This window comes from Neisseria bacilliformis, from assembly GCF_014055025.1.
Classification (GTDB): domain Bacteria; phylum Pseudomonadota; class Gammaproteobacteria; order Burkholderiales; family Neisseriaceae; genus Neisseria; species Neisseria bacilliformis.
Genome location: NZ_CP059571.1, coordinates 784330 through 1015015, shown reverse-complemented (window position 1 = coordinate 1015015; position 230686 = coordinate 784330). Strand labels below are relative to the sequence as shown.

The window sequence follows — 230686 nt, the reverse complement described above, 5'->3', positions numbered from 1 at the left end:
CGGCGGCGATGGTTTCGTTTGGTTTCAAATTCAGCAGGTTGCGCAGGGTTTGGATTTGCGCCTCGCGGCTGTTTTTCAGCGAAATCAGGCTGTTTTGCGCGGAAAGCAGCGATTGGCGCGCCTGCGTCGGCTCGCTGGAATCGGCGCGGCCGAGGCGGAATTTTGCGTCGGCAATGCGGGCGATTTCCTGATACTGCCTGACGGATTTTTCAGCCAGCGTCATGGCTTCGTTGAGGTAGGCGATGTTGAAATAAGCGTCGGCTACATTGTTCACCAGCGTGAGCCGCGTGTTGGCCATATCCTGCTGCGTGGCCTGATATTCCCACACCTGCGCGTCGGCGGTGGCACTGAGTTTGCGCCACAAATCCAGCTCGTAGCTCAAACCGAGCTGGCTGCCGTAGGTGCTGCCGCGATCGCCGGTTTTGAGGTTTTTCGAGGTGGAGGCGTTGAGTGCGCCGCTGAATTTGGGCACTAAGTCCGCGCCGAGAATATTGGCCTGATACAGGGCTTTGTTGACGCTGATGGCGGCCTGTTTCAGGTCGATATTATTGGCCAGAGCCTGCTCGGTCAGCGCGTTAAGCTGCGGGCTTTGGTAGATTTCCCACCAGTTCCCGTTTACGTCGTAACGCTCGGCGGCTTCGGCAGCAGACATCACTTTGCCCGTGGATTCAAGCGTGAGTGCCTGCTCGGTGCTGTGCACGGCGCAGCCGCTCAATACAGCGGCAAGGATGAGGACGGAGGTCGTCTGAAAGAGGGGTTTGGTTTGCATGATGTAATTCCGTTTAAGTTTCAGACGGCCTTTTGATATTCAAACCCAAAAGGCCGTCTGAAAAAGTTTAATCCTGCGCCAGTGCGTCGATCGGGTTGAGTTTGGAGGCGCGGTTGGCGGGCATAAAGCCGAAGGCCACGCCGATGGCGGTGGAGCAGACCACTGCGCCGACGATGGAAAGCGTGGAGAAGGTCATCGGGAAGTCGGTTACAAACTGGTTGAACAACACACCAATAGCCAGCGAAATGCCCACGCCGATGAGGCCGCCGATGAGGCAGATGAGCACGGCTTCAATCAGAAACTGCTGCAAGATGTTGCTGCGCCTTGCGCCGATGGCCATGCGCACGCCGATTTCTTTGGTGCGCTCGGTTACGGACACGAGCATGATGTTCATCACGCCGATACCGCCGACCACCAGCGAAATCACGGCGATGCTGGAAATCAAAAGCGTCATCGTGCCGGTGGTTTTTTCCACCATCTGCTTGATGCTGTCGCTGTTGTTCATGAAGAAGTCCTCCGTGCCGTGCCGCGCTTTCAAAAGCTCGGTCAGGCTTTTTTCGGCCACTTGGCTGCTCACGTCGTCTTTGATTTTCACGGTAATCGAGCTGGCGTAGGTTTCGCCGGTAATCTGGTGCATCACGGTGGTGTAGGGCGACCACACCATCAGCGAGTCGGAGCTGCCGAAGTTGTTTTCTTCTTTTTGCAGCACGCCGATCACGGTGAGCGGGCGTTTTTTGAACAGGATGGTTTTGCCCAGCGGGTCAACGCCGTCGCCGAAGAGTTTGGTTTTGACGTTGTCGTCCACCACAGCCACTTGCGCGTCCTGTTTGATGTCGTCTTCGTCAAACAGCCGACCCGAGGCGAGTTTGAGGCCGCGCACGTCGAAATACTGGTCGCCCACGCCGTAGAGCATGGCGGTGAGGTCGGTGTTGCGGTAGGTGAGTGTGCCGCTCGATGAAGTTTGCGGGGTTACGGAGGCCACGTAGCCTTGTTTGGCGATGGCCTGTGCGTCGGCAATCGTGAGTGTTTTGATTCGGCCACTGCGCCGGTCGCCGAAGCCGCGACCGGGGAAAATGCTCACGGTGTTCGTGCCCATCGAATTGATGTCTTCCAAAATTTTCTGCTGCGAGCCGTTGCCCAAGGCCACCACAGACACCACCGAGGCGATGCCGATGATGATGCCGAGCATGGTGAGCAGCGAGCGCATTTTGTGCGCGGTAATCGCCTGCACCGACATTTTGAAGGCTTCCATAAACTGGTCGTAATAAAACGACCACGAGGCGTTTTCTTTCACGCGCTCAACGCTGCTGGGCGGGATGTCGGGGTTTTTCACGGTGTCGGAAATGATTTCGCCGTCGCGGATTTCGATCACGCGGTTGGCGTTGGCGGCGATACCGGGGTCGTGCGTTACCATAATGACGGTGTGCCCGTCTTCGTGCAGCTTGTGGATGATTTCCATCACGTTTTTGCCGCTGGCGGTGTCGAGCGCGCCGGTGGGTTCGTCGGCGAAGATGATTTCGCCGCCGTTCATCAGGGCGCGGGCGATGGACACGCGCTGCTGCTGGCCGCCGGAGAGTTCGTTGGGTTTGTTGTTTTCTTTGCTTTGCAAACCCAAATCGTGCAGCAGTTTTTCGGCGCGTTCGGAACGCTCTTTGTGCGCCGCGCCCATATACACGGCGGGCAGGGCGACGTTATCGCGGGCGGTCAGCGAGCCCAAGAGGTTGTAACGCTGGAAGATAAAGCCGAAGCGTTCGCGCCGCAGCCCCGCCAATTCGTCGGGATTCATTTTCGAGGTTTCGATGCCGTCGATCTGATACGAACCCGATGTGGCGGTGTCGAGGCAGCCCAAGATGTTCATCAGCGTGGATTTGCCCGAGCCGGACTGGCCGATGATGGCGACAAAATCGCCTTTTTCGATGGAAAGGCTCACGTTTTTCAAAACATGAACGCGGTTTTCGCCGCTGCCGAAATAGCGGTTGATGTTTTTACATTCGATTAAGCTCATGGTGTTTCCTGATAAAGCATGGTTTGAGAGATTCAAGGCCGTCTGAAAGGCTTTCAGACGACCTTTTCACGCTTTATCGCGGCGGGCCCATCATGGCGCGTTCGCTGTTTTGCGCCTGCTCGGCCGCGCTGATTTCGGAAAGAATCACCTGCTCGCCCTCGCTCACGCCGCTTTTGATTTCGGTGCGCGTGCCGTCTTTGAGGCCGACGCTCACTTCTTTCTGCACGGCGTTGCCGTCTTTGCCCAACACGCGCACATAAGATTTGCCGCCCTGTTTTTTCACGGCCATCGTCGGCACGGTCAATACGTTTTTCACGCCGCTGATTTCGATGGTGTTCTGCGTGGTCATGCCGATGGAGAGTTTGCCGTCTTCGTTGGGCACAAGTGCGCGGGCGTAGTAGTAAATCGCGCTGGAAGTGGTGTCGGTGCTGCTGGTGTAGCTGCCCAGCGACATGGTGGTCAGGCCGGGATCGACGCTTTCGAGTTTGGCTTTAATCGGGTTGTCCGGCTCGGACAAAATGGTAAACGAAATGTCCTGCCCCGCTTTGACTTTGGTGATGTCGCCCTCGGCAATCTGCATTTTGTTGAGCATGGTTTGCAGATTGGCAAGCTGGATGATGGTGGGGGTGGACTGCGCCGCGTTCACGGTTTGGCCTTCTTCCACCGGCACGGCGACGACTGTGCCGTCCATCGGCGCGGTAATGCGCGTGTAGCCCAAATCTGATTCGGCGGTGTTGATGGAGATTTTGGTCTGATTGATCGAGGCTTTGAGTTCGGCCACCGTGGCTTTGGCGGCGGCCAGCGTGTCTTGCGCGCTTTCGAGGTTTTCTTTGGATGTGGCCTCTTCTTTCCACAGCGCGGCTTCGCGTTTGTATTTTTTCTCGGCGGTGTTCAGGGCAATCTGCGCCGAAACCAGCTTGGCCTGATAGGTTTCCAGCTTGGATTTTTCCGTATTCAGCACATTGGTCTGCGTGGTCGAATTGATTTCCGCCACCAAGTCGCCCTTTTTAATTTGCTGCCCCAGCGTTACGTACAGCTTTTTAATCTGCCCCGAAGCCTGCGCGCCTACCGTTACCAGATTCGACGGCGAAATCTCGCCCGTGGCCGACACGGTTTGGCTGATGTCGCCGCGCGTTACCGGCTCGGTCAAATACTTCACTTCGTTTTTGGGTTTGAAAAACAACCATGCCGCCCAAGCGGCGGCAACCAGCACAAGCAGCAGAATGATCCATTTGACGGCTTTTTTCATCGTCCGATTCTTTCTTCCAAAGTCATAAAACGTGCGCGGGATGCGCAAAATGGCGGCGAGTGTACTGTAAAGACAGGGCTGCCGCCAAGTTTGCCGATCATAGATAAAACAGTATAACAATATGATTAAAAATAAATTTTACATTTATTGATTTACACGAAAACAGGCGTTTTTACACAATGGGGCAACAGCTAGCAATCTACATAAGGCAAAAAAGTCCGCTTTGACAAACGCATGACATGAAAAATCAGCTATAATCGTCAACGTACATTTCACAATAACCTGCAATCGCCCCACTCTGACTTACATATTATGATGCGATTCACATTACAACTAAGGGAATATCATGAAAACAGGTAATCAACACGGTTTTACGCTGATTGAATTAATGATGACCATTATGGTCATTGCTATTCTTGCTGCCATAGCCTATCCTTCATACGATGAATTTATCCGTAGATCGCGTTTAGAAAACGTACGTGGTGATTTATTAGAAAATGCCCGGCGTTTGGAATCTTTTTATGCAAGAAACCGTACCTTTAATGGCTTTAATGAATTGAAGAATGATAATAAATATTTTGATATTTTTTTCGTTTATAATCCATTAGATAGCACATTGGGTAATCATCTTGTTGGAACCAGCAATGCAGCTGCAGACCCGGATGTTGGTCATTATTTACTCACCGCCAAAGCCAAGGCATCTACAAACGGCAAAGAAACTCGGTTTATGCAACTTAACGATGATGGCATCACGACAATTTGCACTGGCCAGGCAACCACACAAGCACCCGTCTTAATTCCTGATACAGGCACACCTCCTAAAGAATGTGAAATGTACTAACTGGTACTGAGTTAAAATAGCAATAGATAGAATTAAAAAACGGGGATAAATATGAAGCAGCGTTTTCTTCATAAGGGATTCACCCTGACTGAACTGATGATAACCATCGCGGTGCTGGCCATCTTGGCTGCCATCGCTTTCCCCTCCTATCAGAAACACGTCAGAGACACCCGCCTGAGACAGGCATCCGCCGCTCTCCTTGATAACGCCCATGCTCTCGAACAATTCTATGCGCAGCACCGCAGCTTCAAAACAAATTCGACCACATGGGCGAATTTGTCCGTCCCCAAAACCGACCATTTCTGCATGAGGATGCAGGGCGATGCGCGCGGCGCGTTGGACGACAGCTTTACCGTCAAAGCCGTAGCCTTCGACCAAAAAAACGAGCCGCGCGTGCTGCGCATCAACCAAGACATGATTCTGACTGTCTGCGAAAGCACCGCGTCCTCCTGTGGGGAAACCGCACCGTATTTTTCCAACGCCAACGGCACGGATAAAAACTGCACGGTTTACGAATAAACAGCCCTTATCCGCCTGCGGATCAGGACTGTTTGCTTTGCCCAAGCCGCACCGACCGTTTTTTCAGACGGCCTGGCATCCTTTATATAGATATAGCGGACAACACAAAAAAGCAGGCACGTCCCCGACAACACAAATGCGGCCGGTAAGGAGCGTATGCCGCCCAAGCAGCGCACACATTCCCTGCCGTTCAGACCGTCTGAAAACCGCATGCGCTGCCGTGGAACGACACCCCGGCTGCCGTGCAAACAGCAGAATGGCTGCTTCCCATTCTGTCTCACCATACCCATCACCCGCCACCCAGGCCGTCTGAAAACCGTCGGGCGCAACGCCCCGCCGATTCCGCTATAATCCGCGCCTTTCCTTGCCTGCATGCAGATTATGTCCGTTTCCCCCGCCCCCCTTCTGCAAACCTCGTCCGTTTTTCCCGACAGCATCGGCGATTTTCTGACCGGCTTGTTCGCGCCGTCGGAATTCACCTCGCACCTGCTCGAAAGCAGCATCAAACAGCCTTCCGGCTGGGTGGAGCTGGCCATCGCGCTGGCTCTGGCGGCGGCGGCATGGTGGTTTTCCGAATGGCTGCTCAAACGCTGTGCCGACGGCTCTTCCAACAAAAACAAACTATTGCTGCACATCGGCAGGCGGATTTTGTGGCCGGTAATGATGTGGATTGCCTCCGCCGTGGTGCTGGCCGTATGGAATCTGTCGGGCTACCGCTCGGTATGGCTGCGGCTCTTGCTGTTGGCGGCGAACTGGATGGTGGCCATCCGCATCGTTATGGCGGTGCTGCATGCCGCCCTGCCCGACAAGCCGTGGAGCGACCGCTTGGAGCGCAGCCTGTCGGCGGTGCTGTGGGCGGCGTTTGTGCTGTGGGTGTCCGGCATCGACGACATCATCATCAAATGGATGAAATCACTGGTATTTTCCGTCGGCTCGGCCAAACTCAGCCTGTGGACGGTGAGCACCGGCGTCGTCTGGGTCGGCATCATCCTCATCTTCGCCATGTGGCTGGCGCAGTTCGCGCAAAAGCGCATCATGGCCGGCACGCGGCTGGATTTGAGCCTGCGCATCATGCTCTCCAACATCGTCCGCGTCGTCCTCATCATCCTGTCCGTGCTTATCGCCCTGCCGCTGGTGGGCATCGACCTGACCGTATTGTCGGTGTTCGGCGGCGCACTCGGCGTCGGCATCGGTTTCGGCTTGCAGAAAATCGCCAGCAACTACATCTCCGGCTTTCTGATACTCGGCGACCGCTCCATCCGCCCGGGCGACCGCCTCACGGTAAACGGCTTCACCGGCTACGTAACCAAAATCACCTCCCGCTTCGTCGTGCTGCGCAGCAGCGCGGGCACGGAAGCCCTGATACCGAACGAAACCTTCATCACCAACATGGTGGTCAACGAATCCTACACCGCCAAAGCCCTGCACCAAACCATCGACATCCAGGTTTCCTACGATTCCGACATCCTGCGGGCGATGGAAATCATGACCGAGGCCGCATCCAAGCAAAGCCGCATCGACACCACCGACGCCAACCGCCCCAAATCCTACCTGCTCGACTTTGCCGCCGACGGCATCAACCTGCGGCTGGGCTTTTGGGTGAAAGACCCGGAAAACGGCTTTCTCGGCCTGTTTTCCGCCATCCGCCTCGAAATCTGGCAGCGGTTCAACGAAGAACACATCTCCTTCCCCTACCCGCAGCGCGAAGTGCGCATCCTCAACGAACCCGCCGCCCCGCCGCCCGACACCGCCGCCCTGTCCGAAGCCGTGCGCAAAGCCCGCGCCGACACCCGTTCGGGCGAGCCTGCGGGGGAAAGCTGACATGCCGTCTGAAAACAGCCCGCAGCCCAAACCGCCCAAACGCCCCGTATCCGCACTGGTCGTACTGCACGACGGCGCGGGCAACGCCCTGTTGCTCGAACGCGCCGACAAAGCCGGCTACTGGCAGTCGGTTACCGGCAGCCTCGAAGCGGGCGAAACCCCCGCGCAGGCCGCCCTGCGCGAAACGGCGGAAGAAACCGGCATCGCCCTCCCCCCCGCCGCCCTGCGCGACTGGCATTACAGCACCGTTTACGAAATCTACCCCCACTGGCGGCACCGCTACGCCGCAGGCGTTACCCGCAACACCGAACACCTCTTCTCCGCCGTCATCCCCCGCAACGCCCCCGTCCGCCTGAGCGAACACACCGCCCACATCTGGCTGCCGCTGGCGCAGGCGGCGGAAAAAGTCTTTTCCCCCTCCAACCGCGACGCCCTGCTGAAACTGGCCGCCGAAACCGTTTGAAACCGCCTACACGGGGATGACGTTTCTGAAAACGCGTTTTCCCCGTCGAAACCCGTTTTTCAGACAGCCTTTCGCCTGTGTACCCTGCACAGCAAAAACCGCATGCATGGCTGAGCCGCACGCCCTACGGCAGATTCGGCATAGGTTGATTTTAACTTCGTTGAAGCTGCGTTTTCAGACGGCCTCTGCCCTTAGATAGGATGTGTGGCGCAGCCACGCACGCGGTTTGGTTTTGGCAAAACGCGCGGATGCGTTATGCGGCAGGGAACGCGTGCGTCGCCTCGGGGCAACACACCCTACGTCAGGTTCGGCATGGGTGGGACGGCCTGCACTGCAAAGAACGCGTGCACCGCTTGGGCGGCACACTCTGACAACAGCAGAATAGATATTCCCCGCAATAACCAAGAGGCCGTCTGAAAGTGCGGTTTCAACCAACAAAGTTAAAAAACGTCTCCCCGCCGAAACCCGCTTTTCAGAAACGTCATCCCCGCGTTTATGCTCCGAAGGAGTACTGGCGTGAGCGGCCTCCCCGTTTGCCAGACAAAATCCAATCATTATGAAGTGAAAGATATTTCATCCAGCCCGCCGTGCGCAGCGGTTAGAATAAAGGCCGTCTGAAAGCACGGTTTCAACAAAGTTAAAACACAGCACACGGTTTGTGCCGCGCCCGAACCACGTTTTCAGACGGCCTCTTCCCCAACGCACACGGCAGACCCATGACCTCCTTCCTCGACAAATCCCGCACCGTCGCCCCCGCCGGTTTCAACCGCTGGCTGGTGCCGCCCGCCGCGCTGGCCGTCCACCTCTCCATCGGCCAGATTTACGCCTATTCCGTCTTCAACGCCCCGCTCACCAAAATTCTCGGCATCACCGCCCCCGCCCCCGGCGACTGGTCGCTGGCCACCGTCGGCTGGGTGTTCAGCATCGCGCTGGCCGTGCTGGGCGCGTCGGCCGCCCTGTTCGGCACCTGGATGGAGCGCGTCGGACCGCGCAAAGCCATGTTTGCCGCCGCCGTCTGCTTCGGGCTGGGCTTTCTCGTCGCCGCCCTCGGCGTGTACCGCCACAACCTGTGGCTGCTGTATCTGGGCAACGGCGTGCTCGGCGGCATCGGCCTCGGCCTGGGCTACATCGGCCCCGTTTCCACGCTGATGAAATGGTTTCCCGACAAACCCGGCATGGCCACCGGCCTGGCGATTATGGGCTTCGGCGGCGGCGCAATGCTGGCCTCGCCGCTCTCCGTCGCCCTGATGGACTTCTTCAAAAGCCCCGCATCGGCCGGCGTGGCGGAAACCTTCCTTGTGCTCGGCGTGTTTTATTTCCTCTTTATGATGTTCGGCGTGTTCACCATCCGCGTGCCCGCGCCCGACTGGAAACCCGCCGGCTTCACCCCCAAACCGGCCGGCAAACTGGTGAGCGCGAACCACGTTACCGCCGCGCAGGCGGTGAAAACGCCGCAGTTTTACCTGCTCTTTTGGATACTCTGCCTCAACGTAACCGCCGGCATCGGCGTGCTCGGCCAGGCTTCGGTGATGATACAGGAGCTGTTTTCCGCGCAGTCCGTCGGCGGGGGCACGGCCGTGGGCGCGGCGGCGGCGGCCGGCTTCGTCGGCCTGTTGAGTCTGTTCAACATGGGCGGACGCTTCGTCTGGTCGAGCATCTCCGACCGCCTCGGGCGCAAAACCACCTACAACATCTTCTTCATCCTCGGCGCGCTGCTCTACTTCGCCATCCCCGCGCTGGGCGGGAGCGGCAGCAAAACCCTGTTCATCATCGGCTTCTGCCTCATCATCTCCATGTACGGTGGCGGCTTCGCGGCCATGCCCGTCTACATCAAAGACCTGTTCGGCACACTGGAAGTGGGCGCCATCCACGGCCGCATCCTCTTGGCCTGGTCCACCGCCGCCGTGCTCGGCCCCGTGCTGGTGAACTACATCCGCCAAGGCCAAATCGACAGCGGCGTGCCGCCCGCGCAGGCATACGGCATCACCATGTACATCATGGCCGGTCTGCTGCTTATCGGCCTTGTCTGCAACCTGCTGGTGCGGCCGGTGAGCGAAAAACACCACGCCGGCGAAAGCCGCCGCATCCCGCACCAAGTGCCCGCAGAAAGCGCGTTTGAAGAAGCCGCCCAAGCGGCGGACGAAATCGCCCACAGCGGCGCGGGCGTAAAACTGCGCTGGCTGATTGTCTGCGTCCCCCTCGCCTACGGCATCATCATGACCGCCGTGAAAGTAGCCGGACTGTTCGGGTAAACCCGCCGCAAGGGCAGAAGGCCGCCCCGCCTACGCGGGGATGACGTTTCTGAAAAAACAAAATCCGCCCGTGCCGAATCCGTCGGATAACGGCGGAAGACACACAGCAAGAGGCCGTCTGAAAATCCGTTTTACGGTTTTCAGACGGCCTCTGTTGTTTGCAGGGCAAGCCCTACTCTTTGCGCCGGTACGGCAGGCGGATGTCCACGCGGTAGATGCCGATGTCGTCGAGCGCGGACAGTTCGAGCGTGGCGTCTTTGTCATACATGATTTCCAGCCGCTCTTTGAGGTTTTTCAAGGCCATGGAGTTGCTGCGGTGCACTTTCTGCGTGTTTTCCATGTTTTCGTGCGGGGTGTAGGGGTTTTCGATGCGGATGTAGAGCCAGTGCCCCTGCAAGGCGGTTTTGACGACGATGTTGCCGGGGCGGTGGGTGGTTTCGACGCCGTGGAAAACGGCGTTTTCCAGCAGCGGCTGCAACATGAGCTGCGGGGTTTCGGCGTCGTCGGGGGCTTCGTGCAGCCAGTCCACCTGCACGCGGTTGTGCCCCATGCGGATTTGTTCGATGGCGATGTATTCCTGCGCCCATTCGATTTCCTGCCCCAGCGTGCTGTACTGCGTGCCTTCGCGCAGTTGGGCGCGGAACAGGTTGGCGAGGTTTTCCAGCAGGGTTTCGGCATCGTAGGGGCGCAGGCGGATGAGGCTGATGGCGGCGTTGAGGCTGTTGAACAGGAAATGCGGGCGGATGCGGGCGGTGAGCGCGGTGAGGCGCGCTTCGGACACGGCGGGCGAGAGGGCGCGCAGGCGGTTGGCTTCGACATACATCAGAAACAGCAGCCCCAGCGTGTAGAGCAGCAGGTGGCGCAAAAATCCGTCGCGCGTGCCCAAGACGACGAAATCGGTGATGAACAGCTGGATGAGGCAGGAGGCGGCGTTGATGGCCGCGCCCTGCGGATGGTGCACGAGATGGCGGTCGGTGAAATAGCCGATGATGCCGTTGAGCGCGACCACCGGCACAATCCATTTGGCCTCCGCCAAAAGGCGGGTGAGGTAAGGCGCGCCGCTTTCGGAAACCAGCGGCAGCAGAAAAACGGATGCCGCCGCAAACGACAGGATGCGCACCGCCGTGCCGAGATTGCGCATGTCGGGAACCGCGAAATACGCGTTTATTTGACGTATAATACCCATTTTTTATGATTGCTTAACAAAACCTGCGGATTATATGAATAGCACGAAGACATGGTCGGGAAGATTCAACGAACCCGTATCGGAACTGGTCAAAAAATACACCGGCTCGATTGATTTCGACAAACGGCTGGCGCAATGGGACATCCAAGGCTCGCTGGCGCACGCGCAGATGCTGTGTCAAGCGGGCGTGTTGTCCGGGGAAGACTTGGCCGCAATCGAACGCGGCATGGCGGAAATTTTGGCGGAAATCGAAGCAGGCCGCCTGCAATGGTTGCTCGACTTGGAAGACGTACACATGAACATCGAACGCCGCCTCACCGACAAAATCAGCGACGCGGGCAAGCGTCTGCACACCGGCCGCAGCCGCAACGACCAAGTGGCTACCGACATCCGCCTGTGGCTGCGCGACCAGATCAGCATCATCCAAACCCTGATTCAAAGCCTGCAAACCGCCCTGCTCGATTTGGCCGAGCAACACGCCGAAACCGTGATGCCCGGTTTCACCCATTTGCAGGTGGCTCAGCCCGTGAGCTTCGGCCACCATATGCTTGCCTATGTCGAAATGCTCGGCCGCGACTACGAGCGCATGGCCGACTGCCGCCGCCGCGTCAACCGTATGCCTTTGGGCGCGGCCGCGCTGGCTGGCACCACCTACCCCGTCCGCCGCGAAGTTACCGCCGAACTGTTGGGTTTTGAACAAATCTGCCAAAACTCGCTCGATGCCGTGTCCGACCGCGATTTTGCCGTCGAATTTACCGCCGCCGCCTCGCTGGTGATGATTCACTTGAGCCGCCTCTCCGAAGAGCTGATTTTGTGGATGAGCCCGCGCTTCGGTTTTATCGACATTGCCGACCGCTTCTGCACCGGCTCGTCCATCATGCCGCAGAAAAAAAATCCCGACGTGCCCGAGCTGGTGCGCGGCAAATCCGGCCGCGTGATCGGCCATCTGATCGGCCTGATTACCCTGATGAAATCGCAGCCGCTGGCCTACAACAAAGACAATCAGGAAGACAAAGAACCGCTGTTCGACACCGCCGACACGCTGATCGACACGCTGCGGATCTACGCCGACATGATGCGCGGCGTGAGCGTGAAACCCGAAAACATGCGCGCCGCCGTCATGCAGGGTTTCGCCACCGCTACCGACCTGGCCGACTATCTGGTCAAAAAAGGCATGCCCTTCCGCGACAGCCACGAAGTCGTCGCCCGCGCCGTGCGCCATGCCGACGAAGCGGGCGTGGATTTGAGCCAACTGCCGCTGGCAGTGTTACAGGGATTCAGCGGCCTGATTTCAGACGACGTTTACCAAGTGCTCACCCCCGAAGGCAGCCTCAACGCCCGCAACCACCTGGGCGGCACCGCCCCCGAGCAGGTGCGTTTCCAAATCGCCCGCTGGCGCAGGCTGCTGGCAGACGCACAGGCCGTCTGAAAACATTGCGAAAATAGCGGTTGCCTGCCGCAGGCGTTGCCCGTATAATGCGCGGCTTCACGGAAAGGTGGATGAGTGGTTGAAGTCGCACGCCTGGAAAGCGTGTATACGTGAATAGCGTATCGAGGGTTCGAATCCCTTCCTTTCCGCCACGATTTTTTGGCAAAGACAAGCCGTTGCGGCTTGTCTTTTCTTCATAAAAGATTTGCCCTCGCGGCAAAAAACTTTCTTTTTTTCTTACAAAACACGGCAAATCCCCCCGCACCCTTTTTTTTCAGACGGCCTCCAAAGAGCCGCCATTCCTTCAAAACAAACCGTCCTGTCCTATGCACGTCTCCGAACTACAAACCCAGCACATCTCCAAACTGCTCGCCCAAGCCGAAGAACTCGGCATCGAAAACGCCAACCGCCTGCGCAAACAAGACCTTGTCTTCGCCATCGTCCGCCAGCTGATGATGCAGGGCGAAGACTTCAACTGCTCCGGCACGCTCGAGATCCTGCCCGACGGCTTCGGCTTTCTGCGCAGCGCGGACACCTCCTACCTCGCCGGCCCCGACGACATCTACGTCTCCCCCAACCAAATCCGCCGCTTCAACCTGCACACCGGCGACACCATCGAAGGCACGGTGCGCGTGCCGAAAAACGACGAACGCTATTTCGCGCTGGTCTACCTCAACAGCATCAACGGCGACGACCCCGAAGTGTGCCGCCACAAAATCCTGTTTGAAAACCTCACCCCGCTGTTTCCCACCAAACAGTTCAAGCTCGAACGCGACATCAAGGCCGAAGAAAACCTCACCTCCCGCGCCATCGATCTGGTTTCCCCCATCGGGCGCGGCCAGCGCGCGCTTCTGGTTGCCCCGCCGAAAACCGGCAAAACCGTGATGCTGCAAAACATCGCCCACGCGATTACCGCCAACTATCCCGATGTCGAACTGATTGTCTTGTTAATCGACGAACGCCCCGAAGAAGTAACCGAAATGAGCCGCTCCGTGCGCGGCGAAGTGGTGTCGTCCACCTTCGACGAACCCGCCACGCGCCATGTGCAGGTGGCCGAAATGGTGATCGAAAAAGCCAAGCGCATGGTGGAACACAAAAAAGACGTGGTCATCCTGCTTGACTCGATTACCCGCCTCGCCCGCGCCTACAACACCGTCGTCCCCACCTCGGGCAAAATCCTCACCGGCGGCGTGGACGCCCACGCCCTGCACCGCCCCAAACGCTTCTTCGGTGCGGCGCGCAACGTGGAAGAAGGCGGCTCGCTCACCATCATCGCCACCGCCCTCGTGGAAACCGGCAGCCGCATGGACGACGTGATTTACGAAGAATTCAAAGGCACGGGCAATATGGAACTGCACCTCGACCGCCGCATGGCCGAAAAACGCCTGTTCCCAGCCATCAACATCAACAAATCCGGCACCCGCCGCGAAGAGCTGCTCGTGCCCAACGACCAGCTCCAACGCATGTGGCTCCTGCGCAAATTCCTGCACCCGATGGACGAAATCGAAGCCACCGAATTTCTGGTCGGCAAGCTCAAAGACTCCAAAAACAACGACGATTTCTTCGAGCTGATGCGCGGCAAATAACCTCAGGGCGTGTTCGCCGGACAAATTCCAGGGTCTGTTGACAATCAACAGACCCTAAGGCCGTCTGAAAAGCTGAAAAACGCTTTTTCAGACGGCCTCCCCTTTATTTGCAAACGCACACGACATGCCATTCATCAGCACCCACGACACCACCTTCGCCCTGCAAGAAAGCGAAACCCTGCTCGAAGGCTTGGAGCGCACCGGCCACGAAATCGAATACCAGTGCCGCAGCGGCTACTGCGGCTCGTGCCGCGTCAAAATCCTCTCCGGCCGCGTGTCATACGACGACTTCCCGCTCGCCTTCGTCGCCCCCGGCGAAATCCTCGCCTGCTGCTGCCGCGTCAGCGAAAACATCCGCATCGACTGCCGCAAACGCACCGAAGAACCCGACCTCTTCGCCCCCAGCCTGTTCGACGAAGACAGCTGATTTGCCTTTGCCGCCGAAGACCGCTATAATGCCGCGTTTTTCAACCTTGTCTGCCGCACCGCATGGCGGCAGACTGCCTTTAAACCGTAAGGAGATAACATGCGTCATTACGAGATCGTGTTTATCGTTCATCCCGATCAGAGCGAGCAGGTGCCCGCCATGGTTGAACGCTACAAAGCACTGGTAACCGAGAACAACGGCGTCATCCACCGCCTCGAAGACTGGGGTCGCCGCCAGCTCGCCTACCCCATCAACAAAATCCACAAAGCGCACTACGTTTTGATGAACATCGAAACTACCCCCGCCGTTATCGAAGAGCTGGAAACCGGCTTCCGCTTCAACGACGCCGTACTGCGCCATCTGACCATCCAGACCAAACACGCGGTAACCGAGGCTTCCCCGATGATGAAGGAAGAAAAATCGAAAAACCTGCTGAACCCGCAGCAGCAGGAAGCCGCCGAAGCGTAATTGGACAACTCCTTCGTCCTCACTGCCCGCATCGCCAAATGCAGCCCAGTGCGCTACACCCCTGCCGGCATTCCCGTCCTCGACCTCGTGCTGCAACACGAATCGCAGCAGCGTGAAAACGGCAGAGACTGTACGGCCAAACTGGAAATAACGGCGAAAATCGTCGGCGCAGACGCCTTGGCATGGCAGCATCGGGAAAACACCCTCGTACAGGCGGGCGGATTCCTTTCCGCCAGAAGCAGACGCAGCGGCATCCCGATACTCCGCATCCAGAACATTCAAGAATATAAAGGTTAAAACGACATGGCTCGTCAAACATTCAAACGCAGAAAATTCTGCCGTTTCACCGCTGAAAAAATCCAGGAAGTGGATTACAAACAAGTTGATTTGCTGAAAGACTTCATCACCGAAAACGGCAAAATCATCCCCGCCCGCATCACCGGTACCAAAGCGCACTACCAACGCCAGCTTGCCGTTGCCGTAAAACGCGCGCGCTTTCTGGCACTCTTGCCCTACACCGACCAACACAAATAATTTTGGAGCGTAAATCATGCAAATTATTCTGTTAGAAAAAATCGGCGGCTTGGGCAGCCTGGGCGACATCGTAACCGTGAAAAACGGCTACGCCCGCAACTACCTCATCCCCCAAGGCAAAGCCAAACGCGCCACCGAAGCCAACAAAGCCGAATTTGAAGCCCGCCGCGCCGAGCTGGAAGCCCGTCAGGCCGAAATCCTTGCCGATGCCCAGGCGCGCAAAGAAAAACTCGACGGCCAAACCGTCACCGTCGCACAGAAAGCCGGCGTGGACGGCCGCCTGTTCGGTTCGGTAACCAACGCCGACATCGCCGCCGCCATCGTGGCCGCCGGCATCGAAGCAGCCAAAGCTAACGTCCGCCTGCCCGAAGGCCCGTTCAAAGCCGTCGGCGAATACGAAGTGGAAGTTGCCCTGCACACCGACGCGGTCGCCAAAATCACCGTTGCCGTAGTTGCGGCAACCGAATAACTGCCCGCCTGTAAAAAAAAACCGCCTTTTAAAGGCGGTTTTTTACATTCTGCCTGTATCCAACCGGCAGACACAAAGTCAGGTCCCTATATCTTGGCTTTCAGACGGCCTAGGGTCTGTTAACATTCAGCTTGCGAGTGGTTTTTTGAGTAAAAAATACCCAAATATAAGGAAAAAAGCGCAGCAAGGTGGACACCTGCGGGCATTTTTGACGCGGCAGGCGGTGTTTTTGCCAAAAACACCGCCGCAAGGCTGGTTGTCAACAGACCCTGCGCCGCCCAAAGGCGACACGCGCATTCCCTGCCATTCAACAGGCCGTCTGAAAATCAGTATACGGTTTTTTGGCTGCTCCGAAGCCGCGTTTTCAGACGGCCTGCCGTTTTCCCAACACCCAAACAACCGCCCGCCTGCCAAAACCACGTGCGTCGCCTTTGGGCGACACACCCTACCTGACGAGGCCGTCTGAAAATCCGCAATACGGTTTTTTGGCTGCTCCGAAACCGCGTTTTCAGACGGCCTGTTTCCCATCCTACCCAAGCCGAAACCGATGTAGGATTCGCGGTCTCTGCCGCATCACGGATTCCGTCCCGCTCACGCGCAGCCCGCCGAAACCGCATGCATGGCTTGCTCCTTACTTTATCTGAACGGCAGAGGCCGTCTGAAAATGGTTTTTCAGACGGCCTCAAACCTTCCCGCCCCACTCTTTATGCGTTTTTCTTCCAAGATTAGGCGCAATGGTTCTTTGTTTCCCGCCGCGCCGCCTTTCTATAATCGCGCCATTGTTTACAGGATACATGCCATGAACCATTTTCCCCTTTTTGCCGATTTGCGCGGCCGGCCTGTTTTGTTGGTGGGCGGCGGCGCGGTGGCGACGCGTAAGGCCGAGAACCTGCTCAAAGCCGGTGCGCGTGTGCGCGTGGCGGCGGGAGAATTGGGCGGCGCGATGGCGGCGTTTTACGAGGCGGGCAGGCTGGAATGGGCGGCGCGGGAGTTTGACGACGCGCTGCTCGATGGCGTGTTTTTCGTGGTCGCCGCCACCGACGATGCCGCGCTCAACCGGCGTGTGTTTGCCGCCGCCGAGGCGCGGCAGAAGCTGGCGAACACGGTGGATAACGCGGCTTTGTGCAGTTTTGTGTTCCCCTCGATGATCGATCGGGGCGACATTCAGATTGCGGTGTCCAGCGGCGGCAAAGCCCCCGTGCTGGCGCGGCTGGTGCGCGAGAAGCTCGAAGCCGCGCTGCCGCAGGGTTTGGGCGTGATGGCGAAGCTGGCCGGACGCTGGCGCGGCCGTGTGAAAGGCCGTCTGAACAGCATCACGCAACGCCGCCGCTTTTGGGAAAAACTGTTTGCCGACGCGCAGTTTCAAAGCCTGTGCGAAAACGGCCGCAGCGACGAAGCCGAAACGCTGCTGGCGCGCACGCTCGACGCGGGCATTACGCGGCGCGGCAGCGTGGCTCTGGTGGGCGCGGGGCCGGGCGACGCGGGGCTGCTCACGCTCAAAGGTTTGCAGAAAATCCAAGCCGCCGATGTGGTTTTGTATGACGCGCTGGTTTCAGACGACGTGTTGGAACTGGTGCGCCGCGATGCCGAAAAAATCTTTGTCGGCAAACGCGCGGGTGGCAAAAGGGTGGAGCAGGAAGACACCAACACGCTTTTGCTTCGGCTCGCGCAGGAGGGCAGGCGGGTGGTGCGGCTCAAAGGCGGCGACCCGTTTGTGTTCGGGCGCGGCGGCGAGGAATTGGAAACGCTTGCGGCGGCGGGCATACCGTTTGAAGTCGTCCCCGGCATTACCGCCGCTTTGGGCGCAACCGCCTACGCGGGCATTCCGCTCACGCACCGCGATTACGCGCAGTCGGCGATGTTTGTAACCGGCCATGTGAAGCCCGACGGCAAAGCCTTGAATTGGCAGACGCTCGCGCAGGGGCGGCAGACGCTGGTGGTGTATATGGGCGCGATCCGCGCCGCCGAGCTGACGGCCGAGCTGCTCAAACACGGCCGCAGCGGCGACACGCCCGCCGCCGTGATCAGCCTCGGCACGCAGCAGAGCCAGCAGGTGCGCGTGGGCACGCTGCAAACCCTGCCCGCGCTGGCCGAAGCGGCCGAATCGCCCGCGCTGATTGTGATAGGAGAAACCGTTGCCTTACGCCGAAAACTCGACTGGTTCGGCAAAAACGCCGAACGCAAACCGCTCATCTTCCGACAGGAACGTTTTTATGCTGCGCCCGCAACTGTGGACGATACCCGCGCCGCCGCCGTCGGTGTATGACGCGCTCTCCGCAAAAACCGACCGCCTGCGCCGCCGCCTGCACGAGGCCGCCGCCGCGCACCAACGCGTGAAACTCGCCAGCAGTCTGGCGGTGGAGGATATGGTGATCACCCACCTCATCGCCGCCGAAAAACTGCCGATTGCCGTGTTTACGCTGCAAACAGGCCGTCTGAACGCCGAAACGCTCGCGCTGATCGACGAAGTGGCACAGCGTTACCCCGATTTGGATTTTTGCTGCTACACGCCGCTTTCAGACGACGTGGCCGCCTATGTGGCGCAACACGGCGAAAACGCCTTTTACGAAAGCGTGGCCTTGCGCCGCGAGTGCTGCCGCATCCGTAAAATCGAACCGCTCAACCGCGCCCTTGCCGACGCGGACGCATGGCTTACCGGCCAGCGGCGCGAACAGTCGGTAACGCGCTCGACGCTGCCGTTTGCCGAAACCGACACCGCACGCGGCATCGCCAAATACAACCCGATTTTCGACTGGACGGAACACGACGTGTGGGCGTTTGTGTTGCAAAACGGCATTCCCTACAACGGCTTATACCGCCAAGGCTACCCCAGCATAGGCTGCGAACCCTGCACCATGCCCGTGAAAGCGGGGCAGGACATCCGCGCGGGGCGGTGGTGGTGGGAAAGCCGCGACAGCAAAGAATGCGGTTTGCACAAGTGAGGCGAAACGTCGTCTGAAACAGATTTGCAGGTCGGATACTTGTATCCGACACGCCAACCGCAACCACACAATTCCCCCTGCGGGGAAACGTCGGATTCGAGAATCCGACCTACGAAATTGAAAACAACCGCGCGTAGGGTGTGGCTCTGCCACGCACGCGGTTTCCGAATCCATGCAACCGCGTGCGTGCCTGCGGGCACACACCCTACAACGGCAAAATGTCGTTTGAAACCCCAAACCACTCCAAAGAAAGCCCAAGCATGAGCCTGCAAAACAACCATCTCGACTGGCTGGAAGCCGAGTCGGTGTACATCATCCGCGAAGTGATCGCCAACGCCCAAAACCCCGCGCTGCTGTTTTCCGGCGGCAAAGATTCCGTGGTGCTGCTCGCGCTGGCGGTGAAAGCCTTCCAAATCCAAGGCCGCGCCCTGAAACTGCCGTTCAAACTGCTGCACGTCGATACCGGCCACAACTACCCCGAAGTGATCCGTTTCCGCGACGAAACCGTATCGCGCACCGGCGTGGAGCTGGTGGTGGGCAGCGTGGAAGAATCGATTAAAAAAGGCACGGTCGTCTTGCGCCGCGACACCGATTCGCGCAACGCCGCGCAGGCGGTAACGCTGGTGGAAGCCATCGAAGAAAACGGCTTCGACGCGCTGATGGGCGGCGCGCGGCGCGACGAAGAAAAAGCCCGCGCCAAAGAGCGGATTTTTTCCTTCCGCGACGAATTCGGCCAGTGGGATCCGAAAAACCAACGCCCCGAGCTTTGGGACATCTACAACACACGGCTGTTTGCCGGCGAAAACATGCGCGTGTTCCCGATTTCCAACTGGACGGAACTGGACATCTGGCAATACATCGAACGCGAAAACCTCGCCCTGCCGCCGATTTACTACGCCCACGAGCGCGAAGTGGTGGAACGAAACGGCCTGCTCGTGCCGGTAACGCCGCTCACGCCCAAGCGCGAAGGCGAAGTGTCGCAATTGCGCAGCGTGCGTTTTCGCACCGTGGGCGACATTTCCTGCACCTGCCCCGTGGCCAGCACCGCCGCCACCGCCGCCGACATCGTGGCCGAAACCGCCGCCGCCACCGTGTCCGAGCGCAGTGCCACCCGCATGGACGACCGCGTTTCCGAAGCGGCGATGGAAGAGCGCAAAAAGCAGGGGTATTTTTAAAAGGCCGTTTGAAACATTCATGTAGGGTGGGTTTCGACCCACCGTTTCGACCCGTCAGCCGACATGGTGGGTCAAGACCCACCCTACAACGAACGAACGCCCCAAACACCAAACACAAAGGAAACCACCATGACCGCACCCGTACTCCGCTTTATCACCGCCGGCAGCGTTGACGACGGCAAATCCACCCTCATCGGACGTCTGCTTTATGACAGCAAAGCCCTGCTCTCCGACCACGCCGCCAAACTCGAAGCCGCCGCGCAAAACGGCCAAACCCCCGACTTCGCCGCGCTCACCGACGGCCTTGCCGCCGAGCGCGAGCAGGGCATCACCATCGACGTGGCCTACCGCTACTTCGCCACCGCCCGCCGCAAATTCATCATCGCCGACACCCCGGGGCACGAACAATACACCCGCAACATGGTTACAGGCGCGTCCACCGCCGATGCCGCCGTCGTCCTGATTGACGCGACCCGCGTAACGCTTTCAGACGGCCTTGCCAATCTGCTGCCCCAAACCAAACGCCACAGTGCCATCCTCAAACTCTTGGGCACACCGCACATCATCGCCGCCGTCAACAAACTCGACCTGCTCGGTTTCGACGAAAACGTTTACCAAAAAATCGCCGCCGCCTACCGCACCCTTGCCGCCCAGCTCGGCATCACCGCGCAAATCCACTTCATCCCCATCAGCGCATTGGGCGGCGACAACATCGTCAGCCGCAGCGCAAACACCCCGTGGTATCAGGGCGAAGCACTGTTGCCGCTGTTGGAAAACCTGCCCGCACGCGAAAGCAGCAGCGCAAACTTCCCCGCACACTTCCCCGTGCAGCGTGTATTGCGCCAAGACGGCAGCAGCAGCGACGACTTTCGCGGCTATCAAGGCCGGCTCGAAGCAGGCCGTCTGAACACCGGCGGCGAAGTGAAAATCCTGCCCTCGGGCAAAACCGCCCGCATCGCCCAAATCCACAGCCTGAACGGCCAAACCGACACCGCCCGCGCAGGCGACGTGCTCACCATCACGCTCGACACCGACATCGACATCTCGCGCGGCGACACCATCGTCTCCGCAAGCAGCCCAACCGCGCCGCAGCAAAAAATCGAAGCCGCCCTGTGCTGGTTTGACGACGCGCCGCTCAACCCCGCCCGCCGCTACCTGCTCAAACACACCACCCGCACCGTACCCGCCAAAATCAAAGCCGTGCGCCATGTGTGGGACGTGAACACCCTGCGTGCAGGACAGGCCGACACGCTGAACATCAACGACATCGGCCTCGTCGAAATCGCCCTGCAACAGCCCATCGCCGCCACCGCCTACGCCGAAAACCCCGCCACAGGCGCGTTCATCCTTATCGACGAAGCCACCAACCACACCGCCGCCGCCGGCATGATCCGCGCCGCAAACGCAGAGGCCGACGGGTTTGTGATTTGAAAACATCGGCTTGAAAGGCAAAAAGGCCGTCTGAAAAGCCGCAATACGGTTTTCAGACGGCCTCTGCCGTTCAGGTAGGGTGTGTCGCCCGAGGCGGCGCACGCGGTTTTTTGGGGAGTGCAGCCCGTAGGTCGGGCATTCATGCCCGACATTTTGTCAGCCCCCCCGATCAGTCGGGCATAAATGCCCGACCTACGGTTTCAGCCATAGCAAGTAGCTTGAGTCCCAACCCGACATATTTGCCGTTTGCCCGAAAATGTCGGATAAAGACCCACCCTACACCTGCTTCGATACCGAGAGGCCGTCTGAAAAACGTTTTTCAGACGGCCTGTTTATAACCGTTTTTTCTTTGCATACAAGCAGGCATTCTTTTTCTTTCAGACGGCCTGTGGCTAAGATGGCGCACCAAAACAACGCGCCTGCCGCCAAATATCAAATATAAGGAACACCCATGAACCCACCCAACCCGCTGCCGGACGAAATTTTTTCCGCCCTCTCCCCGCTGACCCCGCTGCAACTGGCCTGGCTTTCGGGCTACTGCTGGGCGCAGGCGGGCGGTGCGGCAGACGCGCCGCAGAGGCCGTCTGAAAACACCGATCCCGCCGTACAGGCAGCCGCCGCCCCCGCCAATATCACCGTGTTGTCCGCCTCGCAAACGGGCAACGCCCGCGCCGTGGCCGCCCGTCTGCATGAAGCCCTGCTTTCGCGCAACCTGCCCGCCACGCTGGTGTCGTGCGCCGACTACAAGCCGAAAAACCTTGCTGCCGAGCGGATTCTGCTGCTGGTAACGTCCACGCAGGGCGAGGGCGAGCCGCCGGAAGAGGCGTTGAGCCTGTTCAAACTCGTCAACGGCAAAAAAGCCCCCGATTTGGGCGGGCTGAAATTCGCCGTTTTGGGGCTGGGCGACAGCAGCTATCCGAAATTCTGCGGCGCAGCGGTGGACTTCGATTCGCGCTTGGCCGCGCTCGGCGGCGTGCGCCTGCTGCCGCGCACGGACTGCGATTTGGAATTTCAGGCCGAGGCCGAGGCGTGGATGGCGAAAATCGTCCCCGCCGTTGCCGCCGAATGCAAAGCCGCCCCCGCCGCGCAGGCCGCGCCGCAGTTTTCAGACGGCCTCAGTGCCGAACCAAGCGCGTACGGCAAAGAAAACCCGTTCCCCGCCACCTTGTCCGTGCGCCAGAAAATCACCGGCCGCAATTCCGACAAAGACGTGCGCCATATCGAACTCGACCTTGCCGGCTCGGGTTTGCAATACACGGCGGGCGACGCGCTGGGCGTGTGGTTCGACAACGACGGCGAACTGGTCTCGCGCCTGTTGGCCGCCGTTTCGCTCACAGGCGACGAGGCCGTTGATGTAAACGGCGAGAACAAAACCCTGCGCGCAGCCCTCACGCACGATTACGAAATCAGCCAAAACACGCCGCACTTCGTCAAAGGCTATGCCGAACTGGCGGGCAACGCCGAACTGGCAGAGCGTGCACAGGCAGACGCTGCCGCGCTGGTGGCCGAATATCCGCCCGTTGCGCTGGCGGAGCACTACCCCGCCCAACTCACCGCCGAACAGCTTGTTTCCCTGCTGCGCCTGCTCACGCCGCGCCTGTATTCCATCGCCTCCGCGCAGGACGAAGTGGGCGACGAAGTGCATCTGACCGTGGGCGTGCTGAACTATGAAAGCGACGGCAAACCCTTTACCGGCGCGGCTTCCGGCTATCTGGCCGAACGGCTGCCCGAAGAGGGGCAGGTGCGCGTGTTTGTCGAACGCAACCCCAATTTCCGCCTGCCCGAAAATCCCGACACGCCGATTATTATGATCGGCTGCGGCACCGGCATCGCCCCCTTCCGCGCTTTTATGCAGCAGCGAGCCGCCGACGGTGCGGGCGGCAAAAACTGGCTGGTGTTCGGCAACCCGCATTTCACCGACGATTTTCTGTATCAGACCGAATGGCAGCAGTTTGCCAAAGACGGCCTGTTGACCAAATACAGCTTCGCCTGGTCGCGCGACCAGAAAGAAAAAATCTATGTGCAGCACCGTTTGCAGGAAAACGGCGCGCAGATTTGGGATTGGATGAAAGAGGGCGCGCATGTGTATGTGTGCGGCGACGCGGCCAAAATGGCCAAAGACGTGGAAGCCGCGCTGCTGGCCGTCATCGCGGCACACGGCGGCATGGACGGCGACGCGGCCGACGAATATCTGGACGAAATGCGGCAGGAAAAACGCTACCAGCGCGATGTTTATTGATCGATACGCCCTGAGGCCGTCTGAAAACGTTTTTGGCTGTGCCGGAACTGTGTTTTCAGACGGCCTCCGCCGTTCAGGTAGGGTGTGTGGCGCAAGCCACGCACCCTACCCGACGCACCGCCAAACAGCATTTCCCCGTTTTAACTTCGCCGAAACCCCGTTTTCAGACGGCCTCACGCGCCCGAACGCCGTATAATCCGCCCTTTTCCGCCCCCGCCCGACACCATGCCCGAGCAAGCCGCCAAATCCCTGCGCCGCTGGCGGCGGCGCGGCTTCCTGCGCCGCGTCGCCATGCCCGCCCACGTCATCGACTGCCCCGAATGCGGGCTGCGCACCGCCGTGCCCGAACTCAAACAGGGGCATCAGGCCGACTGTCCGCGCTGCGGCCACGAGCTGCTGCGCGTGGAAAACGCGCCCTTCCTGATGCCCATCGCGCTGGCCGCCGCCACCCTGATGCTGCTGCTGTGCGTGTACGGCAGCATGTTTCTCACCGTGTCCACCGTGGGCGTGTACGAGCGGCTCACCCTGCCTTTTATGTTGAACATACTGATTTTGCAGGATTTCGGCTTTCTGGCGGAGGTGATGTTCGTCTTCACCTTCGGCCTGCCGCTTTTGTTTTTGCTGCTGTGCCTGTATGTGTACGGCGCGTTGCAGATCGCCCGCCCGCTGCCCGGCCTGATTGCCGCCACGCGCACCATGGTGCGCCTGCGCGAGTGGGTGATGGCCGATGTGTTCCTCATCTCCACGCTGGTGGCCTACATCAAGCTGGGCGACGTGGTGCGCGTCGAATTCGGCGCGGCCTTCTGGCTGATGTTTCCGATGGTGCTGCTGCTGCTGCGCACCACCCTGGCCGTGCCCGAACACTGGGTTTACTACCAAATCCACCTGCTGCACGGCCACACCACCATCTGGCCGGACAACGCGGGCAAAATCTGTTGCAGCCGCTGCCGCTGCTTCCGCCCCGCCGGCGAGGCCGAATGCGCCGTGTGCGGCACCGCCCTGTTTGCCCGCCGCCCACACAGCCTGCGCCTCTCGCTCGCCTTCCTCATCGCGGCGGCGGTGTTCTACATCCCCGCCAACACGCTGCCCATCATGATTTCGTCCAACCCTACCGTTACCGAAATCAGCACCATCATGGGCGGCATCATGTTTATGTGGGACAGCGGCGACCATGCCATCGCCGCGATTATCTTCTGCGCCAGCATCATGATTCCCGTGCTGAAAATCGGCATCATGGCCGTGCTGCTGCTGTGCGCCCGCTTCGGCGTGCCTTGGCCGGTGGAAAAAGTGTCGCTGCTCTACCGCATCACCGAAAAAATCGGCCGCTGGTCGATGATCGACATCTTCGTCGTCATCATCCTGATGAGCGCGTTCCACACCCCCATCGCCCGCGTAACCCCCGGCCCGGCCTCGCTCTACTTCTGCCTCGTCGTGCTGCTCACCATGCTCTCCGCCCACTACTTCGACCCCCGCCTGCTGTGGGACAAATGCGGAGCGAACGGCGAGCCGAATATCAACAGACCCTAACACGCAAAAAGGCCGTCTGAAAACCTGTAAAACCGGTTTTCAGACGGCCTTTTATTCCGCAAACGCCCTACCCCGCCACAATCTTCCACGCCATGCGCAGCGCAATCAGCAGCAGCAGGATGCCGAAGCCCTGTTTCAAACGCGCGGCGGGTAAGCGGTGGGAAAGACGCACCCCCAGCGGCGCGGACAGCAGCGTGGCCACCGCCAACACCGCCACCGCCGGCAGATAGACAAAGCCCGCCGAGCCTGCGGGCAGACCCGCCGCACCGATGCCCGCATACCAATAGCCCAAAGCCCCCGCCAGCGCGATCGGCCAGCCCAAGGCCGCCGACGTGCCGATGGCGCGGTGCACCGGCACATTGCAGAAGGTGAGAAACGGCACAGTGAGCGAGCCGCCGCCGATACCGATCCAACTCGACAAAAGGCCGAACAGGCTGCCCGCCGAAAACAGGCCGCCGCGCCCGGGAAGCTGGCGCGAGGGCACAGGCTTGATTCCCGCCAGAGAGCGCACGGCGATCACGGCGGCAAACAGCGCGAAAAACACCTGCAAGCCCTTGTTCGGCAAATGGCGCGACACCAGCGCACCCGCCGCCACCCCCAGCAGCACGCCCGGAATCATGCTTTTCAGAATCCGCCAGTCCACCGCGCCTTTGCGGTGCTGCGACAGTGCGCTGGAAAACGAGGTGAACACCATCACCGCAAACGACGTTCCCACCGCCGTGTGCTGCGCGTAGGCGAACCCCTCCACACCCTGAATCTGCAACACCCACAACACCAGCGGCACCAGAATCGTGCCGCCGCCCACGCCGAACATCCCGGCCACCACCCCCGCCAGCGACCCCGCCGCCAGCATCACCGCCACTGTTTCAAACGTCCACATGCTTTTTCCTCCTGTTTGTCCATACCCGCGCCGCTTTGCCCGCCTGCACCGGCAAAGGCCGTCTGAAAGCGCAGTGTTAACTTTATCGCCGCCGCGTTTTCAGAAACGTCATCCTCGCGTAGGCGGGGACGGCCTCCGATGGCGTTCGACGTCTGTTGGCAATCAACAAACATCCAAGGCCGCGCAAAACCCCGCCGCGTGTTCGGGCAGATATTTTTCCACCACCGCCCGCACCTCTTGCGACCATGCTTCGGCAAACCCGCAACCATCTTCATCGCAGAAAATTGCCCGCCCGCTGTTTTCGTATGCCGTTTCCAACTCGCGCAACGCTGCCAGCGTTTCCATAAAAGCCGCCAAGCCCGGGGCGACGGGCACGCGCTTGTCCAATGTGCCGTAGCCCGTGGGCAGCCAAAATACAGGGCATTCGGATTCTGCGGTGTCGGTGAACAGCACGGAATCGTCAATCAGCCGCGCGAAAATCACCCAGCCAGGCAGCCAGCCCTACGTGGGTGCAAGCTCGTGCGTTTTGCTGTCCACGCCGACAGACCAGCCTTCGGGGGCATCTGCCAATTCCTCGTATTCCAGCCATACCAACACGCCATCCAGCAGCGGCAGGAAACCGTAGCTTTCGTTCAATTCGCCGATGCGGATATGGCGGTAGAACCCGCCCAGCGCACCCATGTTGTCAGGCAATCCGCCCATCGGCGGCAGTTCGCTGTGCGGCACGCGGTGTGCGCCGTAGCCGATGCCGTTGGGAAAATACGGCTGCGGCGGCAGTGTGCGCGGTTGGGGCTGGTATTGCAGGCGGAACAGGCGGGCGAAGTGTTTGAAGTGTTTTAGGTTCATGGGTTGTTCTTTGGCAAAGGGGTGGACTACCTGAAAGCGCTAGCTTCAATGAAGTTAAAACGAGCGCAGCGAGTTTCTGCGAAGCTAAAACGGTTGGGCAGCCTGGAAACGAAGTTTGGCGTGGCGAAAACGGAGGAAACGGCTGGGTGCGTTGGCACAATACGAAACAGTTTAGGCAGTTTGAAACGGCTTTTGGGCTTTCGGTTTCGTTAAAACGCGTTTTACTCGTTTTAGCTACGCTGAACTGCGTTTCAGGCTACCTCATTACCTTGCCGTGCCTGTGCCCAAGCCACGGCGGCGGTAATGGCTGCTTTGGCTTGCGGGCTGTTTTTCCAGCAGCTTGCGCCTGTGATTGCCCCGCCCTGCTGCAAAATATCGGCGGGGTCTGCCGCTGCCAGCTTGGCTACGTCGTCCAAACCCATTTGCTGCAAGCGTTGCAACACGGTTTTGCCCACGCCTTTTACGGCGAGCAGGCTAGTGGTTTGGGTGTCGGTGAAAGGCATGGTTTTTTCCTTTGTGATGATGGGTAAATGAGGAGGCAGCCTGAAACGCGGATAACGGGTATTTGAGGCTACCTGAAAACGAGCGCAGTTTGGTAGGTCGGGCTGATGCCTGATGTTTTTTAATTTGCTGGCATTCGTTTGTCGGGCATCAATGCCCGACAAACGCCACCTGTTTTTCAGGCTGCCTTCTATCCTCACTCTGCCGCCAGTTCTTTAATTTGGCGTAGCAACTCGCGGCTTTCGTTCGGGTTCAGACCGCGGATATTGCGCAATTCGGCATCAATGGGAACAGGCGCGCCGCCGCCTCGCGGGGCGAAGGCGAGATATTGTCCGTGGCGGCGCACGGGTTGGAAGTTGTGGTCGCTAAATGTGATTTTGCGGATTTTGCCTGCGACGGGCGCGGGGTAGAAATAATAAGTCCGCCTGAGTTTGTGATTGGTGCCGGCGATGTAAATCGGGATGGCGACGAGTTTCCACGGCTGCGCTTCGGGGCGGTTGATGGCGGCAAGCACGGCGCGACGGCGGCGGTAGCGGGACAGCTGCCACCCACACGCGGCGGCGGCGACGGCAGCGATGGCGGCAAAGAGCAGCAGCGGCAGCAATTCGCGTATGTCGGCAGGATCGGCGGCGTTGCGCACGATTGCGGCGGCAAAAACAAGGCTGCCGATAAGCATCAGGGCACACAAAATGTTTGCCAGCGGATAGCCGCCGCCAATGCTGCGGATGCTGACTTGGGCGGGCAGGCAGACGGGGAACTCGCGCGGTTCGGGCGGCGTGACGGGGCGCGAACCAAGGGCTTTGGGGAAAAAGGTTTGGCAAAAACCATTCAGCACGGCTTGGCGGCGGCTTTTGTCGGGTTCTGCCGCCAGCGTGCGGATTAAATCGGGCAGGTGTTTGCCGTGCCGCAGGGGCATCACGGGCAGGGTGATGGCGAAATGGCGCAGGCGGTTTATGCTGTCCGACAGATGAAGTAGCTTGGCAAGGCGTGCTTCAAGCTGGTCAAGCGTGGCGTTGTCGGGCAGTGTTCCATCGGCTTCCAGTTCGGCTTCCAGTTTGTGTACAGGCTCGCTGCTCAGGTGCAGAGTGGCGGGAAACGGATAAACGAAAACAACGCTATTGACCCGTTCCCACGGATAAAAAACGTTTTCGCGCTTGATTTTGCTCTCGCTTTTCGCATCGCTCCCGCCGAGTTCTTCTTCGGCAAATGCTTGGACGATGCGGATACCGTCGGCGTTTAACACCAGTTTGGTGCGGCTGTCGGCGGTGCGGTAGAGCAACAGGGCGGCAAACACCAAGCAGAACAAAACGATAAGGGCACCGCTTAGAACGGCTTTCAGGCTGCCGACAAACAGCAGCGGCGATGCGGCAGCAGCGATGGCGAGCAGGACGAGCGACATCACAAACATTTTCAGGCGGGAATAGGTGATGCGGATTTCGGCGGGCATGGGGTTCTTTCTGATGCGGTTTGGGGTGGACGGGGCAAACGGCATTATAGGCAGCCTGAAACGCGGATAGGGCGTTGGGGCTACCTGAAAATAAAACAATGGCTTGTTCACTTGGCGCGGGATATGCAAACCTGTTCATGTGCCGTTCAACATGGGTTAAACGGTGCGTGGCAGAGCCGCACACCCTACGGGCTACCTGAAAACGAACGGAGTGAATTTCAGCGAAGCTAAAACGAGCAGCAAGTTTCTGCGAAGCTAAAACGGTTGAGGCAGCCTGAAACGTCGTTTCCCCTTTTAGCTTCGCAACTCCGCTGCGCTTCGCAGGCTGCCTTTATCCCCCCAATCAGCGCGTTACTGGTTTGTATCTGATGCGTTTCGGTTTCGCGCCTTCTTCGCCGAGTCGGCGTTTTTTATCGGCTTCATATTCCTGATAGTTGCCGTCGAAGAACACCCATTTCGAATCGCCTTCGCACGCCAGAATATGCGTGGCGATGCGGTCGAGGAACCAGCGGTCGTGCGAAATCACCATTACGCTGCCGGCAAATTCCAGCAACGCATCTTCCAGCGCGCGCAGGGTTTCCACGTCGAGGTCGTTGGACGGTTCGTCCAGCAGCAAGACATTGCCGCCGCTCAACAAGGTTTTTGCCAAGTGCAAACGTCCGCGTTCGCCGCCGGAAAGCTGCCCCGCGATTTTGCTTTGGTCGCTGCCTTTGAAATTGAAGCGTCCCAAATATTGGCGGGCGGGGATTTCAAACTGTCCGACCTGCAAAATGTCGCGGCCTTCGGCAATGTTGTCGAACACGGTTTTGTCGTTTTGCAAACCCTCGCGGCTTTGGTCGATCAGGCTCATTTTCACGGTTTGCCCGATTTTCACTTCGCCCGAATCGGGCTGCTCCTTGCCCGAAATCATTTTAAACAGCGTCGATTTACCCGCGCCGTTCGGGCCGATGATGCCGACAATCGCGCCCGCAGGCACTTTGAAGCTCAAATCGTCAATCAGCACTTTGTCGCCGAACGATTTGGAAACGTTCACAAATTCAACCACTTCGTTACCCAAACGCTCGGCGACGGGAATGAAGATTTCCTGCGTTTCATTGCGTTTTTGGTATTCGTAGTTGCTCATTTCCTCAAAACGCGCCAAACGCGCTTTAGACTTGGCTTGGCGGCCTTTGGCATTTTGGCGCACCCATTCCAATTCCTGCTTCATCGCCTTCACGCGCGCGGCTTCGGATTTCGCCTCGTTTTCTAAGCGTTTTTCTTTCTGCTCCAGCCAAGACGAGTAATTGCCTTTCCAAGGAATACCGTGGCCGCGGTCGAGTTCCAAAATCCATTCGGCGGCGTTGTCGAGGAAGTAGCGGTCGTGTGTTACCGCAACGACTGTACCGGGGAAGCGCACCAAAAATTGCTCCAGCCATTCCACCGATTCCGCATCCAAGTGGTTGGTCGGCTCGTCCAGCAGCAGCATGTCGGGCTTGCTCAACAAGAGTTTGCACAAAGCAACACGGCGTTTTTCACCGCCGGACAAATTGCCGATTTTGGCATCCCATTCCGGCAGACGCAGCGCATCGGCGGCGATTTCCAATTCATGTTCCGCACCGCCGCCTGTGGACGAACCCGCCGCGATAATCGCTTCCAAGCGGCCCTGCTCTTCCGCCAGCGCGTCAAAATCCGCATCGGGATTGGCATACTCGGCATACACTTCTTCCAAACGTTTCTGCGCGGCGGCCACTTCTCCCAAACCGCTTTCCACTTCCTCACGCACGGTTTTTTCAGGATCAAGCTCCGGCTCTTGCGGCAGATAGCCGATTTTGATGCCGCCCATCGGCACGGCTTCGCCTTCAAATTCTTTGTCCACACCCGCCATAATCCGCAAAACGGTGGATTTGCCCGCGCCGTTCAGGCCGAGCAGGCCGATTTTCGCGCCGGGGAAAAACGAGAGGGAAATGTCTTTGATGATGGTTTTCTGCGGCGGCACGACTTTGCTCACGCGCAGCATGGAATAGACGTATTGTTGGGACATAGATGCTCCTTGAATGAGATGGGGAAAGGGGATGGAGGCCGTCTGAAAACGGAGTTTTGCGCTCGGCGGCAGCCTGAAATCAGCCGCGCGCCATCAGCAGCACAAAGCCCAGCCCGAACAGTATCGCCAGCAGCACGCCGACGGTGGCGGCAATCATGGCGCGGCTGGCGGCGCGGGCTTTTTCCAACTGGGTTTGCGCCTGAACCAGACGGGTTTGCGCTTCGGCGTAGGCGGTTTGCGCCCGCAGCCGTTCGGTTTCGGCGGCGGTCTGTTCGGGCGTGCGGAAATCGGGGGTTTGGGACATGGGCAATCCTTTTTTGCGCAGGGGGCTGCAGTTGAGGCCGTCTGAAAAACGGGTTTCCAACGAAGTTAAAACGCGGTTTCAGACGGCCAAAAAGCGTTTTCCCGTTTTTCAGACGGCCTTTTCAGAAATGTCATCCCCGCGTTTATGCTCCGAAGGAGTACTGGCGGGGACGGCCTCAGCTTTGCAGGGCGGGTTTTGACCCACCGTTTCAGACGGCCTCAATGCGCCGTATTTATGTTTCATGTTCAAACGGTGGGTCGAGACCCGCCCTACCCTTTTTTCAGACGGCCTCAACGCGCCGCCAGCCATTGCACATAGCGCGACACGCCCTCTTCCACGGTGAGGAATTCGTCGGCGTAGCCCGCTTCGCGCAGGCGGGAGATGTCGGCTTGGGTGAAACTCTGGTAGCGTCCTTTGAGCGCGTCGGGGAACTCGGTGTAGCGGATCAACCCCTGCGCGACTAAGTCTTCCAGGCCGAGTGCTTCCTTGCCTTCGAGGGCGCGGCAGGCGTTTACCGTGGCGGCGGCCAGCTCGTTGAAACTCTGGCTGCGGCCGGTGCCGAGATTGAAAATGCCCGAGCGTTCGGGGTGGTCGAGGAAAAACAGGTTGACTTTGGCCACGTCTTCCACGCTGACGAAATCGCGGCTCTGGCCGCCGGCGGGGTAGCCGTCGTAGCTGCCGAACAGTTCGACGAAGCCCCGTTCGCGGTATTGGTGGAAATGGTGGAAGGCCACGGAGGCCATGCGGCCTTTGTGCTGCTCGCGCGCGCCGTACACGTTGAAATAGCGGAAGCCCGCCGCCTGCGCGGTCAGGCCTTCCTCCATGCGGCGGCGCAATACCTGGTCGAACAGGAATTTGGAATAGCCGTACACGTTCAGCGGCTCTTCGAGGGCGCGTTCTTCGCAGAACACTTCGCCCCGGCCGTACACCGCCGCGCTGGACGCGTAGAGAAACGGAGTGCGCTCGTCCTGACACCAGTCGAACAAATCCAGCGTGTACTGGTAGTTGTTGTCCATCATGTAGCGGCCGTCGTGGTTCATGGTGTCGGAACACGCGCCCTCGTGGAACACGGCTTCGGCCTCGAAGGGGAAAACGTGCTCGCGCACCTGGCGGATAAATTCGTGTTTGTCGAGATAGTGGGCGATGTCGCAGTCGGCGAGGTTTTTGAATTTTTGGCCGTTGGTGAGGTTGTCCACGGCGACGATGTCGGTGATGCCGCGCGCGTTGAGTGCTTTGACGATGTTGCTGCCGATAAAGCCGACCGCGCCGGTTACGATGATGCTCATGAGGGAATCCTTATAAATAAGGCCGTCTGAAATAAGGCCGTCTGAAAAGCGGCGATTGTAAACCAAAGCGCGGCGGCCTCAAATTTTTCAGACGGCCGCTGCGTGTTCTAAACAGATAACGCAAAAATCTAAGGCACGGCCGCGCTTTGTCGTACCATGAGTTTTTCACACGCACACACGAAAGGATGCACCATGCCGCCGTTTCCCGCCAACATCGCCGCCTTTTTCGCCGCCAACCATGTGGTCAGCATCGCCGCCGCCCATGCGGGCGAAGTGTGGAGCGCGTGCTGTTTTTACGTGTTTGACGCGGATGCCGCCCGCCTGATCGTGCTCACCTCGCAAAACACCCGCCACGGCGCGATGATGGCCGCCAGCCCGCGCATCGCCGCCACCATCGCCGGCCAGCCGGAGGGTTTCACACAAATCAGCGGCATCCAGCTCGCCGCCCGCGCCCGCATCCTCGCGGGCGAAGAACGCAAAGCCGCCCTCGCGCAATACACCGCCGCCCACCCGATGGCCAAGGCAATGGCCTTGAAAACCGACGTGTGGGCATTGGATTTGGACAGCGTGAAATACACCGACAACAAGCTGGTGTTCGCACAGAAAACACGCTGGCAGCGGGAAGGTTAGCGTGCGGCGCACAAAAGGCCGTCTGAAAAATGCCGCGATACGGTTTTTCAGACGGCCTTCCCATGCCCGCCCATCCGTAGGGTGTCGCCCCGAGGCGACGCACGCGTTCCCTGCACGGCAGCAAATGTCCGCGCCCCGCAAGTATGAAACCGCGTGCGTGGCTTGCGCCACACACCCTACCTAAGGGTAGAGGCCGTCTGAAAAAACCAAAATCGGTTTTTCAGACGGCCTCTTCACCGTTTTGCCTGCATCGAACCCGCGCGGGGTTTGTCGGCAGACGCTGTTTCAGACCTTATTGCCCGCCGTGCAGGCAGAGGTTTTTGATGATGCCGCTGCGGGGGAGGGACAGGGTGTGGCGGCCTTTTTCGAGTTCGGCAAAGCAGGAGGATTTGCCGGTTTCGGGTTCGGTGCCCTGCTCCAAGGGCAGTTTTTTGCCGGCGGCGTCGCGCACTGTGCCGAAGCAGGCGTCGGCGGACAGAAGGGCGGATTCGTGCGGGTTGTTTATGGTGTAGCGTGCGCCGGCGCGGACTTTGAGCGCGGGGATGCAGCCGTCTTCGCCGAATTCGAGCGGTTGGGCATGCGCTTTCGGGGCGGCTTGGGCGGTGGCGGCCAGTGCGGCGGCGAGGATGAGGAGGGCGGTTTTTTTCATGGGGTTTCCTGTCGGAAGTTGGTTAAAAAAACGGGACGGAGGCCGTCTGAAAACGGGTAAAACGTTTTCAGACGGTCTCACACGAGCACAACATCAAACTGTTCCTGCGTGTAGCTGTTTTCCACGGCCAGGGAGATGGGTTTGCCGATGAAGTCGATGAGCATGGCAAGCGACTGGGATTCTTCGTCGAGAAACAGGTCGATGACTTCGGGCGAGGCGAGGATGCGGAATTCTTTGGCGTCGAAGCGGCGGTTTTCGCGCACGATTTCGCGCTGGATTTCGTAGCAGACGGTTTGCGCGGTTTTCAGACGGCCTCTGCCCTGGCAGGCGGGGCAGGGTTCGCACAGGACGTGGCTGAGGTTTTCGCGGGTGCGTTTGCGGGTGAGCTCCACCAGGCCGAGGCTGGTGAAGCCGTTGAGGGTTACGCGGGTGCGGTCGAAGCTGAGGGCTTTGGCCAGCTCCTGCAATACGGCTTCGCGGTGGATGTCGGAGGCCATGTCGATGAAGTCGATGATGATGATGCCGCCGAGGTTGCGCAGGCGCAGTTCGCGGGCGATGGCGTGGCAGGCTTCGAGGTTGGTTTTGAAGATGGTTTCGTCGAAGTTGCGCGCGCCGACGAAGCCGCCGGTGTTCACGTCGATGGTGGTCATGGCTTCGGTGGCTTCGATGATGAGGTAGCTGCCGAAGTTGAGGCTGACGCGCGGTTGCAGGGCGCGGTTGATTTCGGCTTCGACGTTGTGGGTTTCAAACAGGGGGCGTTCGCCGTTGAAGAGTTTGATTTTTTCCGGCGCGTCCTGCACGTATTGGGCGGCGAAGTCCTGCATTTTGGCGAAGTTTTCTTTGGAATCGACGAGGATTTCGCGGGTGTTGCCGCTAAACATGTCGCGCAGCACGCGCAGGCTCAGGGGCAGGTCTTGATACAGCAGCGAGCCGGCGGGGCGGGTTTTGGCTTTGCTGCGGATGTCCTGCCACACTTTTGTGAGGTAGCCGATGTCGGCCTGCAATTCGGCGTCGGTGGCGGTTTCCGCGCTGGTGCGGATGATGTAGCCGTGGGCGGAGTCGGGCGGCAGCAGGCTGTTGAGGCGGCCGCGCAGGTTGTGGCGTTCTTCGTGGTCTTCGATGCGCTGGGAGACGCCGATGTGCTCTTCCTGCGGCAGGTGCACGAGGAAGCGGCCGGCCAGGGAGATTTGGGTGGAGAGGCGCGCGCCTTTGCTGTTGATGGGGTCTTTGATGACCTGCACCAGCAGGGTCTGCCCTTCAAAGAGGACGTGTTCGATGCGCTGGGCGGCTTCGGGGTTTTTTCGCTGTTCGAGGATGTCGACGATGTGGAGGAAGGCGGCGCGTTCGAGGCCGATGTCGACAAACGCGCTCTGCATGCCGGGCAGCACGCGGCGCACCACGCCCAGATAGATGTTGCCCACCAGGCCGTGGCCGGAATTGCGCTCGATGTGCAGCTCGCAGATGTTGTTTTCTTCGAGGATGGCAACGCGGGTTTCCTGCGGGGTGATGTTGACGAGGATGGTTTCGGGCGGGCGGACGATGTCTTTGGGCAGGGGCAGGCTGGGCAGCATGTTTCGGCTTTCGTTTTTTAAGGGCGGCATGATACCGAAACGGCAGGCCGTCTGAAAGCAAGAGGCCGTCTGAAAAAGCGTAATTCGGGTTTTGGCTTCGCCGAAGCTGTGCTTTCAGACGGCCTTTCGTTTATGCGGCACAGAACGCGTGCGTCGCCTCGGGGCGACACACCCTACGTCAAGCACCGGCATTTTACAGCGTGGTGTCCAGTGCGGCGGAGATGTCGGCCCAGATGTCGTCCGCGTCTTCGATGCCGATGGAGAAACGCAAAAGGCCGGGGCGGATACCGAGTTCGGCCTTCACTTCGGGCGGCACGCCGCTGTGCGACTGGGTGTAGCAGTGGTTGACCAGGCTTTCCACGCCGCCGAGGCTGGATGCCATTGTTACCAGCTTCATGTTGCGGATGACGCTGTCGGCGGCTTCGCGGCTGTCGTTTTTCAGGTAAACCGTTACCACGCCGCCGCAGCCTTCGGGCATCTGCCGCTGCGCCAAGTCGTGATGCTCGTGCGAGGGCAGGCCGGGGTAGAACACTTTTTCAATGGCGGGATGCGCTTCGAGGCGGCGGGCAATGGAGAGCGCGTTGGCGCAGTGCCGCTCCATGCGCAGGGCGAGGGTTTTGATGCCGCGCAGCACGAGGGCGCAGTCGGCCGGGCCGGCCACGCCGCCGGTGTTCACCAGCATGGTGTGCAGGGCGCGGGCGAGTTTGGCGTCTTTCACCGCCACCACACCCATCAGCACGTCGGAGTGGCCGCACAGGTATTTGGTGGCCGAGTGGAACACGATGTCGCAGCCCATATCCAGCGGCTGTTGCAGATAGGGCGTGGCGAAGGTGTTGTCGATGCCCACCAGCGCGCCGGCGGCTTTGGCTTTGGCCGCCAGAACGGCGATGTCCACCAGCCGCAGCAGCGGGTTGGACGGCGTTTCCAGCCAAACGAGTTTCACGTTTTTGTTTTCCGCCAATGCCTTATCCAGATTGGCCGGATCGGAGAGGTCGGCAAACACCACGTTCACGCCCCAGGCCGCGTACACTTCGGTGAGCAAATCGTAGCTGCCGCCGTAGATGTCGCTCACCGCGACAATCGTGTCGCCCGGGCGCAGGAAGGTGCGGAACACGCAGTCGATGCCCGCCATGCCGCTGCCGAAGGCGAAGCCCGCCGTGCCGTTTTCCAGCGCGGCCACCGTGTCTTCCAGCACCTTGCGCGTCGGGTTGGACAAGCGGGCATAGCGGAAGGGAATCTGCTCGCCGATGCCCTTCATGGCAAACATCGAATTTTGGTAAACCGGCGGCATGATGGCGCGGTTGTGCTCGTCGGGGTTGTAGGCCGTGTGGATGGCCTCGGTGGCGAAACGGTACTTCATCGGGCAGCTCCTGTGTAAAAACGTTTAAAGACGGGGAAAACGGCGATTGTAGGCCGTCTGAAAAAGCCCATCAAGGCGGCCGCGGATGCGCTTTGCGGTTGCCAGCGGCGGCCTAACCCGCTACGATTGCGGCCTTTGTTTGATTCTGTAAACCAACGGTAGAGAGCCATGCCCAGTGCCATCATTGTAGAAGACGAAATCCTCGCCGCCGAACGCCTGCGCGTCCTTCTGGACGAATGCGGCGTCGTCCTGCTCAAAACCTTCGCCCATGCCCGGCCCGCGCTGGAATGGCTCAGCGTGCACGAAACCGACATCGTGTTCACCGACATCAACATGCCGGAAATCAACGGCCTGGACTTTGTCGAACGCATCAAACGCATCGCCAAAAAGCAGCCGCACGTCATCTTCACCACCGCCTACGAAGAACACGCCCTGCGCGCCTTCGAGCTGGCGGCGGAAGACTACCTGCTCAAACCGATCAAAATCGCCCGCTTGCAGGCCGCCCTCGCCCGCGTGCAGAGCAACATCGAAGAATCCGAAGACGAATTCAAAAATTTCCAAGTGTTCAACCGCGAACGCATGGTGGAAATCCCCTGGCAGCAGGCGCGCTACTTGCAGGCCGACCAGAAAACCGTCTTCCTCATCACCGGCGACGGCTCGCGCTACGAACTGCCCAAAACGCTGGTGCACTGGGAAGAGCTCTTGGGCGACAAAGTCATCCGCGTGCACCGCAACGCCCTGGTGATGCGCCACACCCTCGACAGCCTCATCCGCCTGGACGACGACGAAGACGAAGGCAGCGCGAGCTGGGGCGCGAAAGTGTTGGACGTGGAAGAAATCCTCCCCGTCAGCCGCCGCCAGCTCTCCGCCATCCGCCGCCTGCTGCGCGACGGCGGCGTGTAAGCCGCAAGCGTCCCCGAACGAAGGAAAAGCCCGCACACGCTGCGGGCTTTTCCGTATCCGCCCCGTTTTCAGACGGCCTCTGCTGCTTAGGCATGGTGTGTCAGCCCCGAGGCGAGGCACACGGTTTTGGATGGGCGTTTGCGTTTGGGCAGGCGCAAGGTTGAGAGGCCGTCTGAAAACCGCCAAACAGGTTTTCAGACGGCCTCTGCCGCTTAGCCAAGGTAGGTTGGGTCGAGACCCAACATCTGTGCAACCGGCCGATGTCGGGTTTGCCACCCAACCTACCCGCTGCCTGCGCGGGAATAACGGACAGAGGGTTTCAGACGGCCTCTACCCTATCCGAACGGCGGCACGGCGCAGCCCGCCTGGCGCAGCAGTTCGCAGGTTTCGTACACCGGCAGCCCCATCACGCCGCTGAAACTGCCGCGCAGTTCGCGCACGAACACGCCGCCCGCGCCCTGGATGCCGTATGCGCCGGCCTTGTCGAGCGGTTCGCCGCTTTGCACATAGGCGGCGATTTGCGCGTCCGAGAGTGGAGCGAAACGCACGCGGCTGGTCTGCACGGCGGTGTGCGCGAGGCCGTGCGCGAACAGGCAGAGGGCGGTGTGCACTTCGTGTTCCCTGCCCGAGAGGCGGCGCAGCATGGCGCGGGCGTGTTCGGGCGATTCGGGTTTGCCGAGGATGTCGCCGTCCAGCGCGACGGCGGTGTCGGCGGACAGCACGGGCGACTCGGACGGCGGCGCGCCTGTTTCGCGCAGCAGGCGCAGGGCGGCGGCGTTTTTCTCGCGCGCCATGCGCAAAACATAGGCGGCGGGCGGCTCGCCCGGGCGCGGCGTTTCGTCGATGTCGGCGTTCAGCCTTTCGATGCGGTAGCCGAGGTTTTCGAGGATTTCGCGGCGGCGCGGGCTGCCGGAGGCGAGGCGGATCAGCGGGGCTGGCATATTGTTTCCTGTTTGGCGTTCGGGGCGGCGATTATAGCGGAGGCCGTCTGAAAAACCTGTCCGCCAAACCCGCCGCACGCTTTCAGACGGCCTCTTTTTCCGCCTGTCGGCCGCCGTGTGTGTGAAAATCAAATGGTGTTACAATCCGCGCCTTTTGCGCAACCGCCCCTTCCGCCCGCCTTTTTTTGCCATGAACAAACCCGCCGCCCTTGTTTTGCTGATGTCGCTCGCCCTGCCCGCCGCCCCCGTGTTTTCAGACGGCCTCACGCCGGCAGAGGGGGCGCAGAGGCCGTCTGAAAACAAGGAAAACGCACAAAACACAGGCGCGGACGAAGCGAAGCCTTCGTTTTTCAGCCGTGTGAAAAACCGGCTGATCCGGAAAAAGCCCTCGGAAGGCGGGGGCGCGTTGCAGCCGAAGTTTCCCGTTACCGTGGAAGCCTCGCCCGACGATGTGAAGCAGATGCTGCAAGAGCATCTGCCGCTGATCACGCAGCAGCAGGAAGAGGAGCTGGACGACGAACAGATGGCCTTTCTGGCCGAAGAAGCCCCCGCGCAGGTGTTGTCCATGCTCAAAACCAAGGGCTATTTCAACGCCAAGGCAACGGTGTCGCGCAGCGGCGCGGGCTATCTGGTGAAGGTGGACAGCGGGCCGCAGACCAAAATCGCCAACGTGTCCATCGCCATCCTCGGCGACGTGCTGCAAGACGACAACCTCGGCAGCTACTACCGCGACGCGTCGGAAAACTGGGCTCTGCCGGTGGGCAGCGTGTTCAACCAGGACGATTGGAGCGGCAGCAAAACCTCGGTGCTCTCGGCGGTGCGGCGCAAAAAATACCCGCTGGCGGCGTTTTCGGCCACGCAGGCGCAGGTCGATCCGGCCAGGCACAGCGCGGATTTGTCGGTGGCGGTGGACAGCGGCAAGCCGGTTTATTTCGGCGAGTTTGAAATCAGCGGCACCAAACGCTATCCCGAAAGCGTGGTGCGCGGACTGGCGCAGTTCGAGCCGGGCGCGCCCTACGATTTGGACAAGCTCCTGGACTACCAGCAGGCTTTGGAGCAGAACAACCACTACTCCGGCGCGTCGGTGCAGGCCGATTTCGATCGGATGCAGGGCGACAGGGTGCCGGTGAAAGTGGCTGTGTCGGAAACGAAAAAACACAAGCTGGAACTGGGTCTGAGCTACGATTCGGAATACGGCGCGGGCGGCAAGTTCGGCTACGACTACTACAACCTGTTCGGGCGCGGCTACACCGGCTCGTTTGTCGCCAACGCCGACAAATACGAACAAACCGTCGCTGCCGGCATCAGCCAGCCGCGCAACAACCACGGCCACTACTTCACCAGCTCCCTCTCCTACAACCGCAAAACCACGCAGAAGCTCGAAACCGAAACCTGGTCGGCCGGCATCTGGCGCGTGCGCGACCGCAACGGCATCGAATCGCGCATCGGCATCGAATACGTCGAAGACCTCTCCAAAATCCCCGACGCCAAAGTCTATCTCGGCCGCTCCTTCGCCACCATGCTCACCGCCTCGTGGAAAAAACAAAATATCTCCACCCAGCTTCGCCCCGAAAACGGCTACTACCTCGACATCAAAGGCGGCACCACCCTCGGCAGCCTGTTTTCCTCCTCCTCCATGCAGCGCGTCGCCGGCAGCGCGGGCTACTACTACACCCCCGAAAACAAGAAAATCGGCACCTTTGTTACGCGCGGCCAAATCGGCTTCGTCAACGCCAAAGACGACAGCGACACCCCCGCCATCCTGCGTTTCCGCACCGGCGGCGCAACCTCCGTGCGCGGCTACGAACTCGACAGCATCGGCCGCGTCGGCCCCTCCGGTGCGATCCTGCCCGAGCGCGTCCTCGCCGTCGCCAGCGCGGAATACCAGTATCCGATCAACAAAACCTTCTCTGCCGCCATTTTTCACGACATGGGCGGCACGGCGCACAGCTTCCGCGACATGACCCTCAAACACGGCACCGGCATCGGCGTGCGCTGGTTCAGCCCCGTCGCCCCCTTCTCCTTCGACATCGCCTACGGCCATCAGGACAAAAAAATCCGCTGGCACATCAGCCTGGGAACCCGTTTCTAAATGACACACACCGCACACGACTCGCAAAGGCCGTCTGAAAACCGCGCAAGCCCCGCCGCAAACGGCCAAACGCCGAACAGGCCGTCTGAAAAACCGAAAAGCCGCCTGCGCCGCCTCCTCAAAGCCCTGCTGTGGCTCGTCCTCATCCTTGCCTGCGCCCTGGCCGCCGCGCTGTACTGGCTCGCCGCCAGCGAATCCGGCCTGCGCTTCGCCCTCGCCCGCCTGCCGCAGCTCGGCGGCGTCGCCATAGACGCGCAAAACCTCAAAGGCACGCTCTGGCACGGCTTCTCCGCCGGCAAACTCACCGTGCAAACCCCGTCCGCCGACATCGAAATCGACCGCCCCGCCCTGCAATGGCGGCCGCAGCGCATCTTTTCAGACGGCCTGTTGCACATCCGCAACCTCGAAGCGGGCAGCATCCACATCCAGTCCAAACCCACCCCGCCCAAAGACAACCCCCCCGCCAAACTGCCCGACTCCGTCAGCCTGCCCCTGCCCGTCATCCTCGACCGCCTCGCCGTCGGCCAAATCAGCAGCGGCAAAAAACGCAGCGTCATCCTCAACCGCGCCGAAGCCGCCTATTTCTACGACCATACAGCCCACACCCTCTTCGTCAAAAACCTCGAAACCCCGTGGAGCGCGAACAGCGGCATGCTGCGCGTTCAGACGGCCTCCCCCTACGCCGTCCGGGGCAGCATCGGCGGCGTGGCCGAACTCGACGACATCGCCGCCGGCGTGCGCCTCACCCTCGCGGGCGACCTCAACCGCACCGCCGTAACCGCCAAACTCACCAGCGGCACGGTGAAGCTCGACGCCGACGCGCTCGTCAGCCCGTTTGAAAACCGCCTCGACAAACAAATCGGCCAAGTCCTCATCAAAGGCCACGGCATCGACCCCGGCATGTTCGCCCCCTCCTCGCCCGCCGCCGAACTCGATTTCGACGCCACCATCGTCCCCTCGCCGCACAACGGCCTCGCCCTCGAAGGCTCGATCGATTTGGTCAACACCGCCGCCCGCGCCGCCGACCAAAACGGCATCCCCGTGCGCAGCCTGCTGGGCGAATTCACCGTAGACAGCAAAGGCGTGCTCGCCGTGCAAAACATCGAAGCCGGTCTGTTGAACAAAGGCCGCGTCCTGCTCGGCGGCAGAATGGACACCGACCGCAACACCCTCAACCTCGCCGCCGAACTGCACAACATCACCCCCGCCGACCTCCTCAACGCCGCCTACGACGACGAATTCAACGGCAAAATCAGCCTCACCGGCAGCTACCTCAACCCCGAAGCCGCCTGGGACATCACCGACAAGCACGCCCAAAGCACAGGCCGTCTGAAAACCGCCACCGACACCAAAAACGGCCAGCGCACCCTGCTCGTCCCCCGCGCCCGCATCGCCACCGAAGGCGGCGGCACGCTCGATTTGTCCGGCTCGCTCGAACTGTTCGGCCGCCGCCTGCTCCAAGCGCAAATCGACAGCAAACGCTTCAACCCCGCCGCCCTGCACCCCGACCTGCCCGAGGGCAGCATCAACGGCGGCCTCGCCCTCGACGGCGTATTGGCCGAAGAAAGCTACGGCGGCCAAATGCGCTTTGCCGACAGCACCCTCTCCGGCGTAACCCTCTCCGGCAGTGCCCAGGCACAATACCGAAACAAACACCTCGAACGCGCCGCCGCCGACATCCTGCTCGGACGCAACCGCCTCAAAGCCGACGGCAGCTTCGGCAAAGCGGGCGACCGCCTCAACATCGACCTCTCCGCCCCCGAACTCGACAAATTCGGCTTCGGCCTCGCCGGCGCGCTCAACGCCAAAGGCTACATCGCGGGCGATCCGAAAAAACTCACCGCCGACCTCACCGGCAGCGCGCGCGGCCTGCGCCTGAAAGACGCGTTTTCCCTCAACGAACTCGACTTCAAAGCCGCCGCCTCCCCCGATTACAGCCAGCCGCTCAACCTGCAAGTGCACGGCAAAGGGCTGGTGGCGGGCGGCAAAGACGGCACCCGCATCGACAGCGTCAACGCCGCCGTCATCGGCACCGGCCTGCGCCACAGCATCCGCGCCGACGGCAGCATGGCCATGGGCGGCAAAAACTACACCCTCGACCTGCTGGCCGACGGCGGCCTCAACAAGGACAACCGCTGGACGGGCACCGTCGCTCGCCTCGACCTCTCCGGCAGCTTCAACCTCAAACTGCAAAACCGCCTCGCCCTCGAAGCGGGCGCGGAACGCGTCGCCCTCGGCACGACGCAGTGGGCGGCGATGGGCGGCCGCCTCAACATGAACAGCTTCGTGTGGGACAAGCGCAACGGCCTCACCAGCAAAGGCAGCGCGTCCGGCCTCAACGTCGCCGAGCTGCACAACTTCTTCAAGCCCCCCGTCGAACACAACCTCGTGCTCGCCGCCGACTGGGATTTGGCATACAGCCGCGACGCGCACGGCTACCTCAACGTCCGCCAGCAGTCCGGCGACATCGTCCTCCCCTACCGCAAACAGCCCCTCGGCCTCACCGGCCTCTCCCTGCAAACCCGCTTCCAAAACGGCCGCATCGACAACCAAATCGCCGGCCAAACCCGCTACGGCACACTCTCCGGCAGCGTCGGCATCAGCCAGCAGTTCGGCAATTCCATATTGGCCGCCCCCGTGTCAGGCCGTCTGAAACTCGACATCCCCGAGCTGGCCGCCCTGAAAAACCTGCTCCCCATCGGCCAGAGTGCCAAAGGCTCGCTCGCCGCCGAAGCCGAAATCGGCGGCCGCGTCGGCGAACCCCAGCTCGGCGGCAGCCTCAACGGCGACAAACTCTACTACGTCAACCGCGAATACGGCGTCATCCTCGACAACGGCAGCCTGCGCTCGCGCTTTGCCGGACAGCAATGGCAGATACAGAGCCTCACCTTCCGGCGCGGCAGCGGCAGCGTCGCCCTCTCCGGCACCGCCGGCTGGGGCGGCGGCATCCCCGTCGTGGACATCAACGCCCTCTTCGACAAATACGAAATCCTCGACAAACCTCGCCGCCGCCTCACCGTCAGCGGCAGCACCCGCCTCGTTTACTCCGAAAAAAGCGGCATCGGCCTCGAAGGCCGTCTGAAAGTGGACGAAGGCCGCTTCGGCATGCAGAAATCCGGCATGCCCGCGCTGGATGACGACGTCGTCGTCCTCGGCGAGCCGCCCAAACAGCCCGCCGCCGCCGTGCCCATCAGCATGAACCTGCTGCTGGACTTGAACGACAGCGTCTATTTCAAAGGCGAAGGCGTGGACGTAACCCTCGGCGGCCAGCTCACCCTCACCGCCCAGCCCAAGCAGGACATCCAGGGCGTCGGCACCATCAAAGTCGTCAAAGGCAAATACAAAGCCTACGGCCAGGATCTCAACATCACCAAAGGCACGGTTTCCTTCGTCGGCCCGCTCTCCGACCCCAACCTCAACATCCGAGCCGTGCGCAACCTCTCGCCGGTGGACGCGGGCGTGGAAGTCGTCGGCAGCCTCAGCAACCCGCGCATCACCCTGGTGGCCAACGAACCGATGAGCGAAAAAGACAAACTCTCCTGGCTGGTGCTCAACCGCGCCAGCAGCGGCAGCGACGGCGACAACGCCGCCCTCTCCACCGCCGCCAGCGCGTTCCTTGCCGGCAAGCTCAACGACAAAATCGGCCTCGTGGACGACTTCGGCCTCACCAGCCGCACCAGCCGCAACGCGCAAACGGGCGAACTCAACCCCGCCGAACAAGTCCTCACCGTCGGCCGCCAGCTCACCAACGAGCTTTATTTCGGCTACGAATTCGGCCTCAACAGCGCAAGCCAGACCGTCAAACTCGTCTACCAGCTCACCCGCACCATCCAGGCCGTCGTCCGCGTCGGCTCGCAATCGTCCGGCGGCGAAATCAAATACGTCATCCGCTTCGACTGAACAAAGGCCGTCTGAAAAAACAATTTTCAGACGGCCTCTGCCCTTAGGTAGGGTGTGTGGCGCAAGCCACGCACGCGGTTTCGGTTTCTTGGGAAACGCGCGGATGTGTTACACGGCGGGAAACACGTGCGTCGCCCCAAGGCGGCACACCCTGCATCAGCTTCGGCACGGATCGGATGAAAAACAGGCCGTCTGAAAGCCGTATTTGCGCTTTCAGACGGCCTCTGCCATAAAACACCGCCCCAAACGGCAAAACCGCCCTGACATAAAACACGTTTCCCGCAAAACGCAGCCGGTAAAAGACACAATCCGCCTGAAAACAAAATCTGCCTTCGCAAAAAATACACAAAAAACCAAGATGCGGCACAAAACACTCTTTACACAATTTCAACCCCGCCCCGTTTTCCGCTACACTGCCGCCCTTTTACGCCAAAGGCCGTCTGAAAAGGCGGAAACGATATGACCCGACAACACGCACATTTACCCCCCGACCGCAAAAACCGCCTGCACGCCCTCGGCCCGGGCATTCTGATGGCTTCGGCCGCCGTGGGCGGCTCGCACCTGATCGCCTCGACGCAGGCCGGTGCGCTCTACGGCTGGCAGCTCGCCCTGATTATCGTGCTGACCAACCTGCTCAAATATCCGTTTTTCCGTTTCAGCGCGCATTACACGCTCGACAGCGGCAAAAGCCTGATCGAAGGCTACGCCGAAAAAAGCCGCGCCTACCTTTGGGTGTTTCTGGTGATGTGTTTTCTCTCGTCCACCATCAGCACCGGCGCGGTCGCCCTGCTCACCGCCGCGATTGTCAAAATGTCCGTCCCCGGCCTGACGCTGTCCGTCGGCACACTGTCGGTTGCCGTCGTGGGCGCGTGCGTGCTGATTCTGCTGATGGGGCAGTATAAGGCTTTGGATACGCTGTCGAAATTCATCGTCGTCAGCCTTAGCATCACCACCGTGGCCGCCGCCGCGATTGCCGCCGCCAAAGGCATGCAGATGAAGCCCGACTTTATCGAACCCTCGCCGTGGAACATGGCCGCGCTGGGCTTCATCATCGCCCTGATGGGCTGGATGCCCGCCCCCATCGAAATTTCCGCCATCAATTCGCTGTGGGTAACGGCCAAGCAGAAAACCGACCCCGTCAGCTACCGCGACGGCATGTTCGACTTCAACGTCGGCTTCATCACCAGCGCGGTGCTGGCCGTGGTGTTTCTCGCACTGGGCGCGTTTGTGCAATACGGCAACGGCGAAGCGGTGCAGATGAAAGGCGGCCAATACGTCGGCCAGCTCATCAATATGTACACCGCCACCATCGGCACTTGGGCGCGCCCGCTGGTCGGCTTTATCGCCTTCGCCTGCATGTTCGGCACCACCATCACCGTGATCGACGGCTACGCCCGCGCCCTAGCCGAATCGGTGCGCCTTGTGCGCGGGCGCGAACGTTTCCGCACGCTCGAGCTGTTCGGCTGGATTGCCTGGATTTCCACCACCGGCCTCGCCCTGATTCTCTGGTTTGACAGCGCGTTGGGCGAACTTTTGAACTTCGCCATGATTTCCGCCTTCCTCGCCGCCCCCGTGTTCGCCTGGCTCAACTATTGGCTGGTGCGCCACGACGACAAACACAAACTCACCCCCGCCATGAACGCCCTCTCCCTGGCCGGCCTGGCCTACCTCATCGGCTTTGCCGTGCTGTTTGTGCTGAACTACGCCGGCATTTTGGCTTGATAAAACAGTGAAAAAGGCCGTCTGAAAACCCGTTTCAAGGTTTTCAGTCGCAGGCTGGGATTTAGCACGGCCGACTTACTATTTTACCGATGTTTTGCCGGGCTGAAGCCCGGCCTACACCGAATACTTTTTATCCGTATCCGACTAAAAAAGGCCGTCTGAAAACCTGCAAACAAGGTTTTCAGACGGCCTCAACCGTTGATATGCGCTTGGATGCGCGATGCCCGCCGTTTACGACGGACGCTGGGTCAGCATCCAGCTTTGGATGCTGCGCGCGTCGTTGACGCGGGTGGTGGTGGTGGGCGAGTTGAGCAAAACGATGGTAACGGGTTCGCTGCCGATGCGGGCTTTGACCACCATCGAACGGCCGGATTCGCGGATGTAGCCGGTTTTCTGCAATTCGATGTCCCATGTGCCTTCGCGCACGAGGGCGTTGGAGTTTTTATAGTTCTGCTGCCGCCCCGCGCTGGTGTAAACCGAGCCGTAGGTGGAGGTGCTGTTGCTGCGGATTTGCGGGTATTTGGCGGCGGCGGCCACCATTTTGCTCAAATCGCTGGCGGTGGAGACGTTGCGATAGTCGAGGCCGGTCGGCTCGTAAAAGCGACTGTCGGCCATGCCGAGGCTTTGGGCTTTGGCGTTCATGGCGGCGACGAACGCGGCCATGCCGCCGGGGTAGGTGCGCCCGAGCGCGTGCGTGGCTCGGTTTTCGCTGGACATCAGGCTCAGGTGCAGCAGCTGGGCGCGGGTCAGCTGCGTGCCGATGGAGAGGCGGCTGCCGGTGCCTTTGATGCGGTCGATTTCGTCTTCGGTGATGGTGATGACTTCGTTCATGTTCAGACGCGCGTCCAGCGTAACCATCGCCGACATCAGCTTGGAAATCGAGGCGATGGGCATGACACGGTTCATATTTTTCTGATACAGCACCTCGCCGGTGCGGTTGTTCAAAATCAGCGCGGACTGGGAAGCGAGCAGCGGCCCGGCAATCGCGGCCTGCGCTTCGAGCATGTCGGCGGGGTTGTTGGCAATGAAGGTGCCCAGCGGGTCTTGGTCGGCGGGCAGATTCTGTTGCAGAAACTGGCCGAGCACGTCCATATCGTCGGCAGCGGCGGGCAGGGAGAATAAAAACAGGCCGCAGAACAGGGCGGCGGCTTTTGTGCAGGATGAGATTTGAAACATGGCAGAATCCGTAAAACGTCGGGTGGACGGCAGGCCGTTTGAAAGCGCGGCTTCGACGAAGCGGAAACCGTATGTGAAACAGTGTGCGGCGCAAACTGGGTTTTCGTATCGGTTGGAATTTTTTTATTCCGCTTCACATCCTTAGCAGCGAAGAACGCTTTGTATTGTCTGTGAAAACAAGATGTTTTGTAAAGCGGGCAAACAGGGCTTTGCATGAGTTTTCATTTGGATACGCTGTTTTTTCAGACGGCCTGCGGATTTTCCGCAGGAGCGGGTGGGAAACCAAACGGGCAAGAGGCCGTCCCCGCCTACGCGGGGATGACGTTTCTGAAAAGCTGCGGCATGCCCCGGCCGTAGCCCCAAACAGGCTTTTCACTATATAATCACGGCTTTTTTCAGACGGCCGAACCGTTGCTATCCGAGGGTAGAATCCATGACCACAGAAAACCGCCACTGCTCCTTTTGCGGCAAATCCGAACAGGAAGTGAAACACCTGATTGAGGGTGAATCCGACGCCTGCATCTGCAACGAATGCGTGGAAACCTGCGGTGTGATGCTGAACACGGAAGACCCCTCCGCCGCAAGCGCGGTGGCTTCGTCCGACGGCAAACTACCCTCCCCCGCCGAAATCGTCGCCAACCTCAACGACCATGTCATCGGCCAAGAGCAGGCGAAAAAAGCCCTTGCGGTTGCGGTGTACAACCACTACAAACGCCTGCGCCACCCGAAAGCCTCGGACAATGTCGAGCTGTCCAAATCGAATATCCTGCTCATCGGCCCGACCGGCTCGGGCAAAACCCTGCTGGCACAGTCTCTGGCGCGCAAATTGGATGTGCCGTTTGTGATGGCCGACGCCACCACGCTGACCGAAGCGGGCTATGTCGGCGAGGATGTGGAACAAATCATCACCAAGCTGTTGGGCAAATGCGATTTCGATGTGGAAAAAGCCCAGCGAGGCATTGTTTACATTGATGAAATCGACAAAATCTCACGCAAAAGCGACAACCCTTCGATTACGCGCGACGTATCCGGCGAAGGCGTGCAGCAGGCACTGTTGAAGCTGATCGAAGGCACAGTTGCCAGCGTTCCCCCGCAGGGCGGCCGCAAACACCCCAACCAGGATTTCATCCAAGTCGATACCACCAATATTCTGTTTGTTTGCGGCGGCGCGTTTGCCGGCTTGGAAAAAGTCATCCGCCAGCGTACCGAAAAAGGCGGCATCGGTTTCGGCGCATCCGTCCACAGCAAAGACGAAAATGCCGACATCAGCGAATTGTTTGAAATCGTCGAACCCGAAGACTTGATCAAATTCGGCCTGATTCCCGAACTGATCGGCCGCCTGCCCGTTATCGCCACCCTGGCCGAACTGGATGAAGACGCGCTGGTCAATATTCTGACCGAACCCAAAAATGCTCTGGTCAAACAATACCAGGCACTCATCCGCATGGAAGGCGCGGAACTCGAATTTGAGGATGCGGCTCTGCGCGGCATCGCCAAACTGGCCATGACCCGAAAAACCGGCGCGCGCGGCCTGCGCTCCATCGTAGAACGCGCCCTGCTCGAAACCATGTACCTGCTGCCCGGACTGCCGCAAGTCAAAAAAGTGATCGTTACCGCCGAAGTCATCGACGGCAAACGCCCCCCTGTGCTGTTGACCGAAGACGGCAAGGAATATGACATTGCATCCGGTTCGGTTGGCTAATCTGTGAAGAAGTTGTAGCGGAAAAAAGCAAACCGAAGACAGGATGTACAGTATAGAAAGGCACAGCACTGCTGTATGTCTTTTGTTTCAAATTACTTAAAGGCCGTCTGCAAAACAGACGGCCTTTTACCTACCGGTCTTTCCACGGTTTCAGACGGCCTGTATTGTACCGCAAGCCTGGGAAGGACACGACCCGCCCGCAGGCGGACAAGCCCGCACCGGGCAAAAGCGAAGCCGGCATACCGCCGGCCTTTGTCTTGCAGCCCCACCCGTCTGCGGACGGGGCATCCTCCGTTTTGCGCCCTACTTTTTCACTGCTGCTGCGGGCGCGGCTGTAGTTGGCACGGCCGGTTTGACCGGTTTGGCATTGGCGGCACCGCCGACCGTCGCCTGGTCTTTCAGCTTGCCCAGGATACCGTCGCCGATACCCTTGACCTTCTTCAAATCGTCCACCGACTTGAACGCGCCGTTCTCCTTACGGTAGTCCACAATCGCCTGCGCCTTCGCCTGGCCGATACCCGGCAGCGCTTTGAGCTCTTCGGCCGTCGCCGTATTGATATTCACCGCAGCCGCCACCCAGGCCGCCACACCGTAAGCCAAAAGGCCGAACAAAGATTTCTTCAAATCCATAGTGTCCCTTCCGTTAAAAATAAAGGATTAAATATAAAGAGCAGGTATCATAATCAAGAATGACATAACAGGCAAGCCGGTTACGCCGCAACATACCGTACAACGGCATCCGAGATACAGATCCGTTTTCCGGCCAAACAAAAACCCCGCCACTTTGGCGGGGTTTGCAATAGGTGTCTGGCAGTGACCTACTTTCGCATGGGAATCCACACTATCATCGGCGCTGGTTCGTTTCACTGTCCTGTTCGGGATGGGAAGGAGTGGGACCAAACCGCTGTGGCCGCCAGACTGAAACTGTCAAATCGGCAAAGCCGGCCGCAGCAAGACATCCGTCTTTTGCGGCGTATCAACTGTGATGAACATATCGGAACAAGTCCTATGCAAGCATTATCTTCAAAGAAGCAAAGTCCTTCAAATGATAGAGTCAAGCCTCACGAGCAATTAGTACAGGTCAGCTTCACGCGTTACCGCGCTTCCACACCCTGCCTATCAACGTCCTGGTCTCGAACGGCTCTTTAGGAGGATTAAATCCCCAGGGAAGTCTCATCTTCAGGCGAGTTTCGCGCTTAGATGCTTTCAGCGCTTATCTCTTCCGAACTTAGCTACCCGGCGATGCGACTGGCGTCACAACCGGTACACCAGAGGTTCGTCCACTCCGGTCCTCTCGTACTAGGAGCAGCCCCCGTCAAACTTCCAACGCCCACTGCAGATAGGGACCAAACTGTCTCACGACGTTTTAAACCCAGCTCACGTACCACTTTAAATGGCGAACAGCCATACCCTTGGGACCGACTACAGCCCCAGGATGTGATGAGCCGACATCGAGGTGCCAAACTCCGCCGTCGATATGGACTCTTGGGCGGAATCAGCCTGTTATCCCCGGAGTACCTTTTATCCGTTGAGCGATGGCCCTTCCATACAGAACCACCGGATCACTATGTCCTGCTTTCGCACCTGCTCGACTTGTCGGTCTCGCAGTTAAGCTACCTTTTGCCATTGCACTATCAGTCCGATTTCCGACCGGACCTAGGTAACCTTCGAACTCCTCCGTTACTCTTTGGGAGGAGACCGCCCCAGTCAAACTGCCTACCATGCACGGTCCCCGACCCGGATCACGGGTCTGGGTTAGAACCTCAAAGCCACCAGGGTGGTATTTCAAGGACGGCTCCGCAGAAACTGGCGTTTCTGCTTCCAAGCCTCCCACCTATCCTACACAAGTGACTTCAAAGTCCAATGCAAAGCTACAGTAAAGGTTCACGGGGTCTTTCCGTCTAGCAGCGGGTAGATTGCATCTTCACAACCACTTCAACTTCGCTGAGTCTCGGGAGGAGACAGTGTGGCCATCGTTACGCCATTCGTGCGGGTCGGAACTTACCCGACAAGGAATTTCGCTACCTTAGGACCGTTATAGTTACGGCCGCCGTTTACTGGGGCTTCGATCCGATGCTCTCACATCTTCAATTAACCTTCCAGCACCGGGCAGGCGTCACACCCTATACGTCCACTTTCGTGTTAGCAGAGTGCTGTGTTTTTAATAAACAGTCGCAGCCACCGATTCTCTGCGACCCTCCTATGCTTACAGAGCAAGTCTTTCACATTAGAGGGCATACCTTCTCCCGAAGTTACGGTATCAATTTGCCGAGTTCCTTCTCCCGAGTTCTCTCAAGCGCCTTAGAATTCTCATCCTGCCCACCTGTGTCGGTTTGCGGTACGGTTCTGATCCAACTGAAGCTTAGTGGCTTTTCCTGGAAGCGTGGTATCGGTCACTTCGCATCCGTAGATGCTCGTTATCACTTCTCGGTGTTATGAAGACCCGGATTTGCCTGAGTCTTCCACCTACCGGCTTGAACAAACTATTCCAACAGTTTGCTGACCTAACCTTCTCCGTCCCCACATCGCATTGAATCAAAGTACGGGAATATTAACCCGTTTCCCATCGACTACGCATTTCTGCCTCGCCTTAGGGGCCGACTCACCCTACGCCGATGAACGTTGCGTAGGAAACCTTGGGCTTTCGGCGAGCGGGCTTTTCACCCGCTTTATCGCTACTCATGTCAACATTCGCACTTCTGATACCTCCAGCATACCTTACGATACACCTTCTCAGGCCTACAGAACGCTCCCCTACCATGCCTTGCGGCATCCGCGGCTTCGGTTACAGATTTGAGCCCCGTTACATCTTCCGCGCAGGACGACTCGACCAGTGAGCTATTACGCTTTCTTTAAATGATGGCTGCTTCTAAGCCAACATCCTGGCTGTCTGGGCCTTCCCACTTCGTTTACCACTTAATCTGTCATTTGGGACCTTAGCCGGCGGTCTGGGTTGTTTCCCTCTTGACAACGGACGTTAGCACCCGCTGTCTGTCTCCCGAGGAACCACTTGATGGTATTCTTAGTTTGCCATGGGTTGGTAAGTCGCAATGACCCCCTAGCCATAACAGTGCTTTACCCCCATCAGTGTCTAGCTCGAGGCACTACCTAAATAGTTTTCGGGGAGAACCAGCTATCTCCGAGTTTGTTTAGCCTTTCACCCCTATCCACAGCTCATCCCCGCATTTTGCAACATGCGTGGGTTCGGACCTCCAGTACCTGTTACGGCACCTTCATCCTGGCCATGGATAGATCACTCGGTTTCGGGTCTACACCCAGCAACTGATCGCCCTATTAAGACTCGGTTTCCCTGCGCCTCCCCTATCCGGTTAAGCTCGCTACTGAATGTAAGTCGTTGACCCATTATACAAAAGGTACGCAGTCACGGAATTATTCCGCTCCCACTGTTTGTATGCATCAGGTTTCAGGTTCTATTTCACTCCCCTCCCGGGGTTCTTTTCGCCTTTCCCTCACGGTACTGGTTCACTATCGGTCGATGATGAGTATTTAGCCTTGGAGGATGGTCCCCCCATCTTCAGACAGGATTTCACGTGTCCCGCCCTACTTGTCGTATACCTAGTACCACCAATCTGTTTTCGAATACGGGGCTATCACCCGCTATGGCAGAAGTTTCCAATTCTTTCTTCTAACAGTTCGGCTATCGTATACAGGCTCCTCCGCGTTCGCTCGCCACTACTTGCGGAATCTCGGTTGATTTCTTTTCCTCCGGGTACTTAGATGGTTCAGTTCTCCGGGTTCGCTTCTCTTGCCCTATGTATTCGGACAAGGATACCTCCTAAGAGGTGGGTTTCCCCATTCGGACATCACCGGATCATAGCTTTATTGCCAGCTCCCCGATGCTTTTCGCAGGCTTACACGTCCTTCGTCGCCTATCATCGCCAAGGCATCCACCTGATGCACTTATTCACTTGACTCTATCATTTGAAGTACCTTTCTGACTTCGGTACTTTGCCGTTGACTAGCTTGGCACCTTAAGGCCTCTACTTTGATAAAGCTTACTGCTTGTTGTGTCTTAATCCCGCCTTTTGTGTCTCGGGATTAAGTCGATACAATCATCACCCAAATTACTGGGCTTTATTTCGAACTGTTTGGTAGTTCTGATAAAACCTCAGTGTCTTTGTTTGTTGATTTCGGCTTTCCAATTTGTTAAAGATCGATGCGTTTTGATTCGCAAATTAAAATAAACTATTTAGAATGTTTCTCTTGCAAATTGCCGGTATGTTTTACTTTCCAACAATTTGCTTTCTGTTTAATTCGCTTTAATTTGAAAATCTTGGTGGAGGCAAACGGGATCGAACCGATGACCCCCTGCTTGCAAAGCAGGTGCTCTACCAACTGAGCTATGCCCCCGGATGTTCGCTGGTGGGTCTGGTAGGACTTGAACCTACGACCCCACGCTTATCAAGCGTGTGCTCTAACCACCTGAGCTACAAACCCTTTGTAACGCTCTGTCCGATTACCGATAAGTGTGGGTGCCAAGCCCTTTTCTCTAGAAAGGAGGTGATCCAGCCGCAGGTTCCCCTACGGCTACCTTGTTACGACTTCACCCCAGTCATGAAGCATACCGTGGCAAGCGGCCCCCTTGCGGTTAGCCTACCTGCTTCTGGTATCCCCCACTCCCATGGTGTGACGGGCGGTGTGTACAAGACCCGGGAACGTATTCACCGCAGTATGCTGACCTGCGATTACTAGCGATTCCGACTTCATGCACTCGAGTTGCAGAGTGCAATCCGGACTACGATCGGTTTTCTGGGATTGGCTCCGCCTCGCGGCTTGGCTACCCTCTGTACCGACCATTGTATGACGTGTGAAGCCCTGGTCATAAGGGCCATGAGGACTTGACGTCATCCCCACCTTCCTCCGGTTTGTCACCGGCAGTCTCATTAGAGTGCCCAACCAAATGATGGCAACTAATGACAAGGGTTGCGCTCGTTGCGGGACTTAACCCAACATCTCACGACACGAGCTGACGACAGCCATGCAGCACCTGTGTTACGGCTCCCGAAGGCACCCTTCCGTCTCTGGAAGGTTCCGTACATGTCAAGACCAGGTAAGGTTCTTCGCGTTGCATCGAATTAATCCACATCATCCACCGCTTGTGCGGGTCCCCGTCAATTCCTTTGAGTTTTAATCTTGCGACCGTACTCCCCAGGCGGTCGATTTCACGCGTTAGCTACGCTACTAAGGCATCAAGTGCCCCAACAGCTAATCGACATCGTTTAGGGCGTGGACTACCAGGGTATCTAATCCTGTTTGCTACCCACGCTTTCGGGCATGAACGTCAGTGTTATCCCAGGGGGCTGCCTTCGCCATCGGTATTCCTCCACATCTCTACGCATTTCACTGCTACACGTGGAATTCTACCCCCCTCTGACACACTCTAGCCACCCAGTTCGGAACGCAGTTCCCGGGTTGAGCCCGGGGATTTCACATCCCGCTTAAGTAACCGTCTGCGCCCGCTTTACGCCCAGTAATTCCGATTAACGCTCGCACCCTACGTATTACCGCGGCTGCTGGCACGTAGTTAGCCGGTGCTTATTCTTCAGGTACCGTCATCAGAGCACGGTATTAACATGCCCCTTTTCTTCCCTGACAAAAGTCCTTTACAACCCGAAGGCCTTCTTCAGACACGCGGCATGGCTGGATCAGGCTTGCGCCCATTGTCCAAAATTCCCCACTGCTGCCTCCCGTAGGAGTCTGGGCCGTGTCTCAGTCCCAGTGTGGCGGATCATCCTCTCAGACCCGCTACTGATCGTCGCCTTGGTGGGCCTTTACCCCGCCAACCAGCTAATCAGACATCGGCCGCTCGAATAACGCGAGGTCCTAAGATCCCCCGCTTTCCCCCTCAGGGCGTATGCGGTATTAGCTGTCCTTTCGGACAGTTATCCCCCATTACTCGGTACGTTCCGATGCGTTACTCACCCGTTCGCCACTCGCCACCCAAGAAGCAAGCTTCTCTGTGCTGCCGTCCGACTTGCATGTGTAAAGCATGCCGCCAGCGTTCAATCTGAGCCAGGATCAAACTCTTATGTTCAATCTCTAACTTATTCAACTTCTGGTCCGCTTCAAAGAAACCGACAGGAAACAAATGTTTGTCTCTGTCTGTTTTTGTCGCAGTGCGGGGCTCGCGCACCCACACTTATCGGTAATCGTTTTGTTAAAGAACTGTGCCGCCGAAGCAGCGAAGACGCGAACTATACGGGAACGGGAATTTCAGGTCAAGCCTTGCAGCGGGGATATTTCGGGGGAAAACGGCATCGCTTTGGCAGAAAAGGAAATTTTGTTGAAAGAAAAACAGGCGTACAATCCGCCAATCGGTTTGCCCGTATTTTTAATTTTCACGAGAAAGGAAAGTACCTCATGAATTTTCCCCCGCGCCATGTTCCCGCCGCCCGTCTGCGCCGTATGCGCCGCGACGGTTTTTCCCGCCGTCTGATGCGCGAGCACACGCTCACGGCCGACGACCTGATTTACCCCGTGTTTGTTTTGGAAGGGCAGAACCAAGAAGAAGCCGTGCCCTCCATGCCCGGCGTGAAACGCCAAAGCCTCGACAAACTGCTGTTTACCGCCGAAGAAGCGGTGAAACTGGGCATTCCCATGCTCGCGCTGTTTCCCGTGGTAACGCAAAACAAAACCGAACATGCCGAAGAAGCCTACAACCCCGAGGGTCTCGTGCCGACGGTGGTGCGCAAGCTGCGCGAAACCTTCCCCGAATTGGGCATCATGACCGACGTTGCCCTAGACCCCTATACCGTTCACGGGCAGGACGGCCTCACTGACCAAAACGGCTATGTGTTAAACGACGAAACCATCGAAGTTTTGGTGAAACAGGCTTTGTGCCACGCCGACGCGGGCGCACAGGTGGTTGCGCCGTCGGACATGATGGACGGGCGCATTGCCGCCATCCGCGAAGCCCTCGAAGACGCAGGCCATATCCACACCCGCATCATGGCGTATTCGGCAAAATACGCCTCGGCGTTTTACGGCCCGTTCCGCGACGCGGTGGGCAGCTCGGGCAACTTGGGCAAGGCCGACAAAAAAACCTACCAAATGGATCCCGCCAACACCAACGAAGCCCTGCACGAAGTCGCGCTCGACATTCAGGAGGGCGCGGACATGGTGATGGTGAAACCCGGCCTGCCGTATCTGGATGTGGTGCGCCGCGTGAAAGACGAATTCGGCGTGCCCACTTACGCTTATCAGGTGTCGGGCGAATACGCGATGTTGCAGGCCGCGATTCAAAACGGCTGGCTCGACGGCGAAAAAGTGATTTTGGAAAGCCTGCTGGCGTTCAAACGCGCGGGAGCGGACGGCATTCTCACTTACTACGCCGTCGAAGCGGCCAAGCTGCTGCGCAAATAGTCCGACCATCATGTTTAGAGGCCGTCTGAAAACTGTAAACCAAGTTTTCAGACGGCCTCTTTTGCTTTTAAATCAAAGCCACGCCTCAGAGGATGCCGCTGCCGATGCGGCCGGGTTCGCCGAGGTTCAGCCAGATGAAGAAGGCTTTGCCGACGATTAATTTGTCTTCGACAAAACCCCAGTAGCGCGAATCCGCGCTGTGGTCGCGGTTGTCGCCCATCATGAAATAGCTGCCGGCGGGCACTTTGCAGGTGAAACCGCTGCCGTCGGCTTCGTAGGTGCAGTTTTGGCGCAGGGCGTCGGTTTGGGCAGACATGCCTTTTTCGGCTGCGAGTTTGGCATAGTAGCCCAGAGAACCGGTTTGCACGGCGGGATCGTCTTGCGCCTTCAATACATCGAAGCTGCGTCCGGCAAAGGCGGCATGGAAGCGTTGCGTGTCCACTTGGGTTTGCGGCTCTTCGTCGTGGGGATAGGCATAGCCGCCGGCCTCGGTGTCGGTTTCGACAACATTGCCGTTTACTTTCAAAATCTTGTCTTTATACTCCACTGTATCGCCCGGCAGGCCGACGGCGCGTTTGATGTAGTTTGCGTCTTCAAGCGGGTAGTTGAACACCACCACATCGCCGCGCTCCACCTTGCCCGTGTCCAGCAGTACATTATTGATCACCGGCGTGCGGATGCCGTAGGCAAACTTGTTCACCAGAATAAAATCGCCTTTCACCAGCCCCGGCCGCATCGAGCTGGACGGGATTTGGAAGGGCTCGGCCACGAAGGTTCGCAGCACAAACACCACCAAAATGATGGGGAAAAAGCCGCCCATGTAGTCGCGGAAATGGTTGTCGTCGTCCAGCGATCCGGTGAGGACTTTCTGGCCTTTGTCGTCGATGGCCACATTGCGCGTGGGCTTGAACGAGAACTTGCGCCACAGCCACACCGCGCCGGTGAACACGGTGAAAATCAGCAGCACGGCGGTGAAGCTCAGCTTGACGGCCAGCAGCCCGAACACGCCGACCATCGTGAGCAGATAGCCCCATTGCAGGCTGTCGCTCCACTCGCCTTTTTCGTTGCGCTCCTTGCTGCTGACGGCAAACAGGCCGATGCCCGCCACCAGCGCGGCAACGGCGAGATAGACAAATTGGTTCATATGTTTTTTTCCTTTTGCTGTTTTGGTTTTTTTCAGACGGCCTTAAAGGCTTTGAGGCCGTCTGAAAACATAAAATACACACCCTGCCCGTTTATTCTTCCCTGCGCCAGCACAATTCTTCTTTGGCCGAGCGCACGCAGATAAAGCCGCCGCGTTGGAATTTTCGGTAGGGCAGGCCGTTGAACTCGTCGCTCACTTTCTCCCACTGCCCGCCTTCCTCGCCCGATTTGGAAGGCATCACATAATCGCTGCCGACATTGAGCCGCCTGCCGTCTGCCAAGGTGAAGACCGTTCCGCCGTGCGAAACCAGACGGCCTTTTTCCGGCTCGAACACATGCGTGCTTTCAACCTCAAACATGGTGCAGGCGGATGGTTCGGGCACGGATTGGGTTGCCGCCGGATTCCGATAAGTGCACACCGCGCTGATTTCGGGTTCGACACGGCTGGCATGGGCGGCGGCAGGCAGCAGCAAAAGGGCAAACAGTTTGCGGTTCATTCGGTTAGTTCCTCTAATAGCTTGAAAACGGGTTTTACACTTTTTCAGACGGCCTCTGAGGACTTTGAGGCCGTCTGAAAACAAATATATGCATGGCAAAGCACGCTCTGCATCGGTTAAACAAACTGCCGCTTATAGGCAATATGGTTGCGGATATTTTCCGCCGCGTCTTTTTCGTCCCAGATTTGCAATTCCCACGGGTAGTAGAAATTGCCGGCATTTTGAAAACAGGCGTGGATGCCGATATAGCCGTCCACATCGCGCAGATACCGGTTTTTCAGGCTGTATTGCGTTTTCCAGTCGTCCAGACGCTGCATGATTGCGGATTTTGTCGGCGATGCTCTCGGCGGTTTTGACACGGTAAAAAAAGTCTATGCCACGCGTGTCGGCAAATGCCAAATAGTCGTTAATCGCTTCGTGCAGGTTGAGGCGGTAGGACAAGATATGCTCGGCGGGCACATGGGCGAGCGTGCGGCTGAGATTAAGCTTGGCGACTTTGCCGGTTTCAAAATAATCCTGCGAATATTGGGCGTGGATGCGGTTGATTTCGCGGATTAGGCGTTCGGTTTTTTGGGTTGGAGATTCTTGCATGATTTTGAAAACAATATGTTATTTTTCAATGAATTATGAATCACCATACCTAGTAAATGATTTCCCAATATTTTTTTTAGCTCATTGCTTCGCTTCTTCAAATGAATGAAAAATTCGTTTTCCGTTTCTGATATTATTTAAATTAGGGGTAATAAATATTGTTTGTCCTAGTGATTTTTTTGTATGATCTGTTTGTGAAGGAATTTCCTTGTCCTCATCCATATCTACTATATGTGAAGTGAAATCATTTTCATCACATAAATCATCGTCGTCACTACCCCAATCATCATAATAATCTGAACTAGCAATTCCTTCTGAAATTATAACATTTAAACTATCCCATCCACTCATAATTCTTTCACTTTCATAAAATTATCCATTTTTAATTTCCATACTATCTAAAAAATAATTTACCTACCATTAAGTTTAATTAAAAAGCGCATTAATACAGTTGTTAGCTCAAAAATTAAATCAATTTCCACTTCCTTAAAACCATCACCATGTTTAATATGATTATTCTGATAATTATCTACTAATTCGGATATTTTAACGTATGAATTTCTAATCTCCTTAGAAATTTTTTTGTTATTCAAATAAACTCCCAGCTTGCTTTTTTGATTTTCAATAGACTTTTCATTTTGCAAAAGCTCTTTCAAAAAAATCTCAAAAGATAATCTCAAATCATCCAGTGAGTTTCTATAATGCCCTACACTATCTTTTTTAAGTAATGCACTCTGATAATACTTTTGCACTTTTGGATATTTGTCTAACCAATCTCTCGTTTCTTCAATAAACTCGGGAATATATTCTGTATTTTTTGCAAATTGCGGATAGTGAGAAATTAATTTATTTGATAAATCAATAACACGTTCATTATCAGCGAATTCAGGAATGTTGCATAATTCCTGAATAAGAGCATATTGCTGTTCAGGCTTAAATGTCTGTAAATTTTTACTTAATACCGTACGTTTATTTGGAGTACCGTTAGGAAATGGATATGCCCCATAGGGAATACTCACGGAATATTTAACCGCATATTTATTACAATACTTAACTAATTTACTTCCACTTAATCCTGTATCTGTATCTGCCAAAATATCAGCAGCATAAGAAATAAAAGATTGGTCTATCATTAAAATAATCCTTTCTTTCCAATTCAAGTTTTCAGGCAGCCTGAAAACTCACTTCTCCCCAATCTCCAAAATCGCCAAAAACGCACTCTGCGGAATCTCCACATTCCCCACCTGTTTCATGCGTTTTTTGCCTGCCTTTTGTTTTTCCAACAGTTTTTTCTTACGGGTAATGTCGCCGCCGTAGCATTTGGCGAGTACGTTTTTGCGCAGAGCTTTGACGTTTTCGCGGGCGATAATCTGCCCGCCGATGGCAGCCTGAACGGCGATGTCAAACATTTGTCGCGGTATCAGTTCGCGCATTTTGCTGGCGAGTTCGCGCCCGCGCTGCACGGCGGTTTGGCGGTGCACAATCAGGCTGAGCGCGTCCACTTTGTCGCCGTTTACCATAATGTCCAGCTTCACCAAATCGGAGGGCTGAAACTCTTTGAAGTCGTAGTCCAGCGAGGCATAGCCGCGCGAGGTGGATTTGAGTTTGTCAAAAAAGTCCATAACGACTTCGTTCATCGGCAAATCGTAGGTGAGCATCACCTGCCGCCCCATGTATTGCATATTGCGCTGCACGCCGCGTTTTTGGTTGCACAGGGTCATCACGTTGCCCACATAATCCTGCGGCACGAGAATGGTGGCGGTGATAATCGGCTCCATAATGGTTTCTATCGTGCCGATGTCGGGCAGTTTGGACGGGTTTTCCACGTCTATTTTTTCGCCGTTTTTCAGGATCACTTCATACACCACGGTGGGCGCGGTGGTAATCAAATCCATATCAAACTCGCGTTCCAGCCGCTCTTGCACGATTTCCAAGTGCAGCAAGCCGAGAAAGCCGCAGCGGAAGCCGAAGCCCAGCGCCTGCGACACTTCGGGTTCAAATTTCAGCGAGGCATCATTGAGTTGCAGTTTTTCCAGCGCGTCGCGCAGGGCTTCGTAGTCGTGGCTTTCCACGGGATACAGGCCGGCGAACACTTGACTTTGCACTTCTTTGAAGCCCGGCAGCGGCTCGGCGGCGGGGTTGGCGGCAAGGGTTACGGTGTCGCCGACTTTCGCCTGCCCCAGCTCTTTCACGCCGGTAATCAGAAAGCCCACTTCGCCCGCTTTGAGTTCTTGTTTTTGCACGGATTTGGGCGTGAACACGCCAAGCTGCTCCACCTGCGATTCGGCTTTGGTGGACATAAAGCGCACTTTGTCTTTGAGTTTCAGGCTGCCGTTTTTGATGCGGATAAGCATCACCACGCCCACATAGTTATCAAACCACGAGTCGATAATCACGGCTTGCAGCGGCGCGGCGGCATCGCCCTGCGGCGCGGGGATTTTGGCGACGATTTCTTCCAGCACGTCTTCCACGCCCAGCCCGCTTTTGGCGGAGCAGGTTACCGCGCCCACGGCATCGATGCCGATGATGTCTTCGATTTCCTGCGCCACGCGGTCGGGGTCGGCGGCGGGCAGGTCGATTTTGTTCAGCACAGGCACGACTTCCACGCCCAAATCAATCGCCGTGTAGCAGTTGGCAACGGTTTGCGCTTCCACGCCCTGCGAAGCGTCCACCACCAGCAGCGCGCCTTCGCAGGCGGACAGGCTGCGCGAGACTTCGTAGGAAAAGTCTACGTGTCCGGGGGTGTCGATCAGGTTGAGCAGATAGGTTTCGCCGTCTTTGGCTTTGTAGTTAAGCGCGGCGGTTTGCGCTTTGATGGTGATGCCGCGCTCTTTTTCAATGTCCATGCTGTCGAGCACTTGGGTGCTCATTTCGCGCTGTTCCAAGCCGCCGCAGTATTGGATAAAGCGGTCGGCAAGGGTGGATTTGCCGTGGTCGATGTGGGCGATGATGGAGAAGTTGCGGATGTTTTTCATATTTCAGCGTTTTACAGTGTTGGAGGCCGTCTGAAAAATATTTTTCAGACGGCCTGAAATGTCGGGAAACGGGCAGCCGCGCATTCTAACGGAAAAAGCGGCATTTTGCGCGGGAAAAGCGGGCGCGGCGGCCGCAAAAACACTTAACCCGCACACGCCTTTGGGCTACAATGCCGCCCGTTTTGTCCGCCACTTCCATCTGATTTTGAGGAACATAAAAACATGACACAGGAAACCGCCCTGGGCGCGGCACTCGCCTCCGCCGTGAAAACCATGAGCAAAAAGAAACAAACCGATATGATCACCGACCATATCTACGGCAAATACGCCGTGTTCAAACAGTTCAAACCACTCGCGCTGGGCATCGATCAAGACCTGGCCGCCGCCCTGCCGCAGTTTGATACCGCGCTGGTCATGCGCGCCCTGTCCAACCACTGCCGCCGCCCGCGCTACCTCAAATCGCTGGTGCGCGGCGGCAAGCGTTTCGATCTGAACAACCGTCCGAAAGGCGAAGTGAGCGCGGAAGAACAGGCGGTTGCCGCGCAAAACCCGCTGATGAAGGAAATGCTGGAACAGCAGGCCGCCCGCGCCGCGCAGAAAACCGCCCAAGCGGACACAAACGCGCCGGAACAGGCCGCAGGCCAAACGCCCGAAGCCGCGCAGGAAACCGCTTCTTCCGCCGAGTAAAAACAAACACAGAGGCCGTCTGAAAACCCGTTTTCAGACGGCCTCTAACATTTGTATAAGTAGGGTGTGTGGCACAGCCACGCATGCGGTTTGCGCCGCTCAAAGGCCGCCTGAAAACGCAGCTTCGGCAACGCCAAAAAATATAGTGGATACAGATAAAAAGTATTCGGTGTAGGCCGGGCTTTAGCCCGGCAAAATATCGGATAAATAGCAAGTTAGCTGGGCTGAAGCCCAGCTACGATGGGTATCTCTTATTTTGTTCCACTATAAAATCCACTTTTCAGACGGCCTGTTCTCCCGCCCATACCGAATCTGATGCAGGCTGTATCGTCCCGAGGCGACGCACGCGTTCCCTGCTGCACAACGCATCTGCACCTCCCACGAACCCGAAACCGCGTGCGTAACTTGCGCCACATACCCTACCTCCATGGCAGAGGCCGTCTGAAAAAACCGTTTTAAAGGTTTTCAGACGGCCTTTTTGTCGCTGCCATTCAGCTGAACGGCAGTGCCGCCCTGTTTTATTGCAGAATCTGCCGCTCTTGTTTTACCGCGCGGACGATGTCTGCGCCGAACAGGGCATTCACATCGGTTTCATCGAACACGTATTTTTCGTTGCAGAAATCGCAGTCGATTTCGATGCTGCCCTGCTCGGCCACCACCGAGCCGACTTCTGCGCCGCCGAGCATCAGCAGCATGTCGCTGACTTTCCCGCGCGAACAGGTGCAGGCGAATTCAAGCGTCTCCGGCTCGAAAACGCGGGGCGGGGTTTCGTGGAACAGGCGGTAAAGCAGCTGCGGCGCGTCCAAGCCGAGCAGTTCCCCTGCTTTCACTGTGTCCGCCAGCGCGGTAAGGTGCGCCCATGCGTCTTCGTCAAGCCGCTCTTCGGGCAGACGCTGCAACAGCAGTCCGGCAGCGGTATGATCGTCGGCAGCCAGCGTGATGTGGGTTTCGAGCTGTTCGGAGTTGAGCATATAGTGGGTCAGCATTTGGGCGATACCGCCGCCTTCCAGCGGAACTATGCCCTGCCACGGCTCGCCGTCTTTGGGCTGGACGGTGATGGCGAAAATGCCGTTTTCGCCCAACAGGCTGCGCAGGCTTTCATCGTCGCCGATGCGGGCGGTTTCGTCCCACCGTGCGGTGGCGCGGCAGGTGTGTTCGGAAGTGGCCTCGACCACCAGCATTTTCAGACGGCCTTTGCCCTGCACCTGCACGGTAAGCGTGCCTTCGAGTTTCAAATTGCTCGACAGCAGCGCGCCGGCAGCCAGCAACTCGCCGAGTGCGCGGCGGATGGCGGCGGGATAGTGTTTGCGGCCGACAATGTGCCGCCACACGCCGTCCAGGCGCACGTGCAGGCCGCGCACGGGCATGCCGTCAAAAATAAAGCGGGTTCTCAAATCTCGGTCTTGCATTTCGGTAGTACCTTTCAAATTGGTTGCGGCGGCAGACTGGGGCTGTTTTCAGACGGCCTGAAAAGCCTGCCGCGCGGATTCGCGCCATATGGCATTGCGGCGGAGAAAAATCAAGGGGGCTTTCGGGATGCCTGTTTTGCCGCATCCGGCCTTATGTTGCCGTATTTTCAGACGGCCTGTATAAAAAATAAAAATCCCGCTTATGGCAAGCGGGATTCGGATTGCGGGTCAAACGGCGGTATCAGCCTTTTTTACCGGTAACGGTGGCAACGGCCAGATTGGAGCCGCGTTTGAGGGCGACGCTGCTGACGCCTTCGGGATATTTGATGTCGGAGAGGTGCAGAATGTCGCCGGCAACCACTTCGGCACAGTCCAGTTCGAGCGCGGAAGGGATGTTTTTCGGATCGACCAGCACTTCCACAGTAGTGGCCAGCAGGGAAACGCGGCCGCTTTGCAGTTTGACGGCTTTGGATTTTTCGGCATTGACCACGGCAACCGGCAGGCGCAGGCGCAGCGGTTTGTTCAGATCGACGGCTTGGAAATCAAGGTGCACAACCTGTTGGCGGAACGGGTGGATTTGGAAATCGCGCACGATAACGTCTTGGGTTTTACCATCCAGCGTCAGTTTGATCAGGCTGGTATGAAACGCGCTTTTTTCCAGCGCGTAGAACACGGTTTTGTGGTCTACGGCGATGGCAACGGCTTCCTGGTTGTCGCCGTACAGAACAGCGGGTACTTGACCGGCGCGACGCAGGCGGCGGCTCGCACCTGTGCCCTGTGCTTCGCGGAGGGTAGCTTGCAATTCGTATGACATGATAAAAGTCCTTTGTTTAAACAGATAAAACCGTCTTCCACCGCGACCAGTTTCAGACGGCATAGGATTTCGGATGCGCGCCGCAGCGCACACCCGCTTATGGCAGCAGCATGCCGCCGTTGGTCAGCACATCTTCATTAAAAAGATATGAGACGGATTCTTCGTTGCTGATGCGGCGCACGGTTTCGGCCAGCAGTCCGGCAATGGAAACCTGGCGGATGCGGCCGCACGCTTGCGCGTCTGCCGACAGCGGGATAGTGTCGGTAACGACAACCTGGTCGATGTCGGAGGAAGCAATGCGGGAAACGGCCTCGCCGGAAAACACCGGATGGGTGGCGTAGGCCAGCACGCGGGTGGCACCGCGCTCTTTCAGCGCAGACGCGGCTTTGCACAGCGTGTTTGCCGTATCGATCATGTCGTCGACAATCAGGCAGGTACGGTCTTGGATTTCGCCGATGACGTTCATCACTTCGGCGACATTGGCTTTCGGGCGGCGTTTGTCGATAATCGCCAAATCGGCGTTCAGTGCCTTGGCCATTGCGCGGGCGCGGACGACGCCGCCGATGTCGGGGCTGACGACGGTCAGATTGTCTATCTGCTGGCGTTGCACGTCGTTGAGCAGAATCGGCGTGGCATAGATGTTGTCCACAGGAATATCGAAAAAGCCCTGAATCTGGTCGGCATGCAGATCGACGGTAAGGATGCGGTCGATGCCGGCGGTGTGCAGCATATTGGCAACCAGTTTGGCGGAAATCGGCACGCGGGCGGAACGCGGGCGGCGGTCTTGGCGGGCATAGCCGAAATACGGGATGGCGGCGGTGATGCGTGCGGCGGAGGCGCGTTTCAGGGCATCGGCCATGGTGAGCACTTCCATCAGATTGTCGTTGGTGGGCGCACAAGTGGGCTGCAAAACAAATACGTCGCGGCCGCGCACGTTTTCCAAAAGCTCGACGGCCACTTCGCCGTCGGAAAACTTGCCGACAGTGGCATTACCGATTGAAATATCAAGATGTTTTACCACATCGGCGGCCAATTTCGGATTGGCGTTGCCGGTGAAGACCATCAAACTGTCTGCCATATCTTTCTCGCTTGGAACGGGGTTTGTGTGTTGCTCAGGAAACATCGCGGGCTTCCTTGTCGTTGGGTTGCGGGCGCGGGCGGCATTATACGCACCAAAAACGGGGCAGCCAAACAAAAAAATAACACAAAATAATCTTTTCAGACGGCCTGCAAGATGCCGTCCTTTATCCCGGGCGCATCCGTCATCAAACCGGCTTTCCGCATTAAAAACAAAAGCGTGCGACATCATCACACGCTTTTGTACTGGCTGGGGATGTAGGACTCGAACCTACGCATGCCGGATTCAGAATCCGGTGCCTTAACCAACTTGGCCAATCCCCAAAAACTTTCCCATCCGCTTTGGCTGGGGATGTAGGATTCGAACCTACGCATGCCGGAATCAAAATCCGGTGCCTTAACCAGCTTGGCGAATCCCCAAGGATGTTTCGGTATCTGAAATCTAAGAATCTGGCTGGGGATGTAGGATTCGAACCTACGCATGCCGGAATCAAAATCCGGTGCCTTAACCAGCTTGGCGAATCCCCAAATATCGTTTAATCCGCGTAATCAAAGAGCGGATGCCGCTCCAATCCTGCCGCCAATTTGGCCGACGGATACGTAACGGAAATTTTTTCATACGCGGCTTGCGCGGCCTCTTCGTTTGCAAAAGTCAAAAATATACAGGAACCCGATCCTGTCATTTTTGCTTCTCCGAAAGCATTGAGCGTTTCATACGCTTCGGCAACCGCTTCATATTCCGCCAAAACCACAGCCTGCATGTCGTTTCTGAACGGCTGCAAATTTTGGAAAGTCGGCATTATGGCGGGGGCGGAATTTCTTGTCAAGTTCGGATGGGAAAAAATTGCGGCGGTAGAAACGCAGACGGGCGGTTTGACGACGACGTACCATTGTTGCGGAACATCGATGGCGGCGAGCTTTTCGCCGATGCCGCGCGCGAAAGCGTTGCGGCCGAACAGGAAAAACGGCACGTCCGCGCCGAGCTTCGCGCCGATGCTGATGAGCCGCGCCCGTGTCAGGCCGCATTGCCACAGGCGGTTGAGGGCGAGCATGACGGTGGCTGCGTCGGAGCTGCCGCCGCCGAGGCCGCCGCCGCTGGGGATACGTTTGTCGAGGCGGATGGTAACGCCCTGCCCTGCTTTGCCGTATGGCTGCATAGCAACGGCGGCGCGGTAGGCCAGGTCTTGTTCGGGCAGCAGGCCGTCGGTGGGGTTTTCCAGCACAATCAGGCCGTCTGAACGCGGGGTCAGGAATACGGTGTCCTGCCAGTCAATCAGGCAGAAGATGCTTTCCAACTCGTGATAACCGTCGGCGCGGCGGCCTGTGATGCGCAGATCGAGGTTGAGCTTGGCGGGAGCGGGAAACGCCTGTTCCGCTGCGGACGCGGCGTTCACGGCTGCTTCCTTGCGGCGCAGCGGTTCGGGGCGTCCGCGCTGTTTTCAGACGGCCTCATGCTGTCGAACACCAGCCGCAGCGACAGTTTGCCGTTGCTTATCGCAAGCGTGCGCACGCTGCCGTCTTCGCGCGCGCTGCGCTCGATGTCCCAGCCGGCCTGGCGCAGGCTGCCGGCGGCGGTGATTTGGTGCGCCTCGCCCGCCGCCCAGCGGCCGTCTGCCCATTGGTCGAGATATTGCAGCGGCAGCTCGAAGCCGAGCAGGCTGCGGCTGAGCTCCTGCGCGTTGGCGGCCTCGAAGCGTTCGCCTTTGGCGTTCACCGCCAGCACGCCCTCTGCGTCGCGGCACAGTTGGCCGAGGGTGTTGCCCAGCGGGGTGTTGATGTCGATGGTTTGCACGCCGCCGCTCTGTGTCCAGTCGAAATTGGCATACGAGCCTTTGCCCTCTGACTGCACGGCGAGGCGGCCGTCGGCGGCGAAGTCGGGGGTGTCGCGCGGCGGCTGCCATTGGGTTGGCACGGTGTTTATGCCGGCGCAACCAGCCAGCAGCAGGGCGGCGGTGCAGAAGGCGGGAAGTGTTTTGTTCATGGGGTTTCCTGTTTGGTTGAGGCCGTCCCCGCCTACGCGGGGATGACGTTTCTGAAAAGCACAGCGGCAGGGTTTTCAGACGGCCTGTGCAGTATCCGGCACGGCTGCTGCCAAGGCAGCCGCGCAGCCGGACTGCATCAGCGGGCGACTCGTGCGGAGAGACTTTATAAATATCCGTCCTGCCATGGCACAGCCGAAATCGGATTTGTGCGTTTTCAGACGGCCTCTGCCGCCAAGGCAGGGAGCGCAGCGATGCACGCAGTCGGGGTTTTCAGGGGAATGCGCGGATTCGGATACCTGCACGGTCAATACCGCGTGCGTCGCCTTGGGGCGACACACCCTACCTCGTCATCCGCATTTGCTTACGGGGGTAGGCACCTGTTTTTTTGCACTGTTTCACTAATAACAGGTTTTCAGACGGCCTTTTTTCTCGATGTGGGCAGTTGCGGCAAACCCAAACCCGCTTTGAGGCCGTCTGAAAATATGGGATGCGGCTTTCAGACGGCCTCCTGCCTTGTCTGCGCCGCATGGCGTGTAGGGCGGAAACGGGGCTGCGTCTGTGCGCAAAAAGGCCGTCTGAAAACCCGTTTTCCCGAAGGGGCGCGGTTTTCAGACGGCCTTTGCGTTTTATTTGCCGTTCAGTTTTTTGGTGGCGGATTTGTCCACTTTGCAGTTTTGGAACAGGATGGTCTGGTCGCCTTTGGGCAGGCCGCCGTCCACTGCGTCGGCCTGCATCAGGATTTTGCCGTTGGCCGAGGTGAGGGTGTCGGGGGAGGCTTTGTCGGTGATCCAGGTCAGGCCGTCGCTGTAATAGCTGTTTTGTTTTTTGCCGTTGGTGTCGTTCATCACGCGGCGCAGGTTGGGGGTGAGCTGGCCGTTGGCAGCTTTGAGCTGGACGACGGCGGTTTCGCCGTTTTTGATGCCGTACATGGCGTTGAGGGACTGTTTGCCCTGCTGGCTGTCGCAGGTGTAGGCCACTTCCACTTTTTTGTCGAGGCTGCTGACATCGGCCAGCATCAGCACGGGGGTGTTGTCGGACAAGTCGGCCAGCGGCTTGGTGGCTTTTTTGCCGGCTGCCTGGGAAGCGGCGGCGGCGGCAATCATAAGGGCGGCGGCAATCAGTTTTTTGGTTTGCATGTTTGCAATGTCTCCTGTTGGTGGAAAAACAAAGCGCGTATTGTAAAGAATATTGCGTCAGCAAAATACCGCTTTGTGTAAACCTGTTCAGCGTTTTTTAAAGACCAGATCCCAAACGCCGTGCCCCAGCCGTTTGCCGCGCGCCTCAAATTTGGTTTCGGGGCGGTAGGCGGGGGTGGGGGCGTAGCCTTCGGCGGTGTTTTCCAACCCGGGGAAAGCGCGCAGCACGTCGAGCATTTGCGCGGCGTATTCTTCCCAGTCGGTCGCCAGATGGATGTAGCCGCCGCTTTTGAGTTTGGGCAGCAGTTTGGCGACGAAGGGGGCTTGGATGAGGCGGCGTTTGTGGTGGCGTTTTTTGTGCCAGGGGTCGGGGAAGAAGATGTGGATGCCGTCGAGGCTGTTGTCGGCGAGCATGTTTTCCACGATTTCCACGGCATCGTGGCGCATGACGCGGATGTTGGCAATGCCTTGTTCTTCAATCAGTTTCAGCAGATTGCCGACGCCCGGGCCGTGCACGTCTGCGGCGAGGAAGTCGGTGTCGGGCAGGCGGCGGGCGATTTCGGCGGTGGCGGTGCCCATGCCGAAGCCGATTTCGAGGACTTTCGGCGCGGCGCGGCCGAAGGTTTGCGCCAAATCAAGGTTTTCGGCGCGATAGTCGAGGCCGTATCGCGGCCACAGGGTGTCGATGGCGCGCTGCTGGGCAGCGGTCATGTGGCCTTGGCGCAGCACGAAGCTGCGGATGGCGCGGGGGTGTTCGGGCGTTTGGCTGGTGGTTTGCGGTTCGGTCATGGTGTGCGTGATGGTTTGAGGCCGCCCCCGCCTATGCGGAGATGAGGTTTCTGAAAACGGGCTTGGCTGCGCCGCAGAGGAGTTTTCAGACGGCCTGCGGGTCTGTTTACAAAACGGTGTGCGGCGGCTCGTAGCTGAGGATGTCGCGGATTTTGTTGGCTTCGTCAACGAGGACGACTTTCGGGCGGTGGGCGGCGGCGGCGGCTTCCGAGAGCATCACGTAGGACATGATGATGACGATGTCGCCTTTCTGCACCAGCCGCGCCGCCGCACCGTTGAGACAGATGACGCCGCTGCCGCGTTCGCCGGAGATGGTGTAGGTTTCGAAGCGTGCGCCGTTGTTGTTGTTGACGATTTGCACTTTTTCGTTAGCGAGTATGCCCGCCGCGTCGAGCAGGTCTTGGTCGACGGTGATGCTGCCGACGTAGTTGAGGTCGGCTTCGGTAACGGCGGCGCGGTGGATTTTGCCGCCGAGCATGGTTCGGAACATGGGTTTCCTTCGGGTTGTTCGTATGGTGTGTGCGGATTTCAGACGGCCTGCAAACGCTTGCCCAAAGGCCGTCTGAAAAAAAGGCGGCATTATAACGCCAACTGCTTTTGCAGCCAGCGCAGATAGTCTTTACTGCCGCCGCACACCGGTAGCATCAGGATTTGCGGGCAGTCGTAGCTGCTGAGGGCGCGCACGGTTTTGGCGGTTTTTTTGAACAGGCTTGCCGCGCTTTTGGCAGTAAGGCGGATTTCGGTGTCGCGGCAGAGTCCGCCGTTCCAAATGTAGTCGCTGTCGATGCTTTCGTACTGCACGCAGGCGGCAAGGCGTTGTTCCAGCAGGGCGCGGCCGATGGTTTCGGCTTCGGCGCGGTTGGGGGCGGTAATCAGGATGACGGCGGCTTGGAAACGGGGCATTTCAGACGGCCTTTTGTGCTTTGTTTTGCTGTTTTCCGGTTTTAACTTCGTTGAGGCTGCGCTTTCAGACGGCCTCTACGCTTTGAAATTGAGCACCGGCCAGCCTTTTTCCCGCGCTTCGCGCAGCAGCTCCGCGTCGGGGTTGACGGCCACGGGTTCGCTCACCAGACGCAAAAGCGGCAGGTCGTTTTTCGAGTCGCTGTAAAAATAGGTTTTGCCGTAGTCGGCCAGGCTTTCGCCGCGTGCCGCGAGCCATTGGTGCAGGCGGGTGATTTTGCCTTCTTTCAGGCTGGGCGTGCCGGTATAGCGGCCGGTGTAGCGGCCTTCGCCGTCGGTTTCGAGCTGCGTGCCGATGACGTTTTCAATGCCGAACAGGCGGCAGATGGGCGTAATGATGAATTCGTTGGTGGACGAGATAACGAGCAGTTCGTCGCCCGCGTCGCGGTGGCTCTGCACCAGCATTTGCGCCATCGGCGTGATGTGCGGCTCGATATATTGCGCGCTGAACTCGCGGTGCATTTCGTCCAATTCCGCGCGGGAAAAGTTTTTCAGCGGCGCAAGGTGGAAGGCGAGGAAGGCGTCGATGTCGAGGCAGCCGTTTTGGTAGTCGCGGTAGAATTTTTCGTTCTGTTTTTCGGTTTCGGCAACGTCCGCCAAGCCTTTGGCCATCAGATACTGCGGCCAGGCATGGTCGGAATCGGTGTTGATGAGCGTGTTGTCCAAATCGAAAATGGCGAGGTTTTTCATGCGGTTTCCTGTTGTTTCAAAAGGCGGCGCAACAGCGGCAGGGTCATGCGCCGGCGCGTGGTGGCGGCGTAAAGGCAGAGGGTGTCGAGCATTTTCACCAGGCTGTCCATGTCGCGCTGCCAGTAGTTGAGCAGATAGCGGAAGATGCCCTCGTCCAAATCGAGCTGCCGCGCCCGCGCCATGCCCGTGAGGGCGGCGATTTTTTCTTCGTCGGACAAGGGCTTGATGTCGTACACCAGGCAATAGCCCATGCGGGTGCGCAAATCTTCGCGCACGGCCAGCTGCGCGGGCGGCAGGTCGGCGGAAAGCAGCAGGCGGCCTCGCCCGCTGTTGCGGAAGCGGTTGAAAATTTCAAACAGCAGAGCCTGTTCGGCGGGTTTGAGCCGGTCGGCCTGATCGACGGCGAGGTATTCGGCTTCCAGCGCAGACGCGTCCAGCGGCATGGTTTTGGCATCGATGTAACGCGCATCCGCCCCCTGCCGCGCCGCCTGCCCCGCCCACGCGCGCAGCAGGTGGCTTTTGCCCGTGCCCGCCGCGCCCCAAACGTACACAAACCGCTCCCGCGCCTGTTGCAGCACAAACACCAGCTCGCGGTTGGCCGCACCGAGGAATTTGTCAAACCCCGGATAGTCGCGGCGGGCAAAGTCGAAAATCAGTTGGTCCACAGGCCACCTGCTCGGATGGAAAAACCGCGCGATTGTAGCCGCTTTCGCCGACGGTTTACAGAGAGGCCGTCTGAAAGCGGGGTTTCAAGGAAGTTAAAACGGCGTTCCGGCTGCCGAACCGCGTTTTCAGACGGCCTTTCGTTTCGGTTACAATCCGCGCTTTTGTCCGTTTGGGGAAACCGTATGATTCAGACCCTGATTGATTTTGTCCTGCACGTCGACGTGCATTTGGCGGAGCTGGCCGCGCAGTATGGCGCGTGGATTTATGGGCTGCTGTTTCTGATTGTGTTTTGCGAAACGGGGCTGGTGGTAACGCCTTTTCTGCCGGGCGATTCGCTACTGTTTGCCGCCGGCGGCATTGCGGCGGTGGGCGGGATGGACATTCATTTGATGATGCTGCTGCTGTTTGCCGCCGCCGTGCTGGGCGACGCGGTGAATTTCGCGGTGGGCAAATACTTCGGCGCGAAGCTGTTTGCCAATCCCGATTCCAAAATCTTCCGCCAGAGCCATTTGGCAAAAACCCATGCTTTTTATGAGAAATACGGCGGTAAAACCATCATCATCGCGCGTTTTGTGCCGATTGTGCGCACCTTTGCCCCTTTTGTAGCAGGGATGGCGGACATGCACTACGGCCGCTTTATCCGCTACAACATTATCGGCGCGGCTTTGTGGGTGATGCTGTTTTCCTACGCGGGCTATTTTTTCGCCAACACGGAAATCGTGAGGAAAAACATGAGTCTGGTGCTGGCGGGGATTATTGCGGTGTCGCTTTTGCCGATGGCGGTGGAGATTATTCGGGCGAAACGGGCGGGCGAGCGTTGACAGGAGGCCGTCTGAAACAGGGTTTGGCTGACGTGTAAAGTTTGCAGACGGCCTGAACGGCAACGGCCGCGTGCCTTGCTTTGGGTTGGAAACGGTGGGTCAAGACCCACCCTGCGCAAGCTGAAACCTGTTTTTCTGATGTTTTGCCGGTCTGAAGCCCGGCCTACGTCTTTTGTGTTACCTCACAATAAAAGAAGCCGTCTGAAAAACGTTTTTCAGACGGCTTCTCTGTATTTCGGGCGCGGGAATCAGACGATTTCAGCTTTTTCGATGATGACGGGTTCTACGGGCACGTCGTCGTGGTAGCCGTGGGTTTTGGTGGCGACGCGTTCGATGGCGTCCACGACGTCTTTGCCGTCAACCACTTTGCCGAACACGGCATAGCCCCAGTCCTGCACGACGGTGCGGCCGTGCATTTCTTTGGCGCGGCGGTTGAGGAAGGCGTTGTCGGCGGTGTTGATGAAGAATTGGGCGGAGGCGGAGTGGGGGTCGGAGGTGCGCGCCATGGCGATGGTGTATTTGTCGTTGGCGAGGCCGTTGTGTGCTTCGTTTTCGATGGGGGCGCGGGTGGCTTTTTCGCCCATGTCGGGGGTCATGCCGCCGCCTTGGATCATGAAGCCGGGGATGACGCGGTGGAAAATCACGCCGTTGTAGAAGCCGTCTTTGACGTATTGCTCGAAGTTGGCGGCGGTTACGGGGGCGTTTTGGTGGTCGAGTTCGAGGGTGATGACGCCTTTGTTGGTGGTGAGTTTGATCATGGGGGTTTCCTTCTTTGATACAGGTGGATAGGAGACCGTCTGAAAAAAGGCTTTTGCGCTTTCAGACGGCCTGTACGGATTGGATTAGCTTTGGCTGTCGAGCCAGCGTTCGGCATCGAGTGCGGCCTGGCAGCCGGAGGCCGCGCTGGTGATGGCCTGGCGGTAGGTGTGGTCTTTCACGTCACCGGCCGCCCACACGCCTTCGATGTTGGTTGCGCCGACGTTGCCGCCGCTGCCGCCTTGGGTTTTGAGGTAGCCGGCTTCGTCCATGTCGAGCTGGCCTTTGAAGATGTCGGTGTTGGGTTTGTGGCCGATGGCGATGAAGATGCCGCTGACGGCGATGTCTTGGCTTGTGCCGTCGTTGAATTTGAGGCGCGCGCCGCTGACGCCGTTGTCGCCGCCGAGGATTTCTTCGAGTACGGCGTTGGTTTTGAGGATGATTTTGCCCTCGGCGACGCGGCGCATGAGTTTGTCGACCATGATTTTTTCGGCGCGGAAGCTGTCGCGGCGGTGGATGAGGGTTACGGTGTCGGCGATGTTGGCCAGATACAGGACTTCTTCAACCGCCGTGTTACCGCCGCCGACCACGGCGACGTGTTGTTTTTTATAGAAAAAGCCGTCGCAGGTGGCACAGGCGGACACGCCGCGTCCGGCATAGGTTTCTTCGCCGGGCAGGCCGAGGTATTTGGCGGACGCGCCGGTGGCGACGATGAGGGCGTCGCAGGTGTATTCGCCGGCGTCGCCGCTGAGTTTGAACGGGCGGGCGTGCAGATCGGCGGTATGGATGTGGTCGAAGACGATTTGTGTGCCGAAGCGTTCGGCGTGGGCGAGGAAGCGCGCCATCAGCTCGGGGCCCTGCACGCCTTGGGCGTCGGCCGGCCAGTTGTCCACTTCGGTGGTGGTCATGAGCTGGCCGCCCTGTTCGACGCCGGTGATGATGACGGGGTGGAGGTTGGCGCGGGCGGCGTAAACGGCGGCGGTGTAGCCGGCGGGGCCGGAGCCGAGGATGATGAGTTTGTGGTGTTGTTTGCTCACGGGCTGTCCTTTCGGGGGTTTGAGGCCGTCTGAAAATGTTTTCAGACGGCCTCATGATGAATCAGGAGGAGAAGACGGTGTGGGTAACGATGACTTTACCGCCGCGTTTTTCGTAGCGGGTTTGGAAGCCGTCGCCGGCGATGCAGTCGTCCATGCCGCCGCTTTTGACGCTGACGGTGTTGCCGCCCTTGTATGCGAAGCGGTATTCGTGGCGGTAGCTGCCGCAATCGCCCGGGCTGCTGTCGGAGGCTTTGCGGTTTGTTTTCGGCAGGGTGCGCGGCAGGCCGGTATCGCGCGGGATTTCGTCGGAGATGAAGGTTTCGGTTTCGACGGGGGTGTAGCGGTAGCGGCCGCCTTGGAAGTGGGCGTAGGCTTGGGCGAGCGTGCCGGAAAATTCGCAGCGGTAGGTGGTTTCGACGCCTTTGTTTTCGACGAAGGCGCAGCTGTCGGCGGTTTCGACTGCGGCGGTAGCAGAGAGGGAGACGGCGGCGGCGAGAACGGCGGCGGCGTGGCGCGGATTCATGAGATGCTCCTTAATGGTTAATGGATGAAAAAACGGAAACGGATGTTTTCAGACGGCCTCAAAGCGTTTGCCGCAGCTTTGAGGCCGTCTGAAAAGTTTATCTGCGCTTGCGGCCGAAGCCGCCGAAGCCGCTGCGGCGGGGCTGGCGGTAGTTGGGCTGGGCGCGGTCGGTGGGGCGGTAGGTGTTGGCCTGCTGGGCAGGGGCGGGGTTGCGCGGGCGCAGGGTGGTGGGGGCGGCGGCGCGTTTGCCTTTATATTCCTGCTCGTAGCGGCTCTGCACCTGTTGGGTGGCGGGGGAGACGGCGGCGCGGCTGAACCGGTTGGCCAGGGCGTTGCCGATGAACGCGCCGGCCGCCGAGCCGATCAGGCTTTGCAGCAGCCAGCTTCCTGTGGAGCGGTCGTAAACGTATTGCTGGCCGTCGCTGCCGGTTACGGTTTCGCCGTTTTTGCCTTTTTCCTGCGCTTCGGGCGAGAGGGTTTCGTTGACGGCTTCGGGGTTGAGCTGGTAGACGGTTTGGTCGGCGGCGGCGGATGCCTGCGCCTGCAACTGGTTGATTTGCTGTTGCTGCTGTTGGATTTGTTTTTCCAACTCGGCCTGTCTGCCGTTGTCGCAGGCGGCCAGCGCGAGGGTGCAGAGGATGAGGGCGGCGGTGCGTTTCATGGGTTTCCTTATGCTGTTGTTGCGGAACGCGGCGGCATATCGGGCGCGGCGGCGGAAAATCAAGGCCGTCTGAAAACGCTGCGGGTGGGCGAAACCGATTTTTTATAGTGGATACAGATTAAAAGTATCCGATGCAGGCCGGGCTTCGCTCGGCAAAATATCCGATAAATTAAACAGCGAATCAGCTGGGCTGAAGCCCAGCCTACGACGGACATTTTTTATTTTGTTCAACTATAACTTCGTTGAAGTCCCGTTTTCAGACGGCCTAGGGTCTGCCGTTTAATGTCCCGCGCCGTCGAGTTTCTGTTTGCCCTGTTCGGCGGGGATTTTGCCTTTGAGGTAGGCGGTGAGGCCATTGTACATGCCGATGGCGGTGTGTTCGGCCAGGCGGGTGCGGATGAGTTTGCCGTCTTCGGCGGAGGTTTGCGGCACTTTGATCGAGCGCACTTCGACCAGCACGGGCGCGGGCAGCCCTTCGAGCAACACGTAGGCGGGTTTGCCCTGCGCGGGGCGGGCTTTGGCCAGTGCGGAGAGTGCCTGCGGCGGCAGGCGCAGGCGGGCGTCGGCGGCGGTGAGGGTTTCCACGCTCGACCATTCGAGCTGCGGCGTGCCGCCTTTTTGCAGCTCGGCGAGGAGTTTTTTGCCCTGCGCTTCGGCGGCTTTGGCCGCTTCGCTGTTGAGGTAGGCGGCGCGCACCTGTTCTTTGGCCTTCTCGAAGGCGGGCACGCTTTCGGCGCGGGTATCGGTGGCGCGCAGCACCCAGCTGGTGTCGCCGGCGGTGATCAGGTCGGAATTGTGTTTTTTCTTGAACACGTCGTCGCCGAACAGGGCTTCCACGGCTTCGGCGGGCAGACCGGACTGCTGCGCGTTTTCGCGGGAGAGCCAGTCTGCGCTGTCGCGCACCGTCAGTCCGGTGGCTTCGGCGGCCGGTTGCAGGCTTTCGGGTTTTTCAAACGCAATCTGGCGCAGGGTGTCGCGGGTTTTGGCCACGGCTTCGCGGGCTTTTTTCTCTTTCAGCGCGGCTTCGAGCGCGGGTTTGGCTTCCTCGAAACTCAGGCCGCTGCGCACGTTGCCGACGCGCACGATGTGGAACGCGCCCTCGCCTTCCACCAGCGCGATGTCGCCCTGACCCAGCGCGGACACGGCGGTTTTGAAGGCTTCGGGCAGCGGGCTGTCTTTGCCCACCGCGCCGAGGCTGCCGCCGGTTTGCGCCGTGCCCGCGTCCTGCGAGTATTTCGCCGCCAGCTCGGCGAATTTTTCGGGTGCGGCTTTGGCTTCGGCGAGGATTTTTTCGGCTTCTGCCTTGGTTTTGGCCGCGTCGCCTTCGGTTTTCAGCATGATGTGCGCCACTTCGCGGGTGGGCGCGGCGTTTTTCTGTTGTTCTTCAAACGCTTTTTTCAACTCGTCTTCGCCGACTTTCTGGCTTTCGGCCAGCGTGCGCGGCGAGAGTTCGATGTATTGGTATTTCACCGCCTGCGGCAGGCGGTATTTGCTTTTGTCTTTGTCGTAATACGCTTTGAGCGCGGCATCGTCGGCTTTGATCTGCGCGGCGAAGGTTTTCGGGTCCAGGGCGATGCTGCGGATTTCGCGGTCGGCCAGCATCAGGGCGGCATACTGCTCTGCCTGCGCGCTGCTGACGATGTTGCCGCCGCCGGCGAGGTTGACGAGGTTTTGCAGGGCGAAGCTGTTGCGCAGGTTTTCCAGGAAACGCTCTTCGGTGAGGCCGCCCTGCTGCAAAAAGAGGCGGAATTTGGCTTCGCTGAACCGGCCGTTTTCGTCGTGGAAGCCCGGGTCGTCCACAATCACCTGTTTCAACTGCGCTTCGGACACGCCGATGCCCATCATTTTCGCGCCTTCGGCCAGGTAGGCGCGTTCGGTGAGGTAGGCGAGCGCGTCCTGCCCGCTGCCCAGATTCTGCTCGCGCTGGGCTTCCTGCACGTTTTGGGTGGAGATTTTTTCGCCGCCGACTTTGACGATGTAGTCGGAGCCGGTGGCGATGATGCCGCCCGCGCCGAAGCCGACGAAGGTGAGCGCGATCAGGCCGAGCATAATTTTCGCCGGGCCGCTGTATTTTTCTACGGTTGCAAACATGGTGTGTACGGGTTGGAACGTGTGGATAAAAGGCCGCCATTGTAACCGATTTTGCCCGCAGAGGCCGTCCCCGCCTACGCAGGGATGACGTTTCTGAAAACGGGGCGGCGCGGTTTTTCAGACGGCCTCAAAAGCAGGCGCAGAAGCCGTCTGAAAAAGGGGCGGCAGAACCGCAAACGGCAGGCGGCGGGCAAACAAAAACCGCCGCTTGCGGCGGCGGGCGGGAGCGGGATTATTTGATCAGCTCGTCGATTTTCGGGTAAACGGCCTTCCAGTCGAGCACGATGTCCAGCGCGTAGAGCAAACCGGGAACGAAAAACACGCAGCTGCCGACAAAGGCAATCAGGGTGCGCACCATCTGCTTGGGATTGCCTTCGCTGGCGAAATACACGGCAAGGAAAGGCAGGAAAATGGCGAGGATGACCAATACGGGCTTGTTGTCTTTCATACAAATGACCTTTCGGTTGTCAGAACGGTAAAGAAAATGCACGTCAGTGCGGCTTGCGCAATTATGTTATGAACCGTTCATATCTGTCAAGAAACGATAATCACAATTTGCGTTTGTGCCGGTGCGGGCGCGTTTTCATTTTGTTGAAACGCCGTTTTCAGACAGCCTGAATGCGATTGCGCCGCTTTTGATAGCAGGAATCAGGCGTGGTAATATCCGTTTTCCTTTAAATGCCTTAACCGAAAGGAAAACCAATGAAACACATCAAAACGCTTGCAGCCCTTCTGCCGCTTGCCTTTGCCGCCGCCCTCCACGCCGCGCCCGCCGCCGAAACCGCCTCGGGCGAGGGCAAGATTTTCGACGCGCCCAACTATGTCGTCGTGCGCAAAAACCTGAACGCGGGCGGCGAAATGAAGCGGCACAACCACCCCGGCCACAGCGTGCTGCTGACCATGACCAAAGGCCGCGCGGACTTTGTGCTGAACGACGGCGAGAAACACGAGTTGAAACAGGGCGATGTGATGCGCTTCTCCGGCAGCGACTTCATCTCCGGCAAGGCGCGGGAAGACAGCGGCTTTGTCGTTACGCTGGTGCGCGAAGACGACGCACCCAACGGGCATGACCACGGCCATGAACACGAACACGCGCACAGCCATTGAATGCGGCGCAGATGAAAAGCGCGGATGGGTAGTCATCCGCGCTTTTTGTTTCTCATCGGGTTTCGCGCATCCGCAACGGTGTTTTAAGGCCGTCTGAAAACGTAGTTTCGGCGCAGCCAAAAACCGTGTTGCAGGGTTTTAACTTCGTTGAAACTGCGTTTTCAGACGGCCTGATTGCCGACAGCCCCTAGAGTGTGTTGACAATCAGCTTGCGAGCGGTTTTTTGAGTAAAAAATGCCCGAATGCAAGGAAAAAAGCGCAGCAAGGTTGGACACCTTGCGCGCATTTTTGACGCGGCAGGCGGGTGTTTTTTACCAAAAACACCGCCGCAAGGCTGAATGTCAACACACCCTACACCCCGCCCAAAAGCTGTTCGCGCGTAAGCAGGAAAACAAAGCCGTCGCCGCCGCTGGTGTCGAGCCAGACAAAGGGCAGTTCGGGGAAGGTGGCTTCGAGTGCGTCGCGGTTGTGGCCGATTTCGGCCAGCAGCACGCCGTGCGGGTTGAGGAAGCGGGCGGCCTGCGGCAGGATGCGGCGCACGGCGTCGAGGCCGTCTTCGCCGCTGCCCAGCGCGGGTTCGGGCTCGTGCCGGTATTCGGGCGGCAGTGCGGCCACGGATTCGGCGTCCACATAGGGCGGGTTGGTGATGATGAGGTCGTAGCGGCCTTCCAAGCCTTCAAACAGGTCGGTGTAGATAAGGTTGACGCGCTCCTGCAAGCCGTAGTCTTCCACGTTGACGGCGGCCACTTCCAGCGCATCGAGGCTGATGTCCACCGCATCGACAACGGCGTCGGGGTAGTGGCAGGCGGCCTGAATGGCGAGGCAGCCGCTGCCGGTACACAAATCGAGCACGTTGTGGACGAGTTCGTCGTATTCGATCCACGGGCGCAGCGGTTCGCCCAGCAGCTCGGCGATGAAGGAGCGCGGCACGATGACGCGTTCGTCCACATAAAAGTCGAAATCGCCCTGCCGCGCGTGGCGGGTGAGGTAGGCCACGGGCACGCGTTCTTTGACGCGCCGCTCGATAAGTTCGAGCAGGCGGTGTTTTTCCGACGGCAGCAGGCGGGCATCGAGATAGGGTTCGAGGATGTCCAGCGGCAGGTTGAGCGTGTGCAGAATCAGGTAGGCGGCTTCGTCGTGGGCGTTGTCGCTGCCGTGGCCGAAAAACAGCCCGGCTTCGTTGAAACGGCTGACGGCAAAGCGCAGAAAGTCGCGCACGGTATCGAGGCAGGCGGAGGCTTCTTTAAACATCGTTGCATTCCTTAACAAAACGCGCGGATTATACCGCAGCTTGCGCCGACGCTTGGAGGCCGTCTGAAAACGCGGTTGCAACGGAGTGGAAACGGGTTTTCACGTTTTTCAGACAGCCTCCAACGGCAAAACCGCGTGCGTCGCCTCGGGACAACACACCCTACCTGTGGTTCGGCACGGGTGGAATAGGAAACAGGCCGTCTGAAAAACCGGTTTTCAGACGGCCTCTGCGCGTCGGCAGCTTGTCAGGCCAACCCCTGCCACAGGGCGGCGGGGATTTTGTCCAGGGACGCGTAGGCAATTGCTTCCGCGATGCTTTCGTCGCCGCGCAGTTCGGCGGTTTGCCCGGGCGATTCGACGAAGCCGCCGCTGCGGGCTTTTTCTTCGATGGCAACGATCAGTTGCGCAATATCGTAACCGATGCTGCCGGCGGGGGTGTTTTGCGGCGCGCCGTAGTCTTGGTAAAAGGCGGCGGGGTAGCACAGCCAGTACACCTGCTGCGCGGTGGCCAGCGTGCAGGCGGGATGGGCGACGACCCATGCGGGCAGACCCGCGCCGTCGTCGTAGTTATGTTGTAGTGCGCCATCAGCTCGTGCAGCTCTTCGCCCGTGGGCGCGGCGTTGTCGAATGCCTGTCTGACCTCGGCGGCGAAAGCGTCGAAGCCGATTTCGCGCTGGCGCAGGATGGCCCGATACCATGCGGTGTAGACTTCGTCTTCGCCGTCGTCGTCTGCAAACTCTGCAAACTCGTCGGCAAAATCGGCCTCGTCCATTTCGCAATAGTAGCGGTCGTGCGCGGCATTGACGGCGGCGGCGAGTTTTTCCAACTCCAATCGGCGTTGTTCGCTGATCATTTGCAATTCCTTGCCGCGCCGCCGCAGTTATGCACCCAAATACCGGCCGCACCAACAAAATAAGTATGCGTATCTTCCACTTCGATGTTGTAAACATAGGCGTAGTAGTCGTCACCGAAACCTTCAATAGTGTCATCATAACCATCAGGTCCTTCGCCTGGCATATAGCGGCAGACTTTTTCGTTGGGCAATAACATACTTGGTTCCGGTACAACCTGCCTCACTCCATCAATAATATCTATCCCATAACCCTGCTCCCAAATGGTGTAATCGTCTTCGGTTACGGTAATAAACCGATCCTCATACTCACCATACCTGTTATCCCATAAACAAATATAATTTTGACCAAAAACACGTGTCGCCTTTGAAACGGTTTCAAAACTCTCAACAGTGGCAAAGCCGTTATCAACCGTACGCAGCGCATGATCATCATACGAAGAAAGATAGAGTGCCGGTACCCACTCATTATAGGTACGTTCGGGAATCAGTTTGCCGTTTTCATCTTCAACAACATCCATGAAATAATCTACCCAAATCGGATGGTCTTCGGTACAGAACAAATAGCCATATCCTTCCTGCGTAAGATATTTCTGATGAATAATCCGTTTCTTCTCCGCCGATTTAAAAGTAGAAACCACGCGCTTGTACACATTTTCAGCATCGGGATTATTTTCATCTCGTGATAACACCCTATCGCCAACCTTAATTTTATTGATGGGAACCAGACCTTTGTCGGTATGCACCAATGTTCCGGCGATAAAGCAGGCATGTTGCGCCATCTCTTTTTCAGACGGCCTGGTATCGGATATTTTTTGATGCAGGTCATAGAGCAATTTGTCTTTTGGGGAAAGTATTAGATAACGTTCACTTTCAAACATTTCCTTAATTGCCTGTAATTGTTCATCTTTACTGACTATTCTTCCGGTATAGGTTTCTATTGTGTCCATTACATGACGGATTTCATCCCATTCCCCTTTAACAATCGGTTTAACAAAAATCTCTTCAAATGCTTCCCGATGTTTGTCATATTGAAACTTCCTGCCGATTTTCAGCAACATACCATCGGGCGAGGTTTTAAGGATGGAAGATTCTTTGTATAAATCGTTCAGCCATTGTTTAATAGTCTCGTGTTTATAACCTTTTGTCTTAAATCCAAACCCAAACACAATATTATAATTTCCTTTTGAATCCATCAGTTCCATTACGGTACGCCCCTGTTTATCGCGGTAGATATTGGCAGTATCGAAATATCGGATATAAAAACAGGCCGTCTGAAAACCGCTTTACGGCTTTTCAGACGGCCTCTGACTAGGGCGTAAAAACCGCCAAAATGCTGATTGTCAACACGCCCTAGCGTTACTCGGCAAACACTTCCACCCTGCGGGCTTCTTCGCCGCTGCCGGCTTCGGTGTTTTCCGGTTTGCGCAGCTCGATTTGCTTGTCCGGCACGCCGAAGCCCTGCAACACGGCGCGTACGGCCAGGGCGCGCTGTTTGGAGAGTTCTTCGTTGAAGGCGGCGTTGCCGGTGCTGTCGTGATAGCCGGAAACGACCACTTTTTTGCCGCCCAGCGCGGCCACCAGCACATCTTTCAGGGCTTCCTGCGCGCCGGAAGGCACGTCGGATTTGCCGGTGGCGAAATAGAATTTCACCACGCCGCCCTGCGCCACGATTTTGGCTTCGTCTTGCGCTGCGGCAGGCTGCTGCGGCGCGGGGGCGTTTTCCGGCGCGGCGGCGGGGGCGTCATCCGGCTCGGCCACGAATTCCACCTGCTCGGGGACTTGCGCCGGGGCTTCGCCTTTGTCCAACAGAATCACCACGCCGGTGTCTTCGCCGCCCTGCGGTGTCGGGGCAGGCTGCCCCGCTTCTTCCTGCGACGCCGCGCGGCCGTAGTCGGGCGAGCCTTCGATGCGGCCGGTTTCCCAGCCCCAAACCGACAAAAACAGGATCACCAGCACCGCCAGCCCGGCCGCGCTGCCGGCCACCCACAGGCCGATTTTCTGTTCTTTTTCTTTCTGATTGCTGCTCATAACGTTCCTTTAACAAAGACGGACAAAAATTTTCGGCATTATAAATGCATTGCGGGCGCGAAGCTATCCAACCCACGGCCAAAACAGTAAAATGCCCGCTTTTCAGCCAGCAACACATCTTTACCATGCTCACCTTCCAGCAAATCATCTTCAAACTGCAAACCTACTGGGCCGCCCAAGGCTGCGCCCTCCTGCAACCCTTCGACATGGAAGTCGGCGCGGGCACATCCCACCCCGCCACCTGCCTGCGCGCGCTCGGCCCCGAGCCGTGGTTTGCCGCCTATGTGCAGCCCAGCCGCCGCCCCAAAGACGGCCGCTACGGCGACAACCCCAACCGCCTGCAACACTATTACCAGTTCCAGGTAGCCCTCAAACCCGCGCCCGCCAATATTCAAGACCTCTATCTCGACTCCCTGCGCGAATTGGGCATCGACCCGAAAGTCCACGACATCCGCTTCGTCGAAGACGACTGGGAAAACCCCACGCTCGGCGCATGGGGCTTGGGCTGGGAAGTGTGGCTCAACGGCATGGAAGTTACCCAGTTTACCTATTTCCAGCAGGTCGGCGGCATCGACTGCGCCCCCGTACTCGGCGAAATCACCTACGGCATCGAACGCCTGGCCATGTATCTGCAAGGCGTGGAAAACGTGTACGACCTCGTGTGGACAAAAACCCTCGACGGCCAAGTGCTCACCTACGGCGACGTGTACCACCAAAACGAAGTCGAACAATCCACCTACAACTTTGAATACAGCGATGCCGACTGGCTGCTTGCCCAATTCAACGACTACGAAGCCCAAGCCAAACGCCTGCTCGCGCTCGAAGACGCCAACCTCGCCCTGCCCGCCTACGAGCTGGTGCTCAAAGCCGGCCACACCTTCAACCTGCTCGACGCACGCGGCGCGATTTCCGTTACCGAACGCGCCACCTACATCGGCCGCATCCGCGCCCTCAGCCGCAGCGTGGCGCAGAAATATGTGGAAGGGCGCGAAAAACTCGGCTTCCCGCTGCTGAAAAACCAGGCGCAGGCGGCGTAACCTATTTGTAACCTATTTTCAGACGGCCTCTGGTAAACAAAAGGCCGTCTGAAAAAAAGGCCGTCTGAAAAAGCGGCTTGGCAAAACACCCCACCGGAACACCGCCCCATGAGTGAAAAAGAAAAATCTTTCAGCATTTTCAACAAACAGGACACGCAGAATTTCAGGCGGCTGATGGGCTACATCCTGCCCTACAAGATGCGCATTTTCTGGGCGTTTCTCGCCATCGCCACCGTGGCGGCCACCGAAAGCTATCTGGCCGCCTTCATCGCCCCGCTGGTCAACCAGGGCTTCGCCGCGCCCGAAGCCGCGCCGCAGCTGGGCGAAGCGGGGCACTGGTATGCCAGCGTCGTCGCCCTGAAAGAAAAAATGAACCACCTCATCTGGGGCACGGAACACAAGCTGTGGGCGGTGCCGCTGTTTCTCGTCTTTTTGATGACCCTGCGCGGGCTGGGGCGGTTTGTCAGCGACTACCTGCTCTCGTGGGTGGGCGTGGAAGCGATGCGCGGGCTGCGCCGCGACATGTTCGCCAAAATGCTGCGCCTCTCCTCGCAGACGCAGCAGGACGAATCCTCCGGCAACCTCTCCGGCCGCTTCCTTGTGCAGGCCGGCATCGCCATCTCCAACGCATCAAGCGTGTTCATCACCGTCTGCCGCGACAGCCTGATCGTGGCCGGGCTGGTGGCCGTGCTGCTCTATCTCAACTGGCAGCTCAGCCTGGTGGTGGTGATGATGTTCCCGCCGCTGCTGTGGCTCTCGTCCTACTACCGCAAACGCCTCAAAGAGCCGCAAATCGGCGCGCAGACCACCTTATCGGAGCTCACCACCGTCATCAACGAGCTGCACCAGGGGCACCGCATCGTCAAAATGTTCGGCGGCTACCAAAACGCCCTCGACCGCTTCGCCGCCGTGAACGACAAAATCTCCCGCATCAACAAAAAAATCGCCCAGGCCTCCTCCGCCCGCTCGCCCGTGAGCGAGCTGATCGCCTCCGTCGCCCTGGCCGTCGTCATCTTCATCGCCCTGTGGCAGAGCCGCAGCGGCACCACCACCATCGGCGAATTCATGGCCTTCATCATCGCCATGCTGCAAATGGTCGCCCCCATCAAAAACCTCGCCAACGTCGGCATCCCCATGCAGGCCATGTTCATCGCTGCCGACAACGTCTGCGCCTTCCTCGACACCCCCGACGAAACCGACACCGGCTCGCAAACCATAGACCGCGCCCAAGGCCGTCTGAAATTCGACCGCGTCAGCGTGCGCTACGGCAGGCAGGAGCGCAAAGCCCTCGACGATTTCAGCCTCGAAATCGCCCCCGGCGAAAAAACCGCCCTCGTCGGCAGCTCCGGCAGCGGCAAAACCACCGCCGTCAACCTGCTTCCCCGCTTTGTCGAGCCCGAATCCGGCAGCATCTTTCTGGACGGCACCGATATTGAAAACCTCACCCTCGAAAGCCTGCGCCGCCAGTTTGCCCTCGTTTCGCAAGACGTCTTCCTGTTTGACGACACCCTGTATAATAACGTGCTCTACGGCCGCCCCGACGCTTCGGAAGCCGACGTGGAAGCCGCCCTCAAAGCCGCCAACCTGTGGGACTTCGTGCAGCAAAACCCGCAAGGCTGGCACATGCCCATCGGCGCGAACGGCAACCAGCTCTCCGGCGGCCAGCGGCAGCGTGTCTCCATCGCCCGCGCCATATTGAAAGACGCCCCCGTGCTGCTGCTGGACGAAGCTACCAGCGCGCTTGACAACGAATCCGAACGCCTCGTGCAGCAGGCACTCGAACGACTGATGAGCAACCGCACCAGCATCATCGTCGCCCACCGCCTCACCACCATCGAACAGGCCGACCGCATCATCGTCATGGACGCCGGCCGCATCATCGAACAGGGCAGCCACGCCGAACTGCTGGCCAAACAAGGCTACTACGCCGCACTAAGCCGCAAAATGCCCGTCGGCGGATAGGTTTTCAGACGGCCTGAATGTGGGGTGTGTCGCCACAGCCACGCACGCGTTCCCGCCTTTTTTCAGACGGCCTCAACATCAACACAGGCCGTCTGAAAAACAAAAAAGCAAAGCCCGAAACCCCGTTTTCAGACGGCCTGAACGCAGGGTGTGTGGCGCAGCCACGCACGCGGTTTCTGCCTTTTTTCAGACGGCCTCTACCGTTGAAGTAGGGTGTGTCGCCCAAGCGACGCACGCGTTCCCGCCTTTTCAGACGGCCTCAACATCAACAGAGGCCGTCTGAACCCCAAACCCCGCAAACAAACACGCCGCCCGCGCGGCCAAACCGAAAGCCCCCCCAAAATGACCCAACCCCTCCTCATCGAACTCCTCACCGAAGAACTCCCCCCCAAAGCCCTCAACAATCTGGGCAACGCTTTTGCCGCCGCTGTGGCCGAAGGCTTGGAAAAAGCGCAGCTGATTCAGGGTGATGCACAATACACCGCCTACGCTTCGCCGCGCCGTTTGGCCGTGCAGGTGCAAAACGTCAAAGCCGTGCAGGACGACCAGCACGTTGTCAAAAAAGGCCCGGCCGTCGCCAACGCGATGAAAGACGGTGCGCCCACCAAAGCGCTCGAAGGCTTCGCCCGCTCCTGCGGCGCCGACATCGGCAGCCTGAAAATCATCCACGACGGCAAGCAGGACGTATACGCCCACGAGTTCACCCAAGCAGGCAAGCCGCTGGCGGAACTTTTGGAAGATATCATCAATCAGGCGGTGAAAAAGCTGCCGATTCCCAAAGTGATGCGCTGGGGCAGCAGCACGCACACCTTCGTGCGCCCCGTTCACGGCCTGGTGATTTTGCACGGTGCAAACGTCGTGCCCGCCAATGTATTGGGTTTGCAAAGCGGCAATACCACTTTGGGACACCGCTTCCTTTCAGACGGCCTGATTACCATTGAAAACGCCGATTCCTACGCCGAACAAATGCGCGAGCAGGGCAAGGTCATCGCCTCATTCGCCACCCGCAAAGCCGCGATTCAGACGGCCTTAAACCAACACGCAGGCCGTCTAAATGCCACAGTGGCCGCCGACGAAGCCCTGCTCGACGAAGTAAGCGCGCTGGTGGAATGGCCGGTGGTGCTGGAAGCCGGTTTTGAAGCGCATTTTTTGGAAGTGCCGCAAGAATGCCTGATTCTCACCATGCAGCAAAACCAAAAATATTTCCCGCTTTTGGACGCAAACGGCCGCCTGATGAACCGCTTTTTGCTGGTATCCAACCTCGAAGCCGCCGACCCCTCGCACATCATCCACGGCAACGAGCGCGTTTTGCGCGCGCGCCTGTCTGACGCCGAATTTTTCTACAAACAAGACCAGAAAAACACGCTTGAAAGCCGTTTGCCCAAGCTGGCAAACGTGGTGTACCACAACAAAATCGGCTCGCAGGCCGAACGCATCGAGCGGCTGCAAAGCATCGCCGCCCACACCGCCGCCGCGCTGGGGGCAGACCGCGCCCAAGCCGAACGCGCCGCGCGGCTGGCCAAAGCCGACCTCGTTACCGAAATGGTGGGCGAGTTCCCCGAGCTGCAAGGCACCATGGGCAAATACTACGCCCGCCTCGACGGTGAAAACGCCGCCATCGCCGATGCTCTCGAGCAGCACTACCGCCCGCGTTTTGCCGGCGACGCGCTGCCCGAAAGCCCCGTCGCCACCGCCGTGGCGCTGGCCGACAAACTCGAAACCCTGGTCGGCATCTGGGGCATCGGCCTGGTTCCCACCGGCGACAAAGACCCCTACGCCCTGCGCCGCGCCGCGCTGGGCATTTTGCGGATGCTGATGCAGCACGGCTTGGACGTAAACGATCTGATTCAGACGGCCTTTGCCAGCTTCCCGCAAGGCTTGTTAAACGACAAAACCCCCGCCGAAGTGGCCGACTTTATGCAGGCGCGGCTGGCCGTATTGCTGCAAAACGATTATCCGCAGGATATTGTGGCCGCCGTACTCGCCAAACGCCTGGGCCGTCTGAACGATTTGGCCGCCAAACTCGACGCCGTCGCCTCCTTCAAAGCCCTGCCCGAAGCCGCCGCGCTGGCCGCCGCCAACAAACGCGTGCAAAACCTGCTCAAAAAAGCCGATGCCGAACTGGGCGCGGTAAACGAAGCCCTGTTGCAGCAAGACGAAGAGCACGCCCTTTACGCCGCCGCACAGGCCATGCAGCCCAAAATCGAAGCCGCGCTGGCGCGTCAGGACTTTCAGGCTGCCTTATCGGAACTGGCCGCCGTCAAACCGCAGGTCGATGCCTTCTTCGACGGCGTGATGGTGATGGCCGACGATACCGCCGTGAAGCAAAACCGCCTGAACCTGCTCAACCAGTTGTCGCAACAGATGAACGCCGTGGCGGATATCGCGCTGCTGGGGGAGTGAGTTGAGGCAGCCTGAAAACGGTTTTGCGGTTTTCAGGCTGCCTCGTAGGGTGTGTGGCTCCGCCACGCACGCGGTTTCCCAAATATAAAGGCAGCCTGAAACACAAAAGGCTACCTGAACAAGCAAAAGGCCGTCTGAAAAGCAAAAAACGCCGTCTGAAAACCCCAAAAAAGCAGCCTGAAAACCCTAAGCCCATGACCCCGAAAACCCTCTTCAAAGCCCTCAAAAAACCCCTGCAAAAGCTGCGCATCCGCATCGGCAAAGCCCTGTTCGACCGCCCTCCGAGGCCGTCTGAAACACCCCTTGCGCCCCAACATATCAAAGCCATCCTCTTCCTGCGCCAAGACGGCAAAATCGGCGACTACATCGTCAGCTCCTTCGTCTTCCGCGAAATCAAAAAAGCCACCCCCCACATCCGCATCGGCGTTATCTGCACCCAAGCCAACCGCAGCCTGTTCGACCAAAACCCCCACATCGACGCCGTCCACATCGTCAAAGCCAAAAGCACCCGCTCCTACTGCGCCGTCGGCCGCAGCATCGCCGGACAATACGACGTCCTCATCGACCCCACCGCCTTCATCCGCACCCGCGATTTGCGCCTTATCCGCAGCATCGCGGCCCCCTACAACATCGGCTTCGCCAAACAACACTACCGCATCTTCAACTGCAACATCCCCGACACCAACCAGCATTTCAGCGAAATCTACCGCCAAGCCCTGCAAATCTGCGGCTTTACCGACATCGACACCGCCTACGACCTCCCCGAACACCTCCCCACCGCCGCCGCCGTCGCCGCCTTTTTGCAGCAACACGGCATCGCAGACTACACCGCCGTCAACTTCTTCGGCGCCGCCAACGCCCGCCGCTTTACCCCTGAAAACATCGCCATCTGGCTGCAATACTTCGCCCAAAAACACCCCCAACGGCAGTTCGTCCTCCTCAGCCACCCCGACGTAACCCCCCTGCTGCAACAACTCGCCCAAACCGCCCCGAACTGCCACGTTTACCCAAAAACCCAAACCATACAAGACAATATCGAACTCATCCGCCAGGCCGGCCGCGTCATCTCCCCCGACACCGCCACCGTCCACATCGCCGCCGGCCTCGGCAAACCCCTCATCGGCCTCTACCGCAACGAAGGACTGAACTACTGGCTGCCCTACACCCAAACCCCCGCCACCATCCTTTATTACCGCGACAACATCAACGAACTCACCCCCGAAAACCTCCCGCCCGACTGGCCTGCCTAAGCCCGCCCAAGCCCCCGTCATATCGGGTATGATTACGCACGGCGGCACAGGCAGCCTGAAAACCAAAAGGCCGTCTGAAAAGCAGCCTGAAACCCGCAACACCCCACCGCCGTCATTCCCGCGCAGGCGGGAATCTTGGTTGCACCGCAGCCAAAGGTAGAAAAAACACCGCCGCCACAACCCCGACAAGATTCCCGCCTGCGCGGGAATGACGGCACACAGAGGCCGTCTGAAAACCCGCAGCACAGCAGCAACCGTCCAACAACCCCAAACACATAAAGGAAAACCATGTCCATGTCTCCCCTGCACGTCCGCATTGTCAGCGGTCTGATACCCGACCCGACGCTCCGCCGCCAAATCAGAGATATTCTGTTTGGCGGCAACAAATGGGAAATCAAAGAAATAAAAAAAGAAACCGATTATGCCGAACTGGCAGAACACTTTAAATTAAGAAGCCTGCACGACTATGTGCATGCTTACGCCAAAATCGGCGAGCTGTTGGAAATTGTGAAACCCTATAAATGCATCGGCGCACAAAAGCAGCGCATCGGCAGCGGCCACGACGGCGGCTATGTGATGCTGCCGCCCGACAGCGGCGACATCGCATACAGCTTCGGCGTGTCCGATTACAGCCCGTGGGATTTGACAATGGCAGAAAACGGCCACCAAGTGTTCCAATACGACGGCACAATCGAAGCCGCGCCCAACAGCCACCCGAATATGCACTTTCACCGCAACAATATCGCCGCGCCCTCGCAAAACACGCCGGATACCAAAACCATCGGCCAAATTTTTGACGACTTGGGGCATCAGGGCAAAGACAACATCATCCTGCAAATCGATATTGAGGGCGCGGAATGGACCGTGTTTGAAGAAATCAGCGAAGAGCAAATCAAACAGTTCAAGCAGATTATTATCGAATGGCATCATCTTTCGCCATTTTTAGACGGCTTCGACCGCCGCTTGGAAATTTTGCGCAAAGTAGCCAAAACCCATACACCGATTCACGTCCACGCCAACAACTACGGCTATCCGCAAACGGCAAAACAAGGTCTGCCTTTCTACGGCGATGCATATGAAATCACTTATGTGCGCACGGCAGATTTTGAATTTGAACCGGACAAAGCCGTTTATCCCACCGCATTGGATGCACCGTGCAATCCCAACTGGCCTGAAATTTCCATCGGTGCATGGTAAAACAAAGCATCTGGCCGTCTGAACCCCCCGCCCGCATTTTTTCAGACGGCCTCAGCACCACGCCAACCCGTTATCCACCACAGGCAGCACCATGAAACTCCATAAGAAAATCATCGTTTCCCTATTCGGACACAAAAAACCCTGCCCCGATTTCGATTTCCGCAACGTCCGCTCCGTACTCATCCAGCCGCTGGGCACAGCCGTCGGCGACGCCGTTATCAACACCGCCTACGCCGCGCAGATTAAAAAAATGTACCCGCAGGCGCACATCGGCATCTTCGTTACCCCGCGCAACCGCGAAATCCTCTCCCACTGCCCCGCCGTGGACGAGCTGGTCGAACTCAAATGGCCGTCGTTTTTCAAACACCGCAAAAAATGGGATCTGTTTTTAGACTTCCACGAAGTGTTTACCAGCCGCGAGCTGATTAAAAACAAAATCCTCTCCCCGCGCGCCACCATGATTTTCAAAAAAAAGGAAAAGCCGCACTACCACTTGGGCAACATCAAAAACTACGATTTCTACTGCCCCTTTTCCCCGCGCGAACACGTTTCCCGCCACCTGAACACCTCCGAGTTCGCCAAACACCACCCGGTTCCCGCGCCGGAAATCTGTTTCGGGTTTGCCGAAGAAGAAAAACGGCAGGCCGCGCCCTTTTGGCAAGCGGGCGGCAAAATCAAAGTGTTTGTCGCCCCGCAAGGCAGCGTCCCTTTTAAAGCCGTCGAACCGCGCGATTTGGCCGCGTTGCTGAACAAACTCGCGCCCGAGTTGCGCCCGCGCGTGCAGTTCCTGCTCTGCCGCACCAAAACCGCCGAAGCGTTTTTTGCCGCGCTTACCGGCCTGCTTGATGCCGACATCGACATCCGCCTCTCCGCCCCCACCACGCTGCAACAATACATCGCCGTAACCGCCTCCGCCGACCTCGTCATCAGCGTGGACAGCGGCACCGCCCACCTTGCCTGCGCCGCCAAACGCCCGCTGCTGAGCTTTTACGTCGAACACAACATCAACACCTGGTCGCCCCTGCACCGCGCCGACGTGCCGCACTTTATGATGATCGCCAAAACCGGCTACGACCAGGCGGACGACGAATACAAAAGCTGGCTGTTCCGAGAAGACTTCCCCGTCCAAGACGGCGCAGACTGGCTCAACACCCAACTGCGCGGCCTGCTCCCCGATTCCGCAACCAACCCCACCCCCGCCCCATGACCCTCCTCATCACCGGCGGCGCCGGCTTTATCGGCTCCGCCCTTATCCGCCACCTGATCCAAAACACCAGCGAGCGCGTCGTCAACCTCGACAAACTCACCTACGCCGGCAACCTCCAATCCCTCGCCGCCGTGGCCGGCTCCCCGCGTTACACCTTCGAGCACGCCGACATCTGCGACCGTGCCGCGCTCGAGCGCATCTTCGCGCAGCACCAACCCCGCGCCGTCATGCACCTGGCCGCCGAAAGCCACGTTGACCGCAGCATAGACAGCGCAGGCGAATTTATCCAAACCAATATCGTCGGCACCTTCACCCTGCTCGAAGCCGCCCGCGCCTATTTCGAAAAGCAGCCTGAAAACCAGCGCGCCGCCTTCCGCTTCCACCACATCTCCACCGACGAAGTCTACGGCGACCTGCACGATTCAGACGGCCTCTTCACCGAAACCACCCCCTACGCCCCGTCCAGCCCCTACTCCGCCAGCAAAGCATCCGGCGACCACCTCGTGCGCGCCTGGCAGCGCACCTACCGCCTGCCCACCCTCATCACCAACTGCTCCAACAACTACGGCCCCTGCCACTTCCCCGAAAAACTCATCCCCCACATCATCCTCAACGCCCTCGCCGGCCGCCCCCTGCCCATATACGGCGACGGCAGCCAAATCCGCGACTGGCTCTACGTAGAAGACCACGCCCGCGCCCTGCACACCGTCGTAACCCATGGAAAAACCGGAGAAACCTACAACATCGGCGGCCACAACGAAAAAACCAACCTCGAAGTCGTCCGCACCGTCTGCGCCCTGCTCGAAGAACTCGCCCCCCGAAAACCCGCTGGAATTGCCCGCTACACCGACCTCATCACCCACGTCCCCGACCGCCCCGGCCACGACACCCGCTACGCCATCGACGCCGCCAAAATCCAACGCGAGCTCGGCTGGGCACCCCAAGAAACCTTCGACAGCGGCATCCGCAAAACCGTACAGTGGTATCTCGACAACCCAGACTGGTGGCAAAACGTCCTCAACGGCAGCTACCGCCTGCAACGCCTCGGCGGGCGGTAAAGCCGTTTTCAGACGGCCTCAAAGGCTACCTGAAACCCCACTTCCTCCCTCCCCTGCAAGCGCGCGGGGAAGACTAGATGTAGAGTGTGCGGCTCCACCACGCACGCGGTCAGGCTACCTGAAAACACACGCAGACAAACCCAAACAGGCCGTCTGAAAGCACAGCTTCAACGAAGTTATAGTAGAACAAAACAAAAGATACCCATCGTAGGCTGGGCTTCAGCCCGGCTAACTCACTATTTATCCGATATTTTGCCGGGTTAAAGCCCAGCCTACACCGAATACTTTTTATCTGTATCCACTATAAAACCCCGTTCCACAACCAAACCCCGCTTTCAGACGGCCACCCGCAAACCAACACCCTTACCCCCGTTTCCCCACAAAAGGGAAACACCCCCCCCAACCCCCAAACAAGGAGTCTCCCAATGAAAAACAAACCCCTCAACACCCTCGCCGCCGCCCTGCTCGCCCTCACCCTCGCCGCCTGCGCCGCCCCGCAAACCGACCCCGCGCCCGCAGCCCCCGCCGGCCAAACCCGCACGCCAACCCAAACCAACGACGGCAGCAGCATCCAACGCGCCGTCGTCATCAACGAAAACGACACCACACGCGGCATCGCCGCCGAAAACGCCTGGATCGCCCAAAACGTGCCCGGCTACCGCAAAGTCGGCCAAGCCCTCCTCAACGAAGGCGGCGGCATCTACGACCGCATCGATATCCAAGCCCCCGACGGCAGCCGCCGCAGCGTCTATTTCGACATCCGCAGCTTCTTCGGCCTCTACAACGGCAAATCCCTGATGTAAAACCAAACAGGCCGTCTGAAACCCCATTTTCAGACGGCCTCAAAGGCTACCTGAAAGCGCAGCTTCAATGCAGTTAAAACAACCGCAGCAGTAGGGTGTATGGCGCAGCCACGCACGCGGTTCAAGGCTACCTGAAAACACTCACAACCAAAAACCAAAACAGGCCGTCTGAAAACACAGCTTCAACAAAGTTGAAACCCTCACCCAACCCACAGGAGCACCCCCATGACCACCAAAGGCATCATCCTCGCCGGCGGCTCCGGCACCCGCCTCCACCCCATCACGCGCGGCGTATCCAAGCAACTCCTGCCCGTGTACGACAAACCCATGATCTACTACCCCCTGTCCGTGCTCATGCTCGCCGGCATCCGCGACACCCTCGTCATCACTACTCCCGAAGACGCCCCCGCCTTTACCCGCCTGCTCGGCGACGGCAGCCGCTTCGGCATCCGCATCAGCTACGCCGTCCAGCCCAGCCCCGACGGCCTCGCCCAAGCCTTCATCATCGGCGAAGAATTTATCGGCGGCGATAACGTCTGCCTCGTGCTCGGCGACAACATCTTCCACGGCCAATCCTTCACCCAAACCCTGCAACAGGCCGCCGCCCGCCGACACGGCGCCACCGTCTTCGCCTACCAAGTGCGCGACCCCGAACGCTTCGGCGTCGTCGAATTCGACGCCGACCGCAAAGCCCGCTCCATCGAAGAAAAACCGCAAAACCCCAAATCCAACTGGGCCGTAACCGGCCTCTACTTCTACGACAACCGCGTCATCGGCTTCGCCAAACAAGTCAAACCCTCCGCGCGCGGCGAACTCGAAATCACCGCCGTCAACCAATGCTACCTCCAAGACGGCAGCCTCAACGTCCAACTCCTCGGGCGCGGCTTCGCCTGGCTCGACACCGGCACGCACGAAAGCCTGCACCAGGCCGCCGCCTACGTCCAAACCGTGCAAAGCCTGCAAAATCTCCAAGTCGCCTGCCTCGAAGAAATCGCCTGGCGGCAAGGCTGGCTCACCGCCGAACAACTCGCCACACTCGCCCGCCCCATGGCCAAAAACGAATACGGCCAATACCTGCTGCGGCTGCTGGGCAACCCGCAATAAACCACCGCCGAGGCCGTCTGAAAGCCCACCGCCAAGCAGCGGACAAACCTTTCAGACGGCCTCAAAGACCACCTGAAAACACAGCCCGTAGGTCGGGCATAAATGCCCGACCTACTCCACACAGTAAGCGCAGCCCGCACGTAGGGTGTGCGGCTCCGCCACGCACGCGGTTTAAAACCCAAAAACAAACGAGGCCGAGCCGAGTCCAACTTTCAGACGGCCTCAAACACAACCCGCCCCACCGCCGTCATTCCCGCGCAGGCGGGAATCTTGTTAGCCGCCAAATAAACGGCGGTGAAACCAAATCGCAGCAGCCCCGCCAAGATTCCCGCCTGCTCGGGAATGACGGCAACGATATTTTTCAGACGGCCTCAAAGGCTACCTGAAAAAACCCAAATACCACCAAACCCCCTGCCCACCCACAACAAAAAAGCCCTCCGCATGAAATACGAATGCTACATCCAATGCGGCAAACACCCGAAAACCATGTTGAAAAACATGCTCTCCAACATCGCCGCGCACAAAGAAAACTTCCAAATCCTCATCCAAGATTACCGCCCACCGTTCCCCCACCAAGAGCACCGCTACGACGACGCCCCCTACCACGTCTTCAACGGCCGCGACGCCTCGAACACTTTGAACCGCTTTACCAATCCGTCAGCAGCCGCCTCGTTTACTCCCAATCCGACCAACTCTCCCTCGCCCTATTCGACAGCTTCCAAACCTACGCCCACATGTACGACAGCGACTTCAAATTTCTAAAAAACCGCTTTTTCTTCCACATCGCCTTCTATTTCCCCGCCACCCCCGACCTCCCCGAACTGGGGCAAATCCGCACCGGCCAACCCGTCAACAGCTTTTATTACCTGCCCCGCCCATACACCATCGACATCTGCACCGTGCTCAAACGCCACAAAAAACGTAAAATCAAAAACAAACACAACATGCTGTTCGGTACCAGCCCCAAACACATCGGATAGCCCGCAGGTCGGATACTTGTATCCGACACCCGCCAACCCCCGCAATTTCCAGCCAGCTCCCGCCCCCAAAAAAAGGACCCCATGAACATCCTCATCACCGGCGCAAACGGCCAAGTCGGCCGCGAACTCGTCGCCCGACTGCAAGACCGCGCCACCATCCTCGCCGCCGGCCGCGACACCCTCGACATCACCGACCCCGCCGCCGTCGAGCGCACCGCCGCCGCCTTCCGCCCCCACGTCATCATCAACGCCGCCGCCTATACCGCCGTGGACAAAGCCGAAAGCGACGCCGCAACCGCCTACGCCGTCAACCGCGACGCCGTGCGCCACCTCGCCCGAGCCGCCGCCGAGCACAACGCCGCCCTGCTGCACCTCTCCACCGACTACGTGTTCGACGGCACACTCAACCGCCCCTACCGCGAAACCGACCCCGCCACCCCCCAAAGCATCTACGGCCAAAGCAAACTCGCAGGCGAACAAGCCGCCGCAGCCTGCCCCCGCCACATCATCCTGCGCACCGCCTGGGTGTTCGGCGCACACGGCCGCAACTTCGTCAAAACCATGCTCCGCCTCGCCCGCGAGCGCGACAGCCTCGGAATTGTGGCCGACCAATACGGCGCACCCACCGCCGCCGCCGACATCGCCGCCGCCCTCATCACCATCGCCGAACGCACCCAATTCCACCGCTTCACCGATTGGGGCATCTACCACTTTTCCGGCAACCCCTACCTGAGCTGGTACGGCTTCGCCAAAACAATCTTCCAAGCCGCCGCCGCGCAAAACCTCCTGCCCGCCGCCCCGCAACTCAAAGCCCTCGCCACCGAAGACTACCCCACCCCCGCCCGCCGCCCCGCCAACTCCCGCCTCGACTGCACCAAAATCCGCGACACCTTCGGCATCGCCCCGAGCGACTGGCAGGCCGCCCTCGCCGACCTGCGCCCGTATCTGTAAAACGGCGTTTGCCAACCCGGCGGCACACGGTTTGGGTAGGCGGCGGATGTCGGGCAGAACAATGAGAGGCCGTCTGAAAAACACTTTTCAGACGGCCTTAAACCCTTGTCGGCATGATTGTTTTCGGAAAACGGTTTGCCGACGGCCTTTATTGTGTTCGCAGCCATTCCCGCGCCGCTGCTTCGAGGCGCGGGAGGGCGGCGGAGAGGTCGTCGTCGGTGAGGAGCAGGCTGGGGGCGAGGCGGATGACGTTTGCGCCGGCCACGAGCACCATGACGCCGTGTTTGAGAGCGGCGGCGGTGAAGGAGGCGGCTTTGCCCGCGTAGGGTTCGGCGAGGACGCAGCCGATGAGCAGCCCTTGTCCGCGCACGCTTTGGAAGATGCCGGTGTCGCGGCCGAGTTTTTCGAGGGCGGCGGTGAGTGCCGCGCCCTGGCGGCGGGTGTTGGCGCGGGTGTCTTCGCGGTTGATGAGGTCGAAGGCGGCGCAGCCGACGGCGCAGGCCAGGGGGTTGCCGCCGAAGGTGGTGCCGTGGCTGCCGGGGGCGAAGGCGGGGGCGAGGCGGTCGGTGGTGAGCATGGCGGCGAGGGGGAAGCCGCTGCCGAGGGCTTTCGCGCTGGTGAGGATGTCGGGAGCGATGCCGGTGTGCTGGTAGGCGAAGAGTTCGCCGGTGCGCCCCATGCCGGTTTGCACTTCGTCGAAGATTAAGGCCGCGTCAAAACGGTCGCACAATTCGCGGGCGGCGCGCAGGAATTCGGGTGTGGCGGGCAAAACGCCGCTTTCGCCCTGCACGGGTTCGATGATAACGGCGCAGGTGTGCCCGGACACGGCTTCGGCGAGGGCGGCGGGGTCGTTGAAGGGGACGTGGGCGATGCCTGCGGGCAGGGGGGCGAAGTCGCGGCTGTATTTGGGCTGGCCGCCGACGGATACGGTGAACAGGGTGCGGCCGTGGAAGGCGTTGGTGCAGGCGACGATTTGGTGTTTGCCTTCGCCGAAGCGGTCGCGGGCGTGCTTGCGGGCGAGTTTGAGGGCGGCCTCGTTGGCTTCGGCGCCGGAGTTGCAGAAGAAGACTTTGTCGGCGAAGGTGTGTTCGACGAGGCGGCGGGCGAGGTTTTGCGCGGGTTCGGTGGTGTAGATGTTGGAGATGTGCCAGAGTTTGTGCGCCTGTTCGTTGAGGGCGGCGATGAGGGCGGGGTGGCAGTGGCCGAGGGCGTTGACAGCGATGCCGCCGGCAAGGTCGATGTATTCGCGCCCTTCGGTGTCCCACACGCGGCTGCCGAGGGCGCGGTCGGGGACGACGGGGGCGAAGGAGAAGTTGGGCGTGAGGTAGTTTTGCATGGTTTGTTCCTTTGTCTGACTTTTGGTTTGGGCGGGTTTGGCCGTCTGAAAAGCGTTTTCAGACGGCCTTTTTGTATGCTTTGGCAGAGGGCGCGTGCCACGCTGTTTCATGGTTTTGGCCGTCTGCAAAAACGGTTTTGTCCGCCGTAGGTCGGATACTTGTATCCGACGACAAATGCACGGGCGGTCTGCGGTGTGGTTCTCTCGGCGGGGAAACGTCGGATACAAGTATCCGACCTACGGCTTACAGGTAGGGTGTGTGGCGCAGCCACGCACGCGTTCCATGCCGCACAACGAATCCTTGTCCTCCCGCGTGCGTGGCTTGCGCCACACACCCTACGCGCCGTTGGATGTTTTCAGACGGCCTCTTTGCGGCAAAACGGCATTATGCGCCGCCCTGCCCTGTTTCTCAAACCAGGCCGGCGGCGTGGAAAAAGGCGCGGTAGGCGGCGGCTTTGTTGGCGAGGCTCAGCGGATAGGCGCGGGAGGTGGAGGGCAGGCGGGTGAGCGCGAGTTCGCGGTCGGCGTAGGGAAAGGGCACGGTGTCGCCGGTTTTGGGCAGTTTCATGCCGCCGCCCTGCACGCCCAGCAGGATTTCCGTTGCCTTGCCGCCGGTGGTGCCGATATGGCGGCATTGGGGAATTTGCTGCAAAACAGATTTCAAATCAACGGGTTCGACCACCTCTAAAAACGCGTCCGAAGCGTTGCCGTGGCCGCGTATGGCTTTGTACACGGTGGGGCAGGAGGCGATGCCGCGTTCGTTTAAAAACGCTTTGATTTTGTCGGCGTCAAACGCTTTTTCAGACGGCCTCTGAAAGTGCGCCGCATCGTTGAAAAACACGAGGCCGAACACGCGCCACATGTCGTTTTGGAAATTGGGATAGTGAAATTCCATCGCCCGCTTTTCCTTGGCGGGCGGGAAAGTGCCCATCAGCATCACCGTGGCCTGCGGCGGCAGAAAGGGCGGGAAGGGGCGGGTTTCGACTAGGGGCTGTTCGCTGGCGGTCATGGGGTTTCCTTTCGGCGGCGTGATTGGGAAAACGGCTTTTCAGACGGCCTCCAAGCGGGAGGCGCGGGCAGCGCGATTGAACCACCCGCCGCACCGTTTGGCAACCGCCCGCTTTTTCAGACGGCCGGACACGCTTGGCAGGCGCGGCGGCGCGGCGTATAGTGAAAAAATGCAAACCGTTCCCGTTTGCCCGATTATGGAGACCGAAAACATGAGCGAGAAAATTTCCCCGAAAGACGTAACCGTATTGTCCAGCACCATGCTTATTCCCCTGTGGGCGAAAGCCGTGGAATACAGCCGCCCCGACGCGCTTTTGCGCGACAAGGAAGCCGCGCGGATGCTGGAAATGATCGACTACGACTTCGCCCCGTTTGCCAAAGCCAAAGCCTCGCAGGCCGGCTGCTGCGGGCGGGCGAAGCTGCTCGACGATATGGCGCAGCGTTTTATTGCGGAGCATCCCGACGCGGTGGTGGTGCAGCTTGGCGCGGGTTTGGACGCGCGTTACGAGCGCATGGGCAGGCCGCAGGTAACGGCTTGGTACGACTTGGATCTGCCCGAAGTGATCGAAGTGCGGCGGATGCTGCTGCCCGAGTCGGGCAATGTGTATCTGGGCGCGTCGATGTTTGACGAGGGCTGGACGGACACCGTCGCCGCCCACGGCAAACCCGTGCTGCTGGTGATCGAAGGCGTGCTGATGTATTTTGAAGAAGCGCAGGTGCAGGCGTTTTTCCAGATGGTGCAGCGCAAACTGCCCGGCACGCAGGTGGTAATGGACGCGCTGTTCAAAAGAATGGTCGGCAAAGCGCAATACCATGACGCGCTCAAACAGATGGGCGAAAAACCGCCCGAGTTCCGCTGGGGCATCGCCAACGCAAACGACGTGCTCAAACTCGCCCCCGGCAGCCGCCTGATCGAAGAAATCCACCTCAGCAGCATCTGCGGCCCGCGCTACCCGCTTTTCCTGCGCCTGCTTTATAAAACCAAATGGGGGCGCGAAAACATGGACATGCGTATGCTGCGGATACAGCTTTGAACCGGCAGGCTTTCCATATATTAGAGGCCGTCTGAAAAACCGGTTTTACAGTTTTCAGACGGCCTCTGACGTTTTGTAGGGTGTGTGGCGCAGCCACGCACGCGGTTTCGGATTTCGGGAAGATAAAGATTCGTTGGGCGGCAGAGACCGCATGCGTTGCCTTGGGGCGACACACTCTACCTGTCGGCATGATTGTTTGCGGGAACAGTTTGTTTATTGGGTTTGAGGCCGTCTGAAAAAGCGTTTTTGGCTGCGCCGAAACCGCATTTTCAGACGGCCTTTCTCCTGCCCGCCCGTCTTCCGCCTGTGTAAAAAATATGCCGCTTGTCTTGCAAATTAGGTAAAGAAACGCCGCCCGTTTATTATCCGAAGCCTTCCCGCCCCACATTTTGTTTTTGTTTTTTGAGAGGACACAACTATGAAAATCGGCACACTCCTGATCGCAGCAGCCGTGTTCGGCGGCATGTACTATGTCAAACACCATGTCGATACTTCCGCAATGAACGAAAGCCTGCTGCAACCGCAATCCGTGCAGTCGGCACAGCGTTAAACCGCGCCGGAAGCCATAGCAAAACCGCCTTGTCGCCAAGGCGGTTTTCTTTTTTGGCCGCAGGATAAGCGGATAGCTGCTGCACAGGTTCATGTTTTTTCCTTGCGGCGCAGCTCTTGCGCCGCGTTTTGCATCATATCGGGCGTGAGTTTGTTCAGGCAGTCGGTGTGGCCGAGCGGGCAGACGCGTTTGAAGCAGGGCGAGCATTCGAGATGGAGGCTGACAACGGCGGCTTTGTCGCTCAGAGGCGGGGTGTGGTCGGGGCTGGACGAGCCGTAGGCGGCGGCGAGTTTGCAGTCGAGCGCGGCGGCGAGGTGCATCAGGCCGCTGTCGTTGCAGAACACGGTGTCGGCGCAGGAGAGCAGGTCGATGGCTTCGGAGAGGCTGGTTTTGCCGCAGAGGTTGGTGCAGAGGCCGTCTGAAAGGCGGTTGATTTCGTCGGCAATCTCAAAATCTTTTTGCGAACCGAAAAGCCACACCTGCCAACCGTCGGCGAGGTAGCGGCGGCCGAGTTCGGCGAAATGGCGTGCCGGCCAGCGTTTGGCGGGGCCGTATTCCGCGCCGGGGCAGAAGGCGACAATCGGGCGGGCGGTGTCGAGGCCGTGGGCGGCGAGGGCGGCTTGGCGGGATGCAGGGTCGATGGTGAAGCGCGGGTGGTCGGAATGGCCGTCAAAATCGGCCTGCGCGGGGTGGGCGAGGGCGGTGTAGCGGTCCACCATCAGCGGCAAGGCGGTTTTGTCGAGTTTGCGGATGTCGTTGAGCAGAAAATAGCGCGATTCGCCCACATAGCCGGTGCGCTGGCGGATGCCTGTTGCCAGCGCGATGACGGCGGATTTGAGCGAGCCGGGCAGCACGATCACTTGGTCGTAGCCGCGTCTGCCCAGTTCGTGCCCGACGCGCCAGCGTTTTTTCAATTCGAGTGCACCGTGGCCGAAGGGGTTTTCGATGATTTCGCTAATTTCGGGCATACGGGCGAACACGGCCATCGACCATTTGGGCGCGAACACGTCGATGGTGCAGCCGGGGTTGAGTTCGTGCAGGCGGCGGTAGAGCGGCTGGGTCATGACGCAGTCGCCGATCCAGCTTGGGGAAATGATGAGGATTTTTTTGGACATTCTGATTGACGGGTTTGTGTTTGCGGCTTATTTTAATATGGATGGCAGAGGCCGTCTGAAAAAACGGCTCGGGCGCGTTTTCAGACGGCCTCGAACGTATCCCTGTGTTAATATCCAAATTCTGTTTATGTGCTTCATCCGTCAAACAAAAGGAGGATTTATGCAGGATTTTTCCGATAACAGCGTCCGGCCGCCGCAAGAGCCGGAAACCGAAGAGCGTCTGCTCGACCAACCCGCCGCGCGGGACGTGCTGCGCGGCGCGGCCTGGGTATATGAGGCGTTCTTGCTGCTGCGCGAATATCCGGCGGCATGGGCGGTCATCGCGCTGGTGCTGTATGCGGGCGAGCTGTTCGGCAAATGGCTGGTGGTGTACACGGCGGGCATCGGCGGGGCGGTATATGTCATGTTTATGCTGTTCAAAGCCGGCGGCATCGCCATGGCCGCGTCGGCGCAGGAATACGAGGAAAAGCCGCCCGGCATTGCCGACCTTTTCATGATTTTCGACAACAAAATCTTTGATTTTGTGCTGCTGCTGGTGTTTATGGCCCTGTTTGCGGCGGCTTGGGCGTTTTTGTTGTTCGGCATCGCCGGTACTTTGCTCGACGGCGGTCTGACGGCTTCACCCCTCGCCGTCGTTGTGCTGTCGGTTTTCTGGCTGGTGTCGGTGCAGATGCTGCTCGGCTTCGCGCCGGTTTTGGTGTTTCTGCAAGACGAAAGTCCGTTTGCCGCCGTGCTGTTGAGCGCGAAAGCCGCCCTTCTCAACATCCTGCCCCTGCTGCTGAACGGCCTGATCTTCGTCCTCATCTGGACACCCGCGCTGCTGCTGACTGCGCGCGCCAACGGCATCGCGTCCTATATCATGCTGGCGGCGGTGCTGGCGGTGAACATGCTCAGCTATCTGAGCACCTACGCCGCCTACCGCGACATTTGGTTTGAAGAGGGCGAACGCGACCAGGTAACCGTTGGCTACCGCTGAACCGCAACGGCCAAACCTCAGCGGCGCGGAAACGCTCTTTTGCGTTGCTAATGGAAACGGATTCTGCGGAATTTGTGTTTGGATTTTTTCTTTTTCGTCTTTTTTTGCTAAAAAACGGATGGTTTTCGCAAAAACCGAACATATGCGCTTGACGTCTTCCCCTCCGCCGCCGATAATGCGCGGCGTTGGACGGTTGGCAACAGCCGTTTGACAGTTTCTCCTCTATTTCTCCTTTGTAGACTTGGCACACATTCGCAAGAATGTGTGCATTTTTTTTGCTTTTTTTGCCCGCCCCGTTTGATGCGGGGCGGTTTGCGGCAGAGAGGCCGTCTGAAAACGAAGCTTCAACGAAGTTAAAACCGGTTTTCAGACGGCCTCTCTGCCTTATCCCTTACTGCCTGTTAAAACGTATACCCCGTTTCCAATTCGTCATCGCCAACCAGCTCCACCAGCAGCGCGTAGAGCGGCGCGAGCGCGGTGTAGCGGCGGGTGGCGCGGCGCAGGTAGTTGAGGAAGCGCGGGATTTCGGGGCGGTATTTGTCTTTGCCGTCGCGGTAGTAGAGCCGGGCGAAGATGCCGGCCACTTTCAGATGCCGCTGCACGCCCGTCCACTCGAACCAGCGGTAGAACCCGTCAAACTGCGCGGGCACCGGCAAACCGGCGGCGCGGGCTTTTTCCCAGTAGCGCACGGCCAAATCCAGCACAAACTCTTCTTCCCATTCAATAAACGCGTCGCGCAGCAGCGACACCAAATCATAAGCGATCGGGCCGTAGAGCGCGTCTTGGAAATCGAGCACGCCGGGGCGGCCGCGCGTGAGCATCAGGTTGCGGACGATGTAGTCGCGGTGGACATACACCTGCGGCTGCGCCAGAAGCGGCGGCAGCAGCGCGTCCATGCCCTGCTGCCACAATTGTTTTTGTTTGAAGTTCAGCGGTTTGCCCAGCTCTTTGGCGGCAAACCAGTCGGGAAACAGATTGGCTTCGCGCAGCAGGGTGTCGCGGTCGTATTCGGGCAGCACGCCGGGGCGGGAAGCCTGTTGCAGGACGACAAGCTCGTCTATCGCTTCAAGCAGCAGCACTTTGTGCACTTCCTCGCGCTTATCGTGCGCCATCGCCGCCAGATAGGTGGTGCTGCCCAAATCGCTGAGGAAGACGAAGCCGCGCGCCTCGTCGGCATACAGCACCTGCGGCACGTTGAGCATGTCAAACAGCTTCTGCACTTTCAGATAGGGCGCGACGCTCATTTTGTCGGGCGGCGCGTCCATGCAGATGACGGTTTGGCCGTCTGAAAACGTGGCGCGGAAGTAGCGGCGGAAGTCGGCGTCGGCGGCGGCGAAGGCCAACTCGAAGGGGCGGCCGGGGTAAACGGTTTGGAGCAGGTTTTCCAGTTCGGATTGTCGTTGCATGGCGGTTTTGCGGCGGAACAGTTAAAATGGCCGCCATTTTAACCGTCAAAAAGCGTTTATGGCACACCCGTTTTTCGTCAGACTGCCGGCCATCGCCGCCGCCGCCGCACTCGCCTCAGCCGCCTCGGCAAAAGAAACACGCCTGGGCAGCACCTGCCCCAAATGCGGCGCGGACGGCGTTGTTCAGACGGCCTCCGAGCCCGAAGCCGCCGTGCGCCGCAGCGGCGAAGAAGCACTGCCGCCCGACTACACCCGCGTAACCGCCGACGATTTGCGCGGCCAGACCGCCGTCGGCGTCGAAGCACAGGGCGATGTCATCGTCGAACGCAACCAACAGGTGCTCAACGCCGAAAAAGTCTCCTACGACCAGAAAACCGACACCGTCCGCGCCGGCGGCGGCTTCATTTTGGACGACAGCGGCTCCACCGTGCGCGGCGACAAGCTGCAATACAACCTCACCGCAGGCAGCGGCAAAGCCGAAGACGTCGCAATGGAAGCCGAACGCGACGGCCGCCGTTTGCAGGCCGTGGGCAAACAGGCCGAGCTGGAAAACAAAAACCGCTACACCCTCACCGACGTCGAATTCAACACCTGCCAAAAAGGCGACGCCTCCTGGTACATCAGCGCGCAAAGCATCGAAGCCGACTACGAAAAAGGCGTGGGCGTGGCCAAACACGCCAAACTCGTCTTCAAAGGCGTTCCCGTCCTCTACACCCCCTGGGCCGACTTCCCCCTCAACGGCAACCGCAAAAGCGGCCTGCTCGTGCCCACCCTCAAAGTCGGCTCCAACGGCACCGAAATCGAAGCCCCCTACTACTTCAACCTCGCCCCCAACTACGACGCCACCCTCACCCCCGGCATCATCAGCGCGCGCGGCGTGCAGCTTGGCGGCCAGTTCCGCTACCTCCAACCCAAATACGAAGGCGAAGTTTCCGGCAAATGGATGCCCGACGACCGCCGCAGCCGCCACAACAACCGCTACACCGCCTTCTGGCGGCACAGCCACAACTTCGGTGGCGGCCTGAGCGGCAAAATCGACTTCAACCAGGTTTCCGACAACGACTACTACCGCGACTTCTACGACCGCGCCGACATCGCCCGCAACGTCAATCTCAACCGCGAAGCCCGCCTCGACTACCAAACTGACGTACTCGGCGAATGGCTCGAAGCCCACCTCAAAGTCCAAAAATACCAAACCCTCGCCAACGCCGACGGCTACAAAGACGAACCCTACGCCATCCTGCCCCGCCTGAGCGCGAACTGGCAGAAAAACTTCGCCGGCAACCTCTTCACCGTCGACGGCCAACACACCCGCTTCACCCACAGCAGCAAACAGTCCGGCCAACGCTTCGTCCTCTACCCCGCCCTCAGCCGCGACTTCCACAACAACTGGGGCTACATCCGCCCCAAAATCGGCCTGCACTACACCCGCTACCTCCTCGACAGCTTCGAAGGACGCCCCGGGCGCACCGCCTCGCGCAGCCTCCCCATCGCCAACATCGACGCCGGCATGACCTTCGAGCGCGAAACAAGCCTGTTCGGCCGCAACCGCATCCAAACCCTCGAACCCCGCCTGTTTTACAACTACATCCCCACCAAATCGCAAAACGACCTGCCCAACTTCGACACCGCCGAAAACAGCTTCAGCTACGGCCAGCTCTTCCGCGAAAACCTCTACTCCGGCCAAGACCGCATCAACTCTGCCAACAGCCTCACCGCCGCCCTGCAAACCCGCTACCTCGACCGCGACAGCGGCGCGGAACGCCTGCGCGCCGGCATCGGCCAAAAATTCTACTTCAAAAACGACAACGTCCTACTCGACGGCAGCGTCCGCCAAAACAAACGCACCCGCTCCGACTGGATCGCCTTTGCCGACGGCGAAATCAGCCGCAGCGTCAACGCCTACACCGTCGTCCACTTCAACGAAAACCAATCCCGCTTCGAAAACATCGCCGCCGGCATCCGCTACCGCCCCGAAGACGGCAAAACCCTCAGCCTGCGCTACCGCTACGGCCGCGACAAAGCCATCTACCTGCAAGACAACGGCCTCTACCTGCGCGACAAAATCAACCAAATCGACCTGGGCGCGCAATGGCCGATCACCGCCAACCTCTACGGCCTCGCCCGCTACAACCACGCCCTCGACATCGGCCGCCCCCTCGACATCCTCGCCGGCCTCGAATACAAAGACGCCTGCGGCTGTTGGAGCGTCAGCGCGGCCGCCCAACGCTACGTAACCGGCTGGAACACCGAGCGCGACAAACCCAACTACAAAAACGCCTTCTTCTTCACCCTGCAACTCAAAAGCCTGAGCAACATCGGCAACAAAGCCGACGAAACCCTGCGCCCGGCCATCCCGGGCTACATCAAAACCAACGAGGTAGTCAAATGAAAACCCACACCCAAACCCTCGCGGCCGCCCTCCTTGCCGCCGCCATTCAGACGGCCTCCGCCGCCGACATCCGCAACGTAGACGGCATCGCCGCCGTCGCCGGCGACGCCGTCATCACCGTACGCCAGCTCGACAACGCCGCCGCAGCCGCCCGCCAAAGCATTCCCGCCGCCCAAAGGCCGTCTGAAAACGAACTGCGCCGCCACATCCTCGCCCAACTCGTCAACCGCGCCCTCGTCGTCCAAGCCGGCAAACGGCGCGGCATCACCGCCAGCGAAGCCGAAACCGACGAAGCCCTCGCCCACGCCGCTGCGCAAAAACACACCACCGTCGAAAACCTCTACGCCCAAAACGCCAAAAACGGCATCAGCCGCGCCACCCTGCGCAAAGACACCGCCGAAGGCATCATCGCCGAAAAAGTCCGCCAGCAGGCCATCCTCCAACAAGCCCGCGTCAGCGACGCCGAAGTCGACGCCGCCATCGAACGCGCCAAACAACAAGGCATCACCCTGCCCGCCGGAAAACCCGTGCGCCAATACCGCGCCCGCCACATCCTCATCAAAGCCGAAAAAGACAACGCCCTTGCCTCCGCCGAATCCGTCATCCGCAAAATCCAAAACCAGGCCAAAGCCGGCCGCGACTTCGGCGACCTGGCCAAACAATACTCGCAGGACACCAGCGCGGCGCAGGGCGGCGACCTCGGCTGGTTCGGCGACGGCGTGATGGTGCCCGAATTTGAAGACGCAGTGAAAAAACTGAAAAAAGGCCAAATCAGCCGCCCCGTCAAAACCCAGTTCGGCTGGCACCTCATCCAGCTCACCGACACCCGCGAAAGCGGCACCCCCGAAGAACGACAACGCAACGCCGTGCGCCAATACATCATGCAGCAAAAAGCCGAAGCCGCCTCCGCCCAGCTTCTGCAACAGCTGCACGAAAGCGCGTATGTCGACGTAAGGCTGTAATCCCGTTTCCATCAGCGAAAACGACTTTGAGGCCGTCTGAAAATGTTTTTTCAGACGGCCTCAAACCCTATCGGCCAACCGTTTCCCGAAAAACGATCTCGGCAGACAAGGTAGGGTGTGCCGCCCTGGCAACGCACGCGTTCCCTGCCGCACAACGAATCCTTACCTTACCCCATACCGAAACCGCGTGCGTGGCTTGCGCCACACCCTACCTAAACGGCAGAGGCCGTCTGAAAAAACGCTTTTCAGACGGCCTCTGTCTTTGGCGCGGGCTATCCGCGCTGCGCCGCCGCGATCAGTTCTGCCGCAAGCTGCGGCACGCCTTCGGCGGCGGTTTTGGCCAGCACTTCGACGCGGGCGGAGGTGATGTTGGGTTTGGGATCGACAAGGTAGAGCGGCGCGTCGGCGCGGGCGTAGTGCAGCAGCGAGGCGGCGGGATAGACTTGCAGGGAGGTGCCGACGACCATCACGATGTCGGCGGCGGACACCAGCCGCACGGCTTCGTCCATCAGCGGCACGGCTTCGCCGAAGAAGACGATGTGCGGGCGCAGGGGGTTGCCGTGGCGGTCGCGGTCGGCGGCGGTTTGGTCGCCCTGCCAGGGGATGATGTCGGTTTCGTCGGCGGTGCTGCGCAGTTTGCCCAATTCGCCGTGCAGGTGCAGCACGCTGCTGCTGCCGGCGCGTTCGTGCAGGTCGTCGACGTTTTGGGTGATGATGCGGACGCGGTAGTGTTTTTCCAAATCCGCCAGTGCCTTATGCGCGGCGTTGGGCACGGCGGCGGCGGCGGCGCGGCGGCGTTGGTTGTAAAAACCGATGACGGCCTGCGGGTTGCGTGCGAAGGCTTCGGGGGTGCAGACGTCTTCGACGCGGTATCCTTCCCACAGGCCGTCGCTGTCGCGGAAGGTTTGCAGGCCGCTTTGCGCGCTGATGCCCGCGCCGGTGAGTACGGCGAGTGTTTTCATGTGTTTTCCTTTTGGTGGTTTGAGGCCGTCCCCGCCTGCGCGGGGATGACGTTTCTGAAAGCGCAGCTTCGGCGTAGCCAAAAGCGCATTGGGGATTTTTCAGACGGCCTCTGCCGCTTGGGTAGGGTGTGTGGCGCAAGCCACGCACGCGGTTTGGGGTTGGCGGCAAGACAAGAATGCGTTGTGCGGCATGGAACGCGTGCGTCGCTGGGGCGACACACCCTACCTTGTCTGCCGCCTGCGTTTTTTTTGAGGCCGTCTGAAAACGGGGTTTCTCACCGCGCGGCCTGCCGCAGTACGGCGGCGATGTGGTCGCGGCAGAATGCGATTTCGCTGTCGGTGAGCGTGGGGTGGACGAGGAACATTAGCGCGGTTTCGCCCAGTTCCACCGCGTTTTTCAGACGGCCTTCCGGCCGCCACGGCGTGCCGTCGAAGGCTTTTTCCAAATAAACCTCGGCGCAGCTTCCCTGATAGCAGGGCACGCCGCGTGCGTTGAGTTCGGCGATGATGCCGTCGCGCGTCCAGCCGTCTTTGAGTTTTTCGGGGCGCACGAAGGCGTAGAACTTGTATTGCGCGTGTCCGATATGCTCGGGGATTTGCGGCAGACGAATACAGGAAAAACTGCCCAGCGTTACGGCCAGTTTGGCGGCGTGTTCGCGGCGGCGCGCCGTCCATTCGGGCATCCGTTTGAGCTGGATGCGGCCGATCACGGCCTGCATTTCCATCATGCGCCAGTTGGTGCCGAAACTTTCGTGCAGCCAGCGGAAACCGGGCGCGTGTTGGCGGTGGTAAACCGCGTCGTAGCTTTTGCCGTGGTCTTTGTACGACCACATTTTTTCCCACAATTCTTTGCTGTTGGTGGTAACCATGCCGCCTTCGCCGCCGGTGGTCATGATTTTGTCCTGGCAGAACGACCACGCGCCGACGTGGCCGATGGAGCCGACGCTGCGGCCTTTGTAGGTCGCGCCGTGGGCTTGGGCGCAGTCTTCGATCACCCGCAATCCGTGTTTTCCGGCCAGCTCCATGATGCCGTCCATTTCGGCGGGCATGCCGGCGAGGTGCACGACGATCACGGCTTTGGTGCGCGGCGTCAGCACGGCGGCGATGGTTTCGGCGGTGATGTTCTGGCTGTTCAAATCGACATCGGCAAACACGGGGTTTGCGCCCGCGTTGACGATGCACGAGGCCGAGGCAAGGAAGGTGCGCGGGGTAACAACCACGTCGTCGCCCGCGCCGATGCCCGTTGCTTTGAGCGCGACATCGAGCGCGAGCGTGCCGTTGCCGAGGGCGACGGCGTATTGCGTGCCGGCAAACGCGGCAAACTCTTGTTCAAATTCGCGGCATTCGCTGCCCGTCCAATAATTGACTTTGTTCGACAGCAAAACGCGCGAGACGGCATCGGCTTCTTCTTGGGTGAAGCTCGGCCATGGGGAAAGGGAGGTGTTCAGCATGGGGTTCTTTCTTTTTTTGGAAACATCATTCCCGCCAGTACGCCTCCGGAGCACAAACGCGGGAATGACGGCATTTGTTTTGGGGCTGCCGTTGGGGGTTTGCAAGGTTTTCAGGCCGTCTGAAAACGCCGTTTCGATGCAGCCTGATTGGCTTTTCAGACGGCCTCAGAGTTTGTTTGTTCCGAGCGTTCCAGCACCCGCGCGGGCACGCCGGCAACGGTGAGGCCGTCTGCAACGTCGCCCACCACCGCCGCGCCCGCGCCGACGGTTACGCCGCTGCCGATGCGCACCTGCTGGCGGGTGCACGCGCCGATGCCGATCCAGCTTTCATCGCCAATGTGCGTGCCGCCCGCCAGATGCGCGCCCGGGCTGATGTGGACGAACGCGCCCAGCGTGCAGTCGTGGTCTACCGTGGCGGCGGTGTTGACGATGCAGCCCTCGCCCAAACGGCTGCCTGGCTGGACGACGGCCTGGGCGAACACGGCGCAGCCGCCGCCCAGTTCGGCAAACGGGGCGACAACGGCACTCGGGTGGACGATGTCGGGCAAGGCGAAACCCAGCGTTTTCAGACGGCCGCACAGCCGCCGCCGCGCGGCATTGTCGCCGATGGCGACGGCGGCCTGGTAGGCGTCGGGGGAAACGCGGCCGCCGAGCAGATCCGTGCCGCCCAAAACGGGCAGGCCGACGACGCTGCCGCCTGCGGCGCGGTCGTCGAGAAACACAATCCGTGCCCATTGCGCGGCGGCCAGCGCGGTGGCGGCCAGCACTTTGCCGTGGCCGCCCGCGCCGATGATGACGAGGTTTTCGGTGGTCATAAAACGGTTTCTGTTGGTCTGTTGCGCTTGGGAGGCCGTCCCCGCCTGTGCGGGAATGACGGCGGTTTTTAATTTTCAGACGGCCTGCTGTTTTTCAGGCTGAATTTGCGTAAAAGGCCGTCTGAAAACACAGCTTCGGCGTAGCCAAAAACAGGTTTCCGCGCCCGTGTAGGTCGGACATTTATGCCCGACAGTTTCAATTTTGCGGATGTTTTGTCGGGCATGAATGCCCGACGGTTTCCAATCAGCCCTCCTCGCCGTTGCCCTCGAACTTAGCCGCCGTGGCCTCGCCCTCGGAATTGATGCCGTCGCGGGCAAAGACTTTTTTCACGGTCAGCAGCAGGATTTTGATGTCGAGCCAAAACGAGCGGTGGTCCACATACCACACGTCGAGGCGGAATTTTCCCGGCCAGGAAATCGCGTTGCGCCCGTTGACCTGCGCCCAGCCGGTGATGCCGGGGCGCACTTCGTGGCGGCGGCTTTGTTCGGCATTATAGAGCGGCAGGTATTCGGGCAAGAGCGGGCGCGGGCCGACCAGGCTCATGTCGCCTTTGAGCACGTTCCACAACTCGGGCAGCTCGTCGAGGCTGGCGGCGCGCAGTTTGCAGCCGAAGGGGGTGAGGCGTTCGGCATCGGGCAGCGGCTTGCCGTTTTCGTCGGCGGTGTCGCGCATGGTGCGGAATTTGTACATGGCAAACAGTTTGCCGTGTCTGCCCGGGCGCATTTGGCAAAACAGCACGGGCGTGCCGAGTTTGCGCCGTATCAGCCAGGCCAGCAGCAGCAAAAGCGGCGCAAGGCACAGCAGCAGGGCGGCGGAAACGGCGATGTCGAAGGCGCGTTTGCAAATGTCGTTCACGGCAGCAGGCTTTCTATCAGATCGGTGAGGCGGCGGTAGGACGCGCGGCGGTCGAACAGGCGGGCGATTTCTGCCGACCGCACCGGCGCGGCATGGTTTTTCAGACGGCCGAAGGCGGCGGCGAAGTCTTCCGCGTCGCCCGATTGGTAATGTTCGTGCGGCAAAAGGCCGAGCAGGCGGCGCACTTCGGGATGGGTTTGGCTGTTTAACACCGGCTTTTGCAGAGCCATGTAGTCGGACAGCTTGTTGGTTACCGACTGCGGCGCGTGGCTGTGGATGGCGTTCACCGCCATGTCGCAGCCCTTGGCCAGCGAGAGCATGTCGGCATAGGGCAGATAGCCGTGGAACACCGTGCCCTGCCCTGCGTAGGCCGCGCGCAGCCGCGCTTCGTCGCCGCCCCCGCCGCAGATGTGCAGCTCGGCATCTTCGCCGCGCTGCCGCAGCAGGCGCACGCCACGACAGACGGTTTCCACATCGTAGCTGTGGCTGAGCGTGCCGAGGTAGAACAGCCGCGTTTTGCGCTCGGCAAACACCCGCGCGGGCGCGGCGGCCACTGCGGCGAAATCCGCGCCGATATACACCGCCTCATGCAGCACGGCGGGATTGGCGGCGCGGGCGCGTGCCAGATAGCTTTGCGACACCGCCGCCAGCGCGTCGGCGCAGGCGTAGGCGCGGTCTGCCTTGCGGGCGAAGGGCACGAGGCGCGGCGGCAGCTTCGCCAGCACGGGCAAAACGGCAGAAAACGATTCCGGCCACACGTCCTGCACGTCAATCAGCAGCCTGTAACCCAGCCGCGCCTTGTACCGCCCCAGCACAAGATTGGACGCAATCAGCGGATAGGCCGAATACACCGCGCCGAACGCCCCCGCTTTTTGCGCCGCCAGCCATGCATCCAAGTTGCGCACAAAATCGCGGTGGCTTTTCAGACGGCCTATTGACACGTTTTTCCGATAACCCGCCTCGTCCAGCAGCACCACTTTCAGACGGCCTGCCGACGCGGCGGCGGCATCCTCAGGCCGTCTGAAAGACTTGTCGTGGTGGCGGAAACGGCTGGTAAGCAGTACCACATCGTGCCGCGCGGCCAGAGTCTCGGCCAAATAGCGGAAACGGTTGAAATAAGGCTCGCCGGGCAGCGAGCAGAACGGGGCGGCAATCAGAATGGTCATGGCGGGCAGGAAGGCTGGCAGGGGCGAAACCGCGTTTCTCCATCGGGGACGGCCTTTGTCAAAGTCCGTATGCGGCGCGGGCATTCGGAAAACGGTGCAAACGTTTCCTTCGCGGGTTGGCAAAGGGCGGATTATAGCCTTTTCGCAGCCTGAGGCCGTCTGAAAAAACGGTAGGCGGTCTTTCAGACGGCCTTTTAAGTTATGTAAACATTGTGTCCATACGCTACAATGCCTGCCGTTTTCACTCACGCAAACGGAGATGCCGTGTTTGCTTTCAAATCCCTGATCGAGATGCCGCGCAAAGAGGCCGCGCTGGTGGCCGCCGTGCTGGTAGCGGCGATGGGTTACACCATTATCGCGCTGGAATGGCTGCCGCACATGACCATTATCGCCGCCATCACCGCGCTGTTGGCCTACGGGCTCTCGCGCGGGCTGAAATACGAAGATATGCAGCAGGGCATGATTGCCGCCCTCAGCCGCAGCATGGGCGCGGTGTACCTGTTTTTCTTTATCGGGCTGATGGTGAGCGCGCTGATGATGTCCGGCTCGATTCCCACGCTGATGTATTACGGTTTCAACCTGATTTCGCCCGAATATTTCTATCTTTCCGCCTTTGTACTCTCGTCTTTGATCGGCGTGAGCATCGGCAGCAGCCTGACCACCTGCGCCACGGTGGGGGTGGCCTTTATCGGCATGGGCGAGGCGTTTCACGCCAATCTCGCCATGACCGCCGGCGCGGTGGTTTCGGGCGCGTTTTTCGGCGACAAAATGTCGCCGCTCTCCGACACCACCGGCATTGCCGCCTCCATTGTGGGCATCGACCTGTTCGAGCACATCCGCAATATGGCCTACACCACCGTTCCGGCCTGGCTGCTGACCGCGCTGGCAACCGGCTGGCTGCTGCCCGCCGCCGCCGCGCACGATTTGAACAGCACCGCCGTGTTCCGCGAGCAGCTGCAAGCCTCGGGGCTGGTGCACGCTTATTCGCTGATACCGTTTGCCGTGCTGGTGGTGCTGGCGGTGCGCCGCGTCAATGCGGTTGTCGCCATGCTGGCCACCATCCTGTCTGCCGTGGCCGTTACCTATCTGCACAGCAGCCCGAACCTGGCCACGCTGGGAAGCTGGTTTTACGGCGGCTTCAAACTCGAAGGCGGTTTCGAGCATATCGGCCGGCTGGTGTCGCGCGGCGGCTTGGAAAGCATGTTTTTCACACAGGCCATCGTGATACTCGGTTTGAGCCTGGGCGGCCTTTTGTTCACACTCGGCATCATCCCCAGCCTGCTGGACGGCGTGCGCCACCTCCTCACCAGCGCGGGGCGTGCCACCGCCTGCGTGGCGGCCACTGCCATCGGCGTGAACGTGTTGATCGGCGAACAGTATTTGAGCATCCTCTTGGCGGGCGAAACCTTCAAGCCGGTTTACGACAAACTCGGCCTGCACCCGCGCAACCTTTCGCGCACGCTGGAAGACGCGGGCACGGTGATCAACCCGCTGGTGCCGTGGAGCGTGTGCGGTGTGTTCATCGCCAAAACACTGGGCGTGGCGGTGCTGGACTACCTGCCCTACGCCTTTTTCTGCTACCTGAGCCTGCTGCTGACCCTGGTTTTCGGCTGGACGGGGGTAACGCTGAGCAGGAAATGAAATCAGGCTCAGGGTCTGTTGACATTCAGCTTGTGAGCGGTTTTTTGAGTAAAAAATGCCCGAATGCAAGGGAAAAAGCGTAGCAAGGTTGTGGACACCTTGCGAGCATTTTTGACGCGGCAGGCGGGTATTTTTTGACAAAAACACCGCCGCAAGGCTGATTGTCAACAGACCCTAGACCTTTGCAAAACCTAAAATAACACAAGGAATAGTTAAACCATCGTCATTCCCGCGTAGGCGGGAATCTTGGTTAATCTTAAACAATAGATTGTTTTTACAATAATTTCTTAACATCAAACAAGATTCCCGCCTGCGCGGGAATGACGGCATTTCTTATTTTCAGGCCGTCTGAAAAAGCGGGAAACACATTTTTCAGACGGCCTTTCGTTTGCACGGCAAAGAACGCGTGCGTCGCCTTGGGGCGACACACCCTACACAGAGGCGGCATGGTCGGACACCGACACGATAGAGGCCGTCTGAAAAACCGCGAATCCGCTTTTCAGACGGCCTTTTTTGTTAAGACCCTACCCGCCTAAGCCGCCTCGCGCTGCTTTTGCGCCTCGCGGTGGTAATGCCGTAGCGCGTGTTCTTTGCGACGACCGCTGCTGAATGCGGATACACGCTTCAAATAGCCGATGACGCGGGTGCCGTAGTCGATGTCGTGCGAACCGCAGGCGGAACAGGCGTGCAGGGTGCGTTTGTCGATGTGGCCGCATTCGTTGCAGATGGTGATGCGCACGTTCACACAGAAGTAGTTGCAGCCGGTTTGTGCGGCGATGTCCAGCAGCGAACGGTAGCCGGATGCGGGCAGGGCTTCGTCGAGGTTCAGGTGCAGCGCGGAGCCGCCGTCGAGCCAGTCCACCAGTTCTTTACCGTGCAGCAGGAATTTGTCAAGCGCGTTGATTTCCTCGTCTTCAACGACGTAGAAATAGGAGTTGTAGCATTCGCGGCTGACTTTGTAGCCGTCGGCTTTGTCCCATTTGGCGTTTTTCACGCCGAGGTTTTCGGCAGGGACAAACTCAGTGTTGAACTTCACGCCGTAGTGCTTGCTGGCGGCTTGGTTGGCTTCGAATATGGTTTTCAGACGGCCTTGGACAAAGTTGATGTAATCGTCGTTGTAGCCGACTTTGATGCCTTGCGATTCGGCGGCTTCCGCCATACCGTTGATACCGATGGTGAGGAATTGTTTGTCCAGCGTGATGAAGCCTGCGTCGTACACGGGCAGCATACCGGCGGCTTGGTATTCTTCCATCAGTTTGCGGTAGGCGTATTGGTAACGATGGATTTTGGCGACTTCGGCGGCCAAATCGCGGCCGTCTTGTTCCAAGCGGTTCATATTGATGGTAATCACATTAATCGAGCCGGTGGCCACGCCGCCCGCGCCGAGGGTGTAACTGAACGTGCGGTCTTCGATGGCGTTGCGCAGGCGGCAGCAGGAGGCGAGCGAGTCGGGGTTGTCGGACAGGTACACGAAAAACGAGTTGCCCTCGGACAATTCTTTGGCCATTTGGTCGGCAAACGCGCCGTCTTTGCATTTGCCGCCGTCGGTGAGCATGGCGGCGGTTACCACGGGGAAGGTCAAAACGGCTTTGGTGCGCTCCTGATTGAACCATTTGAGGAAGAAGTTTTGCAGCTTCGCCACGCTCGCCCACACCGGTTTGCTGAAATCGGGAAAGACGAAATCGCCGAACATCGCGTCGAAATAGTATTGATCGTAAACGGAAATATTCCAAAACACGCTCTGATAGCCGCGTGCGGCAGCGGGCTGGTTGATGCTGTACACGACCTGTTGCAGGTGGTTGGCGACTTCGGCGGCATGGGTTTCGAGATAGTCTTCGCCGTAATCCTTGCGGGCGAAGTAATCGAAATAAGTGAGAAATTCCACGGTGGCGACCGCGCCGGCAAACTGGGCGCTGATGGCGAACACCAGATTGATAAACGAGCCGCAGAACGACGCCAGATGCTTGGGCGCTTTCGATTCGCCGCCGAGCTTGCTTAAGCCGTCGAGCAAAAACGGATACAGCGTTACCGACACGCAGTAGGGTTTCAGGCTGGTTTCGTCGTGCACATAGATTTCGTGCGCTTCAATCTGGCGGATGTATTCGCGGGCGGTGGCTTCATCGAAAATCTCGGCGATTTTGCGCGACACTTGGGCGCGGTTCATCTGCACGAAAAAGTCTTTCATGATTTCCGCTTCCATCGTGGCGATGTTTTTCTGCGTTACGTTGGCGTTGGCGTCCATCTTCGAGCCGTCGGCCGCGTTGTGGGCGGAAATGTAGTCGTGCATAAATTGCAGTTTGCCGTTTAACTGTTCGGGATACAGCCGAATCATGTTAAGTCCTCCTGTGGTGGTTAAAAACGGCTTTCAGACGGCCTTTTTAAAGATAAAGGCTACCTGAAAGCGCAAAACAGACGGTTCAGGCCGTCTGAACAAACGCCCCGTCCGCAGGCGCAGACGCGGCAATCGGAATCACTTTTGGCGCGGGATTGTCTTTCACAAACAATCGGTTCAACACCTCGCCCGTGCGCACATCGATGAATTTCTGGTTGGTGGCCGGGCTGTCCAAACCGCCCAGCTCCATCACCCAACGCCCTGTTTTCAAATAAGTGAGATACGGAATGATGCTTTCGGATACCGCTTCCAATTCTTCGCGTTCCAAGCCCGTGTACAGGCACGCTTTCAAACCCGCCCGCACCACGATGCCGAGCATCTGCTGTAAGATTTCAGGCTGCCATTCGCCGCCCATAAACAGCACGCAGGTGATTAAGCCGCGATAGCGTTTCAGACGGCCTTTCAGATAATCCGCCGTCAATTCCTGCCCCAAAGAAGCCTTCCAAGCGTCCGCGCTGTGGCAGCCCTTGCAGCGCAGTTGGCAGCCTGAAAACAAAAACGCCAGCGACACCTCGCCCGGCACTTCCTGCCAGACGATTTGTTCGGTGGTGAATTTCAGGCTCGGCATAGCGTCTTCCTTAAAATACTATATATAGTATGAACTGCGTTTGAAAAATACCATATTTGGTATTCTAGACACATTGCCGCACGGCCGCAACAATAGCTCGTGCAAATTTTATAATTTGCTTATTTTTATTGAAAAAGACTTTTCTGGCGGTTTGAAACGCACGGGGAAACCGCGCTATGATGCGCGGACTATGTTTCGGAGACGGAAAAAATGACGGACAAAAACAGTAATGCGCAGCAGGCCGCCCGCGCGGTAGGCCGTCTGAAAAACAAAAGCGGCAAAGAAGAGCGGTTGCAAGGCTGGCGCGATGCCTGCGCCGAACAGGGTTTGAGCGGCGAGTTTGTCTTGTCGGCCAAGCTCAACGGAGCGGCCTATACCGAGGAAGAGGCGGCGATGGTGGCGGAGTTGTTCGGGCGTTGAGGGGGCGTTTCAGGGCTTCACCATCTGTTTTTATAGGCGCACGCGCGTTTTCTTGCGCAGGCATCCGAAACCGCGTGCGTCGCCCTACCTAAAACTTCGGATACCTCTAAACGCCGTCATTCCCGCGCAGGCGGGAATCTTGCCTGGTTTTCAATAATTCTTGAATAAACAAGCTATTGTTTGGGTTTCGACAAGATTCTCGCCTGCGCGGGAATGACGGCGTTTTTTTGATTTCAGCTCCGCAACCAATCCGCGCTATACAGGCCGTTGTCGGGATTTTATAAAGGTTTCCGGTTTCCACCTGCCTTTGAGGCCGTCTGAAAGCGTAGCTTCAACAAAGTTAAAACGAAGTTTCGGCGCAGCGAAAACCGTGTGCGTGGCTGCGCCACACACCCTACTCTGCTGGGCTTCAGCCCAGCAAAAACCGGAGAAATAGCGAGTTAGCCGGGCTGAAGCCCGGCCTACAATGGGTATTTTGTTCCACCATACAGTGAGGCCGTCTGAAAACGCAGTTTTCAGACGGCCTCAAAGGTTTCCCGATACGGAGCAGGCAAAAACCCGCCGACGCAGTTTGCAGGGCGGGTTTTCCGTGGCGGCGGCCTGCGCCTATTGGATGTTGTGGGTCATGGACAGGCCGACGGCGCGCCAGGTTTTTTTGTCGCGGTTTTCTTTCACCAGACCCGCGCCGAGGTTGATGAAGGTGCTTTTCGAGAAGTCGTAGCGGGTTTGCAGGGCGAGCTGTTTGTAGTTTTTGCCGCTGTTGGAGCGGCCGTAGGCCACGCCGATCTGCGGGGTGAAGTTGCCCAGTTTGTAGCTGGTGGTGATTTGGAAGTCTTTGGTGTTGGCTGTTTTGGTTTCGGGGTCGGCGTAGTAGAAGCGGTCGCGGGTGTTGTGCGCGTATTGGAAACCCGCGCCGATGCTAAATTTGTCTTTGTCGTAGCCGATTTTCAGCGAGTGCACCTGACGGTCTTTTTCCGCGTCGGGCGAGGCTTTGACGGCGTATTCCATGCCATAGTGGGCGTTGAAGCCTTTGGCGTGGGTGTAGTCGAAGCCTGCGCCGTAAATCCATTTGCCGTTGCGCTCTTAGGCGGTTTTGGTCGGGTAGCCGGGGTCGTTGTAGTTGGGGTTGTTGTAGCCGGGGGCGGCCATCAGGCGGTAGCTGAAGCCTTTTTTGGGCACGGAGTCGTACACGACGGAGATGGCGCGGTTGCCGAAGCGGGTCATGCGCCCCATGGTTTGGGTGTAGTTGTTGCCTTCAAATTCGTCCTGATGGCCGGTCATGTAGTGGACGGGGGTGCTCATGCGGCCGACGCGGACGGTGCCGAGGCTGCCTCTGAGACCGATGTAGGAATCGTCGGTGGCCCAGCCGTTGTAATCGTGGGCGACGAAGGAGTTGAGGCCGTAGATGAGAGTGAGGCCGTTGTCGCTGACTTTTTCGCTGCCCATGATCCACAGGCGGCTGTTGAGGTCGGAAAAGGTGGTGGTGGCGTTGCCGTCGCCGTCGCTTTCGTATTCGATGGCCGAGAAGATGCGCCCGCCGATGCGGTTGGTGGTTTCGGCATGGGCGGCGGCGGCGCACAGCAGGGCGGCGGCGAAGGTGATATGTAACTTCTTCATTTTGTTCTCCTAATACGGTTTTTGACTTGTGTTGCGCGGCAATAGTATTTAAGGAATGGTAAAAAATCAATATTTTTTGTAATGTAATGTTTCGTTTTGCGGTATCCAAGTTTGTTCTGTGGCAGGGAAAAGGCCGTCTGAACAGCGGTTTTCAGACGGCCTTTGCGGATGGAACGGCGTTTCAGCGGGCGGCGGCGGGCAGGCGTTCGCGCAGGGTTTGCTTGCCTTTGGCCAGTTGCAGGCTGGCGGTTTCGCCCAGGCGCAGGGCGAGGCCGATGGCGAGGATGTCGATGACGGTCAGTTGCAGCAGGCGGGAAATCATGGGGGTGTAGCGTTCGCTGTCTTCCTGGGTGAACACGTTGAGCACGCAGTCGGCGGCGGCGGCCAGCGGCGAGCCGGCGCGGGTAACGGCGATGACGGACGCGCCGTTTTCTTTGGCGGCGGCGGCCACTTCGAGCAGTCCGGCGGGGGTGCCGGATTTGGAGATGACGACGATGGTGTCCTGCGGGCTCAACACGGCGGCGGCCATCAGCTGGATGTGCAGGTCGGAATAGGCCACGGCGGAGATGCCGAAGCGGAAGAATTTGTGCTGCGCGTCTTGGGCGACGATGCCGGAGTTGCCCATGCCGTAAAACTCGATACGGCGCGCGCCGTGGAGCAGGGAAACGGCTTTTTCGAGTTCGGCTTCGTCGAGGAAGCGGCGCGCGCCGAGGATGGCGGCGGCAGTGTTGCCGAGCACTTTTTCCATCACGGCGGCCATGTCGTCGCCTTCGTTGAGCTGTTCGTGCACGAAGGGCATGCCGGCGCGGCTGATGTCGGCGGAGAGGTCGAGCTTGAATTCGGGCAGCCCTTTGCAGCCGAGGCTGCGGCAGAAGCGGATGACGGTGGGCTGGCTGACGGTGGCGCGCGCGGCGATGTCGGCCACGGCGGCGTGGACGAACCATTTGGGATCGGCCAGGGCGCATTCGCCCACTTTGCGTTCGGCGGCGGACAGTTTGTCCAGGGATTCGCTGATGCGGTTTAACACAGTTGTCTCCTTATTTCGATTTTGCTTGTTTTTCTGTTTTTCAGACGGCCTCACAGGGTTTTTCACCAAAGAGGCCGTCTGAAAACGCTTGGAAGGGGCTGCTTAATTGATAAAAATCACGGCGAATAATACACCATAACATGCCGCGCCGCCGCCAGCACCGCGCCGACGGGGTATTTTGCCGAGGGCGCGGCCAGGGCGGCATCGAGCACGCGGCGTTTGTCTTCGCCGGCGATGGCGAGGTAAACCTGCGGCACGCGGGCGATTTGCGCCAGCGTCAGCGAAACGCGCTCATGCGGCGCGTCGGGCGGGGAAACGTGCAGCAGCGGCTGCGGACAATCGGGCGAGAGGCCGTCTGAAAGCTGCGGCGCGGCGGGAAACAGCGAGGCGGTGTGGCCATCGCTGCCCATGCCGAGCACCAAAACGTCGGCGCGGCGGTAATGCGCAAGGGCAAGGCGCACGGCTTCGTCGGGCGGCGGCACGCTTGCGCCGTCTTCAATCAGGGGCAGCCACTGCGCCGCTGCGGCGCGGTGTTGCAGCAGGTGTTCGCGCACCAGCCGCGTGTTGCTGTCGGGATGGGATGTCGGCACGACGCGCTCGTCGGCAAGGGTTGCGGCCACGTTTGCCCAGTCCAAATCTTCGTGCGACAAGGCTTGGAAAAACGGCACCGGCGAGCGTCCGCCCGACACGGCCAGCACGGCGTTTCCCTTGTGCGCCAAGGCTTCGCGCAGGTCTTGCGCCACGGCATCGGCAAGGGCGCGGGCGGCGGCTTCGGGGCTTGGGAAGGTACGGATGGCGGTCATCAGCCGTTGCCGCGCAGGGCGGCGCATTCGCGGTGTTGGCCGAGCAGTTGGGCGCGGGGGAGTTGGGGGATAAGGGCTTGGTGCCACAGGCGCATCAATCAGACCTCCGTAAAAAGTGCAGGCTGCTTTTTGGCAATGGAAAAGCAGCCTGCACATTATTTTCAATCGATGGCGCGGTATTCGCCCGTCCATTCGCCATTGGGCGCGGCGGCATCGGTTTTCATTTTGCCGCTGCGCCGGTCGATTTCATAACTGAACAGACGCGGAGCGGTTGCCGGGTCGCCGCCACATTGGGCATCGTGTTTTTCGCGTACGTCCACCATGTAGCCGTTTCTAGTTTTCTCGGCCATAAACATCAGGCATTCGGGCTTCTGACTGGTCAGATGATTGCGGGCTACGGATTCGGACACACGCTGAATCGCCTGCTCTTCGCTGCGCACGCTTTGGGCATGTGCGGGCAGCACGGTAACAGCCGACAGGACAGCCAAGCAATAGATAGATTTCAATTTCATCATGTTTCCTTTATGCGCAATAAAAAACACCGGCAACCGACATCTGCGCATGGGGATGTAGGCTGCCTGCTTTTTTAACCGTTAAACAGCGGTTTGCCTTTGGTTTTTTTCTGACAATATGGCCGGTAACGGCACAGGCCGTCTGAAAAGCCGTAAAACCTGTTTTTTTTGTTTTTCAGACGGCCTCAATACGAATACGCCACGGCCGCCAGACTGCCCACAATCAGCGCAATCAACGCCAGCTGCACCGCGCCTTTGAGCAGTGCCGTGCGGCTGACGAAGTAGATGAACAGCGTGCCCGTGAGCGCGAACATCAGAATGATCTGCCAGCCCGGCCAACGGTTTAAGTGCTGCGCTTCGCTGAAACAGGTGTGTATGTGCAGCACGATAACGGCGCAGGCGATCAGGGTAAGCAGCATTGCCATGGTTTGGTCGTTCCTGTCGGTAATCTTGGTTGCGGCTTTTCAGACGGCCTCAACCGCATTTCAAAACAAATGCCCCAGCTTTTCGGCCTTGGTGTGCAGATAGCGCGTGTTTTCCGCATTTTCGCCCACATGCAGCGGCACACGTTCGGCGATTTCGATGCCCGCCCTTTGCAGCGCGGCCACCTTGTCGGGATTATTGGTCAACAGGCGCACCGACGCGATGCCCAAGTGGGCGAAAATCTGCTGCGCCAGCGTGAAATCCCGCGCGTCCACCGGCAGGCCGAGCGCGAGGTTGGCCTCCACCGTGTCCATGCCCTGATCCTGCAAACGGTAGGCGCGGATTTTGTTGATCAGGCCGATGCCGCGCCCCTCCTGGCGCAGATAGGCAATGCAGCCGCGCCCCGCCTGCTGCACCGCCCGCATCGCCGCTTCCAGCTGCGGGCCGCAGTCGCACTTGCGCGAAAACAGCGCGTCGCCCGTGAGACACTCCGAATGCACCCGCGCCAAAACCGGCAGGCCGTCTGAAAAATCGCCCATTGTCAGCGCGGCGTGCTCCTGCCCGTTTTCCTCTTCAAAACCGTGCAGCGCAAACACGCCCCATTCGGTCGGCAGGCGGCAGGAGGCAACGAATTTCAGCCTACTCATCCTCCGCCTCCCCCGCCCCGCCCGCCAGTGCGCCCAAGGGCGCGGCCAGAGCCAAAGCCAAAGCCACCCACTGCGTGAGCGCGTCTTCGTCAAACGCGTTTTTCTGCGCCGACTCGACATACACCACGCCCAGCACCCGGCCGCTTGCCGCGCACACCGGCAAAGCCGCCTGGCTGCCCGAGTCCGCATGTTCCGCCCCCAGCAAATCGCCGCATTCCAGCCAGCGCGGCACATCGCCGGCCAGATTCAGCCAGCCGCTCTGCGCCGAACGCGCCGCCAAATGCCGCCGCGCCGCGTCGTCGTCCGCCGCCAGCAGCTCCGCCACAGCCCGCCCCTGCGCGGCCAAACGCAGCAGCACGGCGTCCGGCAGCAGCGCATACACCGCCGCCGAACGCGCCGCCGTGCGCGAGCACACCGAGTCCAAAGCCATAAACACCTGCCGCAGCAGCGCGTCCGTTTCCGCATTCTGCGGCAGGCGCGCATCGGCCTCCGCCCCGCGCAGCACGCTGCGGTCAATCTCCGCCTGCCCGAAATTCACCACCGCCTCCGCCGCCAAATGCGCCACGCGCACCCCGTCGGCTGCGAGTTTCAAACCCTGCGTTTGCAGATAATCCCGAATCAGCGAATCCGACATCGCACCTTCCATTTCATTCCATAACCAATCAGGCCGTCTGAAAACCGTTTTGCACAGCCCGAGGGGTTACCAAAACCTGTTCACCATCTCCGACACGGCTGCCACCGGCAAACGCCCAAACAAATGCAATCCGCACCGGGCGGATTGCAAACGACCTCCATTGTACCGCCCACCGGCTGCCCTTGCAAAAAACAGCCGCATCCGTATAATCCGCCCTCCCGCGCGGATGTGGCGAAATTGGTAGACGCACCAGATTTAGGTTCTGGCGTTGCAAAACGTGGGAGTTCGAGTCTCCCCATCCGTACCAACATCCGAAAACAGCCCCACCGCGCGGGCTGTTTTTTTACATCCAACGCCGTCTAATGCCGTAAACCAAATCCCCGCCCCATAAGGCTTTACGCCAAATCCCCGCCCGCCGTTTCCCCGCCCTGACCGTCTAACGCCGTCTAATCCCGTCTGATTGAACCAACCTAAAAGATACGGTATTTTCTACGGTATCGGCAAAATGCCGTGAAAAAATACCGTAAATACCGCAATGGAAATACCGCAAAATGCCCTTAAACGACCGTCAAATCAGGAACGCCAAGCCCGCCGCCAAGCCCTACAAGCTGGCAGACGGCAGCGGCCTGTATTTGGCCGTTACCCCCGCAGGCGGGAAGTTATGGCGGCTTGATTATGCGATTGACGGGAAGCGCAAAACCCTTTCAATCGGCAAATATCCCGCTGTTTCCCTGTTGGAAGCCCGCCAAGCCGCCGAGATGGCGCGGGCGGACTTGGCAAAGGGCATCGACCCTGCCGCCGCCAAGCAACAGGCCAAAGCGGCGCGGCAGGCGGCCTTGCGCAATACCTTTGAGGCCGTCGCCCGCCGCTGGTATGCCGACAACCTGCACCGCTGGAAGCCGAACCACGCCCCCGCCTGCTGGCCTACATGGAAAAGGACGTTTTCCCCGCCATCGGCGGCGAGCCGATAGACGCAATCAGGGTAAACGACATCAAAGGGATTCTAGGGTCTGTTGACATTCAAACCACCCGCAAAACCGTCGCAGCTAGATAAATATTCGCAGCGAAAGATTCGTCCGTCTTTTCACAACGCATCGCAATCTTTTTAAATTCCTTTATCCGGCAGAAGAAGTTTTCAATCAGATACCGCCATTTGTATTTCTCACGGTCATAATGCCGTTCTGTACTGCGGCCTTTGCGCGGCGGTAGCCGCCGTAATAGCCTGCTTTCTCTGCCATCACCTTCATTTGCGGCTTCCCCACATGTTCGCGCTTTCGGGCGCCGGATTGTTCATCTGGATGCCGCTGGCAATCACCACATCAACCTTGCCCGCCGTGGCCGTGCCCTGCACGGTGAAATAGCCGCGCAGATAGCGTTTGTGCGCCACGGGCAGCGGCAGCACATACTGCGCCCCCGCCGTCAGATCCGCCGCTTTCAGGTTCAAACCCGAGGGCACGTCGGCAAAATCCGCGTTCTCCTTATCGGAGTCTTGCAGGGAAAAGCGCAGCGAAGTCAGGCCGGCGAAAGCCACAGGCACGGTCAGCACCGCATAAAGCGGGATGTGTCCCATGCCGAGGTTCGGCGTTTTCCGGCCGAAGTCGATGGTATTTTCCGTCGCCGCCGAAGCGGTAACCGCCTGGCCGGCGGCCAGTTGCAAAGTAGAATCCAAAATCATCTCGCGCCTCCTTATTTCACGCGTTCTTCGGTAGACAGAAGCTGGTCGCAGATGCGCACCGGAATGCCGTCAAACGCAACCACTTTCTTGCCCGCAACCTCTTCCATCGTCAGCGTCGAGCCGACCACCCTGTTGGCGATTTGGCGGCGCAGAATCGAACGGATTTCGCGGTTGCAGTAGAACACCGCCTTGCCCGCGTTCAGGTTGGGAATCAGCTCCGCCGCCTGCGTCATCAGGTCGATCAAGTCCGCGCCCGCCTTGGCGTCTTTGGTGAGTTTCTTCACGTCCACATTGGCGATGCGCACCACATAACGCCAGTCGCGCACGCTCAAACCCAAGTCCCATTTGTAGTGCGAACGGTAGCCCTGATACCTGCCGTTGTTCTCGTCATTCAGGGTTACTTCGCCCAAGTCCTTGTGCTGCAAGCCCGCCTTCGTGCCTTTCGGGTAGATGCCGTGGCAGGTGTTCGCACCCCATACCACCAACCAAATAGAAGTGTTGTCCGCGCCCGTGCCGCCGCCGTCCACGATGTTGCGGGCGTTTTCGGCGTGCAAATCGGAGAAGCGCGGCGCAAGGCCGTTGAACGCCGCGCCGTTCTGCGCCTGCGAACCGTAAAACAGCGCCCGCGCCATCTCCTGCGCCATCGACTCCAAAAACGGGCGCTCCTCGTTCATGCGCCAAGCGGCGGAATTGCCGTTCAAATCGCACAGCGATTTGTCGGTTTCGGCATACGCTTCCAACGTGCCGATGGCGTCGCTGGAAAGCACGGTCGGTTTGGACGGCTGCACGCCCTGATAGAACATGCGCCAGGTCGCCTCCGGCAAGCCCGAGCGGATGGTGGTTTTGTGCGCGGTCGTGCCGTTGGCCTCGATCATCACCAAATCATCGAGCACCTCGTTGGTCTCGTTGAGCACCTCCACCACCGTCAGCAGCCTGCCGTCTGCGCCGGTACGCGCCATCACGTCGGCCAGCGTCGGATTAATTTGTTTTAAAACTGACATTTAAAGTCCTTTCTTCGTTAGGGATTCATATTGCTTTTGGAAAATATGCTTTGCGCGTCCGCCTGTGCCGCCTTGCCGCCGACAAAAGCGTCCTGCGACAAAGACCTGCCCGCGCGGTAGAACAGACGGATGATTTCCGGATGGTTGCCCAGCCCCGACTGTTCCAAAAGCGTTTTCAACTCCTGCGAAGCCAAAGCATCCACCGCCTTTTTCGCCACCGCCAGATTCTCATCCAGCTTCCCGCCGCCGAACTCCGCGTCCGCGCGGGACTGCCGCGCCCAATCGTTGCGCGCCTCGGCCAGCCTGGCCGCCTGCTGCTGCGCCAGATGCGGCGCGATTTTGTTCAGCACAATGTCCGCCGCCTCCTGCGACAAACCCGCCTCCCGCGCCGCCTCGGCGTACACGCCGATGGTTGCCTCGTCAAATTCCACCCCCTCGGGCGGCTTGAACTCATACTGCTCCGGCACAGCCGGTTTCTCCGGCGGCGGGTTTGCACCGTTTTCAGACGGCCTGTCCTGCTCCGGCACACCGCCCTCTGGCGGGTTTTCAGGCGGCCTGTTCTCCGCCTCCTGCGGCGCACCGCCCAACAGCGTGTCCTGATTGTTTTCAGCACCCGCCGCCTGATTCTCCTGATCCGTTTCGCTCATCATCTGCCTCCATCAACAACAAAAACTCATCGCAGTGTTTCACCGCGTCCAATAAAAACAAACCCTGCGCCCTGCGCCCCTCGTTAAAGGCCGTCTGAAAAGCGTCCGGCGAGAAACTCCCCCGCCACACACCCGCCTCGGCCAGCAGCAGGCGCACAATCCGCCGCCCCCACTCTTCGGCCATCAGCCGCGAAAAATCCGCTTCCCGCTGCCGCAGCTCGCGGCGCATTTCCTCATGGCGTTCTATGTACACCGTCCCCTCCGATAAGTAACCGCATAGCGGCAACGTTTTGGGCAATCCTAACGCCGTCTGAAATTCATAACGGGCAACCCCTGCGCACAAAAAATAGGAAAATTTAACAAAATACTGATTTAAAAAGAAATAAAGTTTTTATCAAGGGTTGCCCGTCATGATTTCCCGCCGCCCTTACCATCGCCGTTTTTCAAACAAGGAAACAGCCATGGCCATCAGCAGCGAAAACCGCAAAACCGACATCTTCACCGGCGACGGCAAGACTACCCGTTACCCTTTCGACTTCCGCGTACGAGAAGGGTTAAATACAGAAAGCCCGCAGAGCTTGCACCCTCTGCGGGCTTTCGCTATGCGGGCAATGCTAAACCAAGCTGCCGTTTATGACGGGTATGTGGTCAAATAGGGACATACCCATCAAAATAAATTCAACAATATGATTTTTATAAAGTTTTATCAATACCCAAAAAAGCCATACGCAACAGATTAAAAATTATATCCATATAAATCAAGTACATTTGATGGGTATGTCCCTATTTGACCACATACCCGTCATAAACCGCCGCCGCCCTTACCATCGCCGTTTTTCAAACAAGGAAACAGCCATGGCCATCAGCAGCGAAAACCGCAAAACCGGCATCTTCACCGGCGACGGCAAGACTACCCGTTACCCTTTCGACTTCCGCATTCTCAAAACCGAACACATCGCGGTCATCACCGACGACGCCATCGGCAACGAACACATTTTGTCCGAAGGCCGCGACTACACCGCTGCCCTCGAAACCGACGGCGGCCATATCGATTTGGCCGCGCCGCTGGCGCAAGGGCGCAGGCTCGTCATTGTCAGCAACCAGCCCTATCTGCAACCGGCCGTCTTCACCAACCACGGCGGCTTCTACCCCGCCAATCTCAACGACGCGCTGGACAAGCTGGTCATCCAAGACCAGCAAATCCGCGAACAGGTCGGCCGCGCCCTCAAAGTTTCCGTCATCAGCAGCGTGAACCTCACGCTGCCCGCGCCCAGTCCGGGCAAGGGTATAGGCTGGAACGCCGACGGCAGCGGCTTGGAAAACAACAACTACCCCGAACAGGCCGCCGCCTCGGCGCAGGCCGCGCAGGCCGCCGTCCGCCGTGCCGAAAACCTTATCGGCAACGCCGCCTTCGAGTTGTCCGGCCAACTGCCGCACACCGTTCCTTCCATCGCCGGGCTGCGCCGCCACGCCAACGGCGGCCGTCCCGTCCTTGTCGCCGCCTATTATGAGCACGGCACGGCGGGCGGCGGTGTTTTCACCGCCGACCCGAACGACCGGACGACGCCCGACGACGGCGGCCTCACCATCGCCGCCGCCGACGGCACGCGCTGGAAACGGCAGTTGTCCGGCGACACCGCCACCCTTGCCGACTTCGGCATTCTGCCCGACACCGGCGAACCCGTCGGCGCGGCGGTCAACGCCGCCATCGCCGCCTGTGCAGGCCGCTGCACCCTCGCCGCCGCAGCGGGCGAGTACCTCACCGAAGAAGAACTCAAACTGCCCTCGCACGCCACCTTCAAGGGCGCGGGCATGGACAAAACCATCATCAAAGCCCACCCGTCGCTACCGGCCATCGCCAACGTTTTCACCAACGCATCCAACAATTACGAGGTGCGCAGCGGCTACGACCGCCACATCACCCTCTGCGATTTGCGCATCGACTGCGCATGGGAAGGCCGCTACCAAATCGGCGATGCCGTCAACAACCAGGCCTGCGGGGTCAAACTCTCCGCCGTGGAACACTGCCGCGTGGAAAACGTCCGCGCCGAAAACGCGCCGCTGCACTGCTTCGATGTTTCCGCCGACCAATACAGTGCCAGCTACACCCCGCTCACCCGCAGCAAAAACGTCGTCATCGAAAACTGCGTCGCCAAAAACCCCTACCGCGACGACTGCTTCACCTGCCACGACAGCGACGGCGTCGTCTTCAACAACTGCACCGCCATCTACGACAGCACCACCCATCCGCTGCCCGCCAAAGGCACGCAGCAGGGTTTTGAAATCGACGAAGGATGCAGCGGCTGCACCGTCAGCAACAGCTATGCGCGGGGCATGACCTGCGGCATCCAAATCAAAGGCCACACCGACACCGTCTCCGCCCGCGCCTCCGTCGCCCGCGACTGTGTTGTCGAAGACGTCGGCGTCGGCATCATGTTTTCCGTCGGCAGGGAAGGGAAGGCCGACGACCGCATTGTCGGCAACAGCGCGGACACCATCCACATCGTCTCCGTCGACCCGGCCAAATACGGCGGCGAGGGCTTGGCCGTGCTTGTGTACGGCGCGGACGGCGTCCACATCGCCAACCTCACCAACGATTCCGACCGCGGCATCAAAATCGAACAAAACGCCGGTATCGTTACCCTGCGCAACATCGGCTTCACCGCCGTCTGCGCCGACACCCTTGTCCTGATCCGCAACAATTCCCCCCGCGCCCAAGTCAGCATCGACAATCTCTACGGCGTGGCGCAGACCAAGCGCATCATTTGGAAGGGCGCGGGCTTGCTCAAAGCGCAAAACATCTTCATCCAAACAAGCAACGAGGGCATCCGCTTCGATGCTTTCGGCAAAGATTCCGTCCTCAATATGGCAGGCGGCCAGAGCGGCAAATACAAATCGGTGGACAAGGCCAACGCCTTCTCCGTATCCGGCAAGGACACCGAAATCGAAGACGGCCGCGTCATCGTCCGCTCCGGCGGCGGCGCGCCCGGCACATTCGCCCTGCCGCAGGGCAGCCTGTGGCACACCTCTAGCCTGAACGTCTATCTCAACAAAGGCACGGCCGCCGCGCCCAACTGGGTGTTGTGGATATAGCAAAAGCCCGCAGCGATGCGGGCTTTTTCTTTGCGGATTTTTCAGACGGCCTATTTCTTGCCGTCATACCCGAACAGCAAGGCCGCCGGATTGTCGGTTTTGCCCTCGTCCAGAGCCTGCGCCCCTTTGAGGGTGCGGCTGATTTGCGCCGAGGGCAGGCCGAAGCCGCTGCCGAGGATGTTGATTGTCGCCGTGGCCAGCCCCTTGTCAAACCCGCCCTGTTGCGCCTGTTGGGCGAATTTGTAGGTGTCGGCAATCGGGCGCAAACCTGCGGGGCCGTTGTAGCCGTAGAACTTCCCGCCCGTAGCAATGTCGCCAAGCTGCACCAGTTCGCGCCCGCCGACGAACATCCCCAGCGTGAAGCTGATTTGTTCCTTGGCCAGCTTTTTCGCCAAATCGTCGTCATCGTCGCCCGGGGTAAGCAGGCTTTTCATCACGGCGTTCAGCGCGGTGGGAATCACCCAAATCAGCATCAGTTCCGCCGCCAGTCTGCCCTTGCCGCGCTGCGTGGCGATGCTCGCCGCGCCCATGTTCAGCGCGGTGTTCATGTAGGCGTAGAACACGGTAAACAGCTTTTGCAGATTGCCGCCGCGTTCCACCGCCGACAAGTCCTTCGTCTGCCCGCCGCCCTGGGTGTCCAGTACGGTTTGGTCGGCAAGCTGCACGGCTTCGGCCTCGCTGCGTCCGGCATCCATCGCCTTCATCATCGCGCCGTGCCAAACGATGGTGTCGGTTACCTGCTGCATGCGCATCATCAGCCAGTAGGCGTAGCGGCGGACAAACGCCTTCACCCCGTTTTGGCCGTTGACCGAGTTGGCCACATCGTTCAACTCCCTGAACCGCGTGCGGCTGCGGTTGGCCATCATCACCGACATTTCGTTCGCGGCGCGGGTGGCGGCTATCGGGTGGGCGGCATAGGTCGTCAGGGCTTTGGCCGTGTTGGCAAAGCCGACGCGGGTGACGGCGGGTATCCAGCCGGTAAGCTGCAGGGCCGCCGAGACGATATTGAAGCCCAAACCGGCCACGCTCACGTTCTGCCGCAGCCTGCCCGCCCAGCCGTCCAGTGCCTGCGCCGCGCCGCTGTTGCCCTGCGCGATGTCGGCAATGGCGCGGGAAAGCTGGCGTTTGGCGTCTGCGCCGTAGTATTGGCGGATTTTGGTGTCCAGCGTGTGCGAGTTCAACAGGCGGTTGGCGTCGGCGATTGCCTCTCGGTGGGTGAGGTCGTGGATGATTTCGTTGAACGCGTCGTAGGCCACGTTGAGGCTCAAACGCAGGGGGCGGCCTTTCACTTCGTTCGCGCGCTGCTTGGTAAACGTGCGCCGTGTGGCCGCCGCCAGCCCTGCCGCTGCGGTTTGCGCTTTGGCGTCGGTGGTCGCTTCGTTTTTCTCCGCCGCGCCGCTGCCTTCGCGGTCGTATTTGGCCGGGTAGTAGCCGCCGCGCAGCTCCACTTCCACGCCGTCGGCGGACATGATTTTGAACGGCCGCGCCGCCACCCACTCGGGTTCCACCCCCGTCATGCGCCGTTCCAGTGCGGCAATCTGCGGGCGGTAGCTTTCCAGCAAATCCCACACGCCCTGCACCACCTGCCATTCCTGTGCCGTGAGGGCGGACGACAGGGCGCGCTGCACGTCTTCCATGCGCCAGCCTTCGCCGTCCAGCAGGCGTTGAATATTGCCCGCGTTGCCCATGTTCAGCGCCACGGCGAAAAGCTGCTCGCGGGTGAGTTCGCCCAAGCCCTGATAATGGGTTTTGCCGCCGATGCGGTTTTTCAGACGGCCTGTGTGTTTCGCCAGCGGTTTCAGCACTTCGTACAGCTTCTCCGACACTTCGGCCTGCATGGCGGCCTCCTTGTCCGCCGCCTGTTTCAGCGGCAGCAGGAAGTGGGTGAAGAACGCGCCGCCGTCTTGGCCGTTGTCGAACATGCGCACGATGGTGGCGGTTTTCAGATGCGCCCAGTAGCCGCCGCGCAACAGTGCCCCGGCCTTCTGCAAACCGGTGGCCGCCTCGCGCCGCTCCTGCGCCTTGCGATGCTGCGCCTTGGCCGAAGCGTCCAGCGTAGCATCCAGCAGGTCGCGCACCGCCTCATAGCTGCGTTTTTCCTGCCCCGAAAGCAGCCGGTTTTTCAGACGGCCTAAATGTTCGAGTTGGCGCACCGTGTCGGCCAAGCCGCGCATTTCCTCCACCGTCATATCACGCCAGCTTTTACGGCTGATGGTGTCCACATATTCCGGGTCGATGCTGTGCTGTATGCCCGCCTCTTCCATCTCGCGCACGAACTGATACGCCGATTTGCGCCGGTCGGTTTCTTTCAGGCTGATTTGGCGCAGTTCCACGTCTTCCAGCAGTGCTTCGATTTGTTCGCGGTATTCGATGTCCACGCCTTTTGCCACGCGGTCGAACTTCGCCAAGTAGCGGCGCGTCTTCTCCATCTCCTCCCGCGCTTTGAGGGTTTCCCTTGCCAGCGCGTTTTGGATCAACTGATTGCGCTTGTGTGCTGCCGCCGCTTCGGTGTCGCCCGCCTTGAAGGCTTTTTCCGACGACTTCGCCGCCGCCGCTTCGGCACGGGTAAACACGCTTGGGCGCAGGTCGCGGGTTTTCATCTGTTCCACGCGTTCTTTCGCCGCCACACGCGCGGCCTGTTTCAGCAGCGATACCGACCCCAGCGACGCTTTCAGGCGGTTGAGTTCGCCCGCAATCAGGCGCGCCCTCATCTCGTTGTGCACTGCCAAATCGGCCGCTTCTTCAAAATCGGCCTGCGTCGGCACTTCGCCTTTTTCCGCCAAGAGGTTCAGGCGGGCGGTGTCTTCGATGGCTTCCTGCGGCGGCAGTGCCTCAACCAGTGCCTGCACCAAATCGAGGCCGTCTGAAAACACCGGCTCGCCGTTCTCGTCCAAAATCAGCCCCGCCGCGATGTCGGGGTGCATGCCGCCCTTTTTCGCGGTCATGCCGCGTTCTTGCAGCACCTGCGCCCAGTCGGCACTCAGGCCGTCAAGGCTCGCTTCGTCCAGGCGCACGGCGTTCAGGGCGTAGGGATTGGCGACCGCTTCGCCTGCCTTCTTCTCTTCGCGCGGCACATAATGGCGGCTGTACCAATCCTGCCCTTTGAGGCCGTCTGAAAAACGCTCTTCCAAATCGCGCACATCGGCCTTGCCGTGGCTGTCCACCGGCAGATAGCCCGCTTCGGCCAGCACTTCCACCATCGCATCGATGCTGCGGCCTTTGGTGCGCCGCAGCACGGGCATGCCGAATACCGGCGTGGGGATTTTGTCTTTCGGGTCGAGACCCCACTCGCGCACTACTTCGTCTTTGTTCAGCCCGCCCAGTTTGGCGATGGCGGTCATCAGGGTGTCGGACGAGGGGTCAAGCGCGGTGCGGTCGGTTTTCGGCTTGTAAGCCAGCAGTTTGGAGAGTACACTGGCTACATCTTCCGACTGCAACTTGCCTGTCGGCAGAACTTCCGCATTGGGTTTCCCGCGCGGCTCGGATACTCCGGTATCGGCGGCGGAATCACCGTCCAATCCGGTAAGAGCCTGATTCGGAAGCCCTCCTGAATACAGCCCTCCACGCGGCTCGGATACCGGAGTATCAGCGGTGGATTCGATTAAAGGGGCTGTTTTCAGGAGGTTTTCTTTTGCAATCACACTGTGCAGATACATTTTCTGCGTATTCATGTCCTTGTGTACCAAAACGGTAACAATGTCCTCCTCGCCCATAATCCGCACAGGTGCGCTGACGAAGAAACTTGTCAGTCGGTCATGATCGGCTTTCGCTACCACTACCCCGTTTTCAATTACAAACGGCACGGCCTCAAATGCGGCGGCCTTAAACGGATTCATGCCGTGCGCCATAGAATCTTTAACCGACTTGCGCGTCAAAGCCACTTCCCCGATTTCGGGGTTTACCGCCTTGCCGCCCGCTTTCTCAAACAAATCAGCCGCCCAATCGCGCAGTTCCTTGTTATCGGTCGGCGCGGTGCGCTTCTCAATCGTGTAAACAGGTTTCCCCTGCAACACTTTGGCCTTGCGTCCGAACTCGCGTTCCGCCTTGCTGTTGCCGTCGATTCTGTCCTCATCCGTCATCTTGGCCGTGAACAACTGCCATGCGCGGTAGACGGGCTGCTTCATGATGCTGCCGCGTGCCGCCATCTCCGCCCGCGCAAAGTCGGCCTTGTATTCCTTTTTCAGACGGCGGATTTCACGGTTGCGGGCGTTGCGGGCAAAGGCCATATCGCGCAGGGCGCGTCTGCCCAGCTCGTCCTCCGCTTCGCGCCGCGCGGCTTCGTCCATTGCCCGCAGTTCCGCGTCCCCGTCCAGCAGCAGCTTCATCCCGTTCACATACCCGGCCTCGGCGATTTGCTCGTCCGAAGCCAACAGGCGGCCGAACACTTCGCGGATGTCGTCGGAAAGTTCCACGTTCAGCCCGGCCAGTGTCCGGTAAATGCGTTTCAGCAGACGCGCCACACGGCTGAACACGCCGCGCAGGGCTTCGCTCGGGGCTTTGCCTTCAAACAGATAGGCTTCCATGCCGCGTGCGAATTTCTCATGATGTTCGCGCTGCCCGTCCAAAGTCATCGCCGCCCATGCGTCGCCGTCTTTCACGCCGAACCAGTCAAGGGTCGTCTGAAAGTCGGCCAGAATCTGCCGCTCGCCCTCGGAAAGTTCCGACGCCGGCATACCGCGCAAATCCCGCTCGATACGGCTCATGGTTTCCAGCTCGAAATGACCGAACTCATGGATAAAGGTGGAAGCGTCGGCGTTTTTCAGCAGCGCAATCGTGTCGGCCATGCGGTCGAACATGCCGCGTGCGTCTTGGTGGAGTAGGGACTGTTCCAACTCGGCCAGTTCCGACAACCGTACTTCACGCAATGCGTCAATCTGTTCCTGCTTGGTCGGCTTTTGCTTTCCTGTTGGAAGCCTTAAATTCAACGGGCTGACCTGCTTGCCTTTTTTGTCGCGGAATATGGCCTGTTTGCCGTTTGGCGAACGCTCGTAAGTAATGCTGTCGTCTTTCTCTATCTTATCCAGTTCTGCCAGCTTTTCTTTTGTATAGGCAACGCGGTTCTTGGTTTGCGTATCAATCGAACGGCTGTTTGCGCGTTTTGTAAACGCCGCTTTCACAGACGGCGGCACATCGAAGCCGTAAGTGTCGGCAAACCATTTCACCGCTTCCGCCCAATCGTCGCCGCTCGAATGATCGGATTTATTACCCGCTTTAATGTCGTAATTGACCTCTGCCGACCCGTCTTTGTAATAGGCGGGCAGTTCATGGTCGGATGCGCGGAATTTCACATAGCGCGGCTCATCCGAATCCATATCGTCAACATAGGCATAGAGATATTGCGACTGCGATTTGTGCGAACCGTCGCGGGTCGTCTGAATGCCCATCTTCTGAAACGCACGTTCCATTTTGTCCAAAGCGTCTTCGTAAACGCTTTGATACAGAATACTGTCCTTGCCAGCCGAGAAAGCCCCGCTGTTGGCCGTGGCGGATTTGATTTGGTTGGGCATTAGCGCAATCAGGGCATCCGTCTCCCGCCCAAAACTGCCCTTGTCGCGTTCTACGAACATACCGTCATAGCCGTTTTGCCGCACATAGTCGTCAAACAGCCGCCTCATCTGTTGTGCCAGATTATCGGAATAGCCGTCCCATTCGTTTAGCAGCTTTGATGCTTCCGAACGGCTGTCAAAGTCATCCAATATCTCCCCGCGCAGGCCGGTATCCTCCACGCCCGCCAACAACGCGTCCAAAAGCGCGTCATCCCTGCTCTCGGCCTCCGCCAACTTGTCGGCAAACGACACATCAACATCGGCAAACTCATCATGCAGTTGCGAAAACCCCGGAACATTCCGCTGCAAAAACGCAAGGATTTCCACCCTGTCACCAAATGCCAGAGGGTTTCTGATATTGGCAAACAGCGGCATCTGAATATTGCCCAGACCGATTTTCTCCCCGCTCGATTTGGTGAAAATCCCCGTCGGCGTTTCAAAATCGTTTTTCTGATGCCCGCCCCTTCCGGTATCGAACACAGTAAACTGATTGTCCGTCTCGTGATACACCACCAGCGGCTCGCCCGTTTTCGGATTGACGACTTTTGAAGCGTTGGCCGCGTCGTTTTCCCAATCGCCGAACCATTCTTTGAATGCAGGCGTGCGCACCTGTACCCACTGGCGGTAGTCCAGCTCGGTTCTGCCTTCGGCCTTGGCCGCCTCATAGGCTTCGCGCCCGCCGTATGCCGCTTCCGTTTCCTCAAACTGCGCCTGCTCGGCGGTCATGTCTTGAAAGAGGGGGGCGACGGTAGTATCATTGCCGTCATGTGGAATACGCCCCCTTCCGTTTTGGGCGTTAGGGTACAGGGACATGGCGTGATTCAATACGTCTTGGGCATTGGCCGATTGGGGATACTTCCACATACTCACAGCTTTCAAATCTTTCTTTCTCACGCTGCTTTCTGCGACATAAACCACCAACCCGTCATCAAACCGCTTGGCAAAAATCACACGCTTATTGTGCGTGCCGTCAATATCTGCCACACGAATATCGTCATAATTGCCGACAACTTCAGGAATACGCGCAATATCGCCGTCTGAAATGGCAATCTGCCCGCGCGACTGTTCCGATTTCGCATCGCCATGATTCTTGCGGATATGGTTAACGGCGTTTTTATCCACAGACACCGAAGAATACCCGGCCAGCGCAGGCACATCATGCGCCAGCTTTCCTTGCGGCATATCCCAAAATACCGCCTGCGCGTCGCTTGTGCCGTTCCATAACGCAGCCGCTTCCGCTCCGTCCGCAACATGCACCCAGCCTTTGGGCGGCGCGGAAGCCAACGCCTGCGAAAACACCCCGTCCTGCGTCAAACTCTCGCCCACCACATTCAGCCGCCCATACCGCCCCATAAACTCGTCGGGGGTCATATTCAGACGGCCTGCGTAGCTTTGGATGTGCGATGCCCACACGGAAGCCGCGTCATCGGCGTTCTGCGCGTTCATCCTGCCCGTGGCAGCCAGTTCCTGTTTGAACCGCGCTTTGAGGCCGTCGAACTCCTGCTGCCGCGCCAGACGCGCTTCCGCGTCCGCGTGGGCGCGTTTGGCCGTTTCCTCAAACTCTGCCGCCGCTTCCGTCTCTTCCCACGCCGCCGCCTCCGCCGCCGAGAAGGCATCCGGCGACATGCGCGCGATGTTGGCCAGATGGTGCTGCGCCTCCTGCGGCAGGAAGGCGTGGAAGTCGCCGCGCGTCATCTCCACCATCCCGCCCGCGGCCGCCGCCTCCTCGATTTGCGGCGCAAGGTGCGGCATCGCCCGGGCGACCGTTTCGGCCAGCCCCGACTGCATCAGGGTTTGAGCGTCAAAAAACAGTTTGTTGTTTTCTTCGCCGTAGCTTTCGTTGACAAAATCGGCCTGCAAATCGGGGGCGCGCTGTTTGACAAAAGGCCGTCTGAAAACCCGTTTTACAGGTTTTCAGACGGCCTTGCTGTATGACGGCGTTACGGTTTTTCCGCACCCTGCCCTGCCTAGGGTGTGTTGACATTCGGCTTGCGAGCGGTTTTTTGAGTAAAAAATGCCCGAATGCAAGGAAAAAAGCGCAGCAAGGTTGGACACCTGCGGGCATTTTTGACGCGGCAGGCGGGGGTTTTTTGCCAAAAACACCGCCGCAAGGCTGATTGTCAACACGCCCTAGTGTTCCGCCGTGTGTTCCCTTGCGCCTTCTGCCTGCTCCGCCGCTGCGCCGCAGTGGAAGCAGTAGCGGTAGAACACGCTTTTTCTGTTGTTGCAGCCGGTGCAGCGGTCGAACAGGCGGATGCTGCAATGGGGGCAGTAGTCCATTTCGGGATGGGTGAAGTCCAGCGGGCGTTCGCAGCCGGGGCAGATGCTTTTGCCGATGCGCTGCCAGGCGAGGTCGTAGTCGAGGGTGCGGCCGCGTTCGGCGGCGGGCTGCGCTTCTTCGGCGCGTTTGCGTTCGAGGTAGCGGTTCATGGCGGTGATGGCGTAGCGGCCGATGAGGACGGTGGCGAGGATGCCGACGGCGTAGCGGACGTAGCCGCCGTAGCTGGGCAGGTAGGGGACGAGTTCGACGAAGAAGGCGAAGAGGGCGAAGTAGATGAAGCCCCAGACAAACGGCCACCAGCGCGAGCGGCGTTTTTTGGCGAACAGCCAGCCGGCGGCCAGAAGCAGCGGCAGGGTGAGGGCGAGGCGGTAGGCGAATATTTGCAGCTCGGTGCGGCGATCGTCGGCGTCTTTGGCTTTTTGCGCGGCCTGTTCCAATTCGTTCAGACGGCCTTCGGCACGGGCGGTTTGCTGTCCGTTGTCGAGCAGAGCTTGCCGCAGGGCGTCGTGCCGCCGCTGCAATGCCTGCTCCTGCGCTTTGAGGCGGTCGAGTTTGCGCGTGCGTTCGATCACTTCGGGGTTTTGTTCGGACTGTTCGGTAACGGAACGGGTGGCCAGCCAGTTGTTCAGGCTTTGCTGTTCGGCGGCGGTCTGCGCCTGCTGTTTGTCCAATTCGAGAGCGGCCTGATCGCGTGCGTCGGCGAGTTTGGCCGCTTCGGTTTGCAGGCGTTCTTTTTCGGCGCGCAGGGGCTGTGCGCCGAGGCGGTCGGCGTAGTCTTCCAGCGTGCGGGTTTCCACCGCCAGCGGCAGATCGCCGATGATTTTGCCGCCCAAGCCGATAAGGAAGGAGGCGAACACCAGCGCGATCAGCCACAGGCCGCGCCGGAACCATTTTTCGGGCAGGCGGCTGCCTGCGGGTTTTTGTGCTGCCATTTTTTCATTCCTGACTGATGAAACGGGGGCAGTATAACCGCGCTTTCAGACGGCCTCAAACCGCCGCGCGCGGCAGAGGCCGTTTGAAAAACGGGAAAGACAGGGGCGGCGAAAGCTGCCATAATCGCGGCGCAGTTTTTTTCAACTCCCACCTAAGGAAAAATATGAAACTTGTCAAATCGCTTTCCCTCGCCGTTTTAACCGCCGCCATTCTGGCCGCCTGCGGCGGCGGCGACAAATCCGCGCCCGCCGCTTCGCAGCCGCAGGCACAACAGGCGCAGGGCAGTGAGAGCGACGGCATGCCCGCCGATTTGGCTGCCGTTATCGACGGCTATCCCACACCCGATCCGGTATTGACCCAGCCGATTGAAATTTCGGATAAAAAGTCGCCCACCGGCATGAAGGAGCTGCAAAAATTTGCCGAGCTGGCCAACGGCCCGGCGCAGCGTCAGGCCGCCGAGCTGCAACAGAAAATCCAGTCGCAGCTGCGCAACCAGAAATCCAACCAGGGCCCTTCGCCCGAGCTCTTGGCCTCGATTAAGGAAATGGGCGGTGTGCTGGACAAAATGAAGCAGGAAGTGGCCGCGCAAAACCTGCAAGACCCGGAAGTGAAAAACCTGGCCGACCGCGCCATGCTGGGCAGCGAGTTTGCCTACAAGGTCATCGAATACATGGCAAGCCAGGCCGGCAAAATGGATGGAGAGGCCGCACAGAAATCCGCCGCCTTTATGAACGCGTTCAACGGCAAAACCACCGCCATGCAGAAAGCTCTGGTGGAAAACCAACGCCTGGTGGGCGAAGCCGCGCAGAAGCTGTCGGAAAAATATTCCAAATAAAGCACAAAACGGAATGAGGCCGTCTGAAAAAGCGTTTTTCAGACAGCCTCCTGCCGCTTTTGTGCCTGAAAACGCGCTTTTTGTGCGGTTGCCCACCGCCGCGCCGGCGGATAATCCGCCCCCGCGCAAACTTTGCACCCGCCGCATTTGACAGCGCGGCGCGAAATGTCTATAAACCCGCGCCAGGGGCTGATTGCATTTGGTATTACGGCCGCTTTTGCGCCCTAAAACGGCATCTGCCGCGTTACAAATCCTCGCAAGGTGTCCAACCTTGCTGCGGTTTGCGCCTTGCATCTGCCGTTTTATGACGCAAAATCCGCTTCGCAAACCAATTGCAATCAGCCCTTGGTTTCCCTTTGCCCACCGAGTATCCGCCATGAAAAAACTGCTTTTCTTCTTCGCCGCCCTGTTCAGCCTCAGCCGCGCCTTCGCCGTCGATCCCGCGCAGCTGCTGCCGCCGGAAGAAGCCTTCGTGCCCAAAGTGTATGCCGAAGAAGGCGGCGTGAGCGTGGAATTCAAAATCGCCGACGGCTACTACCTCTACCGCGACAAAATCGCCATCGCCGCCGAGCCGCAGACCGCGTTCGACCCGGCCATGTTTCCCGAACCGGGCAAGGTGAAGGAAGACGAATTTTTCGGCCGCCAAACCGTGTACTACCACAAGGCCGAAGCCAGCTACCCCTTCCGCAACGGCGCGCCTGCGGGCGGCTACAAGCTCACCGTGATGTACCAGGGCTGCGCCGACGCGGGCGTGTGCTACCCGCCCAGCGAAACCGTGTTCGACATCACCGCGCCGGGCGAATACCAAGTGAAAGCCCCCGCCGAAAAACCCTCCGCCCGCTTCACCGCCCCCAAAAGCGGCATCAGCGAAGCCGAAGGCGGCGGTGCGCCCGCCCCGGCCAAAGCCCCCGACAGCAGCCGCTTCAAACTCTCCTGGGACACTCTGAACGCCAATCTGTTGGCGTTTTTTCTCGCCGGCCTCGGCCTGAGTTTCACCGCCTGCATGTACCCGCTCATCCCCATCGTGTCCAGCATCGTCGTAGGCGACAAAAACGCCTCCAAAGGCCGCGCCTTCATGCTCACCCTCGTCTACACCCAGGGGCTCGCCCTCACCTACACCCTCGTCGGCGTGATTGCCGGCACCACCGGCGCGCTGCTCACCGTCTGGCTGCAACAGCCCGCCGTCGTCCTCGCCGCCGCCGCCCTGATGGTCGTCCTCGCCCTTTCCATGTTCGGCCTGTTCAACATCCAGCTCCCCAACGCCGTGCAAAGCTACTTCCAAACCCAGAGCAACAAACTCTCCGGCGGCAAAATCGCCGGCGTGTTCGGCATGGGCATGCTCTCCGCCCTCATCGTCGGCCCCTGCGTCGCCCCCCCGCTCGCCTTCGCGCTGGGCTACATCGGCCAAACCGGCGACGCCCTGCTCGGCGGCCTCGCCCTCTACACCCTCGCGCTGGGCACCGGCGTGCCGCTCATCCTCATCGGCACCTTCGGCGGCCACATCCTGCCCCGGGCAGGCGACTGGATGAACGGCGTGAAATACGCCTTCGGCTTCATCCTGCTGGCCGTCGCCGTCTACCTCGCCAGCCCCTACCTGCCCTACCCCGCCGCCGCCGGCCTCTACACCCTGCTGCTCATCGCCCCCGCCGCCCTGCTGCTCTACCGCCTGCGCGGCATGAAAGGCCGTCTGAAAACCTTTTCCGCCCTCCTCTCCGCCGTATTGCTGGCAGGCGGCGCATGGTTCGGCATCCAAAGCGCGCGCGGCCAAACCACCGCCCTGCACAGCTTCCTCACCCTGCACCCCGCCGCCGAAGGCGCGGCGCACCAAAAATACACCGACACGGCCGAACTCAAAGCCGCGATGGCCGCCGCCCTCGCCGCCGACCCCTCCCGCCCCGTGGTGCTTGATTTTTACGCTGACTGGTGCGTGTCGTGCAAAGAAATGGAAGCGCACACCCTGCACAGCCCCGAAGTGGCCGCCGCCATCCCCGCCGACCGCTTCTTCCAAGCCGACGTAACCGCCAACCGCCCCGAACACCAGGCACTGCTGAAAGAATACGGCCTGTTCGGCCCGCCGGGCGTGTTCGTCGTCAAAGCCGACGGCAGCCACGGCGAAGCCCTGCTCGGCTTTACCCCTCCCGCCGACTTCGTCGCCTGGTACGAAAAAAACGCCCGCTGACACGCAGCAGGCAAAACGAAAGGCCGTCTGAAAAACATTTTTCAGACGGCCTTTCGTTGTTGTAGACGATGTAGGGTGTGTGGCACAGCCACGCACGCGGTTCGGGGGCTTGGGAAAGGCACGGATTCGTTGGGCGGTAGGGAACACGTGCGCCGCCTGCGGGCGACACCCTGCCGAACGGCAGAGGCCGTCTGAAAAAGCGGATTTCGTTTTTTCAGACGGCCTCTGCTGTTCGGCGGGTTTATCCGCGCTTGTCTTTGAGCCGTTTGCCGACGGTGTTGAAGAAGCCGCGCATGAGGTCGATGTCTTCGGTTTCGGGTTTGGCGCGGGCGAAGAGGTTGTGCAGGCGGCGGATGATGCGGGGGCTGTTGCGGCGGTTGAAGAAGCCGATTTCGTCCATCAGTTCGGCCATGTGGGCGGTCATGCCGGCGACTTGGTCGTGGGTGGCGGGGTGTTTTTGCGGGACGAGGTGGGAGAGGTCGGCTTCGGTTTGGCTGTACAGTTCGTAGGCGACGACCTGTACGGCCTGGGCAAGGTTGAGGGAGAAGTAGGCGGGGTTGCCGGCGATGGTCATCAGGCGGTTGCAGCTTTGCACTTCTTCGATGCTCAGGCCGAAGGTTTCGTTGCCGAAGACGAGGGCGGCGCGGCAGCCGGCGCGGGCGGTGTGGAGGATTTCGGGGGCGAGTTCGCGCGGGGTTTGCAGGGGGGCGGTGAGTTCGCGCTTGCGGCCGGTGAGGGCGCAGCTGACGACGGTGTCGGCCAGGGCGGCGTCGAGGGTGGGGACGGTAATGGCGGCGTCGAGTACGTCGGCCGCGCCGGAGGCGAGGATGTAGCTTTCTTCGGGCAGGCGGAAGGCTTGGGGCTTTTGCGGGTCGAAGGGGGGCGGCGCGGGGGTCATGGGGGTGGCCATGAGTTTGGGGGCGACGAGGATGAGGCGGGTGAGCCCCATGGTTTTCATGGCGCGGGCGGCGGAGCCGATGTTGGCGGGGTGGCTGGTGCGGGTGAGGACGACGGCGATGTTGTCGAGGTAGGCGGGGGCGGCTGGGGTCATGTCGGTTGTTTTCGGGCGGTGTTTTGTTTTTCAGACGGCCTGTTGCGCTTGGAGGCCGTCTGAAAAGGGGGTTTGATATTTGGTCGTTACGGTTGCAGGCGCAGTTTTTCCGCCCAGCGGGCTTCGGTGATGAGGGAGACTGCGCCTTCGGGGCTGCGGCGGAGGATAGCGCGTCCGTTGGAGTAGATGACGCCGCCGTCGGGCGCGGGGGTGTAGGCCATGACGCCGCGCAGGAGGACGGTTTGGCTGCCGTCGGCGGTGGTGCGGACGAGTTCCCAGTCGTCGGGGATGGCGGCGGGGTGGCGGTCGGCAGGATCGGCTTTTTTGTTTTGCCGCACTTTGACCAGGTTGCCTTCGATGAAGCGTTCTTCTTCGCTCTGCTGTTTGGCTTTGGCGGGGTTTGCGCCGGAGGTTTTGAGCGGTTCGCCGCCGTAGCGTTGGGTGAAGAAGTCGAGCCAGCCGAAGAGGGCTTTGGAGATTTTGAACGGGGCGAGCGCGAGGTCGCGCAGGCCGCTGCCGCCCTGATGGCCGGCGCGGTAGGGGCGGCGGATGCAGTAGAGGCCGCCCGCTCCGTCGGGGCGGGGCTGGAAGTAGTCGTGTTTGTCGTCGGACAGGACGGTGTCGAGCGTGCCCTCGGCGAGGTTGAGGCGGTTGACGGCGCGCGGGCCGAACACGAGGCCGCGCTCGGTGTGGGCGAGGCCGCAGGAGTCGTAATAGAGGATGTCGCTATTGTCGGGGTCGAAGGCGGGGTTGGAATCGCGGCATTCGCCTTCGGTGATGAAACGGAAGCGGTTGGCATCGAGCGGCATGAGGGCGATGTTGCGCTCGCCCCAGCCGCTGCCGGAGAGCGACAGGGCGAGGCGTTTGCCCTCTGCGTCGCAGGCCATGTCGTGTATCGTGCAGTCGGCATGGCGCAGCAGCAGCCCTTCGGCTTCGTCGGGCGCGTCGGGGTTTTTGCGCTGCACCGCGCCGCCCTGCTGCAACACCGCGCCGTAAACCAGGCGGCCGTCGGGCGTGCACACCGCGTCGGCGGGACGGATGTCGGACAGGTCGATTTCCTCCTGCCAAACGCCCATAAAGCCCGCGCCCGTGCCCTGCGTTTTCCATTCTTTTTTGCGGTGGATTTGTTTGAGGTTTTCCATATACTGTTCCACCGCGCCGCAGGACACGGGCGCGCTTGCGCCGTCGGCAAAGCGGAACAGGCGGCCGTCCCGCATATAGAAGAGTGCGTTCATCTGATGGGTTTCCTGTTTGTTGGGGCTGCGCAAAACGGCGTATAATCCGCGCCTTTTGCCGCCTGCGCAAAAGCGCGCATTTTCACACAAAACCGCCGCGCCCCGCAAAGCCCGAAACCGCAAGGATGCCCATGAACCCCTTTCTCAACACCGCCTTCAAAGCCGCGCGCAAAGCCGGCGACATGATGATCCGCGCCGCCAAAGACCTCGGCAGCGTCCGCTTCGACAGCAAAGCCTTCAACGATTTCGTCTCCGATGTGGACAGAATGTCCGAAACCATCCTCACCGACGCGCTCATCGAAGCCTACCCGCAGCACAAAATCACCGCCGAAGAAGGCGGCAGCCGGGGCAACCCCCGCGCCGACTACGAATGGATCATCGACCCGCTCGACGGCACCACCAACTACCTGCACGGCCATCCGCAATACGCCGTTTCGATGGCACTGTTATACAAAGGCAAAATCCAGGAAGCCCTCGTTTACGCCCCCGAGCGCAACGACCTCTACATGGCCTCGCGCGGCAAAGGCGCGCTGCTGAACGACCGCCGCATCCGCGTCTCCTCCCGCATCGAGCTGAACCAGTGCCTGATCGGCACGGGCTTTCCCGTGGTTGACCAAAGCCGCACCGACACCTACCTCGCCATCCTCAAAGACATCCTCGCCAAAACCGCCGGCGCGCGGCGCGAAGGTGCGGCCTCGCTGGACTTGTGCTCGCTGGCCGCCGGCCGTTTCGACGCCTTTTTCGAGTTCAACCTCAAACCGTGGGACATCGCCGCCGGCGCGCTTATCGCCCAAGAGGCCGGCGCGATCGTTACCGACACCGAAGGCGAACAGGGCTGGCTGCAAAGCGGCAACATCGCCGCCGCCAACCCGAAAGTGCTGGCGCAGCTGCTGCCCATCATCGCCGCGCACACGAAGGCCGTCTGAAAAAAGCGGCGGAAACTGCCGACAGGCAAAAGGACAAAGAGGCCGTCTGAAAAACCAATTTTCAGACGGCCTCAAACCGTATCGGCAAACCGCTTCCCGCAAACAATCGTGGCCGACAAGGTAGGGTGTGTCGCCCCGAGGCGACGCACGCGGTTTGGCCGCATGCCCCGAACGCCGCCTTGCCGCGCTTTCAGACGGCCTCCGTTTCCCCGTTCGAGCGATACCCGCCGCGCAACCCGAAACCGCGTGCGTGGCTTGCGCCACACACCCTACCCAAATGGCAAGAGGCCGTCTGAAAATCCGTTTTCAGGCGGCCTCTGAGCGTTTGTTACCGGCCTTTGAGCGCGGCAAGGCATTGTTTGTCGCGGGTTTCAAACGCCTGTGCGCCGCCGAGGAGGTCGAGCTGCTGCTGCGGGGTGAGGCGGGAGAATTTGCCCAGCTGCTTCTGGCTGAGTTTGTCCAGCGGCTGTTCCCACATGCACACGCAGTAGGCGGTAACGAGTTTGCCGTCTTGGTCGGCCAGCCCCATGCTTTGCAGGTCGGCCTGCCATTTGGGGGCGAAGGGGACGTTTTGGATGCAGGACTCGACGATGGCGGCTTTGGCTTTGGGCTTGCTCATCGCGCATTGCGACAGGAAGAAGGTGGCGGCGAAGAGGGAGGCAATAACCCACAGCCAGATGCGGATGGTGCGGATTTTGCCTTTGGCTTTGCGCTCGGCGGCACGGCGCGCTTCGGGGGTGTCCGCGCCGCCGTGCTGCCCGTTTTCGGGCGCGGGGGTGTTTTCAGACGGCCTTCCCTGCGGTTCAGTCATGCAGGCTCTCCATGCGGATCATGACGACTTTTTCGCGCACAGTGCCGAGGGTTTCGATGGCGGCAATGGCGGCTTTGACGTGTTTTTCCACGGTGCTGTGGGTGAGGATGACGATTTCGGCGGTGCGCCCGTCGAGCACGCCTTTTTGGATGAGGGCTTCGATGGAGACGTTTTGCGCGGCGAGCAGGCCGGCGATTTGGCCGAGCACGCCGGGTTTGTCTTCGGCTTGGACGCGCAGGTAGTAGCTGCTGGTGATTTCGTCCATGGGCAGCATGGTTTGCGCCTGCACCTGGGCGGGCTGGAAGGCGAGGGAGGGGACGCGCTGGCCGCTGTCGGCGGCGATGAGGCGGCTGGTGTCGATGATGTCGGCGACGACCGCGCTGGCGGTGGGCAGCGCGCCCGCACCCGCGCCGTAAAACAGGGTTTCGCCCACCATGTCGGCATTGACGCGCACGGCGTTCATCACACCGTTGACGTTGGCCAGCAGGCGGCTTTCGGGCAGCAGGGTGGGATGGACGCGCAACTCGATGCCTTTTTCGCTGCGGCGGGTGATGCCCAAGAGTTTGATGCGGTAGCCGAGTTCTTCGGCGTATTTGATGTCGCGGCTGTCGAGTTTGGAGATGCCTTCGAGGTAGCAGGCGGAGAAGTTGACGGGCGTGCCGAAGGCGAGGGCGGACATGATGGTGATTTTGTGGCCCGCGTCGTGGCCTTCGATGTCGAATGTGGGGTCGGCTTCGGCGTAGCCCAGGCGTTGGGCTTCTTTGAGCACGTCGGCAAACGCGCTGCCTTTTTCGCGCATTTCGGAGAGGATGAAGTTGCTGGTGCCGTTGATGATGCCGGCGATGCTGCGGATGCGGTTGGCGGCCAGCCCTTCGCGCAGGGCTTTGATGATGGGGATGCCGCCGGCGACGGCGGCTTCAAACTGCACCATCACGTTGTGTTTTTCCGCCAGCGCGAAGAGCTCGCCCCCGTGTTCGGCCAGCAGTTTTTTGTTGGCGGTTACGATGTGTTTGCCGTGGCGCACGGCCTCGAACACCAGCTCTTTGGCGATGCCGGTGCCGCCGAAGAGTTCCACGACAATATCGACTTCGGGATGGCGCACGACTTCAAACGGGTCGGCCGTTATCCGCGTTCCGTCCGGGCAGAGGGCGCGGGCTTTGGCTTCGTCGCGCGTGGACACCATAAAGATATTGACCCCGCGCCCGAGGCGGCGGGCGATTTCCGCCGCGTTGCCGCGCAATACTTCGACCGTGCCTCTGCCGACGGTGCCCAAACCCAAAATGCCGATATTCACCGGTTTCATCGCTGCTCCTTGTTAAGCGTTTTCCGAATGGTTAAACTTGCTGCAAAAAAGGCGCAATCCTACCCGAAAACCCTTTATTCAGAAAGCACAATATGCAGTTTCAGGAAAACAGCCCCGCAGGAGGCGCAGCGTGGTCGGCAGATGGAAAAGGCCGTCTGAAAAACGGCGGAACCGTATATGAAACGCCCGTCTGCCTGATCGGCGGACGGGTTTTTCCGGTGTCGGAAAGCAGGCCGGAAGACTTGTCGGCCGAAACGTTTGAAAAACTGTTTGCCGAACATGGCGCGCCGGAAGTGGTGCTGGTGGGCACGGGCGCGAAGCAGCGGTTTCTGCATCCGCGCCTCAACGCCGCGCTGGCCGCGCACGGGGCGGGCATCGAATACATGTCCACAGCCGCCGCCTGCCGCACGCTGCTGATGCTGCAAAGCGAAGGGCGCGAAGTGTGGGCGTGGCTGTGGCCGCAGGAGGCCGTCTGAAAAACGGGGGCGGCGGATGAAAAACAGATGGGCGGCGTTTGCGGCAGGCATGGCGTGCCTGCTTTCCTGCGGCGCGTGCGAACAGGAAGTGGCGCGGGAGGACATTTGGGATTTGCGCGTTACGGTCGGCGGCGGCGAAGTCAGAATTAACGGCCTGCTCGGCAACAGCGCGATGGGCGTATCCGGCGTGCGCACGCGGTTTGACGAACAAAGCGGCGAGCTGAACTTCCTGCTGTTGCAGCAAATTGCCGGCCGCAGTTATTCGGGCAGAATCTCGGAAAAAATCACCGTGCCCTATCCGCCCGTGAAAATCACTTACGGCAAAGCGGCACAAACCGTGTGGCAGAGGCCGCCCGAAAAGGCCGCCCCGCCCGCAAATACGCTTTCAGACGGCCGCTAACCGTGCCATAATCCGCCGCCTTTGTCCCGCCGCCCTCCCCGCCCGCCATGATCACCGAATTCAAACGCATCGGCATCGTTACCCGCCCCGAAACGCCGCAGATAGAAGAAACCCTACACACCCTCGCCGCCTTCCTGCTCGCGCAGGGGCTGGAAGTCTTTATCGACCGCGAAAGCGTGGCAGGCGGCGTGGTGCGCGAAGACGACCTCGCCCGCTGTCGCGTAACCGACAAAGACAACATCGGCCGCGAATGCAGCCTGGTCATTGTGCTCGGCGGCGACGGCACGTTTCTCTCCGCCGCCCGCAAAGTCGCCCCCTTCCGCATCCCCCTCATCGGCGTCAACCAGGGGCATTTGGGCTTCCTCACCCAAGTGCCGCGCGAAAACATGGTCGCCGAAATCGCCGGCATGCTCACCGGCAAACACCACGCCGAAGAACGCATCCTGCTGGAAACCGACCTGATACGCGGCGCAGGCAGCGTGAAAAAATCCCTAGCCCTGAACGACGTTGTGATCTCGCGCGGCGGCGCGGGGCAGATGATAGAGTTTGAAACCTTTATCAATCAGGAGTTTGTCTATACCCAGCGTTCGGACGGCCTCATCGTTTCCACCCCCACCGGCTCCACCGCCTACGCCCTCGCCGCCGGCGGCCCCATCTTGCAGGCCAGCCTGCGCGCCTTCACCCTCGTCCCCATCTGCCCGCAATCGATGACCAACCGCCCGATCGCCGTGGCCGACACCTGCGAAATCGACATCCTCATCACCAAAGCCGGCGACGCCCGCGCCCATTTCGACGGACAGTCCTACATCGACATCCAAAGCGGCGACATCCTGCGCATCCGCCGCTACCGCCACAACCTGCGCGTGCTGCACCCCGTGGATTACAGCTACTACACCACCCTGCGCCAGAAACTGCACTGGGGCGAACAGCTCGTCCCCATCGCCCAGCACGGCTGAACCGCCCCGATGCCTTGAAATTCCCGTGCCCCGTCCCACCTTGCCAGCACATAACGTTTGCGCGAAAATGCGCGCCGCACCAACAAGTTTGAGGAAAAAAACCATGTCCGACGAATCACCCATCATCTTCACCGAAAGCTGCTGCACCAAAGTGGCCGACCTCATCGCCGAAGAAAACAACCCCGATCTGAAACTGCGCGTCTTCGTCAACGGCGGCGGCTGCTCCGGCTTCCAATACGGCTTCACCTTCGACGAAATCAAAAACGACGACGACTTTGAAATCGTCAAAAACGGCCTAACCTTCCTCGTCGACCCGATGAGCTACCAATACCTCGTCGGCGCGGAAATCGACTATACCGAAAGCCTGCACGGCTCGCAGTTCGTCATCCGCAACCCCAACGCCGAAACCACCTGCGGCTGCGGCTCGTCCTTCTCCGTATAGCAGGCAGCAACCGTCGCGCAGCAAAAAAAAGCCCGAACCCTCGGGCTTTGTCTTATTCCAAACCATTTCGGGCGGCACCGTTTTCAGACGGCCTCCCGCACACGGCAGGTGCCGCCGACCGCAAAAGCCCGATTTCCCGCCTTTGGTTGCGCCGCATCATGCCGTTTTTGCCCGTTTGGGGTATAATTCGCAAAAAATTTTACACAAATTTAAAATCATTTTAAGCGGCGGCAGTTCCACGCGGATTCGGACGCATTAATGAGCACCCCAGAAAGACTATTCGACGTTTACATTTCCTACCCGCCCGGCATCGACCATCGGCAGGTAGACAGCACCATCCGCCAGCATCTCACCGAAGAAGAGGCGGACGAAGTCATCCGCGCGCTCGAAGAACACCCGCAGGCCATCATCGCCGAACGCTGCACCAACGAAGAACGCCTCAACGCGCAAAACTACTTCGGCTATCTGGGCTTGGACGTCATCATCCGCCTCTCGCTCGAACTGATGGAAGACCCCGACGAAGAAAAGCCGGACAAACCCGCCGAACTCGTGCCGCAGTGCCCCGTCTGCTTCACCATCTTTGAAGACCCCGACACCACCGAGTGCCCCACCTGCCACATCCACCTCAAAACCGCCACCGAAGCCTTCATCTACCGCAAACGCATCGAATGGCAGGAGCGGTTGGCCTTCGAGCACCGCAAACAGCACGAAATCGCCTACCGCATGCTGCGGGAAAAACAGGCCGAAGAGCGCAAAATCCGCAACCAAATCCGCAACGAGCTGGAAACCGAGCTGTTGCAGGAACTCGGCATCTTGAACGGCTGGCAGTCGGTGCTGTACAACAGGCGCGTACTCGTCATCACCCTGGCCGTATCCGCACTGGTGCTGGTGTTTTTCGCAGCCGGATACCTGCTGGCCAGGCTGCTGGCCTAACCGCGCCGCCGCAATAAAGCAAGAGGCCGTCTGAAAAATATTTTTCAGACGGCCTTCCGTTCTTTATCCGCCCGACGCGGCACATGCGCGAACCCCAAAGACCGCGTGCGTGGCTGCGCCACACACCCTACCTATACGGCAGCGGGCAGGCTGGGTTGCAAACCCGACATTGGCGGGTTGCGCGGGTTGTCGGGTCTCGACCCAACCTACCTTTGCTGAAAATTGTGTAATGCGTTTTCAGACGGCCTCTTTGCCACACCAGCCCGTGCCAAACCTGCCGTAGGGTGTGTCGCCCCTAGGCGACGCACGCGTTCTCTGACGCATCACCATCCGTGCCCTACCCCGCCAAACCCCAAATCGCGCACGCAGTTTTTAACGCCAAAGGCCGTCTGAAAAACAGTTTTCAGACGGCCTCAAACCTTTGTACGCACACACCGGCACAGGCTCAGAATTTCACGCCTTTGTGCAGGGCGACGATGCCTGCACTCAGGTTGTGGTAGTCCACGCTGTCGAAGCCCGCGTCGAGCATCATCTGTTTCAGGGTTTCCTGGTCGGGGTGCATGCGGATGGACTCGGCCAGATACTGATAGCTGTCGGCGTCTTTGGCGATCAGTTTGCCCATCAGCGGCAGCAGTTTGAAGGAATAGAGGTCGTACGCGCCTTCGAGCGGTTTGTAGACTTTGGAAAATTCCAATACCAGCAGCGTGCCGCCTGGTTTCAGCACGCGGTACATTTCTTTGAGCGCGGCATCTTTGTGGGTCATGTTGCGCAGGCCGAAGGCGACGGACACGAGGTTGAAGTAATTGTCGGGAAACGGCAGCTTTTCCGCGTCGGCCAGCGAAACGGGCAGGATCAGCCCTTCGTTGAGCAGGCGGTCGCGGCCGACGGTGAGCATGGAGGAGTTGATGTCGGTGAGCCACACTTCGCCTTCTTTGCCCACGCGTTTTGCCCAGCCGCGCGAGAGGTCGCCCGTGCCGCCGGCGATGTCGAGCACTTTGTCGCCCTTTTTCAAGCGCGCGGTTTGGATGGTGAAGTGTTTCCACACGCGGTGCAGGCCGCCGGACATCACGTCGTTCATGATGTCGTAGTTTTTGGCGACGGAGTGGAACACTTCGGCCACTTTGCCGGCTTTTTCGCTTTCGTTGACGGTGGAGAAACCGAAGTGGGTTTTTTGCTCGCTCATGGGTGTTTTTCTTTCTGTAACAGGGGTTTCAGACGGCCTTCAATGCCCGCCGCAGCCGCCGCAGCCGCTTTTCTTTTTTGGTGCGGCCGCAGTTTCCGACGGTGTGCGCGAGGCGCCGGCGGCTTTGAGGCGGGCGAGGTAGTCGCGCCACATTGTAGCGTATTCGTGTGCCAGTTTATACAGATAGTCCCAGTCGTAGAGGCCGCTGTCGTGGCCGTCTGAAAAGACGATTTTCAGCGCGTAGTTGCCGACGGGGTCGAGGTCGGTGATGGTGGTGCCCAGCTTGCCCGCCTGCAACACTTCCTGCCCCGGGGCGTGGCCGCGCACTTCTGCGCTGGGGGAATAGACGCGCAGGTATTCGGCACTCAATTCTTTGGTTTGCCCGCCGTAAACCAGGGCGAGGGCGGCGCGGTCGGGGCGCAGGCGGATTTCTTCGGGAAGCGGGTGTTTCATGTTTTTCCTTGTGTTTCCATTATTTGACGGCTAACGGCCGAACAGCAGTACCAGCGAGATGCCGGCAAACGACAAAACGGTGGTCAACAGCATCACCGCCGCGCCGCGCTGCTCGTGGCCGTATTGCGTGTGGATGATGGCCACCATGCTCGCCATCGGCACGCAGGAGAGCAGCGCGCCGGCAAACAGCATGTCGCGCCCCGCGCCCAAAAGCGCGAGAAACAGCAGCGTCAGCAGCGGGAACAGGACGAGTTTCATCGCCGTGAGCAGCAGGATTTCGCCCAGCCGGCCGCCGAGTTTGAGGCCGACCAGGCTGCCGCCGATGACAAACAGGGCAACCGGAGCCGAGCCAGAAGCGAGCACCGAGGCGGTTTTCAGCAGCGCGGCGGGCAGCGGCAGCCAGCCCAGCGCGAAGGGCAGCGCGGCAAACTGCGCCAGCATAATCGGGTTTTTCAACAGATTGGCGACAACCGGCAGCGCGGTTTTCAGACGGCCTTTTTCCCCGCCCCCGCCGGCCGAGTCGGCCAGAAGGAAAAACAGCGGAATCAGAAACATATTTTCCACCAGCACGTTCATGGCGAAATATTTGCCCGCCGCCTCGCCCACCGCCATGGTGAGAATCGGGTAGCCGATAAAGCCCGTGTTGGAGAAGGACACGGCAAAGCCGCCCAAGGCCGCCTGCACCCCGTCGCCCGTGCGCAGGCGCATCAGGAGCCAGCCGGCGGAGAAGGCGCAGAAGGTCGCCAGGCCGTAGCCCGCCAGATACACCGCGTCGAACACCTCGCGAAAGGGTTTGCCCGCAATGGCGAAAAACACCAGCGCGGGCAGGCCGGTTTTCAGCACGAATTTCGCCGCGCCGCGCAATTCCTCGAAGCAGAACGCGCCCGAACGCACCGCGCCGTAGCCCAGCGCGATAATCAGAAAAACCGGTGCGGTAATGTTGAACACGTCCTGCATGATGCGCCCCGTGTGCGGCGGAAAACGAAAGCGCGGATTCTAGCAGAAGCGGCAGGCCGTCTGAAAACGCCCGATTGTAAACGGCAGCCTCGGGCGTTATAGTGCGGCGGTTTTTTGTCAGGAAAGGATTGTTTTTATGGACACACAAGCCGTAAGCGCGCACATCGTGCAATGGCTGCGCGACTATGCCGCCGCCGCCCGCGCCCGAGGATTTGCCGTCGGCGTCTCCGGCGGCGTCGATTCCGCCGTCGTCTCCGCGCTGGCCGCACGCAGCGGGCTGGACGTGCTGCTGCTGGAAATGCCCATCCGCCAGCAGGCCGACCAGGTCAGCCGCGCGCAGCAGCACATCGCCCGCCTGACGGGCGCGTTCGCCAACGTCAGAAGCCTGCGCGCCGACCTCACCCCCGTTTTCAACCTGTTCGCCGACACGGTAAACGTCAGCGAGGCCGACTACCCCGCCAAACAGCTCGCCCTGGCCAACAGCCGCTCGCGCCTGCGCATGCTCACCCTGTATTACTACGCCCAGATAAACGGCCTGCTCGTGGCCGGCACCGGCAACAAAATCGAAGACTTCGGCGTGGGCTTTTTCACCAAATACGGCGACGGCGGCGTCGATCTCAGCCCGATTGCCGACCTCACCAAAACCCAGGTGTACGCGCTGGCCGAGCACCTCGACATCCTCCCCGCCATCCGCGAGGCCGTGCCCACCGACGGCCTGTGGGACACCGAGCGCACCGACGAAGCACAGATGGGCGCGTCCTACCCCGAACTCGAACGCGCCATGGCCGCCGCCGCAGCGGGCAAAACCCGCAGCGACTTCACCGGCCGCGAGCAGGAAGTGTTCGACATCTACACCCGCCTCAACCGCGCCGCCCAACACAAAATCCAACCCGTGCCCGTGTGCAGAATCCCGCCGCAGATGCTGGCGTGAACCGAATAAGAGGCCGTCTGAAAACCGTGTAATGCGTTTTCAGACGGCCTCTCTGCCACACCGTCTGTGCCAAACCTGCCGCAGGGTGTGCCGCCCCGAGGCGGCGCACGCGGTTCTGCGCCGCAGCGGGTAGCTTGGATTGCAAACCCAACATTGGCAGATTGAAACCTCTGCAAAACCCGGAATCACGGAACATGCCGTCATTCCCGCGCAGGCGGGAATCTTGCCGGAATTCAAGCAATATTTTGTTTTTCAATAGAATTGTTGAGTCCCAACCAAGATTCCCGCCTGCGCGGGAATGACGGCATTTTGATTTGCGGGCTGCTGTCAGGGTTTTGCAAAGGTTTCAGCTTGCGCGGGTGTTGGGTCTCGATCCAACCTGCCTTGGTTTTTCAGACGGCCTCTTTGCCCTGCTGCAAACGCACGGCGAACACGCCGCGCAGGGCGTTGCTCAAACGGATTTCTTCGGCCTCGCCCAACATTTCGCGGCTGATGTGCGCTTCCGTTACCGCGTCCGCGCCGAGATACGGCAGCGGGTTTGCCAGAATTTCCTGCCGCATCACGCCGTTTAAGATGTCCGAATCCAAAGCGGGCGTAAGCCAGCGGCCGCGATGTTTGACGAACACATTGCTGCGGCCGCCTTCGAGCAAAAGGCCGTCTGAATTGAAAAACAGGCTGTCGAACGCACCCTGCCGTTCCGCCGCCCGCCAACCCTCGTCAAACACGGCGCGGCGGCTGGTTTTGAAACGGCGCAGCCAATCGCGGCGCGGCAGAACAACGGGCGAGACCATCGCGCTTTGCGGCGCGGCCAGTTCGGCGAGCGGGGCGTGTGCGAAGGTGAGGCCGTCTGCATCCAGCATGATTTTCACGCGCAGCGGCGTGTCGGGCAGCGCGGCGAGGCATTCGCGGATTTGCGTTTCGCCATCCTGCGGCAGCGGCAGGTTGAGCGATTCGGCGGCGGTTTTCAGACGGCCTAAGTGTCTTTCCAATAAAGCGCATTGCCGGTTTTCCACGCGCAGGGTTTCAAACACGGCAAAATCGGGGCGCAACTCGTTGAGAAAACGGGCTTTCCAGCCGCATTCGAGCCATTCGGCCTGCGGGTCGCTGTCGGTAACGATGCCCGAGCCGACACCGTAAACGCCGTGCCAAAGGTCGTCTGAAAGCGCGGGGGTCAGCGTCAAAGTGCGGATAACAACGTTGAACACGCCTTCAAAGCCGAGTCCGCCCGCGCAGGGATTGAGAAAGCCGATGCTGCCGGTGTACAGGCCGCGCGGCTCGGTTTCGAGGCTGTCGATGATTTCCATGCTTTTGCGCTTGGGTGCGCCGGTAATGCTGCCGCAGGGGAAGGCGGCGCGGAAAATGTCGGCGGCAGTCGTGCCGCGTTTGGCCTGCGCTTCAATGCGGCTGGTCATCTGCCACACGCTGCCGAAGCGCGACACTTTAAACGGCTCGGGCACGCGCACGCTACCGGTTTCGGCGGTTTTACCCAAGTCGTTGCGCAGCAGATCGACAATCATCACGTTTTCGGCGCGGTTTTTCGGGTCGGCCTGCAGGGCGCGGGCGCGGTTTTCGTCGCCGCCGTCGCCCAAAATCGGGGCTGTGCCTTTCATCGGCTCGGTGCTGATGAGGCCGTCTGAACGAATGTTTAAAAAGAGTTCGGGCGAAAAACACAATGTCCACGTTTCTTCGCCGCGCATATCGGGCAGGCGGCAGAGCGCGGCATAGGGCACGGGTTGGCGCAGGCGGCAGTAGAGCGCGGCGGGGCTGCCGTAGGCTTGAAGATGCAGGCGCAGGGTGTAATTGATTTGGTAGCAGTCGCCGCGTGCGATGGCTTCTTGAATGGCGCGGATGCGGGCGAGATATTCGGCTTCGGATACGGAGGGGCGCGGCGCGGAAATGCCGGCGGGGGCTGCGCCGCCGTTTGCCGCCAGCCAGCTTTCGGCATCGGCGGGGCGTTTTTCGGCGAACCAGTGCAGGGCGAGGCGGCCGCCGTTTTCGGAGGGCAGTTTTTGCAGCGGCAGGCCGAAGACGTAGTCGGCGGCGAGGAAAACATGCAGGCCGCGCGCCCAGCCTTTTTGCAGCAGGCCGTCCAAGGCGTCGAGGCCGTCTGAAAACAGGAAATCGCTGTATTGCAGCTTGTCGAAAAGCACGGCGCGGCCTTGCAGCGCGTCATCGAGCAGGGCGAAATGGGGCATGGGCGTCAAACGGGAAAAAGCGCGGATTATAAGCTGGTTGAAGGGTGGCGGGCGTTTGTTTGTTTGTGTCAAAGCGCGTAAAATCCACCGTGAACAACCATAAACAAACCACGAAAGGATCAAGTATGGCCGACCGTCAGTTAAAACCCTTCGAGCAGGTGGAAGTGGGCGAAAACAAAGACCGCTTGCAGGTGTTTGAAGAGGAAGTGCTGCAACACCAGGGCAAAGTTTCCGGCGAAGATTCCAGCACTGCGCCGCTGCCGCAGGACTACCCCTACCGCCTGCGCATGAGCCGGCGCGTGTACGAAAAGGAAAAAGCCGCGCTGCAAATCGAGCTTTTGAAAGTGCAAAGCTGGGTGAAGGAATCCGGCCAGCGCATCGTGAGCCTGTTTGAAGGCCGCGACGCGGCGGGCAAGGGCGGCACCATCAAACGCTTTATGGAACACCTGAACCCGCGCGGCGCGCGCGTGGTCGCGCTGGAAAAACCCAGCGAAACCGAACGCGGCCAATGGTATTTCCAACGCTACATCCAAAACCTGCCCACCGCCGGCGAAATGGTGTTTTTCGACCGCTCCTGGTACAACCGCGCAGGCGTGGAGCGCGTGATGGGCTTCTGCACCCCGCAGCAGTATCTGCTGTTTATGCGCCAGGCGCCCGAATTGGAAAGAATGCTGGTCAACAGCGGCCTGCACCTGTTCAAATTCTGGTTTTCCGTTTCCCGCGAAGAACAGCTGCGCCGCTTCATCTCCCGCCGCGACGATCCCTTGAAACACTGGAAACTCTCACCGGTGGACATCCAGTCGCTCGACCGCTGGGACGACTACACCGAGGCGAAAAACGCCATGTTCTTCCACACCCACACCGGCGACGCGCCCTGGACCATCATCCGCTCCGACGACAAAAAACGCGCCCGCCTCAACTGCATCCGCCACTTCCTGCACCAGCTCGACTACCCGGGCAAGGACGTGAAAGCCATCGGCAAAGTCGATCCGAAAATCGTCAAAGTGCCGGACACGCAGTTTAAAGAGAAAAGCATGGACGTTATCGGCGACTGAGTGCCAAGTGCCCGCCGGATAAGGCAGAGAGGCCGAGACCTTTGCAAAATCCCCCCCAAATCCCCTAAATTCCCACCAAGACATTTAGGGGATTTCTCATGGGCACCTTCTTTCAGCAAACCGCACAAGCCATGATTGCCAAACACATCGATCGCTTCCCACTATTAAAGCTGGATCAAGTGATTGATTGGCAACCGATCGAACAGTACCTGAATCGTCAAAGAACCCGTTACCTCCGAGACCACCGCGGCCGTCCCGCCTATCCCCTGCTGTCCATGTTCAAAGCCGTCCTGCTCGGACAATGGCACAGCCTCTCCGATCCCGAACTCGAACACAGCCTCATCACCCGCATCGACTTCAACCTGTTTTGCCGTTTTGACGAACTGAGCATCCCCGATTACAGCACCTTATGCCGCTACCGCAACTGGCTGGCGCAAGACGACACCCTGTCCGAACTGCTGGAACTGATCAACCGCCAACTGGCCGAGAAAAACCTAAAAGTAGAGAAGGCATCCGCCGCCGTCATTGACGCCACCATTATTCAGACCGCCGGCAGCAAACAGCGTCAGGCCATAGAAGTCGATGAAGAAGGACAAGTCAGCGGCCAAACCACACCGAGTAAAGATAAAGATGCCCGTTGGACAAAGAAAAACGGCCTCTACAAACTCGGTTACAAACAACATACCCGCACCGATGAGGAAGGCTATATCGAGAAACTGCACATTACCCCCGCCAATACCCATGAGTGCAACCATCTGTCGCCTTTGCTGGAAGGGATAGCCGAAGGCACGACCGTCTATGCCGATAAAGGCTACGACAGTGCGGAAAACCGGCAACATCTGGAAGAGCATCGGTTGCTGGACGGCATTATGCGCAAAGCCCACCGCAACCGTCCGCTGACGGAAGCGCAAACCAAACGTAACCGGTATTTGTCGAAAACCCGTTATGTGGTCGAACAGAGCTTCGGTACGCTGCACCGTAAATTCCGCTACGCCCGGGCAGCCTATTTCGGGCTGCTCAAAGTGAGTGCGCAAAGCCATCTGAAGGCAATGTGTTTGAACCTGTTGAAAGCGGCTAACAGGCTAAGTGTGCCTGTTTGCGCCTAAAAGGCGGCCCGGATGCCTGATTATCAGGTATCCGGGGAGGATTAAGGGGGTATTTGGGTAAAATCAGGAGTGATTTGGGGCGAAAACAGCCGAAAACCTGTGTTTGGGTTTCGGCTGTTGGGGGAAAGGCTTTTTTGCAAAGGTCTCAGGCCGTCTGAAAACCTGTAAAACGGGTTTTCAGACGGCCTTTGGCGTTCAGGCAGGGTATGCGGCGCAAGATATGCACGCGGCTTTTGGTTTGGCGGAAACGGGAGGCCGTCTGAAAGCGCAGTGTTGCAGGTCGGATTCTCAAATCCGACATTTTCCCGCAGGATCATTCTGCCGCGTGGGATGTCGGATACAAGTATCCGACCTACAACTACTCCGCTGTTTTGCAGTTTTCAGACGGCCTCTGCCATTGAGGCAGGGAGTGTGGCGCAAGCCACGCACGCGGTTTCGGGTTGGGAGGCAAGACAGGGATGCATTGAGCGGCAGAGAACGCGTGCGTCGCCTTGGGGCGACACACCCTACGTTTGGTTCGGCATGGGCGAAATAGGAACAGGCCGTCTGAAAATGTATTTTTTCAGACGGCCTTTTGCCGTTTTTACCATTTGCCGGTAATGCCAATCCTGAAAGTTCGCCCGGGGCGGGCATGTAGGAGCGGCTGAACGGATCCATGTAGTAGCGGTCGGTGAGGTTGGTGCCGACGATTTCGGCGGTGAGGTTTTTGCTGATGCGGTAGCGCAGGTAGGCATCAATGGTGGCGACGGCCGCCCAGGTGAGATCTGCGTTTCGGGACGCGTCCAGTTCGATTGCAAGGGCATTTTGTCTGTCCGGCGTTTGGAAGTGGCCTTTGGCCGAGTCGATAAAGCCGTTCCATGCCGGAGCGCGGGTTTTATGCGGCGCGTTGTGCCAATGGAAGCGTGTGCCGAATTCGATTTTGCCGCCTTTGAGCCGTGCGCCGAGTTCGGCGTCTACCGACCAGCGCGGCTGTTGCATGGTAACGAGGAAGCCTTCTCGGTTGACGCCGCCGGGGAAGCATTGGGGCACGCGTGCGAAGCTGCCCTGCCCTTTGTTGTCGGCGATGCGGTCGAGCAGGACGAGCTCTTGCAGGTAGTTGTGGAAACTTGCGCCGTCGTCGCAGACTTCGTTGCGGATGTTACGCAATACGCCGAGGCTGCCGTAGTATCTGCCGCTGTCGAAGAGGGCGGAGAGTTCCGCGCCGGTGCGGGTTTGTTTGTCGTACTGCTCGAATTCGAGGTTTTCGTTGCGGTCGATGATGTTTTTGGTGGTGTTGTGGAAATAGTTGACACGGAAATCGGCTTTACGCATTTTGGGGAACAGGGCGGTGAGGTCGTGGATGTAGCCGATTTCGATGTTTTTGCCGCGCTCGGGTTTCCACAGGTAGCCGTAGCGGGTTTGGGAGGCGGCAAAGTCGCTGCCGCGCGGGCTGATGTTGAGGCCGTAGGTGCCCTCGAAAATGCTGGGATAGCGCAGGGTTTCGGTATAGCGAAGGTAGGCGCGGGCGTTGTCGGTGAGGTTGAGGGTTACGGAAGCGGCGGGTGCCCAGCCGCCCGCGCTTTGTTTGAGGGCGCGGCGTTGTTCTTCGGCGGTAAGCGGGGTTTCCAGGGCTTGTGTGCCGTTTATCGAACTCAAATCATAACGTTGCACATAACGGGGGCTGTCGGTGTTGTTTGCGTCGTAGGCGGGGTTGGGGATGCTTGCGCCAAGCTCGGCGGATCGGGCAAGCAGGGGATGTTCGGCGGAATGGAGTTTGCCGTACCGGTCTTTCTCCCAATTTAAAACCACTGTATCCGCTAAATAAGGCACGCCGCGCTCGTCTGGGGAAATTTTGTCGTAGTCGGCCTGGGTTTGGTCTGAAATTTTGCTGAAATCCTGTTGCGCGCTGCTTCGTCTATCCGTTTTTTGGCTTCCAGATAGCGTCGATAGTCTTCTTGCGAGGCCACTTGTTTGATGTCTGTATAGGTAACGCCACGGTTGGCTTGCAGGATGCCGCCGTTGTCGATGAATTTTCTGACGTTGTCGTCCCAAATATTGAAGCGGGTATAGCGTGCGCCTGCGGTCAGGGTGAGCCACGAGCGCGGTTCAAAGCGGAAATTGAAGGCAAGGTTGAACTCGCGCCGCCTGCCGTTGCGCGGATAGGCGATTTGGTCAAGAAACAGGTTGGGCTGGATGTTTTCGGGATTGTTGGTGTCGTAACCGAAAAAGAAGTCGGCAAATTCGTTGCGGCTGCGCAGTTTTTCGGTTTGGTAGTCGCCCGATAGGGTCAGTTGCAGCTTGTCATTGAGTTTCATTTTGTTGGAAACGGTAAGACCGTTGCGGTTGTTGGCGGCATACAGGGCTTGGCCTTGGCGGGTATTGAAGCGGCCGTTGGTATTGGGCAGGCCGTCTTGCGCGCGGGGGCGTGTTCCTGTGCCGCCATAGAGCCAGCCGATGCAGTCGCCGTCCCAGTTGTTGTCAAACCAGGCAACATCGCCGGGCACGCCGCCTGCGGAGTTGGTTTTGGATTTGGTGCGCGTCGCCCACAGCGAGGCTTGCAGGTCTAGCCAGCGGCTGTTTTGCGGTTTCCATGTGTAATCGATATTGTAGGCGTGTTGTTTGACCCATGCCTGCGGCCATTCGGCAATCTTGCACATAATGGCGTAATTGTCGCCCTGAAAGCCGCTGCCGCTGAGAATGCGCGAAGGCATGACTTCGCCAAAGCGGGTGTTGGTCAGCCTTATGCCGAATTTCAGGCTTTGCCGCCCGCGCCGGCAGGCGGTAGGTGAATTTGCCCAGCCATGATTTTGTTTCCAAAGAAGTATTGGCCACTTCTCCGCCCGGTACGTAAAACAGGCCGACGGCGGTGGTTTTGGGCGAGACGTTGTTGATGTCGCCGCCCAGGCGTTCGAGGTTTTTCTCAACGTTTTTCTGCGGGTCTGGATCAAGGTAGCCGTAGGCTTCCGCGCCTTTTTTGCCGGAAAAATAGTTGCCTTTTTTGCGGTAGGCATAGGCAATCATGGCATCGAAATCCTGCTGCTTCGTGCCGGCGGCGATGCAGTGGGCTCTGTCGTTGCCGAATGTGTTTTTGCCGCTGAAACGCGGATCCAGGCGGTCCGGTCGGAAGGGTCGAGGAAAAAACGCCACATGCCGAGTGTGGAGTATTCGGGATGTTCGAGCGTGCGGTAATCGACATTTTCGGCATATACCGCGCGGCGCGGGGTAACGGAATTGGTGCTGGTTTCGGCCTTGACTTCCAAGCTGTATTTTTGCCCTTCGGGGACAATGTCGTCCGCGTCTATGGTTTTCATCGCCACCGAGCCGCCGATGCCGCTTTTCACATCGCGGTTGAACGACGGGCCTTTTTCCACATACACGCTGCTGACAATGTTCGGATCAACATAGTTGCGGTTGCTCGCGCCGGCCATGCCGCGCCAGACGGTAATCGCCTGTTCGGTGCCGTCGATGGTTACGGGGATGCGCCCCTGCCCCTGCACGCCGCGCACGTTGGGATCGAGTGCGCCGCCGTACACGCCGGTCATGCCGCCGAATAAGTCGGATACGGTGTTGCCCTTGAAGGTTTCCACTTCCTCTTTGCCTTTATACAGATTGACGATTTCGCGGGTGTAAACGCGGTCGTGGCCGCACTCGTGTTTGTTTGCGCCGCCGCGCACGACAACGGTGTCCAGCGCGGAAGATTCGGCGGGCTGATCGGGCGAGGAAAGCGGTGCGGCTTGTGATGTGCCGATAAGGTCCAGGCAGACGGAGATCAGGGAAAGGCGGTTGTTTTTCATGGAGATTGTCCTTGCAGAGCGTTGGCTTGCCGATTCAATGTCGGACTGATTCTTGTTTGATTGGGTGTATTATAGCGGAGTTTTAACAATATATAAACACAAAGATACAAATTTTCACGCATAACATGGCGGATATGGCCGTTCCCTAGGGGCTGTTGACATTCAGCTTGCGAGCGGTTTTTTGAGTAAAAAATACCCGAATGCAAGGAAAAAAGCGCAGCAAGGTTGGACACCTTGCGAGCATTTTTGACGCGGCAGGCGGGTGTTTTTTGCCAAAAACACCGCCGCAGGGCTGATTGTCAACAGCCCCTAGGCGTTTTAATTACACGAAAACGCCCCATGCGGCAGAAAAGGCTGTCTGAAAACAGGGTTCGGCTGCATCGAAACCCGTTTTTCAGACGGCCTCTGTCGTTTGTCTGTGTCGTTCTGCCCGATGCCGGAACAGCCCCCGCGCTTTCGCTGCAAGGGGGTGTTCTTGATTTGGATAATGGTTGATATTAGTTATTAAAGGTAATACTATACGCAATTTTTGACGGACACCCGCCATGACCGCCCTGCCCCACCTGTTCACTGCCTTCGCCATCGCCGCCGCCGCCGGACTTTTCACCGTGCTCGGCAGCGCGATGGTGATTTTTTCCAAAACGCCCAACCCGCGCGTGCTCTCCTTCGGGCTGGCCTTTGCCGGCGGCGCGATGGTGTATGTCTCGCTCACCGAGATTTTTTCCAAATCAAGCGAAGCCTTCGCGCAGGCATACGGCCAGCAGCACGGCTTCTCCGCCGCCACCCTCGCCTTTCTCGCCGGACTGGCCGCCATCGCCTTGATCGACCGCGTTATCCCCAACCCGCACGAAACGCTCGACCCGCACGCCCCCGCCTTTCAGGAAAACAAACGCCGCCACATCGCCCGCGTCGGCATGATGGCCGCCCTCGCCATTACCGCGCACAACTTCCCCGAAGGGCTGGCCACCTTTTTCGCCACGCTGGAAAACCCCGCCGTCGGCCTGCCGCTCGCGCTGGCGATTGCCATCCACAACATCCCCGAAGGCATTTCCATCGCCGCGCCGGTGTATTTCGCCACCCGCAGCCGCAGCAAAACCGTGCTCGCCTGCCTCGCCTCGGGGCTGGCCGAACCGCTGGGCGCGGTGCTTGGATATGCGTTTCTGAAACCCTTTCTGTCGCCGCCCGTGTTCGGCGCAGTGTTCGGCGTCATCGCCGGCGTGATGGTCTTTCTCGCGCTGGACGAGCTGCTGCCCGCCGCCAAACGCTATTCAGACGGCCACGAAACCGTGTACGGCCTGACTTCGGGCATGGCGGTCATCGCGCTGAGTTTGGTGCTGTTTCATTTTTAACGGTTAAAGGCGAAGAGGCCGTCTGAAAACTGTAAAACACGGTTTTCAGACGGCCTCTTAATAGTAAAACAACACAAAATCAGGGATTTCACCGACAACGCAAGTGCGGCATGCGAAGCAGGCTGTGTCGTGCAAACAGCAGGATGGATATTTTTGTGTTGTTCCGCGATGCAGAAAAAACGGCATACCGTTTTGCGGTATGCCGTGAGCGGGTGCTGGGTGCTGCTTTTGCGGTAGTGGCTTGCAGCGGCGGTGTGTCCCGCCTTAGTCCTCTTGCGCCCCGGATTGGAGGTAGTTTTCCAAGCCCATTTTGACAATCAGTTCCTGCTGGGTTTCCAGCCAGTCGATGTGCTCTTCGTTGATGTCTTTCTGTTTTTCCAGCAACGCGCGGCTGACATAATCCTGCTGCGCTTCGCACAGGGCGATGGCGGCGGCCAGCTCGGCGTGTTTTTCCTCTTCTTTGGCCAGGTCGCACTTGATGATTTCGGCGGTGTTTTCGCCAATCAGCAGCTTGCCCAGCTCTTGCAGGTTGGGCAGCCCTTCAAGCAGCAGGATGCGCTCGATCAGCGCGTCGGCCGATTTCATCTCGCGGATGGACTGTTTGTAGAAGTGTTCCGACAATTCTTCCAGCCCCCAGTTTTTCAGGATGCGGGCGTGGAGGAAATATTGGTTGATGGTTACCAAAAGCAGGCCGAGGTTTTTGTTCAGCCCGCGGATGACGGTGCGGTCGCCTTGCATGTTTTGTCCTTTCTGCGCGGCTGCTTAGAGCTGGCTCTGGGTGTAGTTTTCCAAACCCATCAGCTCGATCAGGCGCAGCTGCTGTTCGAGCCAGTGCGCGTGGTCTTCTTCGGTGTCGGCCAGCTGTTTGACCATGATGTCGCGGGTAACGTAGTCTTGTTTTTCCTCGCACAGTTTGATGCCTTTTTTCAGGGCGGCGCGCACTTCCAGCTCGGTGTTGAGGTCGGCTTTGAGCATGGAGGGCAGGTCGGTGCCGATGTTCAGCGCGGTGGGCACCATATTGGGCGTGCCTTCCAGCATCAGGATGCGGCGGATGAACTGCTCGGCGTGCTCGGTTTCTTCGGTCATTTCATGACCCAGACGCTCGAAAAGTTTGTTGTAGCCCCATTCGGCATACATGCGCGAGTGGATGAAATACTGGTCGCGCGCGGCCAGCTCGCCAGCCAGAAGTTCATTCATATAATCGATGACAGCTTTATCGCCTTTCATTTTGCTTTCCTTTTTATTGGTTGATTAATCAGACTAAATGTGGTGGTTTGGATTCAGTATTTTGCGCCTCTGCCGCTTGCGCTGCGTTTTTTTGAAACTGGGCGCATTCTAGCAGCGGCAAAGTGAAATGCAACTTTCCTTTTAAAATACAAACAATTATCGAGCGTAGCCCTGCCGTGTTTTTGAGACCGTCTGAAAATATCGGATTGTTTGCAATGGTTTTTTAAGCAGGTCAATACTAATAAATGCTCTCAATAGGTTTTGTAATTTACATAGTTTAACTTAATAACCCCGCCATTCCCGCAACACGGCAAAAGTCCGCCCGCTCTGCGCCACGGTGCTATAATGCGCAGTTTTCCGAATCCAGATAGCAAATAAAATCATGAAACAAATCCGCAACATCGCCATCATCGCCCACGTCGACCACGGCAAAACCACGCTGGTCGACCAGCTTCTGCGCCAGTCCGGCACCTTCCGCGCCAACCAGCAGGTAGACGAGCGCGTGATGGACAGCAACGATCTCGAAAAAGAACGCGGCATTACCATTCTCGCCAAAAACACCGCCATCGATTACGAGGGCTACCACATCAACATCGTCGATACGCCGGGACACGCCGACTTCGGCGGCGAAGTGGAGCGCGTATTGGGCATGGTCGACTGCGTGGTGCTGCTGGTGGACGCGCAGGAAGGCCCGATGCCGCAAACCCGCTTCGTTACCAAAAAAGCCCTCGCGCTAGGCTTGAAACCCATTGTGGTGATTAACAAAATCGACAAACCCACCGCCCGCGCCAGCTGGGTAATCGACCAGACATTTGATTTGTTCGACAACCTCGGCGCCACCGAAGAGCAGCTCGATTTCCCCATTGTGTACGCCTCCGGCCTCTCCGGCTTTGCCAAACTCAACGAAGAAGACGAAAGCAACGACATGCGTCCGCTGTTCGACACCATCTTAAAACACACGCCTGCACCGAGCGGCAGCGCGGACGAAACGCTGCAACTGCAAATTTCCCAACTCGACTACGACAACTACACCGGCCGCCTCGGTATCGGCCGCATTTTGAACGGCCGTATCAAACCCGGCCAAGTTGTTGCCGTGATGAACCACGAGCAGCAGGTCGCGCAAGGCCGAATCAACCAGCTTTTGGGCTTCAAAGGCTTGGAGCGCGTGCCGCTGGAAGAAGCCGAGGCGGGCGACATCGTGATTATTTCCGGTATTGAAGACATCGGTATCGGCGTAACCATTTCCGACAAAGAAAACCCCAAAGGCTTGCCGATGTTGAGCGTGGACGAGCCGACGCTGACGATGGACTTTATGGTCAACACCAGCCCGCTGGCAGGCACAGAAGGCAAGTTTGTAACCAGCCGCCAAATCCGCGACCGCCTGCAAAAAGAATTGCTCACCAACGTCGCCCTGCGCGTGGAAGACACCGCCGATGCCGACGTGTTCCGCGTGTCCGGCCGCGGCGAGCTGCACCTCACCATTTTGCTGGAAAACATGCGTCGCGAAGGCTACGAGCTGGCTGTGGGCAAACCGCGCGTGGTGTTCCGCGAGATTGACGGCCAAAAATGCGAGCCGTATGAAAACCTCACCGTTGACGTACCCGACGATAACCAAGGCGCGGTAATGGAAGAACTCGGCCGCCGCCGCGGCGAACTGACTAATATGGAAAGCGACGGCAACGGCCGTACCCGCCTCGAATACCATATTCCTGCGCGCGGCTTAATCGGTTTCCAAGGCGAATTCATGACCCTGACGCGCGGCGTCGGCCTGATGAGCCATGTATTCGACGACTACGCGCCTGTGAAACCCGATATGCCCGGCCGCCACAACGGCGTACTGATTTCCCAAGAGCAAGGCGAAGCCGTCGCCTATGCCTTATGGAATCTGGAAGACCGCGGCCGTATGTTCGTATCGCCCAACGACAAAATCTACGAAGGCATGATTATCGGCATCCACAGCCGCGACAACGATTTGGTGGTCAACCCGCTCAAAGGTAAAAAACTCACCAACATCCGCGCCAGCGGCACCGATGAAGCCGTGCGCCTGACTACGCCGATTAAGCTGACGCTGGAAGGCGCGGTTGAGTTTATCGACGATGACGAACTCGTTGAAATCACGCCCCAATCGATCCGCCTGCGCAAACGCTACCTGAGTGAACTGGAACGCCGCCGCCATTTTAAAAAACTGGATTAAAGCTGTGCTGCGTCCGCATACGGGAATAAAAGCGGCATCCGAACAGTATTTTTTGGAAACAGCTTACCTGAAAGGCCGTCTGCAAAACAGACGGCCTTTTACCTACCGGTCTTTCCACGGTTTCAGACGGCCTGTATTGTACCGCAAGCCTGGGAAGGACACGACCCGCCCGCAGGCGGACAAGCCCGCACCGGGCAAAAGCGAAGCCGGCATACCGCCGGCCTTTGTCTTGCAGCCCCACCCGTCTGCGGACGGGGCATCCTCCGTTTTGCGCCCTACTTTTTCACTGCTGCTGCGGGCGCGGCTGTAGTTGGCACGGCCGGTTTGACCGGTTTGGCATTGGCGGCACCGCCGACCGTCGCCTGGTCTTTCAGCTTGCCCAGGATACCGTCGCCGATACCCTTGACCTTCTTCAAATCGTCCACCGACTTGAACGCGCCGTTCTCCTTACGGTAGTCCACAATCGCCTGCGCCTTCGCCTGGCCGATACCCGGCAGCGCTTTGAGCTCTTCGGCCGTCGCCGTATTGATATTCACCGCAGCCGCCACCCAGGCCGCCACACCGTAAGCCAAAAGGCCGAACAAAGATTTCTTCAAATCCATAGTGTCCCTTCCGTTAAAAATAAAGGATTAAATATAAAGAGCAGGTATCATAATCAAGAATGACATAACAGGCAAGCCGGTTACGCCGCAACATACCGTACAACGGCATCCGAGATACAGATCCGTTTTCCGGCCAAACAAAAACCCCGCCACTTTGGCGGGGTTTGCAATAGGTGTCTGGCAGTGACCTACTTTCGCATGGGAATCCACACTATCATCGGCGCTGGTTCGTTTCACTGTCCTGTTCGGGATGGGAAGGAGTGGGACCAAACCGCTGTGGCCGCCAGACTGAAACTGTCAAATCGGCAAAGCCGGCCGCAGCAAGACATCCGTCTTTTGCGGCGTATCAACTGTGATGAACATATCGGAACAAGTCCTATGCAAGCATTATCTTCAAAGAAGCAAAGTCCTTCAAATGATAGAGTCAAGCCTCACGAGCAATTAGTACAGGTCAGCTTCACGCGTTACCGCGCTTCCACACCCTGCCTATCAACGTCCTGGTCTCGAACGGCTCTTTAGGAGGATTAAATCCCCAGGGAAGTCTCATCTTCAGGCGAGTTTCGCGCTTAGATGCTTTCAGCGCTTATCTCTTCCGAACTTAGCTACCCGGCGATGCGACTGGCGTCACAACCGGTACACCAGAGGTTCGTCCACTCCGGTCCTCTCGTACTAGGAGCAGCCCCCGTCAAACTTCCAACGCCCACTGCAGATAGGGACCAAACTGTCTCACGACGTTTTAAACCCAGCTCACGTACCACTTTAAATGGCGAACAGCCATACCCTTGGGACCGACTACAGCCCCAGGATGTGATGAGCCGACATCGAGGTGCCAAACTCCGCCGTCGATATGGACTCTTGGGCGGAATCAGCCTGTTATCCCCGGAGTACCTTTTATCCGTTGAGCGATGGCCCTTCCATACAGAACCACCGGATCACTATGTCCTGCTTTCGCACCTGCTCGACTTGTCGGTCTCGCAGTTAAGCTACCTTTTGCCATTGCACTATCAGTCCGATTTCCGACCGGACCTAGGTAACCTTCGAACTCCTCCGTTACTCTTTGGGAGGAGACCGCCCCAGTCAAACTGCCTACCATGCACGGTCCCCGACCCGGATCACGGGTCTGGGTTAGAACCTCAAAGCCACCAGGGTGGTATTTCAAGGACGGCTCCGCAGAAACTGGCGTTTCTGCTTCCAAGCCTCCCACCTATCCTACACAAGTGACTTCAAAGTCCAATGCAAAGCTACAGTAAAGGTTCACGGGGTCTTTCCGTCTAGCAGCGGGTAGATTGCATCTTCACAACCACTTCAACTTCGCTGAGTCTCGGGAGGAGACAGTGTGGCCATCGTTACGCCATTCGTGCGGGTCGGAACTTACCCGACAAGGAATTTCGCTACCTTAGGACCGTTATAGTTACGGCCGCCGTTTACTGGGGCTTCGATCCGATGCTCTCACATCTTCAATTAACCTTCCAGCACCGGGCAGGCGTCACACCCTATACGTCCACTTTCGTGTTAGCAGAGTGCTGTGTTTTTAATAAACAGTCGCAGCCACCGATTCTCTGCGACCCTCCTATGCTTACAGAGCAAGTCTTTCACATTAGAGGGCATACCTTCTCCCGAAGTTACGGTATCAATTTGCCGAGTTCCTTCTCCCGAGTTCTCTCAAGCGCCTTAGAATTCTCATCCTGCCCACCTGTGTCGGTTTGCGGTACGGTTCTGATCCAACTGAAGCTTAGTGGCTTTTCCTGGAAGCGTGGTATCGGTCACTTCGCATCCGTAGATGCTCGTTATCACTTCTCGGTGTTATGAAGACCCGGATTTGCCTGAGTCTTCCACCTACCGGCTTGAACAAACTATTCCAACAGTTTGCTGACCTAACCTTCTCCGTCCCCACATCGCATTGAATCAAAGTACGGGAATATTAACCCGTTTCCCATCGACTACGCATTTCTGCCTCGCCTTAGGGGCCGACTCACCCTACGCCGATGAACGTTGCGTAGGAAACCTTGGGCTTTCGGCGAGCGGGCTTTTCACCCGCTTTATCGCTACTCATGTCAACATTCGCACTTCTGATACCTCCAGCATACCTTACGATACACCTTCTCAGGCCTACAGAACGCTCCCCTACCATGCCTTGCGGCATCCGCGGCTTCGGTTACAGATTTGAGCCCCGTTACATCTTCCGCGCAGGACGACTCGACCAGTGAGCTATTACGCTTTCTTTAAATGATGGCTGCTTCTAAGCCAACATCCTGGCTGTCTGGGCCTTCCCACTTCGTTTACCACTTAATCTGTCATTTGGGACCTTAGCCGGCGGTCTGGGTTGTTTCCCTCTTGACAACGGACGTTAGCACCCGCTGTCTGTCTCCCGAGGAACCACTTGATGGTATTCTTAGTTTGCCATGGGTTGGTAAGTCGCAATGACCCCCTAGCCATAACAGTGCTTTACCCCCATCAGTGTCTAGCTCGAGGCACTACCTAAATAGTTTTCGGGGAGAACCAGCTATCTCCGAGTTTGTTTAGCCTTTCACCCCTATCCACAGCTCATCCCCGCATTTTGCAACATGCGTGGGTTCGGACCTCCAGTACCTGTTACGGCACCTTCATCCTGGCCATGGATAGATCACTCGGTTTCGGGTCTACACCCAGCAACTGATCGCCCTATTAAGACTCGGTTTCCCTGCGCCTCCCCTATCCGGTTAAGCTCGCTACTGAATGTAAGTCGTTGACCCATTATACAAAAGGTACGCAGTCACGGAATTATTCCGCTCCCACTGTTTGTATGCATCAGGTTTCAGGTTCTATTTCACTCCCCTCCCGGGGTTCTTTTCGCCTTTCCCTCACGGTACTGGTTCACTATCGGTCGATGATGAGTATTTAGCCTTGGAGGATGGTCCCCCCATCTTCAGACAGGATTTCACGTGTCCCGCCCTACTTGTCGTATACCTAGTACCACCAATCTGTTTTCGAATACGGGGCTATCACCCGCTATGGCAGAAGTTTCCAATTCTTTCTTCTAACAGTTCGGCTATCGTATACAGGCTCCTCCGCGTTCGCTCGCCACTACTTGCGGAATCTCGGTTGATTTCTTTTCCTCCGGGTACTTAGATGGTTCAGTTCTCCGGGTTCGCTTCTCTTGCCCTATGTATTCGGACAAGGATACCTCCTAAGAGGTGGGTTTCCCCATTCGGACATCACCGGATCATAGCTTTATTGCCAGCTCCCCGATGCTTTTCGCAGGCTTACACGTCCTTCGTCGCCTATCATCGCCAAGGCATCCACCTGATGCACTTATTCACTTGACTCTATCATTTGAAGTACCTTTCTGACTTCGGTACTTTGCCGTTGACTAGCTTGGCACCTTAAGGCCTCTACTTTGATAAAGCTTACTGCTTGTTGTGTCTTAATCCCGCCTTTTGTGTCTCGGGATTAAGTCGATACAATCATCACCCAAATTACTGGGCTTTATTTCGAACTGTTTGGTAGTTCTGATAAAACCTCAGTGTCTTTGTTTGTTGATTTCGGCTTTCCAATTTGTTAAAGATCGATGCGTTTTGATTCGCAAATTAAAATAAACTATTTAGAATGTTTCTCTTGCAAATTGCCGGTATGTTTTACTTTCCAACAATTTGCTTTCTGTTTAATTCGCTTTAATTTGAAAATCTTGGTGGAGGCAAACGGGATCGAACCGATGACCCCCTGCTTGCAAAGCAGGTGCTCTACCAACTGAGCTATGCCCCCGGATGTTCGCTGGTGGGTCTGGTAGGACTTGAACCTACGACCCCACGCTTATCAAGCGTGTGCTCTAACCACCTGAGCTACAAACCCTTTGTAACGCTCTGTCCGATTACCGATAAGTGTGGGTGCCAAGCCCTTTTCTCTAGAAAGGAGGTGATCCAGCCGCAGGTTCCCCTACGGCTACCTTGTTACGACTTCACCCCAGTCATGAAGCATACCGTGGCAAGCGGCCCCCTTGCGGTTAGCCTACCTGCTTCTGGTATCCCCCACTCCCATGGTGTGACGGGCGGTGTGTACAAGACCCGGGAACGTATTCACCGCAGTATGCTGACCTGCGATTACTAGCGATTCCGACTTCATGCACTCGAGTTGCAGAGTGCAATCCGGACTACGATCGGTTTTCTGGGATTGGCTCCGCCTCGCGGCTTGGCTACCCTCTGTACCGACCATTGTATGACGTGTGAAGCCCTGGTCATAAGGGCCATGAGGACTTGACGTCATCCCCACCTTCCTCCGGTTTGTCACCGGCAGTCTCATTAGAGTGCCCAACCAAATGATGGCAACTAATGACAAGGGTTGCGCTCGTTGCGGGACTTAACCCAACATCTCACGACACGAGCTGACGACAGCCATGCAGCACCTGTGTTACGGCTCCCGAAGGCACCCTTCCGTCTCTGGAAGGTTCCGTACATGTCAAGACCAGGTAAGGTTCTTCGCGTTGCATCGAATTAATCCACATCATCCACCGCTTGTGCGGGTCCCCGTCAATTCCTTTGAGTTTTAATCTTGCGACCGTACTCCCCAGGCGGTCGATTTCACGCGTTAGCTACGCTACTAAGGCATCAAGTGCCCCAACAGCTAATCGACATCGTTTAGGGCGTGGACTACCAGGGTATCTAATCCTGTTTGCTACCCACGCTTTCGGGCATGAACGTCAGTGTTATCCCAGGGGGCTGCCTTCGCCATCGGTATTCCTCCACATCTCTACGCATTTCACTGCTACACGTGGAATTCTACCCCCCTCTGACACACTCTAGCCACCCAGTTCGGAACGCAGTTCCCGGGTTGAGCCCGGGGATTTCACATCCCGCTTAAGTAACCGTCTGCGCCCGCTTTACGCCCAGTAATTCCGATTAACGCTCGCACCCTACGTATTACCGCGGCTGCTGGCACGTAGTTAGCCGGTGCTTATTCTTCAGGTACCGTCATCAGAGCACGGTATTAACATGCCCCTTTTCTTCCCTGACAAAAGTCCTTTACAACCCGAAGGCCTTCTTCAGACACGCGGCATGGCTGGATCAGGCTTGCGCCCATTGTCCAAAATTCCCCACTGCTGCCTCCCGTAGGAGTCTGGGCCGTGTCTCAGTCCCAGTGTGGCGGATCATCCTCTCAGACCCGCTACTGATCGTCGCCTTGGTGGGCCTTTACCCCGCCAACCAGCTAATCAGACATCGGCCGCTCGAATAACGCGAGGTCCTAAGATCCCCCGCTTTCCCCCTCAGGGCGTATGCGGTATTAGCTGTCCTTTCGGACAGTTATCCCCCATTACTCGGTACGTTCCGATGCGTTACTCACCCGTTCGCCACTCGCCACCCAAGAAGCAAGCTTCTCTGTGCTGCCGTCCGACTTGCATGTGTAAAGCATGCCGCCAGCGTTCAATCTGAGCCAGGATCAAACTCTTATGTTCAATCTCTAACTTATTCAACTTCTGGTCCGCTTCAAAGAAACCGACAGGAAACAAATGTTTGTCTCTGTCTGTTTTTGTCGCAGTGCGGGGCTCGCGCACCCACACTTATCGGTAATCGTTTTGTTAAAGAACTGTGCCGCCGAAGCAGCGAAGACGCGAACTATACGGGAACGGGAATTTCAGGTCAAGCCTTGCAGCGGGGATATTTCGGGGGAAAACGGCATTGCCTTGGCAGAAAAGGAAATTTTGTTTTGGAAAAAACGGGCAAAGGCAGGTGAAAGGCTTTAAGAGGCCGTCTGAAAAGCCTTTGCGCCGCATATCCAGCCTATTGTTATTTTGATATGATGCGCCGTTTTGCGGCACACCCTTAGATTAAATCTCCAAAATAGAATAGGCGCGAACTATGTCTGTTTACACCAGCGTTTCCGACGACGAAATGCGCATCTTCCTTGCCGACTATGATTTGGGCTCGTTTGTTTCGCTGACGGGCATTGCGCAGGGCGTTACCAACAGCAATTATTTTCTCGACACCACCTCCGGCCGTTATGTGCTGACGCTTTTTGAAGTGCTGCGGCAGGAGGAGCTGCCGTTTTTCCTGTTGCTGAAACAGCACCTCAGCAGCAACGGAGTAGCCTGCCCCGCTCCGGTTGCGCGGCGCGACGGGCGTTTCGATTCGGTATTGGCGGGCAAACCCGCCTGTCTGGTTACCTGCCTGAGCGGCGCGGACACCGGCTGCCCGACGACGGAACAGTGTTTCAACACCGGCGCGATGCTGGCGAAAATGCACCTTGACGGACAAAGTTTCCCCATGCACATGGAAAATCCGCGCCATGTCCGCTGGTGGCACGAATCGGCGCAAAAGCTGTTTCCCGTTTTGGACGGAGACGACGCGAAGCTGCTGGCCGACGAAATCGCCTATTTGGACACCCACCCCGACACCGGCCTGCCGCGCGGCATCATCCATGCCGACCTTTTTAAAGACAACGTATTGCTCGACGGCAGCGCGGTGGCCGGCTTTATCGACTTCTATTACGCCTGCGACGGCTGTTTTATGTACGACCTCGCCATCGCCGTGAACGACTGGGCGCGTACCGCCGACAATCTGTTGGATGCAGAACGCGCCGCTGCTTTTATGCGCGGTTATGAAAGCGTCCGAGTGCCGTCCGCCGTCGAACGCGCTTATTTTCCCACCGCGCAGCGTGCCGCCTGCGTCCGCTTCTGGGTTTCCCGCCTGCTGGATTTCCACTTCCCGCAGGAGGGCGAAATGACCTTTATCAAAGACCCCAACGCCTTCCGCAATTTGCTGCTTTCTTTCAGGCAAACTCGACCTTAACGCTCTTCTTTTCAGACGGCCTCTGCCGCCGAATGCCCAAATATACAAATGTTAAAAGTACCACCCTGCGGCGTGCGCGTTTCCCGTCCGGCGAACGCCGTTTTCCCGATAAAAACGGCAGGCCGTCTGAAAACCTCCGCCCACCCGCGCATTCCGCCCTGTGCCGTTTTCCGTTACAATCAAAACGGTTTTCCATTATCCGCACCCGTTTGCACGGCTTAAAGGCCGTCTGAAAACACGAAAGGCCGTCCCCTCCTGCACTCCTTCGGAGCATAAACGCAGGGATGGCGTTTCTGAAAGACGGATACGGATAAGGCAGGCCGCCAACCCCATCAGAATAAAAAAGGAACATCAAATGCACGTCAAAATGCGCCAACTGCTCTTTCCCGCCCTCCTCTGCGCCCCCGCCGCCGCCCTTGCCGCCACGCCCGACGGCGCGCAGCTCAGCCTGTTTTGGGGCATACCCTTCGTCCTCATCCTACTCTCCATCGCCACCGGCCCGCTCTTTTTCGCCCACATCTGGCACCACCACTTCGGCAAAATCACCGCCATGTGGACACTGCTGTTCCTCATCCCCTTCACCCTCGTTTACGGCTTCGGCGCGGGCGTCGGCACCGTCGTCCACGCCCTGGTGGAAGAATACATCCCCTTCATCCTGCTGCTGCTGGCCTTATATACCGTCTCCGGCGGCATCCTCGTGTGGGGCAACCTGCACGGCTCGCCGAAAACCAACACCGCCATCCTCGCCATCGGCACGCTCTTGGCCTCGGTCATGGGCACCACCGGCGCGGCCATGCTCATGATCCGCCCGCTGCTCAAAGCCAACGACAACCGCAAACACCGCGTCCACAGCGTCGTCTTCTTCATCTTCCTCGTCGCCAACATCGGCGGCGGCCTCACCCCGCTGGGCGACCCTCCCCTCTTCCTCGGCTTCCTGAAAGGCGTGGACTTCGGCTGGACGGTGGAGCACATGCTGCCGCCCGTCCTCATCAGCGCGACCGTGCTGCTCACCCTGTTCTACTTCATCGACCGCCACTACTACGCCCTCGAAGACGAAATCCTGCCGCGCGACCCCAGCCCCGACAGCGCATTGAAAATCCACGGCAAACGCAACTTCTTCCTCCTGGCCGCCATCGTCGGTGCCGTGCTGCTCTCCGGCATCTGGAAACCCGGCGTCTCCTTCGACATCCTCGGCAGCCACTACGAACTGCAAAACCTCGTGCGCGACGGCCTCCTGCTCGCCATCACCCTGATTTCCCTGAAAATTACCCCCAAACAAGTCCGCACCGGCAACGAGTTCAACTGGGATCCCATCACCGAAGTCGGCAAACTCTTCCTCGGCATCTTCATCACCATCGCCCCCGTCCTCGCCATCCTCAAAGCCGGTGAACACGGCGCGATGGCCGGCCTCGTCGCCCTCGTCCACGACAGCGCGGGCAACCCCGTCAACACCATGTATTTCTGGATGTCCGGCATGTTGTCCGCCTTCCTCGACAACGCCCCCACCTACCTCGTCTTCTTCAACCTCGCCGGCGGCGACCCCCACGTCCTCATGAACGGCCACCTCTTCCACACCCTCCTGGCCGTCTCCATGGGCTCCGTCTTCATGGGCGCGCTCAGCTACATCGGTAACGCCCCCAACTTCATGGTCAAAGCCATCGCCGAACAGCGCAAAGTCCCCATGCCCGCCTTCTTCGGCTACATGGCCTGGTCGTTCGGCATCCTCATCCCCCTCTTCATCCTGCATACCCTCGTCTTCTTCGTGTGGCAGATTTTCTAAACGCAGCATACAGATAAAGCAGAGGCCGTCTGAAAACCGTGTTTTGCACTTTTCAGACGGCCTCTGCCATTTAAGGCAGAGTGTGCGGTGCAAGCCGCGCACGCGGTTTGCACCGCAACAACAGTTTCGCGTACACAAACCCGTACACGGCAAAAACGCCGTCTGAAAACACAGCCTCAACAAAGCCGAAACCTGTTTTCAGAAACACCATCCCAGCACAGGCGGCGACAGCCTCTGCCAATGTAAAACCCGCCCCGCCCGTTTGGGCGGCAGACGCAAAACTGTTATCATCCCCCCGTTTTTCAGACGGCCTGAAACACCGGACAGGCCGTCTGAAAACACAGCTGCAACGAAGTTAAAACACCATTCCGGCGCAGCCGCCGCCACACACAAACAACCCCTTTCCAAACAGCCGCAAACAAAAACAAACAGGCCGTCTGAAAGCGCAGTCCCCAAACCAAACAAACCCGCAGAAAGCCCCGCCGTGAAAGCCCTCCGCCCCGCCCTCGCAGCCGCCCTCCTCCTTGCCGCCTGCACCGCCGAACAAACCGTCGAACCAGTCAACAGCGGCGCAAACCGCCCCGCCGACACCTCCCAATTCCGCCTCCCCAGCGTGCGCGGCAGCGAAAGCATGATGCAGACCCTCGACGACTACGCCCGCTACGACAGCGTTCTGCAAGCCGCCAAAAACGGCGACGACATCCAGCCCGCCCAATTCCTCAACAGCCAAAACGACAGCGCAATGGGCGAAGCCGTGCGCAACGAATGGCTCAAAAGCCTCGCCAAACGCGGCAACTGGCAAACCTTCCAAAACGAATACGCCCGTCTCGCCCCCGAAGGCCGCAGCAAAGAAGTCCGCTGCTACGCCGAAACCCTCGGCGACACCGGCCTCTCCGCCGAACTCGTCCGCGACACCGCCCGCCTGCCCCAAGGCTGCAACACCCTCCTCGAAACCCAGGCCGCCCAAGGCCGCCTCAACCCCGCCGACGCCTGGCGGCGCGTGCGCGGCCTCATCGCCGCCAACCAAACCACCGACGCCGCCCGCCTCGCCGCCGCCCTCGGCAGCCCGCTTGACGGCGGCAGCGGCCAAGGCGCGCAGGAAAACCAACTGCGCAGCGTCATCGGCGCGGCCGCCCTCAAAAACCCCGACGCCGCAGCCGCCCGCCTCGCCGCCCTCGAACCCGCCCTCACCGCCGACCAGACCGCCTTCGCCTGGGGCGTGCTCGGCCGCCAGCAGGCCAAAAACCAAAACTACGCCGCCGCCCTCGACGCCTACGCCCGCGCCAACCCCCAACAACTCACCGACGAACAGGCTGAATGGTACGCCCGCGCCGCCCTGCGCCAGCAAAACTGGCCGCTGCTGGCCACCGTCATCCGAAACATGCCGCAAAACCTGCAACAAAGCCCCGCATGGCTCTACTGGCTCGGCCGCAGCCTCGAAGCCCAAGGCAATAAAACCCAAGCCGCAGGGCTCTACCGCCAGGCTGCCGCCAGCAGCCGCAACTTCTACGCCGTCCTCGCCGCCGAAGAACTCGGCGGCCGTCCCGACACCCGCAACACAGCCGCCGAACCCGCCGCCGCCGACCTGCGCGCCCTCGAACGCGACGGCGCCATCAACCGCGCCCTCATCCTCTTCCACGCCTCCGGCGGCAACAAAGCCATGCGCCGCGCCGCCCAGGCCGAATGGCGTTACGCCACACGCGGCTTCAACGACGACACCCTCCTCGCCGCCGCCCGCCTCGCCTACGACAAACGCTTCTACGAAATGGCCGTCCACTCCGCCGACAACACCACGCAGAAACACAACTTCAACCTGCGCTACATCACCCCCTACCGCGAATCCGTTGCCGCCCACGCCCAAGCCAACGGCATCGACCCCGCCTGGGTATACGGCCTCATCCGACAAGAAAGCCGCTTCGTAACCGGCGCGCAGTCCGGCGTCGGCGCGCAGGGTCTCATGCAGGTCATGCCCGCCACCGCCCGCGAAATCGCCCGCAAAACCGGCATGGACAGCGGCGAACTCCACACCGACGACGGCAACATCCGCATGGGCACCTGGTATCTGGCCGACGCCCGACGCCGCCTGCAAAACAGCGAAGTCCTCGCCGCCGCCGGCTACAACGCCGGCCCCGGCCGCGCCCGCCAATGGCAGGCCGCCACCCCCCTCGAAGCCGCGATTTACGCCGAAACCATCCCCTTCGACGAAACCCGCGACTACGTCAAAAAAGTTATGGCCAACACCGCCTACTACACCGCCCTCTCCGGCCGCCACACCCCCCTCAAACGCCGCATGGGCACCATCCCCGCCAAATAGGCCGCCGGCACGCAACAGAGGCCGTCTGAAAACATGGAAACATGATTTTCAGACGGCCTCTTTACCGCCGCGTAGGGTCTGTGGTTCTGCCACACACGCGGTTTCGGGGATGCAGTGGTTGTTTTCAGATGTTCTTCAAACGGCAGAAACCGCGTGCGTCGCCCCACGGCGGCACCCACGGACAATTCGGCACGGGTGCGGCGGACAACGGATTTCCACCGCCAAGGCAGGCTGTGTGGCGCAAGCCGCGCACGCGGTTTGCACCGCGACAACGGTTTTGCGCAAACACAAACCCGCACGCGGCAAAAAGGCCGTCTGAAAAACCCGTTTCCAAGTTTTTCAGACGGCCTCAAAACGGCATAACGGCGTGTGTCCCGCCCTACTCCGCCGTGCGGCGCAGCAGGAATGCCTCGCGCGTTTCCAGGTTTTTCAAGAAGCGCGACAGCTCGGAAAGCGCGCCCTGGTATACACCGCGTTTGAATTCGATCACTTCGTCTATCGGTGCCCAATAGTCGTGCCAACGCCAGCCGTCGAATTCCGGGTGGCTGGTGGCGCGCAGGTGCACGTCGCTTTCACGGCCGACGAGGCGCAGCAGATACCAAATCTGTTTCTGCCCCTTGTACGACCCGCGCCATTCGCGCCGCACCCAGCCGTCGGGCACGTCGTAGCGCAGCCAGTCGCGCGTGCGGCCGATGATTTTCACGTGGTGCGGCAGCAGGCCGACTTCTTCCAGAAGCTCGCGATACATCGCGGTTTCCGGGCTTTCGCCGGGCTTGATGCCGCCCTGCGGAAACTGCCAGGAATGCTCGCGCACGCGCTTGCCCCAAAACACCTGGTTGTGCCGGTTGGTCAGGATGATGCCGACATTGGGGCGGTAGCCTTCTCTGTCCAACATGGTTTCGCCCTCGCTGATTTTTACAATCGGGCGATTTTCCCATATTACAGGCCGTCTGAAAAGAAAGCCCGCCCCGCGCAAAACGGCAGCATTCGGGCATCCGTGCCGCGCCCCGGGCTGTGTCGCATTTGTTAAAAAACGTTTGTAAAACCGCCGCCGAATCTTGCGCGGCGCGGGCGTTTTGCCGTTTAATGCGCGGCACAAACCCGATAACCGTTTTTTCTAAAACACAAGGAACACACACATGAAAAAAAACCTGCTGACAAGCGCGCTGCTGTGCCTTCTGGCCGCCTGCGGCGCGCAGGATTCCGCCGATAGTGCGGGCGCGGCGGGCGCGCGGCAACAGCGTCTGCCCGCCACCGCCGAACTCAATATCTTCAACTGGTCGGACTACGTCGATCCCGAAACCGTCGCCGCCTTTGCCCGCGCGGAAAAAATCAAAGTGCGCTACGACTACTACGACAGCAACGAAGCCCTCGAAGCCCGCCTGCTCACCGGCCATTCGGGCTACGACCTCGTCGCGCCCTCGCTCTCCAACGCCGGCCGCCAAATCCGCGCCGGCGCATACCAAAAAATCGACAAAAGCCTGATTCCGAACTATAAAAACATCGACCCCGCCCTGCTAAAACAAATGGCCGCAGTCGATCCCGGCAACCAATACGCCGTGCCCTATTTCTGGGGCATCAACACCCTCGCTATCAACACCGCCCAAGTGCAGGCCGCGCTTGGCACGGACAAACTGCCCGACAACGAATGGGATTTGGTCTTCAATCCCGAATACACCGCCAAACTCAAACACTGCGGCATCAGCTATTTCGACAGCCCCACCGAACAATACCCGCTCGCCCTGAACTACCTCGGCCTCAACCCCAACAGCGAAAACCCCGCCGACATCGAAGCGGCCAACGCGCTGATGGCCAAAGTGCGCCCCGACATCAAACGCTTCACCTCCTCCGGCTACATCGACGATCTGGCCGCAGGCAACCTCTGCGCCGCCATCGGCTACGGCGGCGACCTGAACATCGCCAAAACCCGCGCCGCCGAGGCGGGCAACGGCGTGAAACTGCGCGTGCTCGCCCCCAAAAGCGGCGTGGGGCTGTGGGTCGATTCCTTTATGATACCCATCGGTGCGGCCAACGCCGCCAACGCCCACAAATACATCAACTACGCCCTGCGCCCCGACATCGCGGCGAAAAACGGCGGCTTCGTGCGCTACGCCCCCTCCGTGCCCGCCGCCCGCCCCCTGATGGACAAAACCCTCGCCGCCGAACCCTCCGTGTTCCCCGGCCAAGACGTGCTGGAAAAAAGTTTCGTCGTCCTGCCCAAATCGCGCGACACGGTGAAACTGCAAACCCGCCTCTGGCAGCGGCTTAAAGCGGGCAGCGGCGCGTAAGGCAAAACGCAAAACACAGCATCAGGCCGTCTGAAAAACGCCGAACGCAGCTTTCAGACGGCCTCCGACCGGGGCTTTTGACATTCGGATTTTGCAGCCGATTGCCAGCAGCCCCACAACCCGACAGCAAGGAGCAAAACATGACCGGCAGACTCAACGGCAAAACCATCCTCATCACCGGCGCATCACAAGGCATCGGCGCGGCCGCCGCCCGCCACTGCGCCGCCGAAGGCGCAACCGTCATCCTCGTCGCCCGCCGCCAAAAGCGCATGGAAAAAGTGTACGACGAAATCACCGCCGCCGGCTCGCCCGAACCCTACGCCGTCTGCTTCGACCTGCTCACCGCCGAAGAAAACGAATTCGGCCAGCTCGCCGCCACCATCGCCGAAGCCACCGGCGGCCGCCTCGACGGCATCGTCCACAGCGCAAACTGCTTCACCGCCCTCACCCCGCTCGACTGCCAAACCGTTGCCGCCTGGGTGAAACAGTACCGCATCAACACCGTCGGCGCGATGGGGCTGACCCGCGCCTTCCTGCCCATGCTGATGCAGTCGGAAGATGCCTCCATCATCTTCGTCGGCGAAAGCCACGCCGCCAAACCGCAGGCTTATTGGGGGGGCTTCGGCGCATCCAAAGCCGCCCTCGCCTACTTCGCCGGCAGCATCGCCGACGAATGGAGCCGCTTCGAGCACCTGCGCGCCAACCTCCTCATCCCCGGCGCGGTCAACTCCCCCCAGCGCGAACAAACCCACCCGGGCGAGTCCAAAAGTGAACGCCGCGACATCGACGAAATCATGCCCGACTTCATCTACTGGCTCAGCCGTGAAAGCCGGGGGCGCAACGGCGAAACCGTTTACCTGTAACGTAAATAAACGCCAAGAGGCCGTCTGAAAAAACCTGTTTTGCGGTTTTTTCAGACGGCCTCTGCTATTGAAGTAGGGTGTGTGGCACAAGCCACGCACGCGGTTTCGGTTTTTTGGGGAAAGCGCGGATGTCTTGCGCGGCATAGAACGCGTGCGTCGCCTCGGGGCGACACACCCTACCTTTGCTTCGGCACGGGTGAAACAGGAAACAGGCCGTCTGAAACCGTGTTTCCACGTTTTCAGACGGCCTTTTGCGTTGTTGCAGCAGATTTGAAAACCGCTTAGGCAAACTGGCGCACGAAACGTTCCAAATCAAATTTGGCTCTCGACTCTTCCAAGCCGATCGGCAGGGGGAGTTTGGTCAGGCCGTTTTCCCCCGCAGGCAGGGCGTAGCGGTGAAAACCCACGGATGTGGTGGGCAGGGCTTCCAGTTCGAGGTTGACAATCTGCTGCGGGTGTTCGTTGGCGAAGCGGTACAGTTTGTCGTGGACGGTGCTGGCGGTTTTACGCATTTTCTGTTTGGTTTCGGCCAGTTTTTCGGCGTTTTTTTCGTTTCTTTTAAACAGCTTGTCGAAAAAGGACGGATGTTCTTTGATTTTGGCGGCGGTTTCTTCCGCCTGCCGCCCCAGCCGGCGGTATTCGGGCAGGCTTTCCGCGCCCAATTCTTTAAACTCGGCGGCCACTTGTTCCGCCCGCAGGCAGGCGGATTGCCATTCGTCGTCGTCCATGCGCATGAACACATCTTCGCGTCGTTTTTCCAAAAAGGCGGCATAGGCCACCAGCCCGCCGAGGAATATTTCGGCGGCCTCGCTGCCGCGCACGGCGGGAAGGGTTTGGAAGTCTTTGAATACGCTGATGATGCTGCCGAAGAGCTGGCGCATGCCGACTTGCAGATAGTTGAGTTCGTCCTGATTGGCGGCGCGGCGGACGATGGCTTTGAACGGCTGGAAAATGTTTTCCTCCATCAGGCTTTCGTATTCCTGCAAGCGGGCGGCGATGGCTTTTTCCAATGCCATATTGGCATCAAGCGGCTGGAACAGCAGCGGAAACAATTGGTCTTCGTGGTATTTTTCCAAATTTTCCATCAAATCGATGATGACGCGGCTGACCGTGCCTTCGATGGTGATGATGGCGGCAACCTGTTGTTTGAAGCGGGTTTGAATGCCCTCGTCGCCGTTAGCCAGCAGCGCGGTATTGACGGCGGTGCCGTTAAGCAGAAACTGGTCTTCGGAATAGAGTGCGTCTTCCTGTAAAAAGCGGCGCAGATTGAACGGGTTGAGCCCGCTTTCCACAGTGGGCGCGATGGCAAACAGGTATTTGGAGGCGCGGACGATTTCCAGCTGGCGCACCCGTTGCTCTTCACGCAGGAAGGTGTTGAGCAGCGGATGCGGCATTTCGGCCAACTGGCGGTTGCGCAGGGTGCGGAACAGGTGGCCGAGCAGGCGTTGTTTCAGGAAAACTTCGTTAATAAAGGTTTTGATGACGGGAAAGTTGAGATTGCGGCGGTTTTCGGGAATGACCCAGTCGGTTTTGTCGCGGATGACGGCGGCGGCGGCGCAGATGAAATTGCTGTACAGCCGCTGCTTCGCCCGCTGCCAGTCGGGCTTGTTATCGGTTTGCACGGCCTGGATTTTATCGAGCGCGTTTTCCAGCAGCTCGGCAATTTTTCCCGCGTCTTCCAACTCTTTGAGCGTAAACAGGATGTCTTGCAAAAAACGCAGCAGTGCGGCCAAATGCTGCGGCATGCTCTGTATTCCATCGGTAAGGCCGCCCGATGCTTCGGCGGGACGGTAAACAAATTTTCCAGAAGTTTCATCCCAAAAGATTTCTTTCGGCGCAAGAAGCTGCGCGGTAACTTGGGCGCGCTCCTCGGACGTGAGCGCGGCGAAAACCGCCGCCAGCTGATCCTGCCAGAAAATATCAAGGCGCGGCTCGATTTGGTTGATTTCACTGCGTACGGGATAGGAGATCAGATTGGTTTGCTTAGCGGCGGTTTGCTTGTCCACTTTAGTTTTCCTTGTTGGTTTTTTGCTGACGCGATAATAACAGCTCGGAATATTAAAATAAACAATTAGCCTTCCGTTAAACATATAATAATTAATATATTATGAAATAGGCGTACCATAGCGAACGCCTGTCAAAAGGCCGTCTGAAAAATGATTTTGGCTGCGCCGAAGCTGCGCTTTCAGACGGCCTCCATCGTTTTCAGACGGCCCGGGGTTTGTTGGCATTCAACTTTTGCAGCGGATTTTGCGTCATCAAACGGCAGATGCAAGGCGGGAATACTCGCCTATGCCGTCCATAGGCGAGGATTTGCAACGCGGCAGATACCGTTTTAGGGCGTACAAGCCGCCAACACGTTGATTGCCAACAGACCCTACCCCTCCGCCAAATCCCTCGCCAACTGCACCGCCTCCTGCAACCGCTCCACCCCGAAAATCTCCAAATTCGGAAACTCTTTTTTATTGCGCGGCAGGTTGGCTTTCGGCACGATGGCGCGTTTGAAGCCCAGTTTTTCCGCTTCTTTCAGCCGTTCCTGCCCACGTGCCACGGGGCGCACTTCGCCGCTGAGACCAATCTCGCCGAAAGCGACCATTTTTTCAGGCAGCGGTTTGTTGCGGAAACTGGACAGCATCGCCAGTATCACCGCCAAGTCCGCCGCAGGCTCGCCGATTTTCACGCCGCCCACCGCGTTGAGGAACACGTCTTGGTCAAAGCAGGCGATGCCCGCGTGGCGGTTGAGCACCGCCAGCAGCATGGCGAGGCGGTTTTGCTCCAAGCCCACGGTGAGGCGTTTGGGCGTGAAGCCGTGCGCGTCGTCCACAAGGGATTGAATTTCCACCAAAAGTGGGCGGCTACCCTCCTGCGTTACCAGCACGCACGAGCCTGCCACGTCGTCGCGGTAGCTCGCTAGAAAAATGGCGGACGGGTTGGACACGCCTTTCAAGCCCGTTTCGGTCATGGCGAACACGCCCAGCTCGTTTGCCGCGCCGAAGCGGTTTTTGATGGCACGTATCATGCGGTAGTTGGAATGCTGGTCGCCCTCAAAATACAGTACGGTGTCCACCATGTGTTCCAGCACGCGCGGGCCGGCGATGGCGCCGTCTTTGGTAACGTGTCCGACGAAAATCATAGCGATGCCCATCTGTTTGGCGATGCGGGTGAACTGCGCGGCGCACTCGCGCACCTGCGACACGCTGCCGGGCGCGGAGGTGATTTGGTCGGAATACATGGTTTGAATGGAGTCGATGACCACCACGCTCGGCACGTGCTGCTTTAAGGCAGCCTGAACCGCCTCCAAACGGATTTCCGCCAGCAGGTTCACGCCCTCGGCGTTCAGCCCCAGCCGCTGCGCGCGCAGGGCGACCTGCTGCGCCGATTCCTCGCCCGACACATACAGCACTTTGCGTTTTTTCGCCATCAAAGCAATGGTTTGCAACAGCAGCGTGGACTTGCCGATGCCGGGGTCGCCGCCCAGCAGAATGACCGCGCCGTCCACCAGCCCGCCGCCGAGCACTCGGTCCAGCTCGCCCATGCCCGTTGCCTCGCGCGGCACTTCCACGGCGGTTACCTGCGACAATTCCTGCACCTGCGTGCGCTCCGCCGCCCACGATTGGAAACGGGCGTTTTTCGGCTCGGGCGCGGCGATGTCTTCTTGCAGGGTATTCCATTCGCCGCAATGCGGGCATTTGCCCTGCCATTTGGGTACGGTGCCGCCGCATTCGGTGCAGCGGTAAAGGGTTTTGGGGGCTTTTGCCATGTTGATTGTTCCTTGTGTGGTGGGGTTTTCAGACTGCTTTTTGGGGGTGGGAGCAGCCTGAAACAGGCGGGACGGATTTTAAAGCAATGCAGGACGGGTCTCGACCCGTCGTGTTGTGATTGGCATCGGTTATGGTGGGTCAAGACCCACCCTACGCTTTCAGGCTGCTTTGAGGCCGTCTGAAAGTGCGTTTACGGGCTTCTGCGAAGCTAAAAGCAGCCTGAAAGCTATTTCTGTACAAACGTCTGCCCGATAATGTATTCAAACCCGATAATGTGTTGAAACATATTGTCCTGCTGCGCCGCATGGTCGGCAAAAACCAAGCGGCTGCCTTGCTGTTCGGCGGTGATTTTGCAATCCAGGCTGCTGATATGCCATTGCCTGCCCGTCCGTTCCCAATGCCACAGGCGGCTGCCGCGCCGGTCAGATTCTTGGTAAAGCAGCACCGCATCGCCGTTGCGGTAGAAAGACAGGCAGTAATGTGTACCGCCATCATCGCGCACAAACTGCGCCACGCATCGGAAAGACGAATGCTGCCATGCGTCGTCCAAGTGCGCCCAAACCATTGCGGGCAGCAGCCAGATGCCGATGTCCAGCAAGGCTGCGGCATACCAATAATCGGAAATATCGTGCTGCTTCTGGATGCCGCTTATGCCGGCGCACCATAAAAGCGCGCCGAAGAATGGGGCGAACGAAGTGCCTTTGCCGCGCCGCAAAGCCAGCAGGATATAAAAATTGGCCAGAATAAACAGTGCACCCGTCAGGCACATCAGGGCGGAGAGAAGTTGGGGCGACATGGGGGGTTTCCTTGCCGGGTTGGTTTTCAGCTTAGCAGAAGTGCGCAAACTCGCTTTCAGGCTGCCTGTTTTGGACGGATTTTAAGGCAATGTGCGGCGTGTCTCGACCCGCCGCGTTGTGATTGGCATCTTTCAGGCTGCTTTGAGGCCGTCTGAAAAGCAGCCTGAAAGGACAGAAAACCGTTTCAGGCTGCCCAATCACCACCCATGTTCAGGCCGTCTGAAATCCGCCTTATCGCACCGCCCGCTGTACCCCGACAATCGAAGCCAGAGCCAGCGCGAAGCCTGCCAGCGATTTCGCGTCCATGCCCTGATTGAGAAACAGCCAGCCCAGCACGAATGCGCACACGGGGCTTAACAAGCCCAGCGAGGAAACCACGGCGGGCGGCAGTTTGGCGATGCCTCGGAAAAACAGCGCGTAAGACAACACCGCGCCAAACAGGCAGAGATAGAGATAACCGCCGATATTCGCCGCCGTGAGCGTGTCAGGCGGGGTTTCCAGCATGAGGGCGGCGGGCAGCAGGATCAAGCCGCCGAACAGCAGTTGCCAGCCTGTAAACGCCAATGGTGGAAGAGAAAACCGCCAGTGTTTCGACAGATACACGCCAAACGCCATCGAAGCCGCGCCCAGCAGTGCGGCGGCGATACCCCAGCCGTCAAACCGCGCCTGCGGAGACAGCACCAACAGCGCGATGCCCGCTACGCCCGCCGCCGCCCATGCCCATGCGGCTTTGGGCGGCATGGTTTTGCCGATGAGCGCGGTCAGTACCAAAATCATCAGCGTCTGCGTGGAACTCAGCACCGCCGCCAATCCGCCGGGCAGGCGGTAGGCGGCCACAAACAGCATGGCCTGAAACAGCCCGATATTGAGCACACCGAGCAGAAACAGCCGCGCCCATTCGCCCCGCGCGGGCAGGCGGCGGGTGTAAGCCAGCAGCAGCACACCTGCGGGCAAAACGCGCAGCAGCGCGGCGGTAAACGGGCGGTTCGGCGGCAGAAATTCGGTGGTAACGAGATAAGTGCTGCCCCAAATCAGCGGGGCGGGCGCGGTGAAGAGCAGGTCGCGGGTGCGGAGGTTTGGCATGATCGGATTCCTTGATGCGGTTTCGGCGTTATTTTGATAATTTCAGACGGCCTTTTCGGTTTCAGGCTGTCTGTAAAAGGCCGTCTGAAAGCGGGTTTACTCAACCCATTCAATCATTTCTTCCGCAGACAGGCGGGTTTTGCCGCGCGGTTCGTCGGCGCGGTAGCCGAATGCAGCCATGACCGCAACTTGAAATTCGTCGGGATTCATCAGCCCTTTTTCCGCCAGCAGGCGGTTGGCCGCCGCCATATCAAAGCCTTCCATCGGCGTGGAATCGATGCCGATGAGCGTGGCGGCGGTCATCATATTCGCCAGCGCGATGTAGGTTTGTTTTGCCGCCCAATCGTCAAACGCACGCGGGCTTTCGTTGAGCCTGAAATCGTGTTCGGCAAAATTTTGGAAAAACGCCTCGCACATTTCAACGGCTTCGGCAGGCATTCCCTGCACCGCGCCCCACATTCTGCTGCGGTAGTCCGCCTGCAAAGCCGCCTGTTTGCGCGAGAGCAGAATCACAAAATGGCTGCATGCGTCGAGTTTTTCCGCCGCGCCCGACGCGATGCCGCGCAGTTCTTTGCGCAGCGCGGGGTTTTGAATCACAAGGAAACGCCAGGGTTCCAGCCCGAACGAGCTGGGTGAAAGCCGCGCGGTTTCCAGAATGAAATCAAAATCAGCGCGGCTGATTTTTTTGGACGGGTCGTATTTTTTGCAGGCATGGCGCAAATGAAAAGCGTCGAGAACGGTTTGTTTGTCAGCAAGCATGGGAAACTCCAATGATTTATCTTGAATGCGAGACAAATCATAATTGCAGGTTATCTCGTCGTCAAGATAAAATAACGCGGCAAATGTTTGGAGAACATAAATATGGACACACCGCACACCGACACAATCGACACCATCGTCGCCCAATGGCAGGCAGAACTGCCTGATTTGGAATCGGAAAACATGGCTTTAATCGGTCGGCTGAAACGCTGCGCTGCGCTGGTTTCGCGCGAGTTGGACAGCGTATTCGCCGCGCACGGGCTGGGCGGCGGCGGCTTTGACGTACTCACCACCCTGCGCCGCAGCGGCGCACCCTACACGCTCACGCCCACCGAACTGTACTGTGCGCTGATGGTCAGCTCGGGCACCATGACCACGCGCCTGAAAAACTTGGAAACACAAGGATTTATCGAACGCCTGCCCAACCCGCAGGACGCACGCAGTATGCTGGTGCGCCTCACCGAAAACGGCAAAACCCTGATTGAAACCGCCGTCGTCCCGCACGTTGAAAACGAAAAACGCCTGCTGGCAAAACTCGACCCCGACACGCGGCAACAGCTTGAAAACGGGCTGAAAGCGTGGCTGGGGGCGTTGGAAGAATCAAACGCAAAAGCAGCCTGAAAACCGCCGCAACGGCTTTTCAGGCTGCTTTGAGGCCGTCTGAAAAACAGGTTTCCGCACCCACCGCGAGCGTGCCTGCGAACCGTTGCCGCAGGCCGGGCATTTATGCCCGACGTTTTTCTGTGGCCGGTGGTTTGTCGGGCATAAATGCCCGACCTACATGCTTGTGTTTCCCTGCCACCGTCATTCCCGCGCAGGCGGGAATCTGGTTTGATGCTCGGTAAGGTTTGGAAAAACAACAGATTGCCGCAGCCAGCCAAGATTCCCGCCTGCGCGGAAATGACGGATTTTAAAGCCTTTGTAGGGTGGGTCTCGACCCACCATTCCGATGACAACGCGGTGGGTCGAGACCCCTACAATCTGCCCCGCCTATTTTGGATGCGCGGGCGCATGGCTGCCGCCTGTTCCGGTCATAATCGTGCCTTTGAAGTCCAGCGGCACGACGACCACATTGCCTTTTTCGCCCATTTTAATCAGGGCTTCCAGCGTTTTTTCGGCGAGGATTTTGTCGTCCAGCGACTGCGAGCGCACGCGGTTTTCTTCGGCTTCGGTTTTGGCGATTTCCAGCTTGTTGATGGCAACCTGTTTGCGGTTTTCCGAGTCGGCAATCATGCGGATGGATTCTTGGATTTTTTCGTCGGGCAGCAGGTTGGAGATGGTTACGCGGCTGACGGTGAAGGTGTCGGGGTCGTTGGCGTCCAGGTCCTTTTGCAGGTTGGTGCGGATGATGTTTTCCAGCTCGTTGCGCTTGGCGTTGATGGCGAGGGCTTCAAAGCGGGAGACGGCGTCGGCGGACACGGATTTTGCCTGTTTTTCCACCAACATGTAGGCGGGGATGTAGATGCCGCTGTTTTGCTCGTAGCCGTTCATATTGGAATATTTGGCGGCAATCATCGGCGTTTTCATGGGGTTGACGGAGTATTGGATTTCAAAATCCAAGTCGCGCAGGGAGATGTTTTCTTTGGTGGTGGGGCGCAAATCTTGCAGCTGCACGGGGATTTCTTTGACGGTGTATTTGTCGATGCGGCTGGTGAAGGTGGTGTGCCAGCCGACGGCGGCGGGCTGGTCGGCGATTTTGCCGTTGAAGGTGCGCACCACGCCGATTTGACCGGTGTCGATGCGGGTGAAGGGGTGGAACAGGGCGAGCAGCAGCAGGGCGGCAAGGGCTGCTGCACCGAGCCAGAAGGCTTTGCGGGATTTGACGGCGGGCGCGTTCGGCGTAGGGTTGGGGGCGGGGGTTTTCATGGTGTTTTCCTGCGGACGGTTTTCAGACGGCCTAATTGTAAGGGTAAGGCCGTCTGAAAGCGAGTTTGCGGGCTTCTGCGACGCGAAAAGCATACCGGACGCAAGGATGGGGCAAGCTGAAACCTTTGCAAACCTTCGTGTTCCCCAAGCACCGTCATTCCCGCGCAGGCGGGAATCTGGTTTGACGCTAGGCAATGTTTGGAAAAACAACAGATTGCCGACCTCCGCCAAGATTCCCGCCTGCGCGGGAATGACGGGTTTTAAAGCAATGTAGGGTGGATCTCGACCCACCATATTTCGATCGGCACCGGTTATGGTGGGTCGAGACCCACCCTACGGGTTTTCAGACGGCCTCCGCCTTCAACCACTCAATCAACGCCTCCGCCGCCTGTGTTTTGTGGCGGTTGGGCAGGTAGTACAAGGCCATCGGCGGATAGACGGCGCGGGCGTTGGAGAATATTTCCACCAGTGCGCCCGAAGCCAGTTCGTCGGCGACGGCATAATGCGGCAGCCAGGTCAGCCCCAAGCCGTCGAGGGCGGCGGTTTTGATGAGGGCGGTGCTGTTGAAGGTGAGGCTGGCGGGCACACGCACGCGGTGGATTTGCCCGTTTTGGAAAAACTCCCAGTCGTCCAAGCGGTTAAAGGCGTTGAACGCGGGCACGATGCAGCGGTGTTGCACCAGTTCGGACGGCGTTTCAGGCTGCCCGTGGCGGGTGAGATAGTCGGGCGCGGCAACGACGCACATCGCCCGTTCGCCCGAAATCGGCACGGCGACCATGTCCTGCGCCACGTCGCCCAGCGACCGCACGCCGAAATCAAAGCCCTGCGCCACAATGTCCGACCAACTGTTGCTGATCAAAATCTCTACGTCCACCTCGGGAAACTGCGCCAAAAACGACCGCACTTTCGGGTAAATCAGGCAATAGGCGGGGTTTTCGGCGGCGTTAATCCGCAGCCTGCCCGACACTTTGCCGCGCAAATCGCCCAACGCCGCCAGCTCCTCCTGAATGCCGCCGAACATCGGCGCAATCCGCTCATACAGCCGCTGCCCCGCCTCCGTAGGCGACATGGAACGGGTGGTGCGGTTTAACAGCTTGGTGTTTAAGCGGTTTTCCAAGTCGTTCATGCGGTGGCTGAGTGCCGATGGCTGCACCCCGAGCGACTGCGCCGCACGGCTGAAATTGCCGAGTTTGACGACTTGGGTGAAGGCGTAGAGGTCGTTGAAATTGCGGTTTTGGGGCATGTTGTTCTCTATCAGTCAAATATCGGCCAAACAGTTTTTCAGGCTGCCTTTTATGCCAGCAAGCCATTGTTTTCCTGCCAAATCTGATTAAGCCGGCTTTGGATTAGGGTGATGGTGCTGCTTTTTACGCCGAGTTCTTTAGCGATGCCGGCAAAGCCGGCGAGGCTGTCGGCGGTTTGTTGCAGGACGGTTTTGACTTCCGCCCAGTTGTCGAAGCCTGCCCGTTTGGCGAGTTTTTCGATGGCGGCTTTGGGCGGACGTTTGCCGTGGCCGCCGAATGCGGTGGTGTGTTCGCCGAAGCGGCTCGGGTTGAATGTGATGTCGTATAGCGGACTGGGCGACCAGTCGCCGTTGTCGGCTTGGATAAAGGCGAAGTTTTTGGCGTGGTCGTCTTGGTTGAGGGCGAACAGGTTGAACGCCGCTCGGGCAAATTGCAGGCGTGCGGCGGCGGCGGAGCGGCAGAGCAGTTTGGCGGCTTTGATCAGGTCGTCGTAATCCAAGCTCGGCAGGCGGAAATCTGCGCCGAGCAGGCCGCTTGCGCTGTGGACGTGCTGCCGTCCGTCTGTGCCGCTGCGCCAGTCAAACCGTTTTACCCCCAGCCATTTGCGCCCTTGCGGTGCGTCAAACAACGCCCATTCCACGGGTTGCAAGCCCGCCCGTTGCGCCATGGTCAGATAGGCGGCCTCGCACAGGCTTTCTTCCAAACCGAGCGGCAGGTTGGCAGACGTGAATTTGACAATCCAAGCCTCATCGCCTGCTTGCGCCGTGGTGCGGCAAGTTTGGCGGTCGGCTGACATAAAAATCTGCGCTTTCGGCCGTGCGCCGCCCGAACTGCCTGCCGCCAACAGGGCTTGCAACACCTCTTCGGTCTGGCCGTCAAACACCGCCTGCGCCTGCTCACCCAGCTCGTGCAAACTGATGTTTTCGCCGCTTGAAACCTCGTCAAACGCAGGCTGGTACGAGAGCGCACCAATGCCTCGATTGCCCACAAAAGCGAGCCTGTCCATGGCGCTGATTTGCTGCGGCAACCAGCCCAGTTGGCGGAAATAGCGGTCTTGCAGCAGCAAGCCCCAGCCGTCGGGCAGGCTGTCGGCAAACACGCCGTGCAGGCCGTAGTGCGGCTGCGGCGGGGCGGCTTGCAAACGGGTGTCGGCTTTGAGCGCAAAGGGCGAAAGATTGCCGAACTGCGCCAAATAATCGGCTTCATAGGCGAAATACACGCCTGATTTGTCCTGCGCCAGCGTGCCGACGGCCACTTGTAGGCCGTCTGAAAGCGTACGGAACACATCCAGCCGTCGGGTGGGATTAAAGCGCATTGTTCAATACCTCGCTGATGGTGGCGGGGCGGGCGGTGTCGGCGGTTTGGGCGAGGGCGGCGAGGCGGTTTAGGTCGTCCAACGCCAGCCACAGCCGCAAAAACTGCCGCAGCGACATCTGCCCTGTGGTTTCAAAATGTTTGATGGTCGCCGCCGGTACGCCGCTGCGCTCGGCTAATGCCTGACGGGAGAGCTTCGCCAGCTTGCGGCGGCGTTTCAAATACTCGCACAGCATTTGCTGCACGTCTTGTTCGTCGAGTAATTGCATGGATTCAAATAGATAAAATAATGGCTATTTTAGCAAAAATATGGATATTTTGGATATGGTTTTATCTTTTTTGTTGTTTTGAAAATTGGGAAGAGTGCAGTCGGTTTTGAACCGGTTTTCAGGCTGCCTGAACCGCCCATCTGTGAATTTACCTCACAACGGCATTTGCAAATCCGCCACTTATCAACGGTAATCCGCTGCTTATAATGGTGTTTATGATTTTATTTGCCTGAAACAGAAGAAGCCGATGAAAAAAATCTTCCGAGTACCAACCGCACTTTGCACCGCCTTTGCCGCCGCGCAAACCCTTGCCGCGCCGACCGCCGTTACACAGCAAGAGGCGCAAACCTTCCAGTCCGCCGACCCAGCCCATTTCAGCGCAGGCGCCGAGTTCGCCCGCTTGCCACAAATGCCGAGCCACGGCGATGTGAACGCCGCCATCGTGCGCTTCACGCCCAACGCCGTAACCGACTGGCACAGCCACGCGCAGGGGCAATATCTGATTGTTACCGAGGGCACGGGGCGTTTCCAAGAATGGGGCAAACCCGTGCAGACAATCAAGAAAGGCGACGTGGTGTAGATTGCGCCGAACGTCAAACACTGGCACGGCGCAGGCGAGTTCACGGCAATGGCGCACATCGCCTTAAGCCCAGCTCAAGACAACGCCGTTACTTGGCTGGAAAAAGTGGATTTACCGCAAACCGCCAAGCCCGTCGCCCGAATCAAAGGCAGCCTGAAACCTGCCCACTCGCCCTCATTCCGCTTGCCTACGCCGTGGCAACGGGCGACACCACCCAGCTTGACACCGCCGTCGATCAAGGCTTGGCTGCAGGTTTGACCATCTCCGAGCTGACCGAAGCCATCTCGCACCAGTTCGCCTACATCGGCGCACCCAAAACCCTCAACGGCGTCGCCGCCCTGCAAAAACGCTTGGAAGTCAGAAAAGCCCAAGGCATCAGCGACCCGCAAGGCAAGAGTGCCACCGACTTGGGCAACGCCGACTACTACGCCCTCGGCACGCAAACCCTCGCCGAGTTGTCGCAAGCCCCGACCAGCCGCCCGATTTTCGACTTCGCCCCTGCGCTCGATTACGCCATCAAAGCCCAATTGTTCGGCTACCAGTTTTCACGCGACAACTTGGGCGCACCCGAACGCGAACTCGTTACCCTCGCCAGCCTCGCTGCGCAAGGCAAAGCCGTCAACAGCCAACTGCGCTCGCACCTGCGTGTGCTGAAAAACCTCGGCGCAGGCGATGAACAACTGGCGCAGATTTTGGCGGCGTTGGAGAAAGCGGCAGGAAAAGCGGTTGCCGAAAACGTGCGGACGGTTTAGAGGGAAGTGCAGCGGTAAAGTGCGGTGCGTTTTTGGAAAATTTTGAGGCAGCCTGAAAGTAAAAATGCCGCCTGAAAGCAGCTTTGCTTTTCAGACGGTATTTTATGATAATTTAAGATTAAATCTTAAACTAACCTTGATTTTTTCGTACTTTAATGCAATGATTGACGATAATTTAAGATTAAATCGTGACCTAAAAATGACTGTCCATTATCCCCGCCATCTCAATCAGACCCTGCAAAGAATTGCCGCGCAATTTCCTGCGGTGTTGGTAACCGGCCCGCGCCAAGTGGGCAAATCCACACTGTTGCAGGATTTCGGCAAAGCGGATTACCGCTATGTCAGCTTTGACGACCCGCTTCAACTCAATTTGGCCAAACAGGACGGTACGCTGTTTTTCCTCAACCACAGCGGCAGGCTGGTTTTGGACGAAGTGCAATATGCGCCGGAGCTGTTTCCCTTGCTCAAACTGCATATCGACCGTGAAAAGCAAAACGGGCAGTATTTATTGTCTGGCTCGCAAGCCTTTGAACTGATGAGGAATGTAAACGAAAGTCTGGCGGGGCGGATTGCCGTGTTGAAATTGCAGGGTTTGTCGCTGCGTGAAATCACGCAAAATGCGTTTTACCGCCCGTTTGTGCCGGATGCCGGTTACCTTGCCGAGCGGCAGCGCAATCTGCCCGATTGGCAGGGCTTGGATTTGTGGACGCTGATTCATCGTGGCTATATGCCCCGTTTGTACGAGCAACCCACCGACTGGCAGGTTTATTATGCGTCCTACGTGGCCACTTATATCGAGCGTGATGTGCGCCAACTGATTGCGCTGAACAATCCCAACGATTTCACCACCTTTATGGTGGCGGTGGCCAGCCGCAGCGGCGAGCTGCTCAATTACAGCAATATCGCCAACGAAGTCGGCGTGTCGGTGGATACGGTCAAACGCTGGCTGGCGGTATTGCAGACCTCGGGGATTGTTTACCTGTTGCAGCCTTACAGCAGCAACCGTCTGAAACGGGCGGTGAAAACGCCGAAACTGTATTTTTCCGATACGGGGCTAATGGCGTATTTAACCCGCTGGCTCACACCCGAAACCTTGCAGGCAGGCGCAAAAAGCGGGCAGTTTTTTGAAACCTTTGCGGTGGGCGAAATCGTCAAATCCTTTTATAACGCAGGGATGGAGCCGCCGCTTTATTACTATCGGGACAGCAATCAGAAAGAAATCGACCTGATCATCGAATACGACCGCACACTGTATCCGGTTGAAATCAAACAAACCGCCAGCCCGAACAAAAAAATGGCCGCCGCCTTCAAACTGCTGCGGGAAGCCGTGCCGGACGGGGAAATGACGGTCGCCGCAGGCGTCATCGTCAACCAATATCCCGACCAACTCTGGCTGGATCAAAACCTGCTGGCATTGCCGGTAAACTGGCTGTAATGGCCGGTTGTGCCTGATAAGGCCGAGACCTTTGCAAAATTTCTTTTCCCCCAACAGCCGAAACCCAAACACAGGTTTTCGGCTGTTTTCGCCCCAAATCACTCCTGATTTTACCCAAATACCCCCTTAATCCTCCCCGGATACCTGATAATCAGGCATCCGGGCCGCTTTTTAGGCGCAAACAGGCACACTTAGCCTGTTAGCCGCTTTCAACAGGTTTAAACACATCGCCTTCAGATGGCTTTGCGCACTCACTTTAATCAGCCCGAAATAGGCTGCCCGGGCGTAGCGGAATTTACGGTGCAGCGTACCGAAGCTCTGTTCGACCACATAACGGGTTTTCGACAAATATCGGTTACGTTTGGTTTGCGCTTCCGTCAGCGGACGGTTGCGGTGGGCTTTGCGCATAATGCCGTCCAGCAACCGATGCTCTTCCAGATGTTGCCGGTTTTCCGCACTGTCGTAGCCTTTATCGGCATAGACGGTCGTGCCTTCGGCTATCCCTTCCAGCAAAGGCGACAGATGGTTGCACTCATGGGTATTGGCGGGGGTAATGTGCAGTTTCTCGATATAGCCTTCCTCATCGGTGCGGGTATGTTGTTTGTAACCGAGTTTGTAGAGGCCGTTTTTCTTTGTCCAGCGAGCATCTTTATCTTTGCTCGGTGTGGTTTGGCTGCTGACTTGTCCTTCGTCATCGACTTCTATGGCTTGACGCTGTTTGCTGCCGGCGGTTTGAATAATGGTGGCGTCAATGACGGCGGCGGATGCTTTCTCTACTTTTAGGTTTTTTTCGGTCAGTTGGCAGTTAATCAGTTCCAGCAATTCGGACAGGGTGTCGTCTTGCGCCGCCGGTTGCGGTAGCGGCATAAGGTGCTGTCATCGGGGATGCTCAGTTCGTCAAAACGGCAAAACAGGTTGAAATCGATGCGGGTAACGAGGCTGTGTTCGAGTTCGGGATCGGAGAGGCTGTGCCATTGTTCGAGCAGGATGGCTTTGAACATGGACAGCAGGGGATAGGCGGGACGGCCGCGGTGGTCTCGAAGGTAACGGGTTCTTTGACGATTCAGGTACTGTTCGATCGGCTGCCAATCAATCACTTGATCCAACTTCAATAGTGGGAAGCGGTCGATGTGTTTGGCAATCATGGCTTGTGCGGTTTGTTGGAAGAAGGTGCTCATGAGAAATCCCCTAAATGTCTTGATGGGAATTTAGGGGATTTGGGGGGATTTTGCAAAGGTCTCATAAGTCAAAGTGAACGGGTTGTTGCGGTAGTCTGCTGCCATAGCGTTGCCTCCGAGGGTTGCGGTTAAGATTACGGTTAATAAAGTGGTTTTGAGACGTTTCATTGTAAATCCTGCCGGTTGATTGATGAAACGTATTATAGGGAGTTGGATTGGTTTGATAAGCAGGGGAAATCTGAATGCCGTTGTGAGGTAAATTCAGCAATTGGGATCAAAAAGGCCGTCTGAAAAATGATTCAGACGGCCTGAGACCTTTGCAAAATCCCCCCAAAATCCCCTAAATTCCCATCAAGACATTTAGGGGATTTCTCATGAGCACCTTCTTCCAACAAACCGCACAAGCCATGATTGCCAAACACATCGACCGCTTCCCACTATTGAAGTTGGATCAAGTGATTGATTGGCAGCCGATCGAACAGTACCTGAATCGTCAAAGAACCCGTTACCTTCGAGACCACCGCGGCCGTCCCGCCTATCCCCTGCTGTCCATGTTCAAAGCCATCCTGCTCGAACAATGGCACAGCCTCTCCGATCCCGAACTCGAACACAGCCTCGTTACCCGCATCGATTTCAACCTGTTTTGCCGTTTTGACGAACTGAGCATCCCCGATGACAGCACCTTATGCCGCTACCGCAACCGGCGGCGCAAGACGACACCCTGTCCGAATTGCTGGAACTGATTAACTGCCAACTGACCGAAAAAAACCTAAAAGTAGAGAAAGCATCCGCCGCCGTCATTGACGCCACCATTATTCAAACCGCCGGCAGCAAACAGCGTCAAGCCATAGAAGTCGATGACGAAGGACAAGTCAGCGGCCAAACCACACCGAGCAAAGATAAAGATGCTCGCTGGACAAAGAAAAACGGCCTCTACAAACTCGGTTACAAACAACATACCCGCACCGATGAGGAAGGCTATATCGAGAAACTGCACATTACCCCCGCCAATACCCATGAGTGCAACCATCTGTCGCCTTTGCTGGAAGGGATAGCCGAAGGCACGACCGTCTATGCCGATAAAGGCTACGACAGTGCGGAAAACCGGCAACATCTGGAAGAGCATCGGCTACAGGACGGCATTATGCGCAAAGCCCACCGCAACCGTCCGCTGACGGAAGCGCAAACCAAACGTAACCGGTATTTGTCGAAAACCCGTTATGTGGTCGAACAGAGCTTCGGTACGCTGCACCGTAAATTCCGCTACGCCCGGGCAGCCTATTTCGGGCTGATTAAAGTGAGTGCGCAAAGCCATCTGAAGGCGATGTGTTTAAACCTGTTGAAAGCGGCTAACAGGCTAAGTGTGCCTGTTTGCGCCTAAAAGGCGGCCCGGATGCCTGATTATGGGGTATCCGGGGAGGATTAAGGGGGTATTTGGGTAAAATCAGGAGTGATTTGGGGCGAAAACAGCCGAAAACCTGTGTTTGGGTTTCGGCTGTTGGGGGAAAGGCTTTTTTGCAAAGGTCTCGGCCTTTTGTGTTTGGGCTTGGCAACTGCGCCGCGCAGGCTGCCTTTATGTATTCTTCATGCCCTGCCCACCTGCCGCGCTGTCTGATAAAGCAGCTCCGGCGGCACGTTGTAGAGCCTGTTTTGCAAATCCCGTATGGCGTTTTCGTATTTGGCTCTGCCGCCGAACAGCGAAACAATCTTCACGGGTGTGCCGATGTGGTTGAACGGGGCGTTTTGCAGGATAGCGGTTTGTTCGAGGCTGATGCCTTCGTTCATGTATTTGTCGAGCAGTGCGGCGATGACTTCGCGGCACTCGCCTTCAAACTGCTGCAAAAAGCCGTCTTTTTGCAGGCGTTTTGCGCGTTCGGCGCGGGTCATTGGCGGGCGGTTGTAGGCAAGGTGCAAAATCAAATCAAAGGGGTCTAGGTTTTCGGCGTTGCCATGGGCTTCTTTTAACACGTCCAGCGGCAGGCCTTGCTCTTCCAGCGCGTCAAGCACGGCTTGTTTTTTGTCTGCCGCATTCCACGCCTGCAAGAAGGTATCGAGCGTGGCGTATTGGTTGAGGATATTGCGGCGGCTGTAATCGGTGAGGCTTTCGGTAACAAGGTTGCCGTCTTCGTCCAGAATTTCCACGCGCTCGTTCAAAATCACCACGTCCACGCCGCGCACGCGGATTTTTTTCTTCACTTCGCTATCAACGGGTGGCACAAAACCGCCGTCGCCGTCTTGTCCGCCGCTTTCAGGCTGCCCTGCCGCGTCGGGCACATCGTGAATCAGCGCATCACCGCTGCCCTCGCCTCCATCATCATCCACCACTGACACCGGCTCGCCGTCAAAATCGGGGTCGGCAAACAGGTTAGTTACATTGCGAAAATCCATAATGGTGAAAAACTGCTTGCCGTAGGCGTCGTTGATGCGTGTGCCGCGGCCGATGATTTGCTTGAACTCGGTCATCGATTTGATTTCGTTATCGAGCACAATCAGCTTGCAGGTTTTGCAGTCCACGCCCGTGGTCATCAGCTTGGATGTGGTAACGATGGCGGGGTATTTTTCGTTGGGGTCGATAAAATTATCCAGCTGGGCTTTGCCTTCGGCGTTGTCGCCCGTAATCCGCATAATGTATCTGTGGTTTGCCGCCACCCGTTCGCTGTTTTCCTTGATTAGGGCTTGGCGCATGCGCTCGGCGTGGTCAATGTCCACGCAGAACACGATGGTTTTGGCAAAGGGGTCGTTGTCGTTCAGCCATTGGGTAACGCGGCGGGCGACGGCTTGGATGCGCTCGTCGATAATCAGATGTTTTTCAAACTCTTCGCGTTCAAAAACCTTGTCTTCAATCAAATCGCCGTCGGTATCCGTTTTGCCTTTGGGCGGCCGCCAGCCCAGCAAATCCTTGTCCAGCCCCACGCGAATAACCTTATACGGCGCAAGAAAACCGTCTTCGATGCCCTGTTTTAAAGAATAGGTGTAAACCGGCTCGCCGAAATAGCCGATATTGCTCACTTCCGTGCTTTCTTTGGGCGTGGCGGTCAGCCCCAGATGGGTGGCAGAGCTGAAATAATCCAACACCCGCCGCCACAGCGATTCCTCGCGCGCGCTGCCGCGATGGCATTCGTCCACCACAATCAGGTCAAAAAACTCGGGCTTAAACTGGCGGAACGGCTCTTTGCCCTCTTCGCCCGCCAGTTGCTGATACAGGCTCATATAGATTTCATACGAGCTGTCGAGCGTTTTGTTTTCCACTTTGGTGATGACTTTTTCAAAGGGGCGAAAATCGTTTTGTATGGTTTGGTCTATCAGGATATTGCGGTCGGCAAGATACAAAACGCGCTTTTTCAGGCCGTTTTTCATCAGCCGCCAGATAATCTGAAACGCGGTATAGGTTTTGCCCGTGCCCGTTGCCATTACCAAAAGCACGCGGTTTTGCCCGCCGCTGACGGCTTTAACCGTGCGGTCGATGGCGATGCGTTGGTAATAGCGCGGGGCGATGGGCTTGTTGCCGTCAAAATGGTAGTCGGACAACAGCGCGTTTTGCTGGCCGTCTGAAAGCCGGGATTCGCCCGAAAAACGCGCCCACAGCTCTGCATAGCGCGGAAATTCGTTTAAAGCCAGCTCGCGGATTTTGCCCGTCAGGCGGTCGTGTTCCAAAAAGCCCCTGCCGTTGGACGTATAGACAAAGGGAATGTCCAAAATTTCGGCGTATTCCAAAGCCTGCTCCATGCCGTCGCCCAAGAGTTTGTCGCCGCGTTTGGCCTCCACAATCGCCAGCGGCGTGCGGCCGTTGGGGGCAGTCAAAATATAATCCGCCTTTTTCTGCCTGCCGCGACGGGCGGTTTTGCCGTGCACCGACACTTTGCCGGCGGTGAACAGATATTCCATAAAAATCTGATGTTTCGCCCAGCCCGCCGCTTCAATCGCGGGGGTGATGCGGCGCAGTTTGACATCTTCTTCGGTGGGCTGCGGGGCTTGGCTCATGGGCTTCTCCTGTTTTGGGGCGTTGGGTTTAGGCGTTTTCCAGCGCGTCGATTTCGGCGAGCAGTGCGGACAATTTTTCCACGATTGCTTGTTGTTCGGCAAGGGGGGGGAGGGGGAAAGGCGTGTTATGCAGTTCTTCAACCGTAATACCTTTAACCGTTGCCCCTTTGCCTTCCATTTTTAATGTGCGGTAGAAATGGTAAAAATAGTGCTTGTTGAGACATTCGGGAAGAAATATCGCCCGCAAATCTTGGTTAATCGCAACGTCAATTTCTGCCAAAGCAATTTTCCCCAATCCCATTCTTGTGCAAATAATCAAAGTACCTTTGGGAATTAAATTTGAACTGGAATTTTCCAAGCCTTCGGCGGTAATGCTATCAATCGTTTTTGTCAGAACGTCGCAATTCAAATCTTTTACGCTCGCCCACGGAATATCACCGTTCCAATAACTTGGTTCTTGTTTGCTTGGCGTACCGCCGCCGATATTTTGCAAGATTACGTCCCCCAACCTCACCCAAACCCAATTCTCGGGAATATCAAACGACACTTCGTCCGCCGTAACGGGGGCGGGGGCTTTGGTTTTTTTCAGGCTGCCTTTTGCCTGCAAAGCCTGTTTTTCGTTTTGGATGCGCAAAAGCAGGTCGCGGGCGTTTTCAGACGACCTTTCTGTTAATTCGCCTTTGATAGCGGCGGCAAGCACGGACGCGCGCAGCGTTTGCGGATAGGCTTTTTGCAGCGATGCGAGCGACTGTTCTTCGGCTTTCAGGCGGTCGATTTCGGCAAGCAGGCGGGTGAGTTTTTCCGCAATGGCTTGTTGTTCGGCAAGGGGGGGAAGGGGGATTAAAAAGTTGCGAACATTTTCAGCCGATAAATTTGGCTGTGCTGTTCCGTTTGATACTTTTTTAATGTCTTCTTGGGCTAAATCCGTTTGCAAATAATAAAAGAAAAACGGGATAAGCGAACTTTGGTGCGTTCTGATAATACAAAGCGATGAACCGATAACGCCTTCATCAAAATCTTTATTTAAGCTAAATTTTCCCAACGAACCGCGAAGGCAATACAAAAAATCATTTTTCTGGATAAAGCCCGAACGTAGCAAAGAATAGCGGTCGTCTGAAATGTAGTTAAATCCACTTTTGTCCAAAATACCGTTGTTTAAAGAACCAGCGTTAATAAAAGGCTTTCCTTCGGAAACCCAAAATTCTTTGCCCGGGTAATTTTTGCCCCTATCGCCATTTAAAACTTGTGCCAAATCCCCCAACCTCACCCAAACCCAATTCTCGGGAATGTCAAACGGCGCTTCGTCCGCCGTAACGGGGGCGGGGGCTTTGGTTTTTTTCAGGCTGCCTTTTGCCTGCAAAGTCTGTTTTTCGTTTTGGATGCGCAAAAGCAGGTCGCGGGCGTTTTCAGACGACCTTGCGGTGAGTTCGCCTTTGATGGCGGCTTGGAGTACGGCGGCGCGCAGGGCGTCGGCAAGCTGGGGCGTTTTCATTTATTCGCCCTCCGTGTCGGCGGGCAGACCGATCAGGGCGCGGATTTTTTCCAGTTGCGCGTCGATTTGCGCATTCAGGTTATCGCGCGTGGTTTGATACGCCAATATGGTTTCCATCGGGCTTAATACTTCGGCTTCTTGGTTGGGATAGCCGCACAAATCCAGATTGACGCCGTTTGCCAAAATCTCGGCTTTGTCAAAGGCGCGGGCTTGGTGGCTGTCAGTCTGTTCGTCTTTGATTTCTTTGCGGTTGTGCCACCAGCTTAGGCAGTCTGAAAAGTGTTCGAGCTGCATGGGCTTGGTTTTGGAAAAGGCTTTGCGGTCGCTTGGAATATCGACGCGGTAAAACCAGAGTTTTTCAGACGGCCTCTGCCCTTGCGCGGGTTTGTTGAAAAACAGGATGTTGGTGGTAATGCTGGTGTAGGGGGCAAACACGCTTTTGGGCAGGCGCACGATGGTGTGCAGGTCAAAATCGGTAAGCAGGCGGGTTTTAAGGGCGGTTTTGGCGGTGTCGTTGCCGAAAAGGAAGCCGTCGGGAATGATGATGGCGGCGCGCCCGCCTGCTTTGAGGCGGTAGAGGGCGAGGGCGATAAAGAGGTCGGCGGTTTCGCTGCTGCGCAGTTCGGCGGGGAAGTTTTGTTTGATGAGTTCCAGCTCTTTGCCGCCGTAGGGCGGATTCATCAGGATGATGTCGTGCAAGTCGCGCGGCTGCACGTCACGCACGTTTTGTTCCAAGGCGTTGCCGTGGCGGATGCGCGGGCTGTCGATGTCGTGCAGAATCAGGTTGGTGATGCCCAAAAGGTGCGGCAGGGGTTTTTTTTCGATGCCGTACAGGCTTTGGTTGAGCGTTTCGCGGTCTTTGGGGGTTTTGACTTGGGGTTCTAGGGCGTTTAAGGCGGAGACGAGAAAGCCGCCGGTGCCTGCGGCAAAATCGGCGACGGTTTCGCCGAGTTTGGGGGCAATCACTTGAACCATAAAATCGGTTACGGCGCGCGGGGTGTAAAACTCGCCGGCGTTGCCCGCGCTTTGCAGGCTTTTTAGGATGGTTTCGTAAATCTCGCCGAAGGCATGGCGTTCTTTGGTGTCGTCAAAATCGATTTGGTCGACGGCGTTGATGAGCTGGCGCAGGAGGGTGCCGTTTTTCATAAAGTTTTTGGCATCCTGAAATATATCGCGCACGATGCGTTGCTTTAAGGGGGTGTGTTCGTTGACGCGCAGGTTTTTCAGCGCGGGAAACAGCTCGCGGTCGATAAAATCCAAGAGCGCGTCGCCGGTGGGGGCGTTGCCGTCTTTGTTGTCCTTCGCCCAGTTCTGCCACTGGAAACGCGGCTCGATGATGGATTGGTAGTCTGCATCGACAATCGCCCAGTTTTCTTCTTTGCTGCCGTAGATTTTCAGGAATAACAGCCAGGTGAGCTGCTCGATGCGCTGGGCGTCGCCGTTGATGCCGGCATCGGCGCGCATGATGTCTTGGATGGATTTGGTGAAGGTGGAGAGGTTCATGGGCTGTCTGCTTCCGCTGCGGTGTTAAGGTTTGTAACGGGATTGTAGCGGCGGGGCGGAGGCGGGGCAATTGCTGCGGCCGTCTGAAAGGCAGCCTGAAAACGGGAAAACGCTTTTTCAGACGGCCTTTTGCCAACAGCCAACGATTTTGCAATGCGCCGCGCAAAATACGCTACAATCGCGGTTTTTTTGACCTGTGCGGTTGCAAAACAATCCGAAAAACCAAAGGAAAAACCAATTATGAGTATCCTGCTTTCGCTCCTGCCCATCGTGCTGCTGATGGTGCTGATGATGTGGCTGAAAATGAGCGGCGACAAGAGCGCGCTGCTGGCTCTGGCCGCCGCCGCGCTGGTGGCGGTGTTCGCCGTGCCGAATATGGACGGCTTCGGCACGCTGCCTGCGGGCTATTCCGCCGCCTATGTGGGCTGGGCGTTTGTCGAGGGGGTGCTCAAAGCGGTGTTCCCGATTTTAATCATCATCCTGATGGCCTTGTTCAGCTACAACGTTTTGCTGGAAAGCAAGCAGATTGAAGTGATCAAACAACAATTTATCAGCATTTCCGGCGACAAGCGGATTCAGGTGCTGCTGATTGTGTGGGGGTTCGGCGGCCTCTTGGAAGGCATGGCAGGCTTCGGCACGGCGGTGGCGATTCCGGCGGCCATCTTAATCGGGCTGGGCTTCAAACCGGCTTTTTCCGCGCTGGTTTCGCTGATCGGCAACAGCGTGGCGACGGGCTTCGGCGCGGTGGGCGTGCCGGTGCTGACGCTGGCCAAAGAGGTGTTCGGCACGGAAGTTACCGCCGCGCAGACACAGGCGGTGGCGGGCAACACGGTGATCCAGCTTTCGGTTTTGATGTTCCTCGTGCCCTTTGTGATTCTGTTTTTAACCGACCGCAACCGCAAATACCTGATTCCGAACATTATCCTTGCCGCCGTAGTGGGCGGGATTTCGTTGGCGGTGCAGTTTTGCGCGGCCTACTTTATCGGCGCGGAAACGCCGGCGATTTTGGGCAGCATCGCCTGCATCGTGTTTATCGTGGCCTACGCCAAAATCACCGAAGGCGGCAAGGGCGGCGGCTTCACCTGGGCGCAAATCGGCCGGGCGTGGGCGGTGTACGGCCTGATCCTGCTGTTTATCATCCTCGCCAGCCCGCTGTCCGGACCGGTGAGCGCGTTTCTGAAAACCACGCTGGTGAGCAAAATCCACCTGCCGATTTACGCCGAAGGCAAAACCTTCAACTTCGGCTGGCTTTCCAACGCGGGGCTGATGCTGTTTCTGGGCGCGTTCCTCGGCGGGCTGGTTCAGGGCGTGAAGGCCGGAAAACTGCTGTCGATTCTGGGCGCGACCACCGTGAAAATGAAAGCCTCGGCCACCACCATCATCAGCCTCGTGGCCATGAGCGCGATTATGAGCCACAGCGGGATGATTAACGTCATCGCCAACGCGCTGGTGGCGGCCACCGGCGGCCTGTATCCGCTATTCGCCCCGCTGGTGGGCGCGATCGGTACCTTCGCCACCGGCAGCGACACCTCGTCCAACATCCTCTTCGGCAAGCTGCAAGCCACCGTGGCCGACCAGATCCATGTGGACAAAAGCTGGCTGGCCGCCGCCAACACCGCAGGCGCGACCGGCGGCAAAATCATCTCTCCGCAAAGCATCGCCATCGCTGCCGCCGCCTGCGACCAGCAGGGTCAGGAAGGCGCGTTCCTGCGCTCGGCCATCCCCTACGCGCTGGGCTACGTCGTCATCGCGGGGATTACGGTGTACTGCTTCGGCTGGCTGGCCTTGTAAGATCGCGCCGCCGCAACGCAGTTTGAAAAAAGCAGCCTGAAAACGGGAGATACCGTTTTCAGGCTGCTTTTTGGGTTTTCAGGCCGTCTGAAAACCTTGTTCCCTCTCCCGCCTGCGGGGGAGGGTTAGGGTGGGGGCGGCTGCGGCTTGGGAAACGGCTGCGGCGCGGCAGCCAGGCGGTTCTGCGAACCGCCACCCGCTCCCCGACCCTCCCCGCACCGGAGCGCAGGGGAGGGAGACAGGGGCTGCCGTTTTCATGCTTTGAGGCCGTCTGAAAAACCGTTTTCACGTTTTTCAGACGGCCTCTGCGATTTCAGGCTGCCTTACGCGCTCTTTCTCACCATCCAGTACAGCCCGGCTAGTACCATCACGGCGGACAAGGCGAAGTATTTGACCGGGCTGAACGGCCCGCCCGGGCGGCGGATCAGCTCCGGCTTGGCTTTGGCGTATTCGCGCGGGATGCGCTTGCCCTGTTTGAGCAGCTCCAACTCCTCGCTGCTGACCGACTACATGCCGACATCGACCGAATGGCCGTCGGTATAGGCCGGCCCGGTGCGGTAGCCGCCGATGGGAATCACGCGGAACAGCGTGTTTTCGGTGTACTCGTTGGTGGACGCGTAAGCCTCCACCGCCACCGCGCCGCCCTCGTCAAAGAGGCGGTTGTTTTCAACCTACTGCCAGCCCATCCAGCCGAACAGCGCGGCCACCGCTAAAACCAGCAGCCCGTGCAGTTTGTTTTTGATGCTTTCGTTCATTGGATAACACTCCGTGTGGGAAAAAAAGGGGGCGGATGATACAGGATTTTTCAGACGGCCTTTACATGTTTTATCAAAAAATACCGCCATGTTTGTCGAACCGCCCGTGGCGCAGAAAGGCCGCCGCCTGCATGGCGGTGGTTTCGTCGTACAGCATGCCGGTGTGTGAAACGGGCAGGACGATGTGGCCGGACATGCCCGCAAAACGGGTTTCGTCCACCTGCACTGTGCCGTCGTTGCCGCCCCGCAGGCCGAACACGCGCCCCACGCCCATCGGTTTGCAGCCGGCGATGCTGCCCAGCTCCACGCCCTCGGGCAGCGGCGGCAGATTGCCGTCGAGCATCTGCCGGTACGCGCCGCCCAACAGCGGCACGCCCATGCCGTAGCGGCGCACGGCCTCGGCGGCCGCGCTGCCCGCGTGCGGCGTGCCGAGGGTAACGATGCGGCCGCGCACAAGCTCCAGATGGGCGGCGGCGAAGCGGCGCAGGACAAGGCCGCCGAGGCTGTGTCCGGCGAAGTGCAGCGGGGTGTCGGGATGCCGTCTGAAAAAGGCGCGCGCGGCTTCGGCCAGCGCGGCGGTGTGGTGCGCGTGCGTCTGCCAGACGCTGTAATAGCCGAAGGTTTCCACGGCCAGATTCTGCCGTTTGAGCAGGCGGGCGAAGGGCAGCATCGTCCAGGCGTGCATGTGGATGCCGTGCAGGAGGAGAACGTGTCCGCTCATGGAGTTTGCCTTTCGGGGTGCGGTTGCGGGGAGCGTGTGCGTTGTTCGGGCGACAGGCAGGGTGGGTCTTGATCCACCGTTTCCGCCCGCATCGTTAATGGCGGGTCAAGACCCGCTCTGCCTTGGTTTTCAGACGGCCTTGTTCGCAGCAGACACCATGTCCGCGTGCGTGGCTGCGCCACACACCCTACGCAAGGGCGGAGGCCGTCTGAAAGCAGTAGGTCGGGCATTGATGCCCGACATTTTTCTGTTGCCGGTGTTTGTCGGGCATAAATGCCCGACCTACTCCGCGTTTGGCGCGCCCGTTTCCGCCTGCATCGTTAATGGCGGGTCAAGACCCGCCCTGCCTTGGTTTTCAGACGGCCTCTGCGCCCTACTCTGCCAGCAGGTCGGCCAGCATGGTTTGGTAAATACGGGCGAGGCGGGGGATGTCGGCGGCGGCTATGTGTTCGTCGATTTGGTGGATGGTGGCGTTCACCGGACCCAGCTCGATCAGTTCGCGGGCGATGTCTTTGATGAAGCGGCCGTCGGAGGTGCCGCCGGTGGTGGAAAGCGCGGCTTTGATGCCGCAGACTTTTTCGGTGGCCGCTTGGGCGCATTCGGTGAGGCGGCCGGCTTCGGTGAGGAAGGGCAGACCGGAGAGCGTCCAGTCGATGCGGTATGGCAGGCGGTGGCGGTCGAGTATGGCGTGCACGCGGCGTTTGAGGCCGTCGGCATCGGATTCGGTGGAGTAGCGGAAGTTGAATTTGACCGAAAGTTCGCCCGGAATGACGTTGGTCGCGCCTGTGCCGGCGGCGATGTTGGAGATTTGGAAGCCGGTGGGCGGGAAGTATTCGTTGCCCGCGTCCCATTGTTCGGCGGCCAGTTCGGCGAGGGCGGCGGCGGCGCGGTGGACGGGGTTGTCGGCCAGGTGCGGGTAGGCGATGTGGCCTTGTTTGCCGTACACGGTGAGGTGGCCGGAGAGCGAGCCGCGCCGGCCGTTTTTGACGGTGTCGCCGAGCTCGGACACGGCGGTGGGTTCGCCGACGATGCAGTAATCTATGGTTTCGCCGCGCGCTTTGAGGGTTTCAACCACGCGCACGGTGCCGTCGCGGGCGTCGCCTTCTTCGTCGGAGGTAATCAGGAGGGCGATGCTGCCTTTGTGGTGCGGGTGTTCGGCGACAAAGGCTTCGCAGGCGGCAACGAAGGCGGCGATGCTGCTTTTCATGTCGGCCGCGCCGCGTCCGTAGAGTCTGCCGTCGCGCTCGGCGGGCTCGAAGGGGGGCGATGTCCATTGTTCGGCCGGGCCCGGGGGGACGACGTCGGTGTGCCCGGCGAAGCACAGCAGCGGCCCGGACGTGCCGCGCCGCAGCCAGAGGTTTTTGGTGTCGCCGAAGTTCATTTCTTCGGCGGTGAAACCGAGGGGGGCGAGGCGTTCGGCGATGAGCCGCTGGCAGCCCTGGTCGTCGGGGGTTACGGAGGGGCGGGCGATAAGTTCTTTGGCAAGGGCGAGGGCGGGATGGGTCATGGCGGTTGTTCCGGATGGGAGGCCGTCTGAAAACCTTGCAACGGGTTTTCAGGCGGCCTCTGTTATTGGATATAGACGAATTTCGCCCGCTTCACGTTGCACAGCAGCTCGTAGGCAATCGTGCCGGCGGCGGCGGCCACTTCGTTGATGTCCACGGTGTCGCCCCACAGTTCCACTTCGCTGCCGATGCCTTCGTGGTCGGCCAATTCGAGGGTGAGCATGTCCATGGAGACGCGGCCGAGGATGCGGCTGCGGCGGCCTGCCACGGCCACGGGCGTGCCGGTGGCGGCTCGGCGGGGGTAGCCGTCAGCATAGCCGCCTGCGGCGAGGCCGACGCGGGTGGAGCGTTTGGTGTAGAAGCTCGCGCCGTAGCCGATTGGCTCGTGCGGCTGCAACACTTTTTCGCCGAAGATTTCGGTTACAAGGCGCATCACGGGCTTGAAGCGCGGGTCGTGTCCGAGAAATGGGTCGATGCCGTAGAGTGCCAGCCCCGCCCTGCCCCAGTCGCGCCGCGCCTGCGGGTAGGCGAGGGCGGCGGCGGAGTTGGCCAGGCTTTCTTCGCCTGCGAGGTGCGCGCAGGCGAGGTCGAAGGCTTCGGTCTGCATTTCGGTCATGCCGCGCTCTTCTTCGTCGGCGCAGGCGTAGTGGCTGGTTTTGACGATGGCCGCCACTTTGCCGCTTTGCGCGAGCGCGGTATAGGCGGGGGCGTATTCGTGCGGGAAAAAGCCGGTGCGGTGCATGCCCGAATCCATTTTCAGCCACACTTGCACCGGCTTCTGCCATTCGTGCGCAAGCAGGCTTTCGAGCTGCCACTGGTTGCCCACCACCGGCCACAGGTTCAGCCGTTCCACTTCGGCGTATTCGGCGGCTTCAAACACGCCTTCGAGCAGCACGATGGGATTGGCGATGCCGCCGCGCCGCAGTTCGGCGGCCTCTTCGAGAAAGGCCACGGCAAAGCCGTCGGCGATGTCGGCAAGCGCGTGGGCGCAGCGCAGCGCGCCGTGGCCGTAGGCGTCGGCTTTGAGCACCGCCAGCATTTTGCCGCCGTGGATTTGTTTGAGGGTTTGGTAGTTTTCGCGCAGGCGGTCGAGGCGGATTTCGGCGCAAAGCGGTCTCATGGCGTGCTGTCCTTTGCAGATGCGGGATACGGGAAACGGAGGCCGTCTGAAAACGGCGCGGGGCTGTTTTCAGACGGCCTGCGGATTATAGGCGCATCAAATGCCTTTTTGAAGACGCAAAAAAACGCAAAGAGGCCGTCTGAAAACGCCGCGCACCCGTGTCAAAAGCAGGCGTTTGCGGCATAATCGCACGAACCTTTCCGCGAAAGAGCCCAATGACCATTTCCCTGTCCCAATACGCCCTCTACCTGCAATACATGGCCGCCGCCCTGCTGCTTTTGTCCGTGTTCTGCACCGTTTATCTCAAAATCACCCCCGTCAACGAGCTGCACCTCATCAAAAACGGCAACCTTGCCTGCGCCCTCTCCTTCGGCGGCGCAACCGCCGGTTTCTGCCTGCCGCTGGCGTCCAGCATCGCCCACAGCGTCGGTTTCACCGACTTCATCCTCTGGGGCATACTCGCGGGCGCGCTGCAAATCGCCGCCTATTTCGCCGCCTGCCGCCTGATTGCCCGCGCTGCCGACGAGCTGGCCGCCAACAACACCGCCGTCGGCGCGCTTTTCGGCACGCTTTCCGTTTCCGTCGGCCTCATCAACGCCGCCTGCCTCTCATAAAAAATCCCAACCCGACCGCAAAGGAAAAACGCCATGTTCAACTTCATCAAAAAGCAATTCATCGACATCATCCAATGGGAAAACCCCGATCCGGAAACCCTGGTCTGGCGTTTCCCCATCGCCGACCAGGAAATCCAAAACGGCGCGAGCCTCACCGTGCGCGAAGCGCAAATGGCCCTGTTTGTGGACGAAGGCAAAACCGCCGACGTGTTCTCCGCCGGCACCTACAAGCTCAACACCTCCACCCTGCCCATCCTGACCTACCTGAAAAACTGGGACAAACTCTTCCAATCCCCGTTCAAATCCGACGTTTACTTCTTCAACACCAAACAGCAGCTCGGCCGCAAATGGGGCACGGCGCAACCCGTTACCGTGCGCGATGCCGAATTCGGCGCGGTACAGCTGCGCTCCTTCGGCATGTACAGCTACCGCATCGCCGACCCGGAAAAATTCTTTAAAGAAGTCAGCGGCGTTGTGGAAAGCTACACCGGCGCACAGCTCGAACAGCAGCTGCGCAACCTCGCCGTTACCCAGCTTGCCACCGCCTTCGGTACTTCCGGCATCCCCTTCCTCGACATGGCCGCCAACCAAGTCCTGCTGTCGCAACAACTGACCGGCCTGCTCGCGCCCGAGTTTGCCAAACTCGGCCTCACGCTGGAAAACTTCACCGTCGAAAGCATCAGCCTGCCGGAGAACATCCAAAAAGCACTCGACAAAAAAATCTCCATGGGCATCGTCGGCGACATGGGCAAATTCGCCCAATACCAAACCGCCGAGTCCATCACCATGGCGGCGCAAAACGAAGGCGGGCTGGCCGGCATCGGCGCAGGCTTGGGTGTGGGTGCAGGCATCGGGCAAACCGTGGCGGGCGCAATGGCCGGCATGATGCAGCCCGCGGCAGCAGGTACCGCCGCAGCCGCAACGGCAACCGCCGCCCCGGCCGCCGCAGAAGACCCTCAGGCCAAACTGCAAAAACTGAAAGGCCTGCTCGACGGCGGCCTGATTTCCGCCGACGACTACGAAAAAGCCAAAGCCGAGGTATTAAAACAACTCATCAATTAAACGGCGGCAAAAGGCCGTCTGAAAAACCGTTTCCTTTTTTCAGACGGCCTCACATCACAACGAACAAACCGCAATGCGCAAACAGGGCCGGCCTTCCCCATCACTTCGGCGCATGAGGAAAAGCAGCATAAAGGCAGCCCGTTTGCCAACCGCCCTCCAGCGGTCAATACCGCCAAAATCCGTTTTTCAGACGGCCTCACATTCCCAAAGGCCGTCTGAAAAAAGCCGAAAGCCGACCGACAAAACAAGGAAGCCCCGTGCCGAAACATCCGCCCACCCTGCCGCCCGAAGTCCTGACGGAAAGCAGCCGCCAAATGCTGCAACGTCTGACACGCGAACTGGAAGCAGGCGCGGACGCATTATGGTTCGCCAGCCCGTCGCCGTACTTGGATGCCGCAAGCGGCAGGAAAGTTTCCCGCATCATACTGGCCGCCGATGTATTGCTGCTGGCGGCATGGATGCTGCCGAAAACGCCCCTGCTGTTCGGGCTGCTGATTTTATTGTCCGTCGTAGCCGCCGTATTCAGCCTATTTTGGTTCGGCGGCAAAATGGCGGACGGCATCCCTTACTTGATTCCCGACTCCGGAAACCTCAGGACAGAAAACATGTATTCCTTCCGGCCTCAGGATTTCGTCCGCCTCGATTTGGCCAACGCCCGCCTGCAACGCTACCACCACAACAAAATCGGCGAAACACTGCAACTCGACGGCCATTTCGGCCTATGGCTGCCCAAAGGCGGCTGCATCGTAACGCTGACCCACGCCAAGGAAGCCCCGTGCCGAAACATCCGCCCACCCTGCCGCCCGAAGTCCTGACGGAAAGCAGCCGCCAAATGCTGCAACGTCTGACACGCGAACTGGAAGCAGGCGCGGACGCATTATGGTTCGCCAGCCCGTCGCCGTACTTGGATGCCGCAAGCGGCAGGAAAGTTTCCCGCATCATACTGGCCGCCGATGTATTGCTGCTGGCGGCATGGATGCTGCCGAAAACGCCCCTGCTGTTCGGGCTGCTGATTTTATTGTCCGTCGTAGCCGCCGTATTCAGCCTATTTTGGTTCGGCGGCAAAATGGCGGACGGCATCCCTTACTTGATTCCCGACTCCGGAAACCTCAGGACAGAAAACATGTATTCCTTCCGGCCTCAGGATTTCGTCCGCCTCGATTTGGCCAACGCCCGCCTGCAACGCTACCACCACAACAAAATCGGCGAAACACTGCAACTCGACGGCCATTTCGGCCTATGGCTGCCCAAAGGCGGCTGCATCGTAACGCTGACCCACGCCTCGGCCGGCGAAAAAGGCTACCTCATGATGTCCTACGGCGCGGATTACACAGAAATCGCGACCTTCTGCCGCCTGCTCTGCCAGCGGCTGGGCCTGCGCGACAACCTCGACGTCGGCAACACCCCGCCCGACGGCGGAAACGTCCGCCGCGACAAAAGCGCGAAAATCGCCGTTATCTGCATCATGGCACTGCTTACCGCCGTCGGGCTGGCCGTCATCGCCGCCGGCATTTCCCACCGCCGGCAGAAAATAACCGCGCCCGACCGCGAAATCCTCATGACGCAGGCGCAACTGAACGCCCAGTACACCTGCTTCAAAGACCGCCGCACCGGCAGCACCGTCTGCCGCCACCGCCTGATTGCCGAAGGACGCGACGGCGAACTGCGGCAAATCGACTGCCTCGGTTTGGAAGACAGCCTGTGCGGCCGTGAACAACCGGCCCGCTTCGGCCCCGCCGACCTGCGCCTGCTGAGCCGTGCGGGCACGACTTATTTGATAGAGGCCGACTACCGCCTCCCCGAAACCGGCCGCACCGAACACTTAGACAACCGTACCGCCCTGCCCCGAACGCCGCCCGCAACGGCGGAATAACTTTTCAGACGGACTCCTGCCGCATACAAAGAGGCCGTCTGAAAACCAAAACCGTATAATTGGCCACCCGCCCGCCTGGGAAATACCGACCATGAGCGAACCCTTCTTCCACACCGACTGCCCCAGCTGCGGCGCGCGCGTAGAAGCCCACTCCGCCACCGCCGTAACCCTCGTCTGCGCCTACTGCAACAGCATGCTCGTACGTGAAGCGGCCGGCGTCATCGACAAAGGCCGCGACTCCGCCCTGCTCGAAGATTACAGCCCCCTGCAAATCGGCACGCAGGGACGCTGGGGCACACAGCCCTTCTCCATCGTCGGCCGCCTGCAAATGCACTACGACGCGGGCATGTGGAACGAATGGTACGTCCTCTTCGACGACGGCGGCACCGGCTGGCTCGCCGAAGCGGGCGACCTCTACGTCTTCACCCGCCCCCAGCCCGCCCCTGCCCGCCTGCCCGAATTCGCCGACATCCGCGCCGGTTTCACCACCTTCGACTACCAAAACAAACGCTTTACCGCCTCCGACGTGCGCGAAGTAACCCTCAAACACGCCGCCGCCCAGGGCGAACTCCCCTTCGAGCTCACCGCCGACCGCGTCAGCCGCGTCGCCGACTGGCGTTGCGAAAACGTCTTCTTCACCACCGACTACTCCGACGCCCCACCCGCCTTCTTCCTCGGCAGCACGGTCAACCTCGCCGACCTGCAACTGCAATACCTGCGCACCGACGACCAAATCGGCGAAAGCACAGGCCGTCTGAAAGGCACCCGCCAATCCGAAAACTGCCCCAACTGCGGCTCGCCCGTCCACTGGATCAGCGGCCTGGCCGACAACATCCTCTGCCCCGCCTGCGGCAGCGACCTCGAAGCCGTCGGCGGCAAAATCGAACTCGTCGAAGCCAACGCCATGCGCGAAGCCCAACAGCAGGCACTCACCCTCCCCGTCGGCAGCAGCGGCACGCTCGGCGGCAAAACCTACACCGTCATCGGCGCGCTGCACAAAGACGAATACGAAGCGCAAACCGCCTTCGATTTGATGTACGCCTTCAAAAAACCCTACGCCCCCGTCCCCGTCGGCCGCTGGCGCGAATACCTGCTCTACCACCCCCAAAACGGCTTCCTCTGGCTCATCGAAAGCGACAACGGCTGGGAACGCGCCCGCACCCTGCGCGACTGGCCGCGCCTCAACCGCCACGGCCAGCCCCAAGGCTGCCCCAAACTCTACGACTACGGCAGCCGCGTCGGCTACGCCGCCGGCGCGTTCTACTGGCACGTGCGCGCGGGCGACCTCAACTATTACAGCGACTACCGCAGCGGTGGCGGCAAACTCTGCTGCGAACTTTCCCCCGCCGAAATGGCATGGAGCCTCGCCGAACCCATAGACAGCCGCGAAATCGCCCGCGCCTTCGGCCTTGCCGAGAGCCAAACCGAAACCGACGGCGAACGCGACACCACCCCCACCCTCGTCTGGACCATGATCGCCGTCCTCGCCGTCCTCAACCTCCCCGCCCTGTTCGTCGGCAACGACGGCAGCATCATCCTCACCGCCATGGCCGCCTACGGCCTGCACCACCTCGGCAGCCCCGGCGAAGAAGGAAGCGGCAGCACCATCGGCAGCCGCACCGCCTACATCGTCATCGGCTCCGTCCTCATCCTCTTCGCCACCGCCTTCAACTACCTCGCCGCCGCCGGCAGCGGCGGCGAATCCGGCTACGGAGGCGGCGGCTACGTCGGCGGCGGCTTCTCCGGAGGCCACAAATGACCTCCCCCGGCCGCCACGGCCTGCTCGACCTCTACGGCTGCGACGAAAACATCCTGCGCGACGCCGCCCGCCTGCAAACCATACTCGAACAAGCCGCCGCCGCCGCCCGCGCCACCGTGCTGTACCGCCGCTTCCACACCTTCGGCGGCGCGGGCGGCGTAACCGGCGTCCTGCTTCTGGCCGAATCGCACATCAGCATCCACACCTGGCCCGAACACCGCTACGCCGCCGCCGACATCTTCCTCTGCGGCCACATGCCCGCCCAGGCCGCCCGCCGCACCATCGAACACGGCCTCTGCGCCCGCAACACCCGCTGGCAGAGCCTCATGCGCGGAGAGGCCGTCTGAAAAACAAAGTAGGGCGGGTCTTGACCCGCCATATAGTGAAACAAAATAGAAACTACCTATCGCAGGCTGGGCTTCATCCCGGCTAAATCACTATTTTCCTGATATTTTGCCGGGCTGAAGCCCAGCCTACATTGGATACTTTTGTTCTGTACCCACTATAACGATGCGGGCGGAAACGGTGGGCAAAACCCACCCTGCGCGCTTCGGCCAACCGACCGTACCCCCGTTTTTCAGACGGCCTCTGCCCCAAAAGCAGGGTGTGTGGCGCAAGCCACGCACGCATTCCCCGCCATAAACACCCACCCCCGAAAGGAGCAAAAAATGAACCACTTCGAGCGCATCTACCGCGACTGGCACGAACACGCCAAAAACCGCGACACCGCCCGCCTCATCGCCCTCTACGCCGACGACGCCACCCTCGAAAGCCCCCTCGTCCCCGTCATCCTCAACCGCGCAAGCGGCGTGCTGCGCGGCAAAGCCGAAATTCTCGCCTTCCTCGAAGAAGGCACCCGCCGCCGCCCCAACGAACTCGTGCGCTGGCACCGCGAAGACGGCCGCTTCCTCGCCTCGGGCGACACCCTCGTGTGGGAATACCCGCGCACCACCCCCGCAGGCGAACAAATCGACATCCTCGAACTCATGCAGCTTTCAGACGGCCTCATCGCACAGCACCGCATCTACTGGGGCTGGTTCGGCACACAAATGCTGATTGCCAACGCCGCCAAACAGGCCGTCTGAAAGCACAGCCAAAACACCACCCAAAGGACATACCATGAACAAAACCCTCCCGCTCCTGCTCCTCATCGCCGCCGCGCCCGCCGCCGCCATCAGCCCGCCGGCGCAAACCCAAATCACCTGCCCCGTCGGCGGCGAAGAATTTTGGGCAACCATGCACGACAGCGCGCCCGAATACCAAATCTGCCCCGGCAACAAACTGGTGTTCAAAACCGCCAAATACGGCAAATTCACCCCCGATGAGCTGGCGCGCTACCAAAAAATCATCAGCAGCAAAGCCTACCGCAGCCTGCCCGCAAACGCCGATCTGGAAGTTTACCTGCCCGTGTTCGCCGAACAATCCGGCCAATACAGCCCCGCCGCCGTCGGCTGGCTCTACTTCCTCGCCGCCAACGGCAACCGCGACCTGAGCCCCGCCGTCCGCAAACGCCTGAGTACCCAAGCGTTTTCCTTCCTGAACAAAGCCATGCGCGAAACAAACAGCCCGTCCGACAAACAGTCCGCCCAATACGCCCTGGCCGGCATGTACCGCATCAGCGGCGACTTCGCCCGCGCCGAAACCCTGCTGCGCCAACTCTTGCAGCAAAACCTCGCCCCCGCCGACCGCGCCGCCGCCCAATACGTTCTGGAATCCGTGCGCCTCAAGGACAGCGGCCACATCCCGCCCGCGTTCCACCGCCCGCAAATGCCCTGAACCCAAAGGAAAAACCATGACAAACACCCCCAAAATCACCCACCTCCCCGACCGCCGCCGCTTCCAAATCGACATCGGCGGCCTCGAAGCCGGCCACATCGCCTACGAAGAACAAAACGGCACATGGAACGTCGTCCACACCGAAGTCTCCCCCAGCTTCCGCAGCCAGGGCATCGCCAAAATGCTGGTGGACGCGCTGATGGCGCACGCCGCCGCCCACAACATCCCGCTCACCGCCGAATGCGACTACGCCGCCCGCTTCATCGAAAAATAACCCCGCCCCATTTATCGCCCGTTTGCCGCATTTCGCGCGACAAACGGGCGCAAAACTTGGAAAACGGCAGAATTTCTGCTTAAATGCCGCCTGCTTGCGACCACAAACCTCCCACCCCGCCCGCCGCGCATCCCCTATGAAACCCATCCCCTCCAACCTGGAAAAACTCGCCCGCCGCCGGCGCGTTTTACTATTGCAAGGCCCCGTCGGCCCCTTCTTCCGCCACCTTGCCGCCTGGCTGGAACAAAGACAGAGCCAAGTCTTCAAAATCAACTTCAACGGCGGCGACCGCGCCTACTACCCGCCCGACGCCACCGGCCGCGTACACGACTACGGCGGCACGCCCGAAGCCTTCCCCGAATACCTCGACACCTTCGTCCAAACACACAAAATCGACGCCGTCGCCTGCTTCGGCGACCACCGCCCCTACCACCGCGCCGCCAAACAAGTCTGCGCCCGCCGCAAAATCCGCTTCTGGGCCTTCGAAGAAGGCTATTTCCGCCCCCATTTCATCACCCTCGAAGAAAGCGGCGTCAACGCCTGCTCCCCCCTGCCGCGCGAAGGCGGCTTCTTCCTGAAAAACTACCCCAAACTCGCCCTGCAAAAATACACCGCCCCCGCCCCCGTGCCCGACGGCTTCTGGCCGCGCGCCAAACGCGCCATGTGGTACTACGCCGCCGCCAACCTCACCTGCCGCCGCTACCCCGGCTACCGCCACCACCGCCACATCAACATCGGCCACTACATCGCCCTGTGGGTCAAAAGCGGCATCAAACGCGCCGGCTACGCCCTTGCCGACCGCCGCTTCGCCCAGCAAGTGCGCAGCGGACGCTTCGGACGCTTCTTCATCGTCCCCCTGCAAGTATTCAACGACAGCCAAGTGCGCGTGCACAGCGACTACGACGTGCGCGACTTCCTGCTGCACGTCCTCGCCTCCTTCGCCGAGCACGCCCCCGAAAACACCACCCTCATCGTCAAACACCACCCGATGGACCGGGGCTTCACCGACTACCGCCGCGACATCCGCGCCTTCCTCGCCACCCGCCCCGAGCTGGCCGGCCGCGTCTTTTACGTCCACGACGTCCCCCTGCCCGTCTTCCTGCGCCACGGCGCGGGCATGGTAACCCTCAACAGCACCAGCGGCCTCTCCGCCCTCATCCACAACATGCCCGTCAAACTCCTCGGCCGCGCCCACTACGACATCCCCGGCCTCACCTCCCAGCAGGAACTGGCCGACTTCTGGCACGCCCCCGCCAAACCCGACGCCAAACTCTTCAACGCCTACCGCATGTACCACATCAACATCACCCAGATAAACGGCAGCTTTTACAGCTGCGTCAACCTCCCCCCGCACCCCCAAAAAACCCGCCGCGCAGGCCGCAAACACAAATAAGGCCGTCTGAAAAACACTTTTCAGACGGCCTCAAACATAGAAAAAGCGTGCCGCCGGATTTGCGCCGCTGATGTAGGGTGTGTCGCCCCGAGGCGACGCACGCGGTTTTCTGCTGTACAGCCAATCCGATCGTTTACCCACAATCCCGAAACCGCGTGCGTGGCTGCACCACCCTGCCTGAACGGCAGAGGCCGTCTGAAAAACTATTTTCAGACGGCCTCTGCCGTTTAAACCATCAAACCCACGCCTTGCGCGGCAAACGGGTGCGGCCTGCCCTGTTGTCAGGCAAAGCGTTTGCCGAAGGCGAGGAATTCTGCCAGTTTGGCACGCGCCCTGCCCGAATCAACGGCTGCGCGCGCCGCCGCAACTCCTTCGGCCATGTCCGGCACGACGTTACCCGCATACAGCGTGGCGGCGGCGTTCAGAAGCACGATGTCGCGTGCCGCACCGTGTCGTCCGTCGAGCACTTCCTTGATTTTTTGCAGGGATTCCGCGCTGCCGGACACTTTGATGTCGTCGAGGCTGCGGCGTGTTTCGATGCCGAAATCGGCGGGGTTGAGCTCGTATTCGCGGATCGCGCCGTCTTTGAGTTCGGCCACGCGCGTGCTGCCGGTGAGGGTGATTTCGTCCAAGCCGTCCGCGCCGCAAACCACGAGCACATGGCGCGAGCCCAGCTGCTGCAACACGCGCGAGAGGATGCCGCAGAGGTCGGGATGGAACACGCCCAACACCTGATTCGGCGCACCGGCGGGGTTGGTGAGCGGGCCGAGGATGTTGAATATGCTGCGGAATCCGAGCGCGCGGCGCACGGGGGCGACGTGGCGCATCGCGCTGTGGTGGTTTTGCGCGAACATGAAGCCGGTGCCGGTTTCTTCGATGCTTTGCGCGATTTGTCCGGGGGTGAGGGCGAGGTTCGCGCCCATTTGTTCGAGCACGTCGGCCGCGCCGCTGGACGAGGACACGGAGCGGCCGCCGTGTTTGGCCACTTTCGCGCCCGCCGCTGCGGCGACAAACATGGCGGCGGTGGAAATATTGAAGGTTTTCGCGCCGTCGCCGCCCGTGCCGACCACATCTACCAGCCCTTCGGCGTTTTTCACCGGCACTTTGGCGGCAAACTCGCGCATCACGGCGGCGGCGGCGGTGATTTCCGAGACGGTTTCCACTTTGATGCGCAGGCCGGTCATGATGGCGGCGATTTGCTCGGGGGCGACTTGGCCGCTCATGATTTGGCGCATCAGGTCGGTCATTTCGTCGTAAAAAAGTTCGTTGTTGCTGATGAGGCGTTCGATGGCCTGCTGGGGGGTGATCATGGCGGTTTCCTTTGGTCGTTTGGCGGATGCGCCCGTCTGCGCGGGGGCGGCTGTAAAACGGGCGGGATTATAGCGCAGGGGCGGCGGAAATCTGTTTTTCAGACGGCCTCTATATATAAGGAGTTTGATGTAGCAAAACCGCGTGCGCGGCTGCGCCACACGCTCTACCCAGCGGCAGAGGCCGTCTGAAAACCGAAGTCCGGTTTTTCAGACGGCCTTTTTCCTGCCGTGCCGGCTCAAACCGCCGGCGCCGCGCCCTGTTTCAACCTGCTGCCGAAGCGTTCGAGAAAATGCAGCATGAGCTGGCGGTCGGTTTTGGCCAAATCGGAGATCAGCAAGTGGATTTTGTGGGTTTTGTCAAAAAGGCGAGGGCTGGATTCGGCCAGCAGGTCGGCGGCGGTGCATTGGAAGATTTCGGCCAGTTCGACCAGACGCACCACGTTGGGCATGATCAGGCCGCGCTCCATGCGGGAGACGGCTTCGTTACCGATTTGCAGGATTTCGGCCACCTGCTCTTGGGTGAGGCCGCGCTCCTGGCGGTATTTGGCGATGGCTTTGCCGATGCGTTTGTTGATTTCGCTGTGGTTCAGGTTCATTTTTCCGTATCCGGTTGGTATTAAAAGGTTGGATATTCGCCTTTTCATACCGAACGGTTAAGGACTTTTAAATAGGGTAAACCAACCTTTCAATACGGATAAACTGTGTAGAATGCGCCGCACGGCTATTAGGGTCTGTTGACAATCAACATTTTGGCGGCTTTTACGCCCTAAAACGGCATCTGCCGCGTTGAAAATACCCGCAATAGACGGCATAGGCTCGCATTTGCGCCTTGCATCTGCCGTTTTATGACGCAAAATCCGCTGCAAAAGTCGAATGCCAACAGACCCCGGTAATCATTCCCGAAAGCGAAAAGGCCGTCTGCAACAGCAGCAGCCGCTGGTTTGGTTTTCAGGCTGCCTTCGTTCCCATCCCGTTCAGGAGACACGCTATGAGCAACACCCCCGCAATCATGCAGAACCCCTTAACCAACAAGGGTACCGCCTTTACACTGGAAGAGCGCGAACGCTACGGCCTCACCGGTCGCCTGCCCGCCGCCGTGGAAACCCTCGACCAGCAGGCTGCGCGCGCCTACTGCCAGTTTTCGTCTTACGAAAAAGACATGGAAAAATATATCTTTCTCGACCAGCTCCACAACCGCAACGAAACGCTCTACTACCGCCTGCTTACCGACCATCTGGCCGAAATGCTGCCGATTGTGTACGACCCCACCGTTGGCGAAGCCATCAAGAAATGGAGCCGCGACTACCGTCGTTCGCGCGCCGTGTATCTTGACGTGAACCGCCCCGAAGCCGTCCGCGCTTCGTTTGAAACGCTGGGCTTGGGCGCGGACGACGTTGACCTGATTGTGGTTTCCGACGCGGAAGAAATCCTCGGCATCGGCGACTGGGGCGTGAACGGCACCGATATTTCCATCGGCAAACTCGCCGTTTACACCGCCGCCGCAGGCATCGATCCCGCCCGCGCCATTGCCGTCAACCTCGATGTCGGCACCGACAACGAAGCCCTCCTGAACGACCCCGCCTACCTCGGCAACCGCCACGCCCGCGTGCGCGGCGAATGCTACGACGCGCTCATCAAAACCTACCTGCAAACCGCATCCGAACTCTTCCCCAACGCGCTGTTGCACTTTGAAGACTTCGGCCCGTCCAACGCCCGCCGCATCCTCGTGGAAAACCGCGACCGATACCGCATTTTCAACGACGACATGCAGGGTACCGGCGCGATTGTCATGGCCGCCGTATTCTCCGGCCTGAAAGTTACCAAGCAAACCTTTGCCGAACAACGACTTGCCGTGTACGGCGCAGGCACGGCAGGCACCGGTATGGCCGACCAGATCAGCGCGGCGATGGAGCGCGACGGCCTCTCGCGCGAAGAAGCCAAAAAACGCGTCTGGCTTATCGACATCAACGGCCTGGTTACCGACGACATGCCCGATCTGCCCGACTACCAGCGGGAATACGCCCGCCCCGCCGCCGAAGTGGCGGACTGGGCACGCAAAGACGGCAAAATCGGCCTGCTCGAAGTGGTGAAACAAGTCAAACCCACCATCCTTATCGGCACCTCCACCGACCACGGCGCGTTTACCGAAGAAGTGGTCAAAGCCCTCGCCGCAGGCGTGGAACGCCCGATTCTGCTGCCGCTGTCCAACCCCACCGAAAAAATCGAAGTCATGCCCGCCGACGCGGTTGAATGGACGGACGGCAAGGCTTTGATTTCCATCGGCATCCCCGTGCCGCCCGTATCCTATAAAGGCGTGGACTACCACATCGGCCAGGCCAACAACGCCATGCTCTACCCCGGCCTCGGGCTGGGCGTGATCGTTTCCGGCGCGAAACAGGTAACCGACGGCATGCTGCTGGCCGCCGCCGAAGCCGTCGCCTCGCAGGTCAACCCGCAGGATTTGGGCGCGTCGCTGCTGCCGCCCGTGGACAACCTGCGCGCCTCCTCCGCCACCGTTGCCGTCGCCGTCGCCAAGCAGGCTGCCAAAGACGGCGTGGCGGCGAAGCAGCCTGAAAACCGGGTGCAGGCCGTGCAGGACGCGATGTGGCAGCCGGTTTACAGATAAGGCCGTCTGAAAGCCGGCCGAAAATGCCGGACAGATACATACCATAAGCGTCAGGCCGTCTGAAAACGGTTTTCCGGTTTTCAGACGGCCTCTTTGCCATATTCAGACGGCCGCCCTGCCCTGCCGCCACATGCCGCCCAGAAACACCGCCACGCCGAGCCACACCAGCGCATAGCCCGCCAGACGGCTGCCGTCCAGCGTTTCGCCGAACAGCACCAGCCCCAGCAGCAGCTGGATGGTGGGCGAGAAATATTGCAGGATGCCCAGCAGCGACAGCGGGATGCGTTTCGCCCCCGCCGCGAACATCAAAAGCGGCAGCGTGGTGGCCGCGCCCGAGCCGAGCAGCACCGCGTTTTGCAGCGCGTTCAGGCTGCCGAAGCCGGCCAGCGTGCCGCTGTGCGCGCACCAGGCCAGATAGGCGGCGGCCAAAGGCAGCAGCAGGAAGGTTTCCAAAGCCAGCCCGGGCAGCGCGTCCAGCGGCGCGAGTTTGCGGATCAGGCCATAGCAGCCGAAACTGCCCGCCAGCAGCAGCGCGATCCACGGCACCTGCCCCGCCGGCACCGCCAGCCACAAAATGCCCGAGAGCGCGAGCGCAATCGCCGCCCACTGCGCCGCGCCCAGCCGCTCTTTGAGCACCACGAAGCCGAGAAACACGTTGAACAGCGGGTTGATAAAGTAACCCAGGCTGGCATCGAGCACATGGCCGTTGGCAATCGCCCACAGGTACACCAGCCAGTTCACGCCGATGAGAAACGATGAAGCGGCAAAGGCCGCCAGCAGGCGCGGGCGGCGCAGCACCGCCAGCACCGCGCCGCCCTGCCGGTAGCACAGCAGCAGCACCAGTGCGAACACCGCCGACCAGACCACGCGCTGCGCGAGCATCTGTTCGGCGGGCATCGCGCCTTTGAGCGGAAACCAGTAAAGCGGAAACAGCCCCCACACCGCATAGCAGCCCAGCGCGTAACGCAGGCCGCGACGGCATTCGGCGCCAGAATCGGGCGTGTGGTTCATAGTGGCTCCAAAAAAGCACGGATGGTACGCCTGCCAAAGGGGCGCGGCAAGGCGGAGAGGCCGTCCCCACCTACGCGGGGATGACGTTTCTGAAAAGCAGGTTCGCGCTTTTTTCAGACGGCCTCTGCCGTTGCAGGGTGTGTGGCGCAAGCCACTCACGCGGTTTTTGGGGTTTTGCATCATGGCAGGCATCCGTAATGCGGCAGAAACCGCGTGCGTCGCCTCGGGGCGACACACCCTACGTTGGGCATGGGCGGATTTGGTTTTCAGACGGCCTCTTCGTCCCACGCGCTGCCGAAGGTTTGCCGCCACAGGGTGCGTACGGCGGCGTAGTGCGGGGCGGTGCCGCTGTGGTTTTGCGCGGTGTCTTGGTCGTGCAGGGTGGCGGCGTGTTGTCGGGCGCGGAAGTGGCGGTAGGCGGCGCGGGCGGCTTCGGCGGCGGCGGGGTCGGCGAGGCCGTGGGCGGCGGCGGTGGCCAGGAGGGCGATGTTGCCGTAGTTGTCCAAAAGGTCGGGCAGGCGGCGGGCGTGGGCGAGGATGAGGTATTGGACGGTGAATTCGACATCGACGATGCCGCCGCAGGCGTATTTGACGTCTTCTTCGCGCGGGGGGTGGGCGGCGGCGATTTTCCGGCGCATGGCGGCGATTTCGTATTTGAGGGTTTCGGGGTCGCGTTCGCGGGTGAGGATTTCGGCGCGGATGCGGTCGAAGGCCGTCTGAATTTGGCCGCTGCCGCAGACGAAGCGGGCGCGGGTGAGGGCTTGGTGCTCCCACGTCCAGGCGTTTTCGCGCTGGTATTTTTCAAACGCCTGCACGGAATGGGCGGGGAAGCCGCTGTCGCCGTTGGGGCGCAGGCGCAGATCCACTTGGTAGAGTGTGCCCGCGCCGGTGGCGGCAGTGAGCCAGTTGGTGAGGCGGTTGGCGAGGCGGCCGTAGATTTGGGAGGCTTCGGGGTGGGGGTCGTCGTAGAGGTAGACGAGGTCGAGGTCGGAGGTGTAGGCGAGTTCTTTGCCGCCGAGTTTGCCGTAGCCGATAACGGCGAATGCGGGGGTGTCGCGGTGTTTTTTCGGCATTTCGCGCCAGGCGTGTTCGAGGGCGGCGGCGAGGATGATGTCGGCCAGCGCGGAGAGTTGGTCGGAGAGGGTTTCCACGCTCCACAGGCCGGCCAGATCCTGCACGGCGAGGCGGAAGACATGGGCGTGGCGGAAGCGGCGCAGGGTGTCGGTTTTGGCTTCGGTGCCGTCGCAGGCTTCGAGTTCGGCGGCGAGGGCGGCGGCCTGCTGCGGCCAGTCGGGGCGGGTGTGGGCAAGCTGCGCGCTGAGCAGTTCGTCGAGCAGGGCGGGATGGCGGCGCAGGTAGTCGGCCATCCACGCGCTCTGCCCCATCAGGCGGGCGACGCGGGAGAGTTCGTTGGGGTATTCGAGCAGGAAGGCGAGGTAGGAGGGGCGGCGGCTGACGGCTTCGATGAAGTCGGTGAGGCGGAACAGGGTGTCGGTGGGGCGCGGGCATTCGGCGGCGGCTTCGGCCAGGCGGGGGACGAGGGCGTCGAAGCGCGGCTGGCTCTGCGGCGAGAGGCTGCGGTAGCGGCTGCTTTGGGCGAGTGTTTTCAGACGGCCTGACACGGCCTGCGCGTCGAATCCGGCTTGGGCAAGCTGCCGTCCGGTTTCTTCGGAAAAGCCCTGCTGCGGCTGCGGCCAGAGGGCGGCGAAGCGGGCGGCGGGGGCTTCTTCTGGCGCGGCGAGGATGTTTTCAAACTCGGCGGACACGGCGGCGCGGTGGGCGTTGAGGCCGTCTGAAAAGGCGGCATAATCCGCAAAAACCATGCTCTCGGCCAAAAGCTGCCGCTGTTCGGGGTTGTGCGGCAGGGTTTGCGTTTGTTGGTCGTCCCAGTATTGCAGGCGGTGTTCGACATCGCGCAAAAAGCGGTAGGCCGCCAGCAGCGTTTTTACGCTTTCAGACGGCATCACGCCCAGTTCGGCGAGTTTGTGCAGCGTTTCCTGCGTGCCTTTCAGTTGCAGCGCGCGCATCTGGCCGCCGCGTATCATTTGGAAAATCTGCGCGACAAATTCTATTTCGCGGATGCCGCCCGCGCCGAGTTTGATGTTGTCTTCCATGCCCTTGCGGCCGACTTCGGCGCGGATTTGGCGGTGCAGCGCGCGCATTGCGTCGTATGCGCCGTAGTCGAGGTATTTGCGGAACACAAACGGGCGCACCAGCGGCGCAATGCCGTTTTCGTGCGGCGTTATCACGCGGCCTTTGCACCACGCATAGCGTTCCCACTCGCGCCCGTGGGCAGTAAGATATTGTTCCAGCGCGGTTTCGCTGCACACCAGTGCGCCCGAGTCGCCGTCGGGACGCAGCCGCATATCGACGCGGAACACCTGCCCGTCGGCGGTGGTGTCGTTCAACAGCGCAATCAGCTTGCGGCCGACTTTGGTAAAAAACTCCTGATTGTCGCACGGCCGCCGCCCGTCGGTTTCGCCCGCTTCGGGATAGACGAAAATCAAATCGATGTCGGAGGATACGTTTAATTCATAACCGCCCGCCTTGCCCATCGCCACCACGCTCAAATACTGCGCCTGCCCCGTGTAGCGGCCGCGCGGCGTGCCGTAGAGGCTGCGGTAATAAGCGTCGGCAAAAGAGAGCGCGGTATTGACGGCAAAATCGGCAAACAGCGTAATCGTGCGGGTAACTTCGTTCAAACCGCTGATACGGTTCAAATCGCGCACCATAATCTGCGCCACCACATAACGGCGCAACACGCGCAACTGCCGCGAAAGCTCCACCTCGTCCTGCGCCGCCAAAATGCCCGCCCAGTCGGCGAAGTTTTGAAAATCCGCTTCGGTGAGAACCTTGTCGGCCAAGGGCTGCAAAACGGTCAAATCAATCCTGCCGCCGTCAATCAGGCGGGCGAGAAACGGGGAAAAACGGCGGGCATGGTCGATGGCGTTCATGGCGGGAGGCTTTCGGGAAAACGGCGGGATAGGGATTATAAGGAAAAGGCCGTCTGAAACCCATGCCGAACCTGACGTAGGCTGTGTCGCCCAAGCGACGCACTCGGTTTCCGCCGAGTAGAGGCCGTCTGAAAAACAACGCGGCGCGTTTTATTCTTTGCGCACGCGCATAAAGGTGGCGAAGCGCGGCAGCCCTTTTTGCGTGAAACCGCGATAACGGTAGGTAACGGTTGCGCCCACGGGCGGCGGGTTGGCGCGGTCGGCGTCTTTGAAGCCGCTGCCGATTTTGAATTCGCCCGCCGCGTTGCGGCAGCCGAGCGAGCCGAGTTTGCCCGCATATTTCCCTTTTCCTTCATAATGTTGCGTTACCGTGCATTCGGCGTCCTGCTGCGGTTTCAGTTTCAGGTACGCGCTGCTGCGGCCGGCGGCATAGGCCGCCTGCGGGTTGCGCAGCACCACGCCTTCGCCGCCCGCTGCGACGATTTTGTCCATCATCGCGCGCGCCTCGGCAATGTTTTGCACCGGCGTCTGCCGGACAACGGCAATATTGGCCGGATGGGTTTTCAGACGGCCTTCAATCACCGCCAGCCGTTCATACAGGTTTCCCTTTGCCTGCGGCACGTCGAAAACATGCAGTTTTATCCCCCGCCAGTCGCCCGAGGCCGAACGCACGGCGGCAGAAATCTGCTCGAACTGCCCGCGCGCGGAATACAGTTCGCCGTCCAGCGGATAGGGCGGGAAGTTTTTGGTAAAACCCGGCGGCGGGTTGAAGGCGTAGCCCTGGCGGCTGACGAGTTTTTTGCCGTCCCAATAGGCGCGCACACCGTCCAGCTTCTCGCTGGCCGCCCAGCCGGCAACGTTTTGGCCTTTGTATTCCTCGGCCAGCATCAGCGCGGGCGCGGCATAGGCGGCGGACATAATGGGGAAAAGCCCACAAAAAATAAGGTTTTTCATCGCAAAGGCTTCCAAGTCATTGGTTTTCCCATGATTATCACATATAATTCAGCATATTGCATAACAAGCCGCTGCGGGCTGAAAACAAAAATCCAAGGAAAACAATGTCGCTACATGTCGAAATCATCCCGGTTACCCTGTTCCGCCAAAACTGCACGCTGATGTGGGACGACGAAACCAACGAAGCCGTTTTCACCGATGTCGGCGGCAAAGTGCCGCAGCTGATGGAGGAAGCGGAAAAACGCGGCCTCACCGTCAAAGCCGTCTGGCTCACCCACGGGCATCTCGACCACGTCAGCGGCGTATCCGAACTCACCGCCCTGCGCCCCGACCTCGAAGTGCTCGGCCCGCACGAAGCCGACCGCTTCCTGCTGGCCAACCTCGCCGAAATCACCAAACAATACGACTTCCCGCCCGCCAAACCGTTCATACCTACCCGCTGGTTGGAAGAAGGCGACACGCTCAGCGTGGGCAAATACCGCTTCCAAGTGCTGCACGTCCCCGGCCACACCCCCGGCCACATCGTGTTTTACTGCGCCGAAGCCGGTCTGCTGATCGCCGGCGACGTGATTTTCTACGAAAGCATCGGCCGCACCGATTTCGAGCGCAGCAACCACGACGATCTGATCAAAAACATCCGCGAAAAAATCTTCACCCTGCCCGACGACACCGAAATCATCACCGGCCACGGCCGCACCACCACCGTGGGCTACGAAAAGCAGCACAACCCGTATCTTTGAAACGGCAAGGCTGCATACGGAAAAGGCCGTCTGAAAACCCGTAAAACAGGTTTTCAGACGGCCTTCGGTTTGATGACAGAGTTTGAAAAACAAACAGTTGCGCCGGTAACACAAATGCGGTTTCCAAGGTAGGGTGTGTAGCGCAGCCACGCACGCGGTTTCAGGGTTTGCCGGAATCGCGGTGCAAAGATTTCAGACGGCCTAAACGCCAAAGAACGCATGCGCGGCTTGCGCCACATACCCGACACAATGAGGCCGTCTGAAAAACAGCTTTTCAGACGGCCTCATCACATTTTCATCCTGCTCAAACCATCGAGCGCACATCGACAAAATGTCCGCTCACCGCCGCCGCCGCCGCCATGGCGGGGCTGACAAGGTGGGTGCGGCCGCCGTTGCCCTGACGGCCTTCAAAATTGCGGTTGGAAGTGGAGGCGCAACGCTGGCCGGGGGTGAGCCGGTCGGCGTTCATCGCCAGACACATCGAGCAGCCCGGTTCGCGCCACTCGAAGCCCGCGTCGGTGAAGATTTTGTCCAAGCCCTCTGCTTCAGCCTGACGTTTCACCAAGCCCGAGCCGGGCACAATCAACACGCGCGAAACGTTGTCGGCTTTTTTGCGGCCTTTGGCCACGGCGGCGGCTTCGCGCAAATCTTCGATGCGGCTGTTGGTGCACGAGCCGATAAACACAATATCGACGGAGATTTCGGAGAGCGGCGTGCCCGCTTGCAAGCCCATGTATTCGAGGGCGCGTTCCATGCCGCTGCGTTTGACAGGGTCGGCCTCGTCGGCGGGATTGGGCACTTTGCCGCTGATGTCCAACACCATTTCGGGCGACGTGCCCCAAGTTACCTGCGGTTCGATGTCTTCGGCGCGGAATGTGTACACTTTGTCGAATTTCGCGCCTTCGTCGGACACCAGTGTGCGCCAGTATTCGACCGCTTTGTCCCACGCTTCGCCTTTGGGCGCAAAGGGTTTGCCTTTTACATAATCGATAGTGGTCTGATCCACCGCCACCATGCCCGAGCGCGCGCCCGCTTCAATCGCCATATTGCACAAGGTCATACGGCCTTCCATAGTCAGGCTGCGGATGGCTTCGCCGCCGAACTCGATGGCGTAGCCCGTGCCGCCGGCCGTGCCGATTTGGCCGATGATGTAGAGCGCCACGTCTTTGGCGGTTACATTGGCTTTCAGGCTGCCTTGCACTTCAATCAGCATGGACTTGGACTTTTTGGCGGTAATGCACTGCGTGGCCATCGTGTGTTCGACTTCGCTGGTGCCGATGCCGTGCGCCAATGCGCCGAACGCGCCGTGCGTGCTGGTGTGCGAATCGCCGCAGACGACGGTCATGCCGGGCAGCGTCGCGCCCTGTTCCGGCCCCATCACATGCACGATGCCCTGGCCTTGATCCATAAACGGGAAATAGGCGAGCGCACCGAATTCTTTGATGTTTTTGTCCAAAGTGTCCACTTGCAGCTTGGCAATCGGGTCTTGGATGCCTTTGTCCCAATCGCCGGTGGGGGTGTTGTGGTCGGCGGTGGAGACCACGCTGTCGATGCGCCAGAGTTTGCGCCCCGCCATTTTCAAGCCCTCAAAGGCTTGCGGGCTGGTAACTTCGTGCACCAGATGGCGGTCGATGTAGAGCAGCACCGTGCCGTCTTCTTCTTCGCGGACGACGTGGCTGTTCCAGAGTTTGTCGTAGAGGGTTTGCGCTGTGGTGTTCATGATTTTGTACTTGGTATTCAAGGGAAAACGGCGGCCATATTAGCGGCGAACGTGCCGCTGCGCAAGCAAAATGTCTAAAAATTTTTCATTTTGCAAAGCGATTCCCGTTTTTATGAAATTTTTTAGACCATTTGTCTAAAAAGGCCGTCTGAAAACATTTTCAGACGGCCTCGGTCATATATGGCAACGCAGCGGCGGATTAATTGTTCAACGGCGGATCGGTCCAAATGCTGCGGTAGGCGGTGTAGTAGCTGATCTGCGTAATGACGGTGGCGACCAGCCACAGAGGAATCATCAGCAACACCAGCAGCCCCACCACCGCCCCGCCGGTATCGCTGCCCAAGCCGGATACGCCGCCGGCAAACAGTACGGCCAGCAGCACGAACACCAGCCCCACCACGATGCCCGCGCCCAGCCACACCAGCGCGTTGACCACAAACGCGCCCATATTGCGCAGGCAGCCTTTGAAGCTCATCTTCATCGCCTCAAACGGCGGCACGTCGTGCAGCGTAATCAGCGCGGGCGCGAACCACACCATCATAACCAGCGGGATGACGAACAGCAGCATAATCAGCCCGAACAGCACCATCAGCAGCACAAAAGACATATCGGGTGCGCCGCTGTTTCTGATGGCGGCGGAAAACTCGTTCCAATCCATGCCTGCGGCGAAGACAGCCAACAGAATGCCTGCCACAATCACCGCCACAAACACAAACAGGATATACAGCAGCGTCAGAACCGCCAGCTCGTTGAATTTATATTTGAAACCGGAAAACAGATAGCCGAACTCCAGCTCGCCGCCCTCTTGCAGCGCGTCGCAGGAAAGCATAAAGCCGCCGACGAAAAACAGCGGCAGCAGATTGGCCACGATGCTGACAAACGGAATAAGCGACAAGGCCATCTGAATCAAAAACATCACAAACACCATCCCGATCCACAGCCACGGCCGCAGCATAAACATCCGCCACGCCCGCCCGATCCACGACGCGCCCTCGCCCCACGCCACCTTGCGCGGCTCGGCCAACAGGCGCGGCGGCTGCCGCACCGGCGGTGCGGACGGCGGCGGCGCGGATTGGAAAGAAGAAGGATCGTATTGGTTCATATGAAAA

The 230686-nt window shown here is 59.1% G+C and carries 199 protein-coding genes, 9 tRNA genes, 6 rRNA genes and 4 pseudogenes (1 of these 218 cut by a window edge); 91 read left to right on the top strand and 127 right to left on the bottom strand.

The window, feature by feature from the left end:
• From H3L91_RS05145 to H3L91_RS05135, 3 genes are all read right to left on the bottom strand, one after another.
• On the bottom strand, positions 1-769 hold the 5' portion of the coding sequence (locus H3L91_RS05145) for a TolC family protein (RefSeq protein WP_007342508.1). Its footprint begins 614 nt before the window's first position; 769 of the gene's 1383 nt are visible here — the first part of the coding sequence; its start codon is at positions 767-769; its stop codon lies beyond the left edge, outside the window.
• A 67-nt stretch (positions 770-836) separates the two neighbouring features.
• On the bottom strand, positions 837-2774 hold the full coding sequence (locus H3L91_RS05140) for a MacB family efflux pump subunit (RefSeq protein ID WP_007342507.1): 1938 nt from the start codon (positions 2772-2774) through the stop codon (positions 837-839).
• Positions 2775-2847: 73 nt separating this feature from the next.
• Positions 2848-4023, bottom strand: coding sequence for an efflux RND transporter periplasmic adaptor subunit (locus H3L91_RS05135; RefSeq protein WP_007342506.1), 1176 nt, complete (start codon positions 4021-4023; stop codon positions 2848-2850).
• A gap of 346 nt (positions 4024-4369) precedes the next feature.
• Between H3L91_RS05135 and H3L91_RS05130 the strand changes: the two genes are divergently transcribed.
• The 5 genes from H3L91_RS05130 (at position 4370) to H3L91_RS05110 (ending at position 9919) form a co-directional block, all read left to right on the top strand.
• A complete protein-coding gene (locus tag H3L91_RS05130) occupies positions 4370-4864 on the top strand; it encodes a type IV pilin protein (protein WP_007342505.1) in 495 nt (164 codons plus the stop codon).
• 51 nt (positions 4865-4915) lie between these two features.
• Positions 4916-5383 carry a type IV pilin protein gene (locus H3L91_RS05125; protein WP_007342504.1) on the top strand — a complete coding sequence of 156 codons (468 nt, stop codon included), beginning with the start codon at positions 4916-4918 and terminating at the stop codon, positions 5381-5383.
• A 381-nt stretch (positions 5384-5764) separates the two neighbouring features.
• Positions 5765-7204, top strand: a complete 1440-nt coding sequence (locus H3L91_RS05120; RefSeq protein WP_154647194.1) for a mechanosensitive ion channel family protein — start codon at positions 5765-5767, stop codon at positions 7202-7204.
• Position 7205: 1 nt separating this feature from the next.
• Positions 7206-7667 carry a dihydroneopterin triphosphate diphosphatase gene (gene nudB / locus H3L91_RS05115; RefSeq protein WP_007342500.1) on the top strand — a complete coding sequence of 154 codons (462 nt, stop codon included), beginning with the start codon at positions 7206-7208 and terminating at the stop codon, positions 7665-7667.
• A gap of 716 nt (positions 7668-8383) precedes the next feature.
• Positions 8384-9919: an L-lactate MFS transporter gene (locus H3L91_RS05110; RefSeq protein WP_007342497.1), complete on the top strand. Its 1536-nt coding sequence runs from the start codon at positions 8384-8386 to the stop codon at positions 9917-9919.
• Positions 9920-10091: 172 nt separating this feature from the next.
• On the opposite strand, the gene H3L91_RS05105 is transcribed toward H3L91_RS05110, so the two are convergent.
• Complete coding sequence (locus H3L91_RS05105) at positions 10092-11105, bottom strand: sensor histidine kinase (RefSeq protein ID WP_007342495.1); 1014 nt, start codon at positions 11103-11105, stop codon at positions 10092-10094.
• 34 nt (positions 11106-11139) lie between these two features.
• Here H3L91_RS05105 and argH point away from each other — a divergent pair, with 34 nt between their 5' ends.
• The 14 genes from argH (at position 11140) to H3L91_RS05035 (ending at position 25332) form a co-directional block, all read left to right on the top strand.
• Positions 11140-12534: an argininosuccinate lyase gene (gene argH / locus H3L91_RS05100; RefSeq protein ID WP_007342494.1), complete on the top strand. Its 1395-nt coding sequence runs from the start codon at positions 11140-11142 to the stop codon at positions 12532-12534.
• Positions 12535-12595: 61 nt separating this feature from the next.
• A tRNA-Ser gene (locus H3L91_RS05095) sits at positions 12596-12686 on the top strand.
• Positions 12687-12860: 174 nt separating this feature from the next.
• Positions 12861-14120, top strand: coding sequence for a transcription termination factor Rho (rho, locus tag H3L91_RS05090; protein ID WP_007342493.1), 1260 nt, complete (start codon positions 12861-12863; stop codon positions 14118-14120).
• A gap of 124 nt (positions 14121-14244) precedes the next feature.
• Positions 14245-14547 carry a class I ribonucleotide reductase maintenance protein YfaE gene (gene yfaE / locus H3L91_RS05085; protein ID WP_007342492.1) on the top strand — a complete coding sequence of 101 codons (303 nt, stop codon included), beginning with the start codon at positions 14245-14247 and terminating at the stop codon, positions 14545-14547.
• 99 nt (positions 14548-14646) lie between these two features.
• Positions 14647-15015 (top strand): 30S ribosomal protein S6, encoded by a 369-nt coding sequence (rpsF, locus tag H3L91_RS05080; protein ID WP_007342491.1) that lies wholly within the window; start codon positions 14647-14649, stop codon positions 15013-15015.
• Positions 15016-15312 carry a primosomal replication protein N gene (gene priB / locus H3L91_RS05075; RefSeq protein ID WP_007342490.1) on the top strand — a complete coding sequence of 99 codons (297 nt, stop codon included), beginning with the start codon at positions 15016-15018 and terminating at the stop codon, positions 15310-15312.
• A gap of 6 nt (positions 15313-15318) precedes the next feature.
• Positions 15319-15549: a 30S ribosomal protein S18 gene (gene rpsR, locus H3L91_RS05070; protein WP_002641495.1), complete on the top strand. Its 231-nt coding sequence runs from the start codon at positions 15319-15321 to the stop codon at positions 15547-15549.
• Between the two features lie 16 nt (positions 15550-15565).
• Complete coding sequence (gene rplI, locus H3L91_RS05065) at positions 15566-16018, top strand: 50S ribosomal protein L9 (RefSeq protein WP_007342489.1); 453 nt, start codon at positions 15566-15568, stop codon at positions 16016-16018.
• A 799-nt stretch (positions 16019-16817) separates the two neighbouring features.
• A complete protein-coding gene (cysG, locus tag H3L91_RS05060) occupies positions 16818-18284 on the top strand; it encodes a siroheme synthase CysG (RefSeq protein ID WP_081458580.1) in 1467 nt (488 codons plus the stop codon).
• A complete protein-coding gene (locus tag H3L91_RS05055) occupies positions 18232-18960 on the top strand; it encodes a phosphoadenylyl-sulfate reductase (RefSeq protein ID WP_007342484.1) in 729 nt (242 codons plus the stop codon). The genes cysG and H3L91_RS05055 overlap by 53 nt, the downstream gene beginning before the upstream one ends.
• A 260-nt stretch (positions 18961-19220) precedes the next feature.
• Positions 19221-20135 carry a sulfate adenylyltransferase subunit CysD gene (cysD, locus tag H3L91_RS05050; RefSeq protein WP_040658830.1) on the top strand — a complete coding sequence of 305 codons (915 nt, stop codon included), beginning with the start codon at positions 19221-19223 and terminating at the stop codon, positions 20133-20135.
• A gap of 129 nt (positions 20136-20264) precedes the next feature.
• Entirely contained in the window at positions 20265-21566 is a 1302-nt protein-coding gene (locus H3L91_RS05045) for a sulfate adenylyltransferase subunit 1 (protein ID WP_040658828.1), read from the top strand.
• 451 nt (positions 21567-22017) lie between these two features.
• A complete protein-coding gene (locus H3L91_RS05040; RefSeq protein WP_007342480.1) occupies positions 22018-23805 on the top strand; it encodes an assimilatory sulfite reductase (NADPH) flavoprotein subunit in 1788 nt (595 codons plus the stop codon).
• A 225-nt stretch (positions 23806-24030) separates the two neighbouring features.
• Positions 24031-25332 (top strand): paraquat-inducible protein A, encoded by a 1302-nt coding sequence (locus H3L91_RS05035; RefSeq protein WP_007342478.1) that lies wholly within the window; start codon positions 24031-24033, stop codon positions 25330-25332.
• A 67-nt stretch (positions 25333-25399) separates the two neighbouring features.
• Here H3L91_RS05035 and H3L91_RS05030 read toward each other — a convergent pair whose 3' ends face one another.
• The 8 genes from H3L91_RS05030 to rfaD form a co-directional block, all read right to left on the bottom strand.
• Positions 25400-26212 (bottom strand): sulfite exporter TauE/SafE family protein, encoded by an 813-nt coding sequence (locus H3L91_RS05030; RefSeq protein ID WP_007342477.1) that lies wholly within the window; start codon positions 26210-26212, stop codon positions 25400-25402.
• 162 nt (positions 26213-26374) lie between these two features.
• Positions 26375-26695, bottom strand: coding sequence for a hypothetical protein (locus H3L91_RS05025; protein WP_007342475.1), 321 nt, complete (start codon positions 26693-26695; stop codon positions 26375-26377).
• A gap of 18 nt (positions 26696-26713) precedes the next feature.
• Positions 26714-27058 carry a hypothetical protein gene (locus H3L91_RS05020; protein WP_007342474.1) on the bottom strand — a complete coding sequence of 115 codons (345 nt, stop codon included), beginning with the start codon at positions 27056-27058 and terminating at the stop codon, positions 26714-26716.
• A gap of 251 nt (positions 27059-27309) precedes the next feature.
• Positions 27310-27561 carry a hypothetical protein gene (locus tag H3L91_RS05015; protein WP_007342473.1) on the bottom strand — a complete coding sequence of 84 codons (252 nt, stop codon included), beginning with the start codon at positions 27559-27561 and terminating at the stop codon, positions 27310-27312.
• 194 nt (positions 27562-27755) lie between these two features.
• Positions 27756-29006 (bottom strand): hypothetical protein, encoded by a 1251-nt coding sequence (locus H3L91_RS05010; protein ID WP_007342472.1) that lies wholly within the window; start codon positions 29004-29006, stop codon positions 27756-27758.
• A gap of 343 nt (positions 29007-29349) precedes the next feature.
• Complete coding sequence (gene ettA, locus H3L91_RS05005; RefSeq protein ID WP_007342471.1) at positions 29350-31026, bottom strand: energy-dependent translational throttle protein EttA; 1677 nt, start codon at positions 31024-31026, stop codon at positions 29350-29352.
• 79 nt (positions 31027-31105) lie between these two features.
• Complete coding sequence (locus H3L91_RS05000; protein ID WP_007342470.1) at positions 31106-31330, bottom strand: hypothetical protein; 225 nt, start codon at positions 31328-31330, stop codon at positions 31106-31108.
• 290 nt (positions 31331-31620) lie between these two features.
• The gene (gene rfaD / locus H3L91_RS04995) at positions 31621-32616 is read right to left on the bottom strand and encodes an ADP-glyceromanno-heptose 6-epimerase (RefSeq protein WP_007342468.1); all 996 of its coding nucleotides are present in this window, start codon (positions 32614-32616) and stop codon (positions 31621-31623) included.
• A gap of 192 nt (positions 32617-32808) precedes the next feature.
• Between rfaD and H3L91_RS04990 the strand changes: the two genes are divergently transcribed.
• Positions 32809-33246, top strand: a complete 438-nt coding sequence (locus tag H3L91_RS04990; protein WP_007342466.1) for a pyridoxamine 5'-phosphate oxidase family protein — start codon at positions 32809-32811, stop codon at positions 33244-33246.
• 292 nt (positions 33247-33538) lie between these two features.
• Here H3L91_RS04990 and H3L91_RS04985 read toward each other — a convergent pair whose 3' ends face one another.
• The 3 genes from H3L91_RS04985 to H3L91_RS04975 all read right to left on the bottom strand — a co-directional run bounded on the left by H3L91_RS04985 (position 33539) and on the right by H3L91_RS04975 (position 36826).
• The gene (locus H3L91_RS04985) at positions 33539-33895 is read right to left on the bottom strand and encodes a hypothetical protein (RefSeq protein WP_007342465.1); all 357 of its coding nucleotides are present in this window, start codon (positions 33893-33895) and stop codon (positions 33539-33541) included.
• 77 nt (positions 33896-33972) lie between these two features.
• A complete protein-coding gene (gene rng, locus H3L91_RS04980) occupies positions 33973-35466 on the bottom strand; it encodes a ribonuclease G (RefSeq protein ID WP_007342464.1) in 1494 nt (497 codons plus the stop codon).
• Positions 35467-35659: 193 nt separating this feature from the next.
• Positions 35660-36826 carry a trans-sulfuration enzyme family protein gene (locus H3L91_RS04975; protein ID WP_007342463.1) on the bottom strand — a complete coding sequence of 389 codons (1167 nt, stop codon included), beginning with the start codon at positions 36824-36826 and terminating at the stop codon, positions 35660-35662.
• Positions 36827-36994: 168 nt separating this feature from the next.
• Here H3L91_RS04975 and H3L91_RS04970 point away from each other — a divergent pair, with 168 nt between their 5' ends.
• Positions 36995-37729 (top strand): LytR/AlgR family response regulator transcription factor, encoded by a 735-nt coding sequence (locus tag H3L91_RS04970; protein WP_007342462.1) that lies wholly within the window; start codon positions 36995-36997, stop codon positions 37727-37729.
• 335 nt (positions 37730-38064) lie between these two features.
• Here H3L91_RS04970 and H3L91_RS04965 read toward each other — a convergent pair whose 3' ends face one another.
• A complete protein-coding gene (locus H3L91_RS04965) occupies positions 38065-38670 on the bottom strand; it encodes a Maf family protein (protein WP_040658825.1) in 606 nt (201 codons plus the stop codon).
• A 190-nt stretch (positions 38671-38860) separates the two neighbouring features.
• Between H3L91_RS04965 and H3L91_RS04960 the strand changes: the two genes are divergently transcribed.
• The 3 genes from H3L91_RS04960 to H3L91_RS04950 all read left to right on the top strand — a co-directional run bounded on the left by H3L91_RS04960 (position 38861) and on the right by H3L91_RS04950 (position 46384).
• Positions 38861-40762, top strand: a complete 1902-nt coding sequence (locus H3L91_RS04960) for an autotransporter assembly complex protein TamA (protein ID WP_040659442.1) — start codon at positions 38861-38863, stop codon at positions 40760-40762.
• Positions 40763-44662: a translocation/assembly module TamB domain-containing protein gene (locus H3L91_RS04955; RefSeq protein WP_007342458.1), complete on the top strand. Its 3900-nt coding sequence runs from the start codon at positions 40763-40765 to the stop codon at positions 44660-44662.
• 459 nt (positions 44663-45121) lie between these two features.
• A complete protein-coding gene (locus tag H3L91_RS04950; protein WP_007342456.1) occupies positions 45122-46384 on the top strand; it encodes an NRAMP family divalent metal transporter in 1263 nt (420 codons plus the stop codon).
• Positions 46385-46615: 231 nt separating this feature from the next.
• Here the strand turns inward: H3L91_RS04950 and H3L91_RS04945 are convergent, their stop codons facing one another.
• Positions 46616-47560: a serine hydrolase gene (locus tag H3L91_RS04945; protein WP_007342455.1), complete on the bottom strand. Its 945-nt coding sequence runs from the start codon at positions 47558-47560 to the stop codon at positions 46616-46618.
• A 433-nt stretch (positions 47561-47993) separates the two neighbouring features.
• Here H3L91_RS04945 and clpX point away from each other — a divergent pair, with 433 nt between their 5' ends.
• A complete protein-coding gene (gene clpX, locus H3L91_RS04940) occupies positions 47994-49262 on the top strand; it encodes an ATP-dependent Clp protease ATP-binding subunit ClpX (protein ID WP_007342453.1) in 1269 nt (422 codons plus the stop codon).
• 303 nt (positions 49263-49565) lie between these two features.
• Here the strand turns inward: clpX and H3L91_RS04935 are convergent, their stop codons facing one another.
• The 6 genes from H3L91_RS04935 to H3L91_RS04910 form a co-directional block, all read right to left on the bottom strand.
• Positions 49566-49892: a ComEA family DNA-binding protein gene (locus tag H3L91_RS04935; protein WP_007343959.1), complete on the bottom strand. Its 327-nt coding sequence runs from the start codon at positions 49890-49892 to the stop codon at positions 49566-49568.
• Positions 49893-50067: 175 nt separating this feature from the next.
• Positions 50068-50180: ribosomal RNA gene (gene rrf, locus H3L91_RS04930) — 5S ribosomal RNA — on the bottom strand.
• Positions 50181-50312: 132 nt separating this feature from the next.
• Positions 50313-53197: ribosomal RNA gene (locus H3L91_RS04925) — 23S ribosomal RNA — on the bottom strand.
• Positions 53198-53557: 360 nt separating this feature from the next.
• Positions 53558-53633: transfer RNA gene (locus tag H3L91_RS04920), tRNA-Ala, on the bottom strand.
• Positions 53634-53643: 10 nt separating this feature from the next.
• A tRNA-Ile gene (locus tag H3L91_RS04915) sits at positions 53644-53720 on the bottom strand.
• A 56-nt stretch (positions 53721-53776) separates the two neighbouring features.
• A 16S ribosomal RNA gene (locus tag H3L91_RS04910) occupies positions 53777-55317 on the bottom strand.
• The 16S, 23S and 5S rRNA genes sit together here with 2 tRNA genes alongside, the layout of an rRNA operon.
• Before the next feature lie 54 nt (positions 55318-55371).
• On the opposite strand from H3L91_RS04910, the gene H3L91_RS04905 reads away from it, so the two are divergent.
• Together H3L91_RS04905 and hemB are read left to right on the top strand one after the other, a co-directional pair.
• Positions 55372-55647 (top strand): hypothetical protein, encoded by a 276-nt coding sequence (locus H3L91_RS04905; RefSeq protein WP_182109888.1) that lies wholly within the window; start codon positions 55372-55374, stop codon positions 55645-55647.
• Positions 55644-56645, top strand: a complete 1002-nt coding sequence (gene hemB, locus H3L91_RS04900; protein WP_007342452.1) for a porphobilinogen synthase — start codon at positions 55644-55646, stop codon at positions 56643-56645. Before H3L91_RS04905 ends, hemB begins: the two co-directional genes overlap by 4 nt.
• A gap of 85 nt (positions 56646-56730) precedes the next feature.
• Here the strand turns inward: hemB and lepB are convergent, their stop codons facing one another.
• The 3 genes from lepB to H3L91_RS12625 form a co-directional block, all read right to left on the bottom strand.
• A complete protein-coding gene (gene lepB / locus H3L91_RS04895) occupies positions 56731-57789 on the bottom strand; it encodes a signal peptidase I (protein ID WP_007342451.1) in 1059 nt (352 codons plus the stop codon).
• A 91-nt stretch (positions 57790-57880) separates the two neighbouring features.
• The gene (locus tag H3L91_RS04890; RefSeq protein WP_007342450.1) at positions 57881-58285 is read right to left on the bottom strand and encodes a hypothetical protein; all 405 of its coding nucleotides are present in this window, start codon (positions 58283-58285) and stop codon (positions 57881-57883) included.
• A 116-nt stretch (positions 58286-58401) separates the two neighbouring features.
• Positions 58402-58602 (bottom strand): hypothetical protein, encoded by a 201-nt coding sequence (locus H3L91_RS12625; protein WP_007342449.1) that lies wholly within the window; start codon positions 58600-58602, stop codon positions 58402-58404.
• Here H3L91_RS12625 and H3L91_RS12620 point away from each other — a divergent pair.
• Entirely contained in the window at positions 58601-58843 is a 243-nt protein-coding gene (locus H3L91_RS12620; protein WP_244958485.1) for a hypothetical protein, read from the top strand. The two genes, H3L91_RS12625 and H3L91_RS12620, sit on opposite strands and share 2 nt — an antisense overlap.
• Before the next feature lie 114 nt (positions 58844-58957).
• Here H3L91_RS12620 and H3L91_RS04880 read toward each other — a convergent pair whose 3' ends face one another.
• The 3 genes from H3L91_RS04880 to lepA are packed head-to-tail and all read right to left on the bottom strand — an operon-like array spanning position 58958 to position 61851.
• Positions 58958-59227: a hypothetical protein gene (locus H3L91_RS04880; protein WP_007342448.1), complete on the bottom strand. Its 270-nt coding sequence runs from the start codon at positions 59225-59227 to the stop codon at positions 58958-58960.
• Positions 59228-59286: 59 nt separating this feature from the next.
• Entirely contained in the window at positions 59287-60009 is a 723-nt protein-coding gene (locus H3L91_RS04875) for a hypothetical protein (RefSeq protein WP_007342447.1), read from the bottom strand.
• A 48-nt stretch (positions 60010-60057) separates the two neighbouring features.
• Positions 60058-61851: a translation elongation factor 4 gene (lepA, locus tag H3L91_RS04870; RefSeq protein WP_007342446.1), complete on the bottom strand. Its 1794-nt coding sequence runs from the start codon at positions 61849-61851 to the stop codon at positions 60058-60060.
• A gap of 222 nt (positions 61852-62073) precedes the next feature.
• Between lepA and H3L91_RS04865 the strand changes: the two genes are divergently transcribed.
• Positions 62074-62538, top strand: coding sequence for a ProQ/FINO family protein (locus H3L91_RS04865; RefSeq protein WP_007342444.1), 465 nt, complete (start codon positions 62074-62076; stop codon positions 62536-62538).
• Positions 62539-63056: 518 nt separating this feature from the next.
• On the opposite strand, the gene hslO is transcribed toward H3L91_RS04865, so the two are convergent.
• The 14 genes from hslO to hda all read right to left on the bottom strand — a co-directional run bounded on the left by hslO (position 63057) and on the right by hda (position 72060).
• Entirely contained in the window at positions 63057-63947 is an 891-nt protein-coding gene (gene hslO / locus H3L91_RS04860) for an Hsp33 family molecular chaperone HslO (protein ID WP_007342443.1), read from the bottom strand.
• 241 nt (positions 63948-64188) lie between these two features.
• Positions 64189-64761, bottom strand: coding sequence for a 50S ribosomal protein L25/general stress protein Ctc (locus tag H3L91_RS04855; RefSeq protein ID WP_040658821.1), 573 nt, complete (start codon positions 64759-64761; stop codon positions 64189-64191).
• 97 nt (positions 64762-64858) lie between these two features.
• Positions 64859-65839: a ribose-phosphate pyrophosphokinase gene (locus tag H3L91_RS04850; protein WP_152902099.1), complete on the bottom strand. Its 981-nt coding sequence runs from the start codon at positions 65837-65839 to the stop codon at positions 64859-64861.
• 246 nt (positions 65840-66085) lie between these two features.
• Positions 66086-66162: transfer RNA gene (locus H3L91_RS04845), tRNA-Gln, on the bottom strand.
• Between the two features lie 19 nt (positions 66163-66181).
• Positions 66182-66258, bottom strand: a tRNA-Gln gene (locus H3L91_RS04840).
• 31 nt (positions 66259-66289) lie between these two features.
• A tRNA-Gln gene (locus H3L91_RS04835) sits at positions 66290-66366 on the bottom strand.
• An 8-nt stretch (positions 66367-66374) separates the two neighbouring features.
• The gene (gene ispE, locus H3L91_RS04830) at positions 66375-67232 is read right to left on the bottom strand and encodes a 4-(cytidine 5'-diphospho)-2-C-methyl-D-erythritol kinase (protein ID WP_007342439.1); all 858 of its coding nucleotides are present in this window, start codon (positions 67230-67232) and stop codon (positions 66375-66377) included.
• Positions 67229-67819, bottom strand: coding sequence for an outer membrane lipoprotein LolB (locus tag H3L91_RS04825; RefSeq protein ID WP_007342438.1), 591 nt, complete (start codon positions 67817-67819; stop codon positions 67229-67231). The genes ispE and H3L91_RS04825 overlap by 4 nt, the downstream gene beginning before the upstream one ends.
• A gap of 627 nt (positions 67820-68446) precedes the next feature.
• Complete coding sequence (locus H3L91_RS04820; RefSeq protein ID WP_007342435.1) at positions 68447-68956, bottom strand: ACP-like domain-containing protein; 510 nt, start codon at positions 68954-68956, stop codon at positions 68447-68449.
• Positions 68957-69043: 87 nt separating this feature from the next.
• Positions 69044-69745, bottom strand: coding sequence for a tRNA (guanosine(46)-N7)-methyltransferase TrmB (gene trmB, locus H3L91_RS04815; RefSeq protein WP_007342434.1), 702 nt, complete (start codon positions 69743-69745; stop codon positions 69044-69046).
• A gap of 106 nt (positions 69746-69851) precedes the next feature.
• Positions 69852-70235 (bottom strand): aspartate 1-decarboxylase, encoded by a 384-nt coding sequence (gene panD / locus H3L91_RS04810; RefSeq protein ID WP_040658819.1) that lies wholly within the window; start codon positions 70233-70235, stop codon positions 69852-69854.
• A gap of 89 nt (positions 70236-70324) precedes the next feature.
• Positions 70325-70648, bottom strand: coding sequence for a divalent-cation tolerance protein CutA (gene cutA / locus H3L91_RS04805; RefSeq protein WP_007342432.1), 324 nt, complete (start codon positions 70646-70648; stop codon positions 70325-70327).
• 75 nt (positions 70649-70723) lie between these two features.
• On the bottom strand, positions 70724-71395 hold the full coding sequence (locus tag H3L91_RS04800) for a histidinol-phosphatase (RefSeq protein WP_007342431.1): 672 nt from the start codon (positions 71393-71395) through the stop codon (positions 70724-70726).
• Entirely contained in the window at positions 71392-72060 is a 669-nt protein-coding gene (gene hda / locus H3L91_RS04795; protein ID WP_007342430.1) for a DnaA regulatory inactivator Hda, read from the bottom strand. The genes H3L91_RS04800 and hda overlap by 4 nt, the downstream gene beginning before the upstream one ends.
• Before the next feature lie 183 nt (positions 72061-72243).
• Here hda and H3L91_RS04790 point away from each other — a divergent pair, with 183 nt between their 5' ends.
• Complete coding sequence (locus tag H3L91_RS04790) at positions 72244-72882, top strand: DedA family protein (RefSeq protein ID WP_040658817.1); 639 nt, start codon at positions 72244-72246, stop codon at positions 72880-72882.
• Between the two features lie 248 nt (positions 72883-73130).
• Here H3L91_RS04790 and H3L91_RS04785 read toward each other — a convergent pair whose 3' ends face one another.
• From H3L91_RS04785 to H3L91_RS04760, 6 genes are all read right to left on the bottom strand, one after another.
• Positions 73131-73640, bottom strand: coding sequence for a peptidylprolyl isomerase (locus H3L91_RS04785; RefSeq protein WP_007342428.1), 510 nt, complete (start codon positions 73638-73640; stop codon positions 73131-73133).
• Positions 73641-73724: 84 nt separating this feature from the next.
• Positions 73725-74675 carry a thioredoxin-disulfide reductase gene (gene trxB / locus H3L91_RS04780; RefSeq protein ID WP_007342427.1) on the bottom strand — a complete coding sequence of 317 codons (951 nt, stop codon included), beginning with the start codon at positions 74673-74675 and terminating at the stop codon, positions 73725-73727.
• 61 nt (positions 74676-74736) lie between these two features.
• Positions 74737-75198 carry a hypothetical protein gene (locus tag H3L91_RS04775; protein WP_040658815.1) on the bottom strand — a complete coding sequence of 154 codons (462 nt, stop codon included), beginning with the start codon at positions 75196-75198 and terminating at the stop codon, positions 74737-74739.
• 97 nt (positions 75199-75295) lie between these two features.
• The gene (locus tag H3L91_RS04770; protein ID WP_007342426.1) at positions 75296-75859 is read right to left on the bottom strand and encodes a hypothetical protein; all 564 of its coding nucleotides are present in this window, start codon (positions 75857-75859) and stop codon (positions 75296-75298) included.
• 279 nt (positions 75860-76138) lie between these two features.
• Positions 76139-77950 carry a SurA N-terminal domain-containing protein gene (locus tag H3L91_RS04765; protein ID WP_007342425.1) on the bottom strand — a complete coding sequence of 604 codons (1812 nt, stop codon included), beginning with the start codon at positions 77948-77950 and terminating at the stop codon, positions 76139-76141.
• 232 nt (positions 77951-78182) lie between these two features.
• Positions 78183-78398: a YqaE/Pmp3 family membrane protein gene (locus H3L91_RS04760; RefSeq protein WP_007342423.1), complete on the bottom strand. Its 216-nt coding sequence runs from the start codon at positions 78396-78398 to the stop codon at positions 78183-78185.
• Positions 78399-78652: 254 nt separating this feature from the next.
• Between H3L91_RS04760 and H3L91_RS04755 the strand changes: the two genes are divergently transcribed.
• Positions 78653-79057: a cupin domain-containing protein gene (locus H3L91_RS04755; protein WP_007342422.1), complete on the top strand. Its 405-nt coding sequence runs from the start codon at positions 78653-78655 to the stop codon at positions 79055-79057.
• Positions 79058-79408: 351 nt separating this feature from the next.
• On the opposite strand, the gene prmB is transcribed toward H3L91_RS04755, so the two are convergent.
• The 5 genes from prmB to H3L91_RS04735 form a co-directional block, all read right to left on the bottom strand.
• Positions 79409-80308, bottom strand: coding sequence for a 50S ribosomal protein L3 N(5)-glutamine methyltransferase (gene prmB / locus H3L91_RS04750; protein ID WP_007342420.1), 900 nt, complete (start codon positions 80306-80308; stop codon positions 79409-79411).
• A gap of 245 nt (positions 80309-80553) precedes the next feature.
• Entirely contained in the window at positions 80554-80802 is a 249-nt protein-coding gene (locus H3L91_RS12615) for a hypothetical protein (RefSeq protein WP_040658813.1), read from the bottom strand.
• Entirely contained in the window at positions 80706-81161 is a 456-nt protein-coding gene (locus H3L91_RS12610; RefSeq protein WP_007342418.1) for a hypothetical protein, read from the bottom strand. The genes H3L91_RS12615 and H3L91_RS12610 overlap by 97 nt, the downstream gene beginning before the upstream one ends.
• A complete protein-coding gene (locus H3L91_RS12310) occupies positions 81158-82363 on the bottom strand; it encodes a Hint domain-containing protein (RefSeq protein ID WP_007342417.1) in 1206 nt (401 codons plus the stop codon). The genes H3L91_RS12610 and H3L91_RS12310 overlap by 4 nt, the downstream gene beginning before the upstream one ends.
• A 154-nt stretch (positions 82364-82517) precedes the next feature.
• Positions 82518-83189 (bottom strand): OmpA family protein, encoded by a 672-nt coding sequence (locus H3L91_RS04735; protein WP_007342416.1) that lies wholly within the window; start codon positions 83187-83189, stop codon positions 82518-82520.
• A 125-nt stretch (positions 83190-83314) separates the two neighbouring features.
• On the opposite strand from H3L91_RS04735, the gene glyQ reads away from it, so the two are divergent.
• The 12 genes from glyQ to rfbD all read left to right on the top strand — a co-directional run bounded on the left by glyQ (position 83315) and on the right by rfbD (position 97141).
• Entirely contained in the window at positions 83315-84226 is a 912-nt protein-coding gene (glyQ, locus tag H3L91_RS04730; RefSeq protein ID WP_040659439.1) for a glycine--tRNA ligase subunit alpha, read from the top strand.
• 108 nt (positions 84227-84334) lie between these two features.
• A complete protein-coding gene (msbA, locus tag H3L91_RS04725; protein ID WP_007342414.1) occupies positions 84335-86188 on the top strand; it encodes a lipid A export permease/ATP-binding protein MsbA in 1854 nt (617 codons plus the stop codon).
• 342 nt (positions 86189-86530) lie between these two features.
• The gene (gene glyS, locus H3L91_RS04720; RefSeq protein WP_007342412.1) at positions 86531-88591 is read left to right on the top strand and encodes a glycine--tRNA ligase subunit beta; all 2061 of its coding nucleotides are present in this window, start codon (positions 86531-86533) and stop codon (positions 88589-88591) included.
• A gap of 194 nt (positions 88592-88785) precedes the next feature.
• Positions 88786-89841, top strand: a complete 1056-nt coding sequence (locus H3L91_RS04715; RefSeq protein ID WP_040659437.1) for a glycosyltransferase family 9 protein — start codon at positions 88786-88788, stop codon at positions 89839-89841.
• A 288-nt stretch (positions 89842-90129) separates the two neighbouring features.
• A complete protein-coding gene (locus tag H3L91_RS04710; RefSeq protein ID WP_007342408.1) occupies positions 90130-91038 on the top strand; it encodes an FkbM family methyltransferase in 909 nt (302 codons plus the stop codon).
• Positions 91039-91129: 91 nt separating this feature from the next.
• Positions 91130-92245, top strand: coding sequence for a glycosyltransferase family 9 protein (locus H3L91_RS04705; protein ID WP_007342407.1), 1116 nt, complete (start codon positions 91130-91132; stop codon positions 92243-92245).
• Positions 92242-93303, top strand: coding sequence for a dTDP-glucose 4,6-dehydratase (gene rfbB, locus H3L91_RS04700; protein WP_007342406.1), 1062 nt, complete (start codon positions 92242-92244; stop codon positions 93301-93303). The genes H3L91_RS04705 and rfbB overlap by 4 nt, the downstream gene beginning before the upstream one ends.
• Before the next feature lie 425 nt (positions 93304-93728).
• Positions 93729-94106: a hypothetical protein gene (locus H3L91_RS04695; RefSeq protein WP_040658806.1), complete on the top strand. Its 378-nt coding sequence runs from the start codon at positions 93729-93731 to the stop codon at positions 94104-94106.
• A gap of 225 nt (positions 94107-94331) precedes the next feature.
• Positions 94332-95210 (top strand): glucose-1-phosphate thymidylyltransferase RfbA, encoded by an 879-nt coding sequence (gene rfbA / locus H3L91_RS04690; protein ID WP_007342404.1) that lies wholly within the window; start codon positions 94332-94334, stop codon positions 95208-95210.
• Between the two features lie 294 nt (positions 95211-95504).
• On the top strand, positions 95505-95972 hold the full coding sequence (locus tag H3L91_RS04685; protein WP_007342403.1) for a hypothetical protein: 468 nt from the start codon (positions 95505-95507) through the stop codon (positions 95970-95972).
• The gene (locus H3L91_RS04680; protein ID WP_007342402.1) at positions 95945-96190 is read left to right on the top strand and encodes a hypothetical protein; all 246 of its coding nucleotides are present in this window, start codon (positions 95945-95947) and stop codon (positions 96188-96190) included. The genes H3L91_RS04685 and H3L91_RS04680 overlap by 28 nt, the downstream gene beginning before the upstream one ends.
• An 81-nt stretch (positions 96191-96271) precedes the next feature.
• Complete coding sequence (gene rfbD, locus H3L91_RS04675; RefSeq protein ID WP_007342401.1) at positions 96272-97141, top strand: dTDP-4-dehydrorhamnose reductase; 870 nt, start codon at positions 96272-96274, stop codon at positions 97139-97141.
• Between the two features lie 148 nt (positions 97142-97289).
• Here rfbD and H3L91_RS04670 read toward each other — a convergent pair whose 3' ends face one another.
• Together H3L91_RS04670 and H3L91_RS04665 are read right to left on the bottom strand one after the other, a co-directional pair.
• Positions 97290-98588 (bottom strand): acetylornithine/succinyldiaminopimelate transaminase, encoded by a 1299-nt coding sequence (locus tag H3L91_RS04670; RefSeq protein ID WP_007342400.1) that lies wholly within the window; start codon positions 98586-98588, stop codon positions 97290-97292.
• A 298-nt stretch (positions 98589-98886) separates the two neighbouring features.
• Positions 98887-99486: a hypothetical protein gene (locus H3L91_RS04665; protein ID WP_007342399.1), complete on the bottom strand. Its 600-nt coding sequence runs from the start codon at positions 99484-99486 to the stop codon at positions 98887-98889.
• Positions 99487-99697: 211 nt separating this feature from the next.
• Here H3L91_RS04665 and H3L91_RS04660 point away from each other — a divergent pair, with 211 nt between their 5' ends.
• The gene (locus H3L91_RS04660) at positions 99698-100519 is read left to right on the top strand and encodes a class I SAM-dependent methyltransferase (protein WP_081458608.1); all 822 of its coding nucleotides are present in this window, start codon (positions 99698-99700) and stop codon (positions 100517-100519) included.
• A gap of 418 nt (positions 100520-100937) precedes the next feature.
• Entirely contained in the window at positions 100938-101069 is a 132-nt protein-coding gene (locus H3L91_RS04655) for a hypothetical protein (protein ID WP_007342396.1), read from the top strand.
• Between the two features lie 89 nt (positions 101070-101158).
• Here the strand turns inward: H3L91_RS04655 and waaF are convergent, their stop codons facing one another.
• Positions 101159-102184, bottom strand: coding sequence for a lipopolysaccharide heptosyltransferase II (waaF, locus tag H3L91_RS04650; RefSeq protein WP_007342395.1), 1026 nt, complete (start codon positions 102182-102184; stop codon positions 101159-101161).
• A 160-nt stretch (positions 102185-102344) separates the two neighbouring features.
• Between waaF and H3L91_RS04645 the strand changes: the two genes are divergently transcribed.
• Positions 102345-103160, top strand: coding sequence for a hypothetical protein (locus H3L91_RS04645; protein WP_040658799.1), 816 nt, complete (start codon positions 102345-102347; stop codon positions 103158-103160).
• Positions 103161-103561: 401 nt separating this feature from the next.
• Here H3L91_RS04645 and amgK read toward each other — a convergent pair whose 3' ends face one another.
• Positions 103562-104566 (bottom strand): N-acetylmuramate/N-acetylglucosamine kinase AmgK, encoded by a 1005-nt coding sequence (gene amgK, locus H3L91_RS04640; RefSeq protein ID WP_007342393.1) that lies wholly within the window; start codon positions 104564-104566, stop codon positions 103562-103564.
• A 58-nt stretch (positions 104567-104624) separates the two neighbouring features.
• Here amgK and H3L91_RS04635 point away from each other — a divergent pair, with 58 nt between their 5' ends.
• Both H3L91_RS04635 and H3L91_RS04630 read left to right on the top strand, forming a co-directional pair.
• Positions 104625-106958, top strand: coding sequence for an LPS-assembly protein LptD (locus H3L91_RS04635; RefSeq protein ID WP_007342392.1), 2334 nt, complete (start codon positions 104625-104627; stop codon positions 106956-106958).
• Entirely contained in the window at positions 106955-107920 is a 966-nt protein-coding gene (locus H3L91_RS04630) for a peptidylprolyl isomerase (RefSeq protein WP_007342391.1), read from the top strand. Before H3L91_RS04635 ends, H3L91_RS04630 begins: the two co-directional genes overlap by 4 nt.
• Positions 107921-108192: 272 nt before the next feature.
• On the opposite strand, the gene H3L91_RS04625 is transcribed toward H3L91_RS04630, so the two are convergent.
• The 5 genes from H3L91_RS04625 to H3L91_RS04605 all read right to left on the bottom strand — a co-directional run bounded on the left by H3L91_RS04625 (position 108193) and on the right by H3L91_RS04605 (position 113170).
• Positions 108193-108882 carry an SIR2 family NAD-dependent protein deacylase gene (locus tag H3L91_RS04625; RefSeq protein ID WP_007342390.1) on the bottom strand — a complete coding sequence of 230 codons (690 nt, stop codon included), beginning with the start codon at positions 108880-108882 and terminating at the stop codon, positions 108193-108195.
• Positions 108883-109157: 275 nt separating this feature from the next.
• Positions 109158-110333: a DegT/DnrJ/EryC1/StrS family aminotransferase gene (locus H3L91_RS04620; RefSeq protein WP_007342388.1), complete on the bottom strand. Its 1176-nt coding sequence runs from the start codon at positions 110331-110333 to the stop codon at positions 109158-109160.
• A gap of 155 nt (positions 110334-110488) precedes the next feature.
• Entirely contained in the window at positions 110489-111148 is a 660-nt protein-coding gene (locus H3L91_RS04615) for an acetyltransferase (protein WP_007342386.1), read from the bottom strand.
• A 244-nt stretch (positions 111149-111392) separates the two neighbouring features.
• Positions 111393-112004 (bottom strand): sugar transferase, encoded by a 612-nt coding sequence (locus H3L91_RS04610; RefSeq protein ID WP_007342384.1) that lies wholly within the window; start codon positions 112002-112004, stop codon positions 111393-111395.
• On the bottom strand, positions 112001-113170 hold the full coding sequence (locus tag H3L91_RS04605) for a glycosyltransferase (protein ID WP_007342383.1): 1170 nt from the start codon (positions 113168-113170) through the stop codon (positions 112001-112003). Before H3L91_RS04605 ends, H3L91_RS04610 begins: the two co-directional genes overlap by 4 nt.
• A 264-nt stretch (positions 113171-113434) precedes the next feature.
• On the opposite strand from H3L91_RS04605, the gene nhaC reads away from it, so the two are divergent.
• Positions 113435-114811: a Na+/H+ antiporter NhaC gene (gene nhaC, locus H3L91_RS04600; protein WP_040658797.1), complete on the top strand. Its 1377-nt coding sequence runs from the start codon at positions 113435-113437 to the stop codon at positions 114809-114811.
• 532 nt (positions 114812-115343) lie between these two features.
• Here the strand turns inward: nhaC and nrdD are convergent.
• Both nrdD and nrdG read right to left on the bottom strand, forming a co-directional pair.
• The gene (gene nrdD, locus H3L91_RS04595; RefSeq protein ID WP_007342379.1) at positions 115344-117143 is read right to left on the bottom strand and encodes an anaerobic ribonucleoside-triphosphate reductase; all 1800 of its coding nucleotides are present in this window, start codon (positions 117141-117143) and stop codon (positions 115344-115346) included.
• An 85-nt stretch (positions 117144-117228) separates the two neighbouring features.
• Complete coding sequence (gene nrdG / locus H3L91_RS04590) at positions 117229-117771, bottom strand: anaerobic ribonucleoside-triphosphate reductase activating protein (protein WP_007342378.1); 543 nt, start codon at positions 117769-117771, stop codon at positions 117229-117231.
• A gap of 210 nt (positions 117772-117981) precedes the next feature.
• On the opposite strand from nrdG, the gene H3L91_RS04585 reads away from it, so the two are divergent.
• Complete coding sequence (locus H3L91_RS04585; protein ID WP_007342377.1) at positions 117982-118191, top strand: hypothetical protein; 210 nt, start codon at positions 117982-117984, stop codon at positions 118189-118191.
• Between the two features lie 606 nt (positions 118192-118797).
• Here H3L91_RS04585 and H3L91_RS04580 read toward each other — a convergent pair.
• The 9 genes and pseudogenes from H3L91_RS04580 to H3L91_RS04540 all read right to left on the bottom strand — a co-directional run bounded on the left by H3L91_RS04580 (position 118798) and on the right by H3L91_RS04540 (position 123854).
• The gene (locus H3L91_RS04580) at positions 118798-119256 is read right to left on the bottom strand and encodes a porin family protein (protein ID WP_370992043.1); all 459 of its coding nucleotides are present in this window, start codon (positions 119254-119256) and stop codon (positions 118798-118800) included.
• Between the two features lie 18 nt (positions 119257-119274).
• Positions 119275-119808: a porin gene (locus H3L91_RS04575; protein WP_007342374.1), complete on the bottom strand. Its 534-nt coding sequence runs from the start codon at positions 119806-119808 to the stop codon at positions 119275-119277.
• Between the two features lie 181 nt (positions 119809-119989).
• The gene (locus tag H3L91_RS04570) at positions 119990-120835 is read right to left on the bottom strand and encodes an SIS domain-containing protein (RefSeq protein ID WP_040659432.1); all 846 of its coding nucleotides are present in this window, start codon (positions 120833-120835) and stop codon (positions 119990-119992) included.
• 116 nt (positions 120836-120951) lie between these two features.
• Positions 120952-121638, bottom strand: coding sequence for a 6-phosphogluconolactonase (pgl, locus tag H3L91_RS04565; protein WP_007342372.1), 687 nt, complete (start codon positions 121636-121638; stop codon positions 120952-120954).
• 2 nt (positions 121639-121640) lie between these two features.
• A pseudogene (locus H3L91_RS04560) lies at positions 121641-121733 on the bottom strand (pyrimidine dimer DNA glycosylase/endonuclease V); the annotation flags it as partial.
• 66 nt (positions 121734-121799) lie between these two features.
• Positions 121800-122153 (bottom strand): hypothetical protein, encoded by a 354-nt coding sequence (locus tag H3L91_RS04555; RefSeq protein WP_007342371.1) that lies wholly within the window; start codon positions 122151-122153, stop codon positions 121800-121802.
• A 182-nt stretch (positions 122154-122335) separates the two neighbouring features.
• On the bottom strand, positions 122336-122575 hold the full coding sequence (locus H3L91_RS04550) for a hypothetical protein (protein WP_007342370.1): 240 nt from the start codon (positions 122573-122575) through the stop codon (positions 122336-122338).
• Positions 122576-122635: 60 nt separating this feature from the next.
• A complete protein-coding gene (gene ribA, locus H3L91_RS04545; protein WP_007342369.1) occupies positions 122636-123220 on the bottom strand; it encodes a GTP cyclohydrolase II in 585 nt (194 codons plus the stop codon).
• Positions 123213-123854, bottom strand: coding sequence for a GAF domain-containing protein (locus H3L91_RS04540; protein ID WP_049255538.1), 642 nt, complete (start codon positions 123852-123854; stop codon positions 123213-123215). Before H3L91_RS04540 ends, ribA begins: the two co-directional genes overlap by 8 nt.
• Positions 123855-124076: 222 nt before the next feature.
• Here H3L91_RS04540 and H3L91_RS04535 point away from each other — a divergent pair.
• Together H3L91_RS04535 and H3L91_RS04530 are read left to right on the top strand one after the other, a co-directional pair.
• A tRNA-Leu gene (locus tag H3L91_RS04535) sits at positions 124077-124161 on the top strand.
• 244 nt (positions 124162-124405) lie between these two features.
• Positions 124406-124825 carry an Arm DNA-binding domain-containing protein gene (locus H3L91_RS04530; protein WP_007342367.1) on the top strand — a complete coding sequence of 140 codons (420 nt, stop codon included), beginning with the start codon at positions 124406-124408 and terminating at the stop codon, positions 124823-124825.
• A 49-nt stretch (positions 124826-124874) separates the two neighbouring features.
• Here the strand turns inward: H3L91_RS04530 and H3L91_RS12605 are convergent.
• The 5 genes and pseudogenes from H3L91_RS12605 to H3L91_RS04495 form a co-directional block, all read right to left on the bottom strand.
• Positions 124875-125024 (bottom strand): annotated as a pseudogene (locus H3L91_RS12605) (IS5/IS1182 family transposase); the annotation flags it as partial.
• 73 nt (positions 125025-125097) lie between these two features.
• Positions 125098-125529, bottom strand: coding sequence for a Bbp16 family capsid cement protein (locus H3L91_RS04520; protein WP_007342365.1), 432 nt, complete (start codon positions 125527-125529; stop codon positions 125098-125100).
• 11 nt (positions 125530-125540) lie between these two features.
• Positions 125541-126530 carry a major capsid protein gene (locus tag H3L91_RS12300; RefSeq protein WP_007342364.1) on the bottom strand — a complete coding sequence of 330 codons (990 nt, stop codon included), beginning with the start codon at positions 126528-126530 and terminating at the stop codon, positions 125541-125543.
• Between the two features lie 17 nt (positions 126531-126547).
• Positions 126548-127177: a hypothetical protein gene (locus H3L91_RS04500; RefSeq protein ID WP_007342363.1), complete on the bottom strand. Its 630-nt coding sequence runs from the start codon at positions 127175-127177 to the stop codon at positions 126548-126550.
• Positions 127137-127430, bottom strand: a complete 294-nt coding sequence (locus tag H3L91_RS04495; RefSeq protein WP_154647192.1) for a Bbp19 family protein — start codon at positions 127428-127430, stop codon at positions 127137-127139. The genes H3L91_RS04500 and H3L91_RS04495 overlap by 41 nt, the downstream gene beginning before the upstream one ends.
• Positions 127431-127638: 208 nt before the next feature.
• On the opposite strand from H3L91_RS04495, the gene H3L91_RS04490 reads away from it, so the two are divergent.
• Positions 127639-127833, top strand: coding sequence for a hypothetical protein (locus tag H3L91_RS04490; protein ID WP_007342361.1), 195 nt, complete (start codon positions 127639-127641; stop codon positions 127831-127833).
• Between the two features lie 199 nt (positions 127834-128032).
• Positions 128033-130270, top strand: a complete 2238-nt coding sequence (locus tag H3L91_RS04485; protein ID WP_007342360.1) for a putative phage tail protein — start codon at positions 128033-128035, stop codon at positions 130268-130270.
• Between the two features lie 50 nt (positions 130271-130320).
• On the opposite strand, the gene H3L91_RS04480 is transcribed toward H3L91_RS04485, so the two are convergent.
• Positions 130321-137676, bottom strand: coding sequence for a PBECR3 domain-containing polyvalent protein (locus H3L91_RS04480; protein ID WP_007342359.1), 7356 nt, complete (start codon positions 137674-137676; stop codon positions 130321-130323).
• A 270-nt stretch (positions 137677-137946) separates the two neighbouring features.
• Entirely contained in the window at positions 137947-139029 is a 1083-nt protein-coding gene (locus tag H3L91_RS04475; protein ID WP_007342357.1) for a hypothetical protein, read from the bottom strand.
• Positions 139030-139193: 164 nt separating this feature from the next.
• Here H3L91_RS04475 and H3L91_RS04470 point away from each other — a divergent pair, with 164 nt between their 5' ends.
• Together H3L91_RS04470 and dsbD are read left to right on the top strand one after the other, a co-directional pair.
• Complete coding sequence (locus H3L91_RS04470; protein ID WP_007342356.1) at positions 139194-139865, top strand: PM1805 family lipoprotein; 672 nt, start codon at positions 139194-139196, stop codon at positions 139863-139865.
• Positions 139866-140241: 376 nt separating this feature from the next.
• Entirely contained in the window at positions 140242-142044 is a 1803-nt protein-coding gene (gene dsbD / locus H3L91_RS04465; protein WP_040658794.1) for a protein-disulfide reductase DsbD, read from the top strand.
• Positions 142045-142285: 241 nt separating this feature from the next.
• Here dsbD and H3L91_RS04460 read toward each other — a convergent pair whose 3' ends face one another.
• Both H3L91_RS04460 and H3L91_RS04455 read right to left on the bottom strand, forming a co-directional pair.
• Complete coding sequence (locus tag H3L91_RS04460; RefSeq protein WP_007342353.1) at positions 142286-143095, bottom strand: RNA methyltransferase; 810 nt, start codon at positions 143093-143095, stop codon at positions 142286-142288.
• A gap of 86 nt (positions 143096-143181) precedes the next feature.
• Positions 143182-144330 carry a TolB-like translocation protein gene (locus H3L91_RS04455; RefSeq protein WP_007342352.1) on the bottom strand — a complete coding sequence of 383 codons (1149 nt, stop codon included), beginning with the start codon at positions 144328-144330 and terminating at the stop codon, positions 143182-143184.
• Between the two features lie 131 nt (positions 144331-144461).
• Here H3L91_RS04455 and H3L91_RS04450 point away from each other — a divergent pair, with 131 nt between their 5' ends.
• Positions 144462-145256 carry an inositol monophosphatase family protein gene (locus tag H3L91_RS04450; RefSeq protein ID WP_040658792.1) on the top strand — a complete coding sequence of 265 codons (795 nt, stop codon included), beginning with the start codon at positions 144462-144464 and terminating at the stop codon, positions 145254-145256.
• Positions 145257-145584: 328 nt separating this feature from the next.
• On the opposite strand, the gene H3L91_RS04445 is transcribed toward H3L91_RS04450, so the two are convergent.
• Both H3L91_RS04445 and H3L91_RS04440 read right to left on the bottom strand, forming a co-directional pair.
• On the bottom strand, positions 145585-146067 hold the full coding sequence (locus H3L91_RS04445) for a hypothetical protein (protein ID WP_007342350.1): 483 nt from the start codon (positions 146065-146067) through the stop codon (positions 145585-145587).
• Positions 146060-147370, bottom strand: coding sequence for a homoserine dehydrogenase (locus H3L91_RS04440; protein WP_007342349.1), 1311 nt, complete (start codon positions 147368-147370; stop codon positions 146060-146062). The genes H3L91_RS04445 and H3L91_RS04440 overlap by 8 nt, the downstream gene beginning before the upstream one ends.
• 92 nt (positions 147371-147462) lie before the next feature.
• Here H3L91_RS04440 and H3L91_RS04435 point away from each other — a divergent pair, with 92 nt between their 5' ends.
• From H3L91_RS04435 to H3L91_RS04415, 5 genes are all read left to right on the top strand, one after another.
• On the top strand, positions 147463-147846 hold the full coding sequence (locus tag H3L91_RS04435) for an Mth938-like domain-containing protein (protein ID WP_007342348.1): 384 nt from the start codon (positions 147463-147465) through the stop codon (positions 147844-147846).
• A 16-nt stretch (positions 147847-147862) separates the two neighbouring features.
• The gene (locus H3L91_RS04430) at positions 147863-148246 is read left to right on the top strand and encodes a hypothetical protein (protein ID WP_007342347.1); all 384 of its coding nucleotides are present in this window, start codon (positions 147863-147865) and stop codon (positions 148244-148246) included.
• A gap of 47 nt (positions 148247-148293) precedes the next feature.
• Positions 148294-149202, top strand: a complete 909-nt coding sequence (locus H3L91_RS04425; protein ID WP_007342346.1) for an NAD(+) kinase — start codon at positions 148294-148296, stop codon at positions 149200-149202.
• 103 nt (positions 149203-149305) lie between these two features.
• Positions 149306-149644: an iron-sulfur cluster insertion protein ErpA gene (erpA, locus tag H3L91_RS04420; RefSeq protein ID WP_007342345.1), complete on the top strand. Its 339-nt coding sequence runs from the start codon at positions 149306-149308 to the stop codon at positions 149642-149644.
• A 258-nt stretch (positions 149645-149902) separates the two neighbouring features.
• Positions 149903-150577 carry a hypothetical protein gene (locus H3L91_RS04415; RefSeq protein WP_007342343.1) on the top strand — a complete coding sequence of 225 codons (675 nt, stop codon included), beginning with the start codon at positions 149903-149905 and terminating at the stop codon, positions 150575-150577.
• A 445-nt stretch (positions 150578-151022) separates the two neighbouring features.
• Here the strand turns inward: H3L91_RS04415 and ubiE are convergent, their stop codons facing one another.
• Genes ubiE through H3L91_RS04400 form a run of 3 tightly spaced genes read right to left on the bottom strand, consistent with a single transcriptional unit; the run spans position 151023 to position 153170 of the window.
• Positions 151023-151760, bottom strand: a complete 738-nt coding sequence (ubiE, locus tag H3L91_RS04410) for a bifunctional demethylmenaquinone methyltransferase/2-methoxy-6-polyprenyl-1,4-benzoquinol methylase UbiE (protein WP_007342342.1) — start codon at positions 151758-151760, stop codon at positions 151023-151025.
• A gap of 39 nt (positions 151761-151799) precedes the next feature.
• Positions 151800-152213, bottom strand: coding sequence for a gamma-butyrobetaine hydroxylase family protein (locus H3L91_RS04405; protein ID WP_007342341.1), 414 nt, complete (start codon positions 152211-152213; stop codon positions 151800-151802).
• 30 nt (positions 152214-152243) lie between these two features.
• The gene (locus tag H3L91_RS04400) at positions 152244-153170 is read right to left on the bottom strand and encodes an AEC family transporter (RefSeq protein WP_007342340.1); all 927 of its coding nucleotides are present in this window, start codon (positions 153168-153170) and stop codon (positions 152244-152246) included.
• Between the two features lie 136 nt (positions 153171-153306).
• Between H3L91_RS04400 and nadE the strand changes: the two genes are divergently transcribed.
• Entirely contained in the window at positions 153307-154101 is a 795-nt protein-coding gene (gene nadE, locus H3L91_RS04395) for an NAD(+) synthase (protein ID WP_007342339.1), read from the top strand.
• Between the two features lie 392 nt (positions 154102-154493).
• Here the strand turns inward: nadE and H3L91_RS04390 are convergent, their stop codons facing one another.
• The gene (locus H3L91_RS04390; RefSeq protein WP_040658790.1) at positions 154494-156296 is read right to left on the bottom strand and encodes a bifunctional chorismate-binding protein/class IV aminotransferase; all 1803 of its coding nucleotides are present in this window, start codon (positions 156294-156296) and stop codon (positions 154494-154496) included.
• A 125-nt stretch (positions 156297-156421) separates the two neighbouring features.
• On the opposite strand from H3L91_RS04390, the gene ppk2 reads away from it, so the two are divergent.
• Together ppk2 and H3L91_RS04380 are read left to right on the top strand one after the other, a co-directional pair.
• Positions 156422-157351 carry a polyphosphate kinase 2 gene (gene ppk2, locus H3L91_RS04385; RefSeq protein WP_007342336.1) on the top strand — a complete coding sequence of 310 codons (930 nt, stop codon included), beginning with the start codon at positions 156422-156424 and terminating at the stop codon, positions 157349-157351.
• Between the two features lie 98 nt (positions 157352-157449).
• Positions 157450-158457 carry an IS5 family transposase gene (locus tag H3L91_RS04380; protein ID WP_182109885.1) on the top strand — a complete coding sequence of 336 codons (1008 nt, stop codon included), beginning with the start codon at positions 157450-157452 and terminating at the stop codon, positions 158455-158457.
• Between the two features lie 145 nt (positions 158458-158602).
• Here the strand turns inward: H3L91_RS04380 and H3L91_RS04375 are convergent, their stop codons facing one another.
• The 4 genes from H3L91_RS04375 to H3L91_RS12290 all read right to left on the bottom strand — a co-directional run bounded on the left by H3L91_RS04375 (position 158603) and on the right by H3L91_RS12290 (position 162230).
• Positions 158603-158749: a hypothetical protein gene (locus H3L91_RS04375; RefSeq protein WP_007342335.1), complete on the bottom strand. Its 147-nt coding sequence runs from the start codon at positions 158747-158749 to the stop codon at positions 158603-158605.
• Positions 158746-160245: a TonB-dependent receptor domain-containing protein gene (locus tag H3L91_RS04370; RefSeq protein WP_007342334.1), complete on the bottom strand. Its 1500-nt coding sequence runs from the start codon at positions 160243-160245 to the stop codon at positions 158746-158748. The genes H3L91_RS04375 and H3L91_RS04370 overlap by 4 nt, the downstream gene beginning before the upstream one ends.
• Before the next feature lie 8 nt (positions 160246-160253).
• Positions 160254-161147, bottom strand: coding sequence for a TonB-dependent receptor (locus tag H3L91_RS12295; RefSeq protein ID WP_007342333.1), 894 nt, complete (start codon positions 161145-161147; stop codon positions 160254-160256).
• A 306-nt stretch (positions 161148-161453) separates the two neighbouring features.
• Positions 161454-162230: a TonB-dependent receptor plug domain-containing protein gene (locus H3L91_RS12290; protein WP_007342332.1), complete on the bottom strand. Its 777-nt coding sequence runs from the start codon at positions 162228-162230 to the stop codon at positions 161454-161456.
• Between the two features lie 545 nt (positions 162231-162775).
• Between H3L91_RS12290 and zupT the strand changes: the two genes are divergently transcribed.
• Entirely contained in the window at positions 162776-163579 is an 804-nt protein-coding gene (gene zupT, locus H3L91_RS04360) for a zinc transporter ZupT (protein ID WP_007342331.1), read from the top strand.
• 264 nt (positions 163580-163843) lie between these two features.
• On the opposite strand, the gene bfr (H3L91_RS04355) is transcribed toward zupT, so the two are convergent.
• Together bfr (H3L91_RS04355) and bfr (H3L91_RS04350) are read right to left on the bottom strand one after the other, a co-directional pair.
• Positions 163844-164317 (bottom strand): bacterioferritin, encoded by a 474-nt coding sequence (gene bfr / locus H3L91_RS04355; RefSeq protein WP_007342330.1) that lies wholly within the window; start codon positions 164315-164317, stop codon positions 163844-163846.
• Between the two features lie 24 nt (positions 164318-164341).
• Complete coding sequence (gene bfr / locus H3L91_RS04350) at positions 164342-164806, bottom strand: bacterioferritin (protein WP_007342329.1); 465 nt, start codon at positions 164804-164806, stop codon at positions 164342-164344.
• A gap of 382 nt (positions 164807-165188) precedes the next feature.
• Here bfr (H3L91_RS04350) and typA point away from each other — a divergent pair, with 382 nt between their 5' ends.
• Complete coding sequence (gene typA, locus H3L91_RS04345) at positions 165189-167000, top strand: translational GTPase TypA (RefSeq protein ID WP_182109883.1); 1812 nt, start codon at positions 165189-165191, stop codon at positions 166998-167000.
• A gap of 275 nt (positions 167001-167275) precedes the next feature.
• Here typA and H3L91_RS04340 read toward each other — a convergent pair whose 3' ends face one another.
• From H3L91_RS04340 to H3L91_RS04315, 6 genes are all read right to left on the bottom strand, one after another.
• Complete coding sequence (locus H3L91_RS04340; protein ID WP_007343959.1) at positions 167276-167602, bottom strand: ComEA family DNA-binding protein; 327 nt, start codon at positions 167600-167602, stop codon at positions 167276-167278.
• Between the two features lie 175 nt (positions 167603-167777).
• Positions 167778-167890: ribosomal RNA gene (gene rrf / locus H3L91_RS04335) — 5S ribosomal RNA — on the bottom strand.
• A 132-nt stretch (positions 167891-168022) separates the two neighbouring features.
• Positions 168023-170907, bottom strand: a 23S ribosomal RNA gene (locus H3L91_RS04330).
• 360 nt (positions 170908-171267) lie between these two features.
• Positions 171268-171343 (bottom strand) — tRNA-Ala (locus H3L91_RS04325).
• Positions 171344-171353: 10 nt separating this feature from the next.
• Positions 171354-171430 (bottom strand) — tRNA-Ile (locus H3L91_RS04320).
• Between the two features lie 56 nt (positions 171431-171486).
• Positions 171487-173027 (bottom strand): 16S ribosomal RNA (locus H3L91_RS04315).
• 54 nt (positions 173028-173081) lie between these two features.
• Between H3L91_RS04315 and H3L91_RS04310 the strand changes: the two genes are divergently transcribed.
• The 4 genes from H3L91_RS04310 to H3L91_RS04295 all read left to right on the top strand — a co-directional run bounded on the left by H3L91_RS04310 (position 173082) and on the right by H3L91_RS04295 (position 178454).
• Positions 173082-173315 (top strand): hypothetical protein, encoded by a 234-nt coding sequence (locus tag H3L91_RS04310; RefSeq protein ID WP_182109881.1) that lies wholly within the window; start codon positions 173082-173084, stop codon positions 173313-173315.
• Positions 173316-173430: 115 nt separating this feature from the next.
• Positions 173431-174360, top strand: coding sequence for a homoserine kinase (gene thrB, locus H3L91_RS04305; protein ID WP_007342326.1), 930 nt, complete (start codon positions 173431-173433; stop codon positions 174358-174360).
• Positions 174361-174715: 355 nt separating this feature from the next.
• The gene (locus tag H3L91_RS04300; RefSeq protein ID WP_007342324.1) at positions 174716-176140 is read left to right on the top strand and encodes a sodium:proton antiporter; all 1425 of its coding nucleotides are present in this window, start codon (positions 174716-174718) and stop codon (positions 176138-176140) included.
• Between the two features lie 484 nt (positions 176141-176624).
• The gene (locus tag H3L91_RS04295; RefSeq protein WP_040659423.1) at positions 176625-178454 is read left to right on the top strand and encodes a lytic transglycosylase domain-containing protein; all 1830 of its coding nucleotides are present in this window, start codon (positions 176625-176627) and stop codon (positions 178452-178454) included.
• Between the two features lie 379 nt (positions 178455-178833).
• Here H3L91_RS04295 and H3L91_RS04290 read toward each other — a convergent pair whose 3' ends face one another.
• Positions 178834-179349, bottom strand: coding sequence for an RNA pyrophosphohydrolase (locus H3L91_RS04290; RefSeq protein ID WP_040658788.1), 516 nt, complete (start codon positions 179347-179349; stop codon positions 178834-178836).
• 244 nt (positions 179350-179593) lie between these two features.
• On the opposite strand from H3L91_RS04290, the gene H3L91_RS04285 reads away from it, so the two are divergent.
• Positions 179594-180742, top strand: coding sequence for a polyamine ABC transporter substrate-binding protein (locus H3L91_RS04285; protein WP_007342319.1), 1149 nt, complete (start codon positions 179594-179596; stop codon positions 180740-180742).
• Between the two features lie 140 nt (positions 180743-180882).
• The gene (locus H3L91_RS04280) at positions 180883-181605 is read left to right on the top strand and encodes an SDR family oxidoreductase (protein ID WP_007342318.1); all 723 of its coding nucleotides are present in this window, start codon (positions 180883-180885) and stop codon (positions 181603-181605) included.
• 281 nt (positions 181606-181886) lie between these two features.
• Here H3L91_RS04280 and H3L91_RS04275 read toward each other — a convergent pair whose 3' ends face one another.
• The 5 genes from H3L91_RS04275 to H3L91_RS04255 all read right to left on the bottom strand — a co-directional run bounded on the left by H3L91_RS04275 (position 181887) and on the right by H3L91_RS04255 (position 188005).
• Positions 181887-183611 carry a hypothetical protein gene (locus tag H3L91_RS04275; protein WP_007342316.1) on the bottom strand — a complete coding sequence of 575 codons (1725 nt, stop codon included), beginning with the start codon at positions 183609-183611 and terminating at the stop codon, positions 181887-181889.
• A gap of 371 nt (positions 183612-183982) precedes the next feature.
• Positions 183983-185365, bottom strand: coding sequence for a DNA repair protein RadA (gene radA, locus H3L91_RS04270; RefSeq protein WP_007342314.1), 1383 nt, complete (start codon positions 185363-185365; stop codon positions 183983-183985).
• Between the two features lie 227 nt (positions 185366-185592).
• A complete protein-coding gene (locus H3L91_RS04265; RefSeq protein ID WP_007342312.1) occupies positions 185593-186162 on the bottom strand; it encodes a hypothetical protein in 570 nt (189 codons plus the stop codon).
• Between the two features lie 232 nt (positions 186163-186394).
• Positions 186395-187246: an EamA family transporter gene (locus tag H3L91_RS04260; RefSeq protein ID WP_007342310.1), complete on the bottom strand. Its 852-nt coding sequence runs from the start codon at positions 187244-187246 to the stop codon at positions 186395-186397.
• A gap of 96 nt (positions 187247-187342) precedes the next feature.
• The gene (locus H3L91_RS04255; protein ID WP_040658785.1) at positions 187343-188005 is read right to left on the bottom strand and encodes an NAD(P)H-dependent oxidoreductase; all 663 of its coding nucleotides are present in this window, start codon (positions 188003-188005) and stop codon (positions 187343-187345) included.
• A 102-nt stretch (positions 188006-188107) separates the two neighbouring features.
• Here H3L91_RS04255 and H3L91_RS04250 point away from each other — a divergent pair, with 102 nt between their 5' ends.
• Positions 188108-188626: a MarR family winged helix-turn-helix transcriptional regulator gene (locus H3L91_RS04250; protein ID WP_007342308.1), complete on the top strand. Its 519-nt coding sequence runs from the start codon at positions 188108-188110 to the stop codon at positions 188624-188626.
• 369 nt (positions 188627-188995) lie between these two features.
• On the opposite strand, the gene H3L91_RS04245 is transcribed toward H3L91_RS04250, so the two are convergent.
• The 4 genes from H3L91_RS04245 to H3L91_RS04230 all read right to left on the bottom strand — a co-directional run bounded on the left by H3L91_RS04245 (position 188996) and on the right by H3L91_RS04230 (position 192698).
• On the bottom strand, positions 188996-189871 hold the full coding sequence (locus tag H3L91_RS04245) for an SPFH domain-containing protein (protein WP_040658783.1): 876 nt from the start codon (positions 189869-189871) through the stop codon (positions 188996-188998).
• 343 nt (positions 189872-190214) lie between these two features.
• A complete protein-coding gene (locus tag H3L91_RS04240) occupies positions 190215-191114 on the bottom strand; it encodes a LysR family transcriptional regulator (protein WP_007342305.1) in 900 nt (299 codons plus the stop codon).
• A gap of 50 nt (positions 191115-191164) precedes the next feature.
• Positions 191165-192430: a type II toxin-antitoxin system HipA family toxin gene (locus tag H3L91_RS04235; RefSeq protein WP_007342304.1), complete on the bottom strand. Its 1266-nt coding sequence runs from the start codon at positions 192428-192430 to the stop codon at positions 191165-191167.
• Positions 192420-192698 carry a helix-turn-helix domain-containing protein gene (locus H3L91_RS04230; RefSeq protein ID WP_007342303.1) on the bottom strand — a complete coding sequence of 93 codons (279 nt, stop codon included), beginning with the start codon at positions 192696-192698 and terminating at the stop codon, positions 192420-192422. The genes H3L91_RS04235 and H3L91_RS04230 overlap by 11 nt, the downstream gene beginning before the upstream one ends.
• Before the next feature lie 247 nt (positions 192699-192945).
• Between H3L91_RS04230 and H3L91_RS04225 the strand changes: the two genes are divergently transcribed.
• The 3 genes from H3L91_RS04225 to H3L91_RS04215 all read left to right on the top strand — a co-directional run bounded on the left by H3L91_RS04225 (position 192946) and on the right by H3L91_RS04215 (position 195465).
• Positions 192946-193278: a cupin domain-containing protein gene (locus H3L91_RS04225; protein WP_007342302.1), complete on the top strand. Its 333-nt coding sequence runs from the start codon at positions 192946-192948 to the stop codon at positions 193276-193278.
• 92 nt (positions 193279-193370) lie between these two features.
• Positions 193371-194030, top strand: coding sequence for a carboxymuconolactone decarboxylase family protein (locus H3L91_RS04220; protein WP_007342301.1), 660 nt, complete (start codon positions 193371-193373; stop codon positions 194028-194030).
• A gap of 199 nt (positions 194031-194229) precedes the next feature.
• A complete protein-coding gene (locus H3L91_RS04215; RefSeq protein WP_040658781.1) occupies positions 194230-195465 on the top strand; it encodes an ATP-binding protein in 1236 nt (411 codons plus the stop codon).
• Between the two features lie 171 nt (positions 195466-195636).
• On the opposite strand, the pseudogene H3L91_RS04210 reads toward H3L91_RS04215, so the two are convergent.
• A pseudogene (locus H3L91_RS04210) lies at positions 195637-196643 on the bottom strand (IS5 family transposase).
• A gap of 374 nt (positions 196644-197017) precedes the next feature.
• Between H3L91_RS04210 and H3L91_RS04205 the strand changes: the two are divergent.
• Positions 197018-198024: pseudogene (locus tag H3L91_RS04205) on the top strand (IS5 family transposase).
• Positions 198025-198227: 203 nt separating this feature from the next.
• Here the strand turns inward: H3L91_RS04205 and hsdR are convergent.
• Genes hsdR through H3L91_RS04190 form a run of 3 tightly spaced genes read right to left on the bottom strand, consistent with a single transcriptional unit; the run spans position 198228 to position 203619 of the window.
• A complete protein-coding gene (gene hsdR, locus H3L91_RS04200; RefSeq protein WP_007342298.1) occupies positions 198228-200624 on the bottom strand; it encodes an EcoAI/FtnUII family type I restriction enzme subunit R in 2397 nt (798 codons plus the stop codon).
• A gap of 28 nt (positions 200625-200652) precedes the next feature.
• Positions 200653-202116 carry a restriction endonuclease subunit S gene (locus tag H3L91_RS04195; RefSeq protein WP_007342297.1) on the bottom strand — a complete coding sequence of 488 codons (1464 nt, stop codon included), beginning with the start codon at positions 202114-202116 and terminating at the stop codon, positions 200653-200655.
• Positions 202117-203619, bottom strand: a complete 1503-nt coding sequence (locus H3L91_RS04190) for a class I SAM-dependent DNA methyltransferase (protein WP_007342296.1) — start codon at positions 203617-203619, stop codon at positions 202117-202119.
• 240 nt (positions 203620-203859) lie between these two features.
• On the opposite strand from H3L91_RS04190, the gene H3L91_RS04185 reads away from it, so the two are divergent.
• Complete coding sequence (locus H3L91_RS04185) at positions 203860-205410, top strand: L-lactate permease (RefSeq protein WP_007342294.1); 1551 nt, start codon at positions 203860-203862, stop codon at positions 205408-205410.
• A 323-nt stretch (positions 205411-205733) separates the two neighbouring features.
• Here the strand turns inward: H3L91_RS04185 and H3L91_RS04180 are convergent, their stop codons facing one another.
• From H3L91_RS04180 to alr, 5 genes are all read right to left on the bottom strand, one after another.
• Complete coding sequence (locus tag H3L91_RS04180; protein WP_007342292.1) at positions 205734-205898, bottom strand: hypothetical protein; 165 nt, start codon at positions 205896-205898, stop codon at positions 205734-205736.
• An 18-nt stretch (positions 205899-205916) separates the two neighbouring features.
• Positions 205917-206039, bottom strand: coding sequence for a hypothetical protein (locus tag H3L91_RS12455; RefSeq protein WP_256998592.1), 123 nt, complete (start codon positions 206037-206039; stop codon positions 205917-205919).
• 199 nt (positions 206040-206238) lie between these two features.
• Complete coding sequence (locus H3L91_RS04175) at positions 206239-206886, bottom strand: esterase/lipase family protein (RefSeq protein ID WP_007342289.1); 648 nt, start codon at positions 206884-206886, stop codon at positions 206239-206241.
• 373 nt (positions 206887-207259) lie between these two features.
• Entirely contained in the window at positions 207260-208393 is a 1134-nt protein-coding gene (dapE, locus tag H3L91_RS04170) for a succinyl-diaminopimelate desuccinylase (RefSeq protein WP_007342287.1), read from the bottom strand.
• Positions 208394-208455: 62 nt separating this feature from the next.
• The gene (gene alr, locus H3L91_RS04165) at positions 208456-209511 is read right to left on the bottom strand and encodes an alanine racemase (protein ID WP_007342286.1); all 1056 of its coding nucleotides are present in this window, start codon (positions 209509-209511) and stop codon (positions 208456-208458) included.
• 215 nt (positions 209512-209726) lie between these two features.
• On the opposite strand from alr, the gene H3L91_RS04160 reads away from it, so the two are divergent.
• The 10 genes from H3L91_RS04160 (at position 209727) to H3L91_RS04115 (ending at position 218262) form a co-directional block, all read left to right on the top strand.
• Positions 209727-210125: a DUF350 domain-containing protein gene (locus tag H3L91_RS04160; protein ID WP_007342284.1), complete on the top strand. Its 399-nt coding sequence runs from the start codon at positions 209727-209729 to the stop codon at positions 210123-210125.
• Positions 210126-210158: 33 nt separating this feature from the next.
• The gene (locus tag H3L91_RS04155; RefSeq protein WP_007342283.1) at positions 210159-211187 is read left to right on the top strand and encodes an SPFH domain-containing protein; all 1029 of its coding nucleotides are present in this window, start codon (positions 210159-210161) and stop codon (positions 211185-211187) included.
• 257 nt (positions 211188-211444) lie between these two features.
• Positions 211445-212002 (top strand): hypothetical protein, encoded by a 558-nt coding sequence (locus H3L91_RS04150; protein WP_182109879.1) that lies wholly within the window; start codon positions 211445-211447, stop codon positions 212000-212002.
• Positions 211963-213060: a hypothetical protein gene (locus H3L91_RS04145; RefSeq protein ID WP_182109877.1), complete on the top strand. Its 1098-nt coding sequence runs from the start codon at positions 211963-211965 to the stop codon at positions 213058-213060. The genes H3L91_RS04150 and H3L91_RS04145 overlap by 40 nt, the downstream gene beginning before the upstream one ends.
• A 91-nt stretch (positions 213061-213151) precedes the next feature.
• On the top strand, positions 213152-214819 hold the full coding sequence (locus H3L91_RS04140; RefSeq protein ID WP_007342281.1) for a DUF4178 domain-containing protein: 1668 nt from the start codon (positions 213152-213154) through the stop codon (positions 214817-214819).
• The gene (speD, locus tag H3L91_RS04135) at positions 214816-215166 is read left to right on the top strand and encodes an adenosylmethionine decarboxylase (RefSeq protein ID WP_007342280.1); all 351 of its coding nucleotides are present in this window, start codon (positions 214816-214818) and stop codon (positions 215164-215166) included. Before H3L91_RS04140 ends, speD begins: the two co-directional genes overlap by 4 nt.
• A 321-nt stretch (positions 215167-215487) precedes the next feature.
• Positions 215488-215904: a nuclear transport factor 2 family protein gene (locus H3L91_RS04130; protein ID WP_040659419.1), complete on the top strand. Its 417-nt coding sequence runs from the start codon at positions 215488-215490 to the stop codon at positions 215902-215904.
• Between the two features lie 34 nt (positions 215905-215938).
• Entirely contained in the window at positions 215939-216595 is a 657-nt protein-coding gene (locus H3L91_RS04125) for a hypothetical protein (protein ID WP_007342278.1), read from the top strand.
• Between the two features lie 16 nt (positions 216596-216611).
• The gene (locus tag H3L91_RS04120) at positions 216612-216869 is read left to right on the top strand and encodes a GNAT family N-acetyltransferase (protein WP_007342277.1); all 258 of its coding nucleotides are present in this window, start codon (positions 216612-216614) and stop codon (positions 216867-216869) included.
• Between the two features lie 136 nt (positions 216870-217005).
• Positions 217006-218262, top strand: a complete 1257-nt coding sequence (locus tag H3L91_RS04115; protein WP_007342276.1) for a capsule polysaccharide biogenesis protein — start codon at positions 217006-217008, stop codon at positions 218260-218262.
• 281 nt (positions 218263-218543) lie between these two features.
• On the opposite strand, the gene trpD is transcribed toward H3L91_RS04115, so the two are convergent.
• Both trpD and H3L91_RS04105 read right to left on the bottom strand, forming a co-directional pair.
• Positions 218544-219572, bottom strand: a complete 1029-nt coding sequence (gene trpD / locus H3L91_RS04110; RefSeq protein ID WP_040659417.1) for an anthranilate phosphoribosyltransferase — start codon at positions 219570-219572, stop codon at positions 218544-218546.
• Between the two features lie 236 nt (positions 219573-219808).
• Positions 219809-220168, bottom strand: a complete 360-nt coding sequence (locus H3L91_RS04105) for a helix-turn-helix domain-containing protein (RefSeq protein ID WP_007342274.1) — start codon at positions 220166-220168, stop codon at positions 219809-219811.
• Positions 220169-220560: 392 nt separating this feature from the next.
• On the opposite strand from H3L91_RS04105, the gene H3L91_RS04100 reads away from it, so the two are divergent.
• Positions 220561-222198 (top strand): NAD-dependent malic enzyme, encoded by a 1638-nt coding sequence (locus tag H3L91_RS04100; protein ID WP_040658779.1) that lies wholly within the window; start codon positions 220561-220563, stop codon positions 222196-222198.
• A gap of 102 nt (positions 222199-222300) precedes the next feature.
• Here H3L91_RS04100 and rarD read toward each other — a convergent pair whose 3' ends face one another.
• The 3 genes from rarD to H3L91_RS04085 all read right to left on the bottom strand — a co-directional run bounded on the left by rarD (position 222301) and on the right by H3L91_RS04085 (position 227117).
• A complete protein-coding gene (rarD, locus tag H3L91_RS04095) occupies positions 222301-223209 on the bottom strand; it encodes an EamA family transporter RarD (protein ID WP_007342271.1) in 909 nt (302 codons plus the stop codon).
• A gap of 266 nt (positions 223210-223475) precedes the next feature.
• A complete protein-coding gene (gene glnE / locus H3L91_RS04090) occupies positions 223476-226163 on the bottom strand; it encodes a bifunctional [glutamate--ammonia ligase]-adenylyl-L-tyrosine phosphorylase/[glutamate--ammonia-ligase] adenylyltransferase (RefSeq protein ID WP_007342269.1) in 2688 nt (895 codons plus the stop codon).
• A 150-nt stretch (positions 226164-226313) separates the two neighbouring features.
• Positions 226314-227117, bottom strand: a complete 804-nt coding sequence (locus H3L91_RS04085) for a DNA ligase (RefSeq protein WP_040658777.1) — start codon at positions 227115-227117, stop codon at positions 226314-226316.
• Between the two features lie 104 nt (positions 227118-227221).
• On the opposite strand from H3L91_RS04085, the gene H3L91_RS04080 reads away from it, so the two are divergent.
• A complete protein-coding gene (locus H3L91_RS04080; protein WP_040659415.1) occupies positions 227222-227857 on the top strand; it encodes an MBL fold metallo-hydrolase in 636 nt (211 codons plus the stop codon).
• 304 nt (positions 227858-228161) lie between these two features.
• Here the strand turns inward: H3L91_RS04080 and leuC are convergent, their stop codons facing one another.
• A complete protein-coding gene (gene leuC / locus H3L91_RS04075) occupies positions 228162-229577 on the bottom strand; it encodes a 3-isopropylmalate dehydratase large subunit (RefSeq protein ID WP_040658776.1) in 1416 nt (471 codons plus the stop codon).
• A gap of 199 nt (positions 229578-229776) precedes the next feature.
• Positions 229777-230679 (bottom strand): BPSS1780 family membrane protein, encoded by a 903-nt coding sequence (locus H3L91_RS04070; protein ID WP_040658774.1) that lies wholly within the window; start codon positions 230677-230679, stop codon positions 229777-229779.
• Positions 230680-230686 lie beyond the last annotated feature (7 nt).

Excerpts from the sequence above, each read along its gene's own strand:
- H3L91_RS05140 (WP_007342507.1), bottom strand. The coding sequence starts at position 2,774 with ATGAGCTTAATCGAATGTAAAAACATCAACCGCTATTTCGGCAGCGGC.
- H3L91_RS05135 (WP_007342506.1), bottom strand. The coding sequence starts at position 4,023 with ATGAAAAAAGCCGTCAAATGGATCATTCTGCTGCTTGTGCTGGTTGCC.
- H3L91_RS05130 (WP_007342505.1), top strand. The coding sequence starts at position 4,370 with ATGAAAACAGGTAATCAACACGGTTTTACGCTGATTGAATTAATGATG.
- H3L91_RS05125 (WP_007342504.1), top strand. The coding sequence starts at position 4,916 with ATGAAGCAGCGTTTTCTTCATAAGGGATTCACCCTGACTGAACTGATG.
- H3L91_RS05120 (WP_154647194.1), top strand. The coding sequence starts at position 5,765 with ATGTCCGTTTCCCCCGCCCCCCTTCTGCAAACCTCGTCCGTTTTTCCC.
- nudB (WP_007342500.1), top strand. The coding sequence starts at position 7,206 with ATGCCGTCTGAAAACAGCCCGCAGCCCAAACCGCCCAAACGCCCCGTA.
- H3L91_RS05110 (WP_007342497.1), top strand. The coding sequence starts at position 8,384 with ATGACCTCCTTCCTCGACAAATCCCGCACCGTCGCCCCCGCCGGTTTC.
- H3L91_RS05105 (WP_007342495.1), bottom strand. The coding sequence starts at position 11,105 with ATGGGTATTATACGTCAAATAAACGCGTATTTCGCGGTTCCCGACATG.
- argH (WP_007342494.1), top strand. The coding sequence starts at position 11,140 with ATGAATAGCACGAAGACATGGTCGGGAAGATTCAACGAACCCGTATCG.
- rho (WP_007342493.1), top strand. The coding sequence starts at position 12,861 with ATGCACGTCTCCGAACTACAAACCCAGCACATCTCCAAACTGCTCGCC.
- yfaE (WP_007342492.1), top strand. The coding sequence starts at position 14,245 with ATGCCATTCATCAGCACCCACGACACCACCTTCGCCCTGCAAGAAAGC.
- rpsF (WP_007342491.1), top strand. The coding sequence starts at position 14,647 with ATGCGTCATTACGAGATCGTGTTTATCGTTCATCCCGATCAGAGCGAG.
- rpsR (WP_002641495.1), top strand. The coding sequence starts at position 15,319 with ATGGCTCGTCAAACATTCAAACGCAGAAAATTCTGCCGTTTCACCGCT.
- rplI (WP_007342489.1), top strand. The coding sequence starts at position 15,566 with ATGCAAATTATTCTGTTAGAAAAAATCGGCGGCTTGGGCAGCCTGGGC.
- cysG (WP_081458580.1), top strand. The coding sequence starts at position 16,818 with ATGAACCATTTTCCCCTTTTTGCCGATTTGCGCGGCCGGCCTGTTTTG.
- H3L91_RS05055 (WP_007342484.1), top strand. The coding sequence starts at position 18,232 with ATGCTGCGCCCGCAACTGTGGACGATACCCGCGCCGCCGCCGTCGGTG.
- cysD (WP_040658830.1), top strand. The coding sequence starts at position 19,221 with ATGAGCCTGCAAAACAACCATCTCGACTGGCTGGAAGCCGAGTCGGTG.
- H3L91_RS05045 (WP_040658828.1), top strand. The coding sequence starts at position 20,265 with ATGACCGCACCCGTACTCCGCTTTATCACCGCCGGCAGCGTTGACGAC.
- H3L91_RS05040 (WP_007342480.1), top strand. The coding sequence starts at position 22,018 with ATGAACCCACCCAACCCGCTGCCGGACGAAATTTTTTCCGCCCTCTCC.
- H3L91_RS05035 (WP_007342478.1), top strand. The coding sequence starts at position 24,031 with ATGCCCGAGCAAGCCGCCAAATCCCTGCGCCGCTGGCGGCGGCGCGGC.
- H3L91_RS05030 (WP_007342477.1), bottom strand. The coding sequence starts at position 26,212 with ATGTGGACGTTTGAAACAGTGGCGGTGATGCTGGCGGCGGGGTCGCTG.
- H3L91_RS05020 (WP_007342474.1), bottom strand. The coding sequence starts at position 27,058 with ATGAACCTAAAACACTTCAAACACTTCGCCCGCCTGTTCCGCCTGCAA.
- H3L91_RS05015 (WP_007342473.1), bottom strand. The coding sequence starts at position 27,561 with ATGCCTTTCACCGACACCCAAACCACTAGCCTGCTCGCCGTAAAAGGC.
- H3L91_RS05010 (WP_007342472.1), bottom strand. The coding sequence starts at position 29,006 with ATGCCCGCCGAAATCCGCATCACCTATTCCCGCCTGAAAATGTTTGTG.
- ettA (WP_007342471.1), bottom strand. The coding sequence starts at position 31,026 with ATGTCCCAACAATACGTCTATTCCATGCTGCGCGTGAGCAAAGTCGTG.
- H3L91_RS05000 (WP_007342470.1), bottom strand. The coding sequence starts at position 31,330 with ATGTCCCAAACCCCCGATTTCCGCACGCCCGAACAGACCGCCGCCGAA.
- rfaD (WP_007342468.1), bottom strand. The coding sequence starts at position 32,616 with ATGAGCATCATCGTAACCGGCGCGGTCGGCTTTATCGGCAGCAACATC.
- H3L91_RS04990 (WP_007342466.1), top strand. The coding sequence starts at position 32,809 with ATGCCGCCGTTTCCCGCCAACATCGCCGCCTTTTTCGCCGCCAACCAT.
- H3L91_RS04985 (WP_007342465.1), bottom strand. The coding sequence starts at position 33,895 with ATGAAAAAAACCGCCCTCCTCATCCTCGCCGCCGCACTGGCCGCCACC.
- rng (WP_007342464.1), bottom strand. The coding sequence starts at position 35,466 with ATGCTGCCCAGCCTGCCCCTGCCCAAAGACATCGTCCGCCCGCCCGAA.
- H3L91_RS04975 (WP_007342463.1), bottom strand. The coding sequence starts at position 36,826 with ATGAAGTACCGTTTCGCCACCGAGGCCATCCACACGGCCTACAACCCC.
- H3L91_RS04970 (WP_007342462.1), top strand. The coding sequence starts at position 36,995 with ATGCCCAGTGCCATCATTGTAGAAGACGAAATCCTCGCCGCCGAACGC.
- H3L91_RS04965 (WP_040658825.1), bottom strand. The coding sequence starts at position 38,670 with ATGCCAGCCCCGCTGATCCGCCTCGCCTCCGGCAGCCCGCGCCGCCGC.
- H3L91_RS04960 (WP_040659442.1), top strand. The coding sequence starts at position 38,861 with ATGAACAAACCCGCCGCCCTTGTTTTGCTGATGTCGCTCGCCCTGCCC.
- H3L91_RS04955 (WP_007342458.1), top strand. The coding sequence starts at position 40,763 with ATGACACACACCGCACACGACTCGCAAAGGCCGTCTGAAAACCGCGCA.
- H3L91_RS04950 (WP_007342456.1), top strand. The coding sequence starts at position 45,122 with ATGACCCGACAACACGCACATTTACCCCCCGACCGCAAAAACCGCCTG.
- H3L91_RS04945 (WP_007342455.1), bottom strand. The coding sequence starts at position 47,560 with ATGTTTCAAATCTCATCCTGCACAAAAGCCGCCGCCCTGTTCTGCGGC.
- clpX (WP_007342453.1), top strand. The coding sequence starts at position 47,994 with ATGACCACAGAAAACCGCCACTGCTCCTTTTGCGGCAAATCCGAACAG.
- H3L91_RS04935 (WP_007343959.1), bottom strand. The coding sequence starts at position 49,892 with ATGGATTTGAAGAAATCTTTGTTCGGCCTTTTGGCTTACGGTGTGGCG.
- H3L91_RS04905 (WP_182109888.1), top strand. The coding sequence starts at position 55,372 with ATGTTTGTCTCTGTCTGTTTTTGTCGCAGTGCGGGGCTCGCGCACCCA.
- hemB (WP_007342452.1), top strand. The coding sequence starts at position 55,644 with ATGAATTTTCCCCCGCGCCATGTTCCCGCCGCCCGTCTGCGCCGTATG.
- lepB (WP_007342451.1), bottom strand. The coding sequence starts at position 57,789 with ATGAACCAATTTGTCTATCTCGCCGTTGCCGCGCTGGTGGCGGGCATC.
- H3L91_RS04890 (WP_007342450.1), bottom strand. The coding sequence starts at position 58,285 with ATGAACCGCAAACTGTTTGCCCTTTTGCTGCTGCCTGCCGCCGCCCAT.
- H3L91_RS12620 (WP_244958485.1), top strand. The coding sequence starts at position 58,601 with ATGATTGCGGATTTTGTCGGCGATGCTCTCGGCGGTTTTGACACGGTA.
- H3L91_RS12625 (WP_007342449.1), bottom strand. The coding sequence starts at position 58,602 with ATGCAGCGTCTGGACGACTGGAAAACGCAATACAGCCTGAAAAACCGG.
- H3L91_RS04880 (WP_007342448.1), bottom strand. The coding sequence starts at position 59,227 with ATGAGTGGATGGGATAGTTTAAATGTTATAATTTCAGAAGGAATTGCT.
- H3L91_RS04875 (WP_007342447.1), bottom strand. The coding sequence starts at position 60,009 with ATGATAGACCAATCTTTTATTTCTTATGCTGCTGATATTTTGGCAGAT.
- lepA (WP_007342446.1), bottom strand. The coding sequence starts at position 61,851 with ATGAAAAACATCCGCAACTTCTCCATCATCGCCCACATCGACCACGGC.
- H3L91_RS04865 (WP_007342444.1), top strand. The coding sequence starts at position 62,074 with ATGACACAGGAAACCGCCCTGGGCGCGGCACTCGCCTCCGCCGTGAAA.
- hslO (WP_007342443.1), bottom strand. The coding sequence starts at position 63,947 with ATGCAAGACCGAGATTTGAGAACCCGCTTTATTTTTGACGGCATGCCC.
- H3L91_RS04855 (WP_040658821.1), bottom strand. The coding sequence starts at position 64,761 with ATGTCATACGAATTGCAAGCTACCCTCCGCGAAGCACAGGGCACAGGT.
- H3L91_RS04850 (WP_152902099.1), bottom strand. The coding sequence starts at position 65,839 with ATGGCAGACAGTTTGATGGTCTTCACCGGCAACGCCAATCCGAAATTG.
- H3L91_RS04825 (WP_007342438.1), bottom strand. The coding sequence starts at position 67,819 with ATGAACAAAACACTTCCCGCCTTCTGCACCGCCGCCCTGCTGCTGGCT.
- H3L91_RS04820 (WP_007342435.1), bottom strand. The coding sequence starts at position 68,956 with ATGCAAACCAAAAAACTGATTGCCGCCGCCCTTATGATTGCCGCCGCC.
- trmB (WP_007342434.1), bottom strand. The coding sequence starts at position 69,745 with ATGACCGAACCGCAAACCACCAGCCAAACGCCCGAACACCCCCGCGCC.
- panD (WP_040658819.1), bottom strand. The coding sequence starts at position 70,235 with ATGTTCCGAACCATGCTCGGCGGCAAAATCCACCGCGCCGCCGTTACC.
- cutA (WP_007342432.1), bottom strand. The coding sequence starts at position 70,648 with ATGCCCCGTTTCCAAGCCGCCGTCATCCTGATTACCGCCCCCAACCGC.
- H3L91_RS04800 (WP_007342431.1), bottom strand. The coding sequence starts at position 71,395 with ATGAAAAACCTCGCCATTTTCGATTTGGACAACACGCTCATCAACACC.
- H3L91_RS04790 (WP_040658817.1), top strand. The coding sequence starts at position 72,244 with ATGATTCAGACCCTGATTGATTTTGTCCTGCACGTCGACGTGCATTTG.
- H3L91_RS04785 (WP_007342428.1), bottom strand. The coding sequence starts at position 73,640 with ATGATCAAACTCACCACCAACAAAGGCGTCATCACCCTCGAACTCGAC.
- H3L91_RS04775 (WP_040658815.1), bottom strand. The coding sequence starts at position 75,198 with ATGAATCCGCGCCACGCCGCCGCCGTTCTCGCCGCCGCCGTCTCCCTC.
- H3L91_RS04770 (WP_007342426.1), bottom strand. The coding sequence starts at position 75,859 with ATGAAACGCACCGCCGCCCTCATCCTCTGCACCCTCGCGCTGGCCGCC.
- H3L91_RS04765 (WP_007342425.1), bottom strand. The coding sequence starts at position 77,950 with ATGTTTGCAACCGTAGAAAAATACAGCGGCCCGGCGAAAATTATGCTC.
- H3L91_RS04760 (WP_007342423.1), bottom strand. The coding sequence starts at position 78,398 with ATGAAAGACAACAAGCCCGTATTGGTCATCCTCGCCATTTTCCTGCCT.
- H3L91_RS04755 (WP_007342422.1), top strand. The coding sequence starts at position 78,653 with ATGAAACACATCAAAACGCTTGCAGCCCTTCTGCCGCTTGCCTTTGCC.
- prmB (WP_007342420.1), bottom strand. The coding sequence starts at position 80,308 with ATGTTTAAAGAAGCCTCCGCCTGCCTCGATACCGTGCGCGACTTTCTG.
- H3L91_RS12610 (WP_007342418.1), bottom strand. The coding sequence starts at position 81,161 with ATGATCAGCGAACAACGCCGATTGGAGTTGGAAAAACTCGCCGCCGCC.
- H3L91_RS12310 (WP_007342417.1), bottom strand. The coding sequence starts at position 82,363 with ATGGAACTGATGGATTCAAAAGGAAATTATAATATTGTGTTTGGGTTT.
- H3L91_RS04735 (WP_007342416.1), bottom strand. The coding sequence starts at position 83,189 with ATGAGCAGCAATCAGAAAGAAAAAGAACAGAAAATCGGCCTGTGGGTG.
- glyQ (WP_040659439.1), top strand. The coding sequence starts at position 83,315 with ATGCTCACCTTCCAGCAAATCATCTTCAAACTGCAAACCTACTGGGCC.
- msbA (WP_007342414.1), top strand. The coding sequence starts at position 84,335 with ATGAGTGAAAAAGAAAAATCTTTCAGCATTTTCAACAAACAGGACACG.
- glyS (WP_007342412.1), top strand. The coding sequence starts at position 86,531 with ATGACCCAACCCCTCCTCATCGAACTCCTCACCGAAGAACTCCCCCCC.
- H3L91_RS04715 (WP_040659437.1), top strand. The coding sequence starts at position 88,786 with ATGACCCCGAAAACCCTCTTCAAAGCCCTCAAAAAACCCCTGCAAAAG.
- H3L91_RS04710 (WP_007342408.1), top strand. The coding sequence starts at position 90,130 with ATGTCCATGTCTCCCCTGCACGTCCGCATTGTCAGCGGTCTGATACCC.
- H3L91_RS04705 (WP_007342407.1), top strand. The coding sequence starts at position 91,130 with ATGAAACTCCATAAGAAAATCATCGTTTCCCTATTCGGACACAAAAAA.
- rfbB (WP_007342406.1), top strand. The coding sequence starts at position 92,242 with ATGACCCTCCTCATCACCGGCGGCGCCGGCTTTATCGGCTCCGCCCTT.
- H3L91_RS04695 (WP_040658806.1), top strand. The coding sequence starts at position 93,729 with ATGAAAAACAAACCCCTCAACACCCTCGCCGCCGCCCTGCTCGCCCTC.
- rfbA (WP_007342404.1), top strand. The coding sequence starts at position 94,332 with ATGACCACCAAAGGCATCATCCTCGCCGGCGGCTCCGGCACCCGCCTC.
- H3L91_RS04680 (WP_007342402.1), top strand. The coding sequence starts at position 95,945 with ATGTACGACAGCGACTTCAAATTTCTAAAAAACCGCTTTTTCTTCCAC.
- rfbD (WP_007342401.1), top strand. The coding sequence starts at position 96,272 with ATGAACATCCTCATCACCGGCGCAAACGGCCAAGTCGGCCGCGAACTC.
- H3L91_RS04670 (WP_007342400.1), bottom strand. The coding sequence starts at position 98,588 with ATGAAACAGCGTGGCACGCGCCCTCTGCCAAAGCATACAAAAAGGCCG.
- H3L91_RS04665 (WP_007342399.1), bottom strand. The coding sequence starts at position 99,486 with ATGACCGCCAGCGAACAGCCCCTAGTCGAAACCCGCCCCTTCCCGCCC.
- H3L91_RS04660 (WP_081458608.1), top strand. The coding sequence starts at position 99,698 with ATGAGCGAGAAAATTTCCCCGAAAGACGTAACCGTATTGTCCAGCACC.
- H3L91_RS04655 (WP_007342396.1), top strand. The coding sequence starts at position 100,938 with ATGAAAATCGGCACACTCCTGATCGCAGCAGCCGTGTTCGGCGGCATG.
- waaF (WP_007342395.1), bottom strand. The coding sequence starts at position 102,184 with ATGTCCAAAAAAATCCTCATCATTTCCCCAAGCTGGATCGGCGACTGC.
- H3L91_RS04645 (WP_040658799.1), top strand. The coding sequence starts at position 102,345 with ATGCAGGATTTTTCCGATAACAGCGTCCGGCCGCCGCAAGAGCCGGAA.
- amgK (WP_007342393.1), bottom strand. The coding sequence starts at position 104,566 with ATGCAACGACAATCCGAACTGGAAAACCTGCTCCAAACCGTTTACCCC.
- H3L91_RS04635 (WP_007342392.1), top strand. The coding sequence starts at position 104,625 with ATGGCACACCCGTTTTTCGTCAGACTGCCGGCCATCGCCGCCGCCGCC.
- H3L91_RS04630 (WP_007342391.1), top strand. The coding sequence starts at position 106,955 with ATGAAAACCCACACCCAAACCCTCGCGGCCGCCCTCCTTGCCGCCGCC.
- H3L91_RS04625 (WP_007342390.1), bottom strand. The coding sequence starts at position 108,882 with ATGAAAACACTCGCCGTACTCACCGGCGCGGGCATCAGCGCGCAAAGC.
- H3L91_RS04620 (WP_007342388.1), bottom strand. The coding sequence starts at position 110,333 with ATGCTGAACACCTCCCTTTCCCCATGGCCGAGCTTCACCCAAGAAGAA.
- H3L91_RS04615 (WP_007342386.1), bottom strand. The coding sequence starts at position 111,148 with ATGACCACCGAAAACCTCGTCATCATCGGCGCGGGCGGCCACGGCAAA.
- H3L91_RS04605 (WP_007342383.1), bottom strand. The coding sequence starts at position 113,170 with ATGACCATTCTGATTGCCGCCCCGTTCTGCTCGCTGCCCGGCGAGCCT.
- nrdD (WP_007342379.1), bottom strand. The coding sequence starts at position 117,143 with ATGATTCGGCTGTATCCCGAACAGTTAAACGGCAAACTGCAATTTATG.
- nrdG (WP_007342378.1), bottom strand. The coding sequence starts at position 117,771 with ATGCCGAGCCTGAAATTCACCACCGAACAAATCGTCTGGCAGGAAGTG.
- H3L91_RS04585 (WP_007342377.1), top strand. The coding sequence starts at position 117,982 with ATGACGGACAAAAACAGTAATGCGCAGCAGGCCGCCCGCGCGGTAGGC.
- H3L91_RS04575 (WP_007342374.1), bottom strand. The coding sequence starts at position 119,808 with ATGAAGAAGTTACATATCACCTTCGCCGCCGCCCTGCTGTGCGCCGCC.
- pgl (WP_007342372.1), bottom strand. The coding sequence starts at position 121,638 with ATGACCGCCATCCGTACCTTCCCAAGCCCCGAAGCCGCCGCCCGCGCC.
- H3L91_RS04555 (WP_007342371.1), bottom strand. The coding sequence starts at position 122,153 with ATGATGAAATTGAAATCTATCTATTGCTTGGCTGTCCTGTCGGCTGTT.
- H3L91_RS04550 (WP_007342370.1), bottom strand. The coding sequence starts at position 122,575 with ATGGCAATGCTGCTTACCCTGATCGCCTGCGCCGTTATCGTGCTGCAC.
- ribA (WP_007342369.1), bottom strand. The coding sequence starts at position 123,220 with ATGAGTAGGCTGAAATTCGTTGCCTCCTGCCGCCTGCCGACCGAATGG.
- H3L91_RS04540 (WP_049255538.1), bottom strand. The coding sequence starts at position 123,854 with ATGTCGGATTCGCTGATTCGGGATTATCTGCAAACGCAGGGTTTGAAA.
- H3L91_RS04530 (WP_007342367.1), top strand. The coding sequence starts at position 124,406 with ATGCCCTTAAACGACCGTCAAATCAGGAACGCCAAGCCCGCCGCCAAG.
- H3L91_RS04520 (WP_007342365.1), bottom strand. The coding sequence starts at position 125,529 with ATGATTTTGGATTCTACTTTGCAACTGGCCGCCGGCCAGGCGGTTACC.
- H3L91_RS12300 (WP_007342364.1), bottom strand. The coding sequence starts at position 126,530 with ATGTCAGTTTTAAAACAAATTAATCCGACGCTGGCCGACGTGATGGCG.
- H3L91_RS04500 (WP_007342363.1), bottom strand. The coding sequence starts at position 127,177 with ATGAGCGAAACGGATCAGGAGAATCAGGCGGCGGGTGCTGAAAACAAT.
- H3L91_RS04490 (WP_007342361.1), top strand. The coding sequence starts at position 127,639 with ATGGCCATCAGCAGCGAAAACCGCAAAACCGACATCTTCACCGGCGAC.
- H3L91_RS04485 (WP_007342360.1), top strand. The coding sequence starts at position 128,033 with ATGGCCATCAGCAGCGAAAACCGCAAAACCGGCATCTTCACCGGCGAC.
- H3L91_RS04475 (WP_007342357.1), bottom strand. The coding sequence starts at position 139,029 with ATGGCAGCACAAAAACCCGCAGGCAGCCGCCTGCCCGAAAAATGGTTC.
- H3L91_RS04470 (WP_007342356.1), top strand. The coding sequence starts at position 139,194 with ATGAAACTTGTCAAATCGCTTTCCCTCGCCGTTTTAACCGCCGCCATT.
- dsbD (WP_040658794.1), top strand. The coding sequence starts at position 140,242 with ATGAAAAAACTGCTTTTCTTCTTCGCCGCCCTGTTCAGCCTCAGCCGC.
- H3L91_RS04460 (WP_007342353.1), bottom strand. The coding sequence starts at position 143,095 with ATGACCCCAGCCGCCCCCGCCTACCTCGACAACATCGCCGTCGTCCTC.
- H3L91_RS04455 (WP_007342352.1), bottom strand. The coding sequence starts at position 144,330 with ATGAACGCACTCTTCTATATGCGGGACGGCCGCCTGTTCCGCTTTGCC.
- H3L91_RS04450 (WP_040658792.1), top strand. The coding sequence starts at position 144,462 with ATGAACCCCTTTCTCAACACCGCCTTCAAAGCCGCGCGCAAAGCCGGC.
- H3L91_RS04445 (WP_007342350.1), bottom strand. The coding sequence starts at position 146,067 with ATGACTGAACCGCAGGGAAGGCCGTCTGAAAACACCCCCGCGCCCGAA.
- H3L91_RS04440 (WP_007342349.1), bottom strand. The coding sequence starts at position 147,370 with ATGAAACCGGTGAATATCGGCATTTTGGGTTTGGGCACCGTCGGCAGA.
- H3L91_RS04435 (WP_007342348.1), top strand. The coding sequence starts at position 147,463 with ATGCAGTTTCAGGAAAACAGCCCCGCAGGAGGCGCAGCGTGGTCGGCA.
- H3L91_RS04430 (WP_007342347.1), top strand. The coding sequence starts at position 147,863 with ATGAAAAACAGATGGGCGGCGTTTGCGGCAGGCATGGCGTGCCTGCTT.
- H3L91_RS04425 (WP_007342346.1), top strand. The coding sequence starts at position 148,294 with ATGATCACCGAATTCAAACGCATCGGCATCGTTACCCGCCCCGAAACG.
- erpA (WP_007342345.1), top strand. The coding sequence starts at position 149,306 with ATGTCCGACGAATCACCCATCATCTTCACCGAAAGCTGCTGCACCAAA.
- H3L91_RS04415 (WP_007342343.1), top strand. The coding sequence starts at position 149,903 with ATGAGCACCCCAGAAAGACTATTCGACGTTTACATTTCCTACCCGCCC.
- ubiE (WP_007342342.1), bottom strand. The coding sequence starts at position 151,760 with ATGAGCGAGCAAAAAACCCACTTCGGTTTCTCCACCGTCAACGAAAGC.
- H3L91_RS04405 (WP_007342341.1), bottom strand. The coding sequence starts at position 152,213 with ATGAAACACCCGCTTCCCGAAGAAATCCGCCTGCGCCCCGACCGCGCC.
- H3L91_RS04400 (WP_007342340.1), bottom strand. The coding sequence starts at position 153,170 with ATGCAGGACGTGTTCAACATTACCGCACCGGTTTTTCTGATTATCGCG.
- nadE (WP_007342339.1), top strand. The coding sequence starts at position 153,307 with ATGGACACACAAGCCGTAAGCGCGCACATCGTGCAATGGCTGCGCGAC.
- H3L91_RS04390 (WP_040658790.1), bottom strand. The coding sequence starts at position 156,296 with ATGCCCCATTTCGCCCTGCTCGATGACGCGCTGCAAGGCCGCGCCGTG.
- ppk2 (WP_007342336.1), top strand. The coding sequence starts at position 156,422 with ATGGCCGACCGTCAGTTAAAACCCTTCGAGCAGGTGGAAGTGGGCGAA.
- H3L91_RS04380 (WP_182109885.1), top strand. The coding sequence starts at position 157,450 with ATGGGCACCTTCTTTCAGCAAACCGCACAAGCCATGATTGCCAAACAC.
- H3L91_RS12295 (WP_007342333.1), bottom strand. The coding sequence starts at position 161,147 with ATGCCTTCGCGCATTCTCAGCGGCAGCGGCTTTCAGGGCGACAATTAC.
- H3L91_RS12290 (WP_007342332.1), bottom strand. The coding sequence starts at position 162,230 with ATGAAAAACAACCGCCTTTCCCTGATCTCCGTCTGCCTGGACCTTATC.
- zupT (WP_007342331.1), top strand. The coding sequence starts at position 162,776 with ATGACCGCCCTGCCCCACCTGTTCACTGCCTTCGCCATCGCCGCCGCC.
- bfr (WP_007342330.1), bottom strand. The coding sequence starts at position 164,317 with ATGCAAGGCGACCGCACCGTCATCCGCGGGCTGAACAAAAACCTCGGC.
- bfr (WP_007342329.1), bottom strand. The coding sequence starts at position 164,806 with ATGAAAGGCGATAAAGCTGTCATCGATTATATGAATGAACTTCTGGCT.
- typA (WP_182109883.1), top strand. The coding sequence starts at position 165,189 with ATGAAACAAATCCGCAACATCGCCATCATCGCCCACGTCGACCACGGC.
- H3L91_RS04340 (WP_007343959.1), bottom strand. The coding sequence starts at position 167,602 with ATGGATTTGAAGAAATCTTTGTTCGGCCTTTTGGCTTACGGTGTGGCG.
- H3L91_RS04310 (WP_182109881.1), top strand. The coding sequence starts at position 173,082 with ATGTTTGTCTCTGTCTGTTTTTGTCGCAGTGCGGGGCTCGCGCACCCA.
- thrB (WP_007342326.1), top strand. The coding sequence starts at position 173,431 with ATGTCTGTTTACACCAGCGTTTCCGACGACGAAATGCGCATCTTCCTT.
- H3L91_RS04300 (WP_007342324.1), top strand. The coding sequence starts at position 174,716 with ATGCACGTCAAAATGCGCCAACTGCTCTTTCCCGCCCTCCTCTGCGCC.
- H3L91_RS04290 (WP_040658788.1), bottom strand. The coding sequence starts at position 179,349 with ATGTTGGACAGAGAAGGCTACCGCCCCAATGTCGGCATCATCCTGACC.
- H3L91_RS04285 (WP_007342319.1), top strand. The coding sequence starts at position 179,594 with ATGAAAAAAAACCTGCTGACAAGCGCGCTGCTGTGCCTTCTGGCCGCC.
- H3L91_RS04280 (WP_007342318.1), top strand. The coding sequence starts at position 180,883 with ATGACCGGCAGACTCAACGGCAAAACCATCCTCATCACCGGCGCATCA.
- radA (WP_007342314.1), bottom strand. The coding sequence starts at position 185,365 with ATGGCAAAAGCCCCCAAAACCCTTTACCGCTGCACCGAATGCGGCGGC.
- H3L91_RS04265 (WP_007342312.1), bottom strand. The coding sequence starts at position 186,162 with ATGTCGCCCCAACTTCTCTCCGCCCTGATGTGCCTGACGGGTGCACTG.
- H3L91_RS04260 (WP_007342310.1), bottom strand. The coding sequence starts at position 187,246 with ATGCCAAACCTCCGCACCCGCGACCTGCTCTTCACCGCGCCCGCCCCG.
- H3L91_RS04255 (WP_040658785.1), bottom strand. The coding sequence starts at position 188,005 with ATGCTTGCTGACAAACAAACCGTTCTCGACGCTTTTCATTTGCGCCAT.
- H3L91_RS04250 (WP_007342308.1), top strand. The coding sequence starts at position 188,108 with ATGGACACACCGCACACCGACACAATCGACACCATCGTCGCCCAATGG.
- H3L91_RS04245 (WP_040658783.1), bottom strand. The coding sequence starts at position 189,871 with ATGAAAACCCCCGCCCCCAACCCTACGCCGAACGCGCCCGCCGTCAAA.
- H3L91_RS04240 (WP_007342305.1), bottom strand. The coding sequence starts at position 191,114 with ATGCCCCAAAACCGCAATTTCAACGACCTCTACGCCTTCACCCAAGTC.
- H3L91_RS04235 (WP_007342304.1), bottom strand. The coding sequence starts at position 192,430 with ATGCGCTTTAATCCCACCCGACGGCTGGATGTGTTCCGTACGCTTTCA.
- H3L91_RS04230 (WP_007342303.1), bottom strand. The coding sequence starts at position 192,698 with ATGCAATTACTCGACGAACAAGACGTGCAGCAAATGCTGTGCGAGTAT.
- H3L91_RS04225 (WP_007342302.1), top strand. The coding sequence starts at position 192,946 with ATGAAAAAAATCTTCCGAGTACCAACCGCACTTTGCACCGCCTTTGCC.
- H3L91_RS04215 (WP_040658781.1), top strand. The coding sequence starts at position 194,230 with ATGACTGTCCATTATCCCCGCCATCTCAATCAGACCCTGCAAAGAATT.
- hsdR (WP_007342298.1), bottom strand. The coding sequence starts at position 200,624 with ATGAGCCAAGCCCCGCAGCCCACCGAAGAAGATGTCAAACTGCGCCGC.
- H3L91_RS04195 (WP_007342297.1), bottom strand. The coding sequence starts at position 202,116 with ATGAAAACGCCCCAGCTTGCCGACGCCCTGCGCGCCGCCGTACTCCAA.
- H3L91_RS04190 (WP_007342296.1), bottom strand. The coding sequence starts at position 203,619 with ATGAACCTCTCCACCTTCACCAAATCCATCCAAGACATCATGCGCGCC.
- H3L91_RS04185 (WP_007342294.1), top strand. The coding sequence starts at position 203,860 with ATGAGTATCCTGCTTTCGCTCCTGCCCATCGTGCTGCTGATGGTGCTG.
- H3L91_RS04175 (WP_007342289.1), bottom strand. The coding sequence starts at position 206,886 with ATGAGCGGACACGTTCTCCTCCTGCACGGCATCCACATGCACGCCTGG.
- dapE (WP_007342287.1), bottom strand. The coding sequence starts at position 208,393 with ATGACCCATCCCGCCCTCGCCCTTGCCAAAGAACTTATCGCCCGCCCC.
- alr (WP_007342286.1), bottom strand. The coding sequence starts at position 209,511 with ATGAGACCGCTTTGCGCCGAAATCCGCCTCGACCGCCTGCGCGAAAAC.
- H3L91_RS04160 (WP_007342284.1), top strand. The coding sequence starts at position 209,727 with ATGACCATTTCCCTGTCCCAATACGCCCTCTACCTGCAATACATGGCC.
- H3L91_RS04155 (WP_007342283.1), top strand. The coding sequence starts at position 210,159 with ATGTTCAACTTCATCAAAAAGCAATTCATCGACATCATCCAATGGGAA.
- H3L91_RS04140 (WP_007342281.1), top strand. The coding sequence starts at position 213,152 with ATGAGCGAACCCTTCTTCCACACCGACTGCCCCAGCTGCGGCGCGCGC.
- speD (WP_007342280.1), top strand. The coding sequence starts at position 214,816 with ATGACCTCCCCCGGCCGCCACGGCCTGCTCGACCTCTACGGCTGCGAC.
- H3L91_RS04130 (WP_040659419.1), top strand. The coding sequence starts at position 215,488 with ATGAACCACTTCGAGCGCATCTACCGCGACTGGCACGAACACGCCAAA.
- H3L91_RS04125 (WP_007342278.1), top strand. The coding sequence starts at position 215,939 with ATGAACAAAACCCTCCCGCTCCTGCTCCTCATCGCCGCCGCGCCCGCC.
- H3L91_RS04120 (WP_007342277.1), top strand. The coding sequence starts at position 216,612 with ATGACAAACACCCCCAAAATCACCCACCTCCCCGACCGCCGCCGCTTC.
- H3L91_RS04115 (WP_007342276.1), top strand. The coding sequence starts at position 217,006 with ATGAAACCCATCCCCTCCAACCTGGAAAAACTCGCCCGCCGCCGGCGC.
- trpD (WP_040659417.1), bottom strand. The coding sequence starts at position 219,572 with ATGATCACCCCCCAGCAGGCCATCGAACGCCTCATCAGCAACAACGAA.
- H3L91_RS04105 (WP_007342274.1), bottom strand. The coding sequence starts at position 220,168 with ATGAACCTGAACCACAGCGAAATCAACAAACGCATCGGCAAAGCCATC.
- H3L91_RS04100 (WP_040658779.1), top strand. The coding sequence starts at position 220,561 with ATGAGCAACACCCCCGCAATCATGCAGAACCCCTTAACCAACAAGGGT.
- rarD (WP_007342271.1), bottom strand. The coding sequence starts at position 223,209 with ATGAACCACACGCCCGATTCTGGCGCCGAATGCCGTCGCGGCCTGCGT.
- glnE (WP_007342269.1), bottom strand. The coding sequence starts at position 226,163 with ATGAACGCCATCGACCATGCCCGCCGTTTTTCCCCGTTTCTCGCCCGC.
- H3L91_RS04085 (WP_040658777.1), bottom strand. The coding sequence starts at position 227,117 with ATGAAAAACCTTATTTTTTGTGGGCTTTTCCCCATTATGTCCGCCGCC.
- H3L91_RS04080 (WP_040659415.1), top strand. The coding sequence starts at position 227,222 with ATGTCGCTACATGTCGAAATCATCCCGGTTACCCTGTTCCGCCAAAAC.
- leuC (WP_040658776.1), bottom strand. The coding sequence starts at position 229,577 with ATGAACACCACAGCGCAAACCCTCTACGACAAACTCTGGAACAGCCAC.
- H3L91_RS04070 (WP_040658774.1), bottom strand. The coding sequence starts at position 230,679 with ATGAACCAATACGATCCTTCTTCTTTCCAATCCGCGCCGCCGCCGTCC.